The following is a 225,242-nucleotide window of genomic DNA, read 5'->3' as shown; positions in this document are numbered from 1 at the left end:
AGGTTTTGCAGATTTGATACCGTTTCGACGAAGACGAGCGCTTCGCGCGGCCTTCAGACGGGAGCCATCGGCGCGCGGGGTCTTAACCCGCTTCCGAAGTGGGCCCCCGGCGGGCGGAGAGTTGGCTACCCTCCGGACCGTGCGGGCGATTTCAGCCCGCACCTGTCGGCTTGTCCGCCTGCCTTGGGCGCCGGAGCTTCGTCGCGACCAAGGCGAGCCTGCTCCGAACCGACCTGGGGCGTCTTCCGAAGAAGACACGGCGGCCAAGCCTACCCGCTCGACCACTGCCCACCGCCCGTCAGGTCGCCGGCCGACGTCCCTCCCCGTGCGATGGGGTGAGAGCATTATGGGGGCGCCCAAAAGGGGTGAGCGTCAAAAAGACCGAGAAAGTTTAGAGTCCTGAATTCATGAGGCTTTAGCCTTCGTGCGCCGAGCGCCTACGACTGCTGACGGCGACATGCGCATGTCCCCAAATCGCGTCGCGTCGTCTAGGTCCAGGCCCCATAAGGATCCACCGACGGCTTGCCCAGCGCCTGCGCCACGGCGGGGTGGGTCAGCTCTCCCGCCAGGACGTTGAGGCCCTTGGCCAGGTGGATGTTGCTCTTCAGCGCGTCCAGGCCGTGGTCGGCCAGGGCCAGGCCGAAGGGCAGGGTGGCGTTGCCCAAAGCTTCGGACGACGTGCGCGGCGCGGCGCCCGGCATGTTGGCCACGCAATAGTGCACCACACCGTTGACGATATAGGTCGGGTCGGCGTGGGTGGTGGCGTGACTGGTCTCGAAACAGCCGCCCTGGTCGATCGACACATCGACCAGCACCGAGCCGGGCTTCATCTGCTTGAGGTGCTCGCGGCGCACCAGCTTGGGGGCGGCGGCCCCGGCGGTCAGCACCGCGCCGATGATCACGTCGGCCTTGAGGATCTCCTCCTCGACGGCGGCGAAGGTCGAATAGCGGGTGAGGATGCGGCCCTGGTACAGGTCGTCCAGCTCGCGCATGCGGGGGATAGAGCGTTCCAGCACCACCACCTCGGCGCCCAGGCCGGCGGCCATCCGGGCGGCGTTGGAGCCGACCACGCCGCCGCCCAGCACCACCACGCGGGCCGGGGGCACGCCGGGGACGCCGCACAGCAGCAGGCCCATGCCGCCATTGTGCTTGAGCAGGGTCTCGGCCGCCGAGAAGACGGCGATGCGGCCGGCCACTTCCGACATCGGGGCCAGCAGCGGCAGGCCGCCCTTGGCGTCGGTGACGGTCTCATAGGCGATGGCCGCGCAACCGCTGGTCAGCAGGCCTTCGGTCTGGGCCGGGTCGGGCGCCAGGTGCAGGTAGGTGAACAGGATGTGGCGAGGCGTCAGGCGCTCCCACTCGATCTTCTGCGGTTCCTTGACCTTGACGATCAGCTCCGCGCCTTCGAACACCGCATCGGCGTCCGCCGCGATGGTCGCGCCGGCCTTGACATAGACGTCGTCGGCATAGCCCGCGCCCAGGCCAGCGCCGGACTGCACGAGCACCGAATGGCCGTGACCGACATATTCCCGGACGGCGGTGGGGGTGAGGCCGACGCGATGTTCGCCGGGCTTGATTTCGGAAGGCACGCCAACGCGCATGATAGTCTCCTCCTAAGGGCTTTTGACGCTGGTTTACGCCCGTGCGCCCGCAGGTTCCTGGGGCATTTCATGCGACGAGAACCATGGTATGCAGGAATCCTGCGCCACGGAGCCCTCACGGTGAAAAAAGCTGCGGTCATCCTCGACGCCTTCGATCGAAAGCTGCTGACCCTGCTGCAGCGTCGCGGCCGAGCCAGCTATGTGGAAATGGCCGAGGCGGTGAATCTTTCCGAATCCGCCTGTCTGCGTCGCGTGCGGGCCCTGGAGGAGGGCGGGGTGATCGGTCGTTACGCGGCGGTGATCGACGAGCGCGCGGTGGGCCTGCCGCTCAGCGTCTTCGTCACCGTGACCTTGTCGTCTCAGGCCGAGGCGACGCTCAGCGCCTTCGAGAAGGCGGTGTCCCACGTGCGCGAGGTGGCCGAGTGCTACCTGATGACTGGCGGCTCGGACTATTTGCTAAGGCTGGTGGTGGCCGATGTCGATGACCTGGAGCGGGTGCACGCGCGAGAGCTGACGCGCATCCCCGGCGTGGTTCGGGTCAGCTCGTCGATCGCCATGCGCACAGTGGTCAAACGTGTCGAATTGCCGCTTTGAAACCAACCTTTCGTTGCGGCGGGGTTAACCTTCCCCTGCCAGGACTGGTCTCCACCAATCGCGGTTCTTGTCGGGGGATGAGATGGTTTCGAGACGACTCCTGCTAGGGGCTTTGGCGTCCGGCCTGGCCGTGCCCGTCATGGCCTGGGCCGAGGGCGATACGCCGTCGGTTCTGACCCGCAAGGGCCGCCGCACGCGCCGGGCGCTGAAGTCCCAGCCCTCCGACAAGGCCGCGCTCGATAAGGTGTTGGCCGAGGTCAAGCCGCTCGAGGGCGCCGAGCCGGTCGAGGCCGTGCATGTCGAGCCGCCGCGGGTCAGTCCCGACGAGGCCCTCGGCCGGCTCAAGCAGGGCAACGCCATCTTCTCGCGTGGCGGGGCCAGTATCGCCCTGCCGGGCGCGGCCCGGATCGCCGAGATGGCGGCTGGCCAGAAGCCGTTCGCGGTGATCGTCGGCTGCAGCGACAGCCGCGTCGGCCCCGAACTGATCTTCGACTGCAATCTGGGCGAACTGTTCGTGGTCCGTGTGGCTGGATCGACAGTGGGCCAGGAGGGCCTGGGCTCGATCGTCTACGCCGTCGAGCATCTGGGCGCGCCGCTGGTGGTCGTGCTGGGTCACACCAAGTGCGGCGCGGTCGGGGCGGCGGTCGATGTGGCCACCAAACATATCGACCTGCATGGTGCGCTGCTGAACATGGTGCTGCCGATCTTGCCGGCGGTGCTGGAGGCCCAGGAGCGCCACCCAGCCGACCTGCAGGACGCCGCCATTCGCCAGAATGTCCGCGACACCGCCGCCCGCCTAAAGGTCGCCGACGGGGTGCTAGCGGCCAAGCTGGCCGAGGGTCGTCTCAAGATCGTCTCGGCTTGCTACGACCTTTCCACCGCTCAGGTCGCGTTCGACGCTTAAAATCCTTCTCCCCCTGAGGAGAAGGTGGCGGCCCAAGGCCGACGGATGAGGGGTCGCGCGCAGCTTTCCGCAGCAGGCAGCCGACTCTTTCATCGACCCCTCACCCGACCTCGCTCCGCGAGGCCACCCTCTCCCGCAAGGGGCGAGGGAAAGTGCTCGCTGATCCGTTGACCCCTTCCCCGGCTTAGGTTCAAGTCCACCCCAATACGCGCGAGTTGGGGGACTACGGGATGTCGACGGACGAGACGCCGCCGGTGAGCGGACGCGAAGCCATCGCCGCCCGTTGGGCCCAGTTCAAGAGCAAGATTCCGCCAAGCCTGAAGTCGCCCCTGGCGGCCGTGGCGCTGGGCGCCCTGGTCGTTGGCTTCGGCGGCGGCTTCGCCGTGGGAAAGGTCTCCGATCTCGGCTGGTTCGGTGGCAAGTCGGCCGCGACGGCCACCGCGCCCAAGGCTCAGGCCTGGTCGCTGTTTGGCAAGCCCCGCTCCGCCAACGCCCCGCGTCGCGGCGTTCCCAAGCCCGAGGGCTTCGCCGTCTGGCAGAGCCGCATCGACAGCTCCGGCGCCGCGCCGATGGCCTGTATCCGGATGAGCAAGGCGCTCGACCCGTCCAAGCCCTATGCCGACTTCGTGCTGCTCTCGCCCGATATCGGCCACCAGCCGGCCGTGCGGGTAAAGGATGACGAGATCTGCGTCGGCGGCGTCGGGTTCACCGACCATCGCGTCACCCTGCTCAAGGGCCTGCCCGGCCGCAACGGCGAGACCCTGGGCGCCAATGCCGATGTCGACTTCACCTTCGGGGAGAAGCCGCCCTATGTGGGCTTCGCCGGCGACGGCGTGATCCTGCCGCGCGAGGAATCCGACGGCGTGGCGCTTGAGACCATGAACGTCTCCAAGCTGGCCATCGAGGTCTGGCGGGTGTCGGACCGCAACCTGGTGCGCAAGTCGATCAGCGCCCCCGACCCGACCGGCGAGGGCGACTATGCCAGCGACTATGGCGACGACAGCCCCGACGACGAGGGCCGCCAGGTCTGGAAGGGCGTCATCAAGGTGGATAGCGCGGCTGGCCAGAAGGCGACCACCGTCTTCCCGCTCGGCGCGGTGCTGAAGGAAATGAAGGCTGGCGGCTATGTGATCAAGGCGCGCGACGCCTCGGGCGGCCGCAAGCCGGAAGGCGACGAGGAGCCGGCTCCGGCCCAGGCCCGCCGCTGGATCATGTTCACCGACATGGCGCTGATCGCCTATGATGGCGACGAGTCTCTCGACGTCGTGGTCCGCTCGCTGAAGACCGCCAAGACCCTGTCGGGCGTGCGCGTGGCCCTGGTGGCCAAGGACGGCGAGGACTTGGCGCAGGCCAAGAGCGACGCCGACGGCCGGGTGCGCTTCCCCCGCCCCCTGATGGACGGCGAGGGCGCGTCGCATGCCAAGATGGTCATGGCCTATGGAAACGATGGCGACCTGGCGGTGCTGGACCTGGACCGCTCGCCGGTCGACCTGTCCAAGCAGGGCGTGGGGGGCCGCACCGAATCGGACGGCGGCCGGGCCGTGGCCAGCGACATCGACGGCTTCCTCTACGCTGATCGCGGCATCTATCGCCCCGGCGAGACCGTGCACCTGACGGCCATGGTCCGCGACCGGCTGGCCAAGGCGGTCAATGACCGCAAGGGCTATATCCTGGTCAAGCGCCCCTCGGGCGTCGAGTTCCGTCGCTACGCCTTCAGCCGGGCCGACGCCGGCGCCGTGCTGGCCGACATCGCCCTCCCGCGCAGCGCGCCACGCGGCCGCTGGACCGCCGTGCTGATGATGGAGGGCGTCGAGGCGCAGGCGGGATCTCTGAGCTTCAGCGTCGAGGACTTCGCTCCGCAACGCCTGGCGGTGACCGCCACCGGCCAGGAGTCCGTACCGATCGCCGGCGGCCAGGCGCGACAGATCGACGTCTCGGCCCGCTTCCTCTACGGCGCGCCGGGCGCGGGTCTGCAGACCCAGGGCGAGGCGCGGCTGAAGATCGACAGCGATCCGTTCCCGCAGTTCAAGGACTTCCAGTGGGGCGACGCCCTGACGCCCTTCGACGAGAAGTTCATCGAGCTGGGCACGACCGTCACCGACGGCGACGGCCACGCCATGCTGAACCTGGGGACGAGCGACGCGGCCGACACCGCCCAGCCGCTGGTGGCCTCGGTCACCGCCTCGGTGTTCGAGCCCGGCGGCCGTCCGGTGCGCGAGAACCTCGAGCTCAAGGTGCGCGGCAAGCCGGTCTATTACGGGGTCAAGGTCGAGCAGGGCGACGCCGGGCGCGGCGATCCGCCGGTCAGCCTGGAGATGATCGCGGTCAACGCCGCCGGCGTCCGCGTCGGCGCGACGGCGACCTACACCCTGATCAGCGAGAACTGGAGCTATGACTGGTTCCAGCAGGACGGTCGCTGGCAGTGGCGGCGCACCAGCCGCGACGCGGTGGTGGCCAAGGCCACGGTCAATATCGGCGCCGGCCAACCCGCGCGCTTCAACCGCCGCCTCGGCTGGGGCGACTATCGCCTGGTCGTCGAGGGGGCCGATGGCAGCGAGACCGTCACCAAGTTCTCGTCCGGCTGGGGTTCGCCCGCCAAGGAAGGCGAGGCGCCCGACTTCGTGCGGGTCAGCGCCGGGACCAAGAGCTACAGCCAGGGCGACACGGTGGAAATCGCCATCAAGTCACCCTATGCCGGCCAGGTGCAGGTGGCGGTCGCCACCGATCGCCTGATCGACTTCAAGACCCTCAGCGTTGGCGAGAACGGCACGACCGTGAAGCTGAAGACCTCGGCGGCCTGGGGTGGCGGGGCCTATGTGCTGGTCACGGTGATCCAGCCGCGCGACCCGGTCAGCTCGCCCAAGCCCAAGCGGGCGCTCGGCCTGATCTATGTGCCGCTCGATCCCAAGGGCCGCAAGCTGACGGTGGATATCGGGACGCCGGTGAAGCTGGACTCCAAGGCGCCGGTCGAGATCCCGATCAAGGTGCAAGGCCTGGGCTTTGGCCAGAAGGCCAAGGTCACCATCGCGGCCGTGGACGAAGGCATCCTGCGCCTGACACGCCAGGACAGCCCCGACCCGGTGAAGTGGTACTTTGGCAAGCGGGCCCTGACCCTGAACTATCGCGACGACTACGGCCGCCTGCTCGACCCGAACATGGGCGCGCCGGCCAATGTCAATTTCGGCGCCGACGAACTGGGCGGCGAAGGCCTGACGACCACGCCGATCAAGACCGTGGCCCTGTGGTCCGGCATCGTCGAGACGGGGCTGGACGGCAAGGCGGTGGTCAAGCTGCCGGCCGCCGACTTCAACGGCGAGTTGCGGATCATGGCCGTGGCCTGGACCGACACCGCCGTCGGCTCGGGCGCCAAGGCGATGACCGTGCGCCAGCCCGTGGTCGCCGACCTCAACCTGCCGCGCTTCCTGGCCCCCGGCGACAAGCCGATGGCCACGCTGGAGCTGCACAATGTCGAGGGCAAGGCCGGGGCCTATACGGTCGAGGCCTGGTCCACCAACGGCATCGCCGTGGCCTTCAAGAAGATCATTACCCTGATGCTGGGCCAGCGGGTCGCCGAGAAGATTCCCTTCCTGGCGCCCAATGTGACGGGCATCGGCAAGATCGGCTTCAAGGTGGCCGGGCCGGGCTTTAACACCAGCAAGGACTACCCGATCCAGACCCGCCTGGGCTGGGGCGACGTGGTGCGCACGACGACCGAACTGGCCCAGCCGGGCGAGACCTATACGCCCGACTATCGGCTGATGTCGGGGCTGGCGGCGGGCGACGTGACGCTGCAGGTCAGCTATTCGCCGATCCGCGGCTTCGACCCGGCGGCGATCGCCGTGGCCCTTCAGCGCTATCCCTATGGCTGCACCGAGCAGCTGGTCTCGACGGCCTATCCGCTGCTCTACGCCCAGAGCGTGTCCAACGATCCCAAGCTGAAACGCAACCCGGCCATACTGGCCGCAGCGGTGGGCAAGCTGCTGGATCGCCAGACCCTGGACGGGGCCTTCGGCCTGTGGCGGGTCGGCGACGGCGAGGCTGACGCCTGGCTGGGCGCCTACGCCACCGACTTCCTGGTCGAGGCCAAGGGCCAGGGCATAGCGGTGCCCGACGAGGCGATGGACAAGGCGCTGAACGCCATGCGCCAGATCAGTCGTCCCGACAGCTGGACCTCGATCTCCTACCGCACCGAATATCCAGAATGGTGGGCCGCCAATCCCGACGCCTCGAAGAAGGCGACGGAGCGCATGCGCCGCCGGGCCTCGGCCTACGCCCTCTACGTGCTGGCCAAGGCCGGGCGCGGCGACCTGGCGCGGCTGCGCTGGTGGCACGATGTGCAGATGAAGGACGAGGACCAGCCCCTGGCCAAGGCCCAGGTGGCGGCCGGCCTGGCCTTGATGGGCGACCAGGCCCGGGCCCGCTCGGCCATGCGCCAGGCGGTCAAGTCGCTGGGCTGGCGCGACGAGAGCGACTGGTACCAGAGCCCGCTGCGCGACGTCGCCGCCGTCACCGCCCTGGCGGCCCAGGCCGGCCAGATGGACGTGGCGCGGCAGCTGCAGGGCCGGCTGGAGAACGTGGTCAAGGATCCGGACGCCCTCAACACCCAGGAGCAGGCGTCGCTGCTGTTCGCGGCCAGCCAGCTGCTGAAGGCCTCGGGTCCGATGACCATCGACGCCCAGGGCGCTGTGGCCCTGCCGCCGGCCGGCGGTTCGCCGCGCTGGGCCGTGGGCAAGCTGACCGACGCTCACTTCACCAACCGGGGCAAGGGCGCCCTGTGGCGGACAGTCAGCGTTCGCGGCACGCCGATCCTGGCGCCGGGCGCGGCCAGCAACGGCTTGTCGGTGGGCAAGCGGCTGTTCTCGATGACCGGCGGAGCGATTGATCCCAGCCAGATTCATCAGGGCGACCGGGTGATCGTGCTGGTTTCCGGCCGCTCCATGCAGGCCCGCTCCACCGCCCTGGTGATAGACGACGCCCTGCCGGCCGGCTTCGAGATCGAGACCACGCTCGGCGCCGACGACGCCCAGAACGGCCCGTTCAAGTTCCTGGGCGAACTGACCAATCCGGATGTCCAGGAAAGCCGCGACGACCGCTACATCGCCGCGCTCGACCTGGCGGGCAACAAGCCGTTCGCCATGGCCTATGTGGCGCGGGCCGTGACGCCGGGCGAATTCTTTCTGCCTGGGGCGATCGCCAAGGACATGTACCGGCCCAGCCTCAATGCGCGGTCGGATGCGGGGCGGATCAACGTGGCGCCGGGAGGGTAGGGAGCCACTTGCCCCACCTGACCGCTTCGCGGTCTGTCCGCCCCCGTAGGGGGCGGAGTTCGCGCCAGGGCGCTCTTCCCCCTATGGGGGAGGAGCGCCGAAGGCGCGGAGGGGGCAAGTCCGCCGCCGAATAGCGTCCATGTTCACCATCCCCCGTCTGACCCGCCTTCTCGTCGCCTTCGTCGCCGTCCAGGCCGCGCTCTTCGCCCTGAGCGCCGCCTTGCCGCCAGACATGGCGCGGGCCAAGCGCTCGTCACCCGTGGTGCTCGATCATCGCGGCGCCTGGCTGCGCGCCTTGCCAGTGGAGAACGGCCGCTGGCGGGTGCGGGCCGACCTCCAGCGCACGGACCCGACGTTTCAAAAGCGCCTGATCGCCGTCGAGGACGCACGGTTCTACGGCCACCTCGGTGTCGACCCCTTCGCCCTGGCCCGCGCCACGGGTTCGGCGCTGATCCATGGCCACGTCAGCTCCGGCGCCTCGACCCTGACCATGCAGACCGCCCGGCTTCTCGAGCCGCGCCCGCGCAACCTGGGCTCCAAGCTGATCGAAATGGTCCGCGCCGCTCAGCTGGAGTCGCGGTTGACCAAGCGCGAGACCCTGGCCCTCTACCTGACCCTGGCCCCCTATGGCGGTAATCTGGAGGGCGTTCGGGCCGCCAGCCTGGCCTATTTCGGCCATGAGCCGACCAGCCTGACCGACGGCGAGCAGGCCCTGCTGATCGCCCTGCCGCAGTCGCCCGAGGCCCGCCGCCCCGACCGTCGGCCCGAAGCCGCCCGCCTGGCCCGCCGCGCCGTGCTCGACAAGATGGTCAAGGCGCGGGTGCTGACCGAAGCGGCGGCCAGCGAGGCCGACGCCGAACCTTTGCCCAAGCGCGGGGCCTTCCCGACCCTGGCCTGGCACTTGGCCGGCGACTTGGCCGCCGCTGCGCCGGCCAGCCAGCCCAGCGTGGTCTCGACCATCGACGCGGGGCTGCAGACGCGGCTGGAGCCGATGGCCGCCGCCGTGGCCGCCGCCCAGGGACCGGAGGTCACCGCCGCCATCCTGGTGGTCGAGATCAAGGGCCGCGCCGTGCGGGCCCTGGTCGGCTCAGCCGGCCGCGAGCGACCAGGGGGCTGGATTGACCTGACGGAGGCCGTGCGCTCACCGGGTTCGGCCCTCAAGCCCTTCATCTACGCCTTCGCCTTTGACGACGGGACCCTGGCGCCCGACACCCAGATCGACGACGCCGCCACCCGCTTCGCCGACTACCAGCCCGAGAACTTTGACCACGTCTTCCACGACAAGGTGACGGCCCGCGAGGCCCTGGCCTATTCGCTGAACGTCCCCGCCGTCGCCACCCTGGAGAAGGTCGGTCCCGAGGTGTTCGCCACCCGTTTGGAGAGCGCGGGCGTCAGGCTGGTGCGTCCCAAGACGGCGATCAAGGCGTCGGGCCTGGCCCTGGCCCTGGGCGGGGCGGGGATCACGCCGCGCGACATGGGCGTGCTCTACGCGGCGCTCGGCGACGGCGGTGTAGCCAAGCCCCTGGCCTTCACCCAGGCCGAGGCGAAGGCACGCGAACACAGCGGCGGAACCCGCATCGTCCGACCCGAGGCGGTGGCCCAGGTGCTCGACATCCTGCGCGAGGCCCCCGCGCCGCGTGGCCGTGCGCCCTCGGCCCTGACCAAGGGCGGACCGGCCATGGCCTTCAAGACCGGCACCTCCTACGGCTTCCGCGACGCCGTGGCCTGCGGGGTGGTCGGCGGCTATGTAATCATCGTTTGGACCGGCCGGGCCGACGGCGGCGCGCGGGGCGGACTGACCGGACGCGACGCCGCCCTGCCGCTGTTGTTCGACGTCGCCGACGTGGTCGGGGCGCCGGCCATCGCCCCACGCCCCATCGCCCCGAAGTCCGCGCCTGGCGCCCTGCAGCGGCTGCAACAGGCGTCGGAAGGCCCCCGCCTGATCTTCCCGCCCGACGGGGCGACGGTTCAGGTCGACGCGGTCGGCCCCCGGTCGCGGGGCCTGGTCATGGCGGCCGGCGGCGATAACCTCACCTGGTACGTGGCCGGCCAGCGCCTGGCCTCCGACCCGGTCAGCGGCAAGGTGATCTGGCGCCCCACCGCGCCGGGCTTCTATCGGCTGCGGGTGGTCGACGACCAGGGCCGCGCGGCTGCGGCGCGGGTGCGGATCAAAGCCCCGAGCATCGCGGCGAAGTAAGGAGTGAAACGATGAAGACTATCGCCTTCAGGGCGGCGCTGCTCGCCCCCGGTTTCAGCGCGGCGTCCTGTGCCTCGTGGGGCCATTGCCGCCTCGGAGAGCGGCGCGTCACTTGGGCGACAGGGCATGAAACCTCGCCGGAGGGCGTGGACGCCCTTATGGTTGCCTCACGTGCCAGCCGACCAGGGTCGGCCGACTGCTCCACGGCGAGAAGCGGATTCCTAATACCAAAAGCCGCTAGCTCTGGCTCCGACAGGATTCCCTGACTGGCCGGACAGTGATTCACTCTCCTGATTGCAAGGGAGATCGTGGATGTCCGCCATCAAGCTTCGGGTCGATTATGACGCGGCGCGGACCCGTCAGCTGGCGGCGCGGGCCAAGGATCCAGATCAGGTGCGGCGCCTGCTGGCGCTGGCGGCGGTTTATGAAGGCCGCAGTCGAGCCGAAGCGGCTGAGTTGGCCGGCATGGACCGGCAGACGCTGCGGGACTGGGCGCTGCGGTTCAACGCCCTGGGTCCCCGAGGGCTTGATCAACCGTCCGCCGCCAGGGGCGCGGCGCTGTCTGTCGGCGCAGCAGGAGCAGGCCCTGGCCGCCCTGGTGGAGGCCGGTCCTGCGGCGGCGGGACTGAAGGGCGTGGCGCGCTGGCGGTGTTGCGACCTACAGGCGATGATCGCCGAGCGCTTCGAGGTGCAGGTGCACGAGCGTACGGTGGGCAAGCTGCTCAAGCGGCTGGGCTTTTCGCACATCACCACCCGTCCCCAACACTATCGGCAGGACGTCCAGGCCCAGGTGGATTTTAAAAAACTTCGCAGGGGCGTTGGCGGGCATTCAGTCTGGCCTGACGCCCGGCACGCCTGTCGAGGTCTGGTTCCAGGACGAGATGCGGGTCGGTCAAAAGACCCACCGCACGCTGGTCTGGGGCAAGACCGGGACGCGGCCCCGCCAGATCGCCGACCTGCGGACCGGTTGCGCCTATCTGTTGGGGGCCATCTGCCCCGCGCGTGGGGTGGGCGCGGCCTGGGCCTGCGAGAAGGCCAACACCGCCGCCATGCAACTCCAGCTCGACGAGATCGCCCTGCAGGTCGCCCCAGGCGCCCATGCCGTGGTCGTCCTCGACCAGGCCGGATGGCACACCACCCAAAAGCTCAGACCGCCCGGCAACCTCACCCTGCTGCCCCTGCCGCCACGCTCACCCGAGCTCAACCCCGCCGAAAACGTCTGGCAGTATCTGCGACAGCGCTTCCTCTCCAACCGGGTGTTCGACGACGACGACGCCATCGTCCAAGCCATCTGCGAGGCCTGGAACAGCCTCATCGACGAGCCAGACCGCATCAAATCCATAGGACATCGCCAATGGGCCAAACGGGCCGCGGCCTCGGGCGCTCTGGACAAGGGGATGGAGGACATCGTCGCCGACGACCTGACGGTGACGTCGGAGGAGGTGATCCGGACCGACGCGGTGTCGGGGGCGCAGACCAAGGTCGTGACCTTCGCCGTCCGCACGCGCCGCGTGCGGGCCTCTGCGTCGGACGCGCTGGCCGGGCTCGATCCGCAAACGCTGGAGTATGTGGTCAACACCAAGTCGCAGCACGCCGGCCTGGTGGTGAAGGGCCTGACGATGACGATGACGATGACGATGACCGTCTGGTTCAGGCTGTCCGGCTGATCCGCGCCGAGAAGCGCACTGTGCTGCCCCTGAAGACCTGCGAGGAATCGGCCTGGCAGACGGTCGCCGAGCCCATCTGGCGAGCGACCTGGGACGCCGAGGTCGCCGGCGCCGATCCCTGGCACACGCGCGAGCTGGCCCTGGTCACCGGGCTGCTGCTGCCGGTGTGGAGCAGTCAGCCGAGCAAGCGGACCTTTGTCCGCCGTTTGAAGGCTCCGGACGGGCGGCGCTGGCTTGGGCGGGTTCTGGACCCCACGGATGTCACCAAGCTGAAGATCGCGCTTGGGATCAGCGACGTCGCCACGGCCGTCGGCTCCGGCGACAACGCGGCCAGTATGGTCCTGGGCGAGAACAGCTCCATCGCCCTGACGGGCGGGTTCTGGCTTCGGCGGGCCAAGGTGATGGACCGCTACCGCCTTGAGGTGGTCGGCGCCGGCTCCCAGCGCGCGATGTTCCAGGTGCTCGTAGGTTGTCGCGTCTGGGAGTGTGGCGGGTCATCGCAGGGCCTGGACCCCGAGCCCAAGGCGCCAGGGATGCGGGAGCGATTGCAAGAGGCCGTGGATCCGTCCTGTCGATGAGGGCACGAACCCGTCTGGCTGTTGTGACCTCGCCACCGCCCGGCGTCCCGAGACGGTCAACGGGCCGATGGGCTCCGCACCCCCGCTTCTCGCTGACGATCCGCAAGCCGGGGGGTTCGACGCAGAGACCCTGGTCACCATCGCCGCCGAAGCTATGCCACTCGGTGGGACACGATCACGCGCGATCAAGGTCGTTGTCATTTCGCGACGCTTCATGTCCAGGATATGGCCAGATGCCGGCCCGGCGCACACACGAAAACCCCGCGTGGAGAGGGGCGCCACGCGGGGTCTCGGGGTTTGTCATAGAGGGGTCTGTCGGCTGACCGGCCCGCGATAGAGGGGGCTGGGGGGGCTGTTCAGGACCTGAACCGCAGGAGTTCCGATCAGCCGACACCGTTAAACTGATGGGGCAAACAGGCGCTCGAAAGTCCGAATTAAGGTCATTCCGTGGCGGCGCGTGGCGAGCCGGAGACTTCGAAGAGGTCTGTAGCGCCATTGCAACGCTTGGAGGCGCGGACCTTGGCAAGACCTATCTGCGACACTCGCCATCGGGCCTGATTTGGGTTTAGGATTCGTCCGATGGCCCTGGATTCTCGCCCCGTCGCCGGCGTCGTGTTCTTCGAGCGTCGAGAGATCGACCAGCTCCTGCGGCTCTATGGCCGCATGGTCGCGGCCGGCGAATGGCGCGACTACGGCATGGGCGGGACGAGCGATCATGCAGCCTTCTCGGTGTTCCGCCACGCGGCCGAGGCTCCGCTCTACCGCATCGAGAAACACCCGGCCCTGGCCCGCAAGCAGGGGCAGTGGGCGGTGATAGGCCAGGGCGGCCTGACCCTGAAGCGCGGCCACGACCTGGCCCAGGTGCTGCGGATGTTCGACAAGGGCCGGTTCAAGGTGGTGGATTGAGGGGGCGTCTGCAGCGCTAACAGCCCAACAAAAAAGCCCCGGCGGTTTCCCGCCGGGGCTTCTGTGGTTTTAGACCGCTGGATTAGCGGCGGCTTCCCATGAAGTAGAGCAGGAAGCGGAACAGATTGATGAAGTCGAGATAGAGGTTCAGGGCGCCGAAATTGGTCGCCACCGACCTGGCCGTCTCGTCGCCGCCAACCTCGTAATAGGTCATCTTCAGGCGCTGGGTGTCATAGGCGATCAGGCCGGCGAAGATCAGCACGCCGATGGCGTTGATCGCGAAGACCAGCGCGCCCGACGGGAAGAAGATCGACAGCAGCGAAGCCAGGATCAAGCCCACCAGGCCGATGATCAGGAAGCTACCGAAACCGGTCAGGTCCTTCTTGGTCGTATAGCCTACCAGGCTCAGGGCGCCGAAGGCGATGGCGGTGACCAGGAAGGTCTGGAACACGCTGGCGCCGGTATAGAGCAGCACTACAGTCCCAAGCGAGGCGCCGATCAACGACACCACCGACCAGTAGATCACGCCGGCGGTGCGGGCGTTGATCGACTTCATCACGAAGCTGGAGAACAGCAGGATGCCGAGCGGCGCGAACGCCACGACGGTGCCGAGCAAGGTATAACCGACGCGGTTGTTGGTGACCTGGAACATCAGGTCGCGGACCGGCGGGTACGAGCTGGTCAGATAGGCCAGGGCGGCCGACAGCAGGAGACCCAGGCCCACCTTGTTGTAGACGCCGAGCATGAAACTGCGCAGGCCGGCGTCAACCGACATGTCGGCGCCGGCTCCGGGAAGCGGTCGCGCATAATCGCGGTTGAAGTCGTTCATCGCGGGAAAACCCTTCGAAAATTGCCACGTCCGTTGTGGACGCACCCTGAATATCGGGGCGAAGCCAGGATCATGCAAGATGTTGCGCTTCCCGTGGCGCTTGGCGATCCCTAGAAAGATTTTCTAGACCCTTTCCAGAGAGGCGACATGGATTACGTGGAACTCGGCCGGACCGGCATCCAGGTCTCGCGCTGCTGCCTGGGCACCATGACCTGGGGGTCGCAGAACCCGGAGGCGGAAGCCCACGACCAGATGGACTACGCTTTGAGCCAGGGCGTGACCTTCTGGGACACCGCCGAGATGTATTCCAGCCCGCCCACCCCCGAGACTCAGGGCAATACCGAGCGCCATATCGGCTCGTGGCTGGCCAAGACCGGAAAGCGCCAGGAGATCGTGCTGGCCTCCAAGGTCGCCGGTCGCGGCAGCGCCTTTGGCGGGCTGAGCTGGATGCGAAAAGATGGCGGCTCCACCCGCCAGACCCGCGCCCAGATCGACGAGGCGGTCGAGGGATCGCTCAAGCGGCTGAACACCGACTATCTCGACCTCTACCAACTGCACTGGCCCGACCGTCCGGTGCGGGTGTTCGGCGGCCAAACCTTCAAGGACTATGAGCAGGACTACGAGGCGTTCGGCGACATCCTCGAGGCGCTGGGCGCCCACGTGAAGAAGGGCACGATCCGGTCGATCGGCGTCTCCAACGAGTTTCCGTGGGGCGTGATGCGCTTTCTGGCCGAGGCGGAAGGTAGGGGTCTGCCGCGCGTCGCCTCGATCCAGAACGCCTATCACCTGGCCAACCGCACCTTCGAATACGGCCTGGCCGAGATCGCCATGCGCGAGCAGGTCGGCCTGCTGGCCTATTCGCCCCTGGCCCAGGGCGCCCTGACCGGCAAGTACCTGAACGGCGGCCTGCCCGAGGGTTCGCGCAAGGCGCTCTACAACCGCATGCAGCGCTATGAAGGCCCCGGCGCCGAGGAGGCGATCCGCGGCTATGTCGAGCTAGCCGCCCAGTTCGGCGTCGACCCGGCGGTGCTGGCCCTGAAGTTCTGCGACACCCGCCAATTCGTCACCGCCACCATCATCGGCGCCACCTCGATGGACCAGCTGAAGACCAATATCGGCGCATTTGATCTGAGCTGGACCGATGAGATGGAGAAGGCGGTCAACGCCTTGCATGCGCTGCAGCCGAATCCCTGTCCGTAGGCTCTGGACCTCCCCCTGTGGGAGGCGATCGCGCAGCGATCGGTGGGGGGCGTTTTAGGGCCTTCGATCCGGGTTGTGGTCGCTTGCCGATCACGCCCCACACCGTCGGCTTCGCCGACCCCTCCCCCACAGGGGGAGGACCGGGTAAGACGGTCCCATGATCCGCCTGTTCACCGCTGTCGCCATCCCCGCCGAGGTCGGCGATCACCTGCTGCCCCGGCGGCACGGGATCGAGGGCGCGCGCTGGCGTCCGCGCGAGGCGTTCCACATCACGCTGAAGTTCATGGGCGACGTGCAGGAAACCCAGGCCGCCGACCTTGACGAGGAACTGCAGGGCGTCGTTGCCCCGGCCCTCGATCTGTCCCTCGACAGCGTTGGCCACTTTGGCGAAGGCGCGGAGATCCATGCCGTCTGGGCGGGGGTCGCCGAGAGCCCCGACCTGCGTCGGCTGGCCAAGGCCAATGAGGCCGCCGCGCGCCGGGCGGGGCTGAAGCCAGAGGCCCGGCTCTACACGCCGCACGTCACCCTGGCCTATCTGAAGCGTCCGCCCGTCCCCGAGGTCGCCGCCTGGATCCAGGCCAACAGCCTGCTGGGCTCGCCGCCGTTCCGTATCGACCGTTTCGGCCTCTATTCCAGTTGGCGAACCAGCCAGGGCTCGGCCTATCGGCTGGAGGCGGAGTACCCGCTGGCCTGAAGACGCGCGGCGTCCGGAAGCGCGAAACGTTCTAGACCCAAGGCCCGCTTGCGGTTTTGCTCGACCCAGCGCCAAATCAAGCCGACGCTCGCCGAAACAGGAGCCTTCGCATGATCCTCTATGTCTTGGCCCTGCTGATTGGCGTGATCGCCGGCCTGCGCGCCATGACCGCTCCGGCCGCCGTCGCCTGGGGCGCTCACCTCGGACTGATCGACCTGCAGGGCACGCCCCTGGCCTGGCTGGGCGGGACAATCGCCACCTGGATCTTCACCGCCCTGGCGGTGCTGGAGTTGGTCGGCGACCAGCTGCCCAAGACGCCCAGCCGCAAGGTTCCGCCGCAGTTCATCACCCGCATCGTCAGCGGCGCCTTTTGCGGCGCGGCGGTCTGCCTGTCGTCGGGCGGCTGGATCGGCGGGGCCATCGCCGGCGCGGTCGGCGCGGTGATCGGCACGCTGGCTGGCGCGGACGCGCGCGGACGCCTGGCCAAGGCGTTCGGCAAGGACCTGCCAGCCGGTCTGCTGGAAGACGTCATCGCCGTCGGCGGCGCGGCCCTGATCGTCTCGGCCCTCTAGGCATGGCGACCCAGAGTTTCGACGCCATCATCATCGGCGCCGGCCAGGCGGGGCCTCCACTGGCCGAGCGCCTGACCAAGGCCGGCCAGACCGTCGCCCTGGTCGAGCGCAAAGACCTGGGAGGCACCTGCGTTAACACCGGCTGCATGCCGACCAAGACCCTGGTGGCCAGCGCCTATGCCGCCCACCTGGCCCGCCGCGCCGCCGACTTCGGCGTGACCTTGGGCGGTCCGGTCGGCGTCGACATGCGGCGGGTGCACAACCGCGCCCAGGCCGTGACCCTCACCGCCCGCGGCAATCTGCGAACCTGGATCGAGGGGATGAAGGGCTGCACTCTGATCGAAGGCCACGCCCGCTTCGAGTCGGCTGACACGGTGCGGGTCGGCGACGAGTTGCTGACCGCCCCGAAGATCTTCCTGAATGTCGGCGGCCGCGCCAATGCGCCGGACATGCCAGGCCTGGACCAGATTTCTTACCTGACCAATGTCGGGATGATGGCGCTCGACACCCTCCCACGCCACCTGGTGATCATCGGCGGCAGCTATATCGGGCTGGAGTTCGCCCAGATGTACCGGCGGTTCGGCGCCGAGGTGACGGTGGTCGAGATGGGTCCGCGCCTGATCGGCCGCGAAGACCCGGAGATTTCCGACGCCGTACGCGAGATCCTGGAAGGCGAGGGGATCAGCGTCCGGCTCAATTCCGAATGCATCAGCTTCGCGCCCAATAAGACAGAAGGGGGCGACGAGGGCGTCTGCGTCCATGTCACCTGCGAGGCCGGCGCGCCGCAGGTGGTCGGCTCGCACGTGCTGCTGGCCATCGGGCGCAAGCCCAATACCGACGACCTGGGCCTGGACAAGGCCGGGATCGATCTCGACAAGCGCGGCTATGTGGTCGTCGATGACCAACTGCGCACCAATGTCCCCGGCGTCTGGGCGATGGGCGACTGCAACGGCAAGGGCGCCTTCACCCACACCGCCTATAACGACTTCGAAATCATCGCCGCCAATCTGCTAGAGGGCGATCCACGCCGCGTGAGCGACCGCATCCCCTGCTACGCCCTCTACACCGACCCGCCCCTGGGCCGAGTGGGCATGACCGAGGCCGAGGTTCGCGCCACCGGCCGACCGGCCCTGGTCGGCCAGCGTCCGATGACCCGCGTCGGCCGAGCCGTCGAAAAGGGCGAGACCCTGGGCTTCATGAAGGTGGTGGTCGACGCCGAGACCCAGCTGATCCTCGGCGCGGCGATCCTCGGCCTGAACGGCGACGAGGTGATCCACGGGATGCTCGACCTGATGTACGCCAAGGCCCCCTACACGGTGATCCAGCGCGCGGTGCACATCCACCCGACGGTGTCGGAACTGGTCCCGACCATGCTGGGAGAGCTGAAGCCGCTGGTTTGATCCTCGACTGGGGACACGCACAAGTGCATGTCCCCGTTCTTACACCGCCGCGTTGTCCTTCAGCACGCCCAGCGGAACCACCGCCAGCATCTCCTCGTGGCTGGCTTCCAGCACCACCGGCGGGGCGACGCCGGCGTCCAGCGCTTCCTTCCAGCGGCCGGCGCACAGGCACCAGCGGTCGCCGGACACCAGACCCTGGAAGGCGTAGTCCGGGCGCGGGGTCGACAAGTCGTTGCCGGCGGCCTTGGAAAAGGCCAGGAATTCGTCGGTCATTACCGCGCACACGGTGTGCAGGCCCAGGTCGTGCGGCCCGGTCTCGCAACAGCCATTGCGGTAGAAGCCGGTCACCGGGTCGAGCGAGCAGGGCTTCAGCTCCTGGCCCAGGACATTCTTGGCGGTGTCGTCATAGCGCGTGGTCATGGCGTCAGCTTAACCCCGTTCTGGGGAATCTGGACACGGTTCTACCATCAGCACGCGTGACGTCTTCCGGCGCCGGCCACTTGATGCTTAAGAGGACGGACAAGACCAGGAATTCGAGCGGGAGCCTCATGTCCGACATCGCCCGGCCGCGCCGCAGCGCCCTCTACATGCCGGCCTCCAACGCCAAGGCGGTGAACAAGGCCCGCACCCTGGACGCCGACGTGATCATCCTCGACCTCGAGGACGCCGTGTCGCCGGACATGAAGGACGCCGCCCGCGAGGCCGCCGTGGCGGCGGTCAAGGCCGGCGGTTTCGGCCCGCGCGAGATCATCATCCGCACTAACGGCCTCGACACCCCGTGGGGCGCGGCCGACCTGAAGGCTGCCGCCGAGGCCGGCCCGGACGCGATTCTTGTTCCGAAAGTCAATGACGCCGCCGACGTCCATGCCTACCAGGCCGCCCTGCACGCCGCCCCGATCCACACCAAGCTTTGGACCATGATTGAGACGGGCAAGGCCGCCTTCCACCTGTGGGAGATCGCCGCCGCCTCCAGAACCACCCGCCTGACCGGCTGGGTGATGGGGGTCAACGACTTGGCCAAGGAGATGCGGGCCCGCCAGACGCCCGGCCGCGAGGCCTTTCTGCCGATCCTGTCGCTGTCGGTCGCCGCCGCCCGGGCCCACGGCCTGACCATCCTGGACGGCGTGCACAACGACATCGATGACCTGGAGGCGCTGGACGCCGTCTGCGGCCAGGCCGTGGATTTCGGCTTCGACGGCAAGACCCTGATCCATCCCAAGCATCTGGAAATCTGTAACCGCGCCTTTTCCCCCACGGAGGGCGAGATCGCCTGGAGCCAGGTGGTGATCGCCGCCTTCGCCGCGCCGGAGAACGCCGGCAAGGGCGCGCTGCGGGTCGAGGGCAAGATGGTCGAACTGCTGCACCTGGCTCAGGCCCGCCGGCTGGTGGCGGTGGCCGCCGCCATCACCGAACGTTCGGCGGCCTAGAGATCGAAGCCTGATGCGCGCGCTCCTGATCTCCCTCCTGGCCTTCGCCGCCGCTCCGGTCCTCGCCCAGGAGGCGCCGGTCGCGACCGCGCCCCCAGCCGCTTCGGTCGCGCTCCCCCAGGACCGCGCCGTTCCGGTCGTCGCCGCGCCGCCGGCCCCCGACACCGCGACCTCGGCCGACCAGGCCGTCGATCCCCTGGCCGACCTGATCGCCCAGAGCGGTCCCCAGACCACCGACGAGGAGGAGCCCGCCGCCCCGGCGCCCCTGCCGCCGCACAAGCCCACCGTCCTGCCGCTCCCGCCGCCCGAACCGCCGGTGGACGAAATCCCCGGCCATGCCGTGCCCCAGGGCAACTACGTGCCGATGGCCGAGGCCTATGACCTGCGGATCAAGGGCTCGATCGTCGCCGCCCAGGGCCTTCAGGGTCCGCTCGACGGCGGCTGGACCATTACCGGCCCGGACGGGACCACGCTCTACGACCTGCAGATCGTCGATGCGGTTGGCGGCTATGGCGCGCTGGAAGGCGCCTGGCGCGACGTCCGCCGGGTCGGGGCCGTCGGCTCAACGGGCCTGATCGATTTCGTCGACCGCTCGACCGGCGACTTCCTCACCCGATTTTCGCCGCGTCCCGGACAGCTGACGACCCTGGACCTGAGATCACGCGGCGACGGAGGCTGGGCGGGCAAACTGAACGAGAACGGCGTCGAACTCCCCGTCACCGCTCGCCGTGTCGCCCAGGCCACCCTGCCGGCGGGCTATGTGGCCCAGGGCCGAGGCCCGGTCATCTGGCCCCGCCCGGTCTCGGCCGCCCCGCGCGCCGCAGCGCCGGAACGGGCGGCGTCCTGCTCGATCCGGGGCAAGAAGGGCAAGGCCCTCAAAGCCGCCAAGGCCAGGTGCGCCGCCGTCGCCAAGAAGGGCGGCAAGGACAAGGCCAGCGCGGTCAAGGGCAAAAAGGGGGCGAAGGGCAAGGCCGTGGCCGGCAAGGGCAAGAGCTCGGCGAAGGGCAAGGCGACGGCGAAGAAGTCGGCGAAGAAAAAGAAGCGGTAGCTTATTTATCCGCTCATCCCGGCGAATGCCGGGACCCAGATGGAGGGGCTTTGTGGCGGACGCCAACAGCGCTAAGCCCCTCCAATCAGCCGGACCGCCAAAGGATCTGGGTCCCGGCATTCGCCGGGATGAGCGGATTTATAGGGACAACGCCGTCTTCGCCGCCGCAATCGCTCGATTGAGCGCATCTGGCGCATAGGCCACACCCGCCGAATGTCCCCACACCGGACCCGGCCAGGCCGGATCACCTACCCGCCGGCCTAGCACATGGACGTGCAACTGCGGGGTGACATTGCCTAGCGCCCCAACATTGAGCTTGTCGATCGCCAGGTCCATCATCTCCGCCACCGCGCGAACGGCGCCGCCAGCCTGGATGGCTTCCTCGATCAGCACCGCGCGGTCGGCGGCCGGCAGATCCTCCAGCTCCCGCGTTCCCTCGACACGCGGGATCAGCACCACCCACGGATAACGGGCGTCCAGCTGCAGGCGCGCATGGCATAGCGGCAGATCGCCCAAAGCGGCCGAAGTGGCCACGATGGCCGGATCGAGGACGAACTCAGCCACGTTTCGGAACCGCCGCCCAGTAGTCGAAGTCGAGGATCACGCCCGGCGCATAGACGCCGGCCGCGTCCTTGTCGGGGAAGTCGGCGCAGGGGCGATCGACCGTCGCCACCAGCCGCAGGCGTAACGCGCCGACCGAGCGGCTGAGGTCGGCCTTGTCGAGCACCTGGCTCCAGGCGAACACCGTGCCGCCGGCGAAATAGGGGCTGACATGGCGGCCGCCATTGATCGCCAGGATCAGGCCGGCGTTTTGCAGGCCGTTGAACGACAAAGCCTTGGCGGTCGAGATCACCACCCCGCCATAGACCAGCCGCCGGCCCGACGGGTCCTTAGACCGTTCGAACTGGTTGAAATGGACCTTGGCGGTGTTCTGCCAAAGGCGCGTGGCCATCTGCGCCTCGGCCTCCTCGACCACCATCCCATCGACATGGTCGATCTTCTCGCCGATCGCATAGTCCTCGAAGGCATGATGCGCGCCGGCCAGGGCGAAGTCGTACTTGCCGAAATCCAGGCCGGGCGGCGGCGTCAGGTGCTCGGCGGCCGCGGCGCTCGCCAGCACCGGCGTGACCTGCCCCTCGACCACCGCCGCCGGATCGCGCTTGCGCACCATCACCCAGCGCACATAGCTGAGCACCGCCACCCCGCGCTGGTTGGCGCCGGTGGTGCGGACATAGACGACGCCCGTCTTGCCGTTGGAGTTCTCCTTGAGCCCGATGACCTCGGACCGGGCCGTCAGGGTGTCGCCGGGATGGACCGGCGCTAGGAACCGGCCCTCGGCATAGCCTAGGTTGGCGACGGCGTTCAGGCTGATGTCGGGCACGGTCTTGCCGAACACGATGTGGAAGGCGATCAGGGGATCGACCGGCGCGGCGGAGAGCCCGCAATCGGTGGCGAAAACGTCCGACGAGAACAGCGCGAAACGCGGTCCGTACAGCGCCGTATACAGCGCCACATCCCCCGCCGTGACGGTGCGCGGGGTGGCGTGGACAATCACCTGGCCCAGGCGGAAGTCCTCGAAATAGTTCCCCGGATCGGTCTTGCTCATCCCCGCGTCTCCCCAACGGCGTCACGAGCCGTTGTTCACACAGTCTTGCCGCACTGCGGCGAAACGGGAAAGGGGGCTTGAGGCCGGGCCGTTGCGGGCGTAGACCGCGCCCGACATTTCTCGTCCACAGCCTTGATGGAGACCCCATGGCTCGCGCGAAGATCGCCCTCATCGGCGCCGGCATGATCGGCGGCACCCTGGCCCATATCGCGGCGCGCGAAGAGCTGGGCGACGTGATTCTGTTCGACATCGCCGAGGGCACGCCCCAGGGCAAGTCGCTCGACATCGCAGAAGCCTCGGCCGTGTTCGGCAAGGACGTCGTCCTGAAGGGCGCCAATTCGTACGAAGAGATCGCCGGGGCCGACGTCTGCATCGTCACCGCCGGCGTCCCGCGCAAGCCGGGCATGAGCCGCGATGATTTGCTGGGCATCAATCTGAAAGTCATGAAGGCCGTCGGCGAGGGCATCAAGGCCCACGCCCCCGACGCCTTCGTGATCTGCATCACCAACCCGCTGGACGCCATGGTCTGGGCCCTGCAGCAGTTTTCGGGCCTGCCCAAGGAGAAGGTCATCGGCATGGCCGGCGTGCTGGACTCCGCGCGCTTCGCCTATTTCCTGGCCGAGAAGACCGGCGTGTCGGTCGAAGACATCCACGCATGGACCCTGGGCGGCCACGGCGACGACATGGTGCCGATGGTTCGCCACTCGACGGTCGGCGGTCTACCGCTGCCGGAACTGGTCAAGCAAGGCTGGATGACCCAGGAAGAGCTCGACGGCATCGTCAAGCGCACCCGTGGCGGCGGCGGCGAGATCGTCGCCCTGCTGAAGACCGGCTCGGCCTTCTACGCCCCGGCCGAAAGCGCGATCGCCATGGCCACCAGCTACATCAAGGACAAGAAGCGCGTCCTGCCCTGCGCCACCTTCCTGACCGGCCAATACGGCCTGGAAGGCCTCTATGTCGGCGTGCCGGTGGTGATCGGCGCCGGCGGCGCGGAACGGGTCATCGAGTTCGAAACCAATGACGAGGAAAAGGCCATGTTCGCCGCCTCGGTCGCTTCGGTGAAGGGCCTGATGGAAGCCTGCAAGGCGATCGACAGCTCGCTGGTCTAAGCTTTTAGGGCTTTCGGATACGAGAAAGGGCGGCTCCTCGCGGGCCGCCCTTTTGCGTTGTGGCAAGGTTGGGGACATGCCCATGGGCATGTCCCCAACAGTGATTACTGCGCCGCCTCGCCGCCCTCTTGGGAAATGTCTTCCAGCGTCTTGCCGACCTGCTTGGCGCCGTAGTCCTTGGCCACGTCGCCCAGCGACAGGATGCCGGTCAGCTTGCCCGCGTCGTCGAGCACGACCAGGCGGCGGATCTGGTGGCTGGCCATCTTGGCGGTGGCGTCGGCCAGGATGTCGTCTTCCTTGACGCTGTAGACCTCGCCGTCGCTCATCGCCTCGGAGATCGGCGAGTCGAAGCTGCGGCCCTCGGCGACCACGCGCAAGACGATGTCGCGGTCGGTGACCAGGCCGATCACCTTGCCGTCTTCATCGACGATCGGCACGGCGCCGGTTTCGACATGGGCCATCACTTGGGCGACCTTGCGCACGGTGTCGGTGGGGGCGGCGGTGGAGACCTGGCCGGTCATCGCGTCGCTGACTTTCATGGGGAAGTGCTCCTGGAGGGAGTGAATGGGACCCTGACAGAACCCCGAGGCGAGCAGCCCGTTCCGTCGCGGCGCTTCCCGACGAACCCCGACGCAGGCTAAGTCCGCTCCACATCCAGGAGCTCCTCATGTCGATCACCATTCACCAGGCCAGCGTTCCGGTCTTCGTCCAGGGCCTCAAGGGCTTGAAAGGCGTGCTGACCAAGGCCGCCGCCCATGTTGACGCGAAGAAACTCGACCCCGACGCCCTGCTGAAGGCCCGGCTGTTCCCCGACATGTTCCCGCTGCTGCGCCAGGTTCAGATCGCCACCGACTTCGCCAAGGGCTGCGCCGCGCGCCTGGCCGGCGAGGAGGTTCCGGCCTGGGACGACGTCGAGACCGATTTCGCCGGCCTGATCGCCCGCGTCGACCGCGCCATCGCCTATGTCGAAGGCCTGGACTCCGCCCTGTTCGAAAACGCCGAGGACCGCGACATCATGCTGACGCGCCGCGGCGAGACCAGCGTGGTCAAGGGCCTGGCCTATCTGCAGACCCAGGCCCAGCCGAACTTCTTCTTCCACCTGACCACCGCCTACGCGATCCTGCGCAAGAACGGCGTCGAGGTGGGCAAGAAGGATTACCTCGGCTCCGCATGATGTGTCGGCGGCGACCCCTCAAGGCCGCCGCCGGAACGCCCACACCAAGGTCGCCATGGCCGTGATCACCCCGCCGACCGCCGAAAACACCACCGCCAACTGGCCCAATAACTGCTGATCCATGACTCCACCCACTGACCCCCCTACCAACGGCGGGCTACGGGCCAGAGTGACTCCACGGGACGACGACTCCGGACGTATGTTCCGCTTTTGTTCTCGTCCATTGAAGTCCTTTAAACCGCGACTCCAAACCACACCGATCGGCCGGCGAGGTAAACGCCCCTTAACCCTCTTGGCCCAGACTCGGCGGGTTCTACGAGTGCAAGGTGACTGTCCATGGCGCGAGCGGCGCGGCGATCGAGTGTTGGACTGGTTTGGGACGCTATCCGCTATGGCTGGAGCCAGCCCTGGTCGGCGCGCTTCCGGGGCGGGGTGGTCTGCGTGGTCGGGGCGGGTCTGCTGCTGTCGGTCGCCACCTACAACGCCACCGATCCAAGCCTGAACGCCGTTACCGGTCAGCCCGCGACCAACGCCCTGGGCGGAGCCGGCGCGGCCCTGGCCGACATCGTCATGCAGTCTCTGGGCCTCAGCGGCTGGGTCGCGGCCCTGCTGATGCTGGTGTTCGGCATGACCCGCGTCTCGCAGCCCGACCCTTCCGCCCATCGCGGCGATCTGCGGCTGCGCGCCCTGGTCGGCGGCCTGGGCCTGCTGGCCCTGGCCGGTCTTTTGGCCGCGCCACCCTATCCCGCCGCCTGGCAGTTGGCCCGCGGCCTGGGCGGGTTCTGGGGCGACGGCCTGCTGAACGCTGTGGCCGGCCTGCTGGCCTTCGCCCGCCTGCCCGGCGCAAGGATCATCGCCGCCCTGCTGCTGGCCCTCGGCGCCGCCGTGGCCCTGGGCTACGCCATCGGTTTCCGCCGCTTTGACCCCGACGCCATCGCCGAGACCCTGAGCGGCCTGATGCCGCGCGAACGGGCGCCCCTGGCCCTGGCCCCTGAACCGCAACCCGAGGCCGCCGCCCGTCCCCGCGCCCCGCGCCGGGCCGCGCCGGTGATCGAAGCCGACCCTGAGACCGCGCCCGTCGCGGCGCGCCGCGCCGCCAAGCCGGCCAAGGCCGCGCCAGCCCCGGCCGACGAAGACGCCTTCGCGCCCAGCTTCGAGCCCCGTCCCATGGCCATCGCCCAGCCCAAGGTTCCGGGCAGGGTCAATAGCCGCGAACAGCGCGAACAGCAGAAGGCCTTCGACTTCGAAGCCGAAGGCGGGTTCCAGCTGCCCGAGCTGGCCATGCTGGCCAAGCCCAAGCCGCGCTCGGCCGAGTTCGACGAAGAGGCCTTGCGCCAGAACGCCCGCCTGCTGGAAAGCGTGCTGGCGGAGTTTGGCGTGCGCGGCCAGATCGACCAGATCCGCCCTGGCCCGGTGGTCACCATGTACGAGTTGGTGCCGGCCGCCGGCACCAAGACCGCCCGCGTCGTGGCCCTGGCCGACGACATCGCGCGCTCGATGAGCGTCATCTCCTGCCGCGTCGCCGTGGCCCAGGGCCGCAACGCCATCGGCATCGAGATGCCCAATTCCCGCAAGGAAACGGTCTATCTGCGCGACCTGCTGTCCAGCGCCGACTATGACAAGGCCAGCCACGCCCTGCCCATGGCCCTGGGCGAGACGATCGGCGGCGAGCCCTATATCGCCGACCTGGCCAAGATGCCCCACCTGCTGATCGCCGGCACCACCGGCTCGGGCAAGTCGGTCGGCGTCAACGCCATGATCCTGTCGATCCTCTACAAGCTGTCGCCCGAGCAGGTGCGGTTCATCATGATCGACCCCAAGATGCTGGAGCTCAGCGTCTATGACGGCATCCCCCACCTGCTGGCGCCCGTCGTCACCGACCCCAAGAAGGCCATCGTCGCCCTGAAGTGGACGGTGCGCGAGATGGAGGATCGCTATCGCCGGATGTCGAAGATCGGCGTTCGCAACGTCGCGGGCTATAATGAAAAGGCCAACGAGGCGGCCGCCAAGGGCGAACATTTTGAACGCACGGTTCAAACGGGGTTCGATGATGGCGGCCGGCCGATCTACGAGACCGAGAAAATCCGTCCCGAGGCCATGCCCTATCTGGTGGTGGTGATCGACGAGGTCGCCGACCTGATGATGGTGGCCGGCAAGGACATCGAGGGCCTGGTCCAGCGCCTGGCTCAGATGGCCCGCGCCGCCGGCATCCACCTGATCATGGCCACCCAACGCCCGTCGGTCGACGTCATCACCGGCACCATCAAGGCCAATTTCCCGACCCGGATCAGCTTCCAGGTGACCAGCAAGATCGACGCCCGCACCATCCTGGGCGAGCAGGGCGCCGAGCAGCTGCTGGGCCAGGGCGACATGCTCTACATGGCCGGCGGCGGCCGGATCACCCGCCTGCACGGGCCCTTCGTCAGCGACGGCGAGGTCGAGGCCGTGGCCAAGTTCCTGCGCGACCAGGGCATTCCCAACTATCTGGAAGAGGTCACCGCCGGCGGCGACGAGGAACAGGAAGAGGCTGTCGAGGGCGCCTTCGCGGGCGAGGGCGGGGCCAACGACCTCTATGACCACGCCGTGGCGGTGGTCACCCGCGACCGCAAGGCCTCGACCAGCTATATCCAGCGCCGCCTGCAGATCGGCTACAACCGCGCCGCCTCCCTGATGGAGCGGATGGAAAAGGAAGGCGTGGTCGGCGCCGCCAACCATGCTGGCAAGCGCGACATCCTCGCCCCGCCGCCGCCGCCGATGTAGCCGACGATCGTAATGCTGACGGGGACATCCGCATTCGCATGTCCCCGACCGCGCGCCCTGAAACCTTGGCCGTTTAGCGGCGTTTCCCCTCGCCCGAACCGCCCGAACCTGAACAGCGCTTCATCCCAGCGCCTGAAAAGGGTCGCGCGATGGCCTTTCGCTGGTCGCAAGGGCAGGGCAAAGGTTGGAGACTAGGAGATCGCATGACCACCACCACCCCGACCCGTCGCTTCGTTCTCGCCGCCACTGGCCTCGGCCTGGCCGCCGCCATGGGCGCCGCCGCCTTGGCCGCCCCGGCCCCAGCCGCCCCGCTGTCGGCTCAGGACAAGGCGCTGGTCGATCAGGCCTCGGCCTATATCCAGACCCTGGGCTCGGCCAAGGGCCGCTTCGTCCAGACCGACGCGCGCGGAACCCAGACCCAGGGGACCTTCTACCTGCAGCGCCCCGGCAAGGCGCGATTCGCCTATGACGGTCCGACAGGTCTGCTGGTGGTCAGCAACGGCTCCAGCGTCAACATCTTCGACAGTCGCCTGAAGACCTTCGAAAGCTATCCGCTGAGCCGCACGCCCTTGGCCCTGTTGCTGGCTCGCGAGGTGCGCCTGGATCGTGGCGTCACCATCACCGAGGTGCGCAAGCTCAATGATGGCTTCACGATCGTCGCCCAGGACGCCAAGCACCAGACCCTGGGCCGCATCAGCCTGGACTTCAGCAACACTCCCGCCCTGATGGGCTGGACGGTCACCGACGCCAAGGGCGGCGAGACGCGCGTGCGGCTGGTGGATTTCGAAAAGACCTCAGGCCTGGACCCGAAACTTTTCGTGCTTTCCGATCCTCGCCGCCGCGTGGGTAAGCCCTAGTTGTATTTTGAGCGATTTAGCGCCTCGAAATGCGACAATTTGACAACATGCAAGTTGTTAACGCGATTGTTCTTGACTTAGGCCGTGGCCGTGGCAGATTTAACACGCATGGCGAAGAGCGCCCGACCCGCCCTTCGCAACCGTGCCGGATCTATCCCCTCCCGGCGGCGGCATGAGAGACCCAACTTTCGCCCGGACGCGTGATGCGTCCGGGCGTTTTTCGTTGCCGGCCCCCGAACTGAACCTCTAGAGGGAGCGGCATGCGCCTTCGTATCGCCACCTGGAACGTCAATTCCGTCCGCCTCCGCGCCGAGCAGGCTGCCCGTTTCGTCGATGAGCAGGGGCCCGACGTGCTGTGCCTGCAGGAGATCAAGTGCCAGGAGGGTGAGTTCCCGCGCGAAGCCTTCGCCGCCATGGGCCTGCCCCACCTGAAAATCATGGGCCAGAAGGGCTGGCACGGCGTGGCCATCGCCTCGCGCCTGCCGATCGAAGACTCACAGCCCCTGAACGCCTGCCGCGAGGGCCATGCCCGCTGCGTCTCGGGCACGGTAGCCGGCGTCGAGATCCATAACTTCTATGTCCCGGCCGGCGGCGACACGCCCGACCGGACCGTGAACCCCAAGTTCGACCACAAGCTGGACTTCTACCAGACCCTGACCGCCGAGATGCAGAAGCGCGACCCCAAGGCGCCGCTGATCCTGACCGGCGACCTGAACGTGGCGCCCGGCGAAAACGACGTCTGGAGCCATCGCCAGATGTCAAAGATCGTCAGCCACACGCCGGTCGAGCTGGAAGCCTTCGCGGGTCTCGTGGACTCGATCGGTTTCCTGGACCTGCCGCGCCTGGCCACGCCCGAGCCGGAAAAGCTGTTCAGCTGGTGGAGCTACCGCGCCGCCGACTTCCGAAAGTCCAACCGCGGCCTGCGCCTGGACCACATCCTGGCCAGCCCCGGCCTGCGCGATGCGGCTTTCATCGACGGCAAGGTGTCGTCGCGGGTCCACGACACGGTCCGCGAATGGGAGCGCCCCAGCGACCACGCGCCAGTGACGGCGGATCTGCTGGTCTAGGGCGGCTTTCTGGATCAGCGCGAGCTTCTGCTTTCAACCCGTTGCGGACCAAAGGAATCCCTCTCTCTTCGAGAGAGGGAGGGGCCCGCCGCGCAGCGGTGGGAGGGTGAGAGGTTACACCCTGTCTGATCGGAGCACGGCCAGGATGTCGTCCGCAGTGCCGCCGGGATCAGCCAGGACACGCTCGTTGTTGAATCTCAGAACCAGGTATCCGAACAGCTCAAGGGTCTGGGTGCGACGGGAGTCGTAACCCTCGCGTCCCGCGTGGGCGGCGCCGTCCAACTCGATGATGAGCTTGGCCGACTCGCAAACAAAGTCCGCGAAATAGCGGTCGATCGAGACCTGTCGCAGAAACTTGAACCCACCCAGCCGGCGGTTGCGGACAAGTTTCCACATGACCTTTTCGGCCAAGGTCTGGTTTTGGCGAAGACGACGGACGGTGGCGGTCGCATCCATGACGACAGCTTGAGCGGAGGCGTTGGGCGAGTTCAACGAGAGAAATCGGGATTTCCGGATGCGGTGAAACCTCTCACCCTCCCACCGCTTCGCGGCGGGCCCCTCCCTCTCTCAAAGAGAGAGGGGTTCAGGACGACCGACCTCGACCCTTCTCTGACTTTCGGAATGTCTGCTTCCTGGCGACCGCCCGCATCCGCCCCGGATGCGGCCACGCCTTAAAGCCTTGGTGGATCGGAGCTCTGGCGTCTGACGATGTCAAGGTTTCAAGGCGAGTCCATGCAACAGGCCGGTCCTACTCTCCGCGCCGGCTAGGCTGGGGGGGTTGGCGATGCTTCGCGGCCCAAGTCGACGCGAACGGAGCGCGATTGGAGACCCGCTCTCCGCTGGTGGGCTTACCCTTCGGCCGCGGCGCCGACCCCGAACTGGATCCAGACGGCCTTGTCCTTGAAGTTCTTCTGGATGAAGGCCAGGTGAACCTCGCGTTCTTCCTCGGTCGAGCGCGGGGCCAGGGGCCGGGCTCGCGAGCCGTAGGAGCCGGCCCGGGCGGCCGAGACAGCGTTGATCGCCACCACCGCCGTCAGTTCCAGGGCCCGTTCCTTACCGCCTTGCAGTTCGAGATAGACCTCGGCCAGCAGGTGGGCGTCGATCAGGGCGCCGTGCTTGTCGCGGCTGTCGAGGCTGATCTTGAAGCGTTTGCACAGCGCGTCGAGCGAATTGTACATGCCCGGAAAGCGCTTCTTGGCCATGGCCAATGTGTCGACCCAGCGGCTCTCCGGCAGCGGCCCGCGGTTGCACTTCTCCAGCTCGAAATTGACGAAGCTGCGGTCGAAGGCGGCGTTGTGGGCGATCACCGGGCTGTCGCCGACGAACTCCAGGAAACGGTCGGCGATGTCGTGGAACTTGGGCTTGCCGGTCAGGAACTCGATCGAAAGACCGTGCACCTTCTGGGCCTCGGCCGGCATGTCGCGCAGCGGGTCGCAATATTCGTGGAACGACCGCCCGGTGGGCATGAAATCGACCACCTCGATGCAGCCTATTTCCACCAGCCGGTCGCCGGTCTTCGGATCAAAGCCGGTGGTTTCGGTATCGAGGATGATTTCCCGCGCCATCGGACTCTAATGAGCGTGTTCGGCGCCGCCTTCAAGCGGAGCCACGGCGCGAAGACGAGCCAGGATGTCGCGGACCTGGCCGCGGGCGTGGTCCAGGCCCTGCCCCGTATCGATCACGAAGTCGGCCCGCGCGCGCTTTTCGGCGTCGGGAGTCTGGCGCGCCAGTATGGCCTCGAACTTGGCGGGCTCCATGCCGGTCCGGGCCAAAACCCGCTCCCGCTGCATGCCGACCGGGGCCGAGACCACCACGACCTTGTCGACCTTCTTGTCGCCACCGGTCTCGTAGAGCAGGGGAATGTCGAGCACCACGATGTCGGCGCCCTCGCTTTCCGCCTCCTCGAAGAACCCGACGCGGTCGGCGCCGACCAGGGGATGCACGATCGATTCCAGGATCTGCAGGGCTTCAGGATTGGCGACCACCGCCTGGCTCAAGCGGGTTCGGTCGATGGCGCCGTCGATCACCACGCCTGGAAAGGCCGCCTCGACCGGAGCCACCGCCGCCCCGCCGCTGGCATAGAGCGCATGCACGGCGGCGTCGGAATCGTAGACCGGCACACCCTCATCGGCGAACATCTTCGACGTCGTCGACTTGCCCATGCCGATCGATCCGGTCAGGCCCAGGATGATCATCGGGCGGCCTCGCCCAGCCGCGCCAAAGCCAGGGCGCGGACGTCTACCGAGATCGGCGGTTTCACCCCGAAAAACGCCTCGAAGCTGGGGACGGCCTGGCGCAACAGCATCTCCAGGCCATCCACGGTGCGCCGACCGGCCGCCTCGGCGCGTCTCAGGAATTCCGTGTGCAGGGGCTTGTAGACCATGTCCACGACCACGGCGTTTTTAGGTGTCAGCTCCAACCGTGCCGCGGGTCCGGGTCCGCCGCCCAGGCCCAGCGACGTAGCGTTGATCACCAGGCCGGCTTGGCCGAGCAGAGCCTCGAGTTCACCGTCCGACACCGCCTCGACCACGCCGCCGATGGAACGGACGATGGCTTCGGCCCGAGCCACGGTGCGGTTGACGATGCTGATCCTCGGCGCGCCCGCCAGGGCCAGGGCGGCGGCCGCGCCGCGGGCCGCGCCGCCCGCACCGAGGATGATCACCGGCGATAGGGCCAGATCGAACCCCGGGGCCTGGGCCGCGATCGCCTGGATCAGGCCTGGACCGTCGGTATTGTCGGCGCGGATGGTTCCGTCGGCCTCGAAGATCAGCAGGTTGGCCGCGCCGGCCACTCGGGCCAGGTCGCTGCAATGGTCGGCGCAGGCCAGGGCCTGTTCCTTGAAGGGGATCGTGACATTGAGGCCGCGGATCGCGCCGCCCCTCAGGCCCTCGACGAAAGCCTCGAAATTCTCCTCGCCCGGCGCGAAGGGCACGTACGCGGCGTCCAGGCCGGCGGCGGCGATCCAGGCGTTGTGGATCACCGGGCTCATCGAGTGGCGGATCGGCTGGCCGCAGACGCCAGCGACGATCGCGGCTCCCGTCGTGGTCGCGCTCATGTCGGGAGGGCTCCGTGCAGCCTGAGGAAGTCGAACAGGCCGGTGACCGGCAGGCCCAGTATGGCGAAATAATCGCCGTCGATCCGCTCAAACAACTGCACGCCTTCGCCCTCCAGCAGATAGCAGCCGACCGACCACAGGATGTCGGGGCTGTTGCGTTGCAGATAGCCGTCGAGCCAGGCGTCGCTGAAGTTTCGCACCGACAGCCTGGAGGTCTCGACGATCCGCCAGATCGGTTGGCCGTCGCGCGCCACGACCACGGCCGAGTGCAGCTTGTGGACCTTGCCCCGCATCTGGATCAATCGCGCGCGGGCCGCTTCGACCGTATCGACCTTGTCGATCAGCGCGCCGTGCAGTTCCAGCGTCTGGTCCGAACCGATGACCAGGCCGGGCCGCTTGGTCGAGACCTTGAACGCCTTCAATTCGGCCAAGGCGTCAGCCACTTCGCGGGGGCTGGCGCCCTCGGCCAGCAGTCCGGCCTTGGCGGCCTCCTCATCGACGCCCGAACCAACGGCTTCGAAGGTCACGCCGGCGTTGCGCAGGATCGCCATCCGCGCCGCGCTCTTCGACGCCAGGGTAATGGGTGGTGAGCTCATCCCAGAACCTCGACCTGGCCACGGCCGCCCGACAGCAGGTTGATGATCGCCGCCGCCGTCTCCTCGACCGAGCGGCGGGTGACGTCGATGATCGGCCAGCCCTGTTTCTCGAACAGTCGGCGCGCGGCGATGATTTCGGCGCGCACCGCGTCGGTCTCCACATAGTCGCTCTCGCGGTTCTCCTTCAGCGACAGCAGGCGGTTGCGACGGATCTGGATCAGACGCTCGGGCGTGGTCATCAGGCCGACGATCAGGGTGTTTTTCAGGGTGAACAGCTCTTCGGGCGGCGGACGACCCGGCACCAACGGCACATTGGCGGCCCGCACGCCGCGGTGGGCGAGGTAGATGCAGGTCGGGGTCTTGGAGGTGCGCGAGACGCCCACCAGGATGACGTCGGCCTGGGTCAGGTCCTGGCCGCCTTGGCCGTCATCATGGGCGATGGCGTAGTCCAGCGCCTCGATCCGGTCAAAATAGTCATTGTTGAGGGCGTGCTGGGCCCCGACCCGGGTGGAGATCCGGGCGCCCAGATAGCGCGACATGGCGCTGACCACGGGATCGAGGGCGGCGATGCAAGGCATTTCCAAACGCCGGCAACCCTCTTCAAGGGCCGCGCGCAGGGTCGGGTCGATGATGGTGTGCATCACCACCCCCGGCGCCCCGCCGATTTCCTTCAGGGCCCGGTCCAATTGGCGCGTGGAACGGACAAGCGCGTAGATGTGTTCGATCGGCAGGATGTCGGTGAAGCGCGCGCAGACCGCGCGGGCCATGGCGTTCAGGGTCTCGCCCGTCGAGTCCGACACCAGGTGGATATGGAAGTAGGTGGCGAACCGCGGCGCGGCCCGCTCGCTCTCACCGGGGCCGGTTTCCTGTGGATCATCCGTTAACGGTTGCTTAACCACGTGCCTTGCCTCTGGGGGTGAACGTGGGTGAATCCCGCGCCGCTACGGCCCTTGCCGCACCCCCTGTGTTAAACGGTCACGTTGACGCCGGACAATCCCCAGTCTCAGTTTGCACCCACAAGGGTGATGTCGCGATTCTCCCAAGCGCGGGATGAGTCCGCGCTCAGGGTTAGGACGCTGTTCACCATCTTAACGTTTCGTTAGGGATTTCGAAGCGCTAGCGGATTATCCCCACAGTTCACAGGCTCACGCCCACATGTGGGTCATGTTGGGACGGATCTGCGACGGGCGGGGGGCATGGTGCATCGCAACGGGGTTTTCCCCGTTAGGCACTTGCCCATCACCTTCTGCAAACTTCCTTAAAAACTTATTAAAAGAATGAAGAAGGGAAGAGAGACCTCCGGGGAGATACGGGCTTGAGCCCGAGCGCCTGACGGGATTTAACACCCTCATGACCACGCCTCAAAAGCCCAAGCTCCTTTCCGTCCTGGATGGCCAGAAGGCTGAGCGACCGCCGGTGTGGTTCATGCGCCAGGCGGGGCGTTATCTGCCGGAGTACCGGGCGGTGCGCGCCACCGAGCCGACCTTCATCAATTTCTGTCTAAATCCGGAAAAGGCCGCCGAGGTCACGCTGCAGCCGATGCGGCGGTTTCCCTATGACGCGGCCATCGTCTTCGCTGACATCCTGCTGATCCCCCAGGCCTTGGGCCAGAAGGTGTGGTTCGAGGCGGGTGAGGGTCCCAAGCTGGGCGAGCTGCCATCGATTGAGTCGATGGCCGAGCTGACCGGACAGGCGGGCCAGGCGCTGGGCGCGGTGGGCGAGACCCTGAGCCGCGTGCGAGCCGCCCTCGAGCCGGAGCGCGCCCTTATCGGTTTCGCCGGCGCGCCTTGGACGGTGGCGACCTACATGATCGAAGGCGGTTCCAGCGACCGCTCTGGCGCGCGAACCTTCGCCTACCAGAATACCGAGATCCTTGACCGACTGATTCAGGTGCTGGTCGATGCGACGATCGATTACCTGGCCATGCAGGCGGCGTCCGGCGCCCAGGTGCTGAAGCTGTTCGAGAGCTGGGCCGAGGGCTTGTCCGAGCCGCTGTTCGAACGGCTGGTGATCAAGCCGCACACCGCCATCGTCGAAGGCCTGCGGGCTCGGGGCGTGACCACGCCGGTGATGGGCTTCCCGCGCGGGGCAGGCGCCTTGGTCGAGCGCTATGCTCGCGTCACGCCGGTGCAGGGCGTGGCGCTGGACACCCAGGCCTCGGCCGAGCTGGGCCAGACTATCCAGAAGACCAAGACCATCCAAGGCGCGCTGGATCCGCTGCTGTTGCGGGCCGGCGGCGACGCCCTGCTGGCGCGGGTCGATCAACTGCTCGAGCAGTGGGGTGATGGCCCCTACATCTTCAACCTGGGGCATGGCATCCTGCCCGACACGCCGATCGCCCATGTCGAAGCAGTACTAGCCCGGGTCACTGGCAAGTGAGCCCCCTTAGCGGGAACAGGCGCAAGATCGCCGTCGTCCTGTTCAACCTGGGCGGCCCGGACGGCCAGGACTCGGTGCGGCCGTTCCTGTTCAACCTGTTCCGTGACAAGGCGATCATCGGCCTGCCCGCGATCGCGCGCTATCCTCTGGCGGCGCTGATCTCCACCACACGCACCAAGCTGGCCCAGGCCAATTACGCGATCATGGGCGGGGGTTCGCCCCTGCTGCCGGAAACCGAAAAACAGGCGAGCGCGCTGGAAGCCGACCTGGCCGCCCGTTTCCCAGACGCCGAGACCCGATGTTTCATCGCCATGCGCTACTGGAAGCCGCTGACCGACCAGACCGCAAAGGCGGTGAAGGCCTTCGCCCCGGATGAGGTCGTGTTGCTGCCGCTTTACCCCCAGTTCTCGACCACGACGACGGGCTCTTCATTGCAGGCCTGGAAGAAGGCCTATGCGGGACCGGGCCGAATCTCGACCGTCTGTTGCTATCCGACACACGAGGCTTTCATCCAGGCCCATGCCGAGCTGATCCAGGCCGCCTATGACAAGGCTGGCCGGCCCGGGCCAGCCCGTCTGCTGTTCTCGGCCCATGGCCTGCCGGAAAAGGTCATCCTGGCCGGCGATCCCTACCAGCAGCAGATCGAAGCCACCGCCGCAGCAGTCATGGCGCGGCTCGGCGCGGGTTGGGACTGGCGGGTGACCTATCAGAGCCGGGTCGGCCCGATGAAGTGGATCGGTCCGTCGACCGAGGAGGAGATCAAGGCCGCCAGCGAGCAGGGCCTGGCCCTGGTGATCACGCCGATCGCCTTTGTCTCCGAACATATCGAGACCCTGGTCGAGCTCGACCACGAATATCGCGACGTGGCCATCAAGGCCGGCTGCCCCGCCTATGTCCGGGCGCCCGCCTTGGGCGTCACGCCGAAGTTCATTGGCGGTCTGGGCCAGATCGTCCAGAACGCGCTTGCCGCCGCCGAGCCCATCGTCACCGCCTGCGCCTGGCGTTGTGGCGGCGATCGAACCCAATGCCCCAACAAGCAGGGAGCCCAGGCGTGATCGATTTGCTGGCGCCGTACTTCAACCTGATCCGCGGCCTGCACATCATCTTCGTTATGGCCTGGATCGCCGGTATGCTGATCCTGCCGCGTCTGTTCATCTATCACATGAGGGCCACGCCAGGCTCGGACATGGACGGGGTGTTCAAGCTGGCCGAGCTGCGGACCATGAAGATCATCATCAACCCGGCGATGATCCTGGCCCTGCTGATGGGCCTGTTGCTGGGCATGATCGACAGCGAGCGCCTGGGCCACGACTTCGTCCTGCAGCCCTGGGCCCTGACCAAGATCGCCGCCCTGATCTTCCTGTTCGCCTGGCACGGCTTCATGTCGAAATCCCGCAAGCGCTTCGCGGATGGGACCAACACCCGTTCGGAGAAGTTCTGGCGGATGACCAATGAACTGCCGTTCCTGGCGGCGATCGTCATCGTGCTGTCGGTGACGACGAAGTTCCTGAGCCACTGACGCCCGCGGCTCCGCTTGACCCGGCGGTCCTGCTGTGGTTCCCATCCAAAAGGCGCGGCGCCCAGGTTCCGCGATCCTGACCTCTACGGGCTGGTGCTCGTCCTGATGCGCCCCTGGAGCCTGGCTCCGAAGTCCGTTCCCCAGATCCGATACGCGCCGTCGTCATGGCGCGACCCCTCGCCGCCCCTCGCGACGAGACCATCAGAACCAAGGCACGGCTCGCGGTTTCGCGGGCCGCGCGACGTTGAGTGTCACCATGACCGACCAGACCGAAAACCAGAACGACAGCGCCAACGAGGCTGAAGAGCCGATCGTCGATACGACGACCCTGGCCGCCTCGGTCGATCCGCAGGGCGATGACGCCGGCGGCGACGAAGAATCCGAAGTGGGCGCCACTGTTGCGGCGATGGGCCTGAAGACCATGTCCCTGCAGGAACTGAAGGAGAAATCCCCAGCCGACCTGCTGGCCTTCGCCGAGACCTTCGAGGTCGAGAACGCCAACTCCATGCGCAAGCAGGACATGATGTTCGCGATCCTCAAGACCCTCGCCGAGGAAGGCGTGGAAATCTCGGGCTCGGGCACCATGGAAGTTCTGCAGGACGGGTTTGGCTTCTTGCGTTCACCGGAAGCTAATTATCTTCCTGGTCCAGACGATATCTATGTGTCGCCCTCGCAGATCCGCAAGTTCGGCCTGCGGACCGGCGACACCATCGACGGCGCCATCCGCGCGCCGCGCGAAGGCGAGCGCTACTTCGCCCTGACCGGCGTGACGCTGATCAATTTCGAGAGCCCCGACAACGTCAAGCACAAGATCCACTTCGACAACCTGACGCCGCTCTATCCCGAAGAGCGACTCAACATGGAACTGCCCGATCCGACCATCAAGGATCGTTCGGGCCGGATCATCGACATCGTGGCGCCGCTGGGCAAGGGGCAACGCTGCCTGATCGTGGCCCCGCCGCGCGTCGGCAAGACGGTGATGTTGCAGAACATCGCCAAGTCGATCGAAACCAACCATCCGGAAATCTACCTGATTGTCCTGCTGATCGACGAGCGCCCGGAAGAAGTCACCGACATGCAGCGGACGGTGAAGGGCGAGGTCATCGCCTCGACTTTCGACGAGCCGGCGACCCGCCACGTTCAGGTGGCCGAGATGGTCATCGAGAAGGCCAAGCGCCTGGTCGAGCACAAGCGTGACGTCGTCATCCTGCTGGACTCGGTCACCCGTCTGGGTCGGGCCTACAACACCACCGTCCCGTCGTCGGGCAAGGTGCTGACCGGCGGCGTCGACGCCAACGCCCTGCAGCGTCCCAAGCGCTTCTTCGGCGCGGCGCGGAATGTGGAGGAGGGCGGCTCGCTGTCCATCATCGCCACCGCCCTGATCGACACCGGTAGCCGTATGGACGAAGTGATCTTCGAAGAGTTCAAGGGCACCGGCAACTCGGAAATCATCCTGGACCGCAAGGTCGCTGACAAGCGCATCTTCCCGGCCATCGATGTGCTGAAGTCCGGCACCCGTAAGGAAGAGCTGATCACCCCGCGCGACCAGCTTCAAAAGACCTATGTGCTACGCCGTATCCTCAACCCGATGGGCGCTTCGGACGCCATCGAGTTCCTGCTCGAGAAGATGCGCCAGTCGAAGACCAACGGCGATTTCTTCCAGTCGATGAATACCTAGAACCCATTGTCGCACGTGAAACATCAGGGGCGGCGGGATTGGTCCCGTCGCCCTTTTTCAATCTTCGTCCGTGCGTTCTGACGCGCGCCGGTCACGGGATCAGCAAGGTCGCGCCCGTCGTCCGTCGACCTTCCAAAGATTCGTGCGCGGCCCGGGCCTCGGCGAGTGGGAAGCTCTGGCCGACCTTGATCTTCACCTCGCCCGACGCCAGCACGGCGAACAGGGCCGCAGCGCTTTCGTCGAGCTCTTCGGTCGTTACGATATAGTCGAACAGCCTGGGCCGGGTCAGGAACAGCGACTTGCCCGCCAGCTCCAGCGGGGTGATCGCGGGCGCTGGCCCGGAAGCGTTGCCGAAAGTGGCCAGAACGCCGCGTCGACCTAGGCTCTTGAGGCTGGCCTCGAAGGTGTCCTTGCCGACGCCGTCATAGACGATGGCTACACCCTGGCCGCCGGTGATCTCGGCGACCCTGGCCGAGACGTCCTCCTGGCCGTACAGGATCACATGGTCGGCGCCGTGATCACGGGCGAGGGCGGCCTTGGTCTCGGACCCAACCGTCGCGATGACCGTCGCGCCCAGCGCCTTGGCCCACTGGACCAGGATCGACCCGACGCCGCCGGCGGCGGCATGGATCAGCGCGGTCTGACCCGCTTCGATCCTGTGGCAGCGCCGAACCAGGAACTCGGCGGTCATACCCTTCAGCAGTACCGCCGCCGCCGTTTCGAGGCTGACCGTGTCCGGGACCTTTACCGCTCGGTTGGCGGGAACCATGGCGGCCTCTGCATAGGCGCCGAGCGTGCCGTTATAGGCGACGCGGTCGCCGACGACGAACCGGGTAACGCCGTCTCCAACTGCCTCGACGATCCCCGCCGCCTCAAGACCCAGCACAGCCGGCATCTTCATCGGATAGAGGCCGCTGCGGTGATAGGTGTCGATGAAGTTCAGCCCCACCGCCTGGTGCCGGACCAGGATCTGGCCAGGCCCAGGCGAAGGGACCGGGAGATCGACGCGCTCAAGCACCTCGGGACCGCCGGCGCGGGCGGCTTGTATGGCCAGCATGACGGTCAGCCCAGCTTGGACTTGAAGAAGGACAGGGTGCGCGCATTGGCCCTACCCGCGGCGCTCGCGTCGTAGTGCTCGCCGCCCACCCGGGCAAAGGCGTGATCGCAACCGGGATAGGTTTGAACCTCGATCTGCAGATGGTCCTTCAGCGCGCCCAGGATCACCTTCTGCGCTTCCTTCGGCACGAATTGGTCTTCCTCGGCGATGTGCATCAGCAGCGGACGGGCCAGTTTGTCAGCCTCGCCGACATGTTTCTCGATTCCGACGCCGTAATAGGCGACGGTGACGTCGCTGTCGGTGCGGGCCGCGGTCAGGAAGGCCAGCAGCCCGCCCAGGCAGTAACCGAGCGCTCCGACCTTGCCATTGACGGCGGGCAAGGCGCGGGCGGCGGCGATGGTCGCGGCGATGTCCGAGACGCCGGCCTCGACGTCGAAGGCGTTATAGAGCTCGAAGGCCCGCTTCCATTCGGCTTCGCTCTGGTCGGTGATGTCGATACCCGGTTCGATGCGCCAGAAAAGATCGGGGCAGATGGCCATGAAGCCCTGGGCCGCGAGGTTGTCGCAGACATCGCGCATGACCTTGTTGACACCGAAGATTTCCTGGATGACGACGATCGCCGGCGCCGGCGCCGGCGCCGGCTCGGCCGAAGGGCGCGCCACATAGGCCGAGAAGGCGCCGTCCGGGGTGTCGATCGTGAGGGTCTCACTCATGGGGGCTCTCCGTATCCGCAAGGCGTCGATGGGACTTTCGACCAAAGCGCTCTAACGTGGTCCGACGCGCCTGACGCATAACAATGTCGTGCCCTACCCGAAGGGAACCAACCATGAAGATGACTATCGAGATCGATTGCACGGCTGTCGAGGCGCGAGCCTTTCTCGGCCTTCCCGACGTGACGGCGCTGAATGACCATATGGTCAAGGAGATGCAGAGCCGCATGGATGCGAACATGGCCATGCTGGCGCCCGAAGAGCTGATGAAGAACTGGATGGCGTTCGGTAGCGGCGCCCAGGACCAGTTCCGCAAGCTGATGACGGCGGCGGCCGGCGCCGCGGTCGGGGGCATGGGCGGCAAGCGCGAATGAACGACACGATCTACGCGCCGGCCACCGGCGCGGGGAAGGCGGCGGTGGCCGTCATTCGGGTGTCGGGCCCGCGTTCCGGCGGCGCCGTCCGCGCCCTGGCGGGAGCCCTGCCCAGGCCGCGTCGGGCGGCGCTACGACAGCTGAGCCATGCTGGCGTCGCCCTCGATGACGCTTTGGTTCTGTGGTTCGAGGGCCCTGCGAGCTATACCGGCGAGGACGCCGCCGAGTTTCACGTGCATGGCGGCCGCGCCGTGGTCGAGGCTGTGCTGCAGGCCTTATGCGCCGAAGGCCTGCGACTGGCGGAGCCGGGCGAGTTCACGCGCCGCGCTTTCGAGAATGGCAAGCTGGACCTGACCCAGGCCGAGGGCGTGGCCGACCTCATTGACGCCGAGACCGAGGCGCAGCGCCGTCAGGCGCTTGGGCAACTGGGTGGCGCGCTGAGCGAGCGCTATGAGACGTGGCGGGAACTCCTCGTCCAGACGCTGGCCATGTTGGAGGCCGCCGTGGATTTTCCTGACGAAGATCTCCCCGAAGATGTCGCGGGGCGTGCGCGCCCAGGCCTAGAGCTTCTTGAAGCAGAGATTGGCGTGGCGTTGAGCGACGCCGCGCGAGGTCGCCGGGTTCGAGACGGCTTTCGCATCGCGCTCGTCGGGGCTCCGAATTCCGGCAAGAGCACCTTGCTCAATGGCCTGGCGGAACGCGACGCCGCCATTGTCACCTCAACGCCAGGGACCACGAGAGACATCATCGAGGTCCCGATGATCTTGGGCGGCTACAAGGTCCTGGTGGCGGACACCGCGGGTCTACGGGCCACTGAAGACACCATCGAGGCCGAGGGCGTTCGCCGGGCTCAAGCCTGGGCGCGCGAGGCCGACCTGCGACTATGGGTCGTCGACGCTTCGATGTTCCACGTGAAACAAGGCGACGACTACGACGTCACCCGCCCCGGAGACTGGGCGGTGATCAACAAGATCGACATCGTCGACAAGGCTCGGCTCGGCGAGGTGCGTGATGCCCTGTCCGCCCGGGGGTTCCTTGTCGTCGAGATGGCCGCCCGGAAGCCAGGGGGCGTGGAAGCCGCGCGAGCGGCGTTGGCGTCCCACGTGGTTGACGCTCTGTCTGGCGCGGAGTTCCCCGCCGCGACGCGCATCCGTCACGCCGAAAGCCTGACCGAGGCCCGCCGCTTTATACAACGCGCCCTGTCCGATGTTGGTCTGGAGGTGGAGCTCGCGGCAGAGGACGTCAGGCTCGCCGCGCGCGCCCTGTCCCGCATCACGGGCCGGATCGATCCCGAGGATGTTCTCGACCGCGTGTTTTCAAGCTTTTGCATCGGCAAGTGATGTTCCACGTGAAACATCGCCTTGAACCATCCACAGCCTAATCACAGATGTATGGCGACTGTTTCACGTGGAACAGCCGCGACCGACTCGCCCACGCGGTGAGTCCCGCGTATAGGGTACTCTACGCCCCCCTGAGACGGGGGCGTTCGCATTGAGGCGCGCCGCTTGTCCAACACCTGGGATGTCATTGTCATCGGCGGCGGTCACGCTGGCTGCGAAGCCGCCTCTGCGTCGGCCAGGGCCGGCGCGCGCACGCTGTTACTGACCCACAAGCTCGAAACCGTCGGCGAAATGTCGTGCAACCCGGCCATCGGCGGGCTGGGCAAAGGCCATCTGGTGCGCGAGATCGACGCCTTGGATGGCCTGATGGCGCGGATGGCGGACAAGGCCGGCATCCAATATCGACTCCTGAACCGCTCCAAGGGGCCCGCCGTGCGCGGCCCCCGTTCCCAGATCGATCGTAAGCTCTATCGCGAGGCGGTGCAGGCCGAGCTGTTTTCCCACGTGAACCTGGACGTGATCGCCGCCGCCGCTGAGGACTTGATCGTCGAGGGCGGCGTCGTCGCCGGTGTGGTTGACGGGGAGGGCGGCGCCTATCGCGCGCCGCGCGTCGTGCTGACCACGGGCACCTTCTTGAAGGGCGTGATCCACCAGGGCCAGACTCGCACCCCGGCCGGCCGTGTAGGCGACGCGCCTTCGATCGGCCTGTCGGACCGGCTCTACGCGCTCGGCTTTGACATGGGCCGCCTCAAGACGGGCACGCCCGCGCGGCTGGACGGCAAGACCATCGCCTGGGATCGCCTGGAAATGCAGGCCGCCGACGAGGACCCCGAGCCGTTCTCGTTTCTCAATTCCACGGTGGACGTGCCCCAGATCCAGTGCGGCATTACCTATACGACCGCCGAGACCCACAAGATCATCGCCGACCGCCTGGGCGAATCCGCCGTCTATGGCGGCCGTGCCACCGGGATCGGCCCGCGCTATTGCCCCTCGATCGAGGACAAGGTCGTCCGCTTCGCCGACAAGACCAGCCACCAGGTCTTCTTGGAGCCAGAAGGCCTGGACGACGACACGGTCTATCCGAACGGCATATCGACCTCGGTCTCGCCCGAGACGCAATTGCTGTTCCTCCGCACCATGCCGGGCCTCGAGACCGTCGAGGTCATCCGGTATGGCTATGCGATCGAGTACGACTATGTCGACCCGCGCGAGCTCTACCCGACCCTTGAGGCCAAGCGCCTGGCCGGACTCTACCTGGCGGGTCAGATCAACGGCACGACGGGTTATGAGGAAGCGGGCGCCCAAGGCCTGGTCGCCGGCCTGAACGCCGCGCGGGCGGGGCAGGGCAAGGAGCCCGCGATCTTCGCCCGCGATGAGGCCTATATCGGCGTGATGATCGACGACCTGGTCACCCGGGGCGTCACCGAACCCTATCGCATGTTCACCAGCCGCGCCGAGTTTCGCCTGGTGCTGCGGGCCGACAACGCCGACCAGCGCCTGACCGATCGCGGCCTTGAACTGGGCTGCGTGGGGAAGGACCGTGCAGCCGCCTGGTCCATGAAGAAGGCCGAGCTTGCGGCCGTTCGGGCCTTTGCCCGTTCGGTCAATCTGACGCCGGCCGCCGCCGTGAAGGCCGGCTTCAAGGTTAATGCCGACGGCCAGCGCCGCGACGTCCTGGCCATGCTCGCCCTGCCGGAGGTTACGCTCGACGGCCTGACCTCGGTATGGCCGGAGATTTCCACGTGGAGCCCGATGGCCCGCGAGCAGATCGAGATCGAGGCGGCCTATGCCGGCTATCTCGACCGCCAACGCATCGACGCCGAAGCCTTCCGCAGGGAAGAGGATCTGCGCCTGCCGGGCGATCTGGACTACGCCTTGGTGGGCAGTCTGTCGAACGAGGTGCGCGAGAAGCTGCAGCGCGTCAAACCTCTCACCCTGGGCCAGGCGGCCCGTATCGAAGGCGTGACGCCAGGAGCCCTGACGGCGCTGCTGGCCCATGTGCGGCGCGCCCGTGCAGCCTGATCCCATGACCGACCTGATCATCGAACCGCTCGAGCCCCTCGACGCAGCCGCCTTCCAGCGGTTAACGGCATGTAGCGAGGCCCAGCTGTCCGACCTGCGGCGTTTTCAAGCCCTGCTCACCGAGTGGAACGCCGTGATGAACCTGGTGGGGCCGGCCTCGCTACCAAACTTCTGGAACCGCCATGCCTGGGACAGCGCGCAACTTCTGAAGCTGGAGCCCGAGGCCAGAATCTGGGCCGACCTGGGCGCCGGCGCTGGCTTGCCGGGCGTGGTGCTGGCGATCCTGTTGAAGGACACGCCGGGCGCCAAGGTCCATCTGATCGAGAGCATGACCAAGCGTTGCAAGTTCCTGCACGCGGTGGTCGATGACCTGAAGCTGCCCGCTGAGGTTCATAACGGTCGCGCCGAGGAGCTCGACCTCAAGGTCGATGTCGTCACGGCTCGGGCCTGCGCGCCGATGGTCAGACTTCTGGGTTACGCCCAGCCCTACCTGAAGCGCGGCGCGACGGGCTGGTTCCTGAAGGGACAGGATGTCGATGCGGAACTGGTCGAGGCCGCGACCTATTGGAAATTCGAGTCCGACCTGCGGCCCTCCCTGAGCGACCCGCGAGGCCAGATCGTGCAAGTGAAAGGGCTTAAAAGTGTCCGTAAAGTCTGACCAACCGCTGCGCGTCCTGGCGATCGCCAATCAGAAGGGCGGGGTCGGCAAGACCACCACCGCGATCAATCTGGGCACGGCCCTGGCGGCCTGCGGCGAACGGGTGCTGCTGATCGACGCCGATCCGCAGGGCAATTGCTCGACGGGCCTGGGCATCACCCGCATGCAGCGCAAGACCACGCTCTATGACGTGTTGATGGGCGAGAAACCGGTCGTCGACGCCGCGGTCCGCACCGAGCTGCCGGGCTTGGACGTCATTCCCGCCGACGCCGACCTGTCGGGCGTCGAGATCGAGCTTGGCCAGGTAGCGCGCCGGTCCTACCGTTTGCGCGACGCCCTGGAGCCGCTCCGCGCCGGCGGCCCCTACACCTATGTGCTGATCGACTGCCCGCCCTCGCTGAACGTGCTGACCGTCAACGCCATGACCGCCGCCGACGCCGTGTTCGTGCCGCTGCAGTGCGAATTCTTCGCTCTGGAGGGCCTCACTCAGCTGATGCGAACCATCGAACGCGTGCGCGGCAGCTTGAATCCCAAGCTGGAAATCCAGGGCGTGGTGCTGACCATGTACGACCGCCGCAACAGTCTGTCCGACCAGGTGGCGCGGGATGTTCGGCAACACTTTGGCGACAAGGTCTATGACGCGGTCATACCCCGCAACGTCCGGGTGTCCGAGGCACCGTCGTTCGGTAAACCCGTGCTGCTCTATGATCTGAAATGCGCCGGCAGCCAGGCTTACCTGCGTCTGGCGCGCGAAGTGATCACGCGTGAAAAGTCACGGTTGGCCCAAGCGGCGTAGAGCCCGCTTGAGGATAACCAGCCAAGTCATTGTCTGAGTTGAATGTTGAGCGCGTGCGGGAGTCGGTTGTGGTGGGAGAGCCGGGGATGTCTGAAGGTCGTCGTGGTCTGGGTCGGGGCCTGTCGGCTCTGCTCGGCGAGGTCGAATCCGCGCCCGCCCAGGCCCCCGGTGATACCGTGGGAGGGTCGCGCGAAGCCCCGATCGAACTGATCCGCCGTAACCCCAACCAGCCGCGCCGGACATTCCGCGAGGATGACTTGGTAGAACTTTCGGACTCGATCCGCGAGAAGGGCGTGCTGCAGCCGATCCTGGTCCGCCCCGCCGCTGGCGCCCCAGGCGAGTATCAGATCGTCGCCGGCGAGCGCCGCTGGCGAGCCGCGCAACGCGCCGGCCTCAAGACCATCCCGATCATGATCCGCGAGTTGGACGATTTGGCGGTGCTCGAGATAGGCATCATCGAGAACGTCCAGCGCGCCGACCTCAACGCCTTGGAAGAGGCGCTGAGCTACAAGGTGCTGCTAGAGAAGTTCGGTCGCACCCAGGAAGCGATCGCCCAGACCGTCGGCAAGAGTCGCAGCCACGTCGCCAATACCCTGCGCCTGCTGAACCTGCCCGACGCGGTGCAGTCCTACGTGACCTCGGGTGAACTGACCGCCGGCCACGCCCGCGCCATCGCCTCGGCTCCGGATCCGACGGCGCTGGCCAAGGAAGTCATCGCCAAGGGCCTGTCGGTCCGCGACGCCGAGGCCCTGGCCCGCCGGACCCCGCACGCCGCCGGCGAAGTTCGCGCCAAGTCGGCCGGTGGTCGTCCCGCGAAGTCGAAGGACACCGACACGCAGTCGCTGGAAGCCGACCTGTCGTCGCTGCTCGGCCTCGATGTCGAGATCGACGACCGTGGCGGGGCCGGCGCCCTGACGATCCGCTATGCGACGCTCGAGCAACTCGATGACCTCTGCGGTCGCCTGACCCGCGCCATCTGACTCCGAAAACGGACCCGTCTGTCGCGCATGGAGCGGACCTTTGCCGTGGTCCTGCCGGCTCTGTTTTCGACAGGCGAGATTGATCTGGTCGCAAACGGGCGACAACCTATTGATCCATAGGTATTATTCTGAGGAAATGGCGTGAAATTGGTCGCCGTCGGATCTGTCGTTTTCCACAGTTTTGAAGATCTAGAACTAAGCTGAAGCTTGACGGCGCGAGCGACTCCTAGTCTGGCGCTGACCTTTTACCCCAGCGGCTTGCTACAGCCCCAGCCGCCGCGCCTTGCCGGCGATCTGCAGGGCCAGACGCTCGGAAATCAGCTGGTCGGGCGAGCCGGAGGTCTTGCAGGCCTTGTCGGCGGCCAGCACCTCGGCCTGGACCATCAGCAGCTGGTCCAGCGTCCAGGCGCGGGCCTGGCGCAGGAATTCGCGCTCGGTCTTCCAGAACACGCCCGACGCCTTGGCGGCGGCGGCCAGGTCGATGCCGTTTTTGTGCAGGGTCAAGGTGCGGCGCAGGCGGCCCAGATGGTAGCCCATGGCTCTCACCGCTGCGGGTCCGCCCTCACCCTCGGCGGCGGCGCGGCGCAGGCCGGCCTGGGCGGGACCCAGGCGGCCGCCAAAGGCGTCGACGGCGGCGTCGCCCAGTGAGGCCTCGGGCTCGACCCCCAGGAAGTCGGTCAGGTCGGCCGGGGTGGCCACAAAGCCGCTGCCCGGGTTCAGATAGAGCGCCAGGCGCTCGATCTCGGCCCGGGCCACGCCGCGCTCCTTGGGCAGGCGCGAGACGAACAGGTCCAGAGCCTCGCCGTTCAGACTGACCTTGTCCTTGGCCAGGGTCTCGCGGGTCAGGCGGGCCAGGTCTCCGGCTTCGTCCTCGTAACAGGGGATAACCGCCGCGCCGGTCGACTTCTCGGCGGCCTTGCGCAGGGCCGAGTTGCGGTCGAGCGCCCCGGCTTCGATCAGGAACAGGGCGTCCGGGTTGAGCTGGCCCTCCACATGGCGGGCGAGGGCCTCGGCGGCCTGTTTGTCGGGTCCAGCCTTCTCGCCCGTCAGCCGCAAGCGCACCAGGCGGCGCCCGCCCATCATCGACAGGGCCGACAGCTCGTCCTCCAGCTTGCCAGCCTGGCTGTCGAGATCGCTCTCGGTCAGCTGGGCGGTGTCGAAGGGATCGTCGGGCCGCTCGAACAGGCGCTTGGCCAGTTGGTCGGCGCGATCGCGCACGACTCCTCGATCACGGCCATAGATCACCACGGCCCGGATCTCGCGGGACGGGTCCTTCAGGAAGCGTTCGATGTCCGGTCGCTTCGACAGGATCATGGGCTAGGATCCTAGGCCTTGGCCTTGCCCGCCAACCAGACGGCCAGGTCGAGCTGGATCTTGCGCGCCACCTCGGTCGCCGCCCGCTCCTGCCCGTCCTGCTGAGCCGCGATGGCGGCATAGGGCTGGTCGGCGGAGTCGTAGGTCACTGCGGCGTTGGCCGTGCCAGCGCGCACCGTCAGGCCGGTCTTGGCGTCCAGCAGCTGCCAATAGGCCGTCAGGTTCAGCTCGTAGCGGTTGGCCACGTTGTCGACGCGCACGCCGCGGGCGTAGCGCATCTCCTTCAGCGTGAAGACCAGCTTGTGCGAGGGCAGGACATTGACGTCGCGCGCCAGGGCGTCGTCCAGCTGCTCGCGCACCAGATAGCCTGAGCGGCCTTCGGGCGCGACCACCTCTATGGCGCCCAGGCCCTTGGTGACGATCTGCGGTCCGTACAGGGGCGTGAAGCCGCAACCCACCAGGGCCACGGCGGAGGCGGCGATCAGGGCCGCCGGAAAGATCTTTAAGAGCGGAAAGCGGTTCATCGATCAGCCAGCCACGATGTTGACGATACGGTCTTTCACCACGATCACCTTGCGAACAGTCAGGCCCCCAAGGTGGGCCAGGACGGCGGCGTCCGCCAGAGCGATTTTCTCCACCTCGGCCTCGGCCGTCCCGGCCTTGACCTTGATTTCGCCGCGACGCTTGCCGTTGATCTGGATCGGCAGCACGCGCTCGTCGTCGGCCGCCAGGGCCGCGTCGGCCTTGGGCCACGGCGCGTCGACCACCATGCCGCTCTCGCCCAGATGGGCCCAGGCCTCTTCTGCCAGGTGGGGCGTGAAGGGCGAGATCAGGCGCGCCAGGATTTCCAGCGCCTCGGCGCGGGCGGCCAGGACACCCTGAGACGCGCCCTCGGCCGGGGCGACCTTCAGCATGTTCAGGAACTCATACAGACGCGCCACGCCGCTGTTGAAGCGGAAGCCCTCGATCGAGTCGGTGACGAAGCCGATCAGGCGGTGCGCGCCCTTGCGCAGGGCCAGGGCGGCGGCGTCGCTGTCATCATGGGCGAAATCGCCCGCTGGCTGGCTGTCAAACTCATTCCACACGCGGTGGGTGAATCGCCAGGAGCCTTCGACACCGCTGTTGGTCCACTGCACGTCACGCTCGGGCGGGCTGTCGCTCATCACGAACAGGCGGGCGGCGTCGACGCCGTAGGCCTCGAAGATGTCCTCGGGGGCGACGACGTTCTTCTTGGATTTCGACATCTTCTCGATGTCGCCGATGGTGATCGGCTCGCCGGTCGTGGCGTGGGCGGCCGAGCGTGCATTGCCCTCGACGGTGATACGGATGTCCGAGGGCTCGACCCACTCCCCGGTGGCGTTCTTGTAGGCCTCGTGGGTGACCATGCCCTGGGTGAACAGGCCAGCGAACGGCTCCTCCACCGACAGCAGGCCCTCGTCCTTCAGCGCCCTGGTGATGAAGCGGGCATAGAGCAGGTGCAGAACCGCGTGCTCGACGCCGCCGATATATTGATCGACCGCCATCCAGTGGTCGGCCGCGTCCTTGTTGATCGGTTCGGCCGCGGTCGGGTCGGTGAAGCGGGCGAAGTACCAGGAGCTGTCGACAAAGGTGTCCAGCGTGTCGGTTTCGCGCTCAGCCTTGCCGCCGCAGGTAGGGCAGGTGGTGTGACGCCAGGTCGGATGCCGCAGCAGCGGATTGCCCGGCTTGTCGAAGGCGACGTCGTCGGGCAGCACCACCGGCAACTGATCTTCCGGCACGCCGACGGGGCCGCAGGCCTCGCAGTGGATCACGGGGATCGGGCAACCCCAATAGCGTTGCCGCGAGACGCCCCAGTCGCGCAGGCGATAGACGGTCGCGCCCTGGCCTTGGTCCATGGCCTCGATGCGCGCCACCGCCTCGGTCTTGGCCGCCTCGATGTCCAGACCGTCCAGGAATTCGGAATTGAAGATCGCGCCGGGGCCGACATAGGCCTCCTTGCCGACATTGAACGTCGCGGCGTCTTCGCCCGGCGGCAGCACCACCGGCAGGACGGGCAGGTCGTACTTGCGGGCGAAGTCCAGGTCGCGCTGGTCATGGGCCGGGCAGGCGAAGATCGCGCCCGTGCCGTAGTCCATCAGGATGAAATTGGCGATCCAGACCGGCAGGGTCTTGCTGTTGTCCAGCGGGTGGACGACCCGCAGCCCGGTGTCGCGGCCCAGCTTCTCGGCGCCTTCGATATCGGCCTCCGACGTCCCGCCCCGGCGGCACTCGGCGACAAAGGCGGCCACGGCGGGGTCGGCCGCCGCCAGTTGCTCGGCCAGCGGATGCTCGGGAGCGATGCCCACGAAGCTGGCACCGAACAGGGTGTCAGGGCGCGTGGTGTAGACCTCCAGGCCGGTGGCATGACCCTCGGGCGCGACGCCGTCGAACTTGAAGGTGAACCGCAGGCCCTTGGACCGGCCGATCCAGTTCTCCTGCATGATCCGGACCTTCTCGGGCCAGCGATCCAGGGTCTTGAGGCCGTCGATCAGGGCGTCGGCATAATCGGTGATACGCAGGAACCACTGGGTCAGCTTGCGCTTCTCCACTGTCGCGCCCGAGCGCCAGCCCTTGCCGTCGATGACCTGCTCATTGGCCAGGACGGTCATGTCGACCGGATCCCAGTTGACCGAGGCTTCCTTGCGATAGACCAGGCCGCGCTTCAGCAGGCGCAGGAACCAGGCCTGCTGCTTGCCGTAATAGGCCGGGTCGCAGGTGGCGAACTCGCGCGACCAGTCGATTGAAAGGCCCAGAGCCTTCAATTGCTCACGCATGGCGGCGATGTTGTCGTAGGTCCAGGCCTTGGGGTGGACGCCGCGCTCCATTGCGGCGTTCTCGGCCGGCATGCCAAATGCGTCCCAGCCCATCGGATGCAGCACGTTGAAGCCCTGGGCGCGCTTATAGCGGGCCACGACGTCGCCCATGGCGTAGTTGCGCACATGGCCCATGTGGATGCGCCCCGAGGGATAGGGGAACATCTCGAGCACATAGTATTTCGGACGCGCGTCGCGGGTGATCGGCGTCAGGAAGGTGTTGGCGTTCGCCCAGGCGGCGCGCCACTTGGGCTCGGTGTCTTTGGGATTGTAGCGGGCCATGAAACCAGACTGTAGGTGCGGGGCGTCACGCCTCTGGCGTAATCCGCGGAAGTCTTAAGCGGTTTCGGCCCAGGCGCGCCTTGTAAAAGTGCGAACGGGAGCCTTTTGTCACGCGGACAAAAGGCTCCCACGAAGAACCAGGGAAGCCCTAGTTCTTGATGTTGGAAAGGCGAAGCTGACGGGCTCGCGTCAGGATGGCGTTCTCGACGTCGGTCGCCGTCTGCTCGGTGGCCGTGCTGTCGCTCCAGGTCCCGTTGGCGTCCTTAACCTGCTTGAAGATCGTGACGTTCAGGCCGTCGGCCCGAAGGCGAGTGTCAAGGATGTAGACCGTGGCCTTGAAGCGCTCGTCCGGCTTTTCTGGATTGGAGTACCAGTCGGTGACGATCACGCCGCCGTAAGGGTCGGCCGAGGCCAGGGGCATGAAGGCCAGGGTGTCCAGGCTGGCGCGCCACAGGAAGCCGTTGACGCCAATCGCGCCCGAGGCGGCCGGGGCCTGCTTGGAGCGTCCGAGATTGAAGGGGTTGAAACCCGGCTCATCGCTTTGGCTGGTGAAGGTCCTGGGACCCTTGGTGCTTCCGCAGGCGGATACGCCCACGACAACCGACAACGCCAGAACGCCAGCGGCGACGCCGCGCAACACCGACCCACGCTCAAACGCCATAGTACCTCGCTCCAATGTCTCGCCGACGCGATCGCGCATCCTGGCGCGCCCCCGCAGCCGGAAGCGGTCTATAGCATGGTCGCGCCGCGTCAAAACAGGAATCGCGTGGCAGGACCGCCACAGGCGCCCGCTGAATCGACTCTTGCGACGCTTGCTCCGATCCAACGGCGGTTGACCGCGTTGTACTCAGGCCTTTAATCGATTTTCAGGGAACCCAATCCTATATGTCGGTTGACCTATATCGGGTCCGGGTTGGGTTAGGTTCGAGTAGCGATGTTCGCGGCACGGTATTTCATGGCTGGGGCTACGGCGTTGATCCTGTTGGGATCGACGACGGTGGTCCATGCCCAAAGCAAGCCTCGCGCGGACTTCACCGTCAAGAACGACTTCAGCAAGCCCGCCCAGATCGCGCCCTTTGCGCCGGAGGGCCCGAAGCAGTCCCTCAAGTGGGACGCCAAGAAGGGCAAGTGGGGCCTCAAGCTCGACCTCGACCGGCCGCTTAATCGTGAGATGGAGCTGAAGGACGTCCAGGCAGGGGCCTATTACAGCGTCACCCCGTCGATCCGGGTTGGCGGCGCCGTGGCCTTGGGCGACAACAACCCCGCCCTGAACGCCCGCAAGAACGAGATCCAGGAAACCGCGCCCCGCGTGAAACTGGAAACCGCCTTCAAGTTCTAGGCGCCGAAGGCCTCCACTGCTGCTATTCCGATGATCCCGCTATCCAGCAATTGGTCGACCGTGCTCGCCCGCACGCCGCCCAAGGCATAGACCGGCGTCGGGACGGCCGCGACGATCCGTTTCAGCGCCTCAACGCCGAGCGGCGGACCGGCCGAGGGGCTGGCGCTGGAGAAGATCGGCGACACCACCAGCGCATCCGCCCCCGCCGCCGCGCCCGCCCGCGCCGCGTCCTCGCCATGAGCGGCCACGGTCAGCCACCAATGGGCATGACGCGCGCGAATCGCGGGAAGTTCGGCAGTCATGCGTTCCGGCAGGTGCAGGCCGTCGGCGCCGAGCCGTTCGGCCAGCTCAGCGTTCGCGCCGATCAGCAAAAGGAGGCCGCGCCGGTAGGTGATTTGCCTGAGTTTTTGGCCCCGCGCCTCGGCGTCCGGAGCGCCAAAGGCTCGAAACACCACAGCGGCGCCGGGAGGCAGGTGCTCGGCTACGCCTTCGGGATCGGGCGTGCGCAGCGGATCGGTGAAGAACAGGAGGCGCGGGGCCGGCTTTCCGCGCACGAGCCATGGGCGAAACCGCGTGGCCGTTCTAGATAGGACCTCCATCTCGTCGATCGCGCGCCTTGAATCCATGTCTGACGTCTACTCCTCGGTCCAATCCCGCATCCAGGCCGCCGCGCTCGCAGCCGGCCGACCGGCCGACGCCGTGACCTTGGTGGCGGTGTCCAAGCTGCAGCCCTGGGACCATATCGCCCCCATTCTCGGCGCGGGCCAGCGGGTGTTCGGGGAAAATCGCGTTCAAGAGGCCATGGGTCGCTGGAGCGAACGACGATCCGAGGTCGAGCTGCGGCTGATCGGACCCTTGCAAAGCAACAAGACCCGCGACGCCGTGGCTTTCTTTGACGTCATCGAAAGCCTCGACCGCGAGAAACTGGCCCGAGCCCTGGCGGGCGAGATCCAGAGCCAGGGCAAGGCGCCTCGCCTGTTCGTCCAGGTCAATACCGGCGAAGAGCCGCAGAAGGCCGGCGTGCTCCCCGATCAGGCCGAGGCCTTCGTCGCCCTCTGTCGGGGCCTGGATCTGCCCGTGGACGGGCTGATGTGTATTCCGCCAGCCGACATGGATCCCACGCCGCATTTTCGGATGCTGGGCGAGATCGCGGCGCGCAACGGCCTGTCCAAGCTCTCGATGGGCATGAGCGACGATTTCGAGATCGCCATCGCCTGCGGCGCCACCTCGGTCCGCGTGGGTTCGGCGCTGTTTGGGTCGCGCGCCTAGAGCATTTCCCGACCTGACCGCGTCAGGCCGTGAGCCCTAATCTTCTGTTTTGACGCATTTTTCTTCACGCGAACCGGAACCACTTCGCTCGAAAAATGCTCTAGTCGGCGACGATCTCCACCGCGTCGCCCGGTTTGGCCTCCGCCAGCAGCGCCTCGACATCGGCCCGCGCCAGGGCGACGCAGCCTTCGGTGCCTGGATAGTCGTCCCGCGCCAGGTGCAGGAAGATCGCCGAACCCAGGCCGTCGACCGGCGGATCGTCGTTGTGGCCGAGCACCAGGACCAGATCGTAGATCTCGTCATCGCGCCACATCCGCTCGGCGCTGGCCGGATAGGGCAGGGTCACCGGTCGATTATAAGCCCCATCGCCCAGCGCGTCGCACCAGCCGTCGTGGCGTGCGATGGGCGCGGCGGGCAGCGCGGTGGTCGGGCCGTTTGGATAGGCATCCGGCCGATAGAGCACGCGGCGGATCGGCCAGGCGCCCAGCGGGCTCCGATTATCGCCCTCGCGCTTGTCGATCGCCGCGATCACCCCGGCCTTGCCCAGCGCGCAGCGCACGGTGTGACCGTTCAGCGTCATCTGGCCGTCGGCATGGGCGCGAAAGGTCATCGAGCGGCGGCTTGTCCAGAAGCGCCCTTGGCGCCGGGGGCCGCAGCGGTGCATGTTCCCGCTCATGGCGCAACGCAAAACCCTTCTCCTGGTCGATGACGACGATGATCTGCGCGGCGCGCTCGCCGAGCAATTGGCCCTTCATGAGGAGTTCACCGTCGCCGAGGCTCCGACGGCCGGCGATGGCGTGCGGATGGCCCGTGAACTCAAGCCCGACCTGGTTTTGCTGGACGTTGATCTGCCCGACATGGACGGCCGCGAGGCCTGCCGGCTGATGCGCAAGAACGGGGTCACCGCCCCGGTGATCATGCTGACGGCGGCGGCCAGCGACAGCGACACCATCCTAGGGCTGGAGTCCGGCGCCAATGACTATGTCACCAAGCCCTTCCGCTTCGGTGTGCTGCTGGCCCGCATCCGAGCCCAGCTGCGCAGTTACGAGGCCTCGGAAGACGCCCTGTTCCGGATCGGGCCCTACGAGTTCCGCCCGTCCGCCAAGCTGCTGATCGACGAGAAGCAGAAGAAGGTCCGGCTGACCGAGAAGGAAACCAACATCCTGAAATACCTCTACCGCGCCGGCGCCAAGCCGGTGTCGCGCGAGGAACTGCTGACCGAGGTCTGGGGCTACAACGCCGGGGTCACGACCCACACGCTGGAGACCCACGTTTACCGCCTGCGCCAGAAGATCGAGCCCGACCCAGCGATGGCGCGGATCTTGATCACCGAGATGGGTGGGTACCGACTTCAGCCTTGATTGGCGCCTGTCCCAATTCCAGCAAAAAGCCCCTGTCGCTGTGCGCGACCGGGGCTTTTTCCAATTCAGCGATCCGCCTGAAATCAAGCGTTTCCGATCACTACGCCCTCGGCTTGGGCCTTGCGGGCCGCATAGACTCCGGCGAAGTCGATCGGGTCGATCAGGAAGGGCGGGAAGCCGCCCTCACTGGTGACATCGGCGATCAGGCGACGGGCGAACGGGAACAGGAAGCGCGGGCACTCGATCAGCAGGACGGGTTCCAGATCGGCTTCCGAAACGCCGCCAATGTGGAACAGGCCGCCGTACAGGACCTCGACATGAAAAACCGGCTGTTCGTCGCGCGTGGCGCGGGCCGACAGCTTCAGGTCCACCTCGAACAGGCCGTCGGTGCGGCCCCGGGCGTTCATCTCGACGCCCATGTCGATGGCGGGCGGCGGGCCGCCGGCGCGCAGCGAGTCGGGGGCGTGCGGGCTCTCAAATGAGAAGTCGCGCACGAACTGGGCGATGATGCGGATGCCGGTTTCCGTCCCTGCGGTGTCGTCCTGCGGGGCGGTCGGAGCGGCGGTCGTGTCGGTCATGGGCGATAAATCCGTATTCGGCGTCGAAATTGGCCGCTAGGAGAGAGCGGGGCTGCTAACACGCGGGCGACTGGCACGCAACGCCGGGCGCCTGTCGCGCGAGCCCGTCTGTCCTATATAGGATAGATGTCCCGGCTGGGTGCCCGTCTTGGCCGCCCGACCCTGGTGAATGAGCGGAAACTGTCGTGTTTGAATGGATTATCCTCGCGGTTCTGGCCGCGGTCATCCTCTACCAGCTCTACGCCACCCTGGGTCGCCGGGTTGGACGTCAGCCCGAGGACGCCCCCGCCGCCGTGCCGGCTAGCGCCCTGCCGCATGACGTCAAGAGGCCCGAAGTGGCCGGCGAGGCGCTCAGCGGCCTGGCCGCCCTGCGCGCCCGGCAGTCCGATTTCGATATCGGCCACTTCCTGAGCGGATCTCGGCAAGCCTATGAGCTGATCGTCAAGGCCTTTGCCGCCGGCGATCGCGAAACGCTCAAGCCGTTGCTGGCCGAGGACGTCATGGCCAATTTCGAAGGCGCCATCGCCGCCCGCGAAGCCGAGGGCCGCACCGAAAAGGCCGAGTTCCTGGCCTCTCCGCGCACCGATCTGGACTCCATCACCGTAGAGGGCGACGTCGCCAAGGCGGTGGTGCGCATCTTGGCCGAGGTTCGCACCCGCTCGACCAGCGCCGCTGGCGAGGCGGTCGACGATCGTCGCACAGCCGACCTCTGGACCTTCCAGCGCGACCTGAAGAGCAAGAACCCCAACTGGACCCTGGTCCGCGTCGACGTCGCGGAGGCCTGATGCCGCGTCTTTGGGGGGTTCGAGGAGGCTTGGTCGCCGCCTTCGCCGTCCTGGCGCTCGCGGCCTGCGCCACCACGGCGCCGATCAAGCCGACCGGACCCGTCGCCGTGGGGCATGGGTCGGTCGAGACGACGCCGACCGCGCCCGGAAGCGTCGTGGCGTTCGCCGACCTAGCCGGCTGGTCGCAGGAAGACCACCTCGGCGCCCTGGACGCCTTTCGCCAGGGCTGCGGCGTGGCCACGGACCCTGCCATGGCCGAGGTTTGCCGCAAGGCCCGCGCCGATCGCCCGGCCGACGACGCCGAGGCGCGCCGCTTCCTGGAAATCAATTTCCGACCCGAGCAGATCCCCGGCCAGGGCACGCTGACCGCCTATTTCGCCCCGGAATCCGCGGCGCGGATGTCGCGCTCGGCGGAGTTCAGCGCCCCTCTTCGGGGCAAGCCCGTCGACCTGGTGGTGTTGGACCTGGGTCAGTTCGAACCCGGCTTCGCGGGCAAGAGGGTCACCGGCCGGGTCGAGGGCGGCCAGTTCGTGCCCTATCCCGACCGCGCCGCCATCGAGGCTTCGACCGAAAACCGGCCCCTGGCCTGGATGCGGCCGGAGGAGCTGTTCTTCTTGCAGATCCAAGGCTCGGGCGTGCTGATCCTGCCGGACGGCCGCCGCGTGCGCGCCGCCTTCGCCGGCAGCAATGGCCGCCCGTTCGTCGGCATCGCCACCGCCATGCGCGAACGCGGGCTGCTGCCCGACAACAACACCTCGGGCGACGCCATCCGCACATGGCTGGCCGGCCATCGCGGCCCCGAGGCCGACGCCATCATGCGGCTGAACCCTCGCTACGTGTTCTTCCAGACCTTGGCCGATGATGGCAAGCAGGCGGTGGGGGCGGCGGGAATCCCGCTGCCGGCTGGCCGCGCCATCGCCATCGACCCCAGCAAGCATGCGATGGGCGAGCTCTACTGGCTCGACGCCAGCGCGCCCAAGCTCAGCGGCGCCTTCCCCGCCTACCGCCGCCTGGCGGTGGCGCTCGACGTGGGGGGGGCGATCAAGGGCGACGTGCGGGCCGATCTCTATGTGGGCACGGGCGCGGCGGCCGGAGCCGAGGCCGGGCGCGTGCGCCATGAGCTGCGGCTCTATCGGTTGGTTCCTCGGGGCTAGCGATGAAACGGCCGCCCCGCCAGGACGAGATGCGCCTGTGGGGCATGGTCACCGCCACGGTGAAGGCCAAGGCGACCCAGAAGGCCGTTGGTTGGGCCCCCAAGGCCGAAAAGTCGCTGGCCCAGCCCACGACGCTCCAGCCGCTTGCCCCGCTCCTGCTCGACCCTCACAGCCTCAAGCCGGCGGGAAACAAGCGCTCGCCCGGTCCGCTCGAGGGCATCGAACCCAACCGCAAGCGCAAGATCGCCCGCGAGCACACGCCGTTGGAGGCGCGCCTCGACCTGCACGGCCTGGATCAGGACCGCGCCAAGCCGGTGCTTGAGGCCTTCCTGCGCCGCGCCTGGCAAGACGGCCATCGCGCCGCCTTGGTGATTACCGGCAAGGGGCGGATCGGGCAGGGCGTGCTCCGGTCACGTACGCCTGAGTGGCTGGCCGGCCCCGCCCTGCGCGACATCGTGGCGGGCGTCTCGCCGGCCGACAAGCGCCACGGCGGCGATGGGGCCTTCTATGTGGCGCTGAAGCGGCGGCCGCCTAGGGTCTGAACGCGCCCAGCGGTCGCCACGATTGTGGCGCCAAGCTTCGCCGCACTTCCGGAGACGCGCATGGACATCGAGATCGGGGCCGAGGCCAAGGACAAGAGCTTCAACCGGCGCGTGGCGATCACCGTGGTGTCCCTGTCGATCTTCATGGGCCTGTGCGGGGTCAAGGACGGCAACATCGTCCAGGCGATGCAGCAGGCCCAATCGGATGGCGTTGACGCCTGGAACGAGTACCAGGCCACCAAGACCAAGCGCCACATCGACGAAACGGCCCAAACCCAGGTACGGCTGCTGGCTCTGTCCGCTGGCGCGCGCCCGCTGGCGGCGGTCGATGTCGAGGTCCTGCGGCTAGGGACCGAGATCGCCAAGTACAAGGCGGAGGTCCCTATGCTCAAGGCCAGGGCCGAGGGGTTTTCCGCTCGATATGACGCGCTCAACGTCCATGACGATCAGTTCGATGCTTCCGACGCCCTGATCTCGATCGCCGTCTCCATCGCGGCCGTGGCGGCGTTGGTGGAGATCTCGGCGGCGCTCTGGGCGTCCTGGGCCTTCGGAGCGCTTGGCGTCATCATGGGCCTAGCGGGCTTCCTGGGCTGGAGCCTGCACTCGGCGCTCCTCAGCAAGCTGCTGGGCTAGAGCATTTCCCGACCTGACTGCGTCAGGCCGTGAGCTCTAATCTTTTGTTTTGAGGCATTTTTCTTCACGCGAACCGGAACCACTTCGCTCGAAAAATGCTCTAGGCGCGCGACGCCTTTTCGGCCAAACCCGATGTCCCTTCGCGGCCAGCCAATTTCTCGGCCACGGCGTCCAGTGAAACCCCGGAAGCCGCCAGCAGCACCAGCCAATGGTACAGCAGATCGGCGCTCTCGCTGGCCAAAGCGTCCGGACCCTGGGCGACGGCGGCGATCACCGTCTCGACGGCTTCCTCGCCCAGCTTCTTGGCGGCCAAGGCCGGGTCGGCCAGCAGCTTGGCGGTGTAGGACACCGACGGGTCGCCACCCTTGCGGGCCTCGATCGTGGCGGCCAGACGCTCAAGCACCTCGAACAATCGGCTCATGCGGCCCCCTGCAGGTCGTCCAGGCGCACGGCGATGCCGGCGGCGGCCATGGCCCGCTTGGCCTCGCCGATGCTGATCTCGCCGAAGTGGAAGATCGAAGCGGCCAGAACGGCGGCGGCATGGCCGTCGCGAGCGGCCTCGACCAGGTGTTCGGTCTTGCCCGCCCCGCCCGAGGCGATCACCGGCACGGTCACCGCCCCGGTCACGGCCTTGAGCAGAGGAATGTCGTAGCCGATTTTGGCCCCGTCGCGGTCCATCGAGGTCAGCAGGATCTCGCCCGCTCCCCGCTGGACGCACAGGGCCGCGTACTCGACGACGTCGAGGCCGGTGTCCCGGCGGCCGCCATAGGTCCAGACGTTCCACCCCGACCCGTCGGGGCGGGCCTTGGCGTCGATGGCCACCACCACGCACTGGGCGCCGAAGGCGTTGGCCCCAGCCGACACCAGGGCAGGGTTCTCGACGGCCGCGGTGTTGATCGACACCTTGTCGGCCCCGGCCAGCAGCAGGCGGCGCATGTCGGCCACCTCGCGCACGCCGCCGCCCACCGAGACCGGCATGAAACAGACCTCGGCGGTGCGGGAAATGACGTCCAGCAGCAGCCCTCGGCCGTCGCTGGAGGCGGTGATGTCCAGGAACATCAGCTCGTCGGCCCCCGCCGCGTCATAGGCGCGGGCCTGCTCCACCGGGTCGCCGGCGTCGCGCAGGGCCACGAAATTGACCCCCTTCACCACCCGGCCGTCCTTGACGTCGAGACAGGGAATGATTCGGGTCTTCAGCATCAGGCGGCCGCGATGGTCAGGGCTTCGGACGGCTTGATGGTGCCGGCATAGAGCGAGCGGCCCAGGATGGCGCCGGCGATCTCCACGCCCTCGCGGGCCTTCAGGCGCTCGATGTCGGCTGTCGAAGCGACGCCGCCCGAGGCGATGACCGGGATCGACACGGCGTCGGCCAGTTCGCCCACGCCGTCGACATTGACCCCCGTCAGGGCGCCGTCGCGGCTGATGTCGGTGATGATCAGGGCGGCCACGCCCACGTCTTCGAAGCGTCGCGACAGGTCGATGGCCGACAGGTCCGACAGGCCAGTCCAGCCGTCGATGGCCACCTTGCCGTCGCGCACATCGACAGCCACGGCGATCTGTTCGGGCCACAGGCGGGCGGCCTTGCGGACCAGGTCTGGGTCATGGACGGCGATGGTGCCCAGGATGACGCGCGAGACGCCGGCCTCGATCCAGGCCTCGACGCCTTCGAGGGTCCGAATGCCGCCGCCCAGCTGCACCGGAATGGAGATCGACTCCAGAATCGACTGAACGGCGATGGTGTTGATCGACTTGCCCTGGATAGCCCCGTTCAGGTCGACCACGTGCAGCCACGAGAAACCATCCTTGACGAAACGCTCGGCCTGATCGACCGGCGAGGTGTTGAAGACCGTGGCCTTCTCCATGTCGCCGTGCAGCAGACGCACGCACTGGCCGTCCTTCAAGTCGATGGCGGGATAGAGGATCATGGGCGCCATTCCAGGAAGTTGGCGAGCAGGGCGAGCCCCGCGGCTTGGGATTTTTCGGGGTGGAACTGTACGCCGGCCACGTTGCCCTTGGCCACGGCGGCCGTGAACGGGCCGCCGTGATCGGTGGTCGCCAGGACGTCCTCGGGGTTCGAAGGCGTCAAGGCGAAGGAGTTGGCGAAGTACATGTGGGCGCCGTGCTCGACGCCGGTAAAGAGCGGGTGGGCATGGGCGAGCGAGATTGCGTTCCAGCCCATGTGCGGGATGGTCAGGCCGGGGTCGTGGGGTTCGAGCTTCTTCACTTCGCCGGCGATCCAGCCGAGGCCGGGGGTGACGCCGAACTCCAGGCCCCGCGAGGCCAGCAGCTGGTGGCCCACGCAAATGCCCAGGAACGGCGCGCCCTTGCCGTGCACGGCCGCGTTCATTGCCTCGTAGACCCCCGAGGCGTCGAGGCCAGCGCGGCAAGACGCGAAGGCGCCCACTCCGGGCAGCACCACGCGGTCGGCGGCGGCCACAATGGACGGGTCGGCCGTCACGACGATGTCAGCGTCGATGGCGTGACGGCGGGCCGCCTCGCGCAGGGCCTTTTCGGCCGAGCGCAAATTGCCCGACCCGTAATCGATCAGGGCGACGGTCTGCATGAGATCAAATTCCCTACAGCACGCCCTTGGTGGAGGGGGCCAGGCCGCCGGTCTTGGGGTCGATCTCGACCGCCTGACGCAGCGCCCGGGCCAGGGCCTTGAAGCCGCTTTCGGCGACGTGGTGCGTGTTGTCGCCGTACAACGTCTCGAGATGCACGCAGGCTCCCACGTTCATCGCGAAGGCGTGGTGGAATTCCTTGAACAGCTCGGTGTCCATCTCGCCGACCTTGGGCCGCTTGAAGTCGACCTTCCAGATCAGATAGGGCCGGTTCGACAGGTCGATGGCGCAGCGCGTCAGGGTCTCGTCCATCGGGATATAGGCGTGACCGAAGCGTCGGATGCCCTTGAAGCCATCCAGAGCCTTGTTTATCGCCAGGCCCAGCACGATGCCGGTGTCTTCCACCGTGTGGTGCATGTCGATGTGCAGGTCGCCAGTGGTCTCGACCTTGAGGTCGAACCCGCCGTGGCGCGCGAAGCTCTCCAGCATGTGGTCGTAGAACCCGATGCCGGTCGAGATCGTCGAGGCGCCGGTCCCGTCGAGGTCGATCCAGACCCGGATCTGGGTCTCTTTCGTCTCGCGGACCACTTCAGCGGTGCGGGCCATGGTCGTCCTTAAATTCCGTTTTGGGCCGCGAGATCCCGCAGGCTGACCTGCGGGCGTGGACCGTAGTGCGCGATGACCTCGGCGGCGGCCAGGGCGCCCAGCTGTCCGCAGACGGGCAGCGGGTGGCCCTGGGAGAGGCCATAGAGGAAGCCCGCCGCGTATTGGTCGCCGGCGCCGGTAGTGTCTATGACTTTTTCGACGGGATAGGCCGAGATTTCGTGCAATGCCCCGCCGGAGGCTACCACCGAGCCGTGTTCGCTGCGCGTGACGGCGGCGATCTCGACCTTGCCGGCCAAGGCCTTCACGGCGGCGTCGAAGTCGGTGGTCTGGAACAGGGCGCAGACTTCCGAGGCATTGGCGAAGACGATGTCGCACTGGGTGTCGATGAAGCCCAGCAGGGCCTCGCGGTGACGCTCGACCACGAAACTGTCGGACAGGGTGATGACGATCTTGCGCCCCGCGCCATGGGCCAGGCCGGCGGCCTTGGCGAAGGCGCGGCGGGCTTCCAGCGGATCGAATAGATAACCCTCCAGATAGACGTACTGCGCCGCTTCGATGATCGCCGGGTCGACGTCGGCGGCGGTCAGCTCGACACAGGCGCCCAGATAGGTCGACATGGTGCGCTGGGCGTCTGGCGTGACATTGATCAGGCTCTGGGCCGTCGCGGGCCCTTCCGCCAGGGGCGGGGTGTTGAAGGTGGCGCCAATGGCGCGCATGTCGTGGGTGAAGACGCGGCCCAGCTGGTCGTCGGCGACCTTGCCTATGAAGGCGGCCTTGCCACCAAAGCTGGCGACGCCGGCCACGGTGTTGCCCGCGCTGCCGCCCGACGCCTCGATGCCCGACGCCATCACGTCATAAAGGATAGAGGCCCGCGCCACGTCAATCAGGGCCATCGAGCCCTTGACCAGGCCTTGTCGCTCCAGGAAGGCGTCGTCACACTGGGCGATGACATCGACGATAGCGTTACCGATGGCGGCGACGTCGTAGAGGGCGGTCATAAAAGGTCTTTTCCGAAAGGGCGACGCGCGCGGAGTACCGGATCGAGGCGCGCAAGGCAACGCGAGCCTTGCCCGAAGGATCGTGTCGCTCTACCGCCAAGGGCATGACCGACGTTCTGATCCTCACGCCCGCCGCCGACGAAACCCTGTTCGCCCACGCCTGGACCCCATTGTTCGAGCGTCTCGCGGCGCCGCTGCGGGCGCGCGGCCTGGACGTCGAGCACGCCAGCTGGGTCGAACCGCTCGACCCGGCCCGAGCCCGTGTGGTGTTGCCGCTGCTGACCTGGGGCTATCACCTGCGCGCGCCGCTGTGGTTCGAGCGGCTCGACGCCCTTGAAGCCACTGGCGCGCGCCTGGCCAATCCAGTGTCGGTGTTGCGCTGGAACACCACCAAGACCTATCTTGCCCAACTGGCGGCGAAGGGCGCGCCGGTGGTGCCGACCATCGCTCTGGATCGCTTGTCGCTCGAGGACCTGGATCGGGCTCGCGAGGTGTTCGGCGTCGACGTGCTGGTGGCCAAGCCGCAGATCTCCGGCGGATCGCAAGACACCGTTAAGCTGCGCCACGCCGACGGTTTGACGGGCTGCACCACTGGTCCGGCGCTGATCCAGCCGTTCCTTCCGGCGGTGGGCGAGGAGGGCGAGCTTTCGCTGTTCTATTTCGACGGGGTGTTCAGCCACGCGGTGACCAAGGTAGCGACCGGCGGCGACTTCCGCGTCCAGCCGCAGTTCGGCGGCCAGGTCAGCGGCGTCGCGCCCGAACCCGAGGCGCTGCACGCGGCGGCGATGGTGCTCAAGGCGGCCGGGACGCAGTTGACCTACGCCCGGGTCGACCTGATCCGAGGTCTGGACGGTACGCCCCAGCTGATGGAGCTGGAGGTCATCGAGCCGGACCTGTTCCTGCGGCACGCCCATGATGGCGGCGCGGCGTTCGCGGCGGCGGTGGTTAGGGTGCTCTAGCCCACTGACTTGCCCCCACCTGGCGGCTTCGCCGCCTGTCCGCCCCATAGGGGGCGGAGCTCGAAACGCGGGGCTCTTCCCCCTCTGGGGGAAGACGGTCGCGAAGCGACCCTTAGGGGCAAGTGTTCGCCGCTTAGGCGCCCAGAAACAGCTCCCGCGACGGACATAGATCCGCGATCCGGCACACCTCGCACTTCGGCTTCCGCGCCACGCAGACATACCGCCCGTGCAGGATCAGCCAGTGATGGGCCCGGGTCTTGTAGCGATCCGGCACGATTCGCATCAGATCGTCCTCGACCGCGTCCGGCGTCTTTCCGGCTGACAGCTTCAGCCGGTGCGAGACGCGGAACACATGGGTGTCGACGGCGATCGCCGGCTCGATATCCAGTTCATTGAGCACCACGCTGGCGGTCTTGCGGCCCACGCCGGGCAGGCTTTCCAGAGCCTCGCGGTTCAAGGGCACCTCGCCGCCATGATGGTCCATCAGGATGCGGGCCGAGGCGATGACGTTCCTGGCCTTGGTGCGGTAGAGGCCGATCGAGGCGATGTAGCCGATCAGGCCTTCCTCGCCGAGCGCCAGCATCTTGGCGGGACTGTCTGCGACCTGGAACAGCGGACCGGTCGACTTGTTGACCTGAACGTCCGTCGCCTGGGCCGACAGGGCCACGGCGGTCACCAGGGTGTAGGGGTTGGAATAGTTGAGCTCGGTCTTGGGATGGTCTTCCAGGCTTTCGAACCGCGAGAACAGCACCTCGATCCGCGCGCGCTCGGCCGGCGTTAGGCGCTTGGCGACAGGGCGTTTTCTGACGAACGGCTTGGTGGACGCGGGCTTGGCCATGGGCGGCGACCATGCCGTGATGCGCGCCTCTCGCCAAGCGTCGGGGCCGCCCCTAAATCAAGCCCATGTCCGCGCCGCTATATCTTGACGCCGTGATCAAGCCCAACCGGTCGATGAACCGGCAGGGTCTCTATGTGCTGCTTGGCGTGCTGACCGCCTTCAACCTGATGGTGGGGATCTTCCTGTTGATCCTGGGCGCCCCGCCGGTGCTGCCGTTCCTGGGACTGGACGTGCTGGCCATGGGCCTGGCCCTCCGCGCCAGTTTCCGCGCCGCCGAGCGTTCAGAGCGCGTGCGGGTCACGGCCGAGGCGGTGACCGTCAGCCGCGAGGACGAGAAGGGCGCCCGCGTGATCTGGACATCGCCCACCGCCTTCACCCGGGTCGGCGTCGAGCAGGCGGGCGAGCACGAGGCGCGGGTGCGGCTGATGATGTCGCGTCGGCGCCTGACGCTGGCCCGGGCGCTGAGCCCGCTCGAGCGTGTCGATTTCGCCCGGGCGCTGGAGCGGGCGATCCTCGACGCCCGGGCCGAACGCTATCGCTAAACGGCGCAAGAACCGGGCGGACGGCGGCGGCGGGGCGCACTATCTTCTCGCCATGCCGCTCGATGTTTCCCCCTCCCAAGCTATCGCCCATCTGACCGAGCGGTCGGCGGACTATGATCGCATGGCCAAGGCCCTTTCCTGGCTGGCCGACCGCTGGCAGGAGCGTCCGTCGCTGGACGAGGCCGCCGACGCGGTCGGCCTGTCGCCATTCCATTTCCAGCGGGTGTTCAGCCGCTGGGCTGGGGTCAGCCCCAAGATCTTCGTCGCCGCCATCGCCCATGCCGAGGCTCGGCGATCGCTGGAGCAGGGCGTCAGCGTGCTCGACGCGGCTTATGACGCCGGCCTGTCCGGCCCTTCGCGCCTGCACGACCTGTTCATCGCCCAGGAGGCGGTGACGCCGGGCGACGTGCGGCGTCGGGGCGAGGGGCTCCATCTGGCCTGGGGCTGGGCGCCGACCCCCTATGGCAAGGGCCTGTTCGTCATGGCCCCGCGCGGCCTGGCCGGCCTGGCCTTTTCCGATGGCGACGATGAGGCGACCTTCGCCGATATGCACCGGCGGTTCCCCGCCGCCGACTGGCGCCGCGATGACGAGGCCTCGGCCCGCACGGCGGTCCACGCCTTCGCCGGTGGTGACCAGCCCCTGCCGGTGGTGCTGATCGGCTCGCCGTTCAACATCCAGGTCTGGAAGGCCCTGTTGCGCATCCCTGCGGGCCAGACCGGCAGCTATGGCGAGATCGCGGCCTGGGCGGGCAGTCCGCGCGCTTACCAGGCCACCGGCGGCGCGATCGGCGCCAACCCTATCTCGCTGCTTATCCCTTGCCACCGCGCCATCGCGAGGGACGGCCGGCTGACCGGTTACCATTGGGGGTTGGGTCGCAAGGCGGCGATGCTCGGCATGGAGGCCGTCGGCGCGTCTTTGCGGTAACGCTTGGCGTCGTTACTGCGGAGCTTCAGCGGGTTCCCTTGGCGGAAGCCCCAACTAGGAGAATGCGCCGCTTAACGATGATTGAACTGGGGCGGAGAAACCCATGTTGAGCCTGCGTCAACGCATACGCGACGTCGTTGCGCCCCTCATCAAACTCAGCGGCAAGCTTCTTCACCGAAGCCCCGACCTGACCCCCGAATGCCAAGCCATGCTTCGGGAAATGGCCATCGGGCCGCCCAGACACTCGCAGTGGAACGAGCTGCTGGCCTTCCGTGACCGGCGGTTCCGCGAGGCCTACCGAGGCGACTTGGTGACGCCGGCTCAAACCCGCGAAGAGAACTGGTCCCTGTCCGAGATCGGACTGGCCAGCCTCCTCACGCATAACGAGCCGCCGCGAATCGTCGATCTGGGCGCGCAAGGCCCGGGGCGGCCGGAAAACACCCAAACCTTCCCGTCGAAATTCGCCTGACGCGCAGCGCGCGCGCCTAGAGCATTTCCCGACCTGACTGCGTCAGGCCGTGAGCTCTGATCTTTTGTTTTGACACATTTTTTTCACGCGAACCGGAACCGCTTCGCTCGAAAAATGCCCTAGAGGATGAACCGGCTGAGGTCTGCGTTCGCAGCCAAGGCGCCGATGCGTTCCTGCACATAGGCCGCGTCGACCGTGACCGTCTCGCCCGAGCGATCGCCCGCGCTGAAGCTGATCTCCTCGACCACCTTCTCCAGGATCGTCTGCAGCCGCCGGGCGCCGATGTTCTCGACGGAGGCGTTGACCGCCACGGCGGCGTCGGCCACAGCGTCGATGGCGTCGTCGGTAAACACCAGGGTCACCCCCTCGGTCAGGATCAGCGCCTGGTGCTGGCGGATCAGATTGGCTTCCGGCTCGGTGAGGATACGGCGCAGGTCATCGCGCGTCAGGCCCTTCAGCTCGACACGGATCGGCAGGCGGCCCTGTAGCTCCGGCAACAGGTCGGACGGCTTGGCCACGTGGAAGGCGCCCGAGGCGATGAACAGGATGTGGTCGGTCTTGACTGGTCCGTACTTGGTCGAGACCGTCGTGCCCTCGATCAACGGCAGCAGGTCGCGCTGAACGCCCTCCCTGGAGACGTCGGCGCCCCCGCGCTGACTCGAAGACGCCACCTTGTCGATCTCGTCCAGGAAGACGATGCCGTGGTTCTCGGCCAGTTCCAGGGCCTCTTGCGTCAGGGCCTCCTGGTCGAGCAGCTTGTCGCTTTCCTCGGCGATCAGCGGCGCGTGGGCGCCGGCGACCGTGGTCTTGTGGGTCTTGGTGCGACCGCCGCCGAACGATTTCATCATCTCTGACAGGTTCAGCACCGAGGCGCCCGGCTGGCCGGGGATCTCGAACATGCCGGCTCCCGCGCCAGTGTCGGCCAGCTGCAGCTCCACTTCCTTGTCGTCCAGTTCGCCGGCTCGCAGCTTCTTGCGGAAGCTTTCGCGGGCGGCGGTTGATCCGGGGCCTGTCAGGGCGTCGAGAATGCGCTCCTCGGCCGCCGCCTCGGCCTTGGCCTTGACCCCGGCGCGGCGCTTGTCACGAACCATGGCCAGGGCGCTTTCCACCAGATCGCGGATGATCTGATCGACGTCGCGGCCAACATAACCGACCTCTGTGAACTTGGTGGCCTCGACCTTCAGGAACGGCGCCTGGGCCAGCTTTGCCAGCCGGCGGGCGATCTCGGTCTTGCCGACGCCGGTGGGGCCGATCAGCAGGATGTTCTTCGGCGTGATCTCGTCGCGCAGGTCGTCGGGCGTGCGCCGGCGGCGCCAGCGGTTGCGCAGCGCCACGGCGACAGCCTTCTTGGCCTCCAGGTGGCCGACGATGTAGCGGTCGAGTTCGGAGACGATCTCGCGGGGGGAAAACTCGGTCATCAGAGGCTCTCCACCGTCAGATTGCCGTTGGTGTAGACGCAGATCTCGGCGGCGATGGCCATCGAACGTCTGGCGACATCGTCAGCGGTCAGGTCTTGGTCGATCAGGGCCTTGGCGGCCGCCAAGGCGTAGTTGCCGCCCGAGCCGATGGCCGCCACCGAACCGCCGCCGGTGCTCTCGCCGGGTTCGAGCACATCGCCCACGCCGGTCACCGTGAAGATCGAGTCCGCGTCGGCCACCAGCAGCATGGCCTCAAGCCGGCGCAGATAGCGGTCGGTGCGCCAGTCCTTCGCCAGGTCTACGCAGGCGCGGGCCAGCTGGTCGGGATACTGTTCCAGCTTGGCCTCAAGCCGCTCGATCAGGGTGAAGGCGTCGGCCGTGGCCCCGGCGAACCCGGCCACGACCTTGCCGCCGGCCAGGCGGCGGACCTTGCGGGCGTTGCCCTTGACGACGGTTGGGCCCATGGAGACCTGTCCGTCGCCGGCGATCACGGTCTGCCTGTTCTTGCGCACCGCCAGAATGGTCGTGCCGTGCCAATCTGGAAAAGAGTTGGCGGGGAAAGAATTGCTGTTTTTCATGTCCCGCATCTGGCGAGGCGCAGCAGAGATATCAAGCGCGATGAGCTTTTCACCGGCCGAAGTCGAACGCTACGCCCGCCATCTGGTGCTGCGCGAGATCGGCGGGCCGGGCCAGCAGAAGCTGAAGGCCGCGCGGGTGCTGGTGGTCGGGGCCGGGGGCCTGGGCGCGCCGGCCGCGCTCTACCTGGCCGCCGCCGGGGTCGGAACCCTGGGCCTGGTCGACCCTGACACCGTCTCGCTGTCCAACCTGCAGCGCCAGGTCTTGTTCGCCACCGGCGACATAGGTCGGTCCAAGGTCGAGGCGGCCGCCGAACACTTGAACGCTCTGAACCCCCACATTGCCGTCGAAAACCACCCGGTATGGCTGAACCAAGCCAACGCCGAGGCGCTCGTCTCGCGGTATGACTTGGTGCTGGACGGCACGGATGACTTCGCCAGCCGCTTCGCCGTCAGCGACGCCTGTCTGGCGACGGGCAAGCCCTTGGTCAGCGGCGCTCTGGGCCGCTGGACTGGCCAGGTCGGGGTGTTCGACGGCCAACCCTGCTACCGCTGCCTGGTGCCTGAAACCCCGCCCGACGCCGAGACCTGCGCCCGGGTTGGCGTGGTCGGCGCTCTGGCGGGCGTGATCGGCGCGATGATGGCGCTGGAGGCGGTGAAGGTGATCACCGGCGCCGGCGACCCCCTATCGGGCCGCCTTCTGATCTATGACGCCCTGGCGGCCGAGACCCGCACGGTCCGGATCGGCGCGGATCCGGAATGTACGAGCTGCGCGGGCGAGCCGGCTACAGCATAGACGGAATGACCCGGTCGGGCGGCCGGTGGCCGTCCATGAAGGTCTTCACGTTGACGATGACCTTTTCGCCCATGTCGATGCGGCCCTCGACCGTGGCCGAGCCCATGTGGGGCAAGAGCACGACATTGGGCAGTTTCAGGAGCTTGGGATTGATGGCCGGTTCGTGTTCGTAAACGTCCAGACCGGCGCCGGCGATCTCGCCGCGCGCCAGCATGTTGGCCAGGGCGCCTTCGTCTATGACTTCGCCCCGGGCGGTGTTGACGATGATGCTCTGGGGCCGCAACAGTTTGAGCCGGCGGGCCGACAGCAGGTGGTAGGTGGCGGGGGTGTGCGGGCAGTTGACCGAGATGAAGTCCATCCGGGCCAGCATCTGGTCCAGGCTCTCCCAGTAGGTGGCCCCGACCTCCTCGGCGATGCGCGGGCTGACCGGCTTGCGGTTGTGATAGTGGACCTGCATGCCGAAGGCCTTGGCGCGGCGGGCCACGGCCTGGCCGATGCGGCCCATGCCGATGATCCCCAGGCGCTTGCCCCACAGGCGGCGGCCCAGCATCCAGGTCGGCGACCAGCCGTGGAAGCCACCCGCCTTGACCACTTCGGCGCCTTCGACGACCCGGCGCGAGGTGGCCATGATCAGGGTCATGGTCAGGTCGGCGGTGTCCTCGGTCAGGACGCCGGGGGTGTTGGTGACGATGATGCCGCGCGCATTGGCGGTGGCGACGTCGATATTGTCGACCCCGGCCCCGAAATTGGCGATCAGCTTGAGACGGTCGCCCGATCGAGACAGCAGGCGCGAATCGATCCGGTCGGTGATGGTGGGCACCAGGACGTCGCACTGGCCCATGGCCTCGACCAGTTCATCGGCCGTCAAGGCTTTGTCGGTGACGTTGAGTTGCGTGTCGAACAACTCGCACATTCGCGTCTCCACCGGATCGGGCAGTTTGCGGGTAACGATGACTTTGAGCTTGCGAGCTGACATGAGCGGTTCGAAAAGCCTTCCCCCCCGTTGGGCGTTCCTGACGGGTGTTTGAAATCAGTAGCAAAGGGGCCGGGTGCGGCCAAGCAAGATGCCGACGAATCGCAAACATCGTTCGCTCGGCCGCCTGGCCCTGATCCTGCTCGCCCTGGTAGGACTGACGAGCATGGCGCGCGCCCAGGCCCCGAAGATCACGCCATCGGGCATGGAGGTGCCGCGCTACGTCTCGCTCAAATACGGCGAGGTCAATGCCCGGGTCGGCCCGGACGAGGAGCATCGGCTGCTGTGGATCTACAAGGCCAAGGGCCTGCCGGTGCAGGTGGTGGCCGAAACCCGGGAATGGCGGCGGATCTGCGATCCCGAGGGCAATCTGGCCTGGGTTCACCGACGGACCACCGACGGCCGACGCACCGCCATGCGCGTCCAGACCACGCCCCTGCCGTTGCGCGCCCAGCCCAAGGGCAATGCGCGGATCACCGCCTATCTGGCTGGCCACTCAACCGCCAATCTCGACAAATGCGAAAAGGGCTGGTGCCGCCTGAAGGCCGACGGCGAGGCCGGATGGGCCCCGGAAGGGGAAATCTGGGGGGCTTCTTCCCAGGTCCAGTGCAAGCCCTAGCGGCGAATCGAGACCGTCGCGGAGCGTCAGGCGTTCACAGGCGTTACCGAAAGTAACATTGAGGCGCGGCCCACCGTCGTGCTAGGGCGGGACCATGCAACAGAGTTCCTACACTTTCGACGAGCTTCTGGCCTGTGGCCGGGGCGAGCTGTTTGGCCCCGGCAACGCCCAACTGCCCGTGCCGCCGATGCTGATGTTCGATCGCATCGTGCGGATCGAAAAGGACGGCGGCAAGTACGGCAAGGGCTATGTCGAGGCCGAGTTCGACATCAATCCCGACCTCTGGTTCTTCGCCTGCCACTTCATCGGCGACCCGGTCATGCCGGGCTGCCTGGGCTTGGACGCCATGTGGCAGCTGGTCGGCTTCTTCCTGGGCTGGTCGGACGCGCCCGGCCGCGGCCGGGCCCTGGGCGTGGGCGAGGTCAAGTTCACCGGGCAGGTGACGACGGGCGTCAAGAAGGTGACCTACAAGATCGACTTGAAGCGGGTGATCATCCGCAAATTGGTCATGGGCATCGCCGACGGCGTGCTGGAAGCCGACGGTGTGGCCATCTATGAAGCCAAGGACCTGAAGGTCGGGCTGTTCACCGCGGAACAAATGGCGTCGTGATCCACCTGTAGGGTGGCCGCCTAGAGCCGTCCCTTTTGGATCGTGGGGAAGAAAGAGGATTGTTCATGCGTCGCGTCGTCGTCACCGGACTGGGGATCGTCTCGTCCATCGGCAACAACGCCAATGAGGTGCTCGCCTCACTGCGTGAAGCCAAGTCGGGCGTGGTCGCCGCGCCGGACTATGCGGAACTGGGTTTCCGCTGCCAGGTGCACGCCACGGTCAAGCTCGACTCGTGGGAAGCCCTGGTCGATCGTCGCGCCGCGCGCTTCCTGGCGCCCGGCACGGCCTATGCCCACATCGCCATGGAACAGGCGATCGCCGACGCCGGTCTTGAGCAGTCCGAGATCTCCAACGAGCGCACCGGCCTGATCGTCGGTTCGGGCGGCCCGTCCACGCGGGTGATCGTCGAGGCGGCCGCCACCACCCGGGAGAAGGGTCCAAAGCGCATCGGCCCGTTCGCGGTGCCCAAGGCGATGAGCTCGGGCCCCTCGGCGGTGTTGTCCACCTGGTTCAAGATCCGCGGGATCAACTATTCGATCAGCTCAGCCTGCGCGACCAGCGCTCACTGCATCGGCGCGGGCGCCGAGCAGATCCAGATGGGCAAGCAGGACATCGTCTTCGCCGGCGGCTGCGAGGAGCTGGACTGGACCCTGTCCAACCTGTTCGACGCCATGGGCGCGATGAGCAGCAACTTTAACGACCGCCCCGCCGTGGCCAGCCGCGCCTATGACAGGGACCGCGACGGCTTCGTGATCGCCGGCGGGGCCGGAATCGTGGTGCTTGAGGAATATGAGCACGCCAAGGCCCGCGGCGCGAAGATCTATGGCGAAGTCGTCGGCTACGCCGCCAATTCCGACGGCTTCGACATGGTCGCGCCGTCGGGCGAGGGCGCGGCGCGCTGCATGAAGATCGCCATGGCGCAGGCCGGCGACCGGACCATCGACTATCTGAACCCGCACGGCACCTCCACGCCGGTGGGCGACAGCAAGGAGATGGGCGCGGTCCGCACGGTGTTTGGCGACAAGGCCCCGCTGATCTCCTCGACCAAGTCGCTGACCGGCCACAGCCTGGGCGCGGCCGGGGCGCAGGAGGCGATCTATTCGATCCTGATGCTCGACAACGACTTCGCCGCCCAGAGCGCCAATATTGAAAACCTCGATCCCGAGTTCGCCGACCTGCCGATCCTGCTCGAACGGTCGGACAGGCCGCTGACCACCGTGATGTCCAACAGCTTCGGCTTTGGCGGCACCAACGGCACACTGATCATCGCCAAGGCTAACTGACGAGCACCATATGTCGCGACAGCGGTGGGGCTGGCTAGCGACCCCGCCTCCCTCGCGGATATCAGGGCGCGGCTGGTGCGCGCCGTCGAAGGCTCCGCCGTGTTTAACCCCGCCTGTTTCGCTCGTGATCTCGAGACGGCGTTCGAGACGGCGCACGCTCGCCATCAGCAGGGTCTTCCGGCCGTTGGCTTCGAAGTCGGCTGACGCCCCGCCCGCCCGCTGCTAGACTATTTTTCGAGCGAAGTGGTTCCGGTTCGCGTGAAGAAAAATGCCTCAAAACAAAAGATTAGAGCTCACGGACTGACGCAGTCAGGTCGGGAAATGCTCTAGCTACGGATACGAGCAAGTGGGACCCCTCGATGACCTATGAGGCGCCGGACCAGCCGTCGATCAGCCCTGCCGCACGGGTGTCGCGACGCCTGGTCGTGGTTGGCGAAAGGATTTGGACCGACACGCTTCCTGGCGCGGTCCTGAACGCATGGGGCGCCGCCGTCCTGCCGCATGCGGCGGACCGTCTGCTGGCAGAGGCCTGGATGGCGGCCTCGAAATGTCTCGCCGATCAACTGACGACCGACGATCGCTTCACCGCAGACCGCCTGGCCGAGGCGGTGCGTGCGGGCGCCATGCCCTACGCGGTGGTCGGCGACAGCCACAGCCGTATCCTGGTGCGGCGCGCCCGGCGGGGGCGCCGGTGGCTGCTGCCGATCCACCGGTTGCTGACCGGCGCTTCGGCGCGGGGGTTGAGTTCGACCGAGTCCCGGAGCGGGGCGGGCGAGCAGCTTGGTCGCGATATCGCGCCCCTGCTACGCGCCGCGCCGCGCATCCTGCTGATGTTCGGCCAGGTTGATGTGGAGTTCGTGCATCCCTATCGCCGATTTCGGGCTGGCCGCACGGCCTTCGACCCGATCGAACTGGCCGCCTTCCTTGACGAAACGGTCGAACGTTATGTCGACGCCCTGGCCCGGCGTATCGCCGCGGCCGATCGAGAGCGTATCGACCTAGTCTCGATCCTGCCCCCTGCGCTAAGCGATTTGGCCTGGCGGCGCGGTTATCGCAACGCCCATATCGCCCAGCTGCACGGCGAGGCCGACGGGCGGATCGATCTGGCCGGCCTTGAGATTCCCGTCGCGGCGGCTCGCGTGACCGCCCACGCCGATTTCAACACCCGGCTGGCCGCCGCCGCGCCGGCGCTGGGTTTTGGCTATCTGGACCTGTTCGCGCCGCTGATGGCTGGGCCAATGGTGGATCCCGCCTTCCAGGGTCCGGCCGCTGGCCAAGATCACCATCTCGACTACCACGCCACGCGCGAGGTCGTGCTCGACCGGCTCTGGCCATGGCTGGGGCGCCAGGCCAAGGCCGGTTGATCCGCCGTGGAGGCGTGGGCTATGATTCCTGCGCCATCGGGTGGGGCCAGTAGCGATGCGTTTTAACGTCCAGCCTTCCACGCCTTGGGTCGAGACCGACCAGGTCGAGGCCTATCTCGACGCGGTCGGGGCGAACCCGGCGCAGCGCCGCTTCATGACCGACCTGCATCGCGACGGCGTGGCGATCATCGACCTGGGTGCGGAGGGCCCGGCCCTGTGCGACCGGGTCGTCGCGGAAACCCAGACCTTCTTCACCCCTGGTGTCCGGCGGGCCCAGGACGCCTGGCGGCGATCGCCGGCGGTGAGGGTGCTGTCCAATCTGCCGGTGATCGAGTCGATGCTGGCCCTGGCCTATGGCCGCGAGCCCTTCGCGTTTCAGACCCTGAACTTCCTGGTTGGCAGCGAGCAGCACGCCCATGCCGACGCGGTGCACTTTCACAGCGAGCCACAACGCTTCATGTGCGGGGTGTGGTTCGCGCTGGAAGACGTCCACGCCGACGCCGGGCCACTGTTCTACCACCTGGGCAGCCACAAGCGGCCGGTCTTCGGCATGCGCGAGGCCGGGGTCACGGATCGCGCCCCGGCGGCGGGTGACTACGAGACCTTCTACGTACCCGCCTTCGCGCGGGAACTGGAAAGCGCGCCGACCGTGGCTTTGCTGAAAAAGGGCCAGGCCCTGGTCTGGACGGCCAATGTGGCGCATGGCGGTACGGCGATCACCCGCGAGGGCGCGACCCGCCGCTCGCTGGTCACCCACTATTATTTCGAAAACTGCCTCTACTACACGCCGATGTACTCCTCGCCGGAGGAGGGGCGGTTTCATCTGCGCCTGCCCGCCAACCTCAAGACCGGCGGTTGGGTCTGGCCCCGGCGTGACGGCAAGCGGGCGCGGCTGAAGCTCAGGACCGTCGCCAGCGCCCTGAAGGAAGCCGTCCTGCGCGCCGTCCACGTCGCCTAGAGCCCTGCCGGGGTTCCTCCGCGCGGTGGGTCCTGCTAGCTAGCGGGTCAAGGATTCCTGGAGAGCCAACCGATGGCCGACGAATACGCATTCCCCAAGGGCGAGCTAATGGCGGGCAAGAAGGGCCTGGTCATGGGCGTGGCCAACCACAACTCCATCGCCTGGGGCATCGCCTCGCAGCTCGCCGCCCAGGGCGCCGAAATGATCTTCACCTATCAGGGCGAAGCCCTGGAGCGCCGCGTGCGGCCGCTGGCCGAGAGCATCGGCGTCACTACCCTAATCCCGGCCGACGTCACCGACGACGCCTCGATGGACGCGGCCTTCGCGGCGATCGAGGAGAAGTTCGGGACGATCGACTTCGTCGTCCACTCGGTGGCCTTCGCCAACAAGGACGAGCTGAAGGGCTCGTTCGTCGACAACACCACCCGCGAGGGTTTCCTGCTGGCCCTGAACATCTCGGCCTTCAGCTTCGTCGACGTCGCCAAGCGCGCGGCCAAGATCATGCCGAACGGCGGGTCGCTGATCACCATGACCTATCTGGGCTCTGAGCGGACCATCCCGAACTACAACACCATGGGCGTGGCCAAGGCCGCCCTGGAAGCGGCGACCCGCTATATTGCCCGCGACCTGGGCCCCAAGGGCATCCGCTGCAACGCCATCTCGGCCGGCGCCATGCGCACTCTGGCCCTGGCGGGCATTGCCGGCGGCCGCGGCATGATCGCCCAGGGCCGGGCGTTCAGCGCCATGAAGGAAGACACCTCGATGGAGGGCGTCGCCGGCGCGGCCCTGTGGCTGGTGTCAGATCTGGGTCGCTCCACCACAGGCGAGGTGGTTCACGTCGATGCGGGCTTCCACATGATGGGCATGCCCGACGAGGCCGAGGCCTAGGACAACGGGCCCTCGCCGGTCGGGCGGGGGCCTTTGCTTATCGAGCATAGGCCCGCATGAAGCGCCTCGCCGCCTCGGCTGCGAGGGCCGCGAACGCCTCGGTGGTGTTTTCGGACGGCAGGCCCAGCAGGCTGCGCAGCTGGTGGTGGCTCATGACCATGCCGCCAAAGAATTCGGCCGCCTGTTCAGGGTCAGGCACGTCCATCCTGCCCAGGCGGTTTTCCGCGTCCAGGAACGCCGCCAGCTGCCGACGGGTCTGGCGGGGGCCGGCCTCGAACACCTCGCGCGCCACGTCGGGCATTTCGACGGCGCCCTGGATCACCACGCGCATGATGGCGTAGCTCTTGCTGGTCGCCACCGTCTCCAGCATCGAACGAGCGAAGGCCTCCAGGGCCTCGCGCGGATTGTCGATGGCGCCGGGATCGCGTAGCGGGGCGGTGATCACCGCCACCCTCCGGGCCATAAGGGCGCGCACCAGTTCGGCCTTGGAGCCATAGTGGTTATAGACGGTCTGTTTGGAGACCCCCGCCAGCTTGGCGATGGCCTCCATCGGCGCGCCCAGGCCACGTTGACCGATCACCTCGACGGCGGCGTCGAGAATGGCCTCGGTCTTGGCGACGTCGATCTGTCCCGCAACTCTAGGCATTGGCGACTCTCGACATGTCAGTGCGCGTCCGAGGGCGGGGATGGGGCGTTCTTGGCCGGCTTGGCCAGCAACGACACCACTGCGGCGATGAAACAACCATAGGCTAGCAAGGTGAAACTATCACCGAAGGCCAGCACCGTGGCCTGCTGCTGAAGCATGCCGCCAATCGCCTTGCGGGTTGCCCCATCCGGGTCGGAAACGCCAAGCTGCGCCATCCGCGCGGCCAGACCTTCCATCATGCTGGCCATCCGCGGGTTGCCCTGGCTGACCAGGTCCGACAGGCCCATATAGTAAAGGGCCGTCTGGTTGGTGATCGCCGTGGCCAGCAGGGCCAGGCCTACGGCGCCGCCGGTGTTGCGCGCCAGGTTCACCAGGCCGGAGGCGTTCTTGACCATGTTCTGGGGCAGGGTGCTCATGGTCACCTGCTGGGTGGCGATCATGGCGATCATCACACCCACGCCGCGACAGGCCTGCACCCCGGCGAACTCCCAGAAGCCCCAGTCCTTGGTCACGCCATGGGCCATGTACATGCCGAAGCCAGCCAGCATGAAGCCGATGAACATCGGGATGCGCGGGTCCATCTCGCGCACCAGCCGCCCGGCGATAGGTCCGGTGGCGAACATCGACAGGCCCGAGACCACCATGGTCGTGCCGACCTCCGACGCCGAATAATGCCGCACCCGGCCCAGGAACTGCGGCAGCAGGAAGGTGCCGCCGAACAGGCTGGCCCCCGACACCGCTGTCATGGCCACGCCGATCGTGAAATTACGATTGGCGAACGCCCGCAGCTCGACGATCGGATTGCGATAGGTCAGCGACCGCCAGACGAAGGTCACGCCAGTGATGACGGCCACCACGGTCAAGGCCAGTATGCCGCTGTCCTCGAACCAGCCGTCCTTTGAGCCTTCCTCCAGAACGAACTGCATGCTCATCAGGAAGGCGGCCATCACCGCCAGGCCGAACCAGTCGAAGCCCTTGGACAGGCTGGGATCGCCCTTGTCGAACTGGCCCCAGCGCGCCACGCCGAACAGCACGATGACGCCGATCGGCGCATTGATGAAGAACAGCCAGCGCCAGGAGAGCCACTCGGTCAGGTGACCGCCCAGGGTCGGGCCGACGGTCGGCGCCAGGGTGACGATCAGGCCCATGATCACACTGGCGGTGATCCGCTTCTCGGGCGGGAAGGCGGTGAAGGCCACGGCGAACACGGTGGGGATCATCGCCCCGCCGATGAAGCCCTGCAGGGCCCGGGTCAGGATCATCATGTCGATCGACGAGCTAAGGCCCGTCAGCACGCTCATGACCATGAAGCCGGTGCACGAGATCAGATAGACTCGCTGGGTGCCCCACAGCCGCGACAGGTACCCCGACAGCGGGATCATCACGACCTCGGGGATCAGATAGGCGGTCTGGATCCAGCTGACCTGGTCGGCGCTGGCGCCCACCCCGGCCTGGATCTGCGGCAGCGAGGCCGCGACGATCTGGATGTCGAGGATGGCCATGAACTGGCCAATGACCATCGCCCCGAAGCCAAGCATCAGCTTGCCCCAATCCACCTCGGGGGCGGGTTTGGGAATGGAAGAGACGGGAAGGGCGGCGTCGGCCATGTCTGGGTTCCGAACCCGGACGCGCTAGCGCGCCACGCCCTGCTGGGCCAGGCGCGGGGCCGGTTGGCCGGCCTCGGCGAAGGACGGGCCCGAACGGTCGCGCACGTCAACCTTGACGTCGACCGACAGACCAGGCCGCAGGGCCGAGCCCAGGATGGACTTCTCGACCACGATCTTCACCGGCAGGCGCTGGGTGATCTTGGTGAAATTGCCCACGGCGTTCTCGACCGGGATCAGGGCGAACTCCTGGCCGGTGGCCGGGGCGAAGCTGTCCAACTTGCCGTGGATCACCTGCTTGCCGAAGGCGTCGGCCTTGATCTCGACCGGCTGGCCGACCCGCAGGCGCGAGACCTGGGTCTCCTTGAAGTTGGCGACGATATAGCCTTGGCCGACCGGCACGATCGACATCAGGGCCACGCCGGGCTGAACAAGCTGGCCTGGCCGCACCGACCGGGCGCCGACCACGCCGGCCACGGGCGCGCGGATCACCGCGCGGTCCAGGTCGATGCGGGCGGAGGCGACGGCGGCGCGGGCGGCGGCCGCCTGGGCCACGGTCTGGGCGCGGGCCGAACCTAGCGACTGGGCCGAGCGGCGCTCGGCCTCCAGCGCCGCCTGGGCGCTCTGAACGGCTGCCCCGGCTTGGGCGGAGCTGGCCTGGGTGGTCTGGACCTTCTGGGTCGAGACCCAGCCCTGCTTGGCCAGCACGTTGTAGCGGTCAAGGTCGGCCTTGGCGCGGCTGGCGTCGGCCTGGGCGCTGGCCACGCCGGCGGCGCGCTGGGCGATCATCGCCTGTTCCAGGGCGGCCTTGTCATCGACGCCGGTGATGGCCGCTTCCAGTCCTTCGGCATTGGCGACGGCCTGATCGAGGCGGGCTTGCAGGGTGGCGGTGTCGATACGGGCCACGACCTGGCCGGCCTCGACCCGTTGGTTGTCGGCCACCAGCACCTCGGCCACGTAGCCCGAGACTTGCGGGCTCACCTGCACGGTGTCGGCCTGGACGAAGGCGTTGTCGGTGGTCTCGTAGCGCTGCTTGTCGACGAACCACAACCCGCCGCCGATGATCAGCGCCACGGCGGCGATCCCGCCGACGACCAGGGGAATAAGCTTCTTGTTCGACGCGGCGGCCATGGTCCAAATCCCGAAACAATCGGATGATCGAGGGTGGCGATATATCGAGCCACCGCCCTCAGCAAGGGATAAATGGACGCACCCGTCCAGAAATCAACCCCACGCTGATCGATGTTCACGGATCGCCAAGAGCGGGCCTTGGCCGCGATTTCCCGTAAAGGACGAATCACGACATGTTTTCTGGGCGTCCGTGCAACCGCGCGGAGGGGGCACGCGTATTTTCAGTAGCGGATGGGTCACCCGCGCTAAAGGACGAGCCGATGAACGCCGACAACCCGCTCTCGATGTTTCGCCCGGTTCTCTGGCTCGCTGCGGCCGCCTTCGCCACCGGGTTTGGCGGTTATATGATGATCGCTCAGGCTGCGAACGGTGGATAAGCCGTCGCTCGTTTGATCTATTTAGCGCCGGTCGAACCGAAACCGCCGGCCCCGCGCGCCGTCTCGTCCAGGCTGGCCACCAGGCTCCACGAGGCCTGGGTCACTGGCGCGATCACCAGCTGGGCGATGCGGTCGCCGCGACGGATGGTGAATTCTTCTTCCCCCAGATTGATCAGGATCACCTTCACCTCGCCGCGATAATCGCTGTCGATGGTGCCGGGGGTGTTGAGACAGGTGACGCCCGACTTGGCGGCCAGGCCCGAGCGCGGCCGCACCTGGGCCTCGAAGCCGCCGGGAACGGCGAAGGCCAGGCCAGTCGGAGCCATGACCCGGGCGCCGGGCTTCAGCACGATCGGCGCGTCGTCCGCGACGGCCGCCCGCAGATCCATGCCGGCCGCACCGTTGGTTTCATAGGCTGGCAGGGGCAGGCCATGGGCGTGGGCCAGCTGGACGACGGGGATGCTCGGAACGATCATGAAAGGCTCTCGGCTATGCGTTGGGCGAGGTCGTGGGCCACGGCGTCCTTGGCCGCGCGGTCCCAGCGTTCGGTCTTGTCCTTGGAAATCAGCAGCACGGCGTTTTCGTCGCCGCCCATCACGCCAGGCTCGGTGACGTCATTGGCGATGATCCAGTCGCAGCCCTTGCGCGCTAGCTTGGCGCGGGCGTGCAGTTCGACATCGTTGGTCTCGGCCGCGAAGCCGATCACCAGCTTCGGGCGTCTCGGCCCGGAGGCGGACAGGGTGGCCAGGATGTCGGGGTTCTCGACAAAGGTCAGGGCCGGCGGGCCGCCCCTATCCTTCTTGAGCTTGGTCCCGAACACCTCGTCGATCCGCCAGTCGGCGACGGCGGCCACGAACACCCCGACCTCGGCGGGCAGGGCGGCCTGGCAGGCGGCCAGCATGTCACGGGCGGTCTCGACATCGACGCGATCGACGCCCATCGGCGTAGGCAGGGCGACTGGGCCGCTGACCAAGGTGACGCGCGCGCCCAGCTTGGCCAGGGCGCCGGCGATCGCGTAGCCCTGCCGACCGCTGGAGCGGTTGGTGATGCCGCGCACCGGGTCGATCGGCTCGAAGGTCGGGCCAGCGGTGACCAGGGCGTGTTTGCCGGCCAAGGGTTTCGCGGCGGGACCCGCCAGGGCGTCCATGATGGCGGCGAAGATCGCCGGTGGCTCGGCAAGGCGACCGGGGCCGTATTCGCCGCAGGCCATGACGCCGTCGTCAGGGCCAACCAACAGCACGCCGTCGGCCCTTAGGGTCGCCAGGTTGCGCTGGGTGGCGGGGTGCAGCCACATCCGCACGTTCATGGCTGGGGCCATCAGCACCGGCTTGTCGGTCGCCAGCAGGGTGGTCGAGGCCAGGTCGCCGGCCAGACCGTGGGCGGCCTTGGCGATCAAGTCGGCCGTCGCCGGCGCCACCACCACCAGGTCCGCCGAGCGCGATAGCTCGATATGGCCCATCTCGGCCTCGTCGGTCAGCGAGAACAGCTCGCCATAGACCTTGTCCTCGGAGAGGGCCGACAGCGACAGGGCGGTGACGAACTCCGCGCCGGCCTTGGTCAGGATCGGCCGCACGGCCACCCCGGCCTTGCGCAGCAGCCGCGTCAGCTCCAGCGCCTTGTAGGCGGCGATACCACCCCCGACGATCAGAAGAACCCGCTTGCCGTTCAATGGATCTGTCACGTCGGCCTCCAGCGCTCGTCCGCCCAGACGCGCATAGAGCGACACGGCCCGTAGCGTAAGCCCCCTTGCGCAAAATCCTTAATGAGGACTCGACAGCCGTTCTTTCTTCGTTCTTAATCGCTCAGGTAGAGCAAAGATCCGGAGATCGATCATGGCGGTACGGTTTGCGTCCTGGTTTTCAGCCCTCGCCTTGACGGCTCTGGCGGCGGCCACCGCCGGCTGCGACGGTGGCGCGTCGGCGGTGAAGGCCCCCAAGGCAGGCGATGTCGCCTTGGCCGAACCGGCGTCGGACCGCGACGCGCCCGCCTATGAGAGTCGAACGCCGCGCACGGATCCGCGCGACGCGCCGGTGCGCAAGGTGGCGGGCAAGCCGATGTGGGCGGCCAACCGCACCCGCACGGCGGAAGAGGCCGCTCAGCGCGGTTTCGAACGCTTTGGCGCGGAATTCGCGGCGGCCGATGTCGATGACTACGTCCGCAAGACCCACGCCTTCGTCGGCCATCCGCCAGCCGGAGCGGAGACGCTGAAGCGGGCCAATGGCGACACCCTGATCTACGACTCCAAGGGCAATGTCTTTGCGGTGGTCACCAAGGCGGGTGCGCCACGCACCATGTTCAAGCCGGACGACGGCGAAGCCTATTGGGCCCAGCAGAAGGCCGGCGAAAATCGGCGCTCGACGGCGTCGCGCGATCGGACCGCGAGCGACAACGGCTAGGCGGTAGGTTCACGACGAGAGCCGTGGGTTGGTCGGCCTGGAACGGCGAAGCGTCGATCCAGGACCAGGGGCTGCACGCAACGCCCTTGGACGGCGGCAATTGGGTCCCTCTCCCGGCGGGAGAGGGGGGCCGACGCGAAGCGTCGGGAGGGTGAGGGATTACGCTGCTCACGGTCCATCCTAGACCTCAGGTGGCCGGATTGGATGTCGCGAGACAAGCGAGGTCTCGGCCTTAGCCCAGCCAAATCCCCGCGGCAAACGCCAGGCCGGCTACCGCCACGCCGGCCAGGAACCACAACAGTGGCGGGCCGGAGCGAGTCTGGACCACCGCCACCGCCGGAACCCCGGGCGCCTCGGCCAACCGGGCGATGGCGCGGAGGGCGCGCAGGGCCTCGTCTGCGAAGTCCCGGACCTTGGCGGCCGGCGACAGCTCGCGGGCGATCCAGCGGCGCACAACGGGATCGGCGGCGGCCCACAGGTCGTGGGTCGGATCGATACGTCGGGCCACGCCCTCGACGGTGACCATGGTCTTCTGCAGCAAAACGAGCTCCGGCCGCAGGGCCATGTCGAACAGGGCGGTGATCTCGAACAGCTGGGCCAGCAGCTTGCCCATCGACACCTGGCGGGCGTCGCGGCCGAACACTGGCTCGCCCACGGCCCGCAGGGCCTGGGCGAAGGCGTCGCGATCCTGGTGGGCCGGCACATAACCGGCGTCGAAATGAATGGCCGCCACCCGCGCATAGTCGCGATTGAGGAAGCCGTAGAGGATCTCGGCCAGATATTTGCGCTCGGCGGGTCCCAGGCGCCCCAGTATGCCGTAGTCGACCGCGACGATGGAGGCCGGGGCCGCGACGAACAGATTGCCCTCGTGCAGGTCGGCATGGAACAGGCCGTGGTCCAGGGCCTGGGCCAAGAACCCGCGGGTCACGGCCTCGGCCAGGGCCTTGCGGTCCAGGCCTTCCAGCGTCAGGGCGGCGGGATCCGATAGCGCGACGCCGGGCGCCCAGGAGAGGGTCAGGAACCGCTTGCCGACCCCGTCCCATACCACGTCGGGCGCCCGCATATAGGGATCGGCCTTCATCGCCTCGCCTAGCTCGGCGCAGCCAGCGGCCTCGAATCGCAGGTCAACTTCCAGGTCAAGCGCGCGGATCACCACCTCGACGAATTGGCGCGGGCGCAGCCGGCGGGCGGCCGGCGCCCAACGCTCGGCGAGGTCGGCGGCCAGGCGGAGGGCGGCGCTATCTTGGGCCACGCGCAGCTCGATACCGGGCCGGAGGACCTTCACGGCCACCTTCGTGCCGTCCAGCAGGGTGGCCGGATGAGCCTGGGCCAGGGAGGCGGCGGCGACCGGCCCCTCGAAGCTTGCGAAGACGGTCTCCAGCGGCCGGCCTAGGCCGCGCTCGATCTCGGCGCGGGCAACCGACAACGGAAAGGGCGCCAGGCGATCCTTCAGGTGCGACAGGTCCTCGGCGAACGGACCGCCGAAGATGTCGGCGCGGGTCGACAGGAACTGGCCAACCTTGATGGCCGCCGGTCCTTCGCGTTCCAGCACCCGCGCCAGGCGCTCGCCGGGCCGGCCTTGCCGCGCCTTGCCGCCGGCGAAGATCCGCAGCGCCCGGCCCGCCCACTTCGCTGAAGACGGCAGGACGGGCTCGACCTCGCGCGGGATTAGGGCGTCGGCTCGGACCAGGGCCCAGCCCACGGCGATCAGGCGCAGGGACGCGGCGACGCGGCTCATGCGGCGAGGGTCTCGGTTGGCGAACGGCGGGCGGGCGCGGAAGCGTTCATGTCCCGGCCTGAAAGCCCCCTCCGCGCGCTCCGGTCAAGACCGCTTTCGCCGCCGATCGGCCGCGACCGGCGAAAAGCGGCGCGCGAATGCCCTTCAGAGCGAATGAAGCCGGCTCGCCCCCCACCTCGGACGCTTGGCGCCCGCTTGGCGGCAGCTCCGCCCGTCACGGCAGAGCGGCTGAAACAGAGGGCGCGCCGAGCTTCCTGAAGCGCGGGCCATGGCGGCCGCTGACGAACTCGGCCTCAAGGAAAGCCGTGACGCAGGCCTTGGCCGTGTCGAGCCCCACCAGGCGGGCGCCGAGAGCGATGACGTTGGCGTCGTTATGTTCGCGGCTGAGCGCCGCAGAGATGGGCTCGCTGACCAGCGCGCAGCGGCAAGCCGCATGGCGATTGACCGCAATGGCGATGCCTGCCCCCCGAGCCGCCGAGCGCGACGCCGCGCTCGGCCCGTCCGTCCGCGATATGCTCGGTAAGCTTGTAGCCATAGTCGGGGTAATCGACCCGCGCAGCGCCATCAGAACCCAGGTCCGCCACCTAATCGCCTTCGCCCGTCAGCCACCCGGCCAGTTCGGCCTTCAGTTTGAGCGCGGCATGATCCGAAGCGATGGCGATGCGCATGGAATCCGGTTCCTTGTCCCGGTTGGAGGTCGAAGCGGCCAGCAAGCCCCTTGCCCGCCATCAAGGGTGCCGCGACAGCTGCGAAGCCTCGAAATCCGCATCCGCCTCGGATGTGGCTGCGCCTCAAAGCCTTGACATCGCCAGACGCCAGAGCAAGCTCGCCATCAAGGTTTTAAGGCGAGGCCTCGCCGACGCGGGCGAATTGGGAAGGGGCACAACGCCAACCAATCCAGGCAAACCTATAACCGGGTGCGCTAGCGCCAGAGCCTGTGGAACCCCCTCGCCCCTAAACCGCCCAGCCCTGGTGCATCGCCGCGACGCCGCCGGTGAAGTTGGTGATCGTCACCCGTTTGAAGCCAGCGGTCTCCATCATCGATGCGAAGGTCTTTTGGTCGGGGAAACGGCGGATGCTTTCGACCAGGTACTGGTAGGCGTCGCGATCCTTGGCCAGCCACTCGCCGAACTGCGGGATCAGCTTGAAGCTATAGGCGTCATAGGCCTTCGCCAGGGCTTCGGTGACCGGCTTGGAGAATTCCAGACAGAGGAACCGACCGCCGGGCTTTAGCACGCGCCGCGCCTCGCGCAGGGCCGCGTCGATGTCGGTGACGTTGCGGATGCCGAACGAGATCACATAGGCGTCGGCATAGGCGTCGGGCAGGGGCAGGGCCTGCGCGTCGCCCACGGTCCAAGTGATCTCGGGCGCGCCGCCCTTCTCGATCCCCGCGCCAATCATCTCGGCATTGTAGTCGATGATGTTGATCAGGGCGTCGGGACCGCCACGGCGCTCCTGGGCCGCCCGCGTCATCTTGGCGAAGCGGCGGGCCATGTCGCCGGTGCCGCCGGCGCAGTCGATGATGACCTCGCCCGGCTGGGGATTGAGGCGCGCGGCGACCGCGTCCTTCCACAGGCGATGGACGCCGCCGCTCATCACGTCGTTCATCAGGTCGTAGTTCTTGGCGACCCGGTCGAACACGCCCCGCACCAGCCCGGCCTTGGCCGAGGCCTCGACGTCCTTGAATCCGAAGGTGGCGGAAGCCTTGGTCATGCGATCGCTCGAAAGGGGCTGGGTCTTCGCGCTCTTATAGCGGCCCGCGGCCGTCCGTCACCGGTTTTGCTTGTTCCGCGCGCGGGAAGGCCGATATCTGGCGGCCCCCACCCTTCCAGAGGTTTTCCTTGCCCGAACTGCCCGAAGTCGAGACCGTGCGGCGCGGCCTGGAGCCGGTGCTGAGCGGCGCCCGCCTGGCCCGCGTGCGCGCCAACCGTCCCGACCTGCGCTTTGCCTTGCCCGACGGCTTCGTCCAGCGCCTGACGGGCGCCAGCATCCTGCGATTGGACCGCCGCGCCAAGTACCTGCTGGCCCCACTGGACCGCGGCGACACCCTGGTGATGCACCTGGGCATGACCGGACGGTTTGAAATCGCCACGCCGGCGGGCGCGACCAGGCCCGGCGACTTCGCCCACGCGGTGACGCGCGACGAGAAGCATGCCCATGTGGTGTTCGAGACCGAGGGCAAGGACGGGAAGGCGGGGGCGGTGGTCACCTATTACGACCCCCGGCGCTTTGGCTTCATGGACCTGATCGCCACCAACGCCCTCGACCGCCACCCCTGGTTCGCCGCCATGGGTCCGGAGCCGCTGGGCGAGGCCTTCTCAGCCAAGACCCTGGTCGCCGCCTTCGCGGGCCGCAAGCAGGGGCCCAAGACCCTGCTGCTCGACCAGAAGACCGTCGCCGGCCTGGGCAATATCTATGTCTGCGAGGCCTTGCATCGTGCGCGCATCTCGCCGTTCAAGGCGGCCGGCACGATCGCCGGCAAGCGGCTTGGGCCCCTGGTCGCGGCGATCAAGGCCGTGCTGGCCGAGGCTGTCGAAGCCGGCGGCTCGTCCCTGAAGGATTTCGCGGCCACCGACGGGGCGCTCGGCTACTTCCAGCACCGCTTCCGGGTCTATGACCGCGCGCGACAGCCCTGCCCCACGCCTGGCTGCGAGGGCGTGATCGCCCGCGAAGTCCAGGCCGGCCGCTCGACGTTCTTCTGCCCGGTCTGCCAGGTTTGAGCCGGGGCGCCATTGCGGCGCTTGGGCATGCTGGCCGAGGACCTCCTTCGGCCGTAGATTGGGCCGGCTAGCCGATCGGCTCTCACGCAACGGTTTGAGCTCTGCGCTGTTTAACCCACGCCTTGACGGTGGGGGCGTTTGGGATCCGTCCGACCATGAACAAGCACGCCCCGACCGTGACCGCCCGATTGGAGCAGATGTTTCACGACCAGGCGACGTGCACGCCAGACGCCCCCGCCATCTACTTTCGGGGTCAGGTCGTCAGTTACGGTGATCTGGATGAAACGGTCGAACGCCTGGCCCGCGGTTTTTCCGCTCATGGTGTGGGTCCAGGCGTGCTCGTGGCGATCAGCCTGCAACGCACACCATGGATGGTCGCGGCGCTTCTCGCGACGATGAAAGCCGGAGGGGCCTATTTGCCCCTAGATGCCCGAAACCCACCGGAGCGCACGCGGTTCATGCTCGACGACAGCGGATGCGCCTTGCTGCTCGTGGACAGCGCCTCCCCGCCAATGGAGGGCTTTGGCGGGGTCGTCCTGGAGCTATCGGGTGGCGCGTTGATCCAGAGGGCGTCTGGGGCGCCGATCTCGAACCTGGCCCCGTCGAGCCTGGCCTATGTGATCTATACGTCCGGCTCCACCGGAGCGCCCAAGGGCGTGATGCTGGGGCACGGGGCCGCCCACTTGGTCCGCTGGGCCGAGCGGGCCTATTCCTTCGAGCAGCGCGCGCGGGTCGCCGCGACGACCTCGCTCGCGTTCGACCCCTCGATCTTCGAGATCTTCATGCCTCTTTGCACGGGTGGTGCGATCGTCCTGAAGCAGAACGCGCTTGAACCCTTCGCGCCGGACGAGCAGCCGACGATGCTGGACACCGTGCCGTCCGTGCTGGCCGAGCTGTGCCGGATGGACGCCATTCCGCCTAGCGTTGGCGTGCTCAATGTCGGCGGCGAGGCCCTGACCAGCGCGCTCGTTCGCGAGGTCTATAGTGACCGGCCGGCGATGGTGCTGGACAACCATTATGGACCGACGGAAGCCACGACCGTGGCGACGGTCGCGCGAATTCCACGCGACCTCACCGGCGAGCCCTCGATCGGGCGACCCGTGCGCGGCGCGACAATCCTGCTGCTGGACGTCGCGGGCGAGCCCGTTCCCGAGGGCGAGACCGGCGAGATCCACATCGGCGGGCCGGGCCTGGCGCTTGGCTATCTGAACCGGCCCGATCTAACCGCCGCCCGCTTCCTCCAAGGCCCCGCCGGTCGGCTGTACCGGACGGGCGATCTCGCCTGTTGGCGCGACGGCGCGCTGCATTTCGGCGGGCGGCTGGACGAACAGGTCAAGATTCGCGGCTTTCGCGTCGAGCTGGGTGAGGTCGAGTTGGCCCTGATGCGAATTCCCGGGATCGAAAGGGCGTTGGTCGTTGTTCGGCCCGCCTCTGGGCGCTCGCAGTTGATCGGTTATGTTCAGGCTCGGCGGGCCTTAACGCCGCTGACCGTGCGAGCGGCGCTGGCGGATTGGCTGCCCGACTACATGCTGCCAGCGCGGATCATCGTGGTCGACGCATTCCCCCTGCTCGTCTCGGGCAAGATCGATCATGGCCGACTGCCGGAGCTGGACGACGCCCCTGCGGACAAGGGGCCCCCGCCGTCGCGCGGGGAAAAGCCGATCATCCACGTCTTCGAAGAAGTGCTGGCCCGTCGCGGCGTCGGCCCGGAAGACTCCTTCTTCGACCTCGGCGGAGACTCGCTGGCGAGCGTGCAGGCCGCCTTGCGGCTCGAAGAGATGCTCGGCTATGAGGTGCCCGCCGCCCTGATCCATCAGTCTCCCACGCCCCGCGCCCTGGCGGGCTCGCTGGACCATGGGCGCGTGCGCACCGAGGGCCATGTCAGCCTGCTCGCGCCGGGCGGTCCCGGGCCGCCGCTGTTCTGCATGGCCGACCTGTTTGGCCATCCGTTCAACTATCTGAGTCTGGCTCGCCGCTTGAGCGCGGAACGCCCCGTCCACGGCGTCGCGCCGGGACCGCTGCAGAGGGCGTTCACCGAGGGTGGCGACCTGCCCAGCATGACCGGCAGTTTCGTGGCCGAACTGCGCGGCGCGCGGCCGCAGGGTCCGTATCTGATCGCCGGCTATTCGGCGGGGGGGATGCTGGCGCTCGATGTCGCCTGCGCCCTGGAGCGCGAGGGCGAGACGGTTCGGCTCATCCTGCTCGATTCGTCCCTCCACGGCCGGCGGCCTTCGCTGGACTTCGTCAAGCGTTGGGCCCTCGCCCAGGCGCGGGGCGTTTTCGCGGCGCGCACCCTCGGCGCTGCGGCTGAGCGCGCGGCGGCCCTGCTGAGCGCCTTGACCGGACGGAAGGCGCGCGGCGCCCCGCCCGATTGGATACCCAGATCGCAGGTCGCCTTCGCCGCGCGCATGATCCGGCTGAGCGCGGCCTACAGGGCGCAGGCGTTTTCCGGTCCCACCCTGATCATCAGGGCTATGGAGCAAGGTCCCCTGGAGCAGTTGCACGATCACGATGGCCTGCTGGGATGGTCCGAGGTGCTCACCGGGCCGGTGGTCCAGGCGCCGGTTCTAGGCGGTCACCATGATTTCCTGCGCGAACCGTGGGTGGATGAGACAGCGCGCGCGGTCAGCCGCTTCCTGTCGAGCTTCGAAATAGCCCCGCAGGGCCGCAGGCTCGCTTCTGGGACTCCTCAACGCGGCCGGCCCCTCTATAACAGCGGCGCTCAACAGGAGACCCGCCGATGGCCGCCTACCAGACCCTGATCGTCGAGACCCACCCGGAGGCCGCGCCCGGCGTCGCCCTGATCCGCCTGAACCGGCCCGACGCGCTGAACGCCCTCAACACCGCCCTACTGGCCGAGCTCGCCCAGGCGCTGGCGGCAGCCCAGGCCGACGACGCGGTGGGCTGCATCGTCATCACCGGCTCGGCCAAGGCCTTCGCGGCCGGCGCCGACATCAAGGAGATGTCGGACAAGACCTACGCCCAGATGTTCAAGGACGATTTCTTCGCGGCCGGCGCGCGGGCCCTCGAGATCACCCGCAAGCCGATCATCGCCGCCGTCGCCGGCTACGCCCTGGGCGGCGGTTGCGAGCTGGCGATGATGTGCGACTTCATCCTGGCCGCCGACACCGCCAAGTTCGGCCAGCCCGAGATCAATCTCGGCGTCGCCCCCGGCATTGGCGGCACCCAGCGCCTGACCCGGCTGGTGGGCAAGTCCAAGGCCATGGACATGATCCTGACCGGCCGGATGATGGGGGCCGAGGAGGCCGAACGCGCCGGCCTGGTGTCGCGGATCTTCCCGGCGGACACGCTGATCGATGAGACCCTGGCCGTCGCCCGCAACATCGCCGCCCAGTCGCCTCTGGCCGCCGCCATGAACAAGGAGCTGGTCAACGCCGCCTACGAGACGACCCTGAGCACCGGGATCGCGCTGGAACGACGCCTGTTCCACTCGCTGTTCGCCTTCGACGACCAGAAGGAAGGCATGGCGGCCTTCGTCGAGAAACGAAAGCCGGCCTTCAAGGGCACGTGAACGGCTGTTTAGGGTCGCCGCGAGATTCTCGGCCTTGAACGGATTGACCCCCGGCCCCCCTTCCCGTATATCCGCGCGCTCTTGATTTTTCCTGCTTCGCGGCTGCCCGCGCGGCTGTCCGTTTGAAGGTCCGAACTATGGCCAATAATCCCGGCGCCAAGAAAGCGATCCGCAAGATCGCTCGTCGCACCGAAGTGAACACCGCTCGCCGCTCGCGCGTTCGCACCTATCTTCGCAAGTTTGAAGACGCGCTGTCGGCCGGCGACGCCGCCGTCGCTAAGGCGGCTTTCATCGAAGCGCAGTCGGAACTGATGCGCGCCGTCTCCAAGGGCGTCGTGCACCCCAACACCGGCTCGCGGAAGGTTTCTCGCCTCGCCGCCCGTCTGAAGAAGCTTGATCAGGCAGCTGCCTAATCCGGCTTCTCGCCGAACGAAGTTCGGTTAGAAAAATCAAAGACTTAGAGAAGCCGATCGAGGAAACTCGGTCGGCTTTTTCTATGCAAGTTTTGCGCACTCAAGATTGTCCCCGAGACATTTCCAAGAGCGTTCATCGGGTCCTGAATTTATATTCCCTTGCCGGGCGAGGACGTCTGCCGAGTCAACAGAAATATCCGCCGACGGACTCAAGTTTTCCGTTTGACCGGCAGGGGCCGCTGGCTAGTTTAAGGATCTCAACGGCCTTCCAGTCCATGGAGATCACTGGCGGCGGCGGAACCCTTGCGTTCGCCGATCAACCCCCTGTGTCTGCGTGACTGGAACGCCCTGAGAGACGCGGTCGTGCGCCATGGGGGGCGGCGATCGGGGTAACACGACATGTACGCGAGGCGGTAAACCGATGACGATCAAAGGCGGGGTAGTGAGCCAGGAGTTTTCGGCCGCGTTCTCGACGGTGGCTTGCGAGTCCGCGGGCGTCGTCTGGAACAGGGTCTGCGTGGTGCTGAAACGCGAACTGGGCGACGCCGCCTTTGGCTCGTGGATCGCGCCCGCCGCTTTGCGTGAAAGCCACGGCGGCGACGTGGTGCTGGTCACCCCGACCGGTATCGCCCGTGACTGGATCCGTCGCAGCGCCTGGCGCCGCGTCAGCGAGCTTTGGGCCGCCAATGATGCGCCGGCCCGCCGCCTGGACCTGAAGTCGCGCCTGGAATTCGAGGCCGCCGTCGGTGTCGCCGCGAGCGGCGAGTCCAAGGTCGAGCCGATCGAGATCGCCCTGCCCGTATCCAGCGACGTGCCGGACCGGTCCCCGACCAATGGCTCCAAGCCGTCGCCGGTCCAAGGGCTGCAGGAACGCTTCACCTTCGACACCTTCGTGCCGGGGCCGGCCAACGAGTTCGCCCACGCCGTGGCGCGCCGGGTGGCCAGCTGGGCCGACGGCCACTTCAATCCGGTGCTGTTCCACGGCCCCTACGGTTTTGGCAAAACCCACCTGCTTAACGCCCTGGCCTGGGAGGCCATGCGCCAGGCCCCGACCAAGCGGGTGGTCTATCTGACCGCCGAGCGCTTCCTGTCGACCTTCGTGCGGGCGGTGATGGATCGCCAGACCGCCGCCTTCAAGGAAGAGCTGCGCGGCGCTGATCTGTTGATCATCGACGACGTGCACTTCATCGCCGGCAAGCAGTCCAGCCAGGAAGAGCTGTTCCACACCCTGACCGCCCTGGTTGAAGACGGCCGCCGGGTGGTGTTCTCCTCGGACCGGGCGCCCGCCGCCATGACCGAGATGGACGCCCGCCTGCGCTCGCACCTGTCGGCGGGCCTGGTCTGCGGCCTGGAGCCGGCCGACCGCGCGCTGCGCATCGGCATCCTGGAGCGCAAGCTGCAGGCCCTGTCGCGCCAGCACGGCTTCGAGCCCACCTTGCGCGCCGAGGTGCTGCACTTCCTGGCCGACCGCTTCACCGACAGCGTCCGCGAGCTGGAAGGCGCGCTGAACACCTTGTCGGCCCGGGCCGGCGAAGGCGTTTCGCGGCTGACCCTTGATGAGGTCCAGGCGATCCTGCGGCCGCACCTGCGGGCCGGCGAGAAGCGCATCACCATCGACGACATCCAGAAGGCCACCGCCGACCACTACGGCATGAAACAGGCCGACCTGCTGAGCGAGCGCCGCAACCGCGCGATCGCCCGTCCACGCCAGGCCGCCATGTGGCTGGCCAAGCAACTAACCACCCGCTCGCTGCCCGACATCGGCCGGCGGTTCGGCGGCCGCGACCACACCACCGTCCTGCACGCCGTCCGCCGCATCGAGGCCCTGCGGGTGGATGATCCGGTGCTGAGCCAGGATTTGGAAACTCTGACCCGCAAGTTGCGGGGGTAGGATCGATCAAGGGCCGTCCCGCTGGGGCGGCCCTTTTTTCGTGGCTCACTGACTTGCCCCCACCTGGCGACTGCGTCGCCTGTCCGCCCCCGTAGGGGGCGTGGCCCCGCACATTCTGAGGTCCGCCCCCTATGGGGGCGGACAGACCGCGAAGCGGTCAGGTGGGGGCAAGAGGGTGAGCCACCGTCGCTCTTCTAAGCGTTAGATTGATCCGTCCGCCGCCGGGGATCAGGCTCGACGACCCCGGCAGGATTCGGTCCACCCCATGGAACGCCAGCCGCGCCGGGCCTGACAGCCGGCAGATGTCGCCCGACGACAGCCGCAAGCTGCGGGTCGGGTCCTTGCGTGCGGTCCCGCCGATCCGGAACACCGCGGTGTCGCCCAGCGAGACCGACAGCACCGGAAAGCGCGGATCGGCCTCGTCGCGGTCTTGGTGCAGACCCATCCGGGCATCGCCCCGATAGAGGTTGATCAGGCAGGAGTCCGGCGGCGTTTCCGGATCGCCCAAGGCAGCCCACAGGTCGAGCAAGGCCACGGGCAGGGTTGGCCAGGGCGCGCCCGTGCCCGGATGGCGGTCGGCATAGCGGTAGCCGGCCTTGTCGCTGGTCCAGCCCAGCGGTCCAAAGGCGCTCATCTTCACGCTCATCGCCTTGCCATAGGCGGTGGCGTAGTTGGCCAGGGGCGCCGCCTCGGTCGCCGCTAGGGCCAGGCGCGTCAGATCGGCCTGGGCCTTGGGGTCCAGACACCCAGGCCATAGGTCGAAACCCGGCAGAACGCTGATCGGTCTATTCATTACGGAGATTTAATGCGCCAGACGCGTTTGAACAGTGTTGGTCTGCGCCCCTCGGCGTTGGAGCCGAACAGTTTTTGCAGTTTCAAGGCCGACAATGCGCAAACTTCTTTCCACAGCGGCCGCCGCCGCGCTCGTTTTCGCCGCCGGTTCGAGCCTGGCCGCGACCCCCGCCTCCAGCAAGCCGGCGCAGATCACCGCCGCCAATGTCACCACCCAGCTGCCGCGCGGTGTCGTGCCGAGCCACTACGACCTGGCCTTCACGCCCGACGCCGACAAGCTGACCTTCACCGCCTCGGTCAAGATCAATATCGACGTGGTGACCCCGAGCAAGGCCATCACCCTGCAGGCCGCCGACCTGGCCTTCGCCAAGGTCGAGCTGGCCGGCGCGGGCGCCGCCAAGGTCACGGTCGACGCCGAGGCCCAGACCGCCACCTTCACCTTCGACAAGGTCATCGCCAAGGGCGCGCACGTCCTGGCCATCGACTATAGCGGCAAGATTTACAAGCAGGCCGCCGGCCTGTTCGCCCTGGACTACGACACCGACCAGGGCAAGAAGCGCGCCCTCTATACCCAGTTCGAGAATTCCGACGCCCGCCGGTTCATTCCCTCGTGGGATGAGCCGTTCTTCAAGGCCACCTATGACGTCCAGGTCATCGTCCCGACCGGCCAGATGGCCATCGGCAACATGCCGATCGCCAAGACCCAGGAGCTCGGCGTCGGCAAGTCCAAGGTGACCTTCGCCACCTCGCCCAAGATGTCGACCTATCTGCTGTTCTTCGGCCTGGGCGACTTCGACCGCGCCACCGCCAAGGTTGGCGGCGTCGAGATGGGCGTGATCACCAAGAAAGGCGACCTGGCGAAGGCCGACTTCGCCCTCAAGTCCTCGGGCCCGATCCTGCAGTGGTACAACGACTATTTCGGCGCGCCCTATCCGCTGCCGAAGCTGGACCACATCGCCGCCCCCGGCCAGAGCCAGTTCTTCAGCGCCATGGAAAACTGGGGCGCGATCTTCTATTTCGAATACGCCCTGCTGGAAGACCCGGCGATCTCGACCCAGGCCGACCGCCAGGAAATCTACACCACCGTGGCCCACGAGATGGCCCACCAGTGGTTCGGCGACCTGGTCACCATGCAGTGGTGGGACGATCTTTGGCTGAACGAAGGGTTCGCCTCCTGGATGGAAGGCCGGGCTACCGAGCACTTCCACCCCGAATGGAACACGCAGCTGGCTTCGGTCGCCGGGCGTGAATACGCCATGGGCCTAGACTCCCTGGTCACCACCCACCCGGTCGTCCAGCATGTCGAGACCGTCGACCAGGCCAGCCAGGCCTTTGACGGCATCACCTACCAAAAGGGCGAGGCGGTCATCAGCATGCTCGAGGCCTATGTCGGCCCCGACGCCTGGCGCGATGGCGTACGCCGCTACATCAAGGCCCACGCCCACGGCAACACCACCACCGACGACCTGTGGAAGGAAGTCGAGGCCGCGGCAGGCAAGCCCATCACCGCCATCGCCCACGACTTCACCCTGCAGCCGGGCGTACCGCTGATCACCGTCGAGACCGGCGCCTGCGCGGCGGGCAAGACCCCTGTGACCCTGACCCAGGGCGAGTTCAGCCGCGACAAGCCGACCAAGACCCCCCTGGCCTGGCGCGTGCCGGTCTCGGCCCAGGTCGTCGGGTCCAGCACGGTGTCCAGGACCCTGGTCGAGGGCGGCAAGGGTTCGCTCAGCGTCGTGGGCTGCGGCCCCGTGGTCGTCAATGCCGGGCAGGCCGGCTATTTCCGCACCCTCTATACGCCCAAGGCCTTCGCCGGCGTCTCGGCCAGCTTCGCCAAATTGCCGGCCATCGACCAGCTAGGCCTGATCTCTGACGCCTGGGCCTTGGGCTTGAACGGCCAGCAGACGGTGACCGACGCCCCGGACCTGGTCATTGCCACCCCCGCCGACGCCGATCCGCAAGTGTGGGGCAAGGTCGCGGGCGTCCTGACCAGCGTCAACAGTATGTACGACAGCGCGCTGGCCGACCGGGCGGCTTTCCGCAAGCTGGCCATAGCCCGTCTGTCACCGGTGTTCGCCCAGGTGGGCTGGATGGCCAAGCCGGGTGAGGCCGGTACGGTCGCCACCCTCCGGCAGACCCTGATCAACTCGCTGAGCACCTTGGGCGATCCCGCGGTGATCACCGAGGCCAAGCGCCGCTACGCCGCCGACAAGAGCGACCCGACCGCCGTGCCGGGCCCGCTGCGCAAGCCCATCCTGGCCGCCGTGGCCCGCCACGCCGACGCGGCGGCCTGGGACACCCTGCACGCACAGGCCAAGGCCGAGAAGACCCCGCTGATCCGCGACCAGCTCTACACCCAACTGGCCTCGGCCGAGGACGACGCCCTGGCCGCCAAGGCCCTGGAACTGGCGCTGACCGACGAGCCGGGCGAGACCCTGTCGTCCAACATGATCTCGCGCGTCGCGGGTCTGCACCCCGACCTAGCCTTCGATTTCGCTGTCGCCCACAAGGACGCGGTGAACGGCAAGGTCGACGCGGCCTCGGCGACCAAGTTCATTCCGGGCCTGGCGCGCGGTTCGGCCGATCCGGCGATGATCGGCAAGGTCACCGCCTACGCGGCTGCCAACCTGCCGGCCGCCTCCCGTGGCGAGGCTGACAAGTCGGTGGCTTCGATCACCGACCGTATCAAGTCCCGCAAGGCCGCCCTGCCGCAAATCACGGCCTGGGTCGCCAAGCACGGCGGCTGAGCATCGACCTAGAACGCGCGCTCTGAGCGGGTTCAGCGAACGCGAGTTGAGGCTTTCGCGCCTCGTTCTCGCCCTATACGACGGGATGGCCGCGCTTTTTTTGGCGCGGCCTTTTCGCCTGGAGTCGCGATTCCCCTTCTTTCCATGCGGGATTGGGCTTGCAGGCTGGTACCTATCCCCCATATCCGCCTTCGAAGCGGGGTTGACGGGCTTGTCAACTTCGATTGAACGAACGCTTTCCGTTATAGACGTCGGCCTTGGCCGTCGTTTTTGAGCGGCAAGGATTTGGATCAACCGTTAGAACGCGACCAGACGGGGACGGCTCGAGAAAAACCGGGGCGCTTGCCTTAAGGCCCTTGTCACCGCCGTCCGCCATTCAGGAGCTGCAGGTCTCAACATGAGCAAGATTATCGGTATCGACCTTGGCACCACGAATTCGTGCGTGGCCATCATGGACGGCAAGACCCCGAAGGTGATCGAGAACGCCGAAGGCGCTCGCACCACCCCGTCGGTGGTCGGCTTCCTCGAAGACGGCGAGCGCCTCGTTGGCCAACCCGCCAAGCGCCAGGCCGTCACCAACCCGACCAACACCCTTTTCGCGATCAAGCGCCTGATCGGCCGTAACTTCGCCGACCCCGTCGTGGCCAAGGACAAGGCCATGGTCCCCTACGATATCGTCAAGGGCCCGACCGGCGACGCCTGGGTGAAAGCCCATGGCAAGGACTACTCGCCGCAGGAAGTCTCCGCCTTCATCCTGCAGAAGATGAAGGAAGCGGCCGAGAGCCATCTGGGCGAGCCGGTGACCAAGGCCGTGATCACCGTTCCGGCCTATTTCAACGACGCCCAGCGTCAGGCGACCAAGGACGCCGGCAAGATCGCCGGCCTGGAAGTCCTGCGCATCATCAACGAGCCCACCGCGGCGGCCCTGGCCTACGGCCTGGACATGAACGAAGGCAAGAAGATCGCCGTCTATGACCTCGGCGGCGGCACCTTCGACGTCTCGGTCCTGGAAATCGGCGACGGCGTCTTCGAGGTGAAGTCGACCAATGGCGACACCTTCCTGGGCGGCGAGGACTTCGACCTGCGGATCGTCGACTACCTGGCCGACGAGTTCAAGAAGGAGCAGGGCGTCGACCTGCGCAAGGACAAGCTGGCCCTCCAGCGCCTGCGCGAAGAGGCTGAAAAGGCCAAGAAGGAGCTGTCCTCGACGGCTCAGTACGAAGTCAACCTGCCCTTCATCTCGATGAACGCCTCGGGTCCGCTGCACCTCAATATCAAGCTGTCGCGCTCCAAGCTCGAAGCCCTGGTGGAAGACCTGATCACGCGCACCATCGGTCCGTGCGAACAGGCCCTCAAGGACGCCGGCCTGAAGAAGAGCGACATCGACGAAGTGATCCTGGTCGGCGGCATGAGCCGCATGCCCAAGGTCCAGCAGGCGGTGCAGGACTTCTTCGGCCGCGAGCCGCACAAGGGCGTCAATCCTGACGAAGTGGTCGCCCTGGGCGCCGCCGTTCAGGCCGGCGTCCTGCAAGGCGACGTCAAGGACGTGCTGCTGCTGGACGTGACGCCCCTGACTCTGGGCATCGAAACCCTGGGCGGCGTGTTCACCCCGCTGATCGAGCGCAACACCACCATCCCGACCAAGCGCTCGCAGACCTTCTCGACCGCCGACGACAATCAGTCGGCCGTGACCATCCGGGCGTTCCAAGGCGAGCGTCCGATGGCGGTGGACAACAAGTTCCTGGGTCAGTTCGACCTGCAGGGCATTCCGCCGGCCCCGCGCGGCGTGCCGCAGATCGAGGTGACCTTCGACATCGACGCCAACGGCATCGTCAATGTTCACGCCAAGGACAAGGCGACCAACAAGGAGCACTCGATCCGCATCCAGGCCAATGGCGGCCTCTCAGACGCAGACATCGAGCGCATGGTCCAGGAAGCCGAGGCCAACAAGGCTTCGGACGAGAAGAAGAAGTCGCTGGTCGAAGCCAAGAACCAGGGCGAAGCCGCTCTGCACTCGACCGAAAAGGCCTTCGCCGAACATGGCGACAAGGTCGGCCCGACCGAGAAGTCCGACATCGCGACCGGCATCGCCGAACTGAAGACGGCCCTGGAAGGCGAAGACGCCGAGGTTATCAAGGCCAAGACCCAGGCTCTGCTTCAGGCGTCGATGAAGCTGGGCGAGGCGATGTACGCCGCTCAGCAAGGCAATGGCGAAGGCGATGAAGCCGCCGCCGATGATGGCGTCGTCGACGCCGAATTCGAAGAGGTCGACGACTCCAAGCCGTCGGCGTGACCATGGGTCGCGGGCTGGACCTCCTAAGCGAAGTCCCGCCCGCGGCGCCTTTCGGGAACAAGGCTCCTGCCCGCCGCTTGTGGCTGGGCAGGAGCGCTCCCACCTCCCTATTCAACATGGCCTCCTTATTTCACATGGCTGGTGATCGACCCTGATGCGCGACTATTACGAAGTCCTGGGTGTGGCCCGCGGCTGCGATGACGCCGCCCTGAAGGTCGCCTTCCGCAAGATGGCGATGGAGCACCATCCCGACCGCAACGGCGGTTGCGAGGATGCCTCCTCGCGCTTCAAGGAAATCAACGAAGCCTATTCGATCCTGTCGGACGCCCAGAAGCGGGCCGCCTATGACCGCTTCGGCCATGCCGGGGTCAATGGCCAGCAGGGCGGCGGCGGTTTCGGCGGCGGCGACGCCAATGACATCTTCAACGACGTCTTTGGCGACGTGTTCGGCGAGATGTTCGGCGGCGGTCGCCGCCAGGCCAGTAACGGCCCCCAACGCGGCCAGGACCTGCGCTACGACTTGGAGATCTCCCTGGAGCAGGCCTATGCCGGCGCCGAGGTCGAGATCAAGGTTCCCGCCGCCATCACCTGCGAGGTCTGCGACGGCTCGGGCGCCAAGCCCGGCACCAGCCCGACGGTCTGTGGCACCTGCGGCGGCGCCGGCCGCGTGCGGGCCACTCAAGGTTTCTTCGCGGTCGAACGCGCCTGCCCCCGCTGCGGCGGTTCGGGCCGGCTGGTGCTCGATCCTTGCGTCAACTGCCACGGCCACGGACAGGTGCGCCGCGAGCGCATCCTGTCGGTCCGCGTCCCGGCCGGCGTCGATGACGGCGCCCGGATCCGCCTGGCCGGCGAAGGCGACGCCGGCGCCCGCAGCGGTCCGCGCGGCGACCTCTACCTCTTCCTGTCGGTGATCCCGCACGAACTGTTCGAGCGCGATGGCCTGGACCTGTTGTGCACCGTGCCCGTGCCGATGACCGTGGCCGCCCTCGGCGGTGACATCGAGGCCCCCTGCCTGCTGGGCGGCGAGACCTGCGACGGCAATTGCCGCATCACCGTCAAGGTCCCCGAAGGCGCCCAGACCGGCAAGACCGTCCGCCTCAAGGGCAAGGGCATGCCGTCCTTGCGCAGCCGCCAGCGCGGCGACCTGGTGGTTGAACTGTTCGTCGAAACCCCAACCCACCTGTCGGCTCGGCAGAAGGAACTGCTCGTCGAGTTGGCCACCCTCAGCAGCGAAAAACAGAACCCCAAGTCCGCTAACTTCGTCGGCAAGGCCAAGCGGTTCTGGGAAGAAGTGACGGGGAGCTAGGGCGCGTTTTTCGACTTGGGCTTCAGCCCGTTGATTAAACGTAACATCTCCTCGACATGTTCGGCCTCGGCGATGCGGGCTTCGGCGACTTGCCGCCCGGCGTCGAAGGTTTCAAACCGTTCGTGGGCGAGCCGTTTGGCTTTCTCCGCCGCGATTCGGCCGGCGTTGAGCAGGACGTCACGGTCGTTGAAGGTCAGGAATGCGTCGAGGCGAGCGGCCCATTCCGCCATGGTCATCGGCTTTCGGCGTGTGGCCTGATCCTCGGCGAAGTCCAGGAACATCGTCACGACGCGGTTTAGGTCGCTCACCTCATCGGCGACCAGGTAGTTCTTGGCGGTGTCGACGTCGCCCTTACGGACCCGCCCGCCTTTCCAGCTCTGCAGTCCCATGTTCGGCGCCGGCGGGTCCGCCCTGACAACGATCAGCTCGCTGGCGGTCTTGCCGGTGACGGCGTGCAGCATCTTGTTCTGGACGGTCGCGAAGAGTAGCTGGGCGGTCTGGGATCGGCCATCATAGTCAGTGGCGGTGGCGTAGACGTCCCGAACCTTCTGATAGAACCGCTTCTCCGACGCCCGGATATCGCGGATCTTTTCCAAAAGCTCGTCGAAATAATCGAACGGACCCGGGTCACGCAGTCGTTGCTCATCGAGCACGAACCCCTTCACGAGGTACTCGCGCAGCCTGATCGTCGCCCACTGGCGGAATTGGACACCCCGTGGCGAACGCGCGCGATATCCAACAGCAAGAATGGCTTCAAGACTGTACCAGAGCGTCCCGTAGGCCTTGCCATCAGCGGCAGTTGTCAAGGATTCCTTGACAACTGAAGTCTCCATCAGTTCGCCCTCCGAAAACAGGTTGCGCACGTGCAGCGAGACGTTCTGTTTCGTCGTCGCGAACAGGTCCGCGATTTGAGCCTGCGTGAGCCACACCGTTCCGTCGGCCGCCCCTCGAATCCGGCGCGTAAAAGCGTCGGTACAAATCATGAACATGATACATCGCACTTCTGCGATTCAGCGGCAAACGTTAAGTCTTTGAGGATGAACGCCCCTGCCTCCACCACAATCCAGACCTATGACGCCACCGGCGCGACGCCGGTGATGCAGCAGTTCTTCGAGATGAAGGCGCGGCAGCCGGACGCCCTGATCTTCTTCCGGATGGGCGATTTCTACGAGATGTTCTTCGACGACGCCTACGGCGCCGCCGCGGCCCTCGGCATCTCTCAGACCTTTCGTGGCACGCACAATGGCCAGCCGATCCCGATGGCCGGGGTGCCGCAGCACGCGGCCGAGGCCTATCTGTCCAAGCTGATCCGCCTAGGCTTCAAGGTCGCCGTCTGCGAGCAGATGGAAGACCCGGCCGAGGCCAGGAAGCGTGGCTCCAAGTCGGTGGTTCGCCGCGACATCGTCCGGGTGGTGACGCCCGGCACCCTGACCGAGGACGGCCTGCTGGACGCGCGCGGCGCCAACCGCCTGGCCGCCGTGGCCATCCGGGCCGGTCAGGCGGCCGTAGCGGCCGTGGAGCTGTCGACCGGCGAGGTCGAGTGTTTCCTGGTGGCCCGCGACGCCGTGGGGGCGATCCTCGCCGCCCTGGCCCCGTCCGAGACCCTGGTCGCCGACCGCCTGCTGGCCGACGAAGATATGGCCCAGACCCTGAAGATTTGCGGCGGCCTGGTTCAACCGATGCCGTCAGCCCTGTCGGAGCCCCAGGCCTCGGAGACGCGGGTCAAGCGGCTGTATGGCGTCGACACCCTCGACGGGTTCGGCGGACTCTCGTCTGCCGAGATCGGCGCCCTGGGCTTGATCGCGGCCCATCTGGAAATGACCCAGGCTGGCAAGCTGCCCGCCCTGCGCGCGCCGCGCCGCGCCGCCGAGGCCGACGTGATGTCGATCGATCCGGCCACCCGCGCCAGCCTGGAGATCGACCGCACCCAGGGCGGCGACCGCAATGGCTCGCTGCTGGCGGTCATCGACCGTACCGTCACCGCCGCTGGCGCCCGCTTGCTGACCGCCCGCCTGGCCAGGCCGCTGCTTGACCCCCGCGCCATCGACGCCCGCCTGGACGCCGTCGAATGGTTCATCGACCACCGACCCCTGCGCGAGCGTCTGCGCGAGGTGCTGAAAGGCGCCGGCGACATGGCCCGCGCCCTGTCGCGGCTGGCGCTGGGCCGGGGCGGCCCGCGCGACCTGGGTTGCCTCAAGGACGGCCTCAAGACCGGTGAGAAGCTGGCCGGCATGGTCGGCGGCTCGGGCGATCCGCTGTCGCCCCCGCCGGCCGAGCTGGAGCTGGCGCTGAAGGCCCTGACCCCAGCGCTGCACGACGGCCTGTCGCGCCTGCTCGATCAGCTGGAGATTGGCCTGGGCGCCGACCTGCCCGCCCTGGCCCGCGACGGGGGCTATGTGGCGGCCGGCGTCCGCCCCGAACTCGACCAGGCGCGAGGCCTGCGCGACGACAGCCGCCGTGTGGTCGCCGCCTTGGAGACCCGCCTCTGTCAGGACAGCGGCGTGCCGCTGAAGATCCGTCACAACGGCGTGCTGGGCTATTTCGTGGAGGCCACGGCCGGCAAGGCCGACCCGCTGTTCCAACCGCCATTGAACGCTACCTTTATCCACCGTCAGACCCTGGCCAACCAGGTGCGGTTCACCACCGTCGAGCTGGCCGACCTTGACGCCCGCATCGCCCAGGCTGCCGAGCGCGCCCTGGCCATGGAGGTGGCGGCCTTCGAGGACTGGCGCGCCGAGGCCTGCCGCCTGGCCGAGCCGATCCAGCTGGCCGCCGAGGCCCTGGCGAAGCTGGACGTCGCCGCCGCGCTGGCCGAGTGGGCCGAGGACAGCGGCGCGGTGCGCCCCATGGTCGACAAGTCCCTGGTCTTCGAGGCCAAGGCCGCCCGCCACCCGGTGGTGGAGGCCGCCGTCAAGCGGGCCGGCGATCCCTATACGCCTAACGACTGCTGCCTGGACGCGGCGGGCGAGGCCGGGGCGCGGCTGTCGATCGTCACCGGTCCCAACATGGCCGGCAAATCGACCTTCCTGCGCCAGAACGCCCTGCTGGCGATCCTGGCCCAATCCGGCTGTTACGTGCCGGCCAAGAGCCTGCGCCTGGGCGTGGTCGATCGGCTGTTCAGCCGGGTCGGGGCTGGCGATGATTTGGCCCGCGGCCGTTCCACTTTCATGATGGAAATGGTCGAGACCGCGGCCATCCTGACCCAGGCCAGCCCACGCAGCCTGGTGATCCTCGACGAGATCGGCCGGGGCACGGCCACCTATGACGGCCTGGCCATCGCCTGGGCCTGCGCCGAGGCCCTGCACGACACCAACCGCTGTCGCGCCCTGTTCGCCACCCACTATCACGAGCTGGCCACGCTGGAGACGCGCCTGGCCCATGTCTCCAACCTGTCGCTGCGGGCCAAGGAGTGGAACGGCGATCTCGTCTTCCTGCACGAGGCCGCAGCCGGTCCCGCTGACCGCTCCTATGGCGTCCAGGTGGCCAAGCTGGCAGGCGTGCCGCCGGCGGTGGTGGCACGGGCCAAGGCGGTGCTCGACCGCCTGGAAAGCAAGACCGAATCACCGGCCAGGCTGGACGACCTGCCGCTGTTCGCCGCCTTCGCCCCGGCTTCGGCGCCTGCGCAAGTGGCGCCCAGCCGCACCGATGCGGCGTTGCAGGACCTGGATGTCGATGGCATGAGCCCGCGCGAGGCGCTGGACGCGCTTTATCGTCTTAAGGCTCTGCTCAAGCCCTGACATCCTATAGTGAGAGCACGCTGATCGCCGGTACCGGCTGTCTCTTCGCGATCACGCGCCTGGACACCATATAGCCCTCATGCCCCGCCGCCTTCGCCCCACGCCCCTGGAACATGTCGTCGACGGCCACGCCCTGCGCGCCCGGCTGTCGGCCGCCGCCCTCGACCTGATCGGCGACGAGGCCGCCCAGCGCACCCGCGCCATCGAGATCCTCAAACAGGCGCTGTTTCGCGGCCGGATGATCGCCAAGGAGCGGCTGGAGAACGGGGCCGGTGGCCTTGAAACGGCGCGCCTGCTCAGCGGCGTCACCGACGAGGTGATCACCGCGCTCTACGACTTCACGACGGTCCACGTGTTCCGGGCCCGCAACCCCACCGAGGGAGAGCGCCTGTGCCTGCTGGCCGTGGGCGGCTATGGCCGGCGCACCCTGGCGCCGTTCTCGGACATCGATCTGCTGTTCCTGCGGCCCTACAAGGTGACGCCGCACGTCGAGAGCGTCATCGAATATATGCTCTACGCGCTGTGGGACCTGGGCTTCAAGGTCGGCCATGCCTCGCGGACGGTGGAGGAGTGCGTGCGACTGTCGCGCGAGGACTTCACCATCCGCACCACCATACTGGAAGCCCGCCGCCTGACCGGCGACGAGCGCCTGGGCGATGACCTCAAGCGGCGCTTCCGCGACGACGTCATGAAGGGCACCGGCGCCCAGTTTGTGGCCGCCAAGCTCAAGGAGCGCGACGACCGCCAGGCCCGGGCCGGGGCCAGCCGCTACATGGTCGAGCCCAACGTCAAGGAGGGCAAGGGCGGCCTGCGCGACCTGCACACCCTGATGTGGATCGCCGAATACCTGCATCCGGTGGATCGTCCCGAGGATGTCTTCAAGCTGGAGGTGTTCGACCGCCGCGAGGCCAAGGGCTTCATCCGCGCCTTCGATTTCCTGCATGCGGTCCGCGCCCACCTGCACTTCACCACGGGTCGCCCCGAGGAACGCCTGACCTTCGATCTGCAGCCCGAGATCGCCCGCCGGATGGGCTATGGCGACCGAGGCGACGCGCCCGCTGTCGAGCGCTTCATGCGCCGCTATTTCCTGGTGGCCAAGGAGGTCGGAGCCCTGACCCGCGCCTTCTCGGCCAAGCTGGAGGCCGAGCACTTCAAGCACGAGCCCAAGGGCATTTCCCGCTTCCTGCCCGGCGGCGGCCGCCCCAAGCGCAAGGCGCTGGACGTGCCGGGCTTCTACGAGGACGGCGGCCGGCTCAACATCGCCGGCCCCGAGGTGTTCGAGAACGACCCGGTCAATCTGATCCGGCTGTTCAAGACCGCCGACGAACGCGACCTTGACCTCCACCCCGACGCTTTCACGGCGGTCACGCGCAATCTCAACCTGATCACCTCGAAGGTCCGGCGCGATTCCCACGCGACCAAGGCCTTCCTCGACCTGCTGGCGCGGGGCAAGCGGTCCTACCGCACCCTGACCCTGATGAACGACGCCGGCGTATTAGGCCGCTTCATCCCGGAATTTGGCCGTATCGTCGCCCAGATGCAGTTCAACATGTACCACTCCTACACGGTGGACGAGCACACCCTGCGGGCTGTCGGCCTGATCGGCGACATGGTCGCGGGGCGCCTGGTCGACGACCATCCGCTGGCCGTGTCGATCCTGCCGCTGATCGAGGATCGCGAGGCCCTGTTCCTGGCCATGCTGCTGCACGACACCGGCAAGGGCGGGGTGGGTGGCCAGGAGAAGGCCGGCGCCCGCAGCGCCCGCTCGGCGTGCGAGCGGCTGGGCGTCGACCGGCTGAAGGTCGAGCTGGTGGCCTGGCTGGTCGAGAACCACTTGGTGATGAGCGACTTCGCCCAGAAGCGCGACGTGGCCGATCCCAGCACCGTCGCCGCCTTCGCCCGCATCGTCGAGAATCCCGAGCGCCTGCGCCTGCTCCTCGTCATCACCGTCGCCGACATCCGCGCCGTGGGGCCGGGCGTCTGGAACGGCTGGAAGGGCCAGCTGCTGCGCGAGCTCTACAACGCCACCGAGGCCGTCTTCCGGGGCGGACGCGGCAGCGACGCCGCCGCCAGCGTCAAGCGCCACCAGGAAGCCGCCGCCGAGGCGGCCCGCGAAGCGTTGGTTGAGGCCGACCCGGCGTCCAAGGGCTGGGCCCAGGCCATGGAGGCCGCCTATTTCGGGGCCTTCTCGACCCAGGACCTGCTGGACCACGCCGCCCTGGCCCGCCGCGCCGCCATCCAGGGCGGGGCCGCCGCCGAGGGCCGGGTGCCGGTCGGCGCCAACGCCGCCGAGATCGTCATCGCCGCCCAGGACCGGCGCGGCCTGTTCGCCGACCTCGCTTTGGCCATCTCCGCCTTGGGGGGGAATGTGGTCGGGGCGCGGGTCTTCACCTCCCGCCAGGGCCAGGCGCTGGACGTCTTCCATGTGCAGGATGTCACCGGCGCGCCCCTGGGCTGCGAGAACCCCCGGGTCCTGCGCCGCCTGGCCGACGCCCTGGAGGCCGCAGGTCGCGGCGAGCCCCTGGTCATGGAGGCGAGGCGAGGCGGCGAGCAGTCGCGCACGGCGGCCTTCTCGATCGCCCCCACCGTGGTGGTCGACAACGAGGCCTCCAACGAGGCCACGGTGGTCGAGGCCTCCGGCCGTGACCGCCCCGGCCTGCTCCACGCCCTGGCCCACACCCTGGCCGAGAATGGCCTGTCCATCCAGTCGGCCCATATCGACGGCTATGGCGAGCGAGCGGTCGACGCCTTCTATGTCCAGACCGCCGAGGGCGGGAAGGTGGTCGACGCCAAGAAGGTCACGGTGCTGAAGGCCGATCTGCTGGCGGCGCTGGAGCAGAACGAGGCGGGCGCGCTGAGCGCGCGGCCAGGGCTGAAGCGGGCGCGGGCGAGCGTGGCGCGGTAGGGGGGTTTGTTATGACTATCAGGTTGTCACGTAGGCTTGGTTTGGCTCTACTCTTGGTGACCGGCTGCGCGCCGGCAGGCGAGGCTTCTTCGGCACAAACCAACCCAGCCGGGCAATGGGAACCTGAGTGTTCCATTCAAGCCGATGGCCCAGACCAACCCGCTCTGCGAGAGCAGCTTTGGACCGAAAGAAAAGCCGCTGAGCCTCTGTGCCTGTTTATCGGCGCCATGGCCTGGGCCCCTTACGATAAAGATAGGGCGGCGGAACTATACGCACTCGCCATGGTGCGCCGACGCTATGACTTGGGGCGCTGTGTCCACCCGCCAGGAGGGCCGGTGTCTTCTATGATGGCGGCGATGAGGATGGGTGCGGGCGACAAGCTGCGAGAGGCGGGCATCGTGGTGGGGCGAACAGCAATCCGTCCGCTAGCGCTAGATCCCGAGATGTACAAGTACCGCACGGATCATCTAGCCACGATGTGCGAAGGCCCCGTCAAGCCGAGCAGTTCATGGCCTGATGTGGAGGCTCAGATGCGACGGGAGATAGAAAGCGTCTCGTCTCGAAAATAGCATCCGGCCCGGATGCGGCCACGCCTTAAACCTTTGGTGGATTGGAGCTCTGGCGTCTGACGATGTCAAGGACCGCCTCTGGCGGCCGCGTCGCGGCGGCGCTCGGCGCCGTCCTTGACATCGTCAGACGCCAGAGCAAGCTCGCCATCAAGGTTTCAAGGCGCGGCCTCGCCGTTGGCGGAGGGTGGGGGGGGCTAGTGACGGCTTCTGCTCACCCGTGAAACGGGGGAGGAGAAGGGGGTCTTCGGCGGAGGTCGATGCTTAGCGTACAGCGAATCGAGTTCAACGATTTCAACGCCCTAAATTTTCTCGACCGAACTTATCCCCACCCCCTCGAACCGCCCGTATCCTAGTCTCACCTGAAAGCACGGGAAGGGCGCACGTACGGCGACCGTTGCGACTTTCGGGGGTGGTCGAGCGGGAAGCGTTCGTCGGTGGCCTTGAGTGGCGACTTCGCGACGGTCCAGGGCAGGTTCCCCTTAGTCGGGACGAAGCCCTGGCGGTGAAGGATCGGCGGACGCGGCAGGCGTGGGCTGAAATCGCCCATGCGGTCCGGGATGTGCCAGCATCCCGCCCGTCGGGGGCCTCCATCGGAGCGGGTTAAAATCCGCTATCCGAAGGCTTCCGGATAACGGTCCCCGCGGAGCGCTCGTCTTCGTCGAAACGGTACATCTACTGCAAAACCTCCAGGCGGAGCCCGGGCGCTTCGCACCTTTCCCACATCAGCTCATGGCCTATGGCGTGAGATCACACCCACTTGCCCCCACCTGGCGGCTTCGCCGCCTGTCCGCCCCCATGGGGGGCGGAGCCTTCGCGTGGCGCTCGCCAGGAAGCTCTTCCCCCTCTGGGGGAAGACGACCGCGAAGCGGTCCGTAGGGGGCAAGGGGTCGCCGTACTGAAAATCCTTTGGAAATCCTTCCCCGACCGCCCCCGAACCGCGCCAACCTCTCGCCCGCCCCAAGCCCTAGCTTGACGCCCCCTCATCCAGCCCGCAGAAGCCCTTCGTGACCGACACCGCGCCCCCCGAACAAACCCCGACCGAAGCTGTCGCCGCCAAGAAGCCCGGCGGCCTGCTGCGCTCGTCGATGATCTATTCGGGCCTGACCCTGGTCAGCCGGTTCATGGGTTTCGCCCGCGACCTGGCGGTCTCGTATCGCATGGGCGCCAGCGCCACCCCGGCCGCCGACGCCTATCAGACCGCCCTGGCCTTCCCGAATCTGTTCCGCCGGTTCTTCGCCGAGGGCGCCTTCGCCGCCGCCTTCGTGCCCGCCTACACCAAGTCCCTGCAGGCCGACGGCGAGGAGGTTGCCGACATCCTGGCCGCCGACGCCATGGCCACCCTGGCGGCGGCAACCATCATCATCACCGTGATCTGCCAGCTGGCCATGCCCTGGCTGATGATGCTGATCAGCCCCGGCTTCGCCGCCGAGCCCGAGAAGTACAAGCTGGCGGTGCTGCTGACCCAGATCACCATGCCCTATCTGCCGTGCATGGCCATCGTCGCCCACCTGTCGGGCGTGCTGAACGCCCGCGACCGCTTCGTGCTGTCGGCGGGGGCGCCGGTGCTGCTGAACATCGCCACCCTGATCTTCATCCTGCCCCAGACCACCGCCGTCGATGCGGCCAAGTGGGGCTCGGTCGGGGTGATCGTCGCCGGCGTCGCCCAGGCGGCCCTGCTGACCTGGGGGGTCAACAAGTCCGGCGCCAAGGTCCATTGGCGCCTGCCGCGCCTGACGCCCGAGGTGAAGGCCCTGATCGGCAAGGCCATTCCCGGGGCCCTGGCGGCCAGCGCCACCCAGGTCAATATCTTCATCTCCGGCGCCCTGGCCAGCCATGTGCCGGGCGGCCGCTCGTGGCTGGCCACCGCCGATCGCCTGTACCAGCTGCCGCTGGGCCTGGTGGGCGTGGCGATCGGGGTGGCCCTGCTGCCGCGCCTGTCGCGCGCCGTGCTGTCGAAGGACACCGCCGACGCCCAGGGCGCCATGGACCAGGCCATCACCCTGGCCATGGCTTTGACCCTTCCCGCCGCCGCCGCCCTGACTGCCATGCCCGGCTTCCTGTCGGACGCCCTCTATACCCGCGGCCAGTTCACGGCGTTCGACGCCAGCCAGACGGCCTCGGCCCTGTTCTTCTACGGCCTGGGCACCCCGGCCTTCGTGCTTCAGCAGCTCTATTCGCGGGCCTTCTTCGCGCGCGGCGACACCAAGAGCCCGATGCGGTTCGCCCTGATCTCGGTGGCCGTCAATGTGGGCGTCGGCATCGCCCTGTTCCACATGGTGGGGGTGAAGGGCATAGCGGCGGCCACCGCCATCGCCTCGTGGCTGAACGTGGCGCAGATGGCCTTCGGCCTATCGCGCAAGGACCATTATAACCCCTCTCTGCAGACCTGGTCGCGGGTGGCGCGGATCCTGGCGGCCAGCGTCGTGATGGGGCTGGTCCTGGCGGCGGCCTCGCATTGGCGGCCGCTGATTGAGGCGCCGCTGGTGGCCCTGGGCCTGAAGGGCCATGTGATTGGGGCCAAGGAGGTCGCCTTGCTGCTGACCGTGCTGGTCGGCGCGGCGCTCTATCCGCCGCTGGTCTTCCTGTTCGGCGGGGTGACCCCGGCGGAGCTGAAGGGCGTGCTGAAGCGGGGCAAGGCCTAGAGGCTGTCGGGGACAGGCCCTTGGGCGTGTCCCCGAGTCTGGGCGCGGCGCTTGCTGATGGGGACACGCCGCAAGGGCATGTCCCCGGCTCGGGTCTTGCCCTTGAACCCCCGGCCCGCTAACCAGCATCCATGGCTTCGATCGGATCTTCCGCGCCGCGATGGCGCCGCTTCATCTGACCCCGATCGCCGTGCGGCGCGCACGGCCAGCGCATTTGCGCGTCCGCCCTATCCGTTACCCGTTCCAAGGCTGCAGCCATGACCGACCACACCCCCGTTCCCTACACGGGCGCCGCCCGCGTGCTCTCCGGCGTCCAGCCGTCGGGCGCCCTGCACCTGGGCAATTATCTCGGCGCCCTGGTGAAGTTCGCCAAGCTGCAGCACGAGATGGACACCTTCATCTTTGTGGCCGACCTGCACGCCATCACCGTCTGGCAGGCGCCGGAGGCGTTGGCCCAGCAGACCCGCGAGATCGCCGCCGCCTATCTGGCCGCCGGCCTCGATCCCATGAAGGCGACGATCTTTCCGCAGTCGGCGGTGCGCGAGCATGCCGAGCTGGCCTGGATCTTCCAGTGCGTGGCCCGTCTCGGCTGGCTGGACCGCATGACCCAGTTCAAGGAGAAGAGCGGCAAGCACAAGGAACGCAGCTCGGTGGGCCTCTACACCTATCCGGTGCTGCAGGCCGCCGACATCCTGGTGTACAAGGCTACCCACGTGCCGGTGGGCGAGGACCAGAAGCAGCACCTGGAACTGACCCGCGACATCGCCGCCAAGTTCAACCACGATTTCGGCGTTCAGGGCTTTTTCCCGCAGCCCGAGCCGCTGATCCAGGGGCCCGGGGCGCGGGTCATGTCGCTCCGTGACGGCTCGGCCAAGATGAGCAAGTCCGACCCGTCGGACTATTCGCGCATCAACCTGACCGACGACGCCGACACCATCGCCACCAAGGTAAAGAAGGCCCGCACCGACCCCGAGCCGCTGCCCGAGACCCTGGAAGAGCTGGCGACCCGCCCCGAGGCCGACAACCTGGTCGGCATCTTCGCGGCCTTGTCGGGGACGACCAAGGCGCAGGTGCTGGCCGACTATGTCGGCAAGGGCTTCGGAACCTTCAAGCCGGCCTTGGCCGACCTGGCGGTCGAGAAACTGGCCCCGGTCGGCGAGACCATGCGCAGGTTCCTGGCCGACCCGACGGAGATCGACCGGATCCTGAAGGCCGGAGCCGAACGGGCGAGCGAGGTCGCCGCGCCGACGGTGGCTGAGGTGAAGAAACTGGTCGGGTTCTGGGGGGCTTAGACGCCCTGCGTCCTTCGAGGCTCGGCTTCGCCTCGCACCTCAGGATGAGGAATTCAGAGCAACTAAGCTCCTCATCCTGAGGCGCCCACGGAGTGGGCCTCGAAGGACGCACCGCATTTAAAGCCGGCTCGGGATCCGCACCGGCAGGGTCTCATACCCCTTCACGAAGCTGGAATAGACCCGCTTCGGCTCGCCCATCACCTCGATCTTCGGGAATCTGGCGAGGATTTCCTCCCAGATGATCTTCAGCTGCAGTTCGGCCAGACGATTGCCGACGCAGCGGTGGATGCCGAAGCCGAACGACAGGTGGCGGCGGGCCTGGGGGCGGTCGATCAGGAAGGCGTTCGGATTGTCGATCGCGGTCTCGTCGCGATTGCCCGAGACGTACCACATGACGACCTTGTCGCCCTTCTTGATGGTCTTGCCCGACAGTTCGAAGTCCTCCAGCGCGGTGCGGCGCATATAGGCCAGGGGCGTCTGCCAGCGGATGATCTCGGAAACCATGTTGGGGATCAGGCTGGGGTCGGCGCGCAGTTTGGCCTCTTCCGCCGGGTTCTGGCTGAGGGCCAGCAGGCCGCCGGTGATCGAGTTGCGGGTCGTGTCATTGCCGCCGACGATCAGCAGGATGATGTTACCCAGATATTCCAGCGGCGGCATGTTCCGCGTCGCCTCGCCATGGGCCAGCATCGAGATCAGGTCGGAGCCCGGCTCGGTGGCATTGACCCGCTCGTTCCAGAGATTGGTGAAATAGGCCAGGCACTCCATCAGCTCCTCCCGGCGCTGCTCCTCGGTGTCGACGATTCCGGCGCCGGGCACCGCGGTCGAGACGTCGGACCAGCGGGTCAGCTTGCGGCGTTCCTCCCAGGGGAAGTCGAACAGGGTGGCCAGCATCTGGGTGGTCAGCTCGATCGACACCTTGTCGACCCAGTCGAAGGTCTCGCCGATCGGCAGGCCGTCGAGAATCTCGCCCACTCTTTCACGAATAGTGCCCTCCAGGGCCGCCAGGTTCGCCGGCGAGACGATCGGGCTGACGGTCTTGCGCTGGATATCGTGCTTGGGCGGGTCCATGGCGATGAACATCGGCAGGACGAAGTCCTCGTCGAAGTTGCGGATCGTGATGCCGCCCAGGCTGCTGTCGGACGAGAACACCTGGTGGGTGGTGTCGACCGTCATGATGTCGGCATAGCGGGTGATCGACCAATAGGGCCCGTGCTCGCTGTTGGCGCAGTAATGGACGGGATCCTCGGCCCGCAGCCGCTCGAACCAGGGCCAGTGGGCGTCGGCCTGGAACAGGGCCGGATCGGCGACGTCAAACTGGTCGAGCGGCGTGGCATAGGCCTTGGCCCGCGCATCACCGGATAGATCGATTGCCCCGTCGCTCATGGCGCGCTCCTTAAAACACTTGTTTTGATCATGGAGCCACAACGCCGATCGTTTGTCACGATGACGTAAGCGGCAGCCAATCTTCCTGAATAGGGGGCTCTTGTCGCGAGGCTCTTGCGGGTCCATTTCTCCGTCATGTTCATCCAGACCGAAACCACCCCCAATCCCGAGGTCCTGAAGTTCCTGCCCGGCCGCGAAGTGCTGGGTGAGGGCGCGCGGGAGTTCAAGACGGAGGAGGAGGGCGACGCCTCACCCCTGGCCGAGGCTCTTTTCCGGCTGGGCGACGTCAACCGGGTGTTCTTCGGTCCCGATTTCCTGACCGTGACCAAGGCGGAGCACGCCGAGTGGCCGCATCTGAAGGCGCCGATCCTGGCGGCCATCATGGACCACTTCACCAGCGGCCGGCCGTTGTTGCTTGATGCGGCCGAGAGCGGTCACGACAATGACGGCGTCTATGACGAGGAAACGACCCAGATCGTCGCCGAGATCAAGGAGCTGCTCGACACCCGCATCCGCCCGGCCGTGGCCCAGGACGGCGGCGACATCGTCTTCAACCGGTTCGAGCCGGCCACCGGCGTGGTGTGGCTGCACATGCGCGGAGCCTGCTCGGGCTGCCCGTCCTCGTCGGCCACGCTGAAGTCCGGGGTCGAGAACATGCTCAAGCACTATGTGCCGGAAGTGACCCGGGTCGAGCAGACGCTCTAGCGACCCAAAAAAACTTCGCGGCCTCGCGCTTGCGAGCGCGCGCGCGAGTGCATACTGTAACTATAGAAGTTGCTGATAGCGCACTTGAGGACTGTCCCATGGCCAAGCTCGACACCGCCGCCCTTTCCCAGCTGTTCACCGAGGCGCGGACGCGGAACGGCTGGAAGCCCGACGCCATCCCCGAGGCGCTTCTGCGCGAGCTGTACGACTTGGTGAAGTTTGGCCCGACTGCGGCCAACACCACGCCGGCAAGGTTCATTTTCGTTCAGACCCCGGAAGCCAAGGCCAAGCTGGCGGCGCTGTCTTCGGGCTCCAATGGCCCCAAGATCCTGGCCGCCCCGGTCACCGTCATCGTCGGCTACGACCTGGACTTTCCCGAAACCCTCGACAAGCTGTTCCCCAATGCGCCGGGCGCTAAAAACTGGTTCGGCGACCCGGCGGCCAAGGAAGTCGGCGCGCTGCGCAACAGCTCGCTGCAGGGCGGTTATTTCATCCTCGCCGCCCGGGCCCTGGGCCTGGACGTCGGGCCGATGTCGGGCTTTGACAATGCCGGGGTCGACGCGGCCTTCTTCGCGGGGACCAATATCAAGTCCAACTTCCTCGCCTCGATCGGTTACGGTACCGACGAAGGCCTGTTCCCGCGCAATCCGCGCCTCGACTTCGAGGAAGCCGCGCAGATCATCTGATCTTCTCAGGCCCGTCTCCGGCTTCGCCGGGAAGACGGGCTTGGGTGCGGATCGAACCCAGTGCTAAAAGACGCGCCATGACCCAGCGCCTCGCTCAGATCGCCGCCCCGCTCCTGCTGCTCGCCGCCTGCGGCCCCGCCAAGCAAGCGCAGACCACCGCCCCGCTGCCCTCGGCCGAGACGCCGAAATCCGGCCCGGTGGCCGTCGCCACCGTCCCCTATAATGGCGGTCCGCTTGAAGTGCGCGCCGACGGCGTCGGTCCGATCACCGGCGCCACGGCCTTCGACATGCCGACCATCGCGGCCCTGTTTCCCAAGGCGGTGGTCAAGAGCGCCTTCATCCACACCGGCGAAGGGCCTCCCGGCCCGATCATCACCGTCGAGCAGGACAATGTCCCGCTGATGGAGATCGGCAAGGGCCCCGACGGCGGCATTGGCGAGATCCGATTGGCCGGCGGGCCGGTCCGGGGTCCGAAGGGCGAAGCCCTTCTCGGAAAATGGGCCGACCTGTCCTTCGACATCGCCCAGTGCCGAGCCGGCGAGGGCCGCACCGTCAACCAGACCGTCTGCGTGCGTCCCGAGGCGCCGAGCGTCGCCTACGTGTTCGGCGCGCCGGGCTGGACCAAGGGCGGCCTGCCGCCGATCGAGACCCTGAAGGCCAAGGGCCAACTCAACGAGTTCGTCTGGCGCCCGGCCGACAACGCCGCCGTCGGCGCGGCCTGAGGTCATGGCGCCGCGATACGCTCTGCTGGCCGCGACCCTGCTGGCGCTGGCCGCCTGCGGGCCGGCCAAGAAGAGCGGAACCGCCCCAACCAAAGCCCCCGCGGCGGCGGCCGAGGCCCCCGCCCTGGTGACGCGCAAGACCGCTGACGGCCGGATCGACCGTTTCACGCCCCATGTCGGCGGGCCGTTGGCGCTGGACGAATTTTCCGTCGGTCCGCTCATGGCCCAGACCGAGTTTTCGATGGAGGCGGTAAAGCCGCGATTCCCAAAGGCCACGGTCCAAGGGGTCTTCATGCGGCAAGATGGAGCGCCCTCGACGCTGATGGGGATCACCGTCACCCAAGGCGGCGGCGTCATCGAGATCCAGGGCAACCCGGGGACCGTGCTGGTGGGCGACATCCGCGTTACGGGCGGGACCCCGGTCGGTCCGCGCGGCGAGACTCTGAGGATGAAGTTCGCCGACGCCGACATGGATTACGAGCGTTGCCGGATGGGCGAGGGCCGCGATCGCCATACGGTGATCTGCTTCCAGCCCGGCGAGGCCGTGCTGCGCTACGTGTTCGACGTGCCGGGCTGGACCACCGGTGTCCTGCCGCCCCTCGACGCCCTGCGCCAGAAGGCCTTGCTGAGCGGGTTCATCTGGAAGGGCGGGGCGCCCGCCATATGATCCTCGCCGTCGATACCTGCCTCGGCGCCAGTTCGATCGCCGTGCTGGAGGGCGATGTCGTTCGCGCCGCCCGCAGCGAGCCGATGACTCGCGGCCATCAGGAGCGCATCGCCGTCCTGGCGCGCGAGGTGATGGCCGAAGCCGGCGTCAAGTTCCCCGACCTGACCCGCATCGCCGTCACCGTGGGCCCTGGCTCGTTCACCGGGCTGCGGGTCGGACTGTCCTTCGCCAAGGGCCTCGCCACGGCCCTCTCGATCCCCTGCGTCGGCATCAACAGCCTGGAGGCCCTGGCCGCCACGACCGGCGCGACAGGCTTCGTAGCCGCCGCGCTCGACGCCAGGATGGGGCAGGTCTATCTGCAGATCTTCGACAGCGGCAAGGCCCTGATGGCGCCCGACGCCCTGGAGGTCACGGTCGCCATCGCCCGCCTGGCCGAGCTCTATTCCGGCGGCCCCGCCACCCTGATCGGCTCGGGCGCGCCCATGATCGCCGACGTCCTGCCGGGCGCCACCGTCCTGATTCCGGCCTTCGCCGACCCTGTCGCCATCGCCTGCCTGGCCGCAACCCGCCCGGCGCCGAGCCACTCGCCCCGGCCGCTCTATCTGCGCGCGCCCTACGCCGTGGCGCCCGCCGCATGATCCTGCGTCCCGTCGGGCTGGAAGCCTGTTTTACCTTGGCCGACCTGCACGACCGGGCCTTTCCGAGGCCGTGGAGCGCCGAGGAATTCGAGACGCTGCTCAACGGCCCTGGCGCCTTCGCGGTGCTGGGTGAGGGTGACGATCCAAAAGGCTTCATCCTCTGCCGGGCCGTGGCGGGCGAGGCCGAGATCCTGACCGTGGCGGTCGATCCCGCCGCCCGCCGCCGCGGCTGGGGCTCGGCCCTGGTCGAGATGGCGGCCGGCGTCGCGAAGGAAGCCGGCGCCTCCGAGATGTTCCTGGAAGTTGCGGCCGACAATCTCGCGGCGATCAGGCTCTACGAAACAACGGGTTTCGACCGCGTCGGCCTGCGAAAAGGCTATTATCCCCATCTGGATGGCGCCAAGGACGCGTTGGTGATGCGCCGGGTGCTTAACACCTAGCCGCCGAGCGCCTATCCTGGCCCCGAATCCCGCCTTGATTCATCTTTCCGGAGACGCCGCCTTGGACCGCCTCGAAAAGCTCTGCATCGAAAAGGGCATGCGCATGACCGATCAGCGCCGGGTCATTGCCCGCGTGTTGTCGGGCGCTGTTGATCATCCAGACGTCGAAGAACTGCACCGCCGCGCCCACGCCGTGGACCCGCACATCTCGATCGCCACGGTCTATCGCACCGTGCGGCTGTTCGAGGAGAGCGGCATCATCGAGCGCCACGACTTCCGCGACGGTCGATCGCGCTATGAAGAGACTCCCGACCACCACCACGACCACCTGATCGACATGAAGACCGGCAAGGTCGTCGAGTTCGTGGACGAGGAGATCGAGGCCCTGCAGAACGCTATCGCCCAGCGGTTGGGCTACAAGCTGATCGACCACCGGCTGGAGCTTTATGGGGTCCCGCTGGAGGAGTGATCGGGTTTTTCAGGTCCCCCCCTGTGGGGGAGGCGGCCCGAATGGGCCGGTGGGGGGGAGCAGGCCCACTCTGGCAAACTCCCCTCTCCGTCGGCTTCGCCGACACCTCTCCCACGGGGAGAGGACTTTCTGGGTGTGTCCCCCGCGTCCTTGCGCCAGCGCCCCCTCGCGCTCATAACGCCCCGATGAGCGAGACCCCGCAAAAGCGCCTCTATATCAAGACCTACGGCTGTCAGATGAACGTCTATGACAGCGAGCGCATGGCCGATGTCCTGCGGCCGCTGGGCTATGGGATTGTCAGCGAGCCCGAGGGCGCCGACCTGGTGGTGCTCAACACCTGCCATATCCGCGAGAAGGCCACCGAGAAGGTCTATTCGGAGCTCGGCTATATCAAGCAGATGAAGGCCCGTCGGGCCGAGGCCGGCGGGACCATGACCATCGCCGTGGCCGGCTGCGTGGCCCAGGCCGAGGGCCAGGAGATCATGCGGCGACAGCCGGCCGTCGATCTTGTGGTCGGGCCCCAGGCCTATCATCAGCTGCCCGAGCTGATCGCCCGCGTTCACCGGGCGACCGGCGAGCGCCTCAGCGCCGACTTCGCCGCCGACGAAAAGTTCGACGCCTTGCCGGCCGAGCGCCAGGTCAATGGCGTGACCGCCTTCCTGACCGTGCAGGAGGGCTGCGACAAGTTCTGCACATTCTGCGTGGTGCCCTATACCCGCGGCGGCGAGTGGTCGCGGCCGCCCGGGCAGATCGAGGACGAGGCCAAGCGCCTGGCCGACCAAGGCGTGCGCGAAGTCACGCTGCTGGGCCAGAACGTCAACGCCTATGACGGCGGCGGCTATACCCTGGCCAAGCTAGTGCGGCGTCTGGCGAAGATTCCCGGTCTGGATCGCATCCGCTACACCACCAGCCACCCGCGCGACATGGGCGACGACCTGATCGAGGCCCATGCCGAACTGCCGGAGCTGATGCCCTATCTGCACCTGCCGGTGCAGGCCGGATCGGACAAGATCCTCAAGGCCATGAACCGCGACCACACGGCCGAGAGCTATGTGCGGCTGATCGAGAAGATCCGCGCCGGCCGGCCCGACATCGCCATGAGCGGCGACTTCATCGTCGGCTTCCCCGGCGAGCGCGACGGCGATTTCGACAAGACCCTGGAGCTGATCCGCGAGGTCGGCTTCGCCTCGGCCTTCTCGTTCAAATATTCGCGCCGGCCCGGCACGCCCGCCTCGGCCATGCCCGGCCAGGTGGACGAGGCGGTCAAGGCCGAGCGGCTCGAGCGGCTTAACATCCTGCTCGACGAACAGCAGAAAGCGTTCAACGCCGTGCAGGTCGGCAAGACCATGCCGGTGCTGTTCGAGAAAAAAGGCCGCAACCCCGGTCAAATCATCGGCCGCAGTCCCTATCTTCAGTCGGTCCATGCGTTAGGTCCTGACAACCTGCTGGGCCAGATCGTCCCCGTCCGTATCGAGTCGTCGGCCAAGATGAGCCTGGGCGGCGTGCTCGAGAGCCAACCTCTGCTGGAGTCCGCTTGAGCCGTACGCCTGAGTTCCTGCCTCTGTCCGACACCGCCGTCCGCGCCGTTTCCGGCCCCGGCGGGCGTCACGCCGCCCTGATCGAGGACGCCTTCAAGGTGTTGATCGAGACGCCGGGCGGCGGCATCACCCTCACCGGCGACGTCAAGGGCCGCACGGGCGCCAAGCGGGCGTTGCGCGACGTTTCGGAGCGGGCCGACGCCGGCGAGGACATCGTCGAAGCCGACATCCGCGTCGCCGTGGGCGAAGCCCAGAGCACCGGCGGTCAAGCCTCGCCCCGCAATGTGCGCAAGGGCTCGGTAGCGCCCAAGACCAAGGCCCAGGCCCGCTACATGGAAGCCATGGGCAGCCATCCGCTATCGTTCGGCCTTGGCCCGGCCGGCACCGGCAAGACCTTCCTGGCGGTCGCCCATGGCGCGGGCATGCTGCTGCGCGGCGAGGTCGACCGGCTGATCGTCACCCGTCCCGCCGTCGAGGCCGGCGAAAAGCTCGGCTTTCTTCCGGGCGACCTGAACGAGAAGGTCGATCCCTACATGGCCCCGGTCTGGGAGGCCCTGACCGACATCATGGGCGCCGAGCAACTGCGACGCCGCCGCGAGAAGCTGGAGATCGAGGTCGCCCCGATCGCCTTCATGCGCGGCCGCACGCTGGCCCATGCGTTCGTCATCGTCGACGAGGCCCAGAACTGCTCGCGCCTGCAGATGAAGATGGTCCTGACCCGTCTGGGCGAGAACGCGCGGATGGTGGTGACCGGCGACCCGACCCAGGTCGATCTGCTGAACCCTCGCGATTCCGGCCTGGCCCATGCGGTGTCGATCCTCGAGGGCGTCGAGGGCGTGGCGGTGTCGCGCTTTACTTCGGCCGACGTCGTGCGCCACCCGCTGGTCGAGCGGATCGTCAAGGCCTACGACGCCGACGCCCTGCAGAGTACGCCGCGCTGATGACCCTCACGGTCGACATCGAGATCGAGGACGAAGCCTGGCTCGCCGCCGAGCCCGAGGCCGAGGCCCTGGTCTGGCGCGCCGCCCAGGCGGTGCTCGACGCCCATCAGGACATTGAGGGCCACGGCATCGTCATCCTGCTGGCCGACGACGACAGCGTCCAGGTGCTGAACCGCGACTTCCGCCAGAAGGACTATCCGACCAACGTCCTGTCCTTCCCGGCGCCGACGGAAGGCAATCCGGAAGGACTGATCGGCGACATCGCCCTGGCGTTCGGGGTCTGCCAGCGCGAAGCGGCCGAGCAAGGCAAGCCACTTGCGCACCACTTGCAACATCTGGTGGCGCACGGGGTGCTTCATCTCTTAGGATATGACCACGAGAGCGACGACCAGGCCCAGGCCATGGAGGCGTTCGAACGCGAGATCCTCGCCGGATTGGACGTTCCGGACCCCTATGCCGAGCCGCCGTCTCCACAGGGATAACCAAGACCGGGCATGCCCAGCGACGACCAGAGTTCCACGCCCGCCGGTCCAGCTCGCTTGAGCCGGGGCGTGCGGGCGTTCTTCCGCAAGATGCGCAAGGACCTGGCGGGGCGCGGCGTGCCTGGCCTGGCCGAGGTCTCGCGCCCGGCCGACCCGGCCCTGGTCCACGAGGTCGACATGGTCGACCAGGCCGAGGCCTTTCAGAGCCTGCGGGTCGCCGACGTCATGACCCCGCGCGCCGACATCGTGGCCGTCGAGGTCTCTGCCCCCTTTGACGCCGTGGTGGCCCAGTTCACCGAGGCCGAGCACTCGCGGATGCCGATCTATCGCGAGACGCTGGATGACCCGGTCGGCGTGATCCACGTCAAGGACGTGTTCCGCCTGCTCGCCAACGAGGACAAGCGTCCGGCCCCCAGCGACCAGGTCCTGCACCGGCTGCGCCGAGAAGCGCTCTATGTGCCCGCCTCGATGCGGGCGGCCGACCTGCTGCTGCGCATGCGCACCAGCCGCATCCACATGGCCCTGGTCATCGACGAGTTCGGCGGCACCGACGGCTTGGTGACCATGGAAGACTTGATCGAGGCGGTGGTCGGGGAGATCGACGACGAGCATGACGACGCCCAGGTTTCCAGCATCGTCGCCCGGCCGGGCGGCCTGTTCGAGGTCGACGCCCGCGCGCCGCTGGAAGATTTGGAAGCCGTCCTCGACCGCGACCTGGCCCCGCCGGACATGGAAGAGGACATCGACACCGTCGCGGGTCTTGTCGTCGCCCTGGCCGGCCGCGTGCCCCAGCGCGGTGAGGTGATCGCCCATCCGGCCGGCTTCGACCTGGAAGTCGTGGAAGCCGATCCGCGCCGGGTGCGCCGCGTGCGGGTGCGCCCTGCGGTAAGTCTCGATCAGGCCGCCGGGAACGCCGCGGCCGAACCTGGCCGCGTGGCCGCTTCGTGAACCTGCCGGCCTGTCCGAGGCTGACGCCGTGGCGAGCGCGGGGCCTGGCCCTGCTCGCGGGCCTGGCCGCCGCCTTGGCCCATCCGCCGTTCGGGGTCTTGCCGGGGGTCCTGGGCTACGCCGTTCTGCTCTGGCTGCTCGACGCCATCGAGGGACCTCGACCGTTGCGCGCGGCTTTTTTTCGCGGCTGGTTGATGGGGCTGAGTTATTTCGGCCTAGGCACCTGGTGGATCGCCGAGGCCTTCATGGTCGACGCCGCGAACCAAGGCTGGATGGCGCCGTTCGCCGTGGCGGCGATGGCGGCTGGGATGGCCCTGTTCTGGGGTCTGGCGGCGGTGCTCTACCGCTGGCTGGCGCCGGCCGGCGTGCGGCGGGTGCTGGTGTTCGCCGGAGCCTTCGCGGCCCTGGAATGGACTCGAGGCCACATCCTGACCGGCTTTCCCTGGAACCTGCCGGGCGAGACCTGGAAGGCGGGTTCGGCCTTATCCCAGTTCGCGTCCGTGGTCGGCGCCTACGGCTTGACCTGGATCACACTGGCGATCGCCGCCGCCCCGGCGGTGTGGCGCGAGGGTCGGCGCGGACGCCTGGCCGTCGGGAGCGCCGCCGCTGTGCTGGCGGCGCTCTGGCTCTATGGCCTGGCAGCCATTTCGGCCACGCTGATACCGACGGCCCACCCCAGCGTCCGCATCGTCCAGGCCGACATTGAGCAGGAGGCCAAGTGGGACGCCGGGCGCTTCGCCCAGATCGTTCAGGCCTATGTCGCGCTAACCGCCAAGCCCTATGGCGGCAGGCCCGCCGACATCGTGGTCTGGCCCGAGGGGGCTCTGCCGGCCGCCATCAACGACTACATGGCGCCTGGGAGCTGGGTGCGGCAGGCCATCGTCGATGCGCTGAAGCCGGGCCAGCTCCTGTTGATCGGCGGCTATCGCTATGACGGACCGCCAGACAAGCCCGTCTACTTCAACAGCCTGGTCGCCCTGCGCCGTGAGGCCAGCGACGTCGTGGTGGTCGGGATCTACGACAAGCACCGCCTGGTGCCGTTCGGCGAGTACCTGCCGGCCGATGCTCTGATGACCCGGCTGGGCGTCAAGAGCATGGCCCATCTGGGCGACGGCTTCGCCACCGGCCCTCGGCCGGCGCCCTTGCGGATCGCGCCCGACCTGCTGATCCAACCGCTGATCTGCTACGAAAGCCTGTTCCCGCTCCTGGCCAAGCCGGCTCCCGGCGTCCGCGCCATCGTCAATGTGTCGAACGACGCCTGGTTCGGCGTAACCTCTGGCCCCCGTCAGCATTTAAACCTGGCGAGCTATCGCGCCATAGAAACCGGCGTTCCCATCATCCGCGCCACCCCGACGGGCGTATCTGCGTTGATCGATGCGCGCGGCCGCGTGGTCGGCCAACGCCTCAACCTGGGAGAAACCGGCGTTATCGACGGCCTTTTGCCGGAAAAACTTCGCTCGACCCCGTTCTCAAAGTTCGGGCACTGGTCCTTCGCTTTGCTACTTTTGCTTTCGTTGGTGAACGTTGTTCCCCTGAGAGCAGGTCTGGGCTTGGAAAAGTCGCCGAACTGAAACAGACAGGGTTATCAAACCGTAACTTCAGTGATTGACGACGGCATGAACACGACTCCTGATCAAGAACGCCTCCCCAATCCGGTCGACCTGCACGTCGGCGCTCGCATCCGCATGCGCCGCAAGATCCTCGGCGTAAGCCAGGAGCGTCTGGCCGACGACCTGGGCCTGACCTTCCAGCAGGTCCAGAAATACGAGCGTGGCGCCAACCGCGTCAGCGCCAGCAAGCTGTACGAGATCGCCAAGAGCCTGCAGTCGTCGGTGTCGTACTTCTTCGAGGGCCTGGCCGATCCGACCGACGTGGAAGGTTTCCAGGAAAACGGCTCTGAGCAGTTCGTGCACGATTTCCTGATGACCCCCGAAGGCCTGGAACTGGCCGCGCTGTTCCCGCGGATTAGCAAGTCCCGGGTTCGTCGGCGCATCTTGGACCTCGTGCGTTCGATGGCCGAGGATCCGGTCGAGGAAGACGCCGGAGCCTGATCGGCGCGCTGTTCCGCGCGAAACCTCTCGCGGCCGCTTGCGGACATAAACATATCTTTATATGTTCCTGGCTCAGTCCGCCGGACAGACCGTCCGCGCGGGCGGCGTCATGTCCGGAGCTGACCCTTGAGCCGTTCTTCCTACATCTTCACCAGTGAAAGCGTTTCCGAAGGCCATCCGGACAAGGTCGCCGATCGGATCAGCGACACTGTCGTCGACGCCTTCCTGACCGCCGATCCCGAGGCGCGCGTCGCCTGCGAGACTCTGGTCACCACCAACCGCATCGTGCTGGCTGGCGAAGTCCGGGCCGGCAAGCCGGGCGGCGACAAGTCCGCCAACAAGGCCCTGACCAAGGATATCCTGGGTTCGCTGGAGTCCAAGGTCCGCGCTGCGGTCAAGGACATCGGCTACGAGCAAAAGGGCTTTCACTGGCAGAAGGCGAAATTCGCCAACTATCTGCACGGTCAGTCGGCCCACATCGCCCAAGGCGTGGACGCTTCAGACAAGAAGGACGAAGGCGCCGGCGACCAGGGCATCATGTTCGGCTATGCCAGCACAGAGACGCCGGAGCTGATGCCGGCCACCCTGCAATACAGCCACAACATCCTCAGCCGCCTGGCCCAGCTGCGCCATTCCGGCGAGCTGTCGGAGCTCGAGCCGGACGCCAAGAGCCAGATCACCCTGGAATATGACGCCACCGGCAAACCGGTCCGCGTCGTCTCGATCGTCGTGTCGCACCAGCACAAGAAGAAGATCGACGGCAAGGCCGCCACGTCCAAGCGCGTGCTCGACCTGATCAAGCCGCACATTCTGCCGATCTTCCCGGACGGCCTGATTACCAAGAAGACCCAGTGGCTGGTCAACCCGACCGGCCGCTTCGAGATCGGCGGGCCCGACGGCGACGCCGGCGTCACCGGCCGCAAGATCATCGTCGACACCTACGGCGGCGCGGCCCCGCACGGCGGCGGCGCCTTTTCGGGCAAGGATCCGACCAAGGTCGACCGCTCGGCCGCCTATGCCTGCCGCTACCTGGCCAAGAATGTGGTCGCGGCCGGCCTCGCCGAGCGCTGCACCATCCAGATCGCCTACGCGATCGGCGTGGCCCAGCCCGTCTCGTTCCACGTCGATCTGCACGGCACGGGCAAGGTTGATCCCGAGGTTCTGGAAAAGCTGCTGCCGCAACTGATCGGGGGCGCGACCCCGCGCTCGATCCGCGAGCACCTGCAGTTGAACAAGCCGATCTACGCCCGCACCGCCGCCTACGGCCATTTCGGCCGCACGCCGGACAACGAAGGCGGCTTCTCCTGGGAGAAGACCGACCTGGTGTCGGAACTGAAGGGCCTGGCTTAAGGCTTCGACCCAACGTGGGGACAGGCGCATGCGTCTGTCCCCAACCGTATCAGCGGGCCCCGATCATCCGATCGGGGCCCGTTTCATTTGCGCGCTCATTTCGGCTAAGACCCCGCCCATGACCAACCCCATCCAGCCCCACGGGCCGCTGCGCTCGTTCGGCCGCCTCAAGTCGCGACCGGTGAAGCCGCGCCAGCAGGCCCTGCTCGACACCCTGCTGCCGACCCTGACCATCCCGACCGCGCCGTTCCTGCCCCGCGACCTGATGCCGGAGGTCACGCAAGTCTGGCTGGAGATCGGTTTTGGCGGCGGCGAGCACATGGCCGCCCAGGCCGGCCGCCGCCCCGACGTGCTGGTGATCGGCGCCGAGCCCTTCGTCAACGGCGTGGCCAGCGCGGTGCGGCATGTCGAGGAGCAGGGGCTGAGCAATGTCCGCATCCACGAGGGCGACGCCCGCGACGTGCTGTCCTGGTTGCCCGACGCCAGCCTGGACCGGCTGTTCGTGCTGTTCCCCGACCCCTGGCACAAGGCGCGGCACAACAAGCGCCGGCTGATCCAGCCGGCGGTGGTGGCGGAACTGGCGCGGGTGCTGAAGCCGGGCGCGGCCTTCCGCTTCGCCACCGACTGGGCCGACTATGCCGAGTGGACGGTCGAGCGGGTGCTGGCCGACCCGGCCTTCCGCTACGCCGACGTTTCAGCCGACCGCAACGCCCCGCCCGTCGACCACGTCACCACGCGGTACGAGGAAAAAAAGCTGGGCGACTGCCCGCCGCTGTTCCTTGATTTCGTAAGGGTCTGACGCGCTATTTCCTCCCCCTGCGGGCCCTTGCGGGCCCCACAGGGGGAGGATTGCTACTTCTTCGTCCAGCCGCCATCCAACGGCTTCCAGTACTGGCCCGGCGCCAGGCGGGCATAGAGCTGCTTGGCTGTGGCCTGGCCGGCGGCTTCGGCGGTGACTCCCGTCTTCGCGGCGGTGTCCTTGTAGACAGCGGCGCGGCCGGTGTTGATCTCGACCACAGCGGCGCGCTGAGCCGCGTCGCCGCCCGACACCACGGCAAGGAAACCGTCGGCCTGTTCGCCCACGGTCCCGGCGGCCTTGCCGGCGTCTACGGTGGCCTTGGCCGTTTGGGCGAAGGCGGGGAGGGCCCCGAAGCCCACGGCGGCGCCGAGCGAGGCGGCCAGAGCCAAAACCGTCATTGTCTTGCGGATCATGTCGGCGCCTTTCTTAGAACAGGTTGGGGTTTTGCTGGATGGCGGTCTGGACTTCCTTGTCCAGTTGCACACGCACATTGGCGTCCAGCTTAGCGTAGATGTTGATCGGATCGACCTTGACGTGGATCGTCGGCGCGCAGGCCGCGACAGAGGCCGCCAGGGCGCCCGTCGCGATCAGGGCCGATATCAGGCGCTTGGTCATGCGTGTCTCCATTCGGGTGAAATCTGCGGCTTCACGGGTGAACCGGGTCTGAACGGGGCGACGCCTGGACCGGGGTTTGGACCGGGGGTGTCGGAGTCCGGGCCTGGGCTTGCTCCCAGGTACGCTTCCATGACGCCAGAAGCTCGTCAAAGTTCAAAGAGGTGTCGAGCGTCAGATCGACCGGGGTCTTGGCCGGCAGCGGGATCCGGCGCTGGAAGGCCGTGCCCCGCAGCAGCTCCAGCAGGCCGATCTTGGCCTTTTCGGCGACCTTGGGGTCGTGCTCGCCCTTGATGTGAAACAGTATGCCCAGCTGACCCGTGTTGGTGCTGTTGACCCCCGCTTCCAGCGTCTCGAAGTGGAGGTTTTCCATGGCCTGATAGGCGAAGTCCTGGATGGCGTTGATCGGTGCGGGCTTGGCCGCCGTCAACGGATCCTTCGCATCCACGCCGCTGGTATTGGCCGAGATATCGCCCAGGGCCTCGCGGGCGATCGAGATCCGGCCCGGCTGGATGGCGTAGACCTTGCCGTCCAGGAACTTGAAGCCGGCCGGTCCCAGCTCGAACGGCAGCCGGCCGTCAACGACGGCGTCGATCTTGACCTTGTCGGTCAGGGACGAGCCGGCGACCAGCTCACCCAGGTCCAGGTGCGCGATGTTGATGACGCCCTTCATTGTGCCCTTGCCGTCCAGCGGCACATCCATTGGCTCGACCGAGATCGCGCCCTTGGCCGCTTCGAAACGGGCCGATTGCAGGCGCAGGGCCTCGGCGCCCAGGGTGAAGACCGCGCCCAGCGCCTCTAGCGGCACGATGGCGTCGACATGGTCGATCTTCAGGGTCTGGTCGGGCGCGCTGATCAGCGGCGCCAGGCTGGTGAAGGCGATGTCGGCCCGCATGGAGGTCGCCAGGCCCAGCGGGCTCTTGAAGTTCAGGCCCGGGGTCGAGACCCGCCCCTGGCTGGTCATCACGTCGCCCGCCCACGCGAAGCGGCCGGTGAAGGCGACCGGGCCTTCGGCTTCGCGGGTCACGGAAGCCAGGGGCGTCAGGCCCAGGGGCTGCAGGCCGCCCTTGGCGAACACAAGGTTAGAGGCGTCGATCCGGGCCTCGCCGCGACCGCTGGCCACGTCGTGGCGAAGGTCGATACGGGCCAGGGGGTGGCCGTCCAGGGTCTTGGCGTCGAAACCGCCCAGCCACTGGCCGCGCGCCAGATTGACCGCCCCCGTCGCCGCGAGGGTCTCGAAACGCTTGGCCTCGGCGGCCTCGACTATCCGGCCAGCCGTGATCCGCACCTGGGCCTCGTCGAAACCGCCGTGACCGCCGCCTTCGAAGGTCGCGGCCACCTCCTCAACCCGCGCCTGGGCGACGGTGACCAGGGCCTGGCCATGCTCGACCCGCGCCGAGGCATGCCAGGCGCCGCCCGCCGACTGGATCAGCGGCCGGGCCGTGGGGCAAAGGTCGAGCTTGAGGGCGGTGATCGGCGGCTCGCCCATCTCCACCGTCCTGGCGGTCAGGGGTGTGCAGCGCCCCAGGCGCAGGCTGAAGTCGTCGCCGACCAGCCGGGCCTGGCCGGCCAGGGTTCCCGACAGGCCCCTCAGTGGCGGCGTGTCGAAGGTCCCGGCCAGGATCAGGTCGCTGGCCATGCCGTCGGGGCCGAACCGCCAGTTCGGGACCTTGAGGCTGACCTCGGGCAGGCCGCCGCCGCTTAAGGCCAGGCTCAGGCGGCCCGACGCCACGCCGCCCGCCGCCGCGACCAGGGGTCCGCCGGACGCGGCCAAGGTCGCCCGCCCGCCGCCGGCGCTGGTCACCGCGACTGGCCGTGGCAGGTAGAGGCTGGTCAGGCCGTCCTTCATCGTCAGCTTGAGGGCCGGGGCCGCGACCTCGAAGCGGGACAAGGCCTTGAAGGCGGCGGTGACATAGTCGGGATTGGGCAAGGCCGCCGTTAGCCGCTGGGCGTCGGGGCCGGAGACCGCGCCGTCCGCGCCAGCCTGACCGACCAGCGCCAGGCTGACACCGTCGGTCCCGGCCGAGAACCGGCCCTGGCCGTCGGCGGCCAGGCTGGACAGCACCACCCCGCTCACGGCGACGCGGCCCCCGCCCAGATTGACGCCAACCGGTCCGCTCAGCGACTGGCGATCGGCGTCGGAGACGAGGGTCAGGCTGTCGGACTTGAGTTCGATCGACGATCGCGACAGGGCCGCGCCGCCGGCGATCGCCTTCTCGGCCGTGGCCGCCAGGCGCGTCTTGGCCGAGCCTCGCGCGCCGCCTGGATCATAGGTCAGGGCCAGGTTGGACAGCGACAGGTCGCCAACCACCTCGCGGGCGTCGAGGTTCTGGGCCGCCAGGCGCTCGCCCCGCGCGTGCAAGGTCGAGTGGCCGGTGAAGCCGCCGCGCTTGAAGCCGCCGCTGAGCACGCCGGCCACCGCCAGATTGGCCTCGACATCGCCGGCCGCCGCCGACTGGACGTCCACCGCCCGCGCCTTCAAGGCCAGCCGCAGATCCGCCGGCCCGGCCATCGACAGGGTCTTGAGGTCGGGATAGGCCAGATCGGCCTGGAGGGACCCCTGCGCCTCGGTCAGGTCCAGCGCGCCGGCGCTGAGGGCGCGGATGTCCAGGTCGATGTCGAGGGTCAGGCGGTCGCCGCGCTTGCGGGCCTTGACCAGCAGGCCGGCCGTGTCGAACGACAGGTCAGACGTGGCGTAGTGCAGCGGGGCCAGGCGACCGTCGAAGCGCAGCAGCTTGCCGTCGTCCAGGCTGGCGTCGCCGGTCAGCCTTGCCGGGCCGCCGGGCGTCGAGAGGCTGACCCGCGCGTCCTCGACCAGGATAGCTGGACCGGGAGCGGTCGAGGCCGGCGCCTTCAGGGCCTCGTCGACCATGGGCTGCAACACCCCGAAATTCAGACCGTTCGCGTCGATCCGGGCGTTGAGGCGCGGCCGAACCAGGCGGATGGCCCGGGTGTTGAGCGCGAACTTGCCGCCGCTCCACGGCGTCAGCAGGTCATAGGCCACCTCGATCCGCTCGGCCGAGAACACTGGCGCGCTCTTGGGACCCAGGCGGATCGTGCCGGCGAAGCCCGTGGCGTCCAGGTCTTCGAGATCGAGCGCCGCCTCGACGCCCTTGTCCTCCAGCCAGGCCAGGGCCAGCTCGCGGCTGATCTCGCGGCGGCCGGCATAGGCGGTGAATCCGATGGCGATGAAGGCCAGGGCCGCCAGCGACATCACTTCCAGACCGGCGTCGACCATCACCGCGCGCCGGGCGCGGCTGGCGGAGGGGGACGGCGCGGCGTCAGGCTTGGGGTCGCCTAGAGGGGGATTGGACGGGGGTTGCGCCATCGGGGTCACCATGCCGCAAGCCGCGACGATTGTGAGGCCCTAGTTTTCAAAATCCCAGCACGTCCTGCATGTCATACAGCCCCGGCGGGCGCCCTCGAACCCACAAGGCGGCCGCCACCGCGCCACGCGCAAAGAGCCCTCGGTCGGTGGCCGAGTGCGAGAGGGTCAACACCTCCTCCTCGCCGGCGAAGATCACGCTGTGCTCGCCGATGATCCCGCCGCCGCGCACCACGGAAAAGCCGATGGCGCCCTCGACGCGCGGGCCGGTCACCCCGTCACGCGCCCGGTCGGAAACCTGGCCAAGGTCCACGCCGCGCCCGTCAGCCGCCGCCTGGCCCAGCATCAGGGCGGTGCCGGACGGCGCGTCGATCTTGCGCCTGTGGTGGGCCTCGAAGACCTCGATGTCCCAGTCGGACGCCGGCAAGGCGGCGGCGGCCTGCTTCACCAGGCCCAGCAGCATGTTGACGCCCAGCGAATAGTTACCGGACTTGACGATGGCGATCCTCTCCGCCGCCGCCGCGATCCGGGCGTTCTGAGCGTCGCTGAAGCCCGTTGAGCCGATGACCAGCGCCGGTCCGCCGTTCGCCGCGCAGGCCTCGGCCAGGGCCGTGGAGGCCTCGGGAACGGTGAAGTCGATGACCACCTCGGCCGCCGCCAGGGCCACGTCGCGCTCGACCAGGCCCTCGCCTTGCGCGCCCGGACGATCGAACCGCGCCGCCACCACCGCCTCGCTTCGGCCGACGAGCGTCCGCGCCACGGCGAGGCCCATGCGCCCCGAGGCGCCGGCCAGGGCGATGTTAACGCTACCACGCGGGGCGGCTAAGTCGTTCTGGCTCAAGGCGATCTCCAGGCGATGACGCGCGGGGTAGTCTCCCGACCCGACCCCCCAGGTCAAGGGCGCGCGCGGCGAAATGACAACGTTGGACAACGGGCCTCCAGGGCGCAATGCCAAGCGGAACAAGCGTTTGCGTCGAAAAACTCCACGCCGCAAAGGTTGTGACCCGCCGGCCCCCTCGTTACGGTGACGCCAAATAAGGCCGCGTCGCATCGTTCGACGCGTCTCCAGCACGTGCGCAGCGGGACCGGGAAACATGAGCGACAGCGAGAAGAAGACCTTCACCGACGAAGAAGCGCTGAACTTCCACCGCTATCCGACCCCCGGCAAGATCGGCGTCGTCGCCACCAAGCCCATGGCCACCCAGCGCGACCTCAGCCTGGCCTATTCGCCCGGCGTCGCCGTGCCGGTGCTGGCGATCGCCAAGGATCCCGACCTCGCCTACGAATATACCTCCAAGGGCAACCTGGTGGCGGTAATCAGCAACGGCACCGCGATCCTGGGCCTCGGCGACCTGGGCGCCCTGGCCTCCAAGCCGGTGATGGAGGGCAAGAGCGTGCTCTTCAAGCGGTTCGGCGACGTCGACTCCATCGACATCGAGATCACCAGCAAGGACGCCGACGAGATCATCACGGTGGTCAAGAACATCGGCGTCACCTTCGGCGGCATCAATCTGGAGGACATCAAGAGCCCCGAATGTTTCCGCATCGAGACCGAGCTGCAGGAGCTGCTCGACATCCCGGTGTTCCACGACGACCAGCACGGCACGGCGATCATCTGCGCCGCCGGCCTGATCAACGCCTGCCACATCACCGGCAAGAACCTGGCCGACATCAAGGTGGTGCTCAACGGCCCCGGCGCGGCCGGCATCGCCTCGATGGAGCTGATCAAGGCCATGGGCGTGCGGCCCGAAAACGTCATCGCCGTCGACAGCAAGGGCGTGCTCTATCGCGGCCGCACCGACGGCATGAACCAATGGAAGAGCGCCCACGCGGTCGACACTCCGCTGCGCACCCTGGCCGAGGCCGTGGTTGGCGCGGACGTGCTGCTGGGTCTCTCGGCCAAGGGCGCGTTCACGCCGGAGATGATCGCCAGCATGGCCCCCAATCCGGTGATCTTCGCCATGGCCAACCCCGATCCGGAGATCACCCCAGAGGAGGTCCACGCCGTGCGCAAGGACGCCATCATGGGCACCGGCCGCAGCGACTATCCCAACCAGGTCAATAACGTCCTGGGCTTCCCCTACATCTTCCGCGGCGCCTTGGACGTGCGGGCCCGTCGCGTCAATCACGAGATGAAGATCGCCTGCGCCAACGCTCTGGCCATGCTGGCCCGCGAGGACGTGCCCGACGAGGTCGCCGCCGCCTATCACGGCCGCCAGCTGAAGTTCGGACCGCAATATATCATCCCCTCGGCCTTCGACCCGCGGCTGATCTGGTACGTGCCGCCCTTCGTCGCCCAGGCGGCCATGGACACCGGCGTGGCCCGCAAGCCGATCGAGGACATGGACGCCTATCGCGCGGGCCTGGCCCAGCGCCTGGACCCCACCGCCGGCTTCCTGCAGAAAATCAGCGGCGCCGTTTTGTCGAACCCGAAGACGATCGTTTTCGCGGAAGGCGAGGACCCGTCGGTGATCCGCGCCGCCTATGCCTACCAGACCGGCGGCTTCGGCAAGGCCATACTCTGCGGCCGCGAGAACCTGGTCGAGGACAATATGCGGGTCGTCGGCCTGGACCCGGCCACCGCCGGCCTCGAGATCATCAACGCCCGGCTCAGCGACCGCAATCCGGACTATGTGGACGCTCTCTACAAGCGCCTGCAGCGCCAGGGCTACCTCAAGCGCGACGTCCAGCGGTTGATCAACCAGGACCGCAACAGCTTCGCCGCCTCGATGGTGGTGCTGGGCGAGGCCGACGGCATGGTCACCGGCGTCACCCGCAGCTTCGACCAGGCCCTGGAAGACATCCTGCGCGTCGTCGACCCGGCCCCCGGCGGCCGGATCATGGGCATGTCGGTGGTGCTGGCCAAGGGCCGCACGGTCTTCGTGGCCGACACCAATGTCACCGAGTTGCCCGAGGCCGACGAACTGGTCGAGATCGCCCTGGAAGCCGCCCGCGCCGTCGCCCGCCTGGGCTTCAAGCCGCGCGTGGCCTTCATGAGCTATTCCACCTTCGGCAACCCGATGGGCGAGCGCTCGGAAAAGGTGCGCGAGGCCGTGGCCATGCTCGACGAGATGGACATCGACTTCGAATATGAGGGCGAAATGCCGCCCGAACTGGCGCTCGACCCCGAGCGGCGCGCGAACTACCCGTTCATGCGCCTGACCGACAGCGCCAACATCCTGATCATGCCGGCCATCCACGCGGCCTCGATCTCGACGAAGCTGGTGCAGAGCCTGGGCGGGGCGACCGTGATCGGGCCGGTGCTGTTGGGGTTGAGCAAGCCGGTGCAGATCGCGCCGTTGTCGGCGTCGGTGTCGAAGATTTTGAATATGGCGATGATGGCGGCCTATGAGGCGCCGGGGGATGGGGGCGGGGAGGGTTAGGAGCGCCACCGGTTCAGTTTTCTGAACTTGGTCACAGTCCTTGCATAGGAGCCGCCGATTGGGAGCGTCTTGGGCTCTTGGATCGGGATTTTCCCCTAGCCGCATATGACCAGTTGCCGAAGTTTTCCTAAGCTATCGGGCCCGCCGCTGGGGCGGCCGGCGGGCCGGCCGGCGGGGCGAAGGGGTGGGCTTCCATGCCGTTGGGGCGTCCTAATTAGCCTCTGCTCTCTGGGAGAAAGTTGAAGGAGCTAGCCTCCATGCCCTGCGAATAGCCAGTAAACTCTAGCGTTTTCAAGGCACTAAAACTTTTCGATCTAATTGATCCTCTCCCTCCAGATCACCGCCATACTGGTCCTACCCAAGAGCACGGGAAGGGCGCACGTACGGCGACCGAGGCGGCTCTTGGGGGTGGTCGAGCGGGAAGGCTTGTCCGCCGTGTCTTCTTCGGAAGACGCCCCAGGTCGGTTCGGAGCAGGTTCACCCCCGTGGTGACGAAACTCCGGCGCTCGGGGTAGGCGGACAGGCTGGCAGGTGCGGGCTGAAATCGCCCGCACGGTCCGGAAGGGTTAGCCGCCCTTCCGCCCGCCGGGGGCCCACTTCGGAAGCGGGTTAAGACCCCGCGCTCTGATGGCTCCCGTCTGAAGGCCACGCGAGGCGCTCGTCTTCGTCGAAACGGTACATAAAACGCAAAACCTCCGGGCGGAGCCCGGGCGCTTCGCATCCCTCCCATCCCATCGCAGCCTCCGGGCGCGTGAGGGCGAAGCGGCGTCCAAAGTCGCGCACCGGCCGCCGAAGCGAATAGATTATGTCTATCTTCAATGATGAATTAATCGATTGGCCCTATCGCACCCTCCCCTGTATTGGTGGCCTCGCAATTTCCTGCAGGAGCACTCCATGTCCTTGATCAACACGGCCATCAAACCCTTCACCGCCGAAGCCCTGAAGGACGGCAAGTTCATCACCGTCAGCGACGCCGACTTGAAGGGCAAGTGGTCGGTCGTGTTCTTCTATCCCGCCGATTTCACCTTCGTCTGCCCGACCGAACTCGAGGACCTGGCCGACAACTACGCCGAGTTCCAGAAGCTGGGCGTGGAGATCTATTCAGTCTCGACCGACACCCACTTCGCCCACAAGGCCTGGCATGACACCTCGGAAGCCGTGGGCAAGATCGAATACACCATGGTCGGCGACCCGACCGGCACGATCACCCGCAACTTCGACGTGATGATCGAGGAGGTCGGCCTGGCCGATCGCGGCACCTTCGTCGTCGATCCGGACGGCAAGATCCAGATCGTCGAGATCACCGCTGGCGGCATCGGCCGCGACGCCCTCGAACTGCTGCGCAAGGTCAAGGCCGCCCAGTATGTCGCCGCCCACCCGGGCGAAGTTTGCCCCGCCAAGTGGGAAGAGGGCGAAGCCACCCTGAAGCCTTCGCTGGACCTGGTCGGCAAGATCTAGGTTCGCGATCGCGTCACCCCTTTCGCCAGCCCGCGAACGGGGTGACGCACCCTCGTTGAAATTCGCGCCGCATCCTCCCCCGAGGCGACGCCACGCATTGGAGCACGTCATGTTGGACGCCGGTCTCAAGGACCAACTGAAGGCCTATCTGGGCAATCTGCGCCAGCAGATCGAGCTGGTCGCCTCGCTGGGCGAGGGCCAGGGCTCCAAGGACATGCTGGCCCTGCTCGAGGACGTGGCCGCGGCCTCCGACAAGGTCAGCCTGAATCTGGCCGGCGACGACGCTCGCAAGCCGTCCTTCGCCATCGAGCGCGACGCCAAGGATTCCCCCCAAGACAAGGTTGGCGTCCGCTTCGCGGGCCTGCCCCTGGGCCACGAGTTCACCTCGCTGGTGCTCGCTTTGCTGCACGTCGGCGGTCACCCGCCGAAGTTCGACGCCGAGGTGCTGGACCAGGTCCGCGCCCTGGAAGGCCCGTTCCGCTTCGAGACCTATTTCTCGCAGAGCTGCCAGAACTGCCCGGACGTGGTCCAGGCGCTGAACACCATGGCCGCCCTGAACCCCAACATTACCCATGTCGCCATCGACGGAGCGCTCTTCCAGCAAGAAGTCGAAGCGCGCCAGGTCATGGCCGTACCGACGGTGTTGCTGAACGGCCAGCCGTTCGGCCAGGGCCGGATGAGCCTGGAGCAGATCGTGGCCAAGCTGGACACGGGCGCCGTGGCCCGCGAGGCCGAGAAGATCAAGGCCAAGGACGCCTTCGAGGTGCTGATCGTCGGCGGCGGTCCGGCCGGCGCGGCGGCGGCAATCTATGCGGCCCGCAAGGGCATCCGGGTGGGCGTGGCGGCCGAACGCTTCGGCGGCCAGGTGCTCGACACCATGGCCATCGAGAACTTCATCTCGGTGTCGCACACCGAAGGCCCCCGCCTGGTCGCGGGCCTGGAGCAGCACGTCAAGGACTACGACGCCGACATCATGAACCTGCAGAAGGCAGTCGGCCTCGTGCCGGCTCAAACTCCGGGCGGCCTGATCGAGATCAGGCTGGAGAACGGGGCCAGCCTGACCTCGCGCAGCGTGATCCTGGCCACCGGCGCCCGCTGGCGCAATGTCAACGTGCCCGGAGAGGCCGAGTACAAGAACAAGGGCGTGGCCTATTGCCCGCACTGCGACGGCCCGTTGTTCAAGGGCAAGCGCGTGGCGGTGATCGGCGGCGGCAACAGCGGCGTCGAGGCGGCCATCGACCTGGCCGGCATCGTCGCCCACGTGACCCTGATCGAGTTCGACAGCCAGCTGCGGGCCGACGCCGTCCTGCAGCGAAAGCTGGCCAGCCTGCCCAATGTCAAGATCGTCACCTCGGCCATGACCACCGAGATTCACGGCGACGGGACCCGCGTCAGCGGCCTGACCTACAAGGACCGCAACCACGACAGCGCCCATCGCGTCGACCTGGAAGGCGTATTCGTGCAGATCGGCCTGGTGCCCAACACCGAGTGGCTGAAGGACAGCGGCGTGGCGCTGAGCAATCGGGGCGAGATCGAGGTGGACTATCGCGGCGAGACCTCGTTGCCCGGGGTGTTCGCCGCCGGCGACGCGACGACCACGCCCTACAAGCAGATCGTCATCGCCATGGGCGAGGGCAGCAAGTCGGCCCTGTCGGCCTTCGACTACCTGATCCGTCTGGAACCGGCCGTCCCGGCGCAGTCGGCCGCCGCCTAGGGCGAAACGCCCTCATCGTCACGGTTCTGGAAGCCGCCGCGTTCGCCGTTCAAGGCCGACGCGGCGGCTTTCGTCGGTTTGGCGCTGCGGCAATGCGCCTCTCGCCGGACACGCGATCTACGCCTCGACATCAATCTTGGCCCCGGGCATCTTGTTAACGAATGAGCAAATGATTCTGCGCGGCCGACGGGCCGATTCGACGCGATGGGCGTCGTTACGCGGGTCGTTAAAAGGTGGGCAAGATGCGGCTGCTGTCGAAGAACGATCGCAACACCAAGAGCGGCGTCAAGCCGGTGATGCTGGCGACCGAGAACGACCGTCCTGAGTCCACGGAGACGTCCGACCGTCTGATCGAGGCCACCCAGGCGATCGGCGTCCGCTACGAAACCATCCATGGCGGCCTCGACAGCATCAGCCGCGTGGTCGAGCACCTGCGGGCCATCGAGCCCCTGCTCTCTGAAATTCGCGGCCCGGTCGCCGAGGAGTTTGAAGCCCGCCGTAGCGAGCACGCCGAGCTGATCTCGCTGCGCGCCGCCTTCGACACCGCCGCCCGTCAACTGGCCGCCGTCCAGGCCGAGGAGCGCGAGCTCTCCGCCAAGCTGGCCGCCTCCGACGCCGGCCTGGTCGAGTCTGACGCACGACGCCAGGCCCTCGACGTGGCCCTGGAAGACGGGGCGCTCGAGATCGATCGGCTGCGCAACGGCCTGCTGCAGTCCGACCTGAAGGTCGGCGGGCTGGAAGCCGCCCTACGAGACGCCGCCGCGCGCGGCGAGCACCTGGCCCAGGACGTCGACACCCTGCGCCTGCAGACCCAGGACATCGACACCCGTCGCGGCGAGGCCGAATCGGCCCTGGCGCGCTCGAACCAGCAGACCGCCTTGCTGGTCGAGGAGTCTGGCACGCTGAAGAAGCGCCTCGAACAGGCCGGTTCCGACGTGGCCCGCCTGTCGCGCATCGAGACCGAGCTGGAAGGCCAGGTCGCCGCCGAGCGCGCGCGCCTGCTGGCCTCCGACAACGCCCTGACCACCTTCCAGTCCGACAGCGCCCGCACGATCCGTGGCCTTGAGGCCCAGGTCGAGGCCGGCCGCACCGAGGTGTCGGCCCTGCAGACCCGCCTGGAGACCGCCACCGGTCGTGCCGACAAGCTTGAAGAGATGAACGGCCAGATCTCGGCCAAGCTGAACGAAAGCAGCGCCCAGCAGCAGGCCGTCGAGCGCCGGGCCGGCGATCTCAATGTCGCCTTGGAGCGCGCCCTGGAACGGGTTCGCAATCTGGAGGACGAGGTCGAGGACCTGCGCGGCCGTCATGCCGGCGTCGACACCGCCCGCGCCGCCGCCATCGAGCGCGCCGACCAACTGGCCAAGACCGTCGTCGCCAACGAAAAGGCGCTCAAGCGGGCCGAGGAACGCGCGACCCAGTTGCGCACCCGCTTCGACGTCATGCAGACCGCCCAAGACGACATCCGTCGCCAGCACGACGACAAGGTCGCCGAAATGCAGACCGAGATCGAGCGCATCCGCTCGGAAGCCGCCCTGGCCGAAGGCGCTCTGGAATCGGCCCGTCGCGACCGTTCGCGCCTGCAGATGGCTCTGCTCGGCGCCACCAGCGACGACCTGGCGGCGGCGGGGTAGTTTTAAGCCCTCCCCCTGTGGGGGAGGCGGCCGAAGGCCGGTGGGGGGATTGGGCGGCGAACGCCCTGCCACTCCCCCTCCGGTCGCTACGTGATCACCTGCCCCGGAGGGGGAGGATTTATTTTTCCGTCTCTACATAGACCTTGAGCCGGTCGAACTGGTCGCTGAGCACGCGATCGACGACCGGCGCGATCCTGTCCAGGCCGCCCTTCATGTAGCCGCCGACGTCATAGGTCTGGGTCAGGGTGGTCCTGCCGTCTTGCTCGGACAGGGTCCAATTCAGGTGACCGCTGGCGCCGCTCATCTGCAACGGACCTAGGCCGCCGAACAGCCGCAGGCCCTGGCCGGGCTGGGCATAAACCACGGTCATGTGCACCACCGAGCCGCCATTGGGCAGCTTCTCGCAGAAACAGCCGCCCGACATCGCCGCCATCGACAGATTGGCCGATGAGCCCGACCAGGTATGATCCTTGTTCCACCAGGCCGAGGGCTGGGTCAGGGCGGCATAGACCTTGTCGGCCGGCGCGTTGATCACCGCCTCGCGCTTGACCTCGAACCCGTTGGGCTGGGCGTCGACGACTTCGCCGTGGGCGCTGGCGGCGGTGAGCGCCAAGGTCGCGGCGATGAGCAGGTGTTTCATGGGGGCGTTCCTGATGTTGGACTGAGGTTGACGCCTCACCCATAAGCGTCAAGTCAGCACTTGCCCCCACCTGACCGCTTCGCGGTCTGTCGCGGCGAGCGGGCGGAGCCTCGGACACTTGGAGCTCTTCCCCTATGGGCGAAGACGACCGCGAAGCGGTCCGTAGGGGGCAAGTCCGTGACCTAAGCCGCCTCGAACCGCAGCGGGCCACCCCAGAAGGTCTGGACCAGCGCATTCTGAGGTCCCGGCTCGCCGGTGGTCAGGAAAACCCGGCCGCCGCCCGTCCCAGGGTCCAGCTCCGGATGACGCTCGAAATAACGCTCCAGCGCGTCGGCCGTGGCGGCCGGCTGCTGGATCATCGGGGTGCCAGCCGGCAGGGCGGCGCGGAAGATGTCGGCGATGATCTCGTAATGGGTGCAGCCCAGCACCGCCCGGTCGGGATAGCGCCCGATGCGGGTCTTCAGCGCCTGGACATAGCCCTCTACGGCCTTGGCCAGGTCCACGGCCCCGGCGTCGGCCTCGATCATCGGCACAAGGTCCGGACAAGCCTGCGAGAACACCGCGATGTCTTGCTTGCGTTTGTCGATCTCGATCTCGTAGACGCGAGAATTGGTGGTGCCCTGGGTGGAGAACACCCCCAGCACGTCCAGCTGCTCGACCTTGTCGCCGCGCCGCTCGGCCTCGTGTTCCCAGGGCAGGCCGGTGGCCGCCTCGATGGTCGGCACGATGATTCCCAGCACATTGACCGGCCGGCCCAGCGCCTTGCGATAGCCCGGCAGCCAGGTCTGTTGCAGGCGGCGCAGGGCGATGGCCGAGGCGGTGTTGCAGGCCAGGACGACGACGCTGGCCCCGGCGTCGAACAGGCGCTCGCACCCGGCCCGCGTCAGATTGACGACCTCCTCGCCCGGCCGCCCGCCATAGGGCGCATTGGCCTGGTCGGCCAGATAGATGAAGTCCGCCTGGGGCAGACGGTTCACGAGGGCGCGGTGGACCGTGAGGCCGCCCACGCCGGAGTCGAAGACGCCGATGGACATGGGACGACACTTAGCTTTCGTCGCCGCGCCCGTCCACGGTGGTGAAGGGTCACAGCGGTGTCATGTGACGGCGCTTTTCGCGTGGCCTAGGCTGATCTTCAAACGTTGTCCCGGAGACACCCCTTGAAGCGTCGTTCGTTCCTCGCCGCCGCCAGCGCCACGGTCCTCATGCCCGCCATCAGTGAAGCCGCCGACCCCGCGACCCCAGCCAATCCCCTGCTCGCACCCTGGACGGGTCCGCATGGCGGCGTCCCGCCCTTCGACAAGGTCAAGCCTGATCTGTTCGCCTCGGCCTATGACGTCGCGATGGCCGAGCAGCGCCAGAAGCTCTTTGCCCTGACCGCCAAGCGTTCGGCGCCGAGCTTCGAAAGCATCATCGCCGAATACGAGGATTCCGGGCGGGCAATGAGCCGGGTCAACGGGCTGTTTGGCGTGTTCACCTCGACGATGAACGACGCGGTCATGCAGAAGGTCGAGGCCGCCACCACGCCCAGGCTGGCGGCCTTCACCGACGAGATCATCCAGAACGAACAGCTCTTCGCCCGGATCAAGGCTGTCTACGACGCTCGCGAGACGGCCGGCCTGACGCCCGAGCAGAAGCGCCTGACCTGGGTGACCTACAACAACTTTGCCCGCCAGGGCGCGGCGCTGGATGGCGTCAAGAAGGCCCGGCTGGGCCAGATCAACCAGGCCCTGGCCGGCCTCTACACCAAGTTCAGCCAGAACGAGCTGGCCGACGAGGAAGGCTACAGCCTGGTGCTGGAAAGCCAGGCCGATCTGGTGGGCCTGCCGGACTCGATCCGGGCCGGAGCGGCGGCGGCGGCCGAGGAAAAAGGCCAGAAGGGGAAGTGGCTGATCACCAACACCCGCTCGTCGATGGAGCCGTTCCTGGTCTATTCCGACCGCCGCGACCTGCGTGAGAAGGGCTGGAAGCTGTGGATCTCGCGCGGCGACAATGGCGACGCTCATGACAACAAGGCGGTGATCACCGAAATCCTCAAGCTGCGGGCCGAAAAGGCCCAGCTGCTGGGCTTCCCGAGCTACGCCCACTGGATCACGGCCGACAACATGGCCAAGACCCCGGACGCGGCCATGGACCTGATGACGCAGGTCTGGAAGCCGGCCGTGGCGCGCGTCCATGAAGAAGTGGCCGACATGCAGAAGGTCGCCGCCGCCGAGGGCGCGACCTTCAAAATCGCGCCCTGGGACTATCGCCACTATGCCGAGAAGGTCCGCAAGGCGCGCTATGATCTCGATCAGAACGCGGTGAAGCCCTACCTGCAGCTGGAGAAGCTGCGCGAGGCGATCCACTGGGCGGCCGGTCAACTGTACGGCTTCACCTTCACCCAGATCACCGACGTGCCGGTCTGCCACCCCGACGTCCGCGTCTGGGAGGTTACAGGGAGCGGTCAGCGCGTGGGCCTATGGTACTTCGACCCCTACGCCCGGGCCGGCAAGCAGTCGGGCGCCTGGATGAGCGAATACCGCACCCAGGAGACATTCCGCGGGGTGGTGACGCCGATCGTCTCCAACAACTGCAACTTCGTGAAGGGCCAGCCCGGCGAGCCGGTGCTGATCTCCTGGGACGACGCGGTCACCCTGTTCCACGAGTTCGGCCACGCCCTGCACGGCCTCAACTCGGACGTAAGCTATCCCACCCTGGCCGGCACCAACGTAGCCCGCGACTTCGTCGAGTTCCCCAGTCAGCTCAACGAGCACTGGTTGCCGACCAAGCCGGTGCTGGAGAGGTTCGCCGTGCACTACCAGACCGGCAAGCCGATCCCCGCCGATCTCGTGGCCAAGATCGAGAAGGCCCACACCTTCAACCAGGGCTTCTCGACCGTCGAATATCTGTCCTCGGCGATCTACGACATGAAGATCCATCTGGCGGCCCAGGGTCAGGTCATCGATCCGGAAGCCTTCGAGACGGCGACGATGGCGCAGATCGGCATGCCGTCGGAGATCGTCATGCGCCACCGACCCACCCACTTTGGCCACATCTTTTCCGGCGACGGCTACTCGGCGGGCTACTACGACTACATCTGGGCCGACACCCTGACCGCCGACGCCGCCGAGGCCTTCGCCGAGGCGCCCGGCGGCTTCTACGACAAGGCCGTCGCCAAGCGTTTGCACGACGACATCATGAGCGTGGGCAACACCCTTGACGCCGGCGAGGCCTTCCGCCGCTTTCGCGGCCGTGACGTGAAGATCGGCGCCCTGATGCGCAATCGCGGCTTCCCGGTTCCGCCGGGAGCCTAGGCTGGTCTACGAATGGGGACATGCGCATGAGCATGTCCCCAGCACCTTCCCGGCATGATCAGATATATCTAAAATCACTCTTGCCCCAGTCCAATTTCGATATATCTATAACTTCGATGTAACGAAACAGGATCTAAAAATGTTTGGACGTCATCACCATCCCGAAGGCCGCATGGGTCACCATGGGGGCCATCACAGCCGTCATCCGTTCGGCTTCCACGGCCATGAAGGCCATCATCGTCGCGGCGGCCGCATGGGCCGGTTCTTCGACCACGGCGATCTGCGCCTGGTCGTGCTCAAGCTGATCGCCGACAAGCCCAGCCACGGCTACGAACTGATCAAGGCCGTCGAAACCTCGGCCGGCGGCGCCTATACCCCCAGCCCCGGCGTGATCTATCCCACCCTGACCTTGCTGGAAGAGCTGGGCTACGTCACGGCGGCAGACGCCGGCGGTGGCAAGAAGCTCTACACGATCACCGACGAAGGCCAGGCCTTCCTGGAAAGCAATCGCCAGCCCGTGCACGGGCTGTTCGCCCGGATGGCCGAGGCCGCCGCCCAGAGCGCCGCCTTCTCGCCGCAGATCATGCGGGCTCGCGAGAACATCAAGACGGCGCTCCGCCTCAAACTGACCGCCGGCCGGCTGACACCCGAGCAGATCGCCGCAATCGCCAAGGTGCTGGACGACGCGGCCGCCGCCATCGAGGGGGTGTAGCGATGCAGAGCCATGCCCGTCTGAACACCGACAAGGCCGCGCGCTACATGACCCAACTGGCCAAGCACTGGAGCCACAGGTTCGAGGTGGCGTTCGACGCCACCTCGGCCCGGATTCCGCTGCCGGTCGGGACCTGCGTCCTGCTAGCCGAACCCGATGGCTTGAACATCACCGTCGAGGCGCCGCTGCTCGAGAACCTCACGAAACTGGAGGACGTGGTCGCCGACCACTTGCTGCGCTTCGCCTTCCGCGAATCGGTCGAGCGCCTGGCCTGGACCCGCGCCTGGGAAGCTGGGCGAATTGACCCACCCGCCCTACGCGTCAATCACGTCGGTCTCTAAGGCAAAACCCTGGTCACAATGTCGGGATAGCGCCGTTTATCCGTGGGACAGGCAGTCAACTGCCCTTGCGTGAACCCATTAACCATCGTTTGCTTCGCCACGAGTCCCGGTAGAGGACTGTGGAGGAAACCATGGGTCATGTGGTTCGCGACGTTGTGTTTCGCCCGCGGATGGATGGTTGCCAACGCCGTCTCCGCTGGCTTTTAGCCATCACGGCGTTCAACATCGTGCTGTGGAGTGGGCTGATCGCCTTGATCAGCCATAGGGCCTAAGGGCGTCGCAGGACGTCGCAGCCTGTCGGGTCAGCGCTAGAGCATTTCCCGACCTGACCGCGTCAGGCCGTGAGCTCTAATCTTTTGTTTTGACGCATTTTTCTTCACGCGAACCGGAACCACTTCGCTCGAAAAATGCTCTAGCGCAGGCCGCGAAGCACGTCGATCCGCCGCATCGCCTTGCCCGGTAGGGCCGACACCCGGCCCAGCGGCAGGGATTCGGCCATCTCGCGCACGCGATAGGCGGTCTTGCGCGCCAAGGTCGAAACCGACGGGGCGCCCAGGAAGCCGAAAGTCACCATCTGCTGATGGTTAGACAGATCGCGCTTGAAGCGATAATCGCCCGCGCCCAGGTCGAGCCGGCGATAGGGGCTGTGGTCCAGGCTCTTCAGGATGTCTTGAAACAGAAGCAAGCCCGGCGAGTAGCGCTCGAATTTAGGATCGTGGGCGATCAGCCAACCGTGGATCGTACCGCCGCCGCGCAGGTGGAAATGCGCCGCCGCCAGCTCGTCGCCCAGGTGGAGGGTGTAGAGGCCGCCCCCGAACGCCGAGTCGCGATCCCCGAACAGGGCCTCGATCAGCCGCATGACCCAGGGTGTCTTGAAAAGGTCGGTCTGGCCTGTGGCGGCAAGCTGGGCGCGCTTCCAGGCGATGAGCTGGGTGAAGTCCTCGCGCGATTCCGATAGGGCGGTGAACCGGGCGGCGCCCGTCTCACGCTCGGCCTTGCGACGCTTCTTGTCGATGTCCTTGAGCGCTCCGATCCCCGCCGCCTTGCGCTCGGCCTCGTAGGCGGCGTAGCCGTCGGCGACGTCGATGATCCAGGAGGTGCTTTCGCCTCGTCCCTGCCCACGAAAGGCCGGGTCACCGGCCTGCATGTGGCAAAAGTCGAAGCGGGAAACGCCCATGGCCCGAAGCATGGCGCGCGGATCCGGCCGGAAACCGCCATGGGTCACAAGGGCCTGGTAGTCCGACATCGGCGCCCCGACCGGCATGGCGATGTCGCCACGCTTGCGCACTGGCAGGAAGGCCGCGGGCTGGCCGGCCGTATCATGCTGGATCGCCACTTGGACGCCGCTGTCGGGGCCTTGAGCCCGCGCAACGGCCGAAACCCACTGCGGCGACAGGAACGGGCTGTCGAAACGCGGCTCGGCCGCCTGGGCGGCCGACCAGCGCGCGCTGACCTCCGGCGGCAGTTCCAAGGCGGGGACGACGTCGATCTTCAAGGCAACCTCGATCCGACCTGAACGAGCAGCCGGAATTCTTGGCGATTTTGCTCTGTATAGATTGAATGAGGGTTTACAGCCTCAGTCCATCAGCTTCTTCGACAGATAGACATATTCCAGGGCCTGGCGGCGCGCGGTTTCGGCCTGGTTGGCGCTGGCCGCGTGGCCGCCGTCGACATTTTCGTAATAGAGCACCGGATAGCCCAGTTCTTCCAGCCTCGCGGCGGCCTTGCGGGCGTGGGCCGGGTGGACCCGGTCATCCTTGGTCGAGGTCTCGATGAACACCTCGGGATATTTCTGGCCGACCTTGAGGTTGGTATAGGGGTCATACTTGGCAATTACCGCCCGCTCCGACGGTATGGCCGGGTCGCCATATTCGCCGATCCACGAGGCGCCGGCCCCGATCTGGCTGTAGCGGATCATGTCGAACAGCGGCACCTGCACGACGACGGCGTTGTAGAGCTCGGGCCGCTGGGTCAGGGCCACGCCCATCAGCAGGCCGCCATTGCTGCCGCCCATGATCCCCAGATGGCGCGGCGAGGTGATCTTGCGGTCGATCAGGTCCTGGGACACGGCGAAGAAGTCGTCATAGACCTTCTGGCGGTTCTCCTTGAGCCCGGCATTGTGCCAGGCCGGGCCGAACTCGCCGCCGCCGCGGATATTGGCCACCACATAGGTGCCGCCGCGCTCCAGCCACAGCTTGCCCATCACGCCCGAATAGCCGGGCGTCATCGACACCTGGAAGCCACCATAGGCGTAGAGCAGGGTCGGCGCCTGGCCATCCATGGCGAGGGTCTTGGGATGGATGACGAAATAGGGGATCCTGGTCCCGTCTGTGCTGGTCGCCTCGAACTGTTCGACCACGTGGGCCCCGGCGTCGAAACGGGCCGGCGAGGCCTTGATCTGCTCCAGCTTCAACGAGCCGGCGTCGGCCAGCCAGAGGGTGGAGGGCGTCAGATAGCCGGTGACGCTGAAGAACAAGCGGTCGTCCTTCGACGAGGCCGAGCCCAAACCGATCGTCGAATTGGCCGGGAGGTCGAACTTCTTTTTCGTCCAGCCCAGGGGCCCGTGATTATAGGCGAAGGCCACGCCGGTGACGTTGTCCAACAGGCCGACGATCAGCTTGCCGCGGGTGCTGGTCACCGACTCGACCGACTGCTTGGCGGTGGGGCGCAGCACCAGGGTTGCCTGGGCCTTGGCCGGATCAGCCTTGACCGCCCTGAGGCTGAAGCTGATCAGGTCGCCGGTCTTGAAGCCCTCCTCGGCCCAATCCTGCTCCAGAGACACCACCATCTGGCCATTGACATAGCCCTGGATCGAGCTCTTCACGGGCAGGTTCAGCCGCACGGGAGCAGCGTCGGTCAGCAGGTATTTTTCGCTCTCGAAGAAGCTGGTGGCGCGATTGGCCATCACCGCCTGGACCACGCCGTCGGCGTCGCGCAGCGTGTAGCCGCTGACCGAGACGTCATCGACCGTGCCGCGAAACACCTCCCTGGCCGAGGCCAGGGGGGTTCCGCGCTTCCAGGTCTTCAGCACATAGGCATAGCCCGACTTGGTCACTTGGCCCGGCTCCCATTCGCGGGCGACCATCAGGGTGTCCTTGTCGATCCAGTCATAGTCCTGCTTGCCCTCGGGCAGCACGAAGCCGTCCCTTACGAAGGCGCGGGTCATCGAGTCGAACTCCCGGACGGTGACGGCGTCCTTGCCGCCGTCCGACAGGGTGACCAGGCACAGGGTCTCGTCAGGGGCCAGGCAATTGGCGCCCTTGAACACCCAGTTGGCGCCCTCGGCCTTCGACAGGGCGTCGATGTCGAGGAGGGTCTCCCATTGTGGCGCGGGCGTCCGGTAGCTGTCCAAAGTCGTGCGGCGCCACAGGCCGCGCACGTGATCGACGTCCTGCCAGAAGTTGCGCAATGACCCGTCGCCGGCGAACGACACGCCCGGCACCCGGTCCTTGGCGTTGAGGATCGCCAGGGCCTTGGCCTCAAGGTCGGCATAGCGCGGATCACCCTGCAGCTTGGGCAGGCTGCGAGCGTTCTGGGTCTTGGCCCAGGCCAAGGCGCGGGCTCCCTCGATCTCTTCCATCCACTTGTAGGGATCGTTCTGACCCAACTGGTCCAGGGGCGTGCGCGCCTCGGTATCGGCGGAAGCCGGGACGGGCTGGGCGGCTTGGGCGGTGTTCGAAAGGGTCATGAGGCTCGTGGAGGCGAGGAGAACGAGAAACAGTCTGCGCATCTAGTGATCCAGGGCTGTCGCGACAGGTGGGCGGGCGACGGTAACGAAAATCACGGATGGCGCCAGAGTGGCCGAAAACACGCGGGTCAATCGTCTAAAGCCGCGCTAAGAACGCCGCACTTGGGCCTGACCTCTGACTCGGCCGAGGTTTTCCACTATATAACCCGCACCATGAGCCGCACCTTTCTCAAGATGAACGGGCTGGGCAACGACTTCGTCGTGCTTGAGACCGCCTCGCAGCCCTTCCATCCGACGGCGGAGGACATCCGCGCCATCGCCAGACGGCCCGGCAAGGATGGGGGCGAGGGCGGAATTGGCTGCGACCAGGTGATCGCCATCGATCCGCCCAGGGGGCAGGGCGCGAGCGCCTATGTGCGGTTCTGGAATTCGGATGGCGAGGAGACCGGGGCCTGCGGCAACGGTACGCGCTGCGTGGCGTGGCTGCTGATGCAGTCGTCGGACAAGACCGCCGTGGCCTTCGACACCGTGGCCGGCCGGCTGACCGGCCAGATGGCCGGCGACAAGCTGGTCACCGTCGACATGGGCCCACCGGGCCTGGCCTGGGACCAGATCCCGCTGTCCGAGGAGATGGACACCACCGGCATCGAACTGCAGGTCGGCCCGATCGACGCCCCCGACCTGCACACGCCGGGCTGCGTCTCGATGGGTAATCCGCATGTGGTGTTCTTTGTCGATACGCCGGCCACCGATGAACTGGCGCGCGGCACGGGGTCGCTGATCGAACACCACCCGCTGTTCCCGCAGGGCGTCAATGTCGGATTCGCCAACGTCGTTGAGCGCGACCACATCAGGCTCAAGGTCTGGGAGCGCGGCGCGGGCCTGACCGCCGCCTGCGGCACCGGCGCCTGCGCGGCCCAGGTGGCCGCCGTCCGCAAGGGCCTGACCAACCGCGTCGCCAGGGTCGAGTTCGAGAGCGGGTCCCTGACCATCGAATGGCGGGCCAGCGACAGCCACGTGATCATGACCGGTCCCGTGACGATGGAATTCAGCGGCAAACTGCCCGAGAAGGTCGCGGCATGAGCGTCCATACCGCCCCCATCCACCCGGCGATTGGTCCAGGCAAGACGGCCGTGATCACCGGCGCGGCCGACGGCATCGGCCTGGCCGCCGCCCAGACCTTCGCCGGTCTGGGCATGAACGTGGTCATGGCCGACATCATGGGCCGCGCCCTGGCCAAGGCCGCCGACTCCATCGGCGAGCGCGCCCTGGCCGTGCCTACCGACGTCGCCGACCGCGCTGCGGTCCAGACCCTGCGCGACGCAGCGGTCGATCGATTCGGCGCTGTCGACGTGCTGATGAACAACGCCGGGGTTGGCGGCGGAGGCGACGCCTTCTCGGGCGAGGACCCGTGGAAGCGCATCCTCGACGTCAACCTGTGGGGCGTGATCAATGGCGTTCAAGTGATCGGCGAGGAGATGGCCGCCAGCGGCCGCCCCGGCTTGATCATCAACACGGGCTCCAAGCAAGGCATTACCCAGCCGCCGGGCAACACGGCCTATAATGTGTCGAAATCGGCGGTGAAGTCGCTGACCGAGGGGCTGGCCCACACCCTGCGCGAGATCGTCGATTGCCAGGTCGACGCTCGCCTGCTGATCCCCGGCTTCGTCCACACCGGCATGACCCGGCGCGGCGGCGACAAGCCCGCCGCCGCCTGGACCCCGCAACAGACCGTCGACTTCATGCTGGAAAGCATCCAGCGCGGCGACTTCTACATCCTGTGCCCCGACAACGACGTGCCCCGCGCCGTCGACGAAAAGCGCATGGCCTGGGCCATCGGCGACATCATCGAAAACCGCCCAGCCCTGTCGCGCTGGCGCCCCGACTGGAAGGACGCCTTCGCGGCGTTCGTCGATAAGCCGTGACCACCTACACCCTCATCTCCCGGCCGCCGAAGCCGGCCCCCACCTCCCAACATGAGAATGGGGGCGAGGAGGGCGGCCCGGCCGTCGTCTCCAGCGGTCCCGACGACGTGGCGATCGTCACCTTCGGCTGCCGGCTGAACGCCTATGAGTCGGAAGCCATCCGGGCCCGCGCGGCCGCCGATGGCTTGACCGACGCGGTGGTGTTCAACACCTGCGCGGTAACCAACGAGGCCGTGCGTCAGGCCCGGCAGGCGATCCGCAAGGCGCGTCGCGAGCGGCCGGACGCCCGGCTGATCGTCACCGGCTGCGCCGCCCAGATCGATCCCGCCGCCTTCGCCGCCATGCCGGAGGTCGACCTCGTGCTCGGCAACGCCGAAAAGGCCGCGCCTGGCGCGTTGATGGACACCTCTACCCGTGTTCGTGTCAATGACATCATGTCGATCAGGGAGACCGCCGGTCACCTGATCGCCGGTCTCAAGGACCGCGCCCGGGCCTATGTCGAGGTCCAGAACGGCTGCGACCACCGCTGCACCTTCTGCATCATCCCCTATGGCCGGGGAAACTCGCGCTCGGCCCCGGCCGGCGAGGTGGTCGACCAGGTCCGCCGGCTCTCGGACGAGGGCTATAACGAGGTGGTGTTGACCGGCGTCGATGTGACGTCGTGGGGCTCCGACCTGCCCGGCCAACCGACCCTTGGCCAGCTAGTGGGGCGAATCCTGAAGCTGGTTCCTGGCCTGCCGCGCCTACGGCTGTCGTCGATCGACGCCGCCGAGATCGACGTCGACCTGTTTCGGCTGCTGGAGACCGAGCCCCGGCTGATGCCCTATCTGCACCTGTCCTTGCAGGCCGGCGACAACCTGGTGCTCAAGCGCATGAAGCGTCGCCACAGTCGCGAGGACGCCCTGAAGCTGGTGGCCAGCGTCCGCGCCGTGCGCCCCGACACAGCCTTCGGCGCCGACCTGATCGCCGGTTTCCCCACTGAGAGCGACGAGGCCTTCGAAAACACTCTGAGGCTGGTCGAGGAGGCGGGCCTGGCCTTCCTGCACGTCTTCCCCTACAGCGCTCGCCCCGGCACGCCCGCCGCGCGGATGCCGGCGGTCAAGGGCGGAGTGATCAAGGACCGCGCCCGCCGCCTGCGGGAAGCTGGCCAGGCTGGGCTTGAACGCCACCTCCAGCGCCAGGTGGGCCGCGTTCTATCGGGCCTGGTCGAGCGCGAAGGCGTGGCCCGCGCCGAGGATTTCACCGAGATCGCCTTCGATCCCGCCTTGGGGGGCGCCGCGCCCCAGGGCCGGATCGTTGCCTTTCGCGTCACCGGCCACGACGGCGTGAGGGTGATCGCCGAGCTCACCGCCTAGGGAGGTTTCCCATGTCCGATACGACCGCGCTGACCGGCGGCTGCCAATGCGGCGCGGTGCGCTTCAGCGTCGACGGCGCGCCTGGCCGCGCCTCGATCTGCCATTGCCGAATGTGCCAGAAGGCCTTCGCCGGAGCGTTCGGGGCCTTGGTCACCGTCTCGGTCGTCGACCTGATCTGGACGCGCGGCGCTCCGGCCCATTTCCAGAGCTCCGACCAGGTGAAGCGCGGCTTCTGCGCCGCCTGCGGCACGCCGCTAACCTTTGAATGGAGCGCCGAGCGGATCGACTTGGCGGTCTTTGCCTTCGACGATCCCTCGCGGGTCGAGCCGGCGGTGCAATTGGCCGTCGAGGGTCGTCCGGCCTGGATGGATCATCTGGCCGATATGCCGGTTCGCCCGCCGACGGGGCCGTCGGGTGTAGTAGTCAGCCGGCAGCATCCCGATCACGACACCTGATCCTTCTCCCTTTGCGGGAAAAATGTGGGCTCGCTGAGCGATGTCGGACGAGGGGTTGACGGGAGGATCAGCCGCAAGCGGCGGGCGGGTTGATGCGATCCCTCATTCGTCGGCTGCGCCGCCACCTTCTCCCGCTAGGGGAAGGGAGAGAGGGTGTAGACGCTTCACCGACAGCGCCAGATAGGCCACACCCATGACGGTCCAGACGATGTCTTCGGCGCGCCGACCTTGAATGACGATCATCGTCTCACCCTCGAAGCGCGGCTTGCGTCCGTTCACGCCTTCTCCTCTCCGCCTGCAAACCCCGGCAGGCTCCAGCCCAGCTTGAGCGCACAGGCCCGCAAGCCGAAGGCGGCCACAAATCCGGCGATCCCCGCCGGCCAGAAACCCGCGTGCAGCAGGCTCAGCACCGCGAACACCGACGCCCCCAGCAGGGCGGCGGTGATGTAGATCTCGCGGCGCAGCAGCAGGTTCGGCTCCCCGGCCAGCACATCCCGGAGGATCCCGCCGAAGGCGGTCGTCAGCACGCCCATCATCACCGCCGTGAACGGATGGACGCCCAGGCTTAGCGCCTTGGCCGTGCCGACCACGCAATAGGCGGCCATGCCCAGGGCGTCGAGCCACAGCAGGGCTCGGAACCGCCAGCCGCGCTTCCCCAGCATCCAGACGATCACCGCCGCCCCCAGGCAGGCCAGGACATAGCCGGGCCGCTGGATCCAGAACACCGGCGCGCCGATCAGCAGATCGCGGAGGGTTCCGCCGCCAACTCCGGTGATGGCTGCGAAAAAGCCGAAGGTGATGATGTCGTGCTTGCGATGGGCGGCGGCCAGCGCCCCGGTCGCGCCGAACACGGCGACGGCGGCGTAATCCAGCCAGAACAGTGTGGTCGAAAGCGCGTCCATTGGCGTTTCATGCCACGGCCGACAGAGCCTGTCCCAGGCTCTGTCCCCTTTGATTGGAGCGTGGCGGGCGCTGAAACCGCTCACACTTTCAGCTGCCACGCTCTAAAGGAACGCCATGAGCGAAAAGCCCGAGCAGAAAAAAGGCTGGTTCCAGCGCCTGACGTCGGGCCTGGCCCGGTCGTCCCAGCAGATGACCGACCAGGTCACCGGCGTCTTCGTCAAGAAGCCCCTGGACCAGGAACAGCTGGATCAGCTGGAAGAGATGCTGATCGAGGCGGACCTTGGTCCCCAGATCGCCGCCCGCATCGCCGACGCCTTCGGCAAGGCGCGGTTTGGCAAGTCCTCGACCGAGATCGAGGTCAAGGAAGCCCTGGCCGACTTGGTCGCCGCCGAATTGACCGACCGCGAGGGGGTATTCGACCCGCTGTCGGGTCCCAAGCCCTATGTGGTGCTGTTCATCGGCGTCAATGGGTCGGGCAAGACCACCACCCTGGGCAAGATCGCCTCCGACCTGACCCTCAACAAGGGCGCCAAGGTGCTGATCGCCGCCGGCGACACCTTCCGCGCCGCCGCCGTGGAGCAGTTGAAGGTCTGGGCCGACCGGGCAGGGGCCGATTTCATGAGCCGTCCGCCCGGTTCCGACGCCGCCGCCTTGGCCTATGAGGCCGTCGAACGCGCCAAGCTCGAAGGCCATGATGTCGTGCTGATCGATACCGCCGGCCGGCTGCAGAACAAGCAAGGCCTGATGGACGAACTGCTCAAGGTCATTCGGGTGCTCAAGAAGGTCGATCCCGACGCCCCGCACGAGACCCTGCTGGTGCTGGACGCCACGGTGGGCCGCAACGCCCTGGCCCAGGAGAAGATCTTCGGCAACCAGGTCGGCGTCTCCGGGATTGTGATGACCAAGCTGGATGGCACGGCGCGCGGCGGGGTGCTGGTGCCGGTGGCCCGGGCCTCGGACAGCCCGATCAAGCTGATCGGCGTCGGCGAAGGCGTCGATGATCTACAACCGTTCGACGCGCGTGCCTTCTCGCGCTCGCTGGTGGGGCTTGAGGACTAGACATGACCGAGATTCCTCCCCCCGAGCCGGCGTCCGCACTGGCCACTCAGCCCGACAAGAAGAAGAACGCCGCCTGGGTGCGCACTGCCGTCGACTACGGCGCACCGGTGGCCTTCGCCGTGGCCTTCTTCGCCACCAAGAACTTCCAGACCGCCACCTGGGTGCTGGTCGTCGCCTCGGCCCTGGCCCTGGCGCTCGGCTATGCCGTCGAGCGCCGTGTGGCCCTGCTGCCGCTGTTTTCCGGCGTCATGGCCCTGATCTTCGGCGCCCTGGGCCTGGTGTTCCACAGCGACGTGTTCGTGAAGATCAAGGTGACCGTGGTGAACGGCGCCCTCGCCCTTTTCATGATCGGCGGAACGCTGATGGGCCGCGCGCCGCTCAAGGCGCTGATCGGCGAGGCCGTGCGCCTGCCCGACGCCGCCTGGCGCACACTCACCCTGCGTTATGGCGGCTATTTCACCTTCGCGGCGGTCGCCAATCAGGTGGTCATCGCCATCACCAACGGCATGCCTGCGGTGCAGGGCAACGACCTGTGGGTAAAGTTCCGCATCGCCCTGCTGCCCCTGGCCATCGTCTTCTCCCTGACCCAGGTGCCCTTCATGATGAAGCACATGGCCAAGGGCGACGAGGCCAAGACACCCGAACCGCCGGACGCCGGCTTCTAGGTTGGCAACCGACAGCCCACGGACCATCTGTCGTCAAATCGACGTGTAACCGTGGTACCTGAAGGTCCGTCGACGGAAACGAGGGACGACGGATTATGGCCAAGATCAAGGGCGACAAGGGCGGCGGCAGGTCCGTCGGGGCGGATCACGGCGGGGCCCTGACGCGGTCGCCCAGCCACCTGCTGCACCGTGTCCTGCAACTGGCCCTCGACATCTATGCCGAGGAGAGCGGCGCCGGCGGCGTCACCCAGCGGCAGTTCGCGGTTCTGGCGGCGGTGGCCGAGAACGAGGGCGTCACCCAGACGGGCCTGGTGCGCGCCACCGGCATCGACCGTTCCACGCTGGCCGACATGGTCGCCCGGATGATCACCAAGGGCCATCTGGAGCGTCATCGCTCCGATCTGGACGCCCGCGCCAACACCGTCAGCCTGACATCGGCCGGCGCCGCCGTGCTGGAGGAAAGCCGTCCCAAGGTGGCCATGGCCGACGCTCGCATCCTGGCCCTGCTCAAGCCCAGCAAGCGTGCGGGCTTCCTTGAGTTGCTCGCCGACATGGCTGTGTCCGACGTCCACGGCGAGCCGGAGGTCAAGGTCAAGAAGACCAAGGCTCCCAAGGCTGAGAAGGTCGCCAAGAAGGACAAGAAGCCCAAGAAGGAAAAGGCCGCCAAGAAGGCGGCCTGAGGGCCCAGCCGGGGACACGCACAAGCGCATGTTCCCCGGCTCTTCCGCCGAAAGCCTTAGGCGGGCGTCCGTCGAAGCCCTAAAGTCGTCTCAAGCCGATAGGACGGCTCGGCCTGCTGGACATCCCGGCGCGCGAGCGCCCTGGCAGGGAGCGCGCATGGCCAAGGGTCAGAAAAAGTCCAACAAGGAAGTCCGCAAACCGAAGGCCGACAAGAAGGCCGCGCCAGCCGCCGCGTCGCCGTTCATCGTCACGTCCGGGAAAAAATAGGGCGCTCCGCAAGGGGGCCTACGCCGTCTTCGTGCGACTGGCGTCTTCGGCGAACGCCCCGAACAACGGGTCCCACTCCACGATCGTCAGGTCGTCGATCAAGCCCTCGACTGCGAAGGGATCCTCGGCGACCAGCCGTTCGACCGCCTCGCGGCTGTCCACGGTCGCGATGATGAAGCCGGCGCGCTTACCCAGGCCGGTGGCGGGCCCGGAGGCGCGTATCAGCCCTGCATCGATCAGGCAGCGCAGATAGTTGACGTGGGAAATGACGTGCTGGCCCCAGCCATCGCCGTCGGGGTGCGTCATGGTCACGAGGAAAAAGGCCATGCGGAAGGCTCACATCCCAACTCGGGTCGGCCGCTAGAGCATTTCCCGACCTGACTGCGTCAGGCCGTGAGCTCTAATCTTTTGTTTTGAAGCATTTTTCTTCACGCGAACCGGAACCACTTCGCTCGAAAAATGCTCTAAAGGCGAACCGCCCGCCTCGCGTCGGCGGGGCAGGCGGCTGTGGTTAGCCTGAGCGGCGAACGCCTAGGCCGGCTGTTTGACGCCGGCTTCGTTCAGCCATTCGAGGATCTTGGCCTTGGGCATGGCGCCGACCTTCATCGACGCCATCTGGCCGCCGCGGAACAGCATCATGGTCGGGATGCCGCGCACGCCGTAGCGCGAGGGGGTCGTGGGGCTGTCTTCGATATTGACCTTGGCCACGGTGACGAAGTCGGCCAGTTCCTCGGAAATCTGCTCCAGAGCCGGGGCGATCTGCTTACAGGGACCGCACCATTCGGCCCAGAAATCGACGAGCACGGGCTTGTCGGCCTGCAGCACGTCGCGTTCGAAGGATTCGTCGGTCACCGCTAAGGTGCTCATCGGTTGGCTCCATCTGCGCCTCGGGGGCGGGCGCGCTAGAAAAACGTCAGGGTCGGGGATTCGCCGCCCATCTTGCAGCAAGATTTAGGGGCCCGCGCCCCTCACGGCAATGATCTAGAACAGCCTGGCCAAGGCGTCGGCCATAACCTTTTCTGGAACCGCCATGAGTTTGGGGCCGTCGGTCCAGACGATCGCCGCCTCGATCGGTCGATCGGGGAACACCTCGGCCAGCACGGCGGCATAGATGGCCATCTGCGACAGATGGGCCGGATCGGCCTCCTCGATGCGGGCCGGCGACGGGCGGTTGGTCTTGTAGTCGACCACCAGCACCCGGTCGGGCGTCACGATCAACCGATCGACGCGACCTGAAATCTTCAGGTCGGGCGGCAGGCGCGCGGCGCCCCCCGCGAGCGCGACCTCGGCCCGCGAACCGGGGCCGAACACCCGGGCGAACCGGTCGTCCTCCAGCACCCCGAAGGCGGCGCCCGCCATCTCCTGGCGCTGATCGTCGGTCAGGTCGCGCTCGGCCTGGAGCAGACGCGTCGCGGCGGCCCGCCGCCCCTCGGGCTCCAGATCAGGCAGCAGCTGCAGCAGCCGGTGGATGATCTCGCCGCGTCGATAACGGCCGAGGCCTTCGACGGCCGCCAGGGGAGACGGCGCACTGCCCTTGGCCTCGTCCTCCAGGGTCGAGGGCGCGGCATAGCGGGCGGCGGGCGTTTCGGGCGTCGCGGGGGCCAGGGTCCAGGGTGGGGTCGGGATGACGGTGGGCGCGGCGATCGCGGCCGTGGCTTCGGCCCGCATGGGATCGGGACCAAATCTCCGTCGCCCTTCATCACCGATCTCCCGCACCTGGGGTTCGATGTCGGAATGGGCGAAGGCGGCCTGGGCGGCGGCGTACCAACCCCCGACGTTCTCGTCCTTGGTCCGCGCGTCGATCCGGCCGCAGAGGACAAGCCGATCCCGCGCCCGGGTCAGGGCCACGTAGTAGAGGCGAAGAGCTTCCTCGGCGTCCTTCTTCTCGCGGCGCTCGCGGGCCATGGCCGAGGGTTCGCAGTCATTGGCCTTGGAGGCGCACCACAGGAAGCCGCCGTCCTCGGTGGCCATCAGCGGCGAGCCCCGCGCCCCGCCCTTCATCGTAGTTTCGGGCAGGAAGACGATCGGGGCCTCCAGCCCCTTGGCGCCGTGGGCGGTCATCACACGCACCTCCCGGCGCGCCCCCTCCATCTCGCGCTTGACCACGATGTCGAGGCTGGCGAAATCAGCGACCAGGGCCTCCAGGTCGCGCACCCCGCGCTGCTCGGCGGCCAACACCTGGGCAAGGAACTCGTCCAGTGCCTCGGCGGCCTCCTGACCCAGGCGCGTCAACACCTTGGCGCGGTTGGAGCGCACGCTCTCGTCCACCTTGCCCAGCAGCAGGGCGTAGAACTCGAACGGCTGCTTGCGGCGGGACTCGATCAGGGCCCAGCGCAGCAGGTCGCGCGCAGCGGCCCAGACCGGCTGCTCGGCGGCCCGCCGCTCCAACGCCCGCCAGAGCGTGTCCGGCGAGCGGCCCTTGGCCAAGGCGTACAACGCGTCGTCCGACAGGCCGCAGAAAGGGCTCTTCAGCAGGGCCGCCAGCGTCAGATCATCGTCCGGGAACAGGCAGAACCGGCCCAGGGCCAGCAGGTCGTCGAACACGATATGGGCCGACAGCGACAGGCGATCGGCGCCGGCCACCGGCACGCCGCGCCGCTTCAGCGCCCGTAGCACTTCCTCGAACAACGCCTTGCGCCGGCGAACCAGCACGATGACATCGCCCGGATGAGCCGGCCGCCAGACCTTGTCTTCCTTGTCGAAGACGGCGTCGCCGCGGGCGATCAGCGCCGCGATTTCGATGGCGATCTTCTCGGCCAGGCGGCGGTTGGCGCCATGCTCGCTCTCGGCGTCGAGCGGCGCCGCCCAGGCTTCGCGCTCCTCGCCCGGCGCCTCGCGCTCCAGCGGCCACAGGTCGACGCAGCCCTTGTGATTGATACGGTGCGGCTGGTGGCGAACCACGTCCTCGCCGGCCGGGGCCGGCACGCCCGAGCGGGTCTCCGGCGCCGAGAACAGAGCGTCGACGAAGCTCAGCACCTCCACCGTCGAACGGTAGGAGGTGGTCAGGGGCACGGCCTTTCCCACCCGGTCGGCGGCGGTGATCTGGGCGATATATTGCTGCGTTTCGGCCAGCAGGCGCTGCGGGTCGGCGCCCTGGAACGAGTAGATCGACTGCTTCTCGTCGCCAACCACGAACAGGGTCCGGGTGTCCTCCCCCGCCCTCCACCGCGCCGCGCCCTCGCCGGCGAAGAAGTCGGAGGTCAGGGCCCGCAGGATCGCCCATTGGTCGGGGGCGGTGTCCTGGGCCTCGTCCAGCAGGATGTGGTCGATGCCGCCGTCCAGCTTATAGAGCACCCAGGCCGCATCGACCTTCTCGGTGAGCAACACGCGGGTGCGGTCGATCAGGTCGGCGAAGTCCAACGCGCCGCGCGCCGCCTTCTCGACCTGGTGCGAGGAAATGTAGAGGCCGGCCAGGCGCAGGGCATCGCTGCTGTCCTCGGCCACCCGGGCGGCGCGCAGCCATTCGCGGGCCTCCTCAAGACGCTCCTGTTCGGCCAGCAGGCGGGCACGAAGATCCTCGCGGGACTTCAGGCCCGAGGTCTTGGCCGGCCAGGTCATTGGCGTGCCGACGCCCTTCTCGGTGAACAGCGCCGCGAGGGCCTGGTCGAGATCGGCGTGCGGATCGCCGGCGATCTGGGCCATCAGGCCGGCGCACTTGATGTCGGTCTTCGTCCCGTTCAGCAGCACGTCAGCGACCGAGCCCCACAGGTCGCGGTCCAGCTCGGCCATGGCCTCGGCGACCACCCGCTCGACGCTGCTGGGGCCGTAGTGGAAGCCGCAGGCCTTCCAGACATCCTCGATCGCGCCCGACGGCCCGCCCTGGGCCTCGAGATAGGCGCCGATCGCCCCGCGCTGGCTCTCGAAGGTGGCGAACATCGCCTCGAAGGCCGCGAAGTCCAGGGCCACCGAGAACCGGGCATAGGCCAGGGCGTAGGGGTCGTCATGGTCGGTGACCCAGGTCGCCACCTGCCGCAGCGCGCCCTGGGCGATGGCGGCCGAGGCGCTGTCGTCCATCACCGTGAAGCCGGGCGACACCCCGGCCTCCAGCGGAAAGCGCCGCAGCAGTTTCTCACAGAAGGCGTGGATGGTCTGGATCTTCAGCCCGCCGGGGGTTTCCAGCGCCTTGGCGAACAGGCCCCGAGCCTTGGATAGCTCGCGGTGGCCGAAACTGGCGGGATCCCGACCCTCCAGCGCGCCCAGTTGCTCGCGCAGCCTGGCGTCGGGCGTCACGCACCATTCGCCCAGCCGCTCGAAAAGCCGGCGCTGCATCTCAGCGGCGGCGGCCTTGGTGTAGGTGACGCAGAGGATGGCTTCGGGCGTGGAGCCGGCCAACAGCAGGCGCGCGACCCGGTCGATCAGGGTCTTGGTCTTGCCCGAGCCGGCATTGGCGGTGACGAAGGCCGAGATGGCCGGATCGGCGGCGATGCGTTGGGGGTCGATCATGAAAATCCTCCCCCTGTGGGGGAGGCGGCGCCCCGGACTTGATCCGGGGCGACGGAGGGGGGGGTGAACCACCGCCCGACGGCTCCCCCCGCCGGCGCTGCGCGCCGCCTCCCCGACAGGGGAAGGACCTGTTTGGTCGGCGCGAGGCTCATTCGCTGCCCTCCCCGTCATCGCCGCTGGTGGACCATTCGAACACTCGCGCCAGGTGGCCGTAGTCGCCCGCATGGTCGTGCACGAACTGCGGCGCCACGCGCGACAGGTAGGGCTGGTCGGGATTGTCGTAGCGCTCGATCAAGTCGCGCAGGCCCTGCAAGGCCTTGACCGCCGCCTCCCGGCTGTCGCCCCCAGCGGTCGCCCGCACCTCTTCCACACCGGCCGGCTTGCGGCCCGTGACCCGCAGATAGGTCAGGTCGCCAGGCTCGCGGCGACCGACGGCCTCGAAGCCGCCCTCGCGCAGGATGGCCGCGGTCAGGGTCAGCTGGGGAGAGAAGCCGGTCTCGACCTGCTTTTTCGACGGCGCGGCGCCGGTCTTGTAGTCGAGGATGTGGGCCAAGCCGTCGGCGGTCGGCTCGATGCGGTCGGCCTTGGCGAAGACGGTGAAGGGCCGACCGCCGATGTCGAAGGTCAGCGTGCCGGTGGCCTCGACGACGACGCGCTCGGCGCCGGCCCGGCGACGGGTCTCCAGGTCGGCCACCCACAGCGCCGCCTCGCGGGCCAGGGCGCGCTCGCGGGCCAGGGCGGCGGGCGGCATGCCGGCCTGGACCAGTTCGGACAGATAGAGCCCGGCGAAGATTTCGGCCGCGTCGGTCGGGACAGGGCCCGGATGGTCGAGCGAGAAGGTCTCGAACGCCGCGTGGATCGCCGTGCCGCGCGCCCGCGCCTCGACCGGCTCGTTGGGGCGCTCCAGTGGAAACAGCTTGAGGATGTCGCGCGCCCAAACGGCGTAGGGGTCGCGGGTCAGGGCCTCGATGCGGGTGACGGCCATGCGGCGCGGACGGTCGGCGACGGGAGGCGTGGGCGCCGGGCGGCTGATCGGGGCGTAGGGGCCTGGCGCGTCAAGGTCGCGAGCCCAGGCCAGCACGTCGGCGCGCTCCGGCAGGGCCTGGCCCGCGCCGCGCGCCAGGGTGCGCAGCCGCCACAGCCAACGGCTCTCGACGGCCGGCGCGCCGCCCCGGCGCTCGCTGTGGACCAGGATGACATCTGGCGCGGCGGCGGCCTGGGCGAAGTCATGGGCGGTCAGGCCGATGCGGCGCTCGGGCGGCGGTAGGCCCAGGCGCTCGCGCATCGGTCGCGACAGGAACGGGTCGATCGGCGCGCCCTTTGGCCAGATCCCCTCCTCAAGTCCGGCCAGGATCAAGCGATCGGCCCGGACCATCCGCGCCTCGATGGCTCCGAAGATCCGCAGGCGCGGATGGGTGGCGCCGCCGACCCGCAGGGTCTCCTCATTGACCAGCCGGTCCAGCAGGTCGCCGAAACCGATCTTCGAAGCCGGTGGCAGGACCAGTCCGTCGGTTATCAGCGATGACAACAGGCTGGCCAGGCCCTCGCCCGCCGAGCCGGCCCACAGGTCGCCAGGGTCGGCCAGGGCTTCCAGGCTCTCAACCAGGGCCCGCGCGGCGGTGGCGGGGGCGCCTTGGTCATCGACATAGGGCGCCGCGGCCTGGCGCGCGGCGGCCAGCACCCGCTCGGCGAGGCGGCGCGCGTCGGGATAGGCGTCGAGCTTGCCGAGCAGTTGCGCGGCGTCGCGGGGCGCCGGGCCCCGCAGACCCTTCAGTTCCAGGTCGCAAGCGGCGTCGGCGTCGGCCCGCAGCAGCGGATGCTTGGCCACGGCCAGCAGGCGCACGGGGTCCAGCGGGTCGATGGCGAGGGCGGCGACGTGCTGGGCCAGGATCGCGGCGGGACTGGCAGCCAGGGGCGCGCCGGCCGAGCTGTCGGCGATCACGCCCCAGCGGGCCAGGCGAGCGGCGACCCGGCGAGCCAGTTCCTGGTCGGGCGTGACCAGGGCGGCGGTCTGGCCGGGGGTCTCCAGCGCTTCGCGCAAGAGAAGCGCGCAGGCGACGGCGGCCTCCTCCTCGGTGCGGGCGCTGATCAGCGACAGGCCCTTCAACCCCTCGGCGATCGGGTCGAGGTCCGGGGCCTCGGCGCGAAGCCGATCGATCTGGGCCAGCCAGTCGGCGGTGGCCTCGGCCGGGCGCAGGGCCTCGTTGATCAGCCGACGCCGCCAACGGCCCCGGCTATCGGCTTCGGGCCACCAGGGGCGGACTTCGGCGCGCGTGGCCTTGAAGCGATCGAGCAGGCGCTTCATCGCGCCCTGCGGATGCTGCTCGCCGACCTGGCCCCAGGCGTCCTCGGCCAGGCCCTCGTCAAGGCCCGGCAGCACCACGGCGCCCTGGGGCAGGTTGGCGATCACGCCCAGCAGGCGGGCGGTGGCCGGGGCCGTGCCCGTCGAGCCGGCGGCGATCATCACCCCCTGTGGCGGCGCGTCTTCCCACTGGTCCGAGAGCGCGTTGAGCAGCCGCACGCGGCGGTCGCTGACGTCGATCAGGCCCAGGTCGTCCAGGCGCTTGGGCCAGGCGGCGAGGATGGCCTTCAGGAACCTGGCCGAGACCTGCCAGTGCTGGGCCAGGTCGCCCTCGGCCAAGCCGTCGAGGCGACCGTCGTCGGTGATCAGCTCCTCGATCTGGCAGCTGTCGAGGAACTCGGCCAAGGCCTTGGCCATCTCCAGGGCCTGGCCCGCCTGGGGGGTGAAGTCCAGCAGGTGGGCGTGGTCGGCGACCAGCCGGGCCAACTCGAACCGCCGGCGGCGCGACGAGACAGCGGGCGGCACGTCCAGGCTGATCTCGCCCGGCTCGAACGGCGGCTCGCCCTCGTCCAGATCGCCCAGCGGCCGGATCTGCGGCAGCAGCAGGGCCTTGCCGGCGCCCGCCGCCCCGTCGATCACCTGGACGAAGGCGTCGGCCAGGGCGCGGGCCCCGCGCCGCGTCGGGGTCAGCACCGTAGCGCGGGGCAGGGCCTCGGGACCCAGTGGGGCCAAGGCGCTCAGCAGCCCGCGGGCCAGGTCCTCGACGAACGGCCGGTGAGCGGGGATCGAGAACCAGCGCGGCCCCGGCGTGTCGAAGGGACCCGCCGCGCTCATGCCAGCCTGGCCTCGGCGGCGATCACGGCCTGGGGGTCGCCGACATGCATCCAGAGACCGTCCGGCGTGACGCCATGGACGCGGCCCCCGGCGGCCAGGACCCGCCAGATCGGGGTCAGCGAAAACGGACCCTCGGGACCGTCGGACACGATCCCGGGCTTGCAGATATGGACCCCGACATAGACCAGCGACGCGGTCTCGCCGGCGGTCTTGAAGCGCACCACGCCATCGTCGAGGAACACGTCGCCGCTGTCGTGGAAGCCGAGCGACTCGGTGGTCGAGGCCAGCATCAGGCAGACATCCATGGCCGCCGGATCCCAGGCCCGCGCAATCGCCTCGATGGCCGAGCCGCCGTGCTCGATCCAGACGGAGTCGATATTGGCCACCCAGACCGGCGCGTCGCCCAGCAGCGGCAGGGCGTGCTTGAGGCCGCCGCCGGTTTCCAGCGCCTGGGGGCGTTCGTCGGAGATGACGATCCGAGGACGGGCGCCCCGAGCCGAGCGCGCCGCCAGATGCGCCTCCAGCCGGTCGGCGAAGGCGTGGACATTGACCACGGCGGTCTCGACCCCGGCGGCGGCCAGGCGGTCCAGCATGTGGTCGATCAGCGCCTTGCCGCCCACCTCGACCAGCGCCTTGGGCCGGTCGTCGGTCAGGGGTCGCATGCGGGTGCCCAGACCCGCAGCCAGGACCATGGCGACCGTGGGAAAGGCGCTCATCGACGCGCCTCGGCCGGCACATTGGCGTCGAACCAGGTCTTCAGCCCGGCCAGCGCCGGGCTTTCGAGGTTGCGCTCCAGATAGCGCCAGGTGCGCGGCATGAAGGCCTCGTACTGCGGGCGGCCCGCCAACGCCTGGCGGGCGAACACCCGGCCCAGGATCCGCGCCGCGTTCGAGGCGGCCAAGGCGCGGTAGTCTGCGATAAAGGCTTCCCGGTCCAGCGCCGGCCGGGCGGCCAGGTAGCGGTCGAGCATGGCCTGTTCCAGCGCCGGTGACACGTCGCGGCGGGCGTCCTGCAGCAGATGGGTCAGGTCCCAGGCCGGATGGGCGCGCAGGGCGTCCTGGAAGTCCAGCAGGCCGACCCGTGCCACGCCGTCGCGGCCCGGCAGCCAGATCAGGTTCTGGGCATGATAGTCACGGTGGGTGAACACCGAGGCGCCGGCTTCGCCGCGCACCCAGACCGGGGCCCACAGAGCGTCCCAGCCGGCCACGGCGGCGTCGCTGAAGTCCGGCAGGCCGGCGAACTTGGGCCACCATTCCAGGAAGGTGTCGGTGGCGACCTTCAGGGCCAGGGCGTCATAGGTCAGCAGCGGCCAGGACACGCCCCCCTCGGCGGTTAGCACCTGCGGCGGCGCCGCGCTGTGCAGGGCGATCTGGACGTCGACGGCGGCCTCGTAGAGCGGCGTCTCATCCTGCCCCTCGGCGATCAGGGTGGCATAGAGGCCGTCGCCCAGGTCTTCCAGCACCGCCAGGCCGGCGGCGATGTCATGGGCGAAGATCCTCGGCGCGGAGAGGCCTCGGTCGCGCAGATAGGCGGCGGTGGCCACGAAGGCGGCGACTGAGCCGGCGGCCAGGCGCGCGGCGGCGTTGTAGCCCGAGGCCAGGCGCTCGGCGTCGCTGGCGTCGGGCGGGCACACCGAGCTCTCCAGCGCCGGCGGCTGGTCCATGAAGATGAAGCTTTGGTCCCCACGATGCAGGCGCTCGTAGCTGCGGGTTGAGGCGTCGCCGCCCAGCGACTCGCGGCGGACGTCGCCGAAGCCTTGGGCGGTCAAGAAGGCCGCCTTCGCCGTCTCTCGGGCCGTTTCGCGATCAGAGCTCAAGCTTGCGTCCTTCGAAGGTTCCGTGCGGCGTCAGGGTCGCGCGGCGCGCCTCGCCATCGTCGCTGGGGGTGATGTCTATAGCGAGTCGGTTGGCGGGCAGACGCCCCTCCAGCCGCTGGGGCCATTCGATCAGCACCGCGCCGTCCTCCAGCGCCTCGTCCAGCCCGATCTCGTAGGCCTCGTCGGGATCGGTCAGGCGGTAGAGGTCGAAATGGGCGACCGGGAAGGCGGGGCCGTCATAGAACTGCACCAGGGTGAAGGTGGGGCTGGGCACCTCCTCGTCCGGCGAGGTCAAGGCGCGGATCAGGGCGCGAGCCAGGGTTGACTTGCCGGCGCCGAGCGGTCCCGTCAGGCAGATCGCGTCGCCCGGCCTCAGGGCGCGCGATAGCCGAATACCCAGGCGCTGGGTGGCGGCTTCATCGGGCAGGGCGACTTCGATCACGCGGGTCCTTGGCATGGCGGGCGGCGGATCGACCCGAAGCCTGAGTCTAGACAAGCCGCGCCGCGCTTCCAAGGCGGCCGGGCCGCTGTCCTCAGGAAAGTTTGACGACGGCTCTTAGCTGTTCGACGGTGCGGGACTGGATGAGGAGCGCTTGATGAAAACCCTGGGCCGTTGGCTGATCGTCGCCGTCGTGATCCTCGTCGTGGGCGCGGCGGGTTGGGCCTATTGGAACATAGAGCTGCGCTGGCGGCCCAAGACCATCACCAAACACCAGGCCGAGATCACCAAGATCCTGGAGACCTCCGGCTGGGTGTCGCCGGGACTGAAGAGGCAAAAGCTTTACATGGTCAGCTTCCGCACCTGCCCCGACTGCGTGCGGTTCAAGGCCGAGGAATATCCGGGCCTGCACAAGGCGGGCGTCGACACCCGGCTGATCGAGATCGCCCGCGCCGACCGCAACGGCGTGCCGAAATCCACGCCGGCCGAGCGGGCGACCGTCGCCGAGATGTGGGTCAACCGCAGCTGGGCCCTGTCGGAAAAGTGGGACGCCACACCGGTCGAGGCCTGGACGGCCGCCGGCATCGCGCCCGCCGACGGCGACGTGGCCCGCACGGCGGTGATCGAGGCCGGCCGCAAGACCGTCGATGACCTGCGGCCGCTGCTCAAGGACAATGGCGTGAACTTCGCCTATCCGCTGCTGGTCTGGTGGACCAAGGACGGCCAGATGAAGGCCTGCGCCTGCGAGAAGCGCGAGACCTACCGTTTCGTGCGCCAGGATCTGGGGGTCTAGGCCTTTCCCCGCGGCGCTCCTCGCGCTAACCCCGTCCGCGATGCCGACATCCGTTCGAACCGCCTATCGCGACCGCCTGGCTCAGGGCGAGATCAAGCCCGATGCCGCCCAGGCCGCCGCCGTCGATGCGCTGGCGCGGCTGGAGGCCGATCTGGACGGGGCGGGCGAGCCCGGCTTCTCGCTGTTTGGCCGCAAGCCCAAGGGCCAGAAGGGCGTCTATCTGTGGGGTCCGGTGGGACGCGGCAAGTCGATGCTGATGGACCTGTTCTTCGACAGCGCGCCCATCGACAAGAAGCGCCGCATCCACTTCCACGGCTTCATGGCCGAGGTCCACGGCCATATCGACGCCTGGCGCAAGGGTGACGCGGCCGAGCGCAAGGCGCGGTTTGGCCAGCACAGGGGCGACGACCCGATCGCGCCGACCGCCGATCTGATCGCCGCCCAGGCCCGCCTGCTGTGCTTCGACGAGCTGCAGGTCACCGACATCGCCGACGCCATGATCCTGGGCCGCCTGTTCGAGGCGCTGTTCGCCCAGGGCGTAACCCTGGTGGCGACCTCCAACCGGCCGCCGGACGACCTCTACAAGGACGGCCTCAACCGCCAGCTCTTCGTCCCCTTCATCGCCATGCTGAAGGACCGGATGGACGTGGTCGCCGTGCGGGGCCCGGTCGATTTCCGCCTCGACCGCCTGCGCGCCGCCCGCACCTGGCTTGCGCCCAACGACAAGACGACCGCCGCCGAGTTCGACGCCCTCTGGGCCGACATGCTGGATGGGGCCGAGGAGACCGGCGCCACGCTCGAGGTTCTGGGCCGCAAGATGCGCCTGCCCCGCGCCGTCGGCGGCCTGCTGCGCGCCTCGTTCGCCAGCCTGTGCCAGCAGGCCCTGGGGCCGCAGGACTATCTGGCGGTCGCCGCGCGCTTCCACACCGTGTTCCTGGAAGACGTGCCGCTGCTCACGCCCGAGCGGCGTGACGCGGCCAAGCGCTTCAACACCCTGATCGATTCGCTCTACGAGGCCGACGCCAAGCTGGTGGCCCTGGCCGATGGCGAGCCCGACGCTCTGTATCCGGCCGGAGATGGGTCGTTCGAGTTCGAGCGCACGGTGTCGCGTCTGCAGGAAATGCGGTCAGCTGACTATGTGGCTAAGGTGAGGGACTAGGGGATGAGCGTCGCCGATCGGGTGCGGGTCAAGACCGTCACGGTGCTATCCGACGACCACTACCTCCTGAAGAAGACGATGTTCGACTGGCAGCGCGACGACGGCCAGTGGGCGACCCTGAGCCGCGAGACCTATGACCGGGGCGATGGCTGCACACTGCTGCCCTACAACATGGCGGCCCGCACCGTGCTGCTGACCCGGCAGTTTCGCTATCCGGCCTATGCCGTGGGTTATGACGACCTGCTGATCGAGACCCCCGCCGGCCTGCTGGACGACGCTTCGCCCGAGGACCGTATCCGGGCCGAGGTGGAGGAGGAGGTCGGTTACCGGCTGACCGGCGTGCGCAAGGTGTTCCAGGCCTTCATGAGCCCCGGCGCGATCACCGAGATCCTGCATTTCTTCGTCGCCGAGTACGACGCCTCGATGAAGGTCTCCGACGGCGGCGGCCTGGAAGAAGAGGGCGAAGAGGTCCAGGTGCTGGAGCGCTCGATCGACGAAGCCCTCGCCATGGTCGCCAGCGGCGGGATTTGCGACGCCAAGACCATCCTGCTGCTGCAATGGGCGGCGCTGAACCTGTTTCGCTAGAGCATTTTTCGAGCGAAGTGGTTCCGGTTCGCGTGAAGAAAAATGCGTCAAAACAAAAGATTAGAGCTCACGGCCTGACGCCGTCAGGTCGGGAAATGCTCTAGGCCACGGCCACGGGCACCCAGAACTCGCAGAGCACGCCCTCTGGTCGGTAGTCGATCGCGAACCTGCCGCGCAGTTCGCTGGTGATGCTGCGCTCGATCAAGCGCGAGCCGAAACCGCGCCGGGTGGGCGGGGCGACCGTGGGTCCGCCGGCCTCGTGCCAGGTGAAGGCCAGGCCGTCACCCTCCCCCTGCCAATGCACCGACAACCGGCCATCCTGGGCCAAGGCCCCGTACTTGGCGGCGTTGGTGGTCAATTCATGGAACACCATGCCTAGCGACAGGGCCGTGCGAGCTGGCAGATGGGCGTCGGGTCCGTCCAGGCTGACGCGCTCGGCGCCATGCGGCAGCAGTTCAAGGTTGAGGATTTGGCGCAGGCCCGCGCCGGACCACTGGCCGTCGGTCAGGGCGTTGTGGGTCTGAGACAGGGCCAGCAAACGCGCTTCGAAGGCCTTGGCGAAGGCTGCAGGATCGGACGCGCCGCGCAGGGTCTGCTGGGAAATGGCCTGAACCGTGGCCAGGGTGTTCTTGACGCGGTGGTTAAGCTCGTCGAGCAGCAGGCGTTGCTGGTCCTGGGCCTGGACCTGATCGCTGATGTCGAACCCCTCGACGAAGACGCCCGACACCGAGCCGTCGTCCTCGATGATCGGCTGGTAGACGAAGTCGAGATAGCGGTCTTCCAGCGGTCCGTCCGGCGTGCGCTGCAGGGCGATCTTGATCTGTCGGCCCACGAAGGCCTCGGCGCTCGATCGGACCTTGTCGAGCAGATCGGGGAAGCCCTGCTCGACAACTTCCGGCAGGGCCTCGCGCATTGGCAGACCGACCACGTCGCGGTGGCCGATCAGCTGCAGATAGGTGTTGTTGATCAGCTCGAACACGTGATCGGGGCCGCGCAATATGGCCATGAAGCTGGGCGCCTGCATGAACAGGCGGCGCAATTGCAGGCTCTGGGCCTGAACGGTTTCGGCGCGCTGCAGGATGTCGCCGCCCAGCATTGTGACGGCGCTGGGCGCCCGACCGCCAAAGGCGACGTCCTTCAGGCGCTGGAGCTCTGTGACGTCCTGGGTGTGCTGCAAGATGAAGATGGTGTGGCCGCGCGCGTCGAGGATCGGGGTGTGGGTGGCGCTCCACGTCCGGGCTTCCGACCCACCGCCCAGGAGGGTGGGACGCTGGATGGCGTATTCGATCAGGGGCAGCACGTCGACCTGACCGGTGTCGCGCGCCCGGGCCAGGGATTCCTCGAGGGTCCGGCGGCTTTCACCCTCGACGGGAAAGGCGTCGAAGACGTAGCGGCCGGCGATGTCTTCCCAGCGCAGCTCGACCGCCTTGAGATAGGCCCGGTTGGCCGCGGCGAAGCGCAGATCGCGGTCAAGCATCATGTAGGGGCTGGGAATCCGGTCGAAGACGTTCTGAAAGTCGATCGGGCCGGACATGAACAGCGCCTCCCCGCTAAGGGTCCGATAACGCCACCTTCAGCTTCAGGTTCCGCTGGCGGGACACTTGATCCTTACCGCTGTTATGCTGAGAACGTTTCTCAACAAAGGGCGTTGCGTTGACACCCCCAACGTCGCGCTTAAAAGCATCCCGCAACGCACAAAGCCAAAGGGTTGGACGTTTTCATGACCGACACCAGCGGGGGACTTCCCGAGCGCCCACTATCGCCACACCTCCAGGTCTGGCGGTGGCACATCACCATGACCTGCTCGATCCTGCATCGGGCCTGCATCATGGCGCTGTATGTCGGCGTGCTCCTGCTGGCCGGCTGGGCCCTGGCTCTGGCCTCGGGGCCTGAAGCCTACGCGACCTATACCGGCCTGCTGGGCTCGTTCTTGGGAAAGCTGGTGCTGTTTGGCCTGACCGTCGCGGTGCTGTTCAACATCGCTTACGCCGTCCGCCAGACCGTCTGGGACGCCGGCAAGGGATTCACGCCGAAGGTCGCCGACATGTCCGGCGCCTGCGCCATCGCCTTCGCCGTGGTCGGCGCGATCGTCGTCTGGGTCATCGCCGCCCAAACCGGAGCGCTTTGATCATGGCCCATTCGACCTCCGGCCGCTTCCGCACCCCCATGTCTCGCGCTCGGGGCCTGGGCGCCTCGCACCACGGCGTCGGCCACTTCATCACCGATCGGGTGTCGAGCGTCGCCCTGATTCCGTTGACCCTGTGGGGCCTGTTCGCGGGCCTGCGCCTGGCCAGCCTCGGCTTCGACGGCGCCAGCGAGTGGGTGGCCATCCCGCACAACACGGTCTTGCTGTGCTTGTTGCTCGTTGTCGCCCTGATCCATCTCAAGGGCGCGGTGCAGGTTGTGATAGAGGACTATTTCCCGAACTTCATGACCAAGACCGTTCTCGTCCTGGCCAATCTGTTTGTATGCGTCCTCGGCGGCGCTCTTGGGGTCGTCTCGATCCTCAAGGTCGCCTTCACCGGAGTCTTTTGATGTCGGCCTATACGTTTATCGACCACAAGTTCGACGTCGTCGTCGTCGGAGCGGGCGGCTCGGGCCTGCGCGCCGCGCTGGGGTGCGCCCAGGCCGGGCTGAAGACCGCCTGCGTCACCAAGGTGTTCCCGACCCGCAGCCACACCGTCGCCGCCCAGGGCGGAATCTCGGCCTCGCTGGGCAACATGGGCCAGGATGACTGGCGCTGGCACATGTACGACACCGTCAAGGGGTCGGACTGGCTGGGCGACCAGGACGCCATCGAATATCTGACCCGCAACGCGCCGGCCGCCGTCTATGAGCTGGAACACTGGGGCGTGCCGTTCTCGCGCACGGCCGAGGGCAAGATCTACCAGCGCGCCTTTGGTGGCATGACCAAGGAATTCGGCAACGGTCCGATCCAGCGCACCTGCGCCGCGGCCGACCGCACCGGTCACGCCATGCTGCACACGATGTACGGCCAGTCCCTGGCCCACGACACCGAGTTCTTCATCGAGTATTTCGCGCTCGACCTGATCATGGAAGACGGCGTCTGCCGGGGCGTCACCGCCTGGAAGCTGGACGACGGCACCCTGCACCGCTTCCAGGCCCAGCAAGTGATCCTGGCGACCGGCGGCTACGGCCGCGCCTATTTCTCGGCCACATCGGCCCACACCTGCACCGGCGACGGCAACGCCATGGCCCTGCGCGCCGGCCTACCGCTGCAGGACATGGAATTCGTCCAGTTCCACCCCACCGGCATCTATGGCGCCGGCTGCCTGATCACCGAGGGCGCGCGTGGCGAAGGCGGCTACCTGACCAATTCCGAGGGCGAGCGCTTCATGGAGCGCTACGCCCCTTCGGTGAAGGACCTGGCTCCGCGCGACATGGTCAGCCGGGCCATGACCATCGAAATCCGCGAAGGCCGGGGCGTGGGCCCCAACAAGGACCACATCTTCCTGCACCTGGATCACCTGGACCCGAAAATTCTGCACGAGCGCCTGCCCGGCATTTCCGAGACCGCCAAGGTGTTCGCCGGCGTGGACGTGACCAAGGCGCCGATCCCGGTCTTGCCGACGGTCCACTACAACATGGGCGGCATCCCGACCAACTATCACGGCGAGGTCGTTACCAAGTCGGGCGACAATCCCGACCAGGTGATCCCCGGCCTGATGGCCGTGGGCGAGGCGGCCTGCGTCTCGGTGCACGGCGCCAACCGCCTGGGATCCAACAGCCTGATCGACCTGGTGGTGTTCGGCCGCGCCGCCGCCTTGCGCTGCGCCGAGATCCTCAAGCCGATGGCCACCCAGCCGGAGCTGAAGGTCTCTCAGACCGATCCCCACTTGGACCGCTTCGACCGCTACCGCAACGCCAATGGCCATCAGCCGACAGCCGCCCTGCGCCTCGAAATGCAGAAGGCCATGCAGGAGGACGCCGCGGTGTTCCGCACCGGCGAAACCCTGGTCGGCGGCGCCGAGCGCCTGGCAGTGGTCTGGGAAAAGGCCAAGGATATCAAGGTGAGCGACCGCGGGCTGGTCTGGAACACCGACCTGATGGAAACCCTGGAGTTCGACAACCTGATCGGCCAGGCCGTTGTCACTGTGGCCAGCGCGGTCAACCGCACCGAAAGCCGCGGCGCCCATGCCCGGGAAGACTTCTCCACCCGCGACGACACCACCTGGATGAAGCACACCCTGGCCTGGCTCGACCAGGGCACGGGCAAGGTGAAGATCGATTTCCGCCCGGTGCATAGCTACACCATGTCGAAAGACATCGACTACATCCCACCCAAGGCGCGGGTTTATTGAGGGTACGCTGATGGTTCAACTCACCCTCCCCAAGAACTCGACCGTGCAAGCCGGCAAGACCTGGCCGGCGCCCGCCGGCGCCACCAACACCCGCGCCTTCAAGGTCTATCGGTATGATCCGGAAGACGGCCGCAATCCGCGCTGGGACACCTATGAGGTGGACATCGACGCCTGCGGCCCGATGGTGCTGGACGCCCTGCTTTACATCAAGAATAGCATCGACCCGACCCTGGCCTTCCGTCGCTCATGCCGCGAGGGGGTCTGCGGCTCCTGCGCCATGAACATCGGCGGCCGCAACACCCTGGCCTGCACCCACGGCCACGCCGACACGCCCGGCAAGGCCGTGCAGATCGCGCCGTTGCCCAGCCAGCCGGTGGTCAAGGACCTGATCCCCGACCTGACGCTGTTCTACGCCCAGTACGCCTCGATCGAGCCCTGGCTGCACACCGTCACGCCCGAGCCGCAGAGCGAATGGCTGCAGTCGCCGGAAGACCGCTCAAAGCTGGACGGCCTGTACGAGTGCATCCTCTGCGCCTGCTGCTCGACCTCGTGCCCCAGCTATTGGTGGAACGGCGACAAGTACCTGGGCCCGGCGACGCTGCTGCACGCCTATCGCTGGCTGATCGACAGCCGCGACGAAGCCACTGGCGCGCGCCTCGACGACCTCGAAGACCCGTTCAAGCTCTATCGCTGCCACACGATCATGAACTGCGCCCAGGTCTGTCCCAAGGGCCTGAACCCCGCCAAGGCCATCGCCGAGATCAAGAAGATGCTGGTCGAACGGGTCGTCTAGAGCATTTTTCGAGCGCAGTGGTTCCGGTTCGCGTGAAGAAAAATGCGTCAAAACAAAAGATTAGAGCTCACGGCCTGACGCATTCAGGTCGGGAAATGCTCTAGTCCGCAAGATCGACGCGCGGCTTGCCAAAAGGTGACGCCGTCGTCATTTTTGGCGGAACGGGAGGACACGGCCTTTGAGTGAAGCGGGTACGGGCGATCTGAACAGCCGCGTCGTCATCGTCGGCGCCGGCCATGCCGGCGGTTCGGCCGCCGCCTTCCTGCGCCAGTACGGCCATGTCGGCCCCATCGTGTTGATCGGCGACGAGCCCCTGCTGCCCTATCAGCGTCCGCCGCTGAGCAAGGGCTGGCTGAAGGGCGAGGTCGACGCCGAGGGCCTGCAGCTCAAGCCGTCAAGCTGGTACGAGGAAGCTGGCGTCTCGCTGCGCCTGGGCGGCGTGGTGATCGGTTTCAATCGCGGCGCCAAGACCGTCACCCTCGCCTCGGGCGAACACCTGCCTTACGACTATCTGATCCTGGCCACCGGCGCTCGGGCCCGGGCGCTGCCGATCCCCGGGGCCGACCTGGCCGGTGTGCTGTCGCTGCGCACGGCGGCCGACGCCGAGGCCTTGAAGGGCGCGCTGGGTCCCGGCAAACGGCTGGCCGTGGTGGGCGGCGGCTATGTCGGCCTGGAGGCGGCGGCCTCGGCCCGCGCCCTGGGCAGCCACGTGATGATCATCGAGCGGGAACCGCGCGTTCTGGCCCGGGTCGCCTGCGAGACCCTGTCCAACTTCTTCCAGGACTATCACCGCGCCCGAGGCGTGGCCTTCGAACTGAACGCCGGGGTCGAGGCCTTCGAGGGCGGCCCTCTTGGAGATAGGCGGGGCCACATCACGGGCGTGCGACTGGCCGACGGCCGGGTCGTGGCCTGCGACGCGGCCTTGGTCGGGGTCGGGGCCCATCCCAATGTCGAGCTGGCCCAGGACGCGGGCCTGGAGTGCACGGGCGGGATCGTCGTCGATCTGGAGTCCCGGACCAGCGACCCGTTCGTATTCGCCATCGGCGACGTGACCCACCGGCCGCTACCGCTGTATGACCGCCAGTTCCGGCTGGAGAGCGTGCCCAACGCCCTTGAACAGGCCAAGCAGGCCGCCGCCGCCATCACCGGCCGCGCCATGCCGCCGCACGAGATTCCGTGGTTCTGGTCCGACCAGTACGACCTGAAACTGCAGATCGCCGGCCTGCCGTTCGACGCAGACACGCAGATCGTGCGCGGCGACGTGTCTGGAGCCAAGTTTGCTGTCTTCCACTTGAAGGGCGACCTGGTTCAGGCCGTCGAGGCCGTCAATGCGCCGCCCGAATTCATGGCGGGAAAGCAGTTGATCGCCAAGCGCACGCCCGTCAGCTTGGAGAAGCTGGCGAACTCGACCATTTCCATGAAAGAAGTCGCGGCGTAAAACGACCGTTCAAAAAAAAGCGCCCCAGGGGACCCATGGCCAAGATCACCTATATCGAGCACGACGGCACGGAACACGGCATCGACGTCAAGCCGGGCCTGACGGTCATGGAAGGCGCGGTGAAGAACAACGTGCCTGGCATCGACGCCGACTGCGGCGGGGCCTGCGCCTGCGCCACGTGCCACGTCTATGTCGACGAAGCCTGGCTGTCCAAGACCGGCGACAAGTCGGCCATGGAGGAGTCGATGCTCGACTTCGCCGAAAACGTCGGGCCGAACAGCCGGCTGTCGTGCCAGATCAAGGTGAGCGACGCGCTGGATGGGCTGGTGGTGCGGCTGCCGGAAAGCCAGCACTAGGCTCGGCAAGTCCTCCCCCTGTGGGGGAGGCGATCGCGTAGCGATCGGTGGGGGGAGTTTTAGGGTCGATCGATCCTGCGTGCGGCTGAGGTCGTATCTCTCCCCCCTCCGTCGGCTTGCCGACACCTCCCCCATAGGGGGAGGACTTAAAACCTAAAACCCGAACTCCGGTTGCGCCGCACCCGGCTGCTGCGTCTCTGGAAGGTGGCACGTAAACGTCGAGCCCGCGCCGGGCTCGCTCTCCAGCGCCACCCAGCCGCCATGCAGCTCGACCAGAGCCTTGACCAGCGCCAGGCCCAGACCCGGGCCGCCCCTATCGCGGCCGACGAAGCGGTCGAAGATGTGGGCCTGCACATGGAACGGCACGCCGCGGCCGGTGTCCCTGACGTCCAGCCGCACTTCTCCAAGCGCCCGCCGCGCCGATAGGGTGACCACCCCATCCGGCGGCGTCTGGCGCAGAGCGTTCTCGACCAGGTGGTCGAGGATCTGCGACAGGCGCTTGAGATCGCCTCGGATCAGGCCGACGTCCTTGTCGCATTCGACCGCCAGGGTCACGCCGCCGATCTGAGCGATCTTCAGCGAGCGCTCCTGGGCGTCGCTCATCAGGCCGGCCACCCGGATGTCCTCGATCTCCAGCGCCATCTCGCCGGCGTCGATCTGGGCCATGTCGAGCACGTCGTCGATCGAGCGGGCCAGTTGGGTGGCGGCCGAGCGCACCGAGGCCACGTGGCCGCGACTGCGTTCCGACAGGCCGTCGGCCCGCTCCAGCAGCTCCGAATAGCCGATGATCGTGGTGAGCGGCGTGCGCAGCTCGTAGGAGACATTGCCCACGAAGTCGCGCTTCAGCCGTTCGGCCTCGGTCAGGGCCTGGGACCGATCGGCCAGGGCGCTTTCCAGCTGACGGGTGTCGGTGACGTCGGCGAAGGCGATCAGGGTCGCGCCGTCGGGCAGAGGCCGGCTCTGATAGAGCACGATGCGGTTGTCCGAGGTGCGGGTTTCGCCGGAGGTGGGCGCGCGCATCTGCGGATCGGGATCGGCCACCCGGCCCTTCAGCTCGCGCCAGAAGGACAGGTCGTGCAGGCGCGGCACGCATAGCTCGACCACGCCCTCGAAATCGACCGCCGCCTCGAGCGCCATGGCCGACACGTTCCAGAAGGTCTCGAAGGCCTCGTTGTGCAGCCGCAGCCGGCCGTCCGAGCCGAACACCGCCACGGCGTCGTTCAGCTTGTCCAGCGTGGCCTGCTGCACCTGGATCAGGGCGTTGTACTGGGCCTTCAGCCGCAGCTCGCCGGTGATGTCGGAATAGAGCAGCAGCATGCCGCCCAGCGGGTGGGGCTGGCGCACCACGCGCAGGGTGCGGCCATCGGGCAGGTCCCACATCTCGTCGGCCTGCGGTCCCAGATCCTCGTAGCGCGCCAGCTCGGCGCCCTTCCATTTGGCGTAATCGACGGTTTCGGGTAGGCGGCGACGCTGGCGCAGGCGGTCCAGCACCTCGCCGTGGGTGGGTCGCTCGGCCAGCCAGGCCGGCTCCAGGCCCCACAGCGCAGCGAAGGCGGTGTTATGGAACGCCAGGCGGCGGGTCTGGCTGAAGATCGCCACCGCGTCGGCGATGTGGTTCAGGGTCTCGTCATGGGCCGCCACATGCTTGCGCAGGGCGTCGCGCATGTCCTCGACCTCGGTGACGTCGCTGCTGAACACCCCCACCCCGCCGCCGTCCAGCGGCTGGGCCGAGAAGCGCAGGGCCCGGCGACGGCCGTCGATCGGCACCCAACGCACGGCCTCGCGCAGCTCGCCGGCCTTGGCGGCCTCGACGGCGAGGGCGTCGGCGGCGCGGTCGACGGTCTGGCCCTCGCGCGCCGCCTCGGCGGCCGAGACCGCGCCGACCACCCGCAGATAGGCCGCATTGCCCCAGACCGGCGCGCCGTCGGCGTCGGAAATCCAGGCCGGCTCGACCATGCCGTCCATGAAGGCGGCGAAACGCCCGGCGCCGGGTAGGCCCGACTCGTCGACGGCGGCTGCGGCCAGGCGCAGCCAGGCCACCGCCCCCGCCACGCGGCCTTCCACAACCACGCCCCCGTCGGCGCGGTGCGCCTCGAAGGCGCAGGCCTCGCCGCGTTGGAACAGGGCGGCCAGCTTGTGGGCGTGGTCGGGATCGGCGGCGACCAGGGCCTCGACCACGGCCGAGGCATTGGGCGCGACGTCGAGGATCCTGGCGCAGGCGGCCAGGGCGTCCTGGCCCGAGACCAGCCGCGCGGCGCCGCCGTCGATCGCGATCAACACGGTGTCGAAGACTTCGGCCGAGGCTTCGCCGACCAAGGTCCCGCTTTCCAGGTCGGCCAGGCGGGCCCGCATAGAGGCCAGTTGGCTTTCGAACCGCCGCTGCTGGGACATCGCCCAGAGCGTGGCGCAAAGCGCCAGGCAGACCGCGCCGGCCGTCGCGGCCAGGATCAGATCAGGCGAGGTCATCAGGCTTGTCGGTCGCCTCTAAGGGGAATTTCGAATCAGAGTCACAGATTAGGCCGCGCGTGACCAGAGGGCGATGAGCTGTGCTGTCGCGGCGGCGCCGAGAGGCTGGCGCTGCGGGCCAATCGGCCTATGTACGAACCATGACCTGGACCGACCGCCTCGCCCCCTCGCTCGACGATTTCGCCGCCCTGGCGCGGCAGGCCTTCGACGATCTGCCCGCCGACTTCCGCCGCCAGACCGGCGACCTGGTGTTTCGCATTGACGATTTCGCCAGCGATGAGGTGCTGGACGACCTGGGCATCGAGGACCCGTTCGAGCTGACCGGCCTCTACCAAGGCGTCGATCTCGCCCATCGCTCGGCGCTGGGTCCGTCGCCGGAGCCGTCGATGGTGTTCCTCTACCGCCAGGCGATCCTGGCCGAGTGGTGCGAACGCGGCGATGCCTCGCTCGGCGAGCTGATCGCCCATGTGCTGGTCCACGAGATCGGCCATCACTTCGGCCTGTCGGACGACGACATCCACCGCATCGAGGACGAGGCATGAGCCTGTTCAACAGGCCCCTCTTCGACATTGGGGCCTGGCGCGAGCGCATGGATGAGCGCTGGTTCGAAAGCGGCGCCCAGCTGGCTGAGGCCGGCGCGGTCGATCTGGTGGCCATCGAGGACGACGCCGTCACCGCCCATGTGAAGGGGGGCGACCTCTATGTTATCACCCTGCGCGCGCCGAACGGCGAGGGGGCCTGCACCTGTCCCGGCTTCGACAAGTTCGGGGCCTGCAAGCACCAGGCGGCCGTGGTGGTGGCGACCAATCTGCTGGACGACACCGGCCTGGGCTATGTCCGCGAGCGCATGGCGCGGCTGCGCGACGGGCTGGCTCTGGAGAGCCGCGAGGCGCTGATCGAGCGGATCGTGGAGCTGGCGAAGGCGGATCCGGGGGTCTTGGCGAGGCTGGAGGGGTAGGGGGTGACCTTAGGCGGACCTAGACAAACTTGTCGAACATGTCGTCGAGCCGCCGCCGCCAATTCTTCAAGGCCGGTCGCCCTTGGGGCGCGTCGAGCATTCTAGAATGGAACGGGACCGGCGCTAATCTTTCAACGCCCCGGCCACCACGTCCCGCGCTTCGGCCTGCACCGACCTCAGATGATCAGCCCCCAGGAACGACTCCGCATAGATCTTGTAGACGTCCTCGGTCCCCGACGGCCGGGCGGCGAACCAGGCGTTTTTGGTCACCACCTTCAGACCGCCGATCGCCTCGCCATTGCCGGGGGCGGTGGTGAGGATGTCGATGATGGCCTCGCCGGCCAGAGTCTTGGCGGAAACGTCGGACGGGCTGAGGGCGGCCAGCCGCGCCTTCTCCGCCCGGTTGGCCGGGGCGTCGATCCGGGCATAGGCCGGCGCGCCATATTGCTTGGTCAGGCCGGTATAGAGCTGGCTGGCGCTCTTGCCCGTGCGGCCCTGGATCTCGGCCGCCAACAGGGCCAGCAGCAGGCCGTCCTTGTCGGTGGTCCACACCGTGCCGTCCTTGCGCAGGAACGAGGCCCCGGCCGACTCCTCGCCGCCAAACCCGACGCTGCCGTCCAGCAGGCCCGGCACGAAATGCTTGAATCCGACCGGCACTTCCAGCAGGCGGCGACCCATGCCGGCCACCACACGGTCGATCATCGAGGACGAGACCAGGGTTTTGCCGACGGCCACGTCCGGACCCCAGCCCTCGCGATGGCTGAACAGGTAGGAGATGGCCACGGCCAGATAATGATTGGGGTTCATCAGCCCGCCGTCGGGCGTGACGATGCCGTGGCGGTCGGCGTCGGCGTCGTTGCCGGTGGCGACGTCGTACTGAGCCCCGCCCTGCATCGCCCGGATCAGGTTGGCCATGGCGGCCGGCGACGAGCAATCCATGCGGATCTTGCCGTCATTGTCGAGCGGCATGAAGGCCCAACGCGGATCGACGGCGTCATTGACGACGGTCAGGTTCAGCCGGTGGCGGTCGGCGATCTCGCCCCAATAGGCGACGCTGGCGCCGCCCAGCGGGTCGGCCCCGATCCTCACGCCGGCGGAGCGGATAACGTCTAGGTCCAGCACGCTGGGCAGGTCGTCGATATATTTCGCCAGGAAGTCGTAGCGGCCGGCGGCGACGACCGCTCGCTCGAACGGCACGCGCTTGACGTCCTTCAGGCCGCCCTCGATCAGTTGGTTGGCCCGCGCGGCGATCGCCGAGGTGGCCTCGCCCCCGGCGGGTCCGCCCGAGGGCGGATTGTACTTGATGCCGCCATCGCGGGGCGGGTTGTGCGACGGGGTGATCAGGATGCCGTCGGCGGGGCCGGGCGCCACGCGATTGAACTTCAGGATCGCGTGCGAGACCGCTGGGGTCGGGGTAAAGCCGTCCCGCGAATCGATCAAGGTCTCGACGCCGTTGGCGATCAGGACCTCCAGGGTCGAGCGCCAGGCGGGCTCGGACAGGGCGTGGGTGTCGCGGCCGACGAAGATCGGGCCGGTCACGCCCTGGTCGGCGCGGTATTCGACAATGGCCTGGGTGATGGCGAGGATGTGATCCTCGTTGAACGCCGCGTCGAGGCTGGATCCTCGATGGCCGGAGGTCCCGAAGGCCACACGCTGACCCGGGTTCGAGGCGTCGGGATGGGTCTCGAAATAGGCGCGGGTCAGGGCGTCCAGATTGACGAGGTCTTCGGGTCGGGCGCGCTGCCCTGCGTGGCTATGCATGGCGGCAACCTAGCCAACGAGGATGGCGCCTTCAATCGGCAGAGCGTCGTTTGGGCGCTGGAGGCGGGTTCTCTGTCGCGAAGAGGGCAGGGCTCAGAAGGCTTCGGCCATGATCGTACCGTCGGCGAACAGGGCCGCGCGCTTCAGACCATCCGAGGCGAAGGGCATGGCGACATGGCCTTCGCGGTCCACGGCGATCAGTCCGCCGTCGCCGCCCAGGCCGGCCACGCCCTGGATGGCGGCCGCCGTCGCGCTGGCCAGGCTCTCGCCGCCGAAGCGCATGCGGTGGGCGACCTGCACGGCCACGGCGGTACGGATGAAATACTCCCCCTGGCCGGTGCAGGACACCGCCGCTTGGCCGTCAGCCCAGGCCCCGGCCCCGATGATGGGCGAATCGCCGACCCGGCCCGGAAGCTTGCCGAACACGCCGGCCGTCGAGGTGGCGGCCGCAAGCCGGCCCTCGCCATCGCGCACCACGCAGCCGACGGTGCCGGTGGGCAAGTCCGGCGGATGGTTAGACTCAAAGGCCCCAGCATGCGTGAACCAGGTCGCGGGATCCGTGATTGTCTTCAGGCCTTGGGTCCTGGCGAAGGCGGCCGCGCCTTCGCCCGCCAGCATGACGTGCGGCGTCCGCTCCATCACCGCCCGCGCCGCCAGGATCGGGCTCTCGAAGCCCTGAAGCGCGGCGACCGAGCCTGCCCGGCCGCTGGCGCCGTCCATCAGGCAGGCGTCCAGCTCGTAGATTCCTGAGGCATTGGGCGAGGCGCCCCTGCCTGCGATGTAAAGGCCGCTGGCTTCTAGGGCGACGACCGTCTCCACCGCGACGTCCAGGGCGTTGGCCCCGGCGGCCAGTCGGTCGCGCGCGGCTTCGACCAGGCCGCGCATGTGGGCGACCTCGACGCCGTAGTCATGACCCGGTGCGGAGCCCGCTCCGCCGTGCAGGGCGAGACTAAAACGCTTGTTTGACATTCTGCTTCCTTGGCCGGCGACCGTGCGCTAGCGTCCGCGCTCTTAAAGAAGAAAGACGGGAGAGGCGAGATGAAGGCGGTGCTCAGCAAGGCGGTCGGCGGACCCGAGACCCTGGTGCTTGAAGAGCTTCCCGACCCCGTCGCCGGTCCGGGCCAGGTGGTGCTGACGGTCAAGGCCTGCGGCGTTAACTATCCCGACGTGTTGATCATCGAGGACAAGTACCAGTTCAAGCCGCAGCGGCCGTTCGCGCCCGGCGGCGAAGTGGCCGGGGTGGTCGAACAGCTTGGCGAGGGCGTCACCGGCCTGACGGTCGGCCAGCGGGTGCTGGCCTCCAGCGGCCACGGCGGCATGGCCGAGAAACTGTTGGTCGACGCCGTGCGCTGCACGCCGATCCCCGACACCATGCCGTTTGACGAGGCCGCCGCCTTCATCCTCACCTACGGCACTTCCTATTACGCCCTCAAGGATCGCGGCCAGCTGAAGGCCGGCGAGACCCTGCTGGTGCTCGGCGCGGCCGGCGGCGTGGGCCTGGCGGCCGTCGAGTTGGCCAAGGCGGCCGGCGCCAAGGTGATCGCCGCCTGCTCCAGCCAAGAAAAAGTCGATCTGGCCATCGCGCACGGCGCCGACAGCGGCGTGGTCTATCCGCGCGGCCCGTTCGACAAGGACGGTCAAAAGGCCTTGGCCAACCTGATCAAGGACGCCTGCGGGCCCAACGGCTGGGACGTGGCCTATGACGCGGTCGGCGGCGACTATTCCGAAGCCACCATCCGCGCCTCGGGCTGGAACGGCCGCTTCCTGGTGGTCGGCTTCCCGTCGGGCATCCCCAAGATTCCGCTGAACCTGACCCTGCTGAAGTCCTGCGACATCGTCGGGGTGTTCTGGGGCGCCTCGGTGGCCCGTGAACCCAAGCTACACGCCCAGAACGTCAAGGACCTGATGGGCCTCTATGCCGAGGGCAAGATCAAACCCTATGTTTCCGAGCGCTTCCCATTGGCCAAGGCCGGCGACGCCATCGCTCACCTGGCCAGCCGCAAGGCTATGGGCAAGGTCGTGGTCGTCAACGATTGAGGCGTGTGCGCGCGGCTTAGGAACGCCGGGTGGCGGCGTTTGGCCGGACCAGCTGACCGACATATTCGCACAGGTCGAATGACCGGCTGAGGTGATGCCGAAGCGCCCGCCGCCGGGCGGCGGTCATCGGTTCGAACGCTTCGGTTGGACCCAGGCTGAAGACCTCGCCCGGCGTCGCGAAAACGATATTGGCGGCGAAGGGCGTCAGGTCCAGGCCAAAGGTCCGGATTGGGGCGCGGCAGGGGCGGGCCGACAGCAGATAGGGGGCGGTGGGCGTGGGGCCGTCGCCGGTCAGATCGACGGCGAAATCCAGGTCGGCCAAGGCGTGAACAGCGCGTCTCAGCGCTTCAGGCGTGATCTCCAGATGCTGGTCGTAGACGGCCAGGCTTTCGCCGTGCGTTCGGAAGCGCCAGTCCCTGGCGTTGTGCTCAATGGTGGGCTCGAACGGCGAACGGCCATCCGACGCCAGCCCGGTTCGAGGAAACAGGAAGCAGCCGCTGGTCTCGGGCCCCGGATTCAGCAGCGCCGCCGCCTGGCTGGGGGTCACCACCAGACCCGCGCCTGGATCGATGGCCGCGAAAACACCGTCGCCGCCGTCCTCCAGCGGGGTGAATGGCGGGCTTCCCGGACGCAGGCGCGGCAGGGCGGACACCACCGCGGCGTCCACGCCGAGGTCGCGGGCGGACACCGCCGCGGCGTAGCGCGACAGGTGCGGGGCCAGCCTGACGCCCGCCCCCACGATAATTGCGGGCGCGTCGTCGCCGGCGACCTCGTCAAGACGCGACGGCGCGAAGGATCGGGCCTCGGTGTTGGGCAAGGCGCGCACCTCGCCCGCCCGCCAGTCCAACCCCCGGGCCACCGCCTGGAAGGTTCGGGGCTCGGCGGCGATGGCCAGGTCCAGCTTCAGATTTTCGATTTCCAGCCCCGCGAGGTCGGACACCAGCGTGTCGGTCGCCCTGCTGGAGTCGGCATGGAGGTGCAAGGTCAGGCGCATGCGTGCAGCTCCGCATCGGCAGGGCCGGCGTGGGCGCCGCGCGCCGCCGCGCTTGGGCGATGAAAAGTTCGGTCTGCAGCGGTTTGAGGATTTGGAAAGCCAATTTCCCCAGGCCGAAACCGCCGTGGACCGCGCGGATCAGCTTCAGACGACGCAGCGGCGTCATCGCGCCGAACGCCGTGGCCGGGCAGAAGCTGAACAGCCGTCCAGCAGCCCCGTCGGCGATGTCATCGGCGGACGTCGAGCCCCCACGTATCCCGTATTGGCGCGTCGGCAGGCGGCAGGGCCGTGAGGAGAGCGGAAGAGGCTTGCTCAGGGCGTTGGCCGGCTTCGTGCCCATCAAATCAACGTCGAAATCCAGGCTCGCGAGCTCGGGACGCAAGCGAGCCAGCGCTTCGGGCGTGGGCTCATAGAATACGTCATAGACCGCCAGCGACGCATCGAGCCGGGCCAGCCGCCATTGGCGGGCTCGCGCCAGGTCCAGCGGGGTTTGATAGATGCTGACCACCCGTTTGGTATGGGCGCCTGAACGTGCCGTGTTGGTCGATAGGGAGGCGCGAGGGTAGACGAAGTAGCGCCCCGTCTCGACCAAATACTTGATGTAATACTTCTTCCAGGAGGTGGGCTTCCAGGCCTGGAGTTGCCTGGGCAAGCCGCCCGCGGCGGAAAACGGGCGATCCTTGTCCTCGACGCACCACCGGCGGAAGGCGTTCCATTGGTCCGCTGTCCACGCCTGTCCCCAGGACGAGGCGACCTGCAGGAAATAGACGTCGGCGCCGTCGGCCACCGGCCGGAAATCCAGGTTATTGAATTCGTTGAGCCGATAGTTGTAGAGCGAAATCCCGCCTATCCGCGGATCCTTGGCATAGAACGCCATGGCCTGAAGCACATAGTCGTAGCCGCCAAGCGCCGCGAGAAGGTCGTCCTCGAACAGGATGGCCCGCCGTATTCGACGGCCAGGTCGCCGCACCGCAGGATGTGCTCGCGAAGCCCCAGACGAGCGGCGTGTCGAATCACCCGCTTGGGCACGTGGGCCCAGGTGAAGGCATCGGTGACAGCGGCGGTGTCGTCCTGGTCGCAGTGATCCAGGCTAATGACCAGCGGTGTTTCCGGCGGGTAGGCGCCGGCCCCCAGCGACGCGAGCAGGCGCGCCAGAGCGTCGGGCCGGCTATGGCCGATCGCGACGACGACTGGACGAAAGGCCGTGCTCATGCCTGAACTCACGCACGAACCATGCTCCAGAAGACCCTAACGCTGACTAAGCTTGGGTCCGATAGGAAAACAAAACGGTAATTTGAGGTCTGCGAAATAAACCAGCGCCGCTATCGTACGTTACAATCCGAAGTCGAGAGATTTAAAGCTCGAAATGTCGCGCACAGCCTGTGGGCGACGCCTTTGCGCGTCCGTTGAGCGCCTATGCCGCGTTTCAACGCTTCTAGAGCGCGGTAAATGGTTTCGGTTATCTTAGACATCGAAATCAAATTCATAAGTACCGGACGATTATCAACAATACAGTCATGCATAAAAGGCATTGTGGTAAATGATATTTATACCAGATAGTAAAGCCAACGCTATTGCCCGGATCGTCATAATTACGGTTAAAATACGGTAAGTATCCTTGTTATCGAACTGATCAGGCTGATCACCTAAAACGAACCTTTGAGTAGTCGGAGGTCGCGTTGATGTTTCTGCCCGCGCGCGACGCCTTCCAGCCGGAGGTGCGTCGAAACTTCCGCCAGAGCCGTCGGCCCGAAGAGCGGGTGCAGGTGCTGGGCGGGTCGATGGACCTTGTCCGGCCCGAGGAGGTGTTTCACTTCGTGGCGGGCAAGATCGCAGCGCGCGAACACGCTGTGGTCGCCAACCACAACCTGCACAGCCTCTATCTGATCCGCGACAACGAGAAGATCGCCGAATTCTACCAAACTTCCGACCTGATCGAGGTCGACTCGGTGCCGCTGATCTTCTGGGCGCGAATCGTCGGCCGGGCCAGCCGGCGTTTCCATCGCTGCACCTACCTGGATTGGCGCGACGCCTTCTGGGGGCGGGCAGTCGCCGAGAACTGGAAAGTGTTCTTTGTGGGCGGCGCGCCCGGCGTGGGCGACAAGGCCACCGCCCGTATCCGGGCCGACTGGCCAGGGGCTCAGATCAAAAGTCATCACGGCTATTTCGATGTGACGCCAGGCTCGGTCGAGAATGAGTCCGTGATCGATGCGATCAACGCCTACCAACCCGACATCCTCCTGGTCGGCATGGGAATGCCGCGCCAGGAGCTTTGGGTGCTGGAGAATCAGGCGAAGCTGGCTCCGTGCGTCACCTTCACGATCGGCGGCGCCTTCGACTATGAGGCCGGCGTCCAGCGTCCTTCGCCCCGTTGGCTGGGTCAGGTGGGCATGGAGTGGCTGTTCCGGCTGATGGTCGATCCACAGCGCTTGTTCACCCGATACTGCGTGGAGCCGTGGCACCTGTTCGGGCCGGCGCTTCAGGACTTACGGAAAGCGCTTGTAAAACAAGCCTCTTCCCCCCAGGCTACGGATGCCGCTTGCGTGGAATACGCGCGGGCGTCGGATTTGGCGCGCTCTGATGGTCTGGGGGGACGATGAGCCTGAACATCTATTCGCCGTCGGCGGCCGAAGCGGCCGAGCGACCCCGCATCGCGCAACGCGTCGCGGCGATCTTCGGTCTGGCTGGCCTGGTGCTGGCCTGGGTCGTTGTCTTGCTGCCCTGCGCGGTGTGGCTACTGGGTAGCTTGGTGGTCAACCGGCTCCAGGGCTCTCCCGTTCGCCAACAAGCCTGAACGGCGTTCACTTAGCCCTGGCCATCGGCGCGCCATCGCGCCAGGATAGCCACGCCATGGCGTAGCGGTCCGACCCCAGAGACCGCCCGCCTCGCGAGGGAGCGGCGCATGACGGGACGTCTGGACGGCAAGGTCGCGGTGATCACCGGCGGATGCTCGGGCATTGGACTGGGAACGGTCGAGTTGTTCGTGGCTCAAGGCGCCTGCGTCGTGGCCGCCGACCTGCAGGTCGAAAAGGGCGCGATGCTTGAGCGGCGCTTTCCGGACAAGGTCCGTTTCTCACGCTGTGATGTCACCGACGAAGCCCAGATCGCCGCGACCGTGGCGGTGGCGAACGACGCCTTCGGCGGCCTGGACATCCTGTTCAACAATGCCGGTCACGGCGGCGCGCCCAATGGCGTGGCCGATATGACGGCCGAGGGCTGGGACGCGGTCTTCGCCCTGCTGGTCCGGGGTCCTGTCATGGGCATGAAGCACGCCTTGCCGCTCATGCTGGCGCGCGGCGGCGGCAGCGTGATCAACACGGCCTCGATCGCCGGCCTGCAGGCGGGGTTCGGCCCGCTGGCCTATTCCACCGCCAAGGCTGCGGTGATCCACATGAGCCGCTGCGCGGCCGCGGAGCTGTCGCCGCAGAAGATCCGCGTCAACGCCATCTGCCCTGGCCTGATCGCCACCTCGATCTTCGGCGCCTCGATGGGATTGCCACGCGAGGTCGCCGACCAGATGGCCGCCCAGATCGCCCAGGTCGGTCCGAAGATCCAGCCAATCCCCAAGGCAGGTTTGCCCGAGGACATCGCCCGCGCCGCGCTCTATCTGGCCAGCGACGATTCCGAGTTCGTCACCGGCACGCACATCGTGGTCGATGGCGGCATCACCATCGGCGGCCGCAGCAGTTGGGATCATAGCGCGCCTTCGCCGCTGCTGTCGGCCATGGGCATCACCCCCGAACAGGCCGAACAGATGCGGGCCGCCTTGGTCGCCTCGCAAGGCGGTTCATGAGCCTGGTCTCCGCAGGACGGGGCTGGAGCGCGCGTCTGACCCCCAACCTGCGCGGGGCGTTGTGGATGCTAGGCTCTGCCGTGCTGTTCACCGGCATGACCACGCTGATCAAATATCTTGGCCCCGGCTATCCGGCCGCCTTGCAGACCTTCTACCGCCAGCTTGCTGGGGTCATCATCCTGCTGCCGCTGGTGGCCAGAGACTGGCGCGGCGCCTTGCGGACCACCCGGCCGGGAATCCTGATCTTCCGCTCCAGCGCCGGCGTGCTGGCGATGATCCTGGCCTTCTACGCCTATCAGGAACTGCCGTTGGCCGACGCCAACGCCCTGTCCTTCACCCGAACCCTATGGCTGGTGCCGCTGGCGGCGCTGGTCCTGCGCGAGCCGACGGGCCCGGTGCGGATTGGCGCGGCCCTGGTCGGTTTCGTTGGGGTCTTGATCATGCTGCGGCCCAGCAGCGACGGCAGTCATTGGCTGGGCTGGCCGCAGATGGCCGCCTTGATCTCGGCCGCGCTGTTCGCCCTGACCATCACGGGCATGAAGGTGATGACCCGCGATCACTCGCCCTTCACCCTGCTGGTCTACGCGGCGGGTCTAGGCTTGGTGTTCTCGATACCGCCGGCCCTGTTCGTCTGGCGCTGGCCGACCTGGCCCGACCTTGGACTGCTGGCCCTGATGGGGGTGATCGGCACCCTGACCCAGGGCTGCTACATCAAGGGCATGGAGGCGGGCGAGGCGGCGGTGATGGCGCCGATCGACTATACCCGCCTGGTGTTCGCCGTGGCCGCCGGCTTCTTCCTGTTCCACGAAAGGCCCAGCCCCGCCGTGCTGACCGGGGCCGCGATCGTGGTCGCCTCGACGCTCTACATCAGCGTGCGCGAACACCGTCTTTCGAAGCGGGCGGTGATTGAGGATCAGCCCGGGTAGAAACCTCGGTACCAAGCGGCGAAGCGGTTCAGACCCTCCATCAGCTTGACCTTGGGCTTGTAGCCGGTAAGCGCGCTGAGCTTGGAGATGTCGGCAAAGGTGGCGGTGACGTCGCCCGGCTGCATGGGCCGCATGACCTTGACCGCCTCTTGGCCCAGCGCTTTTTCCAGAGTGGTGATCATCTCCATCAGGCCGACGGGATCGTTGTCGCCAATATTGTAGATCTCGTGGCCGCCCTGGGCCGGGGGATGGTCAAGCACGCCGACAATCCCATCGACGATATCGTCGATATAGGTGAAGTCGCGGGCCATCTTGCCATCGCCATAGACCTCGATCGGTTGGCCGGCGAGGATCTTCTGGGTGAAGCTGAAATAGGCCATGTCCGGCCGACCCCACGGTCCGTAAACGGTGAAGAACCGCAGGCCCGACATCGGAAAGCCGTAGAGCTTGGCGTAGCTGATGCTCATCAGCTCGTCGGCGCGCTTGGTGGCCGCGTAAAGCGATACCGGAGCATCGACCGGGTCGGTCTCCTTGAAGCCCGCGCCGTCGATGGGTCGATCGCCATAAACCGAGCTCGATGAGGCATAGACCAGGTGAGCGACGCCGTTGTGGCGGGCCGCCTCCAGGACCGACAGGTGGCCGGCGAGGTTGGAGCGTTCGTAGGCGAAGGGTTGGTCAATCGAATAGCGGACGCCCGCCTGAGCCGCCAGATGGACGATCCGCTGGGCGCCGCTCTGACGGACCAGGGTATCGAACGCTGGTGCGTCGGCGATGTCCATCCGCGCCATGGTGAAGCCAGGGTGGGCTTCCAGACGTGCGGCGCGCGTCGCCTTGAGAGCACGGTCGTAATAATCGTTGAAGTCATCGATCCCGATGACCGTCTCGCCGCGATCAAGCAACCGTTCGGCAAGATGCATGCCGATGAATCCCGCCGCCCCCGTGACGATCACCGCATCCATGGGTCAGCCACGTCCGATGCTGGCGTAGGTGAAGCCGTGGCGAACCATCTCCGCAGGCTTGTAGATGTTGCGTAGATCAACCACGACCGGGGTGTGCATCAGCAGCTTGAGACGGTCCAGGTCCAGGGCGCGAAACTGATCCCATTCGGTGATGATCAGCAGCACGTCGGCGCCGTCGGCCGCGTCGTAGGCGCTGGTCTTGAAAGTCACTCCCGGCAGCAGGCGCTCGGCCTCGTCGCGCCCTTCGGGGTCATAGGCTTGGACGGCGGCGCCCATGGCCTGCAGAGAGGGCAGGATATCCAGGCTGGGTGCGTCGCGCATGTCATCAGTATTCGGTTTGAAGGTGAGCCCCAGCACGCCGACAGTCTTGCCGGTTAGGTTCTCGATGCCCATGGCCTTGGCGACCTTGATGGCCATGGCCTTCTTGCGCGCTTCATTGACCGCCACCGTTGTCTCGATCAAACGTACGGGCGCGCCATAATCCTTCGCGGTGCGTACGAGGGCGACGGTGTCCTTTGGAAAACATGAGCCGCCGTAGCCTGGACCTGCATTGAGGAATTTGCCGCCGATCCTCTTGTCCAGACCAATGCCCTTGGCCACCTGTTGCACGTCGGCCCCAACCTTTTCGCATAGGTCAGCCATCTCGTTGATAAAGGTGATCTTCATCGCGAGGAAGGCGTTGGCCGCGTACTTGATTAGCTCGCTGGTTCGTCGAGTGGTGAAGACGATCGGTGTCTCGTTCAGCGACAGGGGGCGGTATAGTTCACGCATTACCGCTTGGGCGCGTTCATCGTCGGATCCGACCACGACCCGATCAGGGCGCTTGAAGTCCTCGATCGCCGCGCCTTCGCGCAAAAATTCAGGGTTGGAGACCACGGCGAACTGGACGTTGGGATTGGTCTTGCGGATGATCGCTTCGACCTCGTCGCCGGTGCCGACCGGTACGGTCGATTTTGTGACGACCACGGTGAAATGATCGATCAGGCCGGCGATCTCCTCGGCGGCGGCGTGAACATAGGACAGGTCGGCACGGCCATCGCCGCGACGGGTCGGGGTGCCCACGGCGATAAACACCGCGTCCGCCTCGCGGATCGCTCGGGCGCCGTCCAGGGTGAAGAACAACCGGCCCTCGCGCACGTTGCGGGCGACCAGGTCTTCCAAGCCAGGCTCGAAGATCGGGATCTCGCCGCGTTCCAGCCGCTCGATCTTGCCTGGGTCCTTGTCGATGCAGGTCACGACATGCCCGAAGTCGGCGAAACACGCCCCGGACACTAAGCCGACATAGCCAGTGCCTATCATCGCTACGCGCATCGTTGCTTTTCCTCGCCGCCTCGCGGCGGAGCCCTACACCAAGTTTAAGACAGTGCTCCAGACATTTAGGATCAAATCTGCCGCGTTAGTTGACGTGGGCAATGACGGGGTCCTTTTTCGGTGCGCGATTCAACCGAGTAATATACTGCCGGCACAGGTGCCGGTCTGAGTGGGGGTCTGAGTGACTCAGAAAGTTCTCGTCGCGGGCGGAGCGGGCTATATCGGCTCCCACACCTGCCTGAGGTTGGCCGAGGCGGGCTTTACGCCGGTGACCTACGACAATCTTTCCAACGGCTGGGCCGAGTTCGTGCAGTGGGGTCCGCTGGAAATCGGCGATATCCGCGACGCGGCCCGGCTGGACGAGGTGTTCGCCAAGCACCAACCGGTGGCGGTCATCCATTTCGCGGCCCTGATCGAGGTCGGCGAATCGGTGAAATATCCGGGTCGCTTCTATGAGAACAATGTGGGCGGGGCGATCACCCTGATCGAGGCCTCGCGTCGGGCGGCGGTCGAGGCCTTCGTCTTCTCATCGACCTGCGCCACCTATGGCGCGCCGGTGAAGGTGCCGATGGACGAGACCCATCCCCAGGCGCCGCTCAATCCCTATGGCCGCACCAAGCTGATGGTCGAACAGATCATGGCCGACCTCGATCAGCAGGTGGGGTTCAAACATACGGCGCTGCGCTATTTCAACGCCGCGGGCGCCGATCCCGAGGGCCGAGTGGGTGAGCGGCACGAGCCGGAGACCCATGCGATTCCGCTGGCCATCGCTGCGGCGCGCGGCGGCAACCGTGGTTTCAATCTGTTCGGCGTCGACTACGACACCCGCGATGGGACCTGCGTGCGCGACTACATCCACGTGCTGGACTTGGCCGACGCCCACGTGCTGGCGGTGCAGCGGCTGCTGCGCGGTGAGCCCAGCGAGGTCTTCAACCTGGGCACAGGCACCGGCACCACCGTCAAGGAATTGATCACGGCGATCGAGACCGTGTCGGGCCGGGCGTTCCCGGTCGAGATCGCCGAGCGCCGCCCCGGCGACGCGCCGATCCTGGTGGCCGACAACGCCAAGGCCAAGGCCATGCTGGGCTGGACGCCGCGCTACGCGCTCGAGGACATCATCCGGCATGCCTGGGCGTGGCACGCCGCAGGCGCGCTGCGGCTCGAACGCGAACCGGTTTAGGCATCGCCATGAGAGACAGCGCCATCTCGATCACCCGCCGAGCGCTCGCCGCGCTTTTCGCTCCGCCGGTCGCGGCCATCGGCGCTGGCGCCGCCGTGGCGGCGGATCGCGGCGCCCCACCCCCCGCCTGGATGCGCGACTGAGAGCGGGCCGCCTCGCAGCATGTGCTGTCCGGCCTGGGCGTCTCTCGGGTGGAAGGCCTGGAGAAATACGCCGAGCTTGGCGGGATCGTCCTGGGCGCGGGCGACGACCAGCCGGCCTTCGACGCGGCCGCCATGACGGCGGCCAGTGCGACCGGCGGTCTCTCTATGTCAAGGTGCCGCAATGACGGGACGCGGCAAAGTTTCCCAGGTTTGGCAACAGCAACGGTTTCTTTGCAACTTATGATGCAAAGAAGGCAGATTCGCCCTGGGGGACCTCTGTGTGTTGAAGGTTTTGACTTGCCTGACGAGGGAACATGACCTGCGACTAGTCGTCGTCGCTGGGCTGATCTGTTTCGCCGCCTGCTTCACGGCGTTCCGGCTCTATTCCCGCATGCGCGGAGCCAAGGGCGTGGTGCGGGCCGCGTGGCTCCTGCTGACCGGTCTGGTGTCGGGATCGGGCGTCTGGGCGACTCACTTCATCGCCATGGTCGCCTATACCCCTGGGCTGAAGACGGGCTACAGCCCCACGGGCACGCTGCTGTCCCTGATGATCTCGGTGATGTTCATGGCCTGCGGCTTCGCCGTGGCCTCGGCTCAGCGCACCAAGACCAACGACTTCGCTGGCGGCCTGGTGCTTGGCATGGGTGTCGCGGCCATGCACTACACCGGCATGTCGGCCTTCGTGACCCAGGGCGTCGTCCAGTGGGAGCAGGTCATGGTGGCCGTCTCCGTGCTGGTTGGCGTCTGTGGCGCGACCCTGTCCCTCCTGGCGGCAGGGCGAGCTCGCAGCCTGCTCAAGCAGGTCGGCGGCGGCGCCTTGCTGACGCTCGGCGTCTGCTCGCTCCACTTCGCCGGCATGGGCGCGATCACCATCGTCCCGGATTCGGCCATCATCGTTCCTGACCAACTGCTGTCGGGCGGTATACTGACGCTGGCTGTGATCTCGATCACCACCATGATCATCCTCGGCGGTCTGGGCGCCGTCGCCATCGAGTCCCAGACCAGCCGGTCGGCTCTGGACCGCATCCGCCGCATGGCCAACGCGGCCTATGAAGGCATCGTCGTGGTTCAGGACGGCAAGATCAACGACGCCAACGCCGCCTTTTGCGAGCTGATCGGCGCCGATCTGGACGCCATCATGGGCGCGCCGCTCGCGGCCATGCTGACCTTCGACGGCGAAGCGCCCACCCGCGAGGGCGTGCGCCGGGAAGGCGCACTGCAACCGATCGACGGCGAACGTCCGATCCCGGTCGAGGTGTTCTCGCGCCTGATGGACGACGGCGCGCGGACCGAGACGTCGGGCCTGACCGTGCTGGCGGTTCGCGACCTGCGCGAACGTCGCTCGGCCGAGGAAAAGATTCGCTACCTGGCCGAGCACGACGGCCTGACCGGCCTGCCCAACCGCAATTCGCTCCAGACCCGTCTGGCCGCCGCGCTCGAGCGCGTCGAGGCCTCGGGCGAGAGCCTGTCGCTGATCTGCATCGACCTGGATCACTTCAAGGAAGCCAACGACCTGCACGGCCACCATGCCGGTGACGCCCTGCTGGTCGAGACCGCGCGCCGTCTGCAGGACGCTTTGACCGCGCCGTCGTTCGCCGCGCGCCTCGGCGGCGACGAGTTCATCATCGTCCAGGTCGCGGCCGGCGACCAGCCTGTCGCCGCCGCCGAACTGGCCGGCCGTCTGCTCGAGGCCCTGGCGCTTCCCGCCAGCTACGAGGGCCAGGATCTGGTCATGGGCGCCAGCCTGGGCGTCAGCCTGTTTCCGGACGATGGCCGCACCGCCGAGGCCCTGCTGGCCAATGCCGACATGGCGCTCTACCGCGCCAAGGAAAGCGGTCGCGGCGCCTATCGCTTCTTCAAGCGCGAGATGGACGACTCGATCCGAGAGCGTCGCACCATGGCCCGCGAACTGCGCCAGGCGATCATCGACGAAGAGCTGGTGGTCTACTATCAACCGCTAGCCCGCGCCTCGAACGGCGAGGTGTGCGGCTTCGAGGCTCTGGTGCGCTGGAAGCATCCGGTGCGCGGCATGATCCCGCCGCTGGACTTCATTCCGGTCGCCGAGGAGAACGGCCTGATCGGCCAGCTTGGCGAGTGGGTGCTGCGCCGCGCCTGCGCCGACGCCGTGACCTGGGAGCGGCCGCTGCGCATCGCCGTGAACCTGTCGCCGTTGCAATTGAACCAGCCCGACCTGCCCAAGCTGGTGCACGAGATCTTGGTGCAAACCGGCCTGTCACCCAGGCGTCTCGAGCTTGAGATCACCGAAAGCGCTCTGTTCAAGGACTATCAGCGGGCGCTCGACAACCTGCGCCGCTTGAAGGCGCTGGGCGTGCGGATCGCCATGGACGACTTCGGCACGGGGTTCTCGTCGCTATCGACCCTGCAGTCCTTTCCGTTCGACAAGATCAAGATCGACAAGAGCTTTGTCGAGAACATCCATCGCGACGACCGCGCCACGGTCATCGTTCGGGCCGTTCTGGGTCTGGGCCGAAGCCTGGACATCCCGTGCGTGGCCGAGGGCGTTGAGACCCAGGAGCAGATCGATTTCCTGCGCGGGGAAGACTGCGCCGAACTCCAGGGCTACGCTATTGGCCGCCCCGCCCCGGTCGACACCCTGTCGGCCTGGACCCTGGCCAGCGTGGCCCCCGTGTCGCCAGGGCCGGAGATCGCAACGCCGCGAGAGCCCACGACCAAGAAGCCACGTCGCCGGAAGGCGGCCTGACGCGCGGTCGTCCGGTCCCTACCGTCGTCGCGACATGCCACCGAGCAGGCCCCGCATGATCTCGCGCCCGGCTTGGCTGGCGATAGTGCGCAGCAGGGATTTGGCGAAGGTCTCGCCCATCGATTGACGACTGGAGGCGCGGGGACGCGGGGTGGCGCGGGCTTCCTGCGTCTCTTCGCGTTGCCGAACCTTGTCTTGGGCGGCGCGCCGCCGGTCCAGTTCAACCTGGTCGGCGGCGGCGTCCGCCTGTTGCTGGACCTGGGCGGCCCGGCCCTGCAGGGTCTCATAGGCCGAGGCGCGGTCCAGGGTCGTGTCGTAAAGGCCGGCGACAGGACTCCTGGCGATCAGGGCCGCGCGTTCCTCGGGCGTCACCGGTCCGAGCCGCGACGCCGGCGGGCGGATGAGCGTCTTCTGCACCACGCAGGGCGCGCCCTTGGCGTCGAGCGTCGAGACCAGGGCCTCGCCCACGCCCAGGGCCTGGATGGTCTCGGCGGTGTCGAAGGCGGGATTGACCCGGAACGACTGGGCAGCGGCCCTCAGACCCTTCTGATCGGCGGGGGTGTAGGCGCGCAGGGCGTGCTGGACGCGCGCGCCCAGTTGGCCCAGCACCGCGTCGGGGATGTCGGACGGGTTCTGGGTGACGAAATAGATGCCAACGCCCTTGGAGCGGATCAGCCGCACGACCTGCTCGATCTTCTCCAGCAGCGGCTTTTCGGCGTCGTTGAACAGCAGGTGAGCCTCGTCGAAGAAGAACACCAGCCTGGGCTTTTCCGGGTCGCCCACTTCGGGCAGTTCCTCGAACAGCTCCGACAGCAACCACAGCAGGAAGGTCGAATAGAGCTTGGGCGACTGGATCAGCGTGTCGGCGGCCAGCAGGTTGACATAGCCGCGCCCGGCCACGTCGGTGCGCATGATGTCGGCCAGTTTCAGGGCCGGCTCGCCGAAGAAGTTCTCGGCCCCCTGGCTCTGCAGGGTCAGCAGCTTGCGCTGGATGGCCCCGATCGTGGCGGGCGCGACATTGCCGTACTGGGTGCCGATCTCGGCGGCGTGGTCAGCGACATATTTCAGCGCAGCCTGCAGGTCCTTCAGGTCCAGCAGCAGCAGCCCGTCCTTGTCGGCGACGTGGAAAACGACGGTCAGCACGCCCTCCTGCACATCGTTCAGCTCCAGCAGCCGTGACAGCAGCACCGGCCCCATCTCCGAGATGGTCGTGCGGATCGGGTGGCCCTTCAGGCCAAACAGGTCCCAGAACACGACCGGCGGCGCTGATGGGATCAGCGCCATGTCCATGGACGCGGCGCGGGCCAGCATCTTGTCGTTGGGGACGCCGGCCATGGCGATGCCCGACAGGTCGCCCTTCACGTCGGCGGCGAACACCGGGACGCCGGCGTCGGAGAAGGCCTGGGCCATGATCTGCAGGGTCACGGTCTTGCCGGTGCCCGTCGCGCCGGCCACGACGCCATGGCGATTGGAGCGGTCCAACCTCTGGGTCACGGGGCCTTCACCGAGACCGAGCAGGATTTCACCTTCGGCAATCACCAGGGTCATACGCAACGTCCTTCACATTGAGGGCTTAACCGTAGCCCCGGCCTTGCGCCGCGCCAATCGGCTCGCGCAATGTGGCGCCGGTCTTTTACAGACGCTTCGTTAGAGAGATTCCGCCGATGACCATTTCGCCTTCGATCACCGGCCGCAACGCCCTGGTGTTCCTGGCGGTCATCGCCGGGGCCGCCAGCCTCTATTGGATGCGGGGCATCCTCACCCCGCTGGCCCTGGCCGTGTTCTTGGCGATGATGATCGACAGCTTCGCCCGGGTGCTGACCGAACGCGTGCCGGCCTATCCCAGGAACCTGGCGCTCCCGACCGCGCTGATCCTGTCCATCCTGTTGTTCGGCCTGGCGGTCTGGGTGGTGACGGCCAATGGCGCGGGGTTCGTGCTGCAGATGCGCGAATACGCACCGCGCCTGAATGGGGTGATCGCCAAGCTGGCGTCGCTGGTGGGGATCAAGGTGGCGCCGACCATCGGTGAGCTGGTCAACCAGATCAATCCCTCGAAATACGCCGGCGCCGCCGCTCAGAGCTTGCAGAATTTCGCGTCGAGCGCGATCCTCGTCCTGATCTATCTGGGTTTCATCATCGCTTCCCGGCGGGGTTTTGGCCGCAAGATCGTGGCGCTTTATCCCCATCACGCCGAGCGCGACGGCGCGATGCAGCTTTTCCAGCGCATCCGCAACGGCGTCGAGCAATATCTGTGGATCCAGACCGTCACCGGCCTGATGATCGCTGCGGCCTCCTGGGCGGTGATGATGCTGATCGGCCTGGACAATGCGCTGTTCTGGGCCTTCCTGATCTTCATCGCCGCCTATATTCCGATCCTGGGCGGCGCGGTGGGCTGCATCCTGCCGCCGATTTTCGCCCTCGTGCAGTTTCCCGACACCTTCCTCCCCGCCTTGCTGCTGTTCGGCGCGCTGGAACTGATCTTTTTCATCGTTGGCAATGTCATCTATCCGCGCATGCAGGGCGAGAGCCTGAACATGGACCCTACGGTGGTGCTGCTGTCGCTGGCGGTCTGGGGCGCGCTGTGGGGCGTGACCGGCATGTTCCTGTCGACCCCGCTCACCGTGGCGGCGATGTTGATCCTGGCCCAGTTCGAGGGCACGCGCTGGATCGCCATCCTGTTGTCGGAAGACGGCGACCCCAGCGGCGATTCTCTCGACTCTCCACGGGCCGGCTCGCCGAAAAAACCGGGCCAAGCTTTAGGTTCACGACAGAACGCGACCAAGGGGCCTTAACATCCCAAATGGGCTTCCTATCTAGGCCTTGTCGGTGTCCCCCCACGCCGACCCCGCGCGACGCAGACCGCATTTCATGGCGCGTCGAACGCGGAACCGCCCGCCGCCCCCCCCCGGCGGGCCTGCGCCGCCGGTTTCCCCCCACCGGCGGCGCTTCCGTGTCCGGGCCACGGGTTTCTTACTGGCAAAATCTTGTTCCACTTTCCGAGGTTGCGGTTGAAACCGAGCCGGTAAAGGCTAGGTTGTCGCCAAAAATTCGCGAGGAAATCCTATGGTCGGTGCAAAACTTGACCCCAAGGCGACGGCAGCGCAATCGGACGGCTTGGTGGCCGCCTTCGGGGTGGCGCTCGGTCAGGGCGCGTTGACCGAGCCAGTTCGCCAGTTCGCCGCCCAAGCGCAGGAAGACTGGTCGGCGGAGGAACTGCCCGGCTTCACCGCCGCCGACATCGCCGCCGCCTTGATCGACTTCTGGCGCTTTGGAGAGGCCGCTTCCGATCCCGTCGCGATCCGGATCCGTGCCGCTGACGGCGGCGAGCTGAAGACCGACCTGCTGGAAATCGTCCAGCCCGACCGGCCGTTCCTGGTCGATAGCATCATGGGCGCCATCGCCGAGCAGGGCTTCTCTGTCCGCGCCATGTTCCACCCGGTGGTGGAGACCGCCGCCGGCCGTTGCTCGATGATCCAGGTCTATATGGCCCCGGTGGGCGAGGATCGCGAGGCCGCCCTGATCGGCGCCGTCCGCGAGACCCTGGCCGACGTCCAGTTGGCGGTCGACGACTTCGACGCCATGAAGGCGCTGATGCGCCGGACGATCGACGCCTTGCGCGACACGCCCCAGGCCATCCCCGAGGCCGAACGCGCCGAGAGCCTGGCCTTCCTCGACTGGCTGGAGGGCGACCACTTTGTGTTCCTGGGCGCGCGGGTCTACGAATATCCGCGCACCAGCGCCGGCGGCTATGCGGCCGAAGAGCCACTGTATCAGACCGAGGGCAGCCTAGGCGTGCTGCGCGACCAGACCCGCACGGTGCTGCGCCGCGAGAGCGAGCCGGCGATCCTCTCGCCCCAGGTCCGCGACCACCTGCTGCTGGGCGCGCCCCTGGTGGTGGCCAAGTCGAACCTGCGCTCCAAGGTCCATCGCCGCGGCTACATGGACTATGTCGGCGTCCGCCGTTATGGCCCCGACGGCAAGGCCTCGGGCGAGGTTCGCTTCGTGGGCCTGTTCACGGCCGAGGCCTACGAGACCCCCGCCCACGAGGTGCCGGTGATCCGCCGCAAGGTCGAGCACGTGCTCAGCGAAGCCGGCAAGGATCCCCACAGCCACAATGGCAAGCGGCTGCGCAACATCCTCGAGACCTGGCCGCGCGACGAGCTGTTCCAGACGCCCGAGGACGAGCTTCTGACCATGGCGCTGGGGGTGCTGCACCTCTACGATCGGCCGCGCGTGCGGCTGTTCGCTCGCCGCGACCCGTTCGACCGCTTCATCTCGGTGCTGATGTTCGTGCCGCGCGAGCGCTATGACAGCGGCGTGCGCGAGCGGGCCGGCAAGATCCTGGCCGACGCTTTCGGGGGCCGTGTCAGCGCCTACTATCCCAGCTTCTCCGACGCGCCCCTGGCTCGCGTGCACTACGTGCTCGGCGTCACGCCCGGCAGGCATGGCGATCCCGACCTCGCCGCTCTGGAAACCGAGATCGCCGAGACAGCGCGTACCTGGGAAGACCGCTTCGAAGCCGCCGTGCGCGATGGCGGCGCCCCCGGCCGCGTCGCCCAGACCCTGGCCCGCTATCAGACCGCCTTCCCGCCTGGATATCGCGACCAATACGACGCCGTCGAGGCCCTGGCCGACATCGCCGTCGTCGACGACCTGGACGCCGCAGAGGCCGTCCGCGTGCGCGCCTTCCACCTGGCCGATGATGACAAGCTGACCTTCCGCTTCAAGCTCTATCGCCCTGGCGCCGCCGCGCCCCTGGCCGATGTCCTGCCGATCCTCGAGCACATGGGCCTCAAGGCGCTGATCGAGAACGGCTTCAAGCTGTCGCCGGCAGACGGAACACACGCCAAGGTCTGGGTGCACGAGTTCACCCTCCGGGACGAGCAGGGCGAGCACCTGTCGTTCGGTGACGTCAAGGCGGCCTTCGAGGCGGCCTTCGTGGCCATCTGGACCGGGCGCGCCGAGAGCGACGGCTTCAACCGGCTGGTGTTGGAGCTCGGCGTGGGTTGGCGCGAGGCGGCCCTGGTTCGGGCCCTGGCCCGATATCGCCAGCAGACCGGGCTGGACCCCAGCCAGGGCGTGCAGGAGCAGGCCCTGTCGGACAATCCCGGCGTCACCCGCCTGATCCTCGACCTGTTCCGCATCAAGTTCGACCCGGCTGTCCACGCCGACCTCGCGGCCCGCAAGGAACAGGCCAAGGCCGTCGAGGCCAAGATCGGCGAGGCGCTGCAGGCCGTGGAAAGCCTGGACGCCGATCGCGTCCTGCGCCGCATCGCCGCCCTGGTCGGCGCGATCCAGCGGACCAACTTCTTTCAACTGGGCGAGGACGGCGAGGCCAAGCCCTATATCAGCTACAAGATCGCCTCGCGTGAGCTGGAGGACCTGCCGGCGCCCAAGCCCTATCGCGAGATCTATGTTTCGGCTCCGCACGTCGAAGGCGTGCATTTGCGCTTTGGCCCCGTGGCCCGGGGCGGCCTGCGGTGGAGCGATCGCCGCGACGACTTCCGGACCGAGGTGCTGGGCTTGGTGAAGGCTCAGCAGGTCAAGAACGCGGTGATCGTGCCGGTCGGCTCCAAGGGCGGCTTCTTCCCGAAGAACCTGCCGCGCGGCGGCGATCGCGACGCTATCCAGGCCGAGGCGATCCGCGCCTACAAGACCTTCCTGTCGGGCTTGCTGGACATCACCGACAACATCGATCCCGAAAACAAGGTGGTCCCGCCAGCCGGCGTCATCGTCTATGACGGTGAGGATCCCTATCTGGTTGTCGCCGCCGACAAGGGCACGGCCACCTTCTCCGACATCGCCAATGGCGTGGCCGAGGACTACGGCTTCTGGCTGGGCGACGCCTTCGCCTCGGGCGGCTCGGTCGGCTATGATCACAAGGTCATGGGCATCACCGCCAAGGGCGCGTGGGAGGCGGTCAAGCGCCACTTCCGCGAGTTGGGCAAGGACATCCAGACCCAGCCCTTCACCGTGGTCGGCGTCGGCGACATGAGCGGCGACGTGTTCGGCAACGGCATGCTGCTGTCCAAGCAGACCAAGCTCTTGGCCGCCTTCGATCACCGCCACATCTTCCTGGACCCCGATCCGGATCCCGCTACCTCCTGGGCCGAGCGCGAGCGGATGTTCAAGCTGCCGCGCTCGTCGTGGGAGGACTATGACAAGAGCCTGATCTCCAAGGGTGGCGGGGTCTTCGCCCGCTCGCTGAAGACCATCACCCTGACGCCTGAGGTCCAGGCGCTGTTCGAGCTCAAGGCGCAGGTGGTGTCGCCGGCCGAGCTGTTGACCGCGATCCTCAAGTCCAGGGCCGAGCTGCTCTATCTCGGCGGCATCGGCACCTATGTGAAGGCCAAGGGCGAGAGCCAGGCCGATGCGGGCGACAAGGCCAATGACGCCATCCGCGTCAACGGCGCGAACCTGCGGGTCAAGGTGGTGGGCGAGGGCGCCAATCTTGGTTTGACGCAAGCCGGTCGGATCGAGTTCGCGCAGATGGGCGCGGGAGGGGCGGGCGGCTACATCAACACCGACGCCATCGACAACTCGGCCGGGGTCGATAGCTCCGACCATGAGGTCAATATCAAGATCCTGACCGGGATTCTGGAGCGCGGCGGCAAGCTGACCCGCGAGGCCCGCAACCGGCTGTTGCCGACCATGACCGACGACGTCGCCAGCCACGTGCTGGCCGACAATTACGATCAGACCCTGGCCCTGTCGCTGATGGAGAGCGACGCGGTGTCGGAGATCGATTCCCACGCCAAGTTCATGACGGCGCTGGAAGCCAAGGGCCGCCTGGATCGTCGGGTCGAGGGCCTGCCCGAGGCGGCGGTCCTGACCGAGCGCGCCAAGGCCGGCAAGGGTCTGACCCGGCCCGAACTGGCGGTGCTGCTGGCCTATGGCAAGATCGACCTGTTCGACGACATCGTGGCGTCTGAAGCGCCCGACGATCCGTGGTTCGAGGCGACGCTGGAGGGCTATTTCCCGCCGGCGCTTGGTCAGTACGCCGACGAGATGCAACGCCATCGGCTGAAGCGCGAGATCATCGCCACGGTGCTCGACAACCGGATGATCAACATCTGTGGCCCAACCTTCCCGAGCCGCCTGCGGGCCGCGGCCGGCTGCGACACCAAGGCCCTGGTCATCGCCTTCGCCGCCTCCCGCGAAATCCTTGGCGTCGACGCGCTGTGGAACCGGGTGTCGGCTTTGGACGGCAAGGCCTCGGCCAGCGGCCAGCTGGCGCTCTACAAGGCCTTGGCCTACGCCCTGCGCAGCCTGACCTTCTGGCTGGCCCGCCGGGCTTTCCGCGACAAGTCCAGCGTCAAGACACTGGTCGAGGCCTATGGGCCGTCGGTCAAGACGCTAGCTGTTCTGGGCGCGAGCATCTTCTCGCCGTTCGAGCAGAAAACCGTCGCCAAGCGCGCCAAGGCCTATGTCGCCGACGGCGCGCCCGAGGCCCTGGCTCAGAGCGTGGCCGCCCTGCAGCCCCTGACGACGGCCGCCGACCTTGTCGATCTGGCCAATGCCTCCAGCTGGTCGGTGCAGAATGTCGCCCGGCTCTATCACCAGGTCGGCGCCGCCTTTGGCTTCGACCGCCTGCGCGGCGCGGCCGGCTCGTTCATCGGCGGCGACCCCTTCGAGCGGCTGGCCGTGCGCCGGCTGATCGAGGACATGCTGGCCGAGCAGACCGCCATCACCCAGGCGGTGCTGAAGTTCTCGGCCAACGCCCAGGCCGGCGACGACGAGCTCTCGGCCAAGGCGGCGACCACCTCGTGGGCCGCCATGCGCGCCGACACCGTCCGCGCCGCCAGGCGCACGGTGGAGGACATCGAGCAAGCCGGCGGCGGCTGGACCTTCGCCAAGCTGACCATCGCCAACGCGGCGCTCCGGGGACTGGCGAGCGCTTCCTAGATCTGATCGGGGACACGCACATGTGCGTGTCCCCAGCCGCTGAAGCTTCGCGTATAAGCGATGCTTCAGTTGGGGGAACGCTCATGGACAAGGGTGATCGGCGGCGGGCCGCCTGGGCGCTCTACGAGTGGGCGCAGCAACCCTATTGGGCGCTGATCGCGACTTTCATCTTCACCCCCTATTTCGCCGCCGGCTTCATCGGCGACGCCGCCAGGGGCCAGAGCCTGCTGGGCTATGCGGGCGCGGTCGCCGGCCTGATGATCGCGGTGTTCAGCCCGCTGGTCGGGGCATCGGTCGACGCCCGGCGCAATCCGCGTGCCTGGCTGATCGGCCTGGCCGTGCCCTTCGTCCTGGCCAGCGCCGCCCTTTGGCAGGCGGTTCCCGGCGATGCGAGCCGCATTCTGCCGGTCCTGGCCTGCCTGGTGGTGGCCAGTGTCTCCGCCGAGCTCAGCGGCTCGGTGATGAACGCCCTGCTGCCGTTGGTCGCCAAGCCGGGCGAGGTTGGGCGCCTGTCCGGCTCGGCCTGGGCCCTGGCCTATGTCGGGGCGCTCGTCACCCTGTTCATCGTGTTGCTGTGCTTCTCGTTGCCGGACGTCCCGATGCTGGGCCTGTCCAAGGCCCTGCACGAGCCCGACCGCATCGTCGGCCCGCTAGTGGCCGTGTGGTTCCTGATCTTCTCCTGGCCGCTGATGATCACCGCCCCGCGACCGCCCGCCACGACCACCGAGAAGAAGCCGCTGGTGGAGCTGTGGGCGACGTTGCGCTCTCTGCCCGGAAAGCCCTGGATGCTGCGTTTCCTGGTCGGCCGGATGCTGATCGGCGACGGCATTTCCAGCTTCATCGCCTTTGGCGGCGTCCTGGCCGCCGGGATGTTCGGCTGGACGACGACCCAGCTGGGTTTCTACGCCATCGCCCTGTCGATCACTGCGGGCATCGGCACCTTCATCGGCGGCCGGATCGATCAGAAGCTTGGCTCCAAGGCCACCGTGCTGATTGCCACCGGCGTGGTGCTGTTTGGTGCCTTCGGGGTCGGAATGGTCGGCCGCGACAGCCTGTTCTTCGTGCTGCACGTCGCCCCGCCGATCGCCGGTGGAGCCCTGTTCTCCAGCTTGCCCGAGCGGGTATTTCTGGGCTTCTCGCTATTCGTCGGCCTGACCTTCGGTCCGGCCCAGGCCAGCTTGCGGGCCTGGATGGCGCAGCTGGCGCCGGCCGGCGAGAGCGGACGGTGGTTTGGGCTCTATGCCCTGTCGGGCAAGGCCACGGCCTTCATGGCGCCTCTGGTCATCGCCGTGGGCACCCGCTGGATTGGCGACCAGCGCGTCGCCGTGGCGGTCTCGGCCCTGTTCATGATCACCGGCGCGGTGGTCCTGGCCTGCGTGCCGCGTCAGGGACCCGAGGCCTCGCCGATCTGAAAAACCCTGGGTTGTCGCAAGCCCGCGTCCGGTTCAGGATCGGGGCGTGGGTCGGGGACGTTTCGCATGGTCAAGGATCGTATTGTTCTGCTGGACTCCCTTCGGGGTCTGGCGATCCTGGGCATCCTGCTGTGCAACATCCCGCTGGCGGCGGTCCCTGAATCGGTCGCGACCAGCCTGACCCTGTGGCCGCACGGCATGGCGCCGGCCTCGGTGGCGGTCTGGTTCGTCACTCAGGTATTCTTCCAGCAGAAGTTCTATTCGCTGTTCGCCATGCTGTTTGGCGCCTCGATCATCCTGGTCGGCGGCGAGGGCGACGACAGGGATAGGCGGCGGATCCTGTTGCTGCGCCTGGTCAGTCTGCTGGCCATCGGCCTGATCCACGGCTTCCTGATCTGGCAGGGCGATGTGCTCAACACCTATGCGATCGTCGGCCTGGTGGCCCTTTGGGCCCGGTCCTGGTCGCCAAGGCGCCTGCTGCAAGCGGGGGTTGGCCTGCACGTCGGGCTTTCGGCCTGGGGCGGCTACAAGATGCTCGAGCATACGGCCAAGGGCGGCGGCGATCCGCCCGCCGGGGCGATGAGCCGGTTCCTGGCCGGCGTGCACGCCGATGCGTTGCAGTATGGCGGGACCTTCAGCCAGTCCCTCGTGCAGAACGCCAAGGACTATGGCAACTTCGTCCTTGGCTCGTTCACCCGCTGGCCGCCGATCTGGCCGCTGACGGTGCTGGCGCTGATGCTGATCGGCATGGGGCTCTACAAGCTTGGCGTCCTGAGCGGCAAGGCGTCGAGCGGCGCCTATCGCGGCTTGATCGCGGCGGGCCTGGGCGCGCTGGTGATCGTTGGCGTCGCCGAGGCCGTCTACACGGTCCTGCCCAGCCACGCCTGGCCGGTCCGCGCCATGGCCCGCTGGCTGCAGGGCGCCACCGCCCCGGTGGTCAGCCTGGGCTATGTGGGCCTTATGGTGATGGCGGCGCGCGTCAAGGCCTGGAAGACGATCCCGGCGATCCTGGCCCCGGTCGGTCAGATGGCCTTCACCAACTATCTGACCCAGTCGATCTTGATAACCGGCCTGCTCTATGGCGGGCGCGGTCCCAGCCTGTATGGCAAGGTCGATCGCCCGTTCCTGGCCGGCGCGGTGGTGGCGATCTGGGCGGCCCAGATCCTGTGGTCGCGCTGGTGGATGGCGCGCTTCACCCTGGGGCCGCTGGAGTGGCTGTGGCGGCTGGTCTATCGCGGACCGATGCCGCTGCGGCGCCCTGCTTCTTCACCGCTCATCCCGGCGAATGCCGGGACCCAGGTCCCGGAGCAGTAAAGCGTTTGGAAAAGCGCGGCGCCCCTGGAGTTCGCCTCGGCGGCCTCCATCTGGGTCTCGGCATTCGCCCCGATGAGCGGAATGGAGTCTAGATCGCGTTCAGGGCCCTGGCGAAATAGTCCTTGGTCTGGGCGAACAGATCGGGGCGGTACTTGGCGCGGGGATCGTTGGCGCGGTCGTCGTCGAAGGCGTGGGTGGCGTCGGGATAGAAGACCGTGTCCACCGACAGCCCGTCGCGCTTCAGCCGCTCCAGGGCCTTCCGCGGATATTTCCAGCCGACCACCTGGTCTTTGCCGCCGACCACCGAGAACACCTTGGGGCCATAGGTTCCCCAGCCCCTGCTGGACGTCAGGGACGGGTAGCTGGCATAGGGATAGACCAATAGCGCGCCCTTCACCTGGGCCCGCAGGCGCATCGGGTCTGCGTCGGAGAGACCGGTGGCGCGGGCGGCGTTCAACCCGATGGCGTAGCCGTCCATGATCGCCCAGCCGCCATGGCTCCAGCCCGCCAGGAAAACTTTGCGATGGTCGGCCCAGGACTGGCCCTCCAGCCAGGCCAACATGGCGAAGATGTCGGCCGAGCGCTTGAGGCCCTGGACCGCCATGCCCGTGCAGACGAACAGCTTGGCGTCCATGGTCGACATGCCGCGCGGCTTGAACGAGTCGACCACCACCGCCGCGTAGCCGGCCTGGACCGCGACCTTGGCGTAGTCTTCCAGGAACGGCGTCTTGCCGCCGCAGCCGTGCAGGATCAAGGCAACCGGGAAGGGGCCACGCCCAACCGGCTTGAAGACCTTCGAGGCCTCGGCGACCTTGGCGCCCCACTCAGCGCTGTGCATGCGATCTCCCGTCCTAGAGCATTTTCCGACCTGACTGCGTCAGGCCGTGAGCTCTAATCTTCTGTTTTGACGCACTTTTCTTCACGCGAACCGGAACCACTTCGCTCGAAAAATGCCCTAGTGCCTGAACACCCGCACGCCGGTGAAGGCCATGGTCAGGCCCAGCTTGTCGGCGGCCTCGATCACTTCGGGGTCGCGCATCGAGCCGCCCGGCTGGATGATCGCCGTGGCCCCGGCCTCGGCGGCCTGGATCAGGCCGTCGGCGAACGGGAAGAAGGCTTCCGAGGCGCAGGCGCAGCCCCTGAGGTCCAAGCCGAAGTCGGCGGCGCGCAGGGCGGCGATCCGGGCCGAGTCCTTGCGGTTCATTTGGCCAGCGCCAACGCCCAGGGTCTGGCCGGCGCGGGCATAGACGATGGCGTTGGACTTGACGTGCTTTCCCACGGTGAACGCGAACAGCATGTCGGCCACCTCCTCGGCGGTCGGCTGACGCTTCGTGACGATCTTCAGGTCGCTGGCGGTGATCCGGGCGTCGTCGCGAGACTGGACCAGGAAGCCCCCGGCCACCGACTTGAAAGTGTCGCCGGTCGACAGGGCGTCGGGCAGGCCGCCGGTGATCAGCAGACGCAGGTTCTTCTTGGCGGCGAACACGGCGACGGCGTCGTCATCCGCCTCGGGGGCGATCACTACCTCGGTGAAGATCTCGACCATCTGCAGGGCGGCTTCGCGGGTCAGGCGGCTGTTGACCGCGACGATGCCGCCGAAGGCCGAGGTGGGGTCGCAGGCCAGAGCGCGTTCGTAGGCCTCGCGCTGAGTGGAGCCTACCGCCACGCCGCAGGGGTTGGCATGCTTGATGATCGCCACGGCCGGGCCTTGGGCCGGGTCAAACTCGGCGATCAACTCGAAGGCGGCGTCCGTGTCGTTGATGTTGTTGTAGCTGAGGTCCTTGCCCTGCAACTGGGTTGCGGTGGCCACGCCGACGCGGGGGCTGGGGAAGGTGTAGAAGGCGGCTTTCTGGTGCGGGTTCTCGCCGTAGCGCATCACCTGGCGCAGCGCGCCGGCGATGGTCTTGCGGCCCGGGAAGTCCTGACCAAGTCGCGCCGCGAACCAGGTGGAGATCGCCGCGTCATAGGCCGCAGTGCGGGCGTAGGCGCGGGCCGCCAGGGTCTGGCGCAGGGCCAGGGTCGTGCCACCGGCCTTCAGGGCCTCCAGCACTTCGGAGAGGTCCGACGGATCGGTGCAGACGGCGACATAGCCGTGGTTCTTGGCCGCCGAGCGGATCATGGCCGGGCCGCCGATGTCGATGTTCTCGACGCATTCGGCGTAGCTGCCGCCCTTGGCGACCGTGGCCTCGAACGGATAGAGATTCACATACAGGATATCGATGCCGCCAATGCCGTGGTCGGCCATGGCCTGGGCGTGTTCGGGAGCGTCACGAACGCCCAATAGTCCGCCGTGCACCACTGGGTGCAGGGTCTTGACCCGGCCGTCCATCATCTCCGGGAAGCCCGTGAGGTCGGAGACGTCCTTGACGGGGATGCCGGCCGCCGCGATCGCCGCCTTGGTGCCGCCGGTCGAGACCAACTCCACCCCGGCCGCGTGCAGGATATGGGCGGCCTCGACCAGGCCGGTCTTGTCGGAAACCGACAGCAAGGCGCGCTTGGGGGCGACGAGATCGGGTGCGGACGGATAGTCAGGGGCGGCGGGCACGGCGGAGCTCCGGGTCTATGGAAAGACGAAAGGGAGCCCAGGCGCGCGGCGGATGAGGTTCGTGCTCCCCGATGGTTGCCCATCACTAGCGCCAGTCACGCGAACGGCGCGAAAATACGGAGGGAGGCGGGGGAGTCAACAACGGCCTGAAGATGCGAAGCATCGCCGTGACAACTCGGGCCGTAAGAGGCTTCAATTTCCGGCGTCAGCCGACGTCCGCCCGAAGGCGAACGCCGGCCGCCGTGTCCTTAGAACGTGTAGGCGAACTTGCCGTAGTAGTAGCCGCCGTTCAGGCCGTACGGCGAGAAGCTCGGATAGATGTCCTGAGCCCCGTTGCCGTTGTCGGCCTCGTCCTCGAGTTCGTCGGCGCTCTTCCTGTCCGGCTTCTTGTCGAACAGGTTGTTGGCGCCGGCCGAGACCTTGAACTGCGGCATGACTTTCCAGGAAACTTCAAGGTCGGTGATGAAAGCGGAATCGACCTTTTCCAGCCAGTACTTGCCGCCATCATAGGTGGCGTATTCGGTGGACTTTCCGTACAGCGTCTCATGCAGGTTCACGCTGATCGGGCCGTGCGAGAAGAGCGCGCCGCCCGAGACCTTGTACTTCGGCGAGGCGGTCTCGAGGTCCGAGATCGCGGCCTTGTCATAGAGCGACGCGCCCGCCAGTTGGGTTGGCGCGGGCGCGATCTTGGTGACCTCGGTCTTGTTGTAGTTGCCCGCCAGGCTCCATTCGACGTGGCCGTAGTCTTCGAAGTCGCTGGAATAGCTTACCACTGCCTCGACGCCGCGAGTCCGGGTGTCCAGGCCGTTGGTGAAGATGTTGATGCCGATGTCGGTGGCGTCGTCGGAGATCGAATTGCCGTTGGCGGCGATGGCGGCGGATACGGCCGCGTAGTTGTGCGCCCCGCCGGCCCCGTACAGCGAGCCGCTGCCGGCGATGCGATCTTTGATCTCGATCTGATAGGCGTCAATCGTAGCGGTCATGCGCGAGATCGGGTGGGCCACGAAACCGACGCTGTAGTTGGTCGATTTCTCGGGCTTGAGGCCAGTGACGCCCACCAGCTTGGCGCCGATGGAGTTCGGCGCCAGCTGCACGAAGGCCGAGGTCGGGCCGACATTGGTGGCCGAGTAGTTCTCTTCGGCCAGGGTCGGGGCGCGGAAGCCCGTGCTGGCCGTGCCGCGCAGGGCGAAGGCGTCGGTGAAATCGTAGCGGCCGGTCAGCTTGCCGACCGTGGTGTCGCCGAAGTCGCTGAAGTGTTCGTAGCGGGCGGCGGCGTCCAACTGGAGGGCCTCGACCGGCTTCAGCGCGAAATCGACATAGACCGCCTCGTTGTCGCGTTCGTGTTCGCCGGCGTCGGTCAGCGAGAAGCCCGGATAGGACTGCGAACCGCCATTATAGCGCGAGGAATACTCCCCGGCCTTGATCTTGTAGGTCTCGTGCCGCTGCTCGGCGCCAAAGGCGACGTTCAGCGGACCGGCCATGCCGATGTCGAACCCTCGGCTCAGATCCAGGGTGGTGGTCCACTGGGTGGAGAGGAAGGCGCCGGCGTGGAAGGCCGACTGGGTCGAGCCATGGCCCGGCACCGTGGCGGCCGCCAGATAGAGGTCCTTGTTGACAGAGTTGGTGACGTTGATGGCGGCGAAGTCGCGGCCGTAGGTGGTGGACAGGTCCCAGTTCCAATCGCCGAACAGCTTGCCCTCCGCGCCAACCGTCAAGGCGTAGTCTTCCTCCTTGATGGTCTCCATCGGGTTGAAGCCCAGCGGATAGAGTTGTGGCAGGCGGCTAGGCTTGCGGAAGTTCTCATAGGCGCCGGCGTATTTGTGGCCGTAGGTGCCGAACGAATAGAGGTTCACGTCGCCGATCTCGACGCCGCTGTTGAAGGCGAAGGTCGTCAGCTGATAGCGGGCGTCGCCCGAGATCTTGTTGGTGTGCGGATATCCCGCCAAGCTGGCGGCCCAGCCGTTGGCGGCGGTGGCGCCGCGGATCACCCGCTGGTCGTCGCCGCCCCAGTCGCTGAGACCGTGATACCGGGTCTCGGCCGTTATGTTCAGATAGGCGTCGGAGAACGGCGCCAGGCCGATATTGGCCGAGACATTGCCCGTCTCCCCGTCGCCCGCGCTGTACTTGCCACCCGTGACGTCGAGCGAGCCGCCCGAAGCGCTCTTCTTGAGTATGATGTTGACCACCCCGGCGATGGCGTCGGTGCCGTACTGGGCGGCGGCCCCGTCCTGCAGCACTTCGATGTGGTCGATGGCCGACAGCGGGATGAAGTTCAGGTCGGCCGCGGCGCCGCCCTGGTAGGGTCCGCCGAGAACCGCGAGGTTGGCCGTACCGTGCCGACGCTTGCCGTTGATCAGCACCAGGGTGTGATTGGAGCTCAGGCCGCGCAGACGGGCCGACAGCGTCAGGGCCGCAGTGTCGCCGCCAAAGGCCTGGGCGTTGAACGATGGGATCGCCTGGGCCAGGGCCGACATCAGGTCGGGCTTGCCGGCGCCCTTCAGGGCGAGGGAGTCCAGCACCTGGATCGGCGCGGCGCTGTCGACGGCCTTCAGGCCGGAAACCCGGGTGCCGGTGACGATGACGGCCTCGACGGTGTCATTGTCGGGCGTGGGCGGGCTTTCGGCCGCCATGGCGACCTGCGCGACGCTGAAGGATAGCGCGGCCATAGACAAGCTGGCGAGCAAAGCTCGTTTGGTGCGAAACATTGTTGAGTGCCCCTCAAGTTTTCTTGATGACTTGCAGGGTTGGGCCACGCCGCCGACTCTTCGAACCATCATGCGGCTTCGAAGCGCCATAAAAATGAATTGCTGATCTTCTCGGCTAAGTGCCGCCTAACGCTGCCGCTTAATAGAACACTCGAAGTTTTCGTGGATGACGGTGAGTGCGGTCTCGTGCGTCTATTGCAAAGTCGCGTCGTGCGGGTTGGGCGCGATCAGTGGTCCGCCGCTCGAGCCAACTTCCAACGGATCTTGGCGCCCTTTTCGGGCCGGACCTGGCTCTTGAGGACGATCGTCCCGGCCCGTCGGGCGTGGCCATGATCGAAATGGGCGGACGGCGCGATGGCCACGTCCACCGCGTCGTTGCGCAGCCACCAGCCCACATTGGACTGACCCTTGATCAGCACGCTCTTGCCGTCACGGGCCAGGGAGGCGCGGGCGTCGGGATGGAGGTGGAAGCTGATCATGAACGGCAGATAGCGGCGCGGGCCGTCCTCGCCGCCTGAGACGATCGGCAGCAGGCTGTCCTCGCCGCGCAGTTCGTCGGCCTTGAGGTCAAGGAACAGGCGGCGGGCATGGGTCAGGCCCAGGCGTTTCCAACCATCGTGGACGATGTCCAGCCAGACGCCGGTGTCGGCCACGTCGTGGCGCTTGACCTCGACGTCGGCCGCGCCGTCGATCAGCCAGGGGCCCAGCCCGCCAGCCCGCCAGCCCGCCAGGGGGCGTCCGGCCGAGCCGTCGCCCACCGACAGGGTCGAGGCCGCGTCCGAGAGGCGAAAGGCGTTGGCGCCGGCGGCCTCCGGGCTCCAGCCGCAGCTGGTGATCAGCCGGTCCTTGCCGCAGACGATCTCTATGGCGGCCGGCTGGGCGCAGGCCGCGACGCTGAGCACGCCCTTGGCCGGCGGCCCGGCGTCGGCCATCACCTGGATGCTGCCGCCCTGCATCTTCTGATAGCCGACATGCGGCGCGCTCTGCGGCGGGCGTGGCCCTTGGTCGTCATGGGCCAGGGCTGCAGCGACCCGGCGCGGACCGACGGCCTCGCCGCCCTGAAAGGCGGCCAGATGGCCATCCGCCAGGACGAAGAACCGCACCGAGGAGCTCAGGCGGTCGATGGCCCGCCCCAGACTTTCGGGTGCGGGCCGTCCGCGCTGGCTCAAGGCGTCGTCTAGGGTGAGCAGGTCGAACAGCAGCTCCAACCCCGCCTCGGGCGAACGGCTGGCATGACCGCCATCTGGCAGGACGATGAGCTCCATCAGCGCGATGACCCGCTTGAGGCCCGTCGCGATCAGCCGGTCGCTGGCCTTGCCCGACAGGGCGCAGCCGGCGATGGTGACCACGACCGCCCGCTCCAGGGCGCGATGGGGTGCGTCGCAAGCCTTGAGCAGCTGGCGCGCGCCCCGGGCGATGTCGAGCGCTATGGCCGAGATCTCGGCGTCCGACGCTTCCGGCGCCAGGGCCCGGGCCGCGCAGGCCAGGTGGAAGGTGCGCCGCTCCAGCCGCTCGCCGCTCCACGAGAAGGCGTTCCAGACGCCGAACACCCTTCGCCAGTCCTGCAGCAGGCGCAGGGCCAGACGCGACGAGCCGGGTCCGGCCGACATCAAGTGCGGCAGCCAGTTGAAGCCGTGCAGAGCGATGGCGAACTGCCGGGTGGGGCTGGGCTGATCGAAGGGGTCACCCGTCTCGCCCAGGCGCAGGGCGCCGCCGTCCAGCGCCATGACGCCGTCCAGCAATTGCCGACCCCGCTCCAGGTCCACTGGACGCGGGTCATGCGGATGGGCGGCCAGACCCACCGGGCGGGGGCGACTGATCAGGGCGCGGTGCGGTGGTGAGCCGAACCACTCACGCTCGACATTGGCCCGCGTCGCCGCGCCCAGGGCTTTCAGGAACACGCCCTTGGTGCGACCCGCGCGGGATCTGCCACGCCCGGAAGGTCCGCCAAGCAAGGCGGAGGACTTACGGACCGACGGTGTCGCGGGAGCCCCCTCCATGTTGCTGGATCAGCCGCCCTTCAAGGCGCGGATATTGTCGGCATAGAAGGCGGGTCCGCCCTTGAACACCGCCGAGCCGGCGACCAGGGCCGTGGCCCCCGCCGCCACGCACTGCGGCGCGGTGGCCGGGGTAACCCCGCCATCGACCTCGATGATGACATCCAGCCCGCGGGCCTCGACCATCCTGCGCAGGGCCTCGACCTTGCGCAACTGACCGGGAATGAAGCTCTGGCCGCCAAAGCCGGGATTGACGCTCATCACCAGCAGCAGGTCGACGTCTTCCAGGATCCATTCGACATGGTCGATCGCCGTCGAGGGGTTGAACACCACCCCGGCCTTGGCACCCAGTTCGCGGATGCGCTTGAGCGAGCGGTGCAGGTGCGGGCCGGCTTCGGGATGGATGCTGATCAGGTCGGCGCCGGCGGCGCGGAAGGCTTCCAGATAGGGGTCGGCCGGGCTGATCATCAGGTGCACGTCGAACGGGATCGTGGCGTGCGGGCGGATGGCTTTGACGATGTCGGGACCCAGCGTGATGTTGGGCACGAAGTGGCCGTCCATCACATCCACATGCACCCAGTCCGCGCCGGCCGCCTCGATGGCGGCGACCTCTTCGCCCAGCTTGGCGAAGTCCGAGGCGAGAATGGACGGGGCGATCAGTGGCGCGGTCATGACCTTGGCTTAGCGGGCTTGGCCTCGCGCGACAAGCGAGCCCGTTGTCGCGCGCGGGTTTGGCGCGGCATCGACTATTTCTTGACGAACCGCGCCGCGAAGAACCCGTCCAGGCCACCTTCGCGGTGGTGTGGCAGGATGCGCAGGGTTCCGCTCGGCGTCAGGCTGGCGGCGGGCGCGCCGCCTTCCTCAGGGACGATCGGGTCCAGCGCCATGTCCGGCCGGCGGGCCAGGAAGGCCTCGACCTGGGCCTCGCCCTCCTCGGGCTCCAGCGAGCAGACGCAATAGACCAGGCGACCGCCAGGCTTAAGACGCCCGGCGGCGCTGTCGAGCAGCTTGCTCTGCACGCCGGCCAGGCTGGCCACGTCGCCCGGACGCGCGGCCCACAGCACGTCGGGGTGGCGGCGGAAGGTGCCGGTCGCCGAGCAGGGGGCGTCCAGCAGCACGGCGTCGAAGGTTCGCGCGTCGTCCCAGGCCCCGGCGTCGGCGGCGATCACCTCGGCGGTCAGATGGGTGCGCGCCAGGTTCTCGGTCACCCGGCCCAGGCGGGCAGGCGAGCGGTCGATGGCTACGACTTGGGCGCCGGCGGCGACCATCTGCATCGTCTTGCCGCCGGGCGCGGCGCAGAGGTCGAGCGCGGTCTCGCCGGGCGTGAGGTTCAGCAGGCGGGCGGGCACGGCGGCGGCGGCGTCCTGGATCCACCAGACGCCGTCCTCGAAGGCCGGCCAGGCCGAGACGTCGCCGCGCCGCTCGGTGCGCAGCGTGCCGCCGGGCAGAATCTCGCCTTCGAGCTCGACCGCCAGGGCGGTCGCGTCGAAGTCGGGTTTCAGCGACAGGTCGGTGGCGGGTTCGAAGCCGATCTGGGCGGCGACCGCGTCGGCGGTGTCGCGGCCATAGGCGCTGACCCAGCGGGCGTAGAGCCAGGGCGGGGCCAGGTGTTCGGAGGCGTCCGACAGGCCGCCGTCGCGCAGCAGGCCGCGCAACACGGCGTTGACCAGGCCCTTGAACGGTCGGCTGGTCTTGCTGGCCCCGGCCAGTTCGACGCTGGTGGCGACGGCGGCGAAGGCAGGCACCTCCAGGAAAAAGGCCTGGGTAGCGCCCAGCCGCAGCAGGTTGCGCACGCGCGGCGGCGGCTCCTTGGCCAGCTTGCCGGCCAGGGCGCGGTCGATGGGGCCAAGGTGGCGCAGCGCCGCCATGGCCAGGGCGCGCGCGAAGGCCCGCTCCCGCGGTTCGAGAAAGCGGAAAGCGTTGGCCGAAGCGGCCTCGTCGAGGCCCCCGCGTCGCGACAAGGCCGCTTCGATGAGGGCGAGAGCGCCTTCCCGTGCGGGGAGGCCGTCATTGAGTTCCTGAGTCACCGCCTCGCCGTGCCCCGAGGCGACGGCGAGCGCAAGCTTTTTGGCGTGAAGGGTGTTAAGAAGCGCCGATGTCCGAGACCGATCTGCCGCCTGGCGCGGCCCCCGACAAGCCCCTGACCCCGGCCGCCCGCCGCGCCCTCGAAGAGGCCGCCGCCCGCCGCGCCGGCGCTCAGGTCGCCGCCCTGCCCACCGAGGAAGGCGGTCGAGACGGCCCCGAGCCGACGCGGTTCGGCGACTGGGAGCGCAAGGGCGTCGCGGTGGATTTCTAAACCCCCTCCATTTCCGCCACCACCTTCAGCGCCGCTTCGCGCGGGTCGTTGGCCGCCGTGATCGGGCGGCCGCAGACCAGGTGACTGGCGCCGGCCTTCAGGGCGTCGGCGGGGGTGGCGGCGCGGGCCTGGTCGTTCTTGGCGGCCCAGAAAGGGCGCACGCCGGGCGTCACCACCAGGAAGTCGGGTCCGGCGATCTCGCGGGCCAGGGCGGCCTCCTGGGGCGAGGAGACGATGCCGTCGACGCCGCAGTCCACCGCCTGGCGAATGCGCCGGGCCACGAGGTCGCGGGTTCCGAAGGCGTATCCCATCTCAATGAGGTCGGCGTCGGTCAGGCTGGTCAGCACGGTGACGGCCAGGATCTTCAGGCTCGAGCCGCCCTTGGCCTTCACGGCAGCGGCCATCACCTGCGGTTCGGCATGGACCGTCAGCAGGTCGCAGCCCGCGCCGGCCAGCACCCGGGCCGAGCGCTCCACCGTCGCGCCGATGTCGTGCAGCTTCCAGTCCAGGAAAACCTGCTTGCCCTGGCGCTTCAGGTCGCCGGCGAAGGCCATGCCGTCGGTGGCCAGCAGCTCCAGCCCGATCTTGTAGAACGACACGGCGTCATCCAGCGCCTCAACCATCTGGCGGGCCTCAGCGACGCTGGGAAGATCGAGCGGGACGATCAGGCGCGGATCGGCGGTCATGGGCGAGGTCCCCGGGTGTGGCGCGCGGCGACGCTTCACCCTAAGAAGGGCGAGCACCAAACGCGGATTGAAGGCTAAGCAGGTCGAATGAGCCAGGCAGAACTCGCCGTCAACTTCTTCGTCGCGCTGTTCGCCCTGATCGACCCGATCGGCAACGTGCCGCTGTTCGCCGCCGCCACCCTGGGCGCGGCCGGAGCCGGCCGGCGAATGGTGGCGCTCTATATCGGCCTGTTCGTCGCCGCTTTCCTGATATTCTTCTATTTCACCGGGGTGTCCTTGCTGGAGTTCTTCGGCATCTCGATGCCGGCCTTCCGCATCGCCGGCGGCATCATCCTGTTCATCCTCGGGCTCGACATGGTGCGCGACGACTTCACCACCATGTTCGCCGACGCGGCCGAGGGCATTGAGGGCCAGTCGGCGCGGGTCTATGCCAAGCAGCGGTTCGAGCGGTTGATCGTGCCCTTCGCCATGCCGCTGCTGATCGGGCCGGGCGCGATCTCGACGGTGATCATCTATGCCAGCGAGGCCAAGAGCTTTGGCCTGGCGGGCATGGCGATCGGCTGCGCGGTGATCGCGGCGGTGTCGGTGGTGCTGGTCGCCGTCTTCTGGGCCTCGCCGATCATCAGCCGGGTGCTGGGCCGGATCGGCATGAGCATCGTGGTGCGGGTGCTGGGCCTGATCCTCTGCGCCCTGGCGGTGCAGTTCGTGCTGATTGGTGTCGGCGACGCGACCAAGGGCCTGATCCGGGCCGACGCGAAGGCGCCGTACCTGGAGCACAGGTAGCTCAACGTTCCTCCATCCCCCTCGTGCAACCCTGTGATCGGGCGCGACGAAGCCAAGGCTGCTGGCGCATCAAAATGAGGCTTGCGACGTCATAGCCTTCGTGTGGCGGCGACGAATGCGCGCTAGCCTCAATAAGGCAGCTGCTCCGGCGGGGGCGTGCCGGGAGCCGGGGTCTCGGCCGCCGGACCCTGCGGCGTCCCCGGACCCGTCAGTATGTCTCCGATCGGGTCGTCGGTGACTGGGGCCGGGGGCTCGACGACGCCGCCGGGGATCGGGGTGGCCTTCAGGCGCGGCAGGGCGGCGCTCATGAAGGTCTTCCAGATCTCGGCCGGCGCGCCGCCGCCGGTGACCTTCTTCATCGGGGTATTGTCGTCCTTGCCGGTCCATACCGCAGTGACGAAGCCGCCGGTATAGCCGACGAACCAGGCGTCCTTGTAGTCGCTGGTGGTGCCGGTCTTGCCGGCGATGTCGTAGCTGGCGACCTTGGCCCGCGCCCCGGTGCCCGAGGCCACGACCTGGCGCATCATCTGGTTCATATATTGCAGTGACGGCGAGCCGATGACCGCCGGGCGCTGGCCCTTGTCGACACTGTGGTCGTACAGAACCTTGCCGCTGGTGGTGCGGATGCGCTCGATGCCGTAGCCCTTGGCCAGGAAGCCGCCGTTCGAGAACGGGGCGTAGGCCTGGGCCATCTCCATCGGGCTGACCTCAACCGCGCCCAAGGCCATGGACGGGTCGAGCTGGATCTTGCTGGTGATCCCCAGGCGGCGGGCGGTGGCGGCGACGTTGCTGGTGCCGACCTCATTGGCCAGGCGCGCGGCGACGGTGTTGATCGATTGGGCCAGGGCCGTCTGCAGGGTCATCTGGCCCAGATACTTGTTGGTGTAGTTCTTGGGCTCCCACGTGCCGATCTTCACCGGCTCGTCATTGACCACGACGCTGGGATTGCGGCCCTGGTCCATGGCGGTGAGATAGACGAACGGCTTGAAGGCCGAGCCGGCCTGGCGGCGGGCGCTGGTCGCGCGATCGAACTGGCTCTCGCTGTAGTCGACGCCGCCGACATAGGCCCGGATGCGTCCCTCGCCGTCGATGGCCACAAGGGCCGCCTGCTGCACACCCTGAGCCTTATGACCCTCGACGCCCAGTTGCACCGAACGCTCGGCCGCCACCTGGATCGGCAGGTCCAGGGTGGTCTCGACGACCAGGTCCTCGGTCGGTTCGCCGACCAGCGAGCGGACCTGGGCGTCGACATAGTCGGTGAAATATTGGGCGCGCTGATTGGCCAGGGTCGCCGAGACCCGCACGGGTTCGGCGAAGGCCTGGTCGCGCTGTTCGGCGGTGATCGCCCGCATCCGCACCATCTCGTCGAGCACTATGGTGGCGCGGCGAGCCGCGCGGTCGCTGGCCGAGACCGGCGAATAGCGGGCGGGCGCCTTCATCAGTCCGGCCAGCAAGGCGGCCTCGCCCACGGTCAGTTGTGAGGCGGGCTTGTTGAAATAGCGCTGCGAGGCGGCCTCGATGCCATAGGCCCCGGCCCCGAAATAGACCCGGTTCATGTAGAGTGCCAGGATCTGCTTCTTGCTGAACTTCAGCTCCAGCCAGACGGCCAGGATCAACTCCTGGGCCTTGCGGCGATAGTTCTGGGCGGGGCTGAGGAACAGGTTCTTGGCCAGCTGCTGGGTGATGGTCGAGCCGCCGCGCTGCGGGCCGCCACGATGGCTGATGTTCCAGATGATCGAGCGGCCGATGCCCCAGGGATTGAAGCCGATGTGGTGGTAGAACTGGCGGTCCTCGATCGCCACGAAAGCGGCCGGCACATAGGGCGGTAGGGCGTCCAGATCGACGGGCGGCGCATATTGGCTGCCGCGAACGGCCAGCAGGGCGCCGGAGCGATCCAGATAGTTGATCGAAGGCTGGCGTTTGACGTCGTAAAGCTTGGAGGTGTCGGGCAGGTCGCTGGCGAATACCGCGAAAAAGGCGACCACGAAGATCAGGCCCCAGACGCCGAGCACGATCGTCCAATACAGCAGCGCCTGCAGAGGCGTGCGCTGCGGCTTCGCCGGCCTGTTCCCGCCGAAGGTACCGTTGGCCATGTCGTCCTGTTCCCGAAAGGCGCGGGTGTCCCGAGGTCGCGCCGAAATCCGTTTAACCGAAGCTCACAGAACGCGCGACAAGATTGACGAGGCATGAACGCCGCCTTCCCCATCTTGCGGCGCAAGCGTGTTCATGGTTCGTTTCAGCTTCCGATCGCGCTGAAACCAGGATAATGAGGCGCTTTGCAGGGCCGTTGAAGCCGATGTCGGCTTTTGAGCCAATTTCCGGGGCTAGATCGTGGCGCCGCGCTTGGCCTTGTGGCCGGGCGCTGTCAGAACACGCTCGTGTACGATCAGCCTGACTCAAGTTTCGACCGCTATTCCCCTGGGCCGCCGCCCTCGATCGAGGCGGCTCGCGAGGTCTTGCGCCGCACCTTCGGCCATGCCGAGTTCCGCGGCCTGCAAGCCGGGGTGATCACCGAACTGCTGGAGGGCCGCAGCGCCTTGGCCGTGCTGCCAACCGGCGGCGGCAAGAGCCTGTGCTACCAGATCCCCGCCCTGATCCGTCCGGGCCTGGGCCTGGTGGTCTCGCCGCTGATCGCCCTGATGGCCGACCAGGTAGCCGGGCTGCAACAGGCCGGGGTCGCCGCCGAGCGGCTGGACAGCAACACCTTGCCGGCCGAGCGAACCGAAATCTGGCGGCGGATTGACGCCGGCGTGCTGGACTTGCTGTATCTGTCGCCCGAAGGCCTGATGCAGCCGTCGATGCTGGAGCGGCTGTCGCGCCTGGCCCTGTCGCTGGTCGCCGTCGACGAGGCCCACTGCGTCAGCCAGTGGGGTCACGACTTCCGGCCCGAATACCGCATGCTGGGTCGCCTGGCCGAGGTCTTCCCCCATGCCCCGCGCCTGGCGGTCACCGCCACCGCCGACGCCCGGACCCGCGACGATATCCGCAGCGAACTACGCCTGCAGGGCGCGGCCGAGTTCGTCGACAGCTTCGCCCGCCACGAACTGGCCCTCAATGCTGAACGCAAGAAGGGCAAGGGCCACGAGCGGGTCATCGAACTGGTCACCGAGCGGCCCAACCGGGCCGGCGTGGTCTATGCCGGCAGCCGCGACTCCACCGAGAAGCTGGCCGAGAAGCTGATCGCCGAGGGCATTCCAGCCCTGGCCTACCATGCCGGCCTCGACAGGACCGTCCGGGCTCGCCGGCTGGAGGAGTTCCTGGAGGCCGACGAGGCGGTGATGGTCGCGACCATCGCCTTTGGCATGGGCGTCGACAAGCCGGACGTCCGCTTCGTGATCCACGCCGATCCGCCGGCCGCCATAGAGGCCTATTGGCAGGAGATCGGCCGGGCCGGCCGCGACCGCCAGCCGGCCGAGGGCATTACCCTCTATAGCTCCGCAGACCTGGCCTGGGCCGTGCGCCGCATCGACGGCCAGAGCGCGCCCGACGAGGTCAAGGCGGTGCAACTGCGCAAGCTGCGGCAGTTCTACGCCATGCTTGAGGGCGTCACCTGCCGCGCCGCCGCCGTTCGCCGCTATTTCGGCGAGGAGGGGGTCGAGCGTTGCGGCGTCTGCGACATCTGCGTTTCGCCCCCCACTGGCGTGGATGCGACCCAGGCCGCCCAGAAGGCCTTGTCGGCGGCCCACCGCATGGGCGGCCGGTTCGGGCGCGGCCGGTTGATCGACCACCTGCTGGGCAAGACCAAGGACGTCACCCAGGCCGAGGCCCAGATGTCGACCTTCGGCATCGGCAAGGAATTCAGCCCGCAAGGCTGGCGCGAGCTGCTCGACACCTTGGTGTTCGAGGGCCTGCTGCGCGAGGATCCCAATGACGGCCGGCCGTTGATCGGTCTGGGCGACGGCGAGGGGGTGCGCCAGGTCTATCGTGGCGAACGGCTGGTCTCCCTGCGCCAGCAGCCTGCCACCGCCGAGGCGCCTGGCCGCGCCGGCGGCGCGGCGGCGGGCAAGACGGCCCGCAAACGCCAGGCCCTGACCGTGCCGCTCGAGGACCAGGCTGTGTTCGAGGCCCTGCGATCCTGGCGTCGCGAGGCGGCCCAATTGCAGCACGTGCCGCCCTATGTGATCTTCCACGACGCCACCCTGGCCGAGATCGCCGCCGCCCGCCCCGGCACGCTAGGCGCCCTGGCCAAGGCCGGCGGCGTTGGCCAGGGCAAGCTGGACCGTTATGGCGATAGCGTGCTCAAGGTGGTGCGCGACAACTAGGCTGGCGGGTTGCCTGGCCGAAACGATTTGCCTTCCGGCGCGTTACGTCTTTCAGCTCTCCTCCCCGTGGGATTTCGTATGACCGACTTCACGATCAAGGCTCCAGCCCCGAAGACCACGGCCAAGACCGGCGCCAAGCGCGCCAAGGCCGCCGTGGACAAGGCCGTCGAGACCGTCACCGAGAAGGCCCATGTCGCCGCCGAGTTCGTCGGCGAGAAGGCCGAGATCGGCAAGACCTGGACTCTTGAAAAAGCCCAGGCGGCCCATGTGGTCGCCGAAGAGCGCCCTGTCGCCCTGGCTGTGGGGACCTTCGTCGCCGGCCTGGTGTTTGGGTTCCTGCTCGCCCGTAATTTCGACCGTTAGGCCGGGAGCGCCAAGTTAGAGGGCGAGGCGCTCGGCATTGACACCGGCGGCACGCAGCGCCGCCATCCTTGCGAAGGCCAGGGTGAGCGCCTTGCGGCGCGGCGGTGCCAGCGGCGTGACCGGAGCCTCGCGCACCACGGCCCCACCAAAGCCGTCGGCGACGATCAGACCTGGATCGTCGGGCAGAATTCCTTCAGGAAAATTCGGCGCGACCGCAAAATAGAAGGCGTCGCAATAGGGCGCGTATTCCGGCCATTTGCGGTCGATGCGGAAGTCCTCCAGCCCGGACTTCACCTCGATGATCAGCACGTCGCCCTTGCGGCCCAGCGCCATCAGGTCGGCCCGCCGGCCATTGGGCAGGGTCACCTCGGCCAGGGGCGCATAGCCCAGCGACACCAGGAACCGCGCCGCGCCCCGCGTCACCAGGTCGGTGGTCTGAGGCCGTGAAGGCCGAAGGTCGATGACGACGTCCATGCCGGAACCATGTTCCAGCTTTGTTCGGGTTTCAAGGGGGTCAATAGTGGTAACGGCATTGGGCGATTTCCAGCCTCTGGTCTTCGCCTGAACCGGCCACGCGATAAACCAGCCTGTCCTCTAGCGTGATGCGCCGCGACCACCAGCCCTTCAGGTCGCCCTTGAGCGGCTCAGGCTTGCCCGTGCCCTTGAACGGCATGCGGGAACATTCCTTGATTAGGGCGTTCACACGATCCACCACAGCCTGATCAGTGGCCTGCCAATGCAGATAGTCTTCCCAGGCATCCTGCGAAAAGACGAGCTTCACAGCTCGATCAGCGTCCGCTCAGATCCTTGCCCACTCTCCAGCTGGGCGATCGACCTACGCAGGCGTTCGGCATTGGTCGACGACGAGAAGAGGTGGATCGTTTCTTCCATCGCGTGCCAGTCCGACAGCGAAACCATGACGACGGACTCGGCCTTCTGGCGGGTGACCACGACTGGAGCGCGGTCATCGACGACACGGTCCATGACCTCTTTGAGATTGGCGCGGGTGTCGGAGTAGCTGAGCACGTCCATCGCGATCCTCCATGATCGACGATGACCAATATGTACAAAATTCCGTACAAATCAAGATGTGTGCTGCGTCACGCGTAGCATCGTCGTGTCGTAGCCCATTGCGCGAGCCCGGTTGGTCAGGGTCTTGAGCTCCGTCGGTGTCGGCGGCTTGCGCGTCAACAGCCACAGATACTTGCCGGAGCCCTCGCCGACGATCGACCAGCTGTAGTCTTCGGCGTGATCGAGCACCCAGTAGTCGCCGACATAGAACGGGCCGAAGAACGAGACCTTCAGCTTGGCTTGGCGAGTCGCGTCGACGACCTTGGCCTTGCCCTCGCTGACCTTGACCGGTCCGGTCGGCCCGCCCTGGTGGCAGGTGTTGACCACCCGGATCAGGCCGTCGGGGCGTTTGGAATAGTCGGCCGTGACCCCGTCGCAGCCCTTCTCGAATCGCATGTCGTAGCGGGCCGCCTCATACCAGCGGCCGGCATAGCGATCGAGATCCACGGCCTTGGCGGGCTGGGGCGGGTTCCTGTTACCGCTGGGGCCGGCCACGCAGGCGACGAGACCGATCGCGGTCAAGAGAACGGCGGCGAAGCCGAGGAGGCGGCGGGTCATCAGCGACCTCAGGCCGGCGGCTGCTTGGGGAATTCCAGCTTGGCGTAGCCCAGGGCCTTGACCCTCGCCAAGGCGGTGGCCCTGGCGGCTGGGCTCATCACGGCGTCGCGCGACAGAAGCCAGACGAAGTTGCCGCCCGGCGTGGCCATGATCGCCCAGGACTGGTCGCCGGCCCGGTCCAGAACCCAGTATTCCTGCTTCTTCAGCCCTCCCAGGAAGCTCATCCTGAACTTGGCGTTCTGGCTTCCGGCGGCGATCTTGCCCGTGGTGTTGAAGGTCTTAGGCGGCCCGGAAGCGCTGCCCTTATGGCAGATCTGGACGACCGTGAAGCCCTCGGCGCCCTTGTCAGTGAACTGGGTGGTGGCGGCCTGGCAATCGCGCTGGCCCGCATTGGGCGTGCGGGCGACCTCGTACCATTTTCCGGTGTAGAAGGCCGCCGAAACCGGCTTGGAAGGTGGCTGGGCGGCCGCGAGCGCCAGGCTGGGCGCCAGACTCGGGGCGAGTGTCGCGACCAGGGTCGCGGCCAGAACGAACGATCGGATGCGCATGTCGCCACCTTGCCTCACAAGACGCCATAAACGCAAAGCGCCTCGCCGGGGTTCCCCGTCGAGGCGCTGAGAAACAAACCGAGGACCCTATTCGGCGGCGATGGTCACAGGGGCAGAGGGCCGATCCCGGAAGTTGATGGCCTGCAGGTGGCGGATGCCCTCCTCGGCGATGTCGTCGCCGACCATCCGGTCGCCTTCGGACTTCAGCTCATCGATATCGACATACATCGCGTAGAACGCCTTGGTGCGTTCGGTGATGATGCCGGCGTTCAACAGCGTCTTGACCAGCACCCGGAAGATGTTGGTCTGCTCCTTCATGGCCTCGCGACGGACATCGTCGGTCATGATCTTCCCGTACTCCTCGACCACCTTGTCGGGATCAAGCCCGAACTCGGCGTAGAGATCGAGCTGCTGGTGCGGCGAGACCAGGTTGAACAGCAGGGTCTGGAAGCAGTGCGCCGCCCAGTCCTCGATGATCGCGTGCTCCTCGGGGCTCAGCTTGGGGACGGTGCGGTCAGCCCAGATCTTGCCGAACTTGTGGTGGAAGGCCTCGTCGGTCATCACCAGCTGCAACATCTTCTTGCCGACCGGATCGTTAATCTGGTTGTAGAAGGTGGCGAAGGCGCCCATGGCCAGGCCCTCGACCAGCATCTGCATGCCGATGATCTTCTTGTAGACCTCCGGCGCGCCGATGATCTCGATCAGCAGGGTCTTCAGGGCCGGGCCGCACTCGACCGGCTTGCCCCAGCGGGCCTTGATGTACTTGGCGAAGGCCGTGACGTGACGGGCCTCTTCGCGGGTCTGGTTGGCGGCGTATTCCTGGGCGCCCTGGTCCTTCAGCACGTGGCACAGCGAGGCCGACAGGTTCAGAGCGCCCTGCTCACCATGCAGGATCGAAGAGAAGCTGCGCAGCACCGACTGGTTGATGAAGCGGATGCGCTGCTTGGGATCGGACAGGTGGTTGGAGACGTAGTCGGTGGACAGGGCGATGACCAGCTCCTCGGGAACCAGGGCCTGGTTCTCCATGTCGAACGGCTCGTCGAAATCGATATAGGCCTTGTCCAGCGGGTCCCAGAAGTGGTCGTGGGTCGCGGAGATGATCTTGTCGAAGGCCGTGGAGCGGTTGTTGTAGCGGTCCAGCTCGAGCATCGACTCGAAGTCGTCCGGCGCCACCGCGTCGTACATGGCGTCCTTGGTGATGTTCTTGTCCGTCATGGGGGGCTCCTCGCCTAAGGGGCTGGACAGGGCCCGTCTGACGCGGGTCTCTGGCCTATCTGAACACTGTCAACTCAAAGGGCGGGCGGGGTCAAATTAAAAGTGACGACCGCGTCAAGTTTGAAACGCGCCGGGGCTTGGTGACAAGTGTGTGGTCCCACGCCAATCTGGCTGTGAGCGGTTGAAAAGTGTCGCGGAGCGCCGGACGACGTCCGGAGTGTTTTGAACAGTGTGCCGTTTCGACGAAGGCGATCGCTCCGCGCCATCGTTATCCGTCCGCGTCCGGTGGGCAGCCCTGTTGAGACTTAGCCGAATCCGGTGTGAACCGTTTCCGGTCCAAACGGGTGACGAGGGCGCGGATCAATGGACACGCACGCTTGTTCCCCGTCGACGCCGACGGCGGGCGGGGCCTACAACGCCAGGCTCCCCGGACACGCTGGAGTAACTCCCTCCAGCCCAGTCCCGCTCGATCGCCCCCCGCCGCCGCATCGGTCGCTGGCCATGCGCCCTTCCCCCGCGACGAGGTGAGATCAGCATACGGGAGGTTTGAGTGCGCCAGCGGTTGTGACGCTGGTTATTTTTTTGGGCGTTGAAGTTGCCGGAGTTTGAGGTTGCGATTGTGGGGATGGCGCGACGGCGATCCCCGCCGGGGACATTCACTCATTCCACGACCTGTCAAAACCTGTCGGGACGGTGGGGTGAGTGCGTGTCCTCACCGTCATCCCGGACGCTTAAAGACTATCCCTGCTTCAACCACCAACGCAGCGGGCGAAGATGGGGACACGCACTCACGGCCAAGCCACTGCAACCCGGCCAAGGCCGGGGCATGAGTGCATGTCCCCAGCTGCGCGCGCCCAAGCCCCTCGCGCCCTAAGCCGAGATCGCGTGAAGCTCCGCCGCATGAGCTCGCAGCCAGGCCCGGTGGGGGGCCGGATCGCCGGCCAGTTGACCGCACAGGGCCCAGAACCGAGGCCCGTGATTGGCTTCGATCAGGTGAGCGCATTCATGGGCGACGACGTAATCGGCCACGTCGAACGGCGCTAGCACCAGCCGCCAGCTATAGCGGATCGCGGCCGGGGTTCCGGGCCTGGCCGGCCGGCAGGACCCCCAGCGAGCCTTGGGGTCGGCGACGGCCACCGAGGGCATGGGGCGGTTCAGGGCGGCGGCGTGGTGGGCGGTGCGTTCGGTCAGCCGGGTCAGGGCCTCGCGCTTGGCCAAGCGGAGAATGCGCAGCGACCATGTGCTGTCGTCAGGGGCGATCAGGGCGTCGTCGGTCATTTTCGGCCGGCCAGAGCCGACCTCAAGTCGGTAGGGCCGGTCCAATAGGCGCAACACGCCGCCCGGCGCGACCACCTGGCGGGTGGGCAGGGCGGCCAGCTGGCCGGCGATCCACTCGGCCTTCTCGTGGGCGAAGGCCACGGCCTCGGTCAGGCGGCGCGGGGTGGGAGCCAGGGCCACCACCTCGGACTTGGCGCGATCGACCCGCAGCGACACCCGCCGGGCCCGGCCATCAACCTTAAGCCGCACCGCGCAGCCGCGCACGTCCAGCCGGTCACCGTCGGCATAGCGCTGCGGGCGGAAGAGATTCATGTCCTCTAGATCGCCCGTCGCGGTACGTCACGCAAGGCTGGCGACAAGCTGGGACTACACATTGGGAAGCGCCAAGCGCACTCGAATCCGTCTTCCCGGCGAAGGCCGGAACCCAGATTCATCCAGAGCGGCTCGTGGGTTTCATCTGGGCCCCGGCCTTCGCCGGGAAGGCGGGGGAGGGGCGGCGCCGGAGACAAAGACGCCTCAAATGTTGAAATTCGGGTCGCTCTTGCGGATGAAGTCGCGGACGCGGGGATAGATTTCCTCGCGGAACCGCCGGCCGTTGAACACGCCGTAATGGCCGACATTGGGCTGGACGTAGTCTTCCTTCTGATCGTCCGACAGCCCCGAGCACAGGCCGTGGGCCGCCTGGGTCTGACCGATGCCGGAAATGTCGTCGTTCTCGCCCTCGACGGTCATCAGGCCGATGTCGGTGATCGCCTCGGGCTTCACCAAGCGGCCGCGATGCATCAGCTCGCCCTTGGGCAGCAGGTGCTGCTGGAAGACGATGTCGATGGTCTGCAGGTAGAATTCCTCGGTCAGGTCCAGCACCGACAGATATTCGTCGTAGAATTCCAGGTGCTTGTCGGCGCTGTCGCCGTCGCCCTTCACCAGGTCCTGGAAATAGCGCTGGTGGGCTTCCTGGTGCTTGGCCTTATTCATGCTCATGAAGCTGGCCAGCTGTACGAAGCCCGGATAGACGCGCCGGCCCATGCCCGGATAGGGCGGCGGCACGGTGTAGATCATGTTGGACTGGAACCAGGCGAAGGGCTTTTCCTCGGCGAGATTGTTCGTCACCGTGGGAGAGAGTCGCGCGTCGATCGGCGAGCCCATGAAGGTCATGCTGGCCGGGCGCGAAGGGTCGTTGTCCTCGGCCATCAGGGCCGCGGCGGCCAGGACGGCTGGACCGGGCTGGCAGACGGCCACCACATTGGGGCGCGGACCCAGCACCGCCAGCATCTGGCGGATGTGGTCGATATAGTCGTGGAAGTCGAACCTGCCCTCGAGCACCGAGACCTCGCGGGCGTTGATCCAGTCGACGACGAATACCGCGTGGTCGGGCAGGAAAGCCTCGACCGTACCCCGCAACAGGGTCGCGTAGTGACCGGAGAGGGGCGCGACGATCAGCACGGCGGGATCGAGGCTGAACTTGCCGGCCCGGCGCATGTCGGACATGTCGCGGTCGAACTGGATCAGCCGCGCCCAGGGGCTCTCCCAGACCACGGTGGGCCGCACCCGCACATCGACCTGGCCGACCTTGATGCTGTCGATGTTCCAGGCCGGCTTGCCATAGCGACGGGTGACGTTGGAAAACAGGTCGGCTCCGGCGTGGAGACGCCGGCCGACATCGCTATTCGCCGCCGGGTTCAGCGGCGAGCCCCAGAAATCGCGGGCGGCGCGAGCCGCCATACGGAGGGGCGTGGAGGCGTAAAAATTTGCCTCGTGCAGGGCGTACAGCATGGCGCATCCAATATGTTGCAACGCAACATAACACGCCGCACCCTAAGAAAGTACAGCCTTCCGGTAGCGCTGCAGGGCCGCGGCGTTTTATCTGCCCGCCATGGCGTCCTTGATCTGCCGGGCGATCTCCTCGGGGGGCAGCCCATAGGCCAGCGGCTTGACGAAGCGGCCCTTGGGATCGACCAGATAAATCACCGTCGTGTGATCGACCGTGTAGTCCGGCCCGTCGCCGACCTTCTTGGAATAGACGCGGTAGGCCTTGGCGGCGGCGGCGGTCTGCTCCGGCGTGCCGGTTAGGCCCAGGGTGTTCCTGGGCAGGTAGTCGGCCGACAGATAGGCCTTCATCTGCTGGGGTGTGTCGCGCGCCGGGTCCACCGAGACGAAGACGATCCTCAGGTCCTTGGCCTTGGGACCCAACTGGTCGCTGGCCGTCGCCAGGGCCTGCAGCGTGCCGGGGCAGACGTCGGGGCAGTAGGTAAAGCCGAAGAACACCGCGTTCCACTGGCCGTTCAGCACCTTCTCGGTGACCGGTTGGCCGTCTTGGTCGACCAATTGGAACGGGCCGCCGATCAGCGCCGGTTGAGGCTGGCGCTTGAACATCCCGGCGCCGACGATCAGCGTTCCGGCGATCAGGACAGCGGCCATGGCGGCCAGAATGGCGACTACGCGATGACGCGGCATCGGCTCTCGAACCTTTCGTTCTCGCCAGACGGGAAAGTCTGGCCCTATGGTGCGACATGGCAGACGCTTCGTTCAGGAACGCGCCGCACAGTTCGCCGCGGACGGGGCTCGATAGGCCCGACGGGGAGACGGCGCAAGACGAGGACTGGTCCTGGGCGGGACCGGGGCTGCGTCGTGGGCGCCTGAGGGTTCGCACCCTGATCGCCCAACGCTGGCTGATGGTGGCGGGCCAGACGATCGCCGTGTTGGTGGCGGGGCCGGGTCTGGACCTGAAGATTCCCTACACCCTGTGCTTCTCGCTGATCGCCTTGTCGGCCTGGCTTAACGTGCTGATCGGCTTGGCGTTCGGGGGGCAACGGATGGCCCGCGAGGGCGAGGCGACGGCCCAGATCGCCTTCGACATCCTGCAACTGACGGGCATGCTCTATCTGACCGGCGGGATCATCAATCCATTCTCCCTGCTGCTGATCGCCCCCGTGACCCTGGCGGCCGCCACCCTGCCGGCCCGGTTCGCCGCGGCGATGGGGGCGCTGGCGGTGGCGGCCTGTCTGGTGCTGGCCGTCGTCCATCTG

At 67.4% G+C, this 225,242-nt stretch carries 205 protein-coding genes, 1 pseudogene and 1 riboswitch (1 of these 207 only partly in view); of the genes and pseudogenes, 118 read left to right on the top strand and 88 right to left on the bottom strand.

What is annotated here, in order from left to right; all coding sequences use genetic code 11:
- Positions 1-488: 488 nt before the first annotated feature.
- A complete protein-coding gene (ald, locus tag ACP696_RS10210) occupies positions 489-1,601 on the bottom strand; it encodes an alanine dehydrogenase (protein ID WP_426010442.1) in 1,113 nt (370 codons plus the stop codon).
- 120 nt (positions 1,602-1,721) lie between these two features.
- On the opposite strand from ald, the gene ACP696_RS10205 reads away from it, so the two are divergent.
- From ACP696_RS10205 to ACP696_RS10175, 7 genes and pseudogenes are all read left to right on the top strand, one after another.
- The gene (locus tag ACP696_RS10205) at positions 1,722-2,195 is read left to right on the top strand and encodes an Lrp/AsnC family transcriptional regulator (protein ID WP_426010440.1); all 474 of its coding nucleotides are present in this window, start codon (positions 1,722-1,724) and stop codon (positions 2,193-2,195) included.
- A gap of 82 nt (positions 2,196-2,277) precedes the next feature.
- Positions 2,278-3,099 (top strand): carbonic anhydrase, encoded by an 822-nt coding sequence (locus tag ACP696_RS10200; RefSeq protein ID WP_426010439.1) that lies wholly within the window; start codon positions 2,278-2,280, stop codon positions 3,097-3,099.
- A 230-nt stretch (positions 3,100-3,329) separates the two neighbouring features.
- Positions 3,330-8,366, top strand: a complete 5,037-nt coding sequence (locus ACP696_RS10195) for an alpha-2-macroglobulin family protein (RefSeq protein ID WP_426043755.1) — start codon at positions 3,330-3,332, stop codon at positions 8,364-8,366.
- A 139-nt stretch (positions 8,367-8,505) separates the two neighbouring features.
- Complete coding sequence (gene pbpC, locus ACP696_RS10190; protein WP_426043754.1) at positions 8,506-10,563, top strand: penicillin-binding protein 1C; 2,058 nt, start codon at positions 8,506-8,508, stop codon at positions 10,561-10,563.
- Positions 10,564-10,875: 312 nt separating this feature from the next.
- A pseudogene (locus ACP696_RS10185) lies at positions 10,876-11,924 on the top strand (IS630 family transposase); the annotation flags it as partial.
- A gap of 326 nt (positions 11,925-12,250) precedes the next feature.
- Complete coding sequence (locus ACP696_RS10180; protein ID WP_426010434.1) at positions 12,251-12,808, top strand: hypothetical protein; 558 nt, start codon at positions 12,251-12,253, stop codon at positions 12,806-12,808.
- Positions 12,809-13,387: 579 nt separating this feature from the next.
- The gene (locus ACP696_RS10175) at positions 13,388-13,714 is read left to right on the top strand and encodes a DUF2794 domain-containing protein (protein WP_426010432.1); all 327 of its coding nucleotides are present in this window, start codon (positions 13,388-13,390) and stop codon (positions 13,712-13,714) included.
- A gap of 82 nt (positions 13,715-13,796) precedes the next feature.
- On the opposite strand, the gene ACP696_RS10170 is transcribed toward ACP696_RS10175, so the two are convergent.
- On the bottom strand, positions 13,797-14,543 hold the full coding sequence (locus ACP696_RS10170; protein ID WP_426010430.1) for a Bax inhibitor-1/YccA family protein: 747 nt from the start codon (positions 14,541-14,543) through the stop codon (positions 13,797-13,799).
- 147 nt (positions 14,544-14,690) lie between these two features.
- On the opposite strand from ACP696_RS10170, the gene ACP696_RS10165 reads away from it, so the two are divergent.
- The 4 genes from ACP696_RS10165 (at position 14,691) to ACP696_RS10150 (ending at position 18,409) form a co-directional block, all read left to right on the top strand.
- Positions 14,691-15,743: an aldo/keto reductase gene (locus tag ACP696_RS10165; RefSeq protein ID WP_426010429.1), complete on the top strand. Its 1,053-nt coding sequence runs from the start codon at positions 14,691-14,693 to the stop codon at positions 15,741-15,743.
- 157 nt (positions 15,744-15,900) lie between these two features.
- Complete coding sequence (gene thpR, locus ACP696_RS10160) at positions 15,901-16,437, top strand: RNA 2',3'-cyclic phosphodiesterase (protein ID WP_426010428.1); 537 nt, start codon at positions 15,901-15,903, stop codon at positions 16,435-16,437.
- Between the two features lie 110 nt (positions 16,438-16,547).
- Complete coding sequence (locus ACP696_RS10155; RefSeq protein WP_426043753.1) at positions 16,548-17,009, top strand: DUF4126 family protein; 462 nt, start codon at positions 16,548-16,550, stop codon at positions 17,007-17,009.
- A 2-nt stretch (positions 17,010-17,011) separates the two neighbouring features.
- Positions 17,012-18,409 (top strand): FAD-containing oxidoreductase, encoded by a 1,398-nt coding sequence (locus ACP696_RS10150; protein ID WP_426010426.1) that lies wholly within the window; start codon positions 17,012-17,014, stop codon positions 18,407-18,409.
- Positions 18,410-18,448: 39 nt separating this feature from the next.
- Here the strand turns inward: ACP696_RS10150 and ACP696_RS10145 are convergent, their stop codons facing one another.
- Complete coding sequence (locus tag ACP696_RS10145; protein ID WP_426010424.1) at positions 18,449-18,829, bottom strand: DUF2237 family protein; 381 nt, start codon at positions 18,827-18,829, stop codon at positions 18,449-18,451.
- A gap of 128 nt (positions 18,830-18,957) precedes the next feature.
- On the opposite strand from ACP696_RS10145, the gene ACP696_RS10140 reads away from it, so the two are divergent.
- Both ACP696_RS10140 and ACP696_RS10135 read left to right on the top strand, forming a co-directional pair.
- Entirely contained in the window at positions 18,958-19,836 is an 879-nt protein-coding gene (locus tag ACP696_RS10140; RefSeq protein WP_426043752.1) for an HpcH/HpaI aldolase/citrate lyase family protein, read from the top strand.
- Between the two features lie 13 nt (positions 19,837-19,849).
- A complete protein-coding gene (locus ACP696_RS10135; RefSeq protein ID WP_426043751.1) occupies positions 19,850-20,884 on the top strand; it encodes a hypothetical protein in 1,035 nt (344 codons plus the stop codon).
- 138 nt (positions 20,885-21,022) lie between these two features.
- On the opposite strand, the gene ACP696_RS10130 is transcribed toward ACP696_RS10135, so the two are convergent.
- Together ACP696_RS10130 and ACP696_RS10125 are read right to left on the bottom strand one after the other, a co-directional pair.
- A complete protein-coding gene (locus ACP696_RS10130) occupies positions 21,023-21,448 on the bottom strand; it encodes an HIT domain-containing protein (protein WP_426010420.1) in 426 nt (141 codons plus the stop codon).
- The gene (locus ACP696_RS10125) at positions 21,441-22,490 is read right to left on the bottom strand and encodes a MaoC family dehydratase (RefSeq protein WP_426010419.1); all 1,050 of its coding nucleotides are present in this window, start codon (positions 22,488-22,490) and stop codon (positions 21,441-21,443) included. Before ACP696_RS10125 ends, ACP696_RS10130 begins: the two co-directional genes overlap by 8 nt.
- Before the next feature lie 146 nt (positions 22,491-22,636).
- Between ACP696_RS10125 and mdh the strand changes: the two genes are divergently transcribed.
- On the top strand, positions 22,637-23,599 hold the full coding sequence (mdh, locus tag ACP696_RS10120; protein ID WP_426010417.1) for a malate dehydrogenase: 963 nt from the start codon (positions 22,637-22,639) through the stop codon (positions 23,597-23,599).
- Between the two features lie 104 nt (positions 23,600-23,703).
- Here mdh and ACP696_RS10115 read toward each other — a convergent pair whose 3' ends face one another.
- A complete protein-coding gene (locus tag ACP696_RS10115; RefSeq protein WP_426010416.1) occupies positions 23,704-24,138 on the bottom strand; it encodes a CBS domain-containing protein in 435 nt (144 codons plus the stop codon).
- Positions 24,139-24,266: 128 nt separating this feature from the next.
- On the opposite strand from ACP696_RS10115, the gene ACP696_RS10110 reads away from it, so the two are divergent.
- The 4 genes from ACP696_RS10110 to xth all read left to right on the top strand — a co-directional run bounded on the left by ACP696_RS10110 (position 24,267) and on the right by xth (position 29,457).
- A complete protein-coding gene (locus ACP696_RS10110) occupies positions 24,267-24,773 on the top strand; it encodes a DUF1993 domain-containing protein (RefSeq protein WP_426010415.1) in 507 nt (168 codons plus the stop codon).
- Positions 24,774-25,109: 336 nt separating this feature from the next.
- Positions 25,110-27,533, top strand: a complete 2,424-nt coding sequence (locus ACP696_RS10105) for a DNA translocase FtsK (RefSeq protein ID WP_426010414.1) — start codon at positions 25,110-25,112, stop codon at positions 27,531-27,533.
- Positions 27,534-27,736: 203 nt separating this feature from the next.
- Complete coding sequence (locus tag ACP696_RS10100) at positions 27,737-28,390, top strand: outer-membrane lipoprotein carrier protein LolA (protein ID WP_426010412.1); 654 nt, start codon at positions 27,737-27,739, stop codon at positions 28,388-28,390.
- Positions 28,391-28,650: 260 nt separating this feature from the next.
- Complete coding sequence (gene xth / locus ACP696_RS10095; RefSeq protein ID WP_426010411.1) at positions 28,651-29,457, top strand: exodeoxyribonuclease III; 807 nt, start codon at positions 28,651-28,653, stop codon at positions 29,455-29,457.
- Positions 29,458-29,571: 114 nt separating this feature from the next.
- Here the strand turns inward: xth and ACP696_RS10090 are convergent, their stop codons facing one another.
- From ACP696_RS10090 to ACP696_RS10065, 6 genes are all read right to left on the bottom strand, one after another.
- Positions 29,572-29,913 (bottom strand): endonuclease domain-containing protein, encoded by a 342-nt coding sequence (locus ACP696_RS10090; protein ID WP_426010410.1) that lies wholly within the window; start codon positions 29,911-29,913, stop codon positions 29,572-29,574.
- A gap of 392 nt (positions 29,914-30,305) precedes the next feature.
- On the bottom strand, positions 30,306-31,022 hold the full coding sequence (gene dnaQ / locus ACP696_RS10085; protein ID WP_426010408.1) for a DNA polymerase III subunit epsilon: 717 nt from the start codon (positions 31,020-31,022) through the stop codon (positions 30,306-30,308).
- A gap of 6 nt (positions 31,023-31,028) precedes the next feature.
- Positions 31,029-31,652 (bottom strand): dephospho-CoA kinase, encoded by a 624-nt coding sequence (gene coaE / locus ACP696_RS10080; RefSeq protein WP_426010407.1) that lies wholly within the window; start codon positions 31,650-31,652, stop codon positions 31,029-31,031.
- Complete coding sequence (gene aroE, locus ACP696_RS10075; protein WP_426010405.1) at positions 31,649-32,512, bottom strand: shikimate dehydrogenase; 864 nt, start codon at positions 32,510-32,512, stop codon at positions 31,649-31,651. The genes coaE and aroE overlap by 4 nt, the downstream gene beginning before the upstream one ends.
- Positions 32,509-33,108 (bottom strand): Maf family protein, encoded by a 600-nt coding sequence (locus ACP696_RS10070; protein WP_426010403.1) that lies wholly within the window; start codon positions 33,106-33,108, stop codon positions 32,509-32,511. Before ACP696_RS10070 ends, aroE begins: the two co-directional genes overlap by 4 nt.
- A complete protein-coding gene (locus ACP696_RS10065; protein ID WP_426010401.1) occupies positions 33,105-34,007 on the bottom strand; it encodes a pyruvate, water dikinase regulatory protein in 903 nt (300 codons plus the stop codon). Before ACP696_RS10065 ends, ACP696_RS10070 begins: the two co-directional genes overlap by 4 nt.
- Before the next feature lie 451 nt (positions 34,008-34,458).
- Here ACP696_RS10065 and hemE point away from each other — a divergent pair, with 451 nt between their 5' ends.
- The 4 genes from hemE (at position 34,459) to rho (ending at position 38,684) form a co-directional block, all read left to right on the top strand.
- Complete coding sequence (gene hemE, locus ACP696_RS10060) at positions 34,459-35,487, top strand: uroporphyrinogen decarboxylase (protein ID WP_426010399.1); 1,029 nt, start codon at positions 34,459-34,461, stop codon at positions 35,485-35,487.
- Positions 35,484-36,542 (top strand): ferrochelatase, encoded by a 1,059-nt coding sequence (hemH, locus tag ACP696_RS10055; protein ID WP_426010398.1) that lies wholly within the window; start codon positions 35,484-35,486, stop codon positions 36,540-36,542. Before hemE ends, hemH begins: the two co-directional genes overlap by 4 nt.
- Positions 36,539-37,006 (top strand): CopD family protein, encoded by a 468-nt coding sequence (locus ACP696_RS10050; RefSeq protein WP_426010397.1) that lies wholly within the window; start codon positions 36,539-36,541, stop codon positions 37,004-37,006. The genes hemH and ACP696_RS10050 overlap by 4 nt, the downstream gene beginning before the upstream one ends.
- Positions 37,007-37,262: 256 nt before the next feature.
- A complete protein-coding gene (rho, locus tag ACP696_RS10045) occupies positions 37,263-38,684 on the top strand; it encodes a transcription termination factor Rho (protein ID WP_426010395.1) in 1,422 nt (473 codons plus the stop codon).
- 91 nt (positions 38,685-38,775) lie between these two features.
- On the opposite strand, the gene ACP696_RS10040 is transcribed toward rho, so the two are convergent.
- Both ACP696_RS10040 and ACP696_RS10035 read right to left on the bottom strand, forming a co-directional pair.
- Positions 38,776-39,741 carry a quinone oxidoreductase family protein gene (locus ACP696_RS10040; RefSeq protein ID WP_426043750.1) on the bottom strand — a complete coding sequence of 322 codons (966 nt, stop codon included), beginning with the start codon at positions 39,739-39,741 and terminating at the stop codon, positions 38,776-38,778.
- A 5-nt stretch (positions 39,742-39,746) separates the two neighbouring features.
- Positions 39,747-40,454: a dienelactone hydrolase family protein gene (locus ACP696_RS10035; protein WP_426043749.1), complete on the bottom strand. Its 708-nt coding sequence runs from the start codon at positions 40,452-40,454 to the stop codon at positions 39,747-39,749.
- 113 nt (positions 40,455-40,567) lie between these two features.
- Between ACP696_RS10035 and ACP696_RS10030 the strand changes: the two genes are divergently transcribed.
- From ACP696_RS10030 to ACP696_RS10005, 6 genes are all read left to right on the top strand, one after another.
- A complete protein-coding gene (locus ACP696_RS10030) occupies positions 40,568-40,825 on the top strand; it encodes a DUF6489 family protein (RefSeq protein WP_426010391.1) in 258 nt (85 codons plus the stop codon).
- The gene (gene mnmE, locus ACP696_RS10025) at positions 40,822-42,165 is read left to right on the top strand and encodes a tRNA uridine-5-carboxymethylaminomethyl(34) synthesis GTPase MnmE (RefSeq protein ID WP_426010390.1); all 1,344 of its coding nucleotides are present in this window, start codon (positions 40,822-40,824) and stop codon (positions 42,163-42,165) included. The genes ACP696_RS10030 and mnmE overlap by 4 nt, the downstream gene beginning before the upstream one ends.
- Positions 42,166-42,330: 165 nt before the next feature.
- Positions 42,331-44,187, top strand: a complete 1,857-nt coding sequence (gene mnmG, locus ACP696_RS10020; RefSeq protein WP_426010388.1) for a tRNA uridine-5-carboxymethylaminomethyl(34) synthesis enzyme MnmG — start codon at positions 42,331-42,333, stop codon at positions 44,185-44,187.
- A gap of 4 nt (positions 44,188-44,191) precedes the next feature.
- On the top strand, positions 44,192-44,845 hold the full coding sequence (rsmG, locus tag ACP696_RS10015; protein ID WP_426010387.1) for a 16S rRNA (guanine(527)-N(7))-methyltransferase RsmG: 654 nt from the start codon (positions 44,192-44,194) through the stop codon (positions 44,843-44,845).
- Entirely contained in the window at positions 44,829-45,641 is an 813-nt protein-coding gene (locus ACP696_RS10010; RefSeq protein ID WP_426010385.1) for a ParA family protein, read from the top strand. The genes rsmG and ACP696_RS10010 overlap by 17 nt, the downstream gene beginning before the upstream one ends.
- An 86-nt stretch (positions 45,642-45,727) precedes the next feature.
- Positions 45,728-46,621, top strand: coding sequence for a ParB/RepB/Spo0J family partition protein (locus ACP696_RS10005; protein WP_426010383.1), 894 nt, complete (start codon positions 45,728-45,730; stop codon positions 46,619-46,621).
- A gap of 261 nt (positions 46,622-46,882) precedes the next feature.
- Here ACP696_RS10005 and holA read toward each other — a convergent pair whose 3' ends face one another.
- The 4 genes from holA to ACP696_RS09985 all read right to left on the bottom strand — a co-directional run bounded on the left by holA (position 46,883) and on the right by ACP696_RS09985 (position 51,724).
- The gene (holA, locus tag ACP696_RS10000) at positions 46,883-47,935 is read right to left on the bottom strand and encodes a DNA polymerase III subunit delta (protein ID WP_426010381.1); all 1,053 of its coding nucleotides are present in this window, start codon (positions 47,933-47,935) and stop codon (positions 46,883-46,885) included.
- A gap of 11 nt (positions 47,936-47,946) precedes the next feature.
- Positions 47,947-48,459 carry an LPS assembly lipoprotein LptE gene (lptE, locus tag ACP696_RS09995; protein ID WP_426010379.1) on the bottom strand — a complete coding sequence of 171 codons (513 nt, stop codon included), beginning with the start codon at positions 48,457-48,459 and terminating at the stop codon, positions 47,947-47,949.
- A gap of 3 nt (positions 48,460-48,462) precedes the next feature.
- Positions 48,463-51,048 carry a leucine--tRNA ligase gene (gene leuS / locus ACP696_RS09990; RefSeq protein ID WP_426043748.1) on the bottom strand — a complete coding sequence of 862 codons (2,586 nt, stop codon included), beginning with the start codon at positions 51,046-51,048 and terminating at the stop codon, positions 48,463-48,465.
- A 148-nt stretch (positions 51,049-51,196) separates the two neighbouring features.
- Positions 51,197-51,724: a DUF3576 domain-containing protein gene (locus tag ACP696_RS09985; RefSeq protein ID WP_426043764.1), complete on the bottom strand. Its 528-nt coding sequence runs from the start codon at positions 51,722-51,724 to the stop codon at positions 51,197-51,199.
- Positions 51,725-52,003: 279 nt separating this feature from the next.
- Here ACP696_RS09985 and ACP696_RS09980 point away from each other — a divergent pair, with 279 nt between their 5' ends.
- Entirely contained in the window at positions 52,004-52,387 is a 384-nt protein-coding gene (locus ACP696_RS09980; RefSeq protein ID WP_426043747.1) for an NtrZ family periplasmic regulatory protein, read from the top strand.
- Here ACP696_RS09980 and ACP696_RS09975 read toward each other — a convergent pair.
- A complete protein-coding gene (locus ACP696_RS09975) occupies positions 52,384-53,013 on the bottom strand; it encodes a thiamine phosphate synthase (RefSeq protein ID WP_426043746.1) in 630 nt (209 codons plus the stop codon). The two genes, ACP696_RS09980 and ACP696_RS09975, sit on opposite strands and share 4 nt — an antisense overlap.
- On the opposite strand from ACP696_RS09975, the gene ACP696_RS09970 reads away from it, so the two are divergent.
- On the top strand, positions 53,012-53,656 hold the full coding sequence (locus ACP696_RS09970; RefSeq protein WP_426043745.1) for a YggS family pyridoxal phosphate-dependent enzyme: 645 nt from the start codon (positions 53,012-53,014) through the stop codon (positions 53,654-53,656). The two genes, ACP696_RS09975 and ACP696_RS09970, sit on opposite strands and share 2 nt — an antisense overlap.
- A 100-nt stretch (positions 53,657-53,756) precedes the next feature.
- Here the strand turns inward: ACP696_RS09970 and ACP696_RS09965 are convergent, their stop codons facing one another.
- Positions 53,757-54,266 (bottom strand): L,D-transpeptidase family protein, encoded by a 510-nt coding sequence (locus ACP696_RS09965; RefSeq protein ID WP_426043744.1) that lies wholly within the window; start codon positions 54,264-54,266, stop codon positions 53,757-53,759.
- 64 nt (positions 54,267-54,330) lie between these two features.
- On the opposite strand from ACP696_RS09965, the gene ACP696_RS09960 reads away from it, so the two are divergent.
- Positions 54,331-55,017: a response regulator transcription factor gene (locus tag ACP696_RS09960; RefSeq protein ID WP_426010371.1), complete on the top strand. Its 687-nt coding sequence runs from the start codon at positions 54,331-54,333 to the stop codon at positions 55,015-55,017.
- A gap of 83 nt (positions 55,018-55,100) precedes the next feature.
- On the opposite strand, the gene secB is transcribed toward ACP696_RS09960, so the two are convergent.
- Positions 55,101-55,595, bottom strand: coding sequence for a protein-export chaperone SecB (gene secB / locus ACP696_RS09955; RefSeq protein ID WP_426010370.1), 495 nt, complete (start codon positions 55,593-55,595; stop codon positions 55,101-55,103).
- A gap of 185 nt (positions 55,596-55,780) precedes the next feature.
- Here secB and timA point away from each other — a divergent pair, with 185 nt between their 5' ends.
- Genes timA through ACP696_RS09935 form a run of 4 tightly spaced genes read left to right on the top strand, consistent with a single transcriptional unit; the run spans position 55,781 to position 58,709 of the window.
- Entirely contained in the window at positions 55,781-56,380 is a 600-nt protein-coding gene (gene timA / locus ACP696_RS09950; RefSeq protein WP_426010368.1) for a TIM44-related membrane protein TimA, read from the top strand.
- Positions 56,380-57,534 carry an MltA domain-containing protein gene (locus ACP696_RS09945; RefSeq protein WP_426043743.1) on the top strand — a complete coding sequence of 385 codons (1,155 nt, stop codon included), beginning with the start codon at positions 56,380-56,382 and terminating at the stop codon, positions 57,532-57,534. Before timA ends, ACP696_RS09945 begins: the two co-directional genes overlap by 1 nt.
- A 2-nt stretch (positions 57,535-57,536) precedes the next feature.
- Positions 57,537-58,076 carry a Smr/MutS family protein gene (locus ACP696_RS09940; protein ID WP_426010365.1) on the top strand — a complete coding sequence of 180 codons (540 nt, stop codon included), beginning with the start codon at positions 57,537-57,539 and terminating at the stop codon, positions 58,074-58,076.
- 60 nt (positions 58,077-58,136) lie between these two features.
- On the top strand, positions 58,137-58,709 hold the full coding sequence (locus tag ACP696_RS09935) for a DUF4337 domain-containing protein (protein WP_426010363.1): 573 nt from the start codon (positions 58,137-58,139) through the stop codon (positions 58,707-58,709).
- A 100-nt stretch (positions 58,710-58,809) separates the two neighbouring features.
- Here ACP696_RS09935 and ACP696_RS09930 read toward each other — a convergent pair whose 3' ends face one another.
- The 6 genes from ACP696_RS09930 to ACP696_RS09905 are packed head-to-tail and all read right to left on the bottom strand — an operon-like array spanning position 58,810 to position 62,874.
- A complete protein-coding gene (locus ACP696_RS09930) occupies positions 58,810-59,130 on the bottom strand; it encodes a phosphoribosyl-ATP diphosphatase (protein ID WP_426010361.1) in 321 nt (106 codons plus the stop codon).
- Positions 59,127-59,909 carry an imidazole glycerol phosphate synthase subunit HisF gene (gene hisF, locus ACP696_RS09925; RefSeq protein WP_426010359.1) on the bottom strand — a complete coding sequence of 261 codons (783 nt, stop codon included), beginning with the start codon at positions 59,907-59,909 and terminating at the stop codon, positions 59,127-59,129. The genes ACP696_RS09930 and hisF overlap by 4 nt, the downstream gene beginning before the upstream one ends.
- The gene (hisA, locus tag ACP696_RS09920) at positions 59,909-60,643 is read right to left on the bottom strand and encodes a 1-(5-phosphoribosyl)-5-[(5-phosphoribosylamino)methylideneamino]imidazole-4-carboxamide isomerase (RefSeq protein WP_426010358.1); all 735 of its coding nucleotides are present in this window, start codon (positions 60,641-60,643) and stop codon (positions 59,909-59,911) included. Before hisA ends, hisF begins: the two co-directional genes overlap by 1 nt.
- Positions 60,631-61,272, bottom strand: a complete 642-nt coding sequence (gene hisH / locus ACP696_RS09915; RefSeq protein ID WP_426010357.1) for an imidazole glycerol phosphate synthase subunit HisH — start codon at positions 61,270-61,272, stop codon at positions 60,631-60,633. Before hisH ends, hisA begins: the two co-directional genes overlap by 13 nt.
- Positions 61,273-61,285: 13 nt before the next feature.
- Positions 61,286-61,876 carry an imidazoleglycerol-phosphate dehydratase HisB gene (gene hisB, locus ACP696_RS09910; protein ID WP_426010355.1) on the bottom strand — a complete coding sequence of 197 codons (591 nt, stop codon included), beginning with the start codon at positions 61,874-61,876 and terminating at the stop codon, positions 61,286-61,288.
- An 8-nt stretch (positions 61,877-61,884) separates the two neighbouring features.
- Complete coding sequence (locus tag ACP696_RS09905; protein WP_426010353.1) at positions 61,885-62,874, bottom strand: adenosine kinase; 990 nt, start codon at positions 62,872-62,874, stop codon at positions 61,885-61,887.
- Between the two features lie 104 nt (positions 62,875-62,978).
- On the opposite strand from ACP696_RS09905, the gene ACP696_RS09900 reads away from it, so the two are divergent.
- Positions 62,979-63,833: an ATP-grasp domain-containing protein gene (locus ACP696_RS09900; protein WP_426010351.1), complete on the top strand. Its 855-nt coding sequence runs from the start codon at positions 62,979-62,981 to the stop codon at positions 63,831-63,833.
- A gap of 133 nt (positions 63,834-63,966) precedes the next feature.
- Here the strand turns inward: ACP696_RS09900 and nth are convergent, their stop codons facing one another.
- The gene (gene nth / locus ACP696_RS09895) at positions 63,967-64,671 is read right to left on the bottom strand and encodes an endonuclease III (RefSeq protein WP_426010350.1); all 705 of its coding nucleotides are present in this window, start codon (positions 64,669-64,671) and stop codon (positions 63,967-63,969) included.
- A gap of 65 nt (positions 64,672-64,736) precedes the next feature.
- On the opposite strand from nth, the gene ACP696_RS09890 reads away from it, so the two are divergent.
- The 3 genes from ACP696_RS09890 (at position 64,737) to ACP696_RS09880 (ending at position 66,607) form a co-directional block, all read left to right on the top strand.
- Positions 64,737-65,213, top strand: a complete 477-nt coding sequence (locus tag ACP696_RS09890; protein WP_426010348.1) for a DUF2244 domain-containing protein — start codon at positions 64,737-64,739, stop codon at positions 65,211-65,213.
- A gap of 52 nt (positions 65,214-65,265) precedes the next feature.
- Positions 65,266-66,138, top strand: a complete 873-nt coding sequence (locus ACP696_RS09885; protein ID WP_426010347.1) for a methylated-DNA--[protein]-cysteine S-methyltransferase — start codon at positions 65,266-65,268, stop codon at positions 66,136-66,138.
- A 103-nt stretch (positions 66,139-66,241) separates the two neighbouring features.
- Entirely contained in the window at positions 66,242-66,607 is a 366-nt protein-coding gene (locus ACP696_RS09880; protein WP_426010346.1) for a hypothetical protein, read from the top strand.
- Between the two features lie 119 nt (positions 66,608-66,726).
- Here the strand turns inward: ACP696_RS09880 and hslU are convergent, their stop codons facing one another.
- Entirely contained in the window at positions 66,727-68,025 is a 1,299-nt protein-coding gene (hslU, locus tag ACP696_RS09875) for an ATP-dependent protease ATPase subunit HslU (protein WP_426010344.1), read from the bottom strand.
- Complete coding sequence (gene hslV, locus ACP696_RS09870) at positions 68,025-68,612, bottom strand: ATP-dependent protease subunit HslV (RefSeq protein WP_426010342.1); 588 nt, start codon at positions 68,610-68,612, stop codon at positions 68,025-68,027. Before hslV ends, hslU begins: the two co-directional genes overlap by 1 nt.
- A gap of 31 nt (positions 68,613-68,643) precedes the next feature.
- Here hslV and ACP696_RS09865 point away from each other — a divergent pair, with 31 nt between their 5' ends.
- Positions 68,644-69,396 (top strand): HesA/MoeB/ThiF family protein, encoded by a 753-nt coding sequence (locus ACP696_RS09865; RefSeq protein WP_426010341.1) that lies wholly within the window; start codon positions 68,644-68,646, stop codon positions 69,394-69,396.
- Here ACP696_RS09865 and ACP696_RS09860 read toward each other — a convergent pair.
- Complete coding sequence (locus ACP696_RS09860; RefSeq protein WP_426010339.1) at positions 69,386-70,372, bottom strand: 2-hydroxyacid dehydrogenase; 987 nt, start codon at positions 70,370-70,372, stop codon at positions 69,386-69,388. The genes ACP696_RS09865 and ACP696_RS09860 overlap by 11 nt on opposite strands.
- Positions 70,373-70,460: 88 nt before the next feature.
- Between ACP696_RS09860 and ACP696_RS09855 the strand changes: the two genes are divergently transcribed.
- The 6 genes from ACP696_RS09855 (at position 70,461) to ACP696_RS09830 (ending at position 76,091) form a co-directional block, all read left to right on the top strand.
- Positions 70,461-70,988: an SH3 domain-containing protein gene (locus ACP696_RS09855; RefSeq protein WP_426010337.1), complete on the top strand. Its 528-nt coding sequence runs from the start codon at positions 70,461-70,463 to the stop codon at positions 70,986-70,988.
- Between the two features lie 94 nt (positions 70,989-71,082).
- Positions 71,083-71,598, top strand: a complete 516-nt coding sequence (gene fabA / locus ACP696_RS09850; RefSeq protein WP_426010336.1) for a 3-hydroxyacyl-[acyl-carrier-protein] dehydratase FabA — start codon at positions 71,083-71,085, stop codon at positions 71,596-71,598.
- Between the two features lie 65 nt (positions 71,599-71,663).
- Entirely contained in the window at positions 71,664-72,881 is a 1,218-nt protein-coding gene (gene fabB / locus ACP696_RS09845; protein WP_426010334.1) for a beta-ketoacyl-ACP synthase I, read from the top strand.
- A gap of 359 nt (positions 72,882-73,240) precedes the next feature.
- Positions 73,241-74,245, top strand: coding sequence for a hypothetical protein (locus ACP696_RS09840; RefSeq protein ID WP_426010333.1), 1,005 nt, complete (start codon positions 73,241-73,243; stop codon positions 74,243-74,245).
- A gap of 55 nt (positions 74,246-74,300) precedes the next feature.
- A complete protein-coding gene (locus tag ACP696_RS09835; protein ID WP_426010332.1) occupies positions 74,301-75,203 on the top strand; it encodes a phytanoyl-CoA dioxygenase family protein in 903 nt (300 codons plus the stop codon).
- A 72-nt stretch (positions 75,204-75,275) separates the two neighbouring features.
- Positions 75,276-76,091: an enoyl-ACP reductase FabI gene (locus ACP696_RS09830; RefSeq protein WP_426010330.1), complete on the top strand. Its 816-nt coding sequence runs from the start codon at positions 75,276-75,278 to the stop codon at positions 76,089-76,091.
- Between the two features lie 37 nt (positions 76,092-76,128).
- Here ACP696_RS09830 and ACP696_RS09825 read toward each other — a convergent pair whose 3' ends face one another.
- From ACP696_RS09825 to ACP696_RS09815, 3 genes are read right to left on the bottom strand one after another with little or no spacing between them, the layout of a single operon-like run.
- Positions 76,129-76,737 carry a TetR/AcrR family transcriptional regulator gene (locus ACP696_RS09825; RefSeq protein ID WP_426010328.1) on the bottom strand — a complete coding sequence of 203 codons (609 nt, stop codon included), beginning with the start codon at positions 76,735-76,737 and terminating at the stop codon, positions 76,129-76,131.
- A gap of 17 nt (positions 76,738-76,754) precedes the next feature.
- Complete coding sequence (locus ACP696_RS09820; RefSeq protein ID WP_426010326.1) at positions 76,755-78,344, bottom strand: DHA2 family efflux MFS transporter permease subunit; 1,590 nt, start codon at positions 78,342-78,344, stop codon at positions 76,755-76,757.
- A gap of 24 nt (positions 78,345-78,368) precedes the next feature.
- Positions 78,369-79,472 carry an HlyD family secretion protein gene (locus tag ACP696_RS09815; RefSeq protein WP_426010324.1) on the bottom strand — a complete coding sequence of 368 codons (1,104 nt, stop codon included), beginning with the start codon at positions 79,470-79,472 and terminating at the stop codon, positions 78,369-78,371.
- 260 nt (positions 79,473-79,732) lie between these two features.
- Here ACP696_RS09815 and ACP696_RS09810 point away from each other — a divergent pair, with 260 nt between their 5' ends.
- Positions 79,733-79,849, top strand: coding sequence for a hypothetical protein (locus ACP696_RS09810; protein WP_426010322.1), 117 nt, complete (start codon positions 79,733-79,735; stop codon positions 79,847-79,849).
- A 17-nt stretch (positions 79,850-79,866) separates the two neighbouring features.
- Here the strand turns inward: ACP696_RS09810 and dut are convergent, their stop codons facing one another.
- The gene (dut, locus tag ACP696_RS09805; protein WP_426010320.1) at positions 79,867-80,325 is read right to left on the bottom strand and encodes a dUTP diphosphatase; all 459 of its coding nucleotides are present in this window, start codon (positions 80,323-80,325) and stop codon (positions 79,867-79,869) included.
- Complete coding sequence (gene coaBC / locus ACP696_RS09800) at positions 80,322-81,518, bottom strand: bifunctional phosphopantothenoylcysteine decarboxylase/phosphopantothenate--cysteine ligase CoaBC (protein ID WP_426011283.1); 1,197 nt, start codon at positions 81,516-81,518, stop codon at positions 80,322-80,324. Before coaBC ends, dut begins: the two co-directional genes overlap by 4 nt.
- Before the next feature lie 163 nt (positions 81,519-81,681).
- Here coaBC and ACP696_RS09795 point away from each other — a divergent pair, with 163 nt between their 5' ends.
- Entirely contained in the window at positions 81,682-82,245 is a 564-nt protein-coding gene (locus ACP696_RS09795; protein WP_426010318.1) for a hypothetical protein, read from the top strand.
- Between the two features lie 232 nt (positions 82,246-82,477).
- On the opposite strand, the gene ubiB is transcribed toward ACP696_RS09795, so the two are convergent.
- The 5 genes from ubiB to ACP696_RS09770 form a co-directional block, all read right to left on the bottom strand.
- A complete protein-coding gene (gene ubiB / locus ACP696_RS09790) occupies positions 82,478-83,983 on the bottom strand; it encodes a 2-polyprenylphenol 6-hydroxylase (RefSeq protein ID WP_426010316.1) in 1,506 nt (501 codons plus the stop codon).
- Positions 83,984-84,197: 214 nt separating this feature from the next.
- On the bottom strand, positions 84,198-84,398 hold the full coding sequence (locus ACP696_RS09785; RefSeq protein WP_426043763.1) for an RpiB/LacA/LacB family sugar-phosphate isomerase: 201 nt from the start codon (positions 84,396-84,398) through the stop codon (positions 84,198-84,200).
- Positions 84,355-84,567, bottom strand: a complete 213-nt coding sequence (locus tag ACP696_RS09780; RefSeq protein WP_426010314.1) for an RpiB/LacA/LacB family sugar-phosphate isomerase — start codon at positions 84,565-84,567, stop codon at positions 84,355-84,357. Before ACP696_RS09780 ends, ACP696_RS09785 begins: the two co-directional genes overlap by 44 nt.
- The gene (locus tag ACP696_RS09775) at positions 84,568-84,696 is read right to left on the bottom strand and encodes a hypothetical protein (RefSeq protein ID WP_426010312.1); all 129 of its coding nucleotides are present in this window, start codon (positions 84,694-84,696) and stop codon (positions 84,568-84,570) included.
- 241 nt (positions 84,697-84,937) lie between these two features.
- Entirely contained in the window at positions 84,938-85,696 is a 759-nt protein-coding gene (locus ACP696_RS09770; RefSeq protein WP_426010311.1) for a class I SAM-dependent methyltransferase, read from the bottom strand.
- Between the two features lie 128 nt (positions 85,697-85,824).
- Between ACP696_RS09770 and mutM the strand changes: the two genes are divergently transcribed.
- The 5 genes from mutM (at position 85,825) to dnaA (ending at position 92,539) form a co-directional block, all read left to right on the top strand.
- Positions 85,825-86,703, top strand: coding sequence for a bifunctional DNA-formamidopyrimidine glycosylase/DNA-(apurinic or apyrimidinic site) lyase (gene mutM / locus ACP696_RS09765; protein ID WP_426010309.1), 879 nt, complete (start codon positions 85,825-85,827; stop codon positions 86,701-86,703).
- Between the two features lie 155 nt (positions 86,704-86,858).
- Positions 86,859-89,465 (top strand): amino acid adenylation domain-containing protein, encoded by a 2,607-nt coding sequence (locus tag ACP696_RS09760; RefSeq protein WP_426043742.1) that lies wholly within the window; start codon positions 86,859-86,861, stop codon positions 89,463-89,465.
- A complete protein-coding gene (locus tag ACP696_RS09755; protein WP_426010307.1) occupies positions 89,444-90,235 on the top strand; it encodes an enoyl-CoA hydratase in 792 nt (263 codons plus the stop codon). The genes ACP696_RS09760 and ACP696_RS09755 overlap by 22 nt, the downstream gene beginning before the upstream one ends.
- A 137-nt stretch (positions 90,236-90,372) precedes the next feature.
- Positions 90,373-90,648: a 30S ribosomal protein S20 gene (gene rpsT / locus ACP696_RS09750; RefSeq protein ID WP_426010306.1), complete on the top strand. Its 276-nt coding sequence runs from the start codon at positions 90,373-90,375 to the stop codon at positions 90,646-90,648.
- A 421-nt stretch (positions 90,649-91,069) separates the two neighbouring features.
- Positions 91,070-92,539 carry a chromosomal replication initiator protein DnaA gene (gene dnaA / locus ACP696_RS09745; RefSeq protein ID WP_426010304.1) on the top strand — a complete coding sequence of 490 codons (1,470 nt, stop codon included), beginning with the start codon at positions 91,070-91,072 and terminating at the stop codon, positions 92,537-92,539.
- 157 nt (positions 92,540-92,696) lie between these two features.
- Here the strand turns inward: dnaA and ACP696_RS09740 are convergent, their stop codons facing one another.
- Complete coding sequence (locus ACP696_RS09740) at positions 92,697-93,332, bottom strand: alpha-ketoglutarate-dependent dioxygenase AlkB (protein ID WP_426010302.1); 636 nt, start codon at positions 93,330-93,332, stop codon at positions 92,697-92,699.
- Between the two features lie 94 nt (positions 93,333-93,426).
- Between ACP696_RS09740 and ACP696_RS09735 the strand changes: the two genes are divergently transcribed.
- From ACP696_RS09735 to dnaJ, 3 genes are all read left to right on the top strand, one after another.
- A complete protein-coding gene (locus ACP696_RS09735; protein WP_426043741.1) occupies positions 93,427-96,078 on the top strand; it encodes a M1 family metallopeptidase in 2,652 nt (883 codons plus the stop codon).
- Between the two features lie 397 nt (positions 96,079-96,475).
- A complete protein-coding gene (dnaK, locus tag ACP696_RS09730; RefSeq protein ID WP_426010298.1) occupies positions 96,476-98,371 on the top strand; it encodes a molecular chaperone DnaK in 1,896 nt (631 codons plus the stop codon).
- A 154-nt stretch (positions 98,372-98,525) separates the two neighbouring features.
- Positions 98,526-99,677 carry a molecular chaperone DnaJ gene (gene dnaJ, locus ACP696_RS09725; RefSeq protein ID WP_426010297.1) on the top strand — a complete coding sequence of 384 codons (1,152 nt, stop codon included), beginning with the start codon at positions 98,526-98,528 and terminating at the stop codon, positions 99,675-99,677.
- On the opposite strand, the gene ACP696_RS09720 is transcribed toward dnaJ, so the two are convergent.
- A complete protein-coding gene (locus ACP696_RS09720; protein WP_426010295.1) occupies positions 99,674-100,666 on the bottom strand; it encodes a virulence RhuM family protein in 993 nt (330 codons plus the stop codon). The two genes, dnaJ and ACP696_RS09720, sit on opposite strands and share 4 nt — an antisense overlap.
- A gap of 48 nt (positions 100,667-100,714) precedes the next feature.
- Here ACP696_RS09720 and mutS point away from each other — a divergent pair, with 48 nt between their 5' ends.
- The 4 genes from mutS to trpS all read left to right on the top strand — a co-directional run bounded on the left by mutS (position 100,715) and on the right by trpS (position 110,822).
- Complete coding sequence (gene mutS, locus ACP696_RS09715) at positions 100,715-103,414, top strand: DNA mismatch repair protein MutS (RefSeq protein WP_426010293.1); 2,700 nt, start codon at positions 100,715-100,717, stop codon at positions 103,412-103,414.
- A gap of 79 nt (positions 103,415-103,493) precedes the next feature.
- Entirely contained in the window at positions 103,494-106,319 is a 2,826-nt protein-coding gene (locus tag ACP696_RS09710; protein ID WP_426010291.1) for a [protein-PII] uridylyltransferase, read from the top strand.
- Positions 106,320-107,892: 1,573 nt separating this feature from the next.
- On the top strand, positions 107,893-109,530 hold the full coding sequence (gene murJ, locus ACP696_RS09705) for a murein biosynthesis integral membrane protein MurJ (protein ID WP_426010289.1): 1,638 nt from the start codon (positions 107,893-107,895) through the stop codon (positions 109,528-109,530).
- Between the two features lie 257 nt (positions 109,531-109,787).
- On the top strand, positions 109,788-110,822 hold the full coding sequence (gene trpS, locus ACP696_RS09700) for a tryptophan--tRNA ligase (protein WP_426010287.1): 1,035 nt from the start codon (positions 109,788-109,790) through the stop codon (positions 110,820-110,822).
- A 117-nt stretch (positions 110,823-110,939) separates the two neighbouring features.
- Here trpS and ACP696_RS09695 read toward each other — a convergent pair whose 3' ends face one another.
- Positions 110,940-112,205, bottom strand: a complete 1,266-nt coding sequence (locus ACP696_RS09695) for a cytochrome P450 (protein WP_426010285.1) — start codon at positions 112,203-112,205, stop codon at positions 110,940-110,942.
- 135 nt (positions 112,206-112,340) lie between these two features.
- Between ACP696_RS09695 and ACP696_RS09690 the strand changes: the two genes are divergently transcribed.
- From ACP696_RS09690 to trmB, 15 genes are all read left to right on the top strand, one after another.
- Positions 112,341-112,910, top strand: a complete 570-nt coding sequence (locus tag ACP696_RS09690; protein ID WP_426010283.1) for a NifU family protein — start codon at positions 112,341-112,343, stop codon at positions 112,908-112,910.
- A 98-nt stretch (positions 112,911-113,008) separates the two neighbouring features.
- The gene (locus ACP696_RS09685) at positions 113,009-113,596 is read left to right on the top strand and encodes a malonic semialdehyde reductase (RefSeq protein ID WP_426010281.1); all 588 of its coding nucleotides are present in this window, start codon (positions 113,009-113,011) and stop codon (positions 113,594-113,596) included.
- 77 nt (positions 113,597-113,673) lie between these two features.
- A complete protein-coding gene (locus tag ACP696_RS09680) occupies positions 113,674-114,318 on the top strand; it encodes a DUF1131 family protein (RefSeq protein WP_426043740.1) in 645 nt (214 codons plus the stop codon).
- A 4-nt stretch (positions 114,319-114,322) separates the two neighbouring features.
- Positions 114,323-114,985, top strand: a complete 663-nt coding sequence (locus tag ACP696_RS09675) for a DUF1131 domain-containing protein (RefSeq protein WP_426043739.1) — start codon at positions 114,323-114,325, stop codon at positions 114,983-114,985.
- Positions 114,982-115,623: a tRNA (adenosine(37)-N6)-threonylcarbamoyltransferase complex dimerization subunit type 1 TsaB gene (gene tsaB / locus ACP696_RS09670; protein WP_426010277.1), complete on the top strand. Its 642-nt coding sequence runs from the start codon at positions 114,982-114,984 to the stop codon at positions 115,621-115,623. Before ACP696_RS09675 ends, tsaB begins: the two co-directional genes overlap by 4 nt.
- Positions 115,620-116,063: a ribosomal protein S18-alanine N-acetyltransferase gene (rimI, locus tag ACP696_RS09665; protein ID WP_426010275.1), complete on the top strand. Its 444-nt coding sequence runs from the start codon at positions 115,620-115,622 to the stop codon at positions 116,061-116,063. The genes tsaB and rimI overlap by 4 nt, the downstream gene beginning before the upstream one ends.
- Positions 116,064-116,124: 61 nt before the next feature.
- The gene (locus tag ACP696_RS09660; protein ID WP_426010273.1) at positions 116,125-116,532 is read left to right on the top strand and encodes a Fur family transcriptional regulator; all 408 of its coding nucleotides are present in this window, start codon (positions 116,125-116,127) and stop codon (positions 116,530-116,532) included.
- Positions 116,533-116,717: 185 nt separating this feature from the next.
- Positions 116,718-118,070 (top strand): tRNA (N6-isopentenyl adenosine(37)-C2)-methylthiotransferase MiaB, encoded by a 1,353-nt coding sequence (miaB, locus tag ACP696_RS09655; RefSeq protein ID WP_426043738.1) that lies wholly within the window; start codon positions 116,718-116,720, stop codon positions 118,068-118,070.
- Positions 118,067-119,011, top strand: a complete 945-nt coding sequence (locus ACP696_RS09650; protein WP_426030753.1) for a PhoH family protein — start codon at positions 118,067-118,069, stop codon at positions 119,009-119,011. Before miaB ends, ACP696_RS09650 begins: the two co-directional genes overlap by 4 nt.
- 17 nt (positions 119,012-119,028) lie before the next feature.
- On the top strand, positions 119,029-119,493 hold the full coding sequence (gene ybeY, locus ACP696_RS09645) for an rRNA maturation RNase YbeY (protein WP_426011281.1): 465 nt from the start codon (positions 119,029-119,031) through the stop codon (positions 119,491-119,493).
- A gap of 12 nt (positions 119,494-119,505) precedes the next feature.
- Positions 119,506-120,441: a hemolysin family protein gene (locus ACP696_RS09640; RefSeq protein WP_426010269.1), complete on the top strand. Its 936-nt coding sequence runs from the start codon at positions 119,506-119,508 to the stop codon at positions 120,439-120,441.
- Positions 120,438-122,012, top strand: coding sequence for an apolipoprotein N-acyltransferase (gene lnt, locus ACP696_RS09635; protein ID WP_426010267.1), 1,575 nt, complete (start codon positions 120,438-120,440; stop codon positions 122,010-122,012). Before ACP696_RS09640 ends, lnt begins: the two co-directional genes overlap by 4 nt.
- A 45-nt stretch (positions 122,013-122,057) precedes the next feature.
- Complete coding sequence (locus tag ACP696_RS09630; protein WP_426010265.1) at positions 122,058-122,492, top strand: helix-turn-helix domain-containing protein; 435 nt, start codon at positions 122,058-122,060, stop codon at positions 122,490-122,492.
- 126 nt (positions 122,493-122,618) lie between these two features.
- On the top strand, positions 122,619-123,842 hold the full coding sequence (metK, locus tag ACP696_RS09625; protein WP_426010263.1) for a methionine adenosyltransferase: 1,224 nt from the start codon (positions 122,619-122,621) through the stop codon (positions 123,840-123,842).
- Positions 123,843-123,960: 118 nt separating this feature from the next.
- Positions 123,961-124,641, top strand: a complete 681-nt coding sequence (gene trmB, locus ACP696_RS09620) for a tRNA (guanosine(46)-N7)-methyltransferase TrmB (RefSeq protein ID WP_426030751.1) — start codon at positions 123,961-123,963, stop codon at positions 124,639-124,641.
- A 53-nt stretch (positions 124,642-124,694) separates the two neighbouring features.
- Here the strand turns inward: trmB and ACP696_RS09615 are convergent, their stop codons facing one another.
- From ACP696_RS09615 to dapB, 4 genes are read right to left on the bottom strand one after another with little or no spacing between them, the layout of a single operon-like run.
- The gene (locus ACP696_RS09615; RefSeq protein WP_426030750.1) at positions 124,695-125,054 is read right to left on the bottom strand and encodes a YdbL family protein; all 360 of its coding nucleotides are present in this window, start codon (positions 125,052-125,054) and stop codon (positions 124,695-124,697) included.
- Between the two features lie 13 nt (positions 125,055-125,067).
- Positions 125,068-125,256 carry a YnbE family lipoprotein gene (locus ACP696_RS09610; RefSeq protein WP_426010257.1) on the bottom strand — a complete coding sequence of 63 codons (189 nt, stop codon included), beginning with the start codon at positions 125,254-125,256 and terminating at the stop codon, positions 125,068-125,070.
- 31 nt (positions 125,257-125,287) lie between these two features.
- Complete coding sequence (locus tag ACP696_RS09605; protein ID WP_426043737.1) at positions 125,288-128,581, bottom strand: intermembrane phospholipid transport protein YdbH family protein; 3,294 nt, start codon at positions 128,579-128,581, stop codon at positions 125,288-125,290.
- A 46-nt stretch (positions 128,582-128,627) separates the two neighbouring features.
- Entirely contained in the window at positions 128,628-129,419 is a 792-nt protein-coding gene (dapB, locus tag ACP696_RS09600; protein WP_426030748.1) for a 4-hydroxy-tetrahydrodipicolinate reductase, read from the bottom strand.
- Positions 129,420-129,672: 253 nt separating this feature from the next.
- On the opposite strand from dapB, the gene ACP696_RS09595 reads away from it, so the two are divergent.
- From ACP696_RS09595 to ACP696_RS09580, 4 genes are all read left to right on the top strand, one after another.
- The gene (locus tag ACP696_RS09595) at positions 129,673-131,961 is read left to right on the top strand and encodes an NADP-dependent malic enzyme (protein WP_426010252.1); all 2,289 of its coding nucleotides are present in this window, start codon (positions 129,673-129,675) and stop codon (positions 131,959-131,961) included.
- A gap of 894 nt (positions 131,962-132,855) precedes the next feature.
- Positions 132,856-133,419 (top strand): alkyl hydroperoxide reductase subunit C, encoded by a 564-nt coding sequence (gene ahpC / locus ACP696_RS09590; protein WP_426010250.1) that lies wholly within the window; start codon positions 132,856-132,858, stop codon positions 133,417-133,419.
- A gap of 109 nt (positions 133,420-133,528) precedes the next feature.
- Positions 133,529-135,133, top strand: coding sequence for an alkyl hydroperoxide reductase subunit F (ahpF, locus tag ACP696_RS09585; protein WP_426043736.1), 1,605 nt, complete (start codon positions 133,529-133,531; stop codon positions 135,131-135,133).
- 242 nt (positions 135,134-135,375) lie between these two features.
- Complete coding sequence (locus ACP696_RS09580) at positions 135,376-136,764, top strand: intermediate filament-like cell shape determinant CreS (protein WP_426010248.1); 1,389 nt, start codon at positions 135,376-135,378, stop codon at positions 136,762-136,764.
- A gap of 118 nt (positions 136,765-136,882) precedes the next feature.
- Here ACP696_RS09580 and ACP696_RS09575 read toward each other — a convergent pair whose 3' ends face one another.
- On the bottom strand, positions 136,883-137,404 hold the full coding sequence (locus ACP696_RS09575) for an SRPBCC family protein (protein WP_426010246.1): 522 nt from the start codon (positions 137,402-137,404) through the stop codon (positions 136,883-136,885).
- A gap of 182 nt (positions 137,405-137,586) precedes the next feature.
- Positions 137,587-138,438 carry a glutamate racemase gene (locus ACP696_RS09570; protein ID WP_426010245.1) on the bottom strand — a complete coding sequence of 284 codons (852 nt, stop codon included), beginning with the start codon at positions 138,436-138,438 and terminating at the stop codon, positions 137,587-137,589.
- 123 nt (positions 138,439-138,561) lie between these two features.
- On the opposite strand from ACP696_RS09570, the gene ACP696_RS09565 reads away from it, so the two are divergent.
- The 3 genes from ACP696_RS09565 to ACP696_RS09555 all read left to right on the top strand — a co-directional run bounded on the left by ACP696_RS09565 (position 138,562) and on the right by ACP696_RS09555 (position 141,750).
- Positions 138,562-140,697 carry a M3 family metallopeptidase gene (locus tag ACP696_RS09565; protein ID WP_426010244.1) on the top strand — a complete coding sequence of 712 codons (2,136 nt, stop codon included), beginning with the start codon at positions 138,562-138,564 and terminating at the stop codon, positions 140,695-140,697.
- A gap of 139 nt (positions 140,698-140,836) precedes the next feature.
- Entirely contained in the window at positions 140,837-141,409 is a 573-nt protein-coding gene (locus tag ACP696_RS09560; protein WP_426030741.1) for a PadR family transcriptional regulator, read from the top strand.
- A gap of 2 nt (positions 141,410-141,411) precedes the next feature.
- Positions 141,412-141,750, top strand: a complete 339-nt coding sequence (locus ACP696_RS09555; RefSeq protein ID WP_426010241.1) for a DUF2218 domain-containing protein — start codon at positions 141,412-141,414, stop codon at positions 141,748-141,750.
- A gap of 412 nt (positions 141,751-142,162) precedes the next feature.
- On the opposite strand, the gene ACP696_RS09550 is transcribed toward ACP696_RS09555, so the two are convergent.
- Positions 142,163-143,245, bottom strand: a complete 1,083-nt coding sequence (locus ACP696_RS09550) for a GNAT family N-acetyltransferase (protein ID WP_426010239.1) — start codon at positions 143,243-143,245, stop codon at positions 142,163-142,165.
- An 81-nt stretch (positions 143,246-143,326) separates the two neighbouring features.
- The gene (locus ACP696_RS09545) at positions 143,327-145,480 is read right to left on the bottom strand and encodes a prolyl oligopeptidase family serine peptidase (protein ID WP_426010237.1); all 2,154 of its coding nucleotides are present in this window, start codon (positions 145,478-145,480) and stop codon (positions 143,327-143,329) included.
- A 171-nt stretch (positions 145,481-145,651) separates the two neighbouring features.
- Here ACP696_RS09545 and dapF point away from each other — a divergent pair, with 171 nt between their 5' ends.
- Genes dapF through ACP696_RS09525 form a run of 4 tightly spaced genes read left to right on the top strand, consistent with a single transcriptional unit; the run spans position 145,652 to position 149,173 of the window.
- Positions 145,652-146,521, top strand: a complete 870-nt coding sequence (dapF, locus tag ACP696_RS09540; protein ID WP_426011280.1) for a diaminopimelate epimerase — start codon at positions 145,652-145,654, stop codon at positions 146,519-146,521.
- Positions 146,434-147,363 carry an SDR family NAD(P)-dependent oxidoreductase gene (locus ACP696_RS09535; RefSeq protein WP_426010236.1) on the top strand — a complete coding sequence of 310 codons (930 nt, stop codon included), beginning with the start codon at positions 146,434-146,436 and terminating at the stop codon, positions 147,361-147,363. The genes dapF and ACP696_RS09535 overlap by 88 nt, the downstream gene beginning before the upstream one ends.
- A complete protein-coding gene (gene mtaB / locus ACP696_RS09530; RefSeq protein ID WP_426010234.1) occupies positions 147,360-148,718 on the top strand; it encodes a tRNA (N(6)-L-threonylcarbamoyladenosine(37)-C(2))-methylthiotransferase MtaB in 1,359 nt (452 codons plus the stop codon). The genes ACP696_RS09535 and mtaB overlap by 4 nt, the downstream gene beginning before the upstream one ends.
- 11 nt (positions 148,719-148,729) lie before the next feature.
- Complete coding sequence (locus ACP696_RS09525) at positions 148,730-149,173, top strand: GFA family protein (RefSeq protein WP_426010232.1); 444 nt, start codon at positions 148,730-148,732, stop codon at positions 149,171-149,173.
- Positions 149,174-149,275: 102 nt separating this feature from the next.
- On the opposite strand, the gene ACP696_RS09520 is transcribed toward ACP696_RS09525, so the two are convergent.
- Both ACP696_RS09520 and ACP696_RS09515 read right to left on the bottom strand, forming a co-directional pair.
- Positions 149,276-149,452, bottom strand: a complete 177-nt coding sequence (locus ACP696_RS09520) for a hypothetical protein (RefSeq protein ID WP_426010230.1) — start codon at positions 149,450-149,452, stop codon at positions 149,276-149,278.
- Positions 149,449-150,075, bottom strand: a complete 627-nt coding sequence (locus ACP696_RS09515; RefSeq protein ID WP_426010228.1) for a trimeric intracellular cation channel family protein — start codon at positions 150,073-150,075, stop codon at positions 149,449-149,451. The genes ACP696_RS09520 and ACP696_RS09515 overlap by 4 nt, the downstream gene beginning before the upstream one ends.
- A gap of 115 nt (positions 150,076-150,190) precedes the next feature.
- On the opposite strand from ACP696_RS09515, the gene ftsY reads away from it, so the two are divergent.
- The 4 genes from ftsY (at position 150,191) to ACP696_RS09495 (ending at position 152,748) form a co-directional block, all read left to right on the top strand.
- Positions 150,191-151,135 (top strand): signal recognition particle-docking protein FtsY, encoded by a 945-nt coding sequence (gene ftsY / locus ACP696_RS09510; protein WP_426010226.1) that lies wholly within the window; start codon positions 150,191-150,193, stop codon positions 151,133-151,135.
- Positions 151,136-151,137: 2 nt separating this feature from the next.
- The gene (locus ACP696_RS09505) at positions 151,138-151,800 is read left to right on the top strand and encodes an inner membrane-spanning protein YciB (protein ID WP_426010224.1); all 663 of its coding nucleotides are present in this window, start codon (positions 151,138-151,140) and stop codon (positions 151,798-151,800) included.
- A 95-nt stretch (positions 151,801-151,895) separates the two neighbouring features.
- Entirely contained in the window at positions 151,896-152,480 is a 585-nt protein-coding gene (locus tag ACP696_RS09500; RefSeq protein WP_426010223.1) for a MarR family winged helix-turn-helix transcriptional regulator, read from the top strand.
- A gap of 157 nt (positions 152,481-152,637) precedes the next feature.
- Positions 152,638-152,748 carry a hypothetical protein gene (locus tag ACP696_RS09495; protein WP_426010221.1) on the top strand — a complete coding sequence of 37 codons (111 nt, stop codon included), beginning with the start codon at positions 152,638-152,640 and terminating at the stop codon, positions 152,746-152,748.
- An 18-nt stretch (positions 152,749-152,766) separates the two neighbouring features.
- Here ACP696_RS09495 and ACP696_RS09490 read toward each other — a convergent pair whose 3' ends face one another.
- The 7 genes from ACP696_RS09490 to tsaE form a co-directional block, all read right to left on the bottom strand.
- Positions 152,767-153,075, bottom strand: coding sequence for a YciI family protein (locus tag ACP696_RS09490; RefSeq protein ID WP_426010220.1), 309 nt, complete (start codon positions 153,073-153,075; stop codon positions 152,767-152,769).
- A gap of 204 nt (positions 153,076-153,279) precedes the next feature.
- On the bottom strand, positions 153,280-153,615 hold the full coding sequence (gene trxA, locus ACP696_RS09485) for a thioredoxin (RefSeq protein WP_426010219.1): 336 nt from the start codon (positions 153,613-153,615) through the stop codon (positions 153,280-153,282).
- A 114-nt stretch (positions 153,616-153,729) separates the two neighbouring features.
- The gene (addA, locus tag ACP696_RS09480) at positions 153,730-157,191 is read right to left on the bottom strand and encodes a double-strand break repair helicase AddA (protein ID WP_426043735.1); all 3,462 of its coding nucleotides are present in this window, start codon (positions 157,189-157,191) and stop codon (positions 153,730-153,732) included.
- 148 nt (positions 157,192-157,339) lie between these two features.
- Entirely contained in the window at positions 157,340-160,327 is a 2,988-nt protein-coding gene (addB, locus tag ACP696_RS09475) for a double-strand break repair protein AddB (RefSeq protein ID WP_426010216.1), read from the bottom strand.
- Positions 160,324-161,043: an N-acetylmuramate alpha-1-phosphate uridylyltransferase MurU gene (gene murU / locus ACP696_RS09470; protein ID WP_426010214.1), complete on the bottom strand. Its 720-nt coding sequence runs from the start codon at positions 161,041-161,043 to the stop codon at positions 160,324-160,326. The genes addB and murU overlap by 4 nt, the downstream gene beginning before the upstream one ends.
- Positions 161,040-162,143, bottom strand: coding sequence for an N-acetylmuramate/N-acetylglucosamine kinase AmgK (gene amgK, locus ACP696_RS09465; protein WP_426010213.1), 1,104 nt, complete (start codon positions 162,141-162,143; stop codon positions 161,040-161,042). The genes murU and amgK overlap by 4 nt, the downstream gene beginning before the upstream one ends.
- On the bottom strand, positions 162,133-162,600 hold the full coding sequence (tsaE, locus tag ACP696_RS09460; RefSeq protein ID WP_426011279.1) for a tRNA (adenosine(37)-N6)-threonylcarbamoyltransferase complex ATPase subunit type 1 TsaE: 468 nt from the start codon (positions 162,598-162,600) through the stop codon (positions 162,133-162,135). Before tsaE ends, amgK begins: the two co-directional genes overlap by 11 nt.
- A 139-nt stretch (positions 162,601-162,739) precedes the next feature.
- Here tsaE and ACP696_RS09455 point away from each other — a divergent pair, with 139 nt between their 5' ends.
- From ACP696_RS09455 to ACP696_RS09445, 3 genes are read left to right on the top strand one after another with little or no spacing between them, the layout of a single operon-like run.
- Entirely contained in the window at positions 162,740-163,375 is a 636-nt protein-coding gene (locus ACP696_RS09455; RefSeq protein ID WP_426010212.1) for a hypothetical protein, read from the top strand.
- A gap of 40 nt (positions 163,376-163,415) precedes the next feature.
- Positions 163,416-164,534, top strand: coding sequence for a cell division protein ZapE (gene zapE, locus ACP696_RS09450; RefSeq protein WP_426010211.1), 1,119 nt, complete (start codon positions 163,416-163,418; stop codon positions 164,532-164,534).
- 3 nt (positions 164,535-164,537) lie between these two features.
- Positions 164,538-165,119 carry an NUDIX domain-containing protein gene (locus ACP696_RS09445; protein ID WP_426010210.1) on the top strand — a complete coding sequence of 194 codons (582 nt, stop codon included), beginning with the start codon at positions 164,538-164,540 and terminating at the stop codon, positions 165,117-165,119.
- A gap of 100 nt (positions 165,120-165,219) precedes the next feature.
- On the opposite strand, the gene ACP696_RS09440 is transcribed toward ACP696_RS09445, so the two are convergent.
- Positions 165,220-166,653, bottom strand: a complete 1,434-nt coding sequence (locus ACP696_RS09440; RefSeq protein ID WP_426010208.1) for a sensor histidine kinase — start codon at positions 166,651-166,653, stop codon at positions 165,220-165,222.
- Positions 166,654-166,839: 186 nt separating this feature from the next.
- Between ACP696_RS09440 and sdhC the strand changes: the two genes are divergently transcribed.
- The 6 genes from sdhC to ACP696_RS09410 all read left to right on the top strand — a co-directional run bounded on the left by sdhC (position 166,840) and on the right by ACP696_RS09410 (position 172,028).
- The gene (sdhC, locus tag ACP696_RS09435) at positions 166,840-167,247 is read left to right on the top strand and encodes a succinate dehydrogenase, cytochrome b556 subunit (protein ID WP_426010207.1); all 408 of its coding nucleotides are present in this window, start codon (positions 166,840-166,842) and stop codon (positions 167,245-167,247) included.
- Between the two features lie 2 nt (positions 167,248-167,249).
- On the top strand, positions 167,250-167,654 hold the full coding sequence (gene sdhD, locus ACP696_RS09430) for a succinate dehydrogenase, hydrophobic membrane anchor protein (RefSeq protein WP_426010205.1): 405 nt from the start codon (positions 167,250-167,252) through the stop codon (positions 167,652-167,654).
- The gene (sdhA, locus tag ACP696_RS09425) at positions 167,654-169,441 is read left to right on the top strand and encodes a succinate dehydrogenase flavoprotein subunit (protein ID WP_426010203.1); all 1,788 of its coding nucleotides are present in this window, start codon (positions 167,654-167,656) and stop codon (positions 169,439-169,441) included. Before sdhD ends, sdhA begins: the two co-directional genes overlap by 1 nt.
- 10 nt (positions 169,442-169,451) lie before the next feature.
- The gene (locus tag ACP696_RS09420) at positions 169,452-170,234 is read left to right on the top strand and encodes a succinate dehydrogenase iron-sulfur subunit (RefSeq protein WP_426010201.1); all 783 of its coding nucleotides are present in this window, start codon (positions 169,452-169,454) and stop codon (positions 170,232-170,234) included.
- A gap of 202 nt (positions 170,235-170,436) precedes the next feature.
- Positions 170,437-171,672 carry an NAD(P)/FAD-dependent oxidoreductase gene (locus ACP696_RS09415; protein ID WP_426011278.1) on the top strand — a complete coding sequence of 412 codons (1,236 nt, stop codon included), beginning with the start codon at positions 170,437-170,439 and terminating at the stop codon, positions 171,670-171,672.
- 35 nt (positions 171,673-171,707) lie between these two features.
- On the top strand, positions 171,708-172,028 hold the full coding sequence (locus ACP696_RS09410; RefSeq protein ID WP_426010199.1) for a 2Fe-2S iron-sulfur cluster-binding protein: 321 nt from the start codon (positions 171,708-171,710) through the stop codon (positions 172,026-172,028).
- Positions 172,029-172,181: 153 nt separating this feature from the next.
- Here the strand turns inward: ACP696_RS09410 and ACP696_RS09405 are convergent, their stop codons facing one another.
- Entirely contained in the window at positions 172,182-174,494 is a 2,313-nt protein-coding gene (locus ACP696_RS09405) for an ATP-binding protein (protein ID WP_426010197.1), read from the bottom strand.
- 140 nt (positions 174,495-174,634) lie between these two features.
- On the opposite strand from ACP696_RS09405, the gene ACP696_RS09400 reads away from it, so the two are divergent.
- Together ACP696_RS09400 and ACP696_RS09395 are read left to right on the top strand one after the other, a co-directional pair.
- Positions 174,635-175,036 (top strand): metallopeptidase family protein, encoded by a 402-nt coding sequence (locus tag ACP696_RS09400; RefSeq protein WP_426043734.1) that lies wholly within the window; start codon positions 174,635-174,637, stop codon positions 175,034-175,036.
- Positions 175,033-175,452 carry an SWIM zinc finger family protein gene (locus ACP696_RS09395; protein ID WP_426010193.1) on the top strand — a complete coding sequence of 140 codons (420 nt, stop codon included), beginning with the start codon at positions 175,033-175,035 and terminating at the stop codon, positions 175,450-175,452. Before ACP696_RS09400 ends, ACP696_RS09395 begins: the two co-directional genes overlap by 4 nt.
- Before the next feature lie 123 nt (positions 175,453-175,575).
- Here ACP696_RS09395 and pgm read toward each other — a convergent pair whose 3' ends face one another.
- Both pgm and ACP696_RS09385 read right to left on the bottom strand, forming a co-directional pair.
- Positions 175,576-177,213 carry a phosphoglucomutase (alpha-D-glucose-1,6-bisphosphate-dependent) gene (gene pgm, locus ACP696_RS09390; protein WP_426043733.1) on the bottom strand — a complete coding sequence of 546 codons (1,638 nt, stop codon included), beginning with the start codon at positions 177,211-177,213 and terminating at the stop codon, positions 175,576-175,578.
- Positions 177,214-177,306: 93 nt separating this feature from the next.
- Entirely contained in the window at positions 177,307-178,182 is an 876-nt protein-coding gene (locus tag ACP696_RS09385; RefSeq protein WP_426043732.1) for an isoaspartyl peptidase/L-asparaginase family protein, read from the bottom strand.
- 69 nt (positions 178,183-178,251) lie between these two features.
- Here ACP696_RS09385 and ACP696_RS09380 point away from each other — a divergent pair, with 69 nt between their 5' ends.
- The gene (locus tag ACP696_RS09380) at positions 178,252-179,250 is read left to right on the top strand and encodes an NADPH:quinone oxidoreductase family protein (protein WP_426043731.1); all 999 of its coding nucleotides are present in this window, start codon (positions 178,252-178,254) and stop codon (positions 179,248-179,250) included.
- 16 nt (positions 179,251-179,266) lie between these two features.
- Here the strand turns inward: ACP696_RS09380 and ACP696_RS09375 are convergent, their stop codons facing one another.
- From ACP696_RS09375 to ACP696_RS09365, 3 genes are read right to left on the bottom strand one after another with little or no spacing between them, the layout of a single operon-like run.
- Positions 179,267-180,067 (bottom strand): hypothetical protein, encoded by an 801-nt coding sequence (locus ACP696_RS09375; RefSeq protein WP_426043730.1) that lies wholly within the window; start codon positions 180,065-180,067, stop codon positions 179,267-179,269.
- Positions 180,024-181,121 carry a hypothetical protein gene (locus ACP696_RS09370; protein WP_426010186.1) on the bottom strand — a complete coding sequence of 366 codons (1,098 nt, stop codon included), beginning with the start codon at positions 181,119-181,121 and terminating at the stop codon, positions 180,024-180,026. The genes ACP696_RS09375 and ACP696_RS09370 overlap by 44 nt, the downstream gene beginning before the upstream one ends.
- On the bottom strand, positions 181,091-181,456 hold the full coding sequence (locus ACP696_RS09365; RefSeq protein WP_426043729.1) for a hypothetical protein: 366 nt from the start codon (positions 181,454-181,456) through the stop codon (positions 181,091-181,093). Before ACP696_RS09365 ends, ACP696_RS09370 begins: the two co-directional genes overlap by 31 nt.
- 470 nt (positions 181,457-181,926) lie before the next feature.
- Here ACP696_RS09365 and ACP696_RS09360 point away from each other — a divergent pair, with 470 nt between their 5' ends.
- From ACP696_RS09360 to ACP696_RS09345, 4 genes are all read left to right on the top strand, one after another.
- Positions 181,927-182,844, top strand: coding sequence for a WecB/TagA/CpsF family glycosyltransferase (locus ACP696_RS09360; protein WP_426010182.1), 918 nt, complete (start codon positions 181,927-181,929; stop codon positions 182,842-182,844).
- On the top strand, positions 182,841-183,038 hold the full coding sequence (locus tag ACP696_RS09355) for a hypothetical protein (protein WP_426010180.1): 198 nt from the start codon (positions 182,841-182,843) through the stop codon (positions 183,036-183,038). Before ACP696_RS09360 ends, ACP696_RS09355 begins: the two co-directional genes overlap by 4 nt.
- A gap of 108 nt (positions 183,039-183,146) precedes the next feature.
- Positions 183,147-184,037: an SDR family NAD(P)-dependent oxidoreductase gene (locus tag ACP696_RS09350; RefSeq protein ID WP_426010178.1), complete on the top strand. Its 891-nt coding sequence runs from the start codon at positions 183,147-183,149 to the stop codon at positions 184,035-184,037.
- Complete coding sequence (locus tag ACP696_RS09345) at positions 184,034-184,963, top strand: DMT family transporter (protein ID WP_426043728.1); 930 nt, start codon at positions 184,034-184,036, stop codon at positions 184,961-184,963. The genes ACP696_RS09350 and ACP696_RS09345 overlap by 4 nt, the downstream gene beginning before the upstream one ends.
- Here the strand turns inward: ACP696_RS09345 and ACP696_RS09340 are convergent.
- Together ACP696_RS09340 and ACP696_RS09335 are read right to left on the bottom strand one after the other, a co-directional pair.
- Positions 184,951-185,922, bottom strand: coding sequence for an NAD-dependent epimerase/dehydratase family protein (locus tag ACP696_RS09340; protein WP_426010175.1), 972 nt, complete (start codon positions 185,920-185,922; stop codon positions 184,951-184,953). The genes ACP696_RS09345 and ACP696_RS09340 overlap by 13 nt on opposite strands.
- Positions 185,923-185,925: 3 nt before the next feature.
- Entirely contained in the window at positions 185,926-187,233 is a 1,308-nt protein-coding gene (locus ACP696_RS09335) for a UDP-glucose dehydrogenase family protein (RefSeq protein WP_426010174.1), read from the bottom strand.
- Positions 187,234-187,414: 181 nt separating this feature from the next.
- Here ACP696_RS09335 and galE point away from each other — a divergent pair, with 181 nt between their 5' ends.
- From galE to ACP696_RS09320, 3 genes are all read left to right on the top strand, one after another.
- On the top strand, positions 187,415-188,413 hold the full coding sequence (galE, locus tag ACP696_RS09330; RefSeq protein ID WP_426010172.1) for a UDP-glucose 4-epimerase GalE: 999 nt from the start codon (positions 187,415-187,417) through the stop codon (positions 188,411-188,413).
- An 8-nt stretch (positions 188,414-188,421) separates the two neighbouring features.
- Positions 188,422-188,556, top strand: coding sequence for a hypothetical protein (locus tag ACP696_RS09325; protein WP_426010171.1), 135 nt, complete (start codon positions 188,422-188,424; stop codon positions 188,554-188,556).
- A 265-nt stretch (positions 188,557-188,821) separates the two neighbouring features.
- Positions 188,822-191,278, top strand: a complete 2,457-nt coding sequence (locus ACP696_RS09320) for an EAL domain-containing protein (RefSeq protein ID WP_426011277.1) — start codon at positions 188,822-188,824, stop codon at positions 191,276-191,278.
- A gap of 18 nt (positions 191,279-191,296) precedes the next feature.
- On the opposite strand, the gene ACP696_RS09315 is transcribed toward ACP696_RS09320, so the two are convergent.
- Entirely contained in the window at positions 191,297-192,826 is a 1,530-nt protein-coding gene (locus ACP696_RS09315; protein WP_426010170.1) for a helicase HerA-like C-terminal domain-containing protein, read from the bottom strand.
- Positions 192,827-192,942: 116 nt separating this feature from the next.
- On the opposite strand from ACP696_RS09315, the gene ACP696_RS09310 reads away from it, so the two are divergent.
- The 4 genes from ACP696_RS09310 (at position 192,943) to ACP696_RS09295 (ending at position 201,909) form a co-directional block, all read left to right on the top strand.
- Positions 192,943-194,070 (top strand): AI-2E family transporter, encoded by a 1,128-nt coding sequence (locus tag ACP696_RS09310; RefSeq protein ID WP_426010169.1) that lies wholly within the window; start codon positions 192,943-192,945, stop codon positions 194,068-194,070.
- A 271-nt stretch (positions 194,071-194,341) separates the two neighbouring features.
- Positions 194,342-199,183, top strand: a complete 4,842-nt coding sequence (locus ACP696_RS09305) for an NAD-glutamate dehydrogenase (RefSeq protein ID WP_426010167.1) — start codon at positions 194,342-194,344, stop codon at positions 199,181-199,183.
- 83 nt (positions 199,184-199,266) lie between these two features.
- Positions 199,267-200,595, top strand: coding sequence for an MFS transporter (locus ACP696_RS09300; RefSeq protein WP_426010165.1), 1,329 nt, complete (start codon positions 199,267-199,269; stop codon positions 200,593-200,595).
- 66 nt (positions 200,596-200,661) lie between these two features.
- Complete coding sequence (locus ACP696_RS09295) at positions 200,662-201,909, top strand: DUF418 domain-containing protein (protein WP_426043727.1); 1,248 nt, start codon at positions 200,662-200,664, stop codon at positions 201,907-201,909.
- Positions 201,910-201,997: 88 nt separating this feature from the next.
- Here ACP696_RS09295 and ACP696_RS09290 read toward each other — a convergent pair whose 3' ends face one another.
- The 6 genes from ACP696_RS09290 to ACP696_RS09265 all read right to left on the bottom strand — a co-directional run bounded on the left by ACP696_RS09290 (position 201,998) and on the right by ACP696_RS09265 (position 211,183).
- Positions 201,998-202,747 (bottom strand): dienelactone hydrolase family protein, encoded by a 750-nt coding sequence (locus tag ACP696_RS09290; protein WP_426010161.1) that lies wholly within the window; start codon positions 202,745-202,747, stop codon positions 201,998-202,000.
- Positions 202,748-202,864: 117 nt separating this feature from the next.
- A complete protein-coding gene (gene purH / locus ACP696_RS09285; protein ID WP_426043726.1) occupies positions 202,865-204,454 on the bottom strand; it encodes a bifunctional phosphoribosylaminoimidazolecarboxamide formyltransferase/IMP cyclohydrolase in 1,590 nt (529 codons plus the stop codon).
- A 28-nt stretch (positions 204,455-204,482) separates the two neighbouring features.
- A riboswitch (ZMP/ZTP riboswitch) is annotated at positions 204,483-204,563 on the bottom strand.
- A 139-nt stretch (positions 204,564-204,702) separates the two neighbouring features.
- Positions 204,703-207,120: a TonB-dependent receptor plug domain-containing protein gene (locus ACP696_RS09280; protein ID WP_426043725.1), complete on the bottom strand. Its 2,418-nt coding sequence runs from the start codon at positions 207,118-207,120 to the stop codon at positions 204,703-204,705.
- 266 nt (positions 207,121-207,386) lie between these two features.
- Positions 207,387-209,159, bottom strand: coding sequence for a heparinase II/III family protein (locus tag ACP696_RS09275; protein WP_426043724.1), 1,773 nt, complete (start codon positions 209,157-209,159; stop codon positions 207,387-207,389).
- A gap of 9 nt (positions 209,160-209,168) precedes the next feature.
- Entirely contained in the window at positions 209,169-209,828 is a 660-nt protein-coding gene (gene rpe, locus ACP696_RS09270; RefSeq protein WP_426010153.1) for a ribulose-phosphate 3-epimerase, read from the bottom strand.
- A 74-nt stretch (positions 209,829-209,902) separates the two neighbouring features.
- Positions 209,903-211,183: an RsmB/NOP family class I SAM-dependent RNA methyltransferase gene (locus ACP696_RS09265; RefSeq protein WP_426032403.1), complete on the bottom strand. Its 1,281-nt coding sequence runs from the start codon at positions 211,181-211,183 to the stop codon at positions 209,903-209,905.
- Positions 211,184-211,251: 68 nt separating this feature from the next.
- Between ACP696_RS09265 and ACP696_RS09260 the strand changes: the two genes are divergently transcribed.
- Positions 211,252-211,452 (top strand): DUF1674 domain-containing protein, encoded by a 201-nt coding sequence (locus tag ACP696_RS09260; RefSeq protein ID WP_426010151.1) that lies wholly within the window; start codon positions 211,252-211,254, stop codon positions 211,450-211,452.
- Here the strand turns inward: ACP696_RS09260 and pyrF are convergent.
- Positions 211,449-212,138, bottom strand: a complete 690-nt coding sequence (pyrF, locus tag ACP696_RS09255) for an orotidine-5'-phosphate decarboxylase (protein ID WP_426010150.1) — start codon at positions 212,136-212,138, stop codon at positions 211,449-211,451. The two genes, ACP696_RS09260 and pyrF, sit on opposite strands and share 4 nt — an antisense overlap.
- A gap of 87 nt (positions 212,139-212,225) precedes the next feature.
- Here pyrF and ACP696_RS09250 point away from each other — a divergent pair, with 87 nt between their 5' ends.
- The gene (locus ACP696_RS09250) at positions 212,226-212,921 is read left to right on the top strand and encodes a MarC family protein (protein ID WP_426010149.1); all 696 of its coding nucleotides are present in this window, start codon (positions 212,226-212,228) and stop codon (positions 212,919-212,921) included.
- A 128-nt stretch (positions 212,922-213,049) separates the two neighbouring features.
- Here the strand turns inward: ACP696_RS09250 and ACP696_RS09245 are convergent, their stop codons facing one another.
- Positions 213,050-215,014 carry a transglycosylase domain-containing protein gene (locus ACP696_RS09245; RefSeq protein ID WP_426010147.1) on the bottom strand — a complete coding sequence of 655 codons (1,965 nt, stop codon included), beginning with the start codon at positions 215,012-215,014 and terminating at the stop codon, positions 213,050-213,052.
- A gap of 342 nt (positions 215,015-215,356) precedes the next feature.
- Between ACP696_RS09245 and recQ the strand changes: the two genes are divergently transcribed.
- Together recQ and ACP696_RS09235 are read left to right on the top strand one after the other, a co-directional pair.
- On the top strand, positions 215,357-217,183 hold the full coding sequence (recQ, locus tag ACP696_RS09240; RefSeq protein WP_426032443.1) for a DNA helicase RecQ: 1,827 nt from the start codon (positions 215,357-215,359) through the stop codon (positions 217,181-217,183).
- 78 nt (positions 217,184-217,261) lie between these two features.
- Positions 217,262-217,546, top strand: a complete 285-nt coding sequence (locus ACP696_RS09235; protein ID WP_426010145.1) for a hypothetical protein — start codon at positions 217,262-217,264, stop codon at positions 217,544-217,546.
- A 15-nt stretch (positions 217,547-217,561) separates the two neighbouring features.
- Here the strand turns inward: ACP696_RS09235 and mmcB are convergent, their stop codons facing one another.
- The 9 genes from mmcB to ACP696_RS09190 all read right to left on the bottom strand — a co-directional run bounded on the left by mmcB (position 217,562) and on the right by ACP696_RS09190 (position 224,670).
- A complete protein-coding gene (mmcB, locus tag ACP696_RS09230) occupies positions 217,562-218,020 on the bottom strand; it encodes a DNA repair putative endonuclease MmcB (RefSeq protein ID WP_426010144.1) in 459 nt (152 codons plus the stop codon).
- A gap of 40 nt (positions 218,021-218,060) precedes the next feature.
- Entirely contained in the window at positions 218,061-218,327 is a 267-nt protein-coding gene (locus tag ACP696_RS09225; protein WP_426010142.1) for a Txe/YoeB family addiction module toxin, read from the bottom strand.
- Positions 218,324-218,578 carry a type II toxin-antitoxin system Phd/YefM family antitoxin gene (locus ACP696_RS09220; RefSeq protein WP_426010141.1) on the bottom strand — a complete coding sequence of 85 codons (255 nt, stop codon included), beginning with the start codon at positions 218,576-218,578 and terminating at the stop codon, positions 218,324-218,326. The genes ACP696_RS09225 and ACP696_RS09220 overlap by 4 nt, the downstream gene beginning before the upstream one ends.
- Before the next feature lie 51 nt (positions 218,579-218,629).
- Positions 218,630-219,175, bottom strand: coding sequence for a lipocalin family protein (locus ACP696_RS09215; protein WP_426010139.1), 546 nt, complete (start codon positions 219,173-219,175; stop codon positions 218,630-218,632).
- 8 nt (positions 219,176-219,183) lie between these two features.
- Positions 219,184-219,723: a lipocalin family protein gene (locus ACP696_RS09210; RefSeq protein ID WP_426010137.1), complete on the bottom strand. Its 540-nt coding sequence runs from the start codon at positions 219,721-219,723 to the stop codon at positions 219,184-219,186.
- A gap of 87 nt (positions 219,724-219,810) precedes the next feature.
- Entirely contained in the window at positions 219,811-220,938 is a 1,128-nt protein-coding gene (locus ACP696_RS09205) for a ferritin-like domain-containing protein (RefSeq protein WP_426010135.1), read from the bottom strand.
- Positions 220,939-221,808: 870 nt separating this feature from the next.
- Positions 221,809-222,528 carry a M48 family metallopeptidase gene (locus tag ACP696_RS09200; protein WP_426010133.1) on the bottom strand — a complete coding sequence of 240 codons (720 nt, stop codon included), beginning with the start codon at positions 222,526-222,528 and terminating at the stop codon, positions 221,809-221,811.
- Between the two features lie 204 nt (positions 222,529-222,732).
- Entirely contained in the window at positions 222,733-223,989 is a 1,257-nt protein-coding gene (locus ACP696_RS09195) for a polyhydroxyalkanoate depolymerase (RefSeq protein ID WP_426010131.1), read from the bottom strand.
- Between the two features lie 87 nt (positions 223,990-224,076).
- The gene (locus tag ACP696_RS09190) at positions 224,077-224,670 is read right to left on the bottom strand and encodes an SCO family protein (protein WP_426010129.1); all 594 of its coding nucleotides are present in this window, start codon (positions 224,668-224,670) and stop codon (positions 224,077-224,079) included.
- A 56-nt stretch (positions 224,671-224,726) separates the two neighbouring features.
- Between ACP696_RS09190 and ACP696_RS09185 the strand changes: the two genes are divergently transcribed.
- On the top strand, positions 224,727-225,242 hold the beginning of the coding sequence (locus ACP696_RS09185; RefSeq protein ID WP_426010127.1) for an ActS/PrrB/RegB family redox-sensitive histidine kinase. It continues 885 nt past the right edge of the window; the window shows 516 of its 1,401 coding nt (coding positions 1-516); the start codon lies at positions 224,727-224,729; its stop codon lies beyond the right edge, outside the window.

Origin of the sequence: Caulobacter sp. DWR3-1-2 (assembly GCF_049896225.1) — a bacterium.
Classification (GTDB): Bacteria; Pseudomonadota; Alphaproteobacteria; order Caulobacterales; family Caulobacteraceae; genus Caulobacter.
Note: the sequence above shows the minus strand (reverse complement) of the source record. Positions and strands in the feature narration are given on the sequence as shown.

Coding starts and splice junctions, on each gene's coding strand:
- ACP696_RS09420 (WP_426010201.1), top strand. CDS start 169,452: ATGGTTCAACTCACCCTCCCCAAGAACTCGACCGTGCAAGCCGGCAAG.
- dnaK (WP_426010298.1), top strand. CDS start 96,476: ATGAGCAAGATTATCGGTATCGACCTTGGCACCACGAATTCGTGCGTG.
- ACP696_RS09795 (WP_426010318.1), top strand. CDS start 81,682: ATGGCGGTACGGTTTGCGTCCTGGTTTTCAGCCCTCGCCTTGACGGCT.
- ACP696_RS09825 (WP_426010328.1), bottom strand. CDS start 76,737: ATGCCTAGAGTTGCGGGACAGATCGACGTCGCCAAGACCGAGGCCATT.
- ACP696_RS10115 (WP_426010416.1), bottom strand. CDS start 24,138: ATGAAAGTCAGCGACGCGATGACCGGCCAGGTCTCCACCGCCGCCCCC.
- ACP696_RS09365 (WP_426043729.1), bottom strand. CDS start 181,456: ATGAGCACGGCCTTTCGTCCAGTCGTCGTCGCGATCGGCCATAGCCGG.
- ACP696_RS09210 (WP_426010137.1), bottom strand. CDS start 219,723: ATGCGCATCCGATCGTTCGTTCTGGCCGCGACCCTGGTCGCGACACTC.
- addB (WP_426010216.1), bottom strand. CDS start 160,327: ATGAGCGCGGCGGGTCCCTTCGACACGCCGGGGCCGCGCTGGTTCTCG.
- ACP696_RS09885 (WP_426010347.1), top strand. CDS start 65,266: ATGCCGCTCGATGTTTCCCCCTCCCAAGCTATCGCCCATCTGACCGAG.
- miaB (WP_426043738.1), top strand. CDS start 116,718: ATGAGCGAGACCCCGCAAAAGCGCCTCTATATCAAGACCTACGGCTGT.
- ACP696_RS10110 (WP_426010415.1), top strand. CDS start 24,267: ATGTCGATCACCATTCACCAGGCCAGCGTTCCGGTCTTCGTCCAGGGC.
- rpsT (WP_426010306.1), top strand. CDS start 90,373: ATGGCCAATAATCCCGGCGCCAAGAAAGCGATCCGCAAGATCGCTCGT.
- ACP696_RS09735 (WP_426043741.1), top strand. CDS start 93,427: ATGCGCAAACTTCTTTCCACAGCGGCCGCCGCCGCGCTCGTTTTCGCC.
- ACP696_RS10150 (WP_426010426.1), top strand. CDS start 17,012: ATGGCGACCCAGAGTTTCGACGCCATCATCATCGGCGCCGGCCAGGCG.
- ACP696_RS09400 (WP_426043734.1), top strand. CDS start 174,635: ATGACCTGGACCGACCGCCTCGCCCCCTCGCTCGACGATTTCGCCGCC.
- ACP696_RS09815 (WP_426010324.1), bottom strand. CDS start 79,472: ATGGCCGCCGCGTCGAACAAGAAGCTTATTCCCCTGGTCGTCGGCGGG.
- ACP696_RS09860 (WP_426010339.1), bottom strand. CDS start 70,372: ATGTCAGCTCGCAAGCTCAAAGTCATCGTTACCCGCAAACTGCCCGAT.
- tsaB (WP_426010277.1), top strand. CDS start 114,982: ATGATCCTCGCCGTCGATACCTGCCTCGGCGCCAGTTCGATCGCCGTG.
- sdhD (WP_426010205.1), top strand. CDS start 167,250: ATGGCCCATTCGACCTCCGGCCGCTTCCGCACCCCCATGTCTCGCGCT.
- lptE (WP_426010379.1), bottom strand. CDS start 48,459: ATGAACCGCTTTCCGCTCTTAAAGATCTTTCCGGCGGCCCTGATCGCC.
- ACP696_RS09720 (WP_426010295.1), bottom strand. CDS start 100,666: ATGTTCATGATTTGTACCGACGCTTTTACGCGCCGGATTCGAGGGGCG.
- ACP696_RS10040 (WP_426043750.1), bottom strand. CDS start 39,741: ATGCTGGCCATACAAGCCGCCCGCGCCGGCGGTCCCGAGGTGCTTGAG.
- ACP696_RS09505 (WP_426010224.1), top strand. CDS start 151,138: ATGACCGAGATTCCTCCCCCCGAGCCGGCGTCCGCACTGGCCACTCAG.
- ACP696_RS09615 (WP_426030750.1), bottom strand. CDS start 125,054: ATGATCCGCAAGACAATGACGGTTTTGGCTCTGGCCGCCTCGCTCGGC.
- ACP696_RS09245 (WP_426010147.1), bottom strand. CDS start 215,014: ATGGCCAACGGTACCTTCGGCGGGAACAGGCCGGCGAAGCCGCAGCGC.
- ACP696_RS10070 (WP_426010403.1), bottom strand. CDS start 33,108: ATGAGCTCACCACCCATTACCCTGGCGTCGAAGAGCGCGGCGCGGATG.
- ACP696_RS10135 (WP_426043751.1), top strand. CDS start 19,850: ATGCGCGCGCTCCTGATCTCCCTCCTGGCCTTCGCCGCCGCTCCGGTC.
- ACP696_RS09515 (WP_426010228.1), bottom strand. CDS start 150,075: ATGGACGCGCTTTCGACCACACTGTTCTGGCTGGATTACGCCGCCGTC.
- ACP696_RS09835 (WP_426010332.1), top strand. CDS start 74,301: ATGCGTTTTAACGTCCAGCCTTCCACGCCTTGGGTCGAGACCGACCAG.
- mmcB (WP_426010144.1), bottom strand. CDS start 218,020: ATGGACGTCGTCATCGACCTTCGGCCTTCACGGCCTCAGACCACCGAC.
- ACP696_RS09195 (WP_426010131.1), bottom strand. CDS start 223,989: ATGCTGTACGCCCTGCACGAGGCAAATTTTTACGCCTCCACGCCCCTC.
- ACP696_RS09190 (WP_426010129.1), bottom strand. CDS start 224,670: ATGCCGCGTCATCGCGTAGTCGCCATTCTGGCCGCCATGGCCGCTGTC.
- ACP696_RS09250 (WP_426010149.1), top strand. CDS start 212,226: ATGAGCCAGGCAGAACTCGCCGTCAACTTCTTCGTCGCGCTGTTCGCC.
- dnaA (WP_426010304.1), top strand. CDS start 91,070: ATGACGATCAAAGGCGGGGTAGTGAGCCAGGAGTTTTCGGCCGCGTTC.
- ACP696_RS09900 (WP_426010351.1), top strand. CDS start 62,979: ATGACCGACGTTCTGATCCTCACGCCCGCCGCCGACGAAACCCTGTTC.
- ACP696_RS09930 (WP_426010361.1), bottom strand. CDS start 59,130: ATGAGCCGATTGTTCGAGGTGCTTGAGCGTCTGGCCGCCACGATCGAG.
- ACP696_RS09960 (WP_426010371.1), top strand. CDS start 54,331: ATGGCGCAACGCAAAACCCTTCTCCTGGTCGATGACGACGATGATCTG.
- ACP696_RS09335 (WP_426010174.1), bottom strand. CDS start 187,233: ATGCGCGTAGCGATGATAGGCACTGGCTATGTCGGCTTAGTGTCCGGG.
- rho (WP_426010395.1), top strand. CDS start 37,263: ATGACCGACCAGACCGAAAACCAGAACGACAGCGCCAACGAGGCTGAA.
- ACP696_RS09695 (WP_426010285.1), bottom strand. CDS start 112,205: ATGAGCGACGGGGCAATCGATCTATCCGGTGATGCGCGGGCCAAGGCC.
- ACP696_RS10165 (WP_426010429.1), top strand. CDS start 14,691: ATGGATTACGTGGAACTCGGCCGGACCGGCATCCAGGTCTCGCGCTGC.
- fabA (WP_426010336.1), top strand. CDS start 71,083: ATGCAACAGAGTTCCTACACTTTCGACGAGCTTCTGGCCTGTGGCCGG.
- ACP696_RS09820 (WP_426010326.1), bottom strand. CDS start 78,344: ATGGCCGACGCCGCCCTTCCCGTCTCTTCCATTCCCAAACCCGCCCCC.
- hemE (WP_426010399.1), top strand. CDS start 34,459: ATGACCACGCCTCAAAAGCCCAAGCTCCTTTCCGTCCTGGATGGCCAG.
- sdhC (WP_426010207.1), top strand. CDS start 166,840: ATGACCGACACCAGCGGGGGACTTCCCGAGCGCCCACTATCGCCACAC.
- ubiB (WP_426010316.1), bottom strand. CDS start 83,983: ATGAGCCGCGTCGCCGCGTCCCTGCGCCTGATCGCCGTGGGCTGGGCC.
- ACP696_RS09380 (WP_426043731.1), top strand. CDS start 178,252: ATGAAGGCGGTGCTCAGCAAGGCGGTCGGCGGACCCGAGACCCTGGTG.
- ACP696_RS09315 (WP_426010170.1), bottom strand. CDS start 192,826: ATGACCCTGGTGATTGCCGAAGGTGAAATCCTGCTCGGTCTCGGTGAA.
- ACP696_RS10195 (WP_426043755.1), top strand. CDS start 3,330: ATGTCGACGGACGAGACGCCGCCGGTGAGCGGACGCGAAGCCATCGCC.
- ACP696_RS10155 (WP_426043753.1), top strand. CDS start 16,548: ATGATCCTCTATGTCTTGGCCCTGCTGATTGGCGTGATCGCCGGCCTG.
- thpR (WP_426010428.1), top strand. CDS start 15,901: ATGATCCGCCTGTTCACCGCTGTCGCCATCCCCGCCGAGGTCGGCGAT.
- ACP696_RS10125 (WP_426010419.1), bottom strand. CDS start 22,490: ATGAGCAAGACCGATCCGGGGAACTATTTCGAGGACTTCCGCCTGGGC.
- ACP696_RS10175 (WP_426010432.1), top strand. CDS start 13,388: ATGGCCCTGGATTCTCGCCCCGTCGCCGGCGTCGTGTTCTTCGAGCGT.
- ACP696_RS10140 (WP_426043752.1), top strand. CDS start 18,958: ATGTCCGACATCGCCCGGCCGCGCCGCAGCGCCCTCTACATGCCGGCC.
- ACP696_RS09340 (WP_426010175.1), bottom strand. CDS start 185,922: ATGGATGCGGTGATCGTCACGGGGGCGGCGGGATTCATCGGCATGCAT.
- ACP696_RS09570 (WP_426010245.1), bottom strand. CDS start 138,438: ATGTCCATCGGCGTCTTCGACTCCGGCGTGGGCGGCCTCACGGTCCAC.
- xth (WP_426010411.1), top strand. CDS start 28,651: ATGCGCCTTCGTATCGCCACCTGGAACGTCAATTCCGTCCGCCTCCGC.
- hisF (WP_426010359.1), bottom strand. CDS start 59,909: ATGCTGAAGACCCGAATCATTCCCTGTCTCGACGTCAAGGACGGCCGG.
- rimI (WP_426010275.1), top strand. CDS start 115,620: ATGATCCTGCGTCCCGTCGGGCTGGAAGCCTGTTTTACCTTGGCCGAC.
- trpS (WP_426010287.1), top strand. CDS start 109,788: ATGACCGACCACACCCCCGTTCCCTACACGGGCGCCGCCCGCGTGCTC.
- ACP696_RS10105 (WP_426010414.1), top strand. CDS start 25,110: ATGGCGCGAGCGGCGCGGCGATCGAGTGTTGGACTGGTTTGGGACGCT.
- ACP696_RS09385 (WP_426043732.1), bottom strand. CDS start 178,182: ATGTCAAACAAGCGTTTTAGTCTCGCCCTGCACGGCGGAGCGGGCTCC.
- trxA (WP_426010219.1), bottom strand. CDS start 153,615: ATGAGCACCTTAGCGGTGACCGACGAATCCTTCGAACGCGACGTGCTG.
- hisB (WP_426010355.1), bottom strand. CDS start 61,876: ATGGCCCGCACCGCTGAAGTGGTCCGCGAGACGAAAGAGACCCAGATC.
- mnmE (WP_426010390.1), top strand. CDS start 40,822: ATGAACGACACGATCTACGCGCCGGCCACCGGCGCGGGGAAGGCGGCG.
- ACP696_RS09235 (WP_426010145.1), top strand. CDS start 217,262: ATGACCGACTTCACGATCAAGGCTCCAGCCCCGAAGACCACGGCCAAG.
- ahpF (WP_426043736.1), top strand. CDS start 133,529: ATGTTGGACGCCGGTCTCAAGGACCAACTGAAGGCCTATCTGGGCAAT.
- ACP696_RS09220 (WP_426010141.1), bottom strand. CDS start 218,578: ATGGACGTGCTCAGCTACTCCGACACCCGCGCCAATCTCAAAGAGGTC.
- ACP696_RS09325 (WP_426010171.1), top strand. CDS start 188,422: ATGAGAGACAGCGCCATCTCGATCACCCGCCGAGCGCTCGCCGCGCTT.
- ACP696_RS09840 (WP_426010333.1), top strand. CDS start 73,241: ATGACCTATGAGGCGCCGGACCAGCCGTCGATCAGCCCTGCCGCACGG.
- ACP696_RS10200 (WP_426010439.1), top strand. CDS start 2,278: ATGGTTTCGAGACGACTCCTGCTAGGGGCTTTGGCGTCCGGCCTGGCC.
- ACP696_RS09830 (WP_426010330.1), top strand. CDS start 75,276: ATGGCCGACGAATACGCATTCCCCAAGGGCGAGCTAATGGCGGGCAAG.
- hisH (WP_426010357.1), bottom strand. CDS start 61,272: ATGCAGACCGTCGCCCTGATCGATTACGGGTCGGGCAATTTGCGCTCG.
- ACP696_RS09740 (WP_426010302.1), bottom strand. CDS start 93,332: ATGAATAGACCGATCAGCGTTCTGCCGGGTTTCGACCTATGGCCTGGG.
- ACP696_RS09945 (WP_426043743.1), top strand. CDS start 56,380: ATGCCGCGTCTTTGGGGGGTTCGAGGAGGCTTGGTCGCCGCCTTCGCC.
- sdhA (WP_426010203.1), top strand. CDS start 167,654: ATGTCGGCCTATACGTTTATCGACCACAAGTTCGACGTCGTCGTCGTC.
- ACP696_RS09490 (WP_426010220.1), bottom strand. CDS start 153,075: ATGGCCTTTTTCCTCGTGACCATGACGCACCCCGACGGCGATGGCTGG.
- ACP696_RS10035 (WP_426043749.1), bottom strand. CDS start 40,454: ATGAGTGAGACCCTCACGATCGACACCCCGGACGGCGCCTTCTCGGCC.
- ACP696_RS09580 (WP_426010248.1), top strand. CDS start 135,376: ATGCGGCTGCTGTCGAAGAACGATCGCAACACCAAGAGCGGCGTCAAG.
- ACP696_RS09680 (WP_426043740.1), top strand. CDS start 113,674: ATGACCCAGCGCCTCGCTCAGATCGCCGCCCCGCTCCTGCTGCTCGCC.
- secB (WP_426010370.1), bottom strand. CDS start 55,595: ATGACCGACACGACCGCCGCTCCGACCGCCCCGCAGGACGACACCGCA.
- nth (WP_426010350.1), bottom strand. CDS start 64,671: ATGGCCAAGCCCGCGTCCACCAAGCCGTTCGTCAGAAAACGCCCTGTC.
- ACP696_RS10170 (WP_426010430.1), bottom strand. CDS start 14,543: ATGAACGACTTCAACCGCGATTATGCGCGACCGCTTCCCGGAGCCGGC.
- rsmG (WP_426010387.1), top strand. CDS start 44,192: ATGACCGACCTGATCATCGAACCGCTCGAGCCCCTCGACGCAGCCGCC.
- ACP696_RS09495 (WP_426010221.1), top strand. CDS start 152,638: ATGGCCAAGGGTCAGAAAAAGTCCAACAAGGAAGTCCGCAAACCGAAG.
- ACP696_RS09690 (WP_426010283.1), top strand. CDS start 112,341: ATGTTCATCCAGACCGAAACCACCCCCAATCCCGAGGTCCTGAAGTTC.
- ACP696_RS09970 (WP_426043745.1), top strand. CDS start 53,012: ATGTCTGACGTCTACTCCTCGGTCCAATCCCGCATCCAGGCCGCCGCG.
- ACP696_RS09760 (WP_426043742.1), top strand. CDS start 86,859: ATGAACAAGCACGCCCCGACCGTGACCGCCCGATTGGAGCAGATGTTT.
- ACP696_RS09300 (WP_426010165.1), top strand. CDS start 199,267: ATGGACAAGGGTGATCGGCGGCGGGCCGCCTGGGCGCTCTACGAGTGG.
- hslV (WP_426010342.1), bottom strand. CDS start 68,612: ATGCGGGACATGAAAAACAGCAATTCTTTCCCCGCCAACTCTTTTCCA.
- ACP696_RS09610 (WP_426010257.1), bottom strand. CDS start 125,256: ATGACCAAGCGCCTGATATCGGCCCTGATCGCGACGGGCGCCCTGGCG.
- ACP696_RS09560 (WP_426030741.1), top strand. CDS start 140,837: ATGTTTGGACGTCATCACCATCCCGAAGGCCGCATGGGTCACCATGGG.
- ACP696_RS10100 (WP_426010412.1), top strand. CDS start 27,737: ATGACCACCACCACCCCGACCCGTCGCTTCGTTCTCGCCGCCACTGGC.
- ACP696_RS09855 (WP_426010337.1), top strand. CDS start 70,461: ATGCCGACGAATCGCAAACATCGTTCGCTCGGCCGCCTGGCCCTGATC.
- ACP696_RS09710 (WP_426010291.1), top strand. CDS start 103,494: ATGCCCCGCCGCCTTCGCCCCACGCCCCTGGAACATGTCGTCGACGGC.
- ACP696_RS09205 (WP_426010135.1), bottom strand. CDS start 220,938: ATGACGGACAAGAACATCACCAAGGACGCCATGTACGACGCGGTGGCG.
- ACP696_RS09605 (WP_426043737.1), bottom strand. CDS start 128,581: ATGGCGCAACCCCCGTCCAATCCCCCTCTAGGCGACCCCAAGCCTGAC.
- ftsY (WP_426010226.1), top strand. CDS start 150,191: ATGAGCGAAAAGCCCGAGCAGAAAAAAGGCTGGTTCCAGCGCCTGACG.
- ACP696_RS09770 (WP_426010311.1), bottom strand. CDS start 85,696: ATGACCAAGGCTTCCGCCACCTTCGGATTCAAGGACGTCGAGGCCTCG.
- ACP696_RS09545 (WP_426010237.1), bottom strand. CDS start 145,480: ATGCGCAGACTGTTTCTCGTTCTCCTCGCCTCCACGAGCCTCATGACC.
- ACP696_RS09360 (WP_426010182.1), top strand. CDS start 181,927: ATGTTTCTGCCCGCGCGCGACGCCTTCCAGCCGGAGGTGCGTCGAAAC.
- mdh (WP_426010417.1), top strand. CDS start 22,637: ATGGCTCGCGCGAAGATCGCCCTCATCGGCGCCGGCATGATCGGCGGC.
- ACP696_RS09755 (WP_426010307.1), top strand. CDS start 89,444: ATGGCCGCCTACCAGACCCTGATCGTCGAGACCCACCCGGAGGCCGCG.
- ACP696_RS09935 (WP_426010363.1), top strand. CDS start 58,137: ATGGACATCGAGATCGGGGCCGAGGCCAAGGACAAGAGCTTCAACCGG.
- ACP696_RS09455 (WP_426010212.1), top strand. CDS start 162,740: ATGAAAACCCTGGGCCGTTGGCTGATCGTCGCCGTCGTGATCCTCGTC.
- ACP696_RS10030 (WP_426010391.1), top strand. CDS start 40,568: ATGAAGATGACTATCGAGATCGATTGCACGGCTGTCGAGGCGCGAGCC.
- dut (WP_426010320.1), bottom strand. CDS start 80,325: ATGATCGTTCCGAGCATCCCCGTCGTCCAGCTGGCCCACGCCCATGGC.
- ACP696_RS09355 (WP_426010180.1), top strand. CDS start 182,841: ATGAGCCTGAACATCTATTCGCCGTCGGCGGCCGAAGCGGCCGAGCGA.
- ACP696_RS09295 (WP_426043727.1), top strand. CDS start 200,662: ATGGTCAAGGATCGTATTGTTCTGCTGGACTCCCTTCGGGGTCTGGCG.
- ACP696_RS09890 (WP_426010348.1), top strand. CDS start 64,737: ATGTCCGCGCCGCTATATCTTGACGCCGTGATCAAGCCCAACCGGTCG.
- dapF (WP_426011280.1), top strand. CDS start 145,652: ATGAGCCGCACCTTTCTCAAGATGAACGGGCTGGGCAACGACTTCGTC.
- ACP696_RS09260 (WP_426010151.1), top strand. CDS start 211,252: ATGTCCGAGACCGATCTGCCGCCTGGCGCGGCCCCCGACAAGCCCCTG.
- ACP696_RS09215 (WP_426010139.1), bottom strand. CDS start 219,175: ATGACCCGCCGCCTCCTCGGCTTCGCCGCCGTTCTCTTGACCGCGATC.
- ACP696_RS09905 (WP_426010353.1), bottom strand. CDS start 62,874: ATGACCGCCCTCTACGACGTCGCCGCCATCGGTAACGCTATCGTCGAT.
- hslU (WP_426010344.1), bottom strand. CDS start 68,025: ATGACCGAGTTTTCCCCCCGCGAGATCGTCTCCGAACTCGACCGCTAC.
- ACP696_RS09535 (WP_426010236.1), top strand. CDS start 146,434: ATGGCGGGCCAGCGACAGCCACGTGATCATGACCGGTCCCGTGACGAT.
- ACP696_RS09575 (WP_426010246.1), bottom strand. CDS start 137,404: ATGAAACACCTGCTCATCGCCGCGACCTTGGCGCTCACCGCCGCCAGC.
- trmB (WP_426030751.1), top strand. CDS start 123,961: ATGACCAACCCCATCCAGCCCCACGGGCCGCTGCGCTCGTTCGGCCGC.
- ACP696_RS09555 (WP_426010241.1), top strand. CDS start 141,412: ATGCAGAGCCATGCCCGTCTGAACACCGACAAGGCCGCGCGCTACATG.
- ACP696_RS10005 (WP_426010383.1), top strand. CDS start 45,728: ATGTCTGAAGGTCGTCGTGGTCTGGGTCGGGGCCTGTCGGCTCTGCTC.
- pbpC (WP_426043754.1), top strand. CDS start 8,506: ATGTTCACCATCCCCCGTCTGACCCGCCTTCTCGTCGCCTTCGTCGCC.
- ACP696_RS09980 (WP_426043747.1), top strand. CDS start 52,004: ATGGCTGGGGCTACGGCGTTGATCCTGTTGGGATCGACGACGGTGGTC.
- ACP696_RS09525 (WP_426010232.1), top strand. CDS start 148,730: ATGTCCGATACGACCGCGCTGACCGGCGGCTGCCAATGCGGCGCGGTG.
- fabB (WP_426010334.1), top strand. CDS start 71,664: ATGCGTCGCGTCGTCGTCACCGGACTGGGGATCGTCTCGTCCATCGGC.
- ACP696_RS09370 (WP_426010186.1), bottom strand. CDS start 181,121: ATGGCGTTCTATGCCAAGGATCCGCGGATAGGCGGGATTTCGCTCTAC.
- rpe (WP_426010153.1), bottom strand. CDS start 209,828: ATGACCGCGCCACTGATCGCCCCGTCCATTCTCGCCTCGGACTTCGCC.
- zapE (WP_426010211.1), top strand. CDS start 163,416: ATGCCGACATCCGTTCGAACCGCCTATCGCGACCGCCTGGCTCAGGGC.
- ACP696_RS09410 (WP_426010199.1), top strand. CDS start 171,708: ATGGCCAAGATCACCTATATCGAGCACGACGGCACGGAACACGGCATC.
- ACP696_RS09405 (WP_426010197.1), bottom strand. CDS start 174,494: ATGACCTCGCCTGATCTGATCCTGGCCGCGACGGCCGGCGCGGTCTGC.
- ACP696_RS09940 (WP_426010365.1), top strand. CDS start 57,537: ATGAAACGGCCGCCCCGCCAGGACGAGATGCGCCTGTGGGGCATGGTC.
- ACP696_RS09500 (WP_426010223.1), top strand. CDS start 151,896: ATGGCCAAGATCAAGGGCGACAAGGGCGGCGGCAGGTCCGTCGGGGCG.
- ACP696_RS09685 (WP_426010281.1), top strand. CDS start 113,009: ATGGCCAAGCTCGACACCGCCGCCCTTTCCCAGCTGTTCACCGAGGCG.
- tsaE (WP_426011279.1), bottom strand. CDS start 162,600: ATGCCAAGGACCCGCGTGATCGAAGTCGCCCTGCCCGATGAAGCCGCC.
- ahpC (WP_426010250.1), top strand. CDS start 132,856: ATGTCCTTGATCAACACGGCCATCAAACCCTTCACCGCCGAAGCCCTG.
- ACP696_RS10090 (WP_426010410.1), bottom strand. CDS start 29,913: ATGGATGCGACCGCCACCGTCCGTCGTCTTCGCCAAAACCAGACCTTG.
- leuS (WP_426043748.1), bottom strand. CDS start 51,048: ATGGCCCGCTACAATCCCAAAGACACCGAGCCCAAGTGGCGCGCCGCC.
- ACP696_RS09445 (WP_426010210.1), top strand. CDS start 164,538: ATGAGCGTCGCCGATCGGGTGCGGGTCAAGACCGTCACGGTGCTATCC.
- ACP696_RS09290 (WP_426010161.1), bottom strand. CDS start 202,747: ATGCACAGCGCTGAGTGGGGCGCCAAGGTCGCCGAGGCCTCGAAGGTC.
- ald (WP_426010442.1), bottom strand. CDS start 1,601: ATGCGCGTTGGCGTGCCTTCCGAAATCAAGCCCGGCGAACATCGCGTC.
- coaE (WP_426010407.1), bottom strand. CDS start 31,652: ATGATCATCCTGGGCCTGACCGGATCGATCGGCATGGGCAAGTCGACG.
- ACP696_RS09350 (WP_426010178.1), top strand. CDS start 183,147: ATGACGGGACGTCTGGACGGCAAGGTCGCGGTGATCACCGGCGGATGC.
- dnaQ (WP_426010408.1), bottom strand. CDS start 31,022: ATGGCGCGGGAAATCATCCTCGATACCGAAACCACCGGCTTTGATCCG.
- ACP696_RS09275 (WP_426043724.1), bottom strand. CDS start 209,159: ATGGAGGGGGCTCCCGCGACACCGTCGGTCCGTAAGTCCTCCGCCTTG.
- ACP696_RS09880 (WP_426010346.1), top strand. CDS start 66,242: ATGTTGAGCCTGCGTCAACGCATACGCGACGTCGTTGCGCCCCTCATC.
- ACP696_RS09865 (WP_426010341.1), top strand. CDS start 68,644: ATGAGCTTTTCACCGGCCGAAGTCGAACGCTACGCCCGCCATCTGGTG.
- ACP696_RS09345 (WP_426043728.1), top strand. CDS start 184,034: ATGAGCCTGGTCTCCGCAGGACGGGGCTGGAGCGCGCGTCTGACCCCC.
- ACP696_RS09640 (WP_426010269.1), top strand. CDS start 119,506: ATGCCCAGCGACGACCAGAGTTCCACGCCCGCCGGTCCAGCTCGCTTG.
- ACP696_RS09675 (WP_426043739.1), top strand. CDS start 114,323: ATGGCGCCGCGATACGCTCTGCTGGCCGCGACCCTGCTGGCGCTGGCC.
- ACP696_RS09975 (WP_426043746.1), bottom strand. CDS start 53,013: ATGGATTCAAGGCGCGCGATCGACGAGATGGAGGTCCTATCTAGAACG.
- pgm (WP_426043733.1), bottom strand. CDS start 177,213: ATGCATAGCCACGCAGGGCAGCGCGCCCGACCCGAAGACCTCGTCAAT.
- ACP696_RS09595 (WP_426010252.1), top strand. CDS start 129,673: ATGAGCGACAGCGAGAAGAAGACCTTCACCGACGAAGAAGCGCTGAAC.
- ACP696_RS10145 (WP_426010424.1), bottom strand. CDS start 18,829: ATGACCACGCGCTATGACGACACCGCCAAGAATGTCCTGGGCCAGGAG.
- ACP696_RS09280 (WP_426043725.1), bottom strand. CDS start 207,120: ATGGCCGCGCTATCCTTCAGCGTCGCGCAGGTCGCCATGGCGGCCGAA.
- pyrF (WP_426010150.1), bottom strand. CDS start 212,138: ATGACCGCCGATCCGCGCCTGATCGTCCCGCTCGATCTTCCCAGCGTC.
- ACP696_RS09965 (WP_426043744.1), bottom strand. CDS start 54,266: ATGACCTTTCGCGCCCATGCCGACGGCCAGATGACGCTGAACGGTCAC.
- aroE (WP_426010405.1), bottom strand. CDS start 32,512: ATGAGCGCGACCACGACGGGAGCCGCGATCGTCGCTGGCGTCTGCGGC.
- mutS (WP_426010293.1), top strand. CDS start 100,715: ATGAACGCCCCTGCCTCCACCACAATCCAGACCTATGACGCCACCGGC.
- ACP696_RS09810 (WP_426010322.1), top strand. CDS start 79,733: ATGAACGCCGACAACCCGCTCTCGATGTTTCGCCCGGTTCTCTGGCTC.
- hisA (WP_426010358.1), bottom strand. CDS start 60,643: ATGGCGCCCATGATCCTCTATCCCGCCATCGACTTGAAGGACGGCCAG.
- ACP696_RS09440 (WP_426010208.1), bottom strand. CDS start 166,653: ATGTCCGGCCCGATCGACTTTCAGAACGTCTTCGACCGGATTCCCAGC.
- ACP696_RS09630 (WP_426010265.1), top strand. CDS start 122,058: ATGAACACGACTCCTGATCAAGAACGCCTCCCCAATCCGGTCGACCTG.
- ACP696_RS09395 (WP_426010193.1), top strand. CDS start 175,033: ATGAGCCTGTTCAACAGGCCCCTCTTCGACATTGGGGCCTGGCGCGAG.
- ACP696_RS09305 (WP_426010167.1), top strand. CDS start 194,342: ATGGTCGGTGCAAAACTTGACCCCAAGGCGACGGCAGCGCAATCGGAC.
- holA (WP_426010381.1), bottom strand. CDS start 47,935: ATGATCCTGTCGAAGCGACCGGACATCGAACGCTTCCTGAAGGACCCG.
- ACP696_RS09310 (WP_426010169.1), top strand. CDS start 192,943: ATGACCATTTCGCCTTCGATCACCGGCCGCAACGCCCTGGTGTTCCTG.
- murU (WP_426010214.1), bottom strand. CDS start 161,043: ATGAGCGCCTTTCCCACGGTCGCCATGGTCCTGGCTGCGGGTCTGGGC.
- ACP696_RS09200 (WP_426010133.1), bottom strand. CDS start 222,528: ATGAATCTCTTCCGCCCGCAGCGCTATGCCGACGGTGACCGGCTGGAC.
- addA (WP_426043735.1), bottom strand. CDS start 157,191: ATGATCGACCCCCAACGCATCGCCGCCGATCCGGCCATCTCGGCCTTC.
- dnaJ (WP_426010297.1), top strand. CDS start 98,526: ATGCGCGACTATTACGAAGTCCTGGGTGTGGCCCGCGGCTGCGATGAC.